The 230,686-nt window shown below is 49.6% G+C and carries 196 protein-coding genes and 6 pseudogenes (2 of these 202 only partly in view); 87 read left to right on the forward strand and 115 right to left on the reverse strand.

The window, feature by feature from the left end:
* The 5 genes from OH773_RS10725 to OH773_RS10745 form a co-directional block, all read right to left on the reverse strand.
* On the reverse strand, positions 1–444 hold the start of the coding sequence (locus tag OH773_RS10725; RefSeq protein ID WP_270145566.1) for a peroxidase family protein. The gene continues 4,923 nt to the left of window position 1, outside the view; only the first 444 of its 5,367 coding nucleotides appear in the window; it begins with the start codon at positions 442–444; the stop codon falls past the left edge of the window.
* Between the two features lie 878 nt (positions 445–1,322).
* Positions 1,323–2,591, reverse strand: a complete 1,269-nt coding sequence (locus tag OH773_RS10730) for an NAD(P)/FAD-dependent oxidoreductase (RefSeq protein ID WP_270145568.1) — start codon at positions 2,589–2,591, stop codon at positions 1,323–1,325.
* A complete protein-coding gene (locus OH773_RS10735) occupies positions 2,588–2,836 on the reverse strand; it encodes a (2Fe-2S)-binding protein (RefSeq protein WP_270145570.1) in 249 nt (82 codons plus the stop codon). The genes OH773_RS10730 and OH773_RS10735 overlap by 4 nt, the downstream gene beginning before the upstream one ends.
* Positions 2,833–3,948, reverse strand: coding sequence for an NAD(P)/FAD-dependent oxidoreductase (locus OH773_RS10740; protein ID WP_270145573.1), 1,116 nt, complete (start codon positions 3,946–3,948; stop codon positions 2,833–2,835). The genes OH773_RS10735 and OH773_RS10740 overlap by 4 nt, the downstream gene beginning before the upstream one ends.
* Entirely contained in the window at positions 3,948–4,898 is a 951-nt protein-coding gene (locus OH773_RS10745) for a 4-hydroxyproline epimerase (RefSeq protein WP_270145575.1), read from the reverse strand. The genes OH773_RS10740 and OH773_RS10745 overlap by 1 nt, the downstream gene beginning before the upstream one ends.
* Before the next feature lie 233 nt (positions 4,899–5,131).
* On the opposite strand from OH773_RS10745, the gene OH773_RS10750 reads away from it, so the two are divergent.
* The 6 genes from OH773_RS10750 (at position 5,132) to OH773_RS10775 (ending at position 12,415) form a co-directional block, all read left to right on the forward strand.
* Positions 5,132–5,977 (forward strand): AraC family transcriptional regulator, encoded by an 846-nt coding sequence (locus tag OH773_RS10750; RefSeq protein WP_270145577.1) that lies wholly within the window; start codon positions 5,132–5,134, stop codon positions 5,975–5,977.
* A gap of 196 nt (positions 5,978–6,173) precedes the next feature.
* A complete protein-coding gene (locus tag OH773_RS10755; protein ID WP_270145579.1) occupies positions 6,174–7,094 on the forward strand; it encodes a dihydrodipicolinate synthase family protein in 921 nt (306 codons plus the stop codon).
* A gap of 59 nt (positions 7,095–7,153) precedes the next feature.
* Positions 7,154–8,770: an aldehyde dehydrogenase (NADP(+)) gene (locus OH773_RS10760; protein ID WP_270145581.1), complete on the forward strand. Its 1,617-nt coding sequence runs from the start codon at positions 7,154–7,156 to the stop codon at positions 8,768–8,770.
* Positions 8,771–8,790: 20 nt separating this feature from the next.
* Entirely contained in the window at positions 8,791–10,356 is a 1,566-nt protein-coding gene (locus OH773_RS10765; protein WP_270145583.1) for an APC family permease, read from the forward strand.
* The gene (locus OH773_RS10770; RefSeq protein WP_270145585.1) at positions 10,356–11,390 is read left to right on the forward strand and encodes an Ldh family oxidoreductase; all 1,035 of its coding nucleotides are present in this window, start codon (positions 10,356–10,358) and stop codon (positions 11,388–11,390) included. Before OH773_RS10765 ends, OH773_RS10770 begins: the two co-directional genes overlap by 1 nt.
* A gap of 131 nt (positions 11,391–11,521) precedes the next feature.
* A complete protein-coding gene (locus OH773_RS10775; RefSeq protein WP_270145587.1) occupies positions 11,522–12,415 on the forward strand; it encodes a LysR family transcriptional regulator in 894 nt (297 codons plus the stop codon).
* Between the two features lie 34 nt (positions 12,416–12,449).
* Here OH773_RS10775 and OH773_RS10780 read toward each other — a convergent pair whose 3' ends face one another.
* Together OH773_RS10780 and OH773_RS10785 are read right to left on the reverse strand one after the other, a co-directional pair.
* Positions 12,450–13,439 (reverse strand): aldo/keto reductase, encoded by a 990-nt coding sequence (locus OH773_RS10780; RefSeq protein ID WP_270145589.1) that lies wholly within the window; start codon positions 13,437–13,439, stop codon positions 12,450–12,452.
* Between the two features lie 26 nt (positions 13,440–13,465).
* Positions 13,466–14,317, reverse strand: a complete 852-nt coding sequence (locus tag OH773_RS10785) for an aldo/keto reductase (protein WP_270145591.1) — start codon at positions 14,315–14,317, stop codon at positions 13,466–13,468.
* Positions 14,318–14,562: 245 nt separating this feature from the next.
* On the opposite strand from OH773_RS10785, the gene OH773_RS10790 reads away from it, so the two are divergent.
* Positions 14,563–14,928 (forward strand): hypothetical protein, encoded by a 366-nt coding sequence (locus OH773_RS10790; protein WP_270145593.1) that lies wholly within the window; start codon positions 14,563–14,565, stop codon positions 14,926–14,928.
* Positions 14,929–15,019: 91 nt separating this feature from the next.
* Entirely contained in the window at positions 15,020–15,820 is an 801-nt protein-coding gene (locus tag OH773_RS10795; RefSeq protein WP_270145595.1) for a MipA/OmpV family protein, read from the forward strand.
* Positions 15,821–15,988: 168 nt separating this feature from the next.
* Here OH773_RS10795 and OH773_RS10800 read toward each other — a convergent pair whose 3' ends face one another.
* Positions 15,989–16,162 carry a hypothetical protein gene (locus OH773_RS10800; protein ID WP_270145596.1) on the reverse strand — a complete coding sequence of 58 codons (174 nt, stop codon included), beginning with the start codon at positions 16,160–16,162 and terminating at the stop codon, positions 15,989–15,991.
* 260 nt (positions 16,163–16,422) lie between these two features.
* Here OH773_RS10800 and OH773_RS10805 point away from each other — a divergent pair, with 260 nt between their 5' ends.
* A complete protein-coding gene (locus OH773_RS10805) occupies positions 16,423–17,115 on the forward strand; it encodes an outer membrane protein (RefSeq protein WP_270145597.1) in 693 nt (230 codons plus the stop codon).
* Positions 17,116–17,280: 165 nt separating this feature from the next.
* On the opposite strand, the gene OH773_RS10810 is transcribed toward OH773_RS10805, so the two are convergent.
* Positions 17,281–17,607, reverse strand: a complete 327-nt coding sequence (locus OH773_RS10810; protein ID WP_270145807.1) for an EthD family reductase — start codon at positions 17,605–17,607, stop codon at positions 17,281–17,283.
* 221 nt (positions 17,608–17,828) lie between these two features.
* Between OH773_RS10810 and OH773_RS10815 the strand changes: the two genes are divergently transcribed.
* From OH773_RS10815 to OH773_RS10825, 3 genes are all read left to right on the forward strand, one after another.
* Positions 17,829–18,740 carry a LysR substrate-binding domain-containing protein gene (locus OH773_RS10815; RefSeq protein ID WP_270145598.1) on the forward strand — a complete coding sequence of 304 codons (912 nt, stop codon included), beginning with the start codon at positions 17,829–17,831 and terminating at the stop codon, positions 18,738–18,740.
* Positions 18,741–19,065: 325 nt separating this feature from the next.
* Positions 19,066–21,267: an autotransporter family protein gene (locus OH773_RS10820; protein WP_270145599.1), complete on the forward strand. Its 2,202-nt coding sequence runs from the start codon at positions 19,066–19,068 to the stop codon at positions 21,265–21,267.
* Positions 21,268–21,665: 398 nt separating this feature from the next.
* Positions 21,666–23,222, forward strand: a complete 1,557-nt coding sequence (locus tag OH773_RS10825; protein WP_270145601.1) for a phosphoethanolamine transferase — start codon at positions 21,666–21,668, stop codon at positions 23,220–23,222.
* A gap of 124 nt (positions 23,223–23,346) precedes the next feature.
* Here OH773_RS10825 and OH773_RS10830 read toward each other — a convergent pair whose 3' ends face one another.
* The 3 genes and pseudogenes from OH773_RS10830 to OH773_RS10835 all read right to left on the reverse strand — a co-directional run bounded on the left by OH773_RS10830 (position 23,347) and on the right by OH773_RS10835 (position 28,999).
* Entirely contained in the window at positions 23,347–27,606 is a 4,260-nt protein-coding gene (locus OH773_RS10830; protein WP_270145603.1) for an autotransporter outer membrane beta-barrel domain-containing protein, read from the reverse strand.
* Between the two features lie 21 nt (positions 27,607–27,627).
* A pseudogene (locus OH773_RS22435) lies at positions 27,628–27,708 on the reverse strand (ESPR domain-containing protein); the annotation flags it as partial.
* Positions 27,709–28,114: 406 nt separating this feature from the next.
* Complete coding sequence (locus OH773_RS10835; protein WP_270145605.1) at positions 28,115–28,999, reverse strand: LysR substrate-binding domain-containing protein; 885 nt, start codon at positions 28,997–28,999, stop codon at positions 28,115–28,117.
* Positions 29,000–29,107: 108 nt separating this feature from the next.
* Here OH773_RS10835 and OH773_RS10840 point away from each other — a divergent pair, with 108 nt between their 5' ends.
* Complete coding sequence (locus OH773_RS10840) at positions 29,108–29,689, forward strand: nuclear transport factor 2 family protein (protein WP_270145607.1); 582 nt, start codon at positions 29,108–29,110, stop codon at positions 29,687–29,689.
* A 240-nt stretch (positions 29,690–29,929) separates the two neighbouring features.
* On the forward strand, positions 29,930–31,552 hold the full coding sequence (locus OH773_RS10845; RefSeq protein WP_270145609.1) for an ABC-F family ATP-binding cassette domain-containing protein: 1,623 nt from the start codon (positions 29,930–29,932) through the stop codon (positions 31,550–31,552).
* 6 nt (positions 31,553–31,558) lie between these two features.
* On the opposite strand, the gene OH773_RS10850 is transcribed toward OH773_RS10845, so the two are convergent.
* The 4 genes from OH773_RS10850 to OH773_RS10865 all read right to left on the reverse strand — a co-directional run bounded on the left by OH773_RS10850 (position 31,559) and on the right by OH773_RS10865 (position 34,364).
* A complete protein-coding gene (locus OH773_RS10850; RefSeq protein ID WP_221200547.1) occupies positions 31,559–31,723 on the reverse strand; it encodes a YnfU family zinc-binding protein in 165 nt (54 codons plus the stop codon).
* Positions 31,724–31,857: 134 nt separating this feature from the next.
* Positions 31,858–32,913: a methyl-accepting chemotaxis protein gene (locus OH773_RS10855; protein WP_442865682.1), complete on the reverse strand. Its 1,056-nt coding sequence runs from the start codon at positions 32,911–32,913 to the stop codon at positions 31,858–31,860.
* Positions 32,914–33,226: 313 nt separating this feature from the next.
* A complete protein-coding gene (locus OH773_RS10860) occupies positions 33,227–33,817 on the reverse strand; it encodes a YSC84-related protein (RefSeq protein WP_270145613.1) in 591 nt (196 codons plus the stop codon).
* A gap of 277 nt (positions 33,818–34,094) precedes the next feature.
* Positions 34,095–34,364, reverse strand: a complete 270-nt coding sequence (locus OH773_RS10865; RefSeq protein WP_183269225.1) for a hypothetical protein — start codon at positions 34,362–34,364, stop codon at positions 34,095–34,097.
* A gap of 362 nt (positions 34,365–34,726) precedes the next feature.
* On the opposite strand from OH773_RS10865, the gene OH773_RS10870 reads away from it, so the two are divergent.
* From OH773_RS10870 to OH773_RS10885, 4 genes are all read left to right on the forward strand, one after another.
* A complete protein-coding gene (locus OH773_RS10870; RefSeq protein ID WP_270145616.1) occupies positions 34,727–35,914 on the forward strand; it encodes a TCR/Tet family MFS transporter in 1,188 nt (395 codons plus the stop codon).
* Positions 35,915–35,981: 67 nt separating this feature from the next.
* On the forward strand, positions 35,982–36,779 hold the full coding sequence (locus OH773_RS10875) for an ABC transporter ATP-binding protein (protein WP_270145618.1): 798 nt from the start codon (positions 35,982–35,984) through the stop codon (positions 36,777–36,779).
* Positions 36,780–36,950: 171 nt separating this feature from the next.
* Complete coding sequence (locus tag OH773_RS10880; RefSeq protein ID WP_270145620.1) at positions 36,951–37,913, forward strand: ABC transporter substrate-binding protein; 963 nt, start codon at positions 36,951–36,953, stop codon at positions 37,911–37,913.
* A complete protein-coding gene (locus OH773_RS10885; RefSeq protein ID WP_270145622.1) occupies positions 37,910–38,914 on the forward strand; it encodes a FecCD family ABC transporter permease in 1,005 nt (334 codons plus the stop codon). Before OH773_RS10880 ends, OH773_RS10885 begins: the two co-directional genes overlap by 4 nt.
* A 3-nt stretch (positions 38,915–38,917) precedes the next feature.
* Here OH773_RS10885 and OH773_RS10890 read toward each other — a convergent pair whose 3' ends face one another.
* Positions 38,918–39,427, reverse strand: coding sequence for an RrF2 family transcriptional regulator (locus OH773_RS10890; RefSeq protein ID WP_183269220.1), 510 nt, complete (start codon positions 39,425–39,427; stop codon positions 38,918–38,920).
* A gap of 226 nt (positions 39,428–39,653) precedes the next feature.
* On the opposite strand from OH773_RS10890, the gene OH773_RS10895 reads away from it, so the two are divergent.
* Positions 39,654–40,853 carry an NAD(P)/FAD-dependent oxidoreductase gene (locus OH773_RS10895; protein ID WP_270145625.1) on the forward strand — a complete coding sequence of 400 codons (1,200 nt, stop codon included), beginning with the start codon at positions 39,654–39,656 and terminating at the stop codon, positions 40,851–40,853.
* Positions 40,854–40,929: 76 nt separating this feature from the next.
* Here OH773_RS10895 and OH773_RS10900 read toward each other — a convergent pair whose 3' ends face one another.
* Entirely contained in the window at positions 40,930–41,217 is a 288-nt protein-coding gene (locus OH773_RS10900) for a VF530 family protein (RefSeq protein WP_270145627.1), read from the reverse strand.
* Positions 41,218–41,330: 113 nt separating this feature from the next.
* Between OH773_RS10900 and dsbG the strand changes: the two genes are divergently transcribed.
* Positions 41,331–42,095, forward strand: a complete 765-nt coding sequence (dsbG, locus tag OH773_RS10905) for a thiol:disulfide interchange protein DsbG (RefSeq protein WP_270145629.1) — start codon at positions 41,331–41,333, stop codon at positions 42,093–42,095.
* Between the two features lie 83 nt (positions 42,096–42,178).
* On the opposite strand, the gene OH773_RS10910 is transcribed toward dsbG, so the two are convergent.
* From OH773_RS10910 to OH773_RS10925, 4 genes are all read right to left on the reverse strand, one after another.
* Positions 42,179–43,630, reverse strand: coding sequence for a tagaturonate reductase (locus OH773_RS10910; RefSeq protein ID WP_270145632.1), 1,452 nt, complete (start codon positions 43,628–43,630; stop codon positions 42,179–42,181).
* Positions 43,631–43,776: 146 nt separating this feature from the next.
* The gene (locus tag OH773_RS10915) at positions 43,777–45,204 is read right to left on the reverse strand and encodes a sensor domain-containing diguanylate cyclase (RefSeq protein WP_270145634.1); all 1,428 of its coding nucleotides are present in this window, start codon (positions 45,202–45,204) and stop codon (positions 43,777–43,779) included.
* Between the two features lie 148 nt (positions 45,205–45,352).
* Positions 45,353–46,279, reverse strand: a complete 927-nt coding sequence (glsB, locus tag OH773_RS10920; protein ID WP_270145637.1) for a glutaminase B — start codon at positions 46,277–46,279, stop codon at positions 45,353–45,355.
* Positions 46,280–46,353: 74 nt separating this feature from the next.
* Complete coding sequence (locus tag OH773_RS10925) at positions 46,354–47,151, reverse strand: PhzF family phenazine biosynthesis protein (RefSeq protein ID WP_270145639.1); 798 nt, start codon at positions 47,149–47,151, stop codon at positions 46,354–46,356.
* A 165-nt stretch (positions 47,152–47,316) separates the two neighbouring features.
* Here OH773_RS10925 and OH773_RS10930 point away from each other — a divergent pair, with 165 nt between their 5' ends.
* Positions 47,317–48,513 (forward strand): sugar transporter, encoded by a 1,197-nt coding sequence (locus OH773_RS10930; protein ID WP_270145641.1) that lies wholly within the window; start codon positions 47,317–47,319, stop codon positions 48,511–48,513.
* Between the two features lie 61 nt (positions 48,514–48,574).
* Here the strand turns inward: OH773_RS10930 and OH773_RS10935 are convergent, their stop codons facing one another.
* Entirely contained in the window at positions 48,575–49,246 is a 672-nt protein-coding gene (locus OH773_RS10935; RefSeq protein ID WP_270138535.1) for a MarC family NAAT transporter, read from the reverse strand.
* 198 nt (positions 49,247–49,444) lie between these two features.
* Between OH773_RS10935 and marR the strand changes: the two genes are divergently transcribed.
* The 3 genes from marR to marB are packed head-to-tail and all read left to right on the forward strand — an operon-like array spanning position 49,445 to position 50,536.
* The gene (gene marR, locus OH773_RS10940) at positions 49,445–49,885 is read left to right on the forward strand and encodes a multiple antibiotic resistance transcriptional regulator MarR (RefSeq protein ID WP_183269197.1); all 441 of its coding nucleotides are present in this window, start codon (positions 49,445–49,447) and stop codon (positions 49,883–49,885) included.
* A 14-nt stretch (positions 49,886–49,899) separates the two neighbouring features.
* A complete protein-coding gene (marA, locus tag OH773_RS10945; protein ID WP_183269196.1) occupies positions 49,900–50,274 on the forward strand; it encodes an MDR efflux pump AcrAB transcriptional activator MarA in 375 nt (124 codons plus the stop codon).
* 52 nt (positions 50,275–50,326) lie between these two features.
* Positions 50,327–50,536 carry a multiple antibiotic resistance regulatory protein MarB gene (gene marB, locus OH773_RS10950; RefSeq protein WP_270138539.1) on the forward strand — a complete coding sequence of 70 codons (210 nt, stop codon included), beginning with the start codon at positions 50,327–50,329 and terminating at the stop codon, positions 50,534–50,536.
* A gap of 42 nt (positions 50,537–50,578) precedes the next feature.
* Here marB and eamA read toward each other — a convergent pair whose 3' ends face one another.
* The gene (gene eamA, locus OH773_RS10955) at positions 50,579–51,472 is read right to left on the reverse strand and encodes an O-acetylserine/cysteine exporter (protein WP_270138542.1); all 894 of its coding nucleotides are present in this window, start codon (positions 51,470–51,472) and stop codon (positions 50,579–50,581) included.
* A gap of 189 nt (positions 51,473–51,661) precedes the next feature.
* Here eamA and ydeE point away from each other — a divergent pair, with 189 nt between their 5' ends.
* Positions 51,662–52,864, forward strand: a complete 1,203-nt coding sequence (gene ydeE / locus OH773_RS10960; RefSeq protein WP_270138544.1) for an efflux MFS transporter YdeE — start codon at positions 51,662–51,664, stop codon at positions 52,862–52,864.
* Positions 52,865–52,909: 45 nt separating this feature from the next.
* Here ydeE and OH773_RS22375 read toward each other — a convergent pair whose 3' ends face one another.
* From OH773_RS22375 to OH773_RS11020, 11 genes are all read right to left on the reverse strand, one after another.
* Positions 52,910–54,088: a GNAT family N-acetyltransferase gene (locus tag OH773_RS22375; protein WP_333482162.1), complete on the reverse strand. Its 1,179-nt coding sequence runs from the start codon at positions 54,086–54,088 to the stop codon at positions 52,910–52,912.
* A 151-nt stretch (positions 54,089–54,239) separates the two neighbouring features.
* A complete protein-coding gene (locus OH773_RS10975) occupies positions 54,240–55,010 on the reverse strand; it encodes a hypothetical protein (RefSeq protein ID WP_270138547.1) in 771 nt (256 codons plus the stop codon).
* Positions 54,991–55,827, reverse strand: coding sequence for a hypothetical protein (locus OH773_RS10980; RefSeq protein ID WP_270138549.1), 837 nt, complete (start codon positions 55,825–55,827; stop codon positions 54,991–54,993). The genes OH773_RS10975 and OH773_RS10980 overlap by 20 nt, the downstream gene beginning before the upstream one ends.
* Positions 55,828–55,908: 81 nt before the next feature.
* Complete coding sequence (urtE, locus tag OH773_RS10985) at positions 55,909–56,607, reverse strand: urea ABC transporter ATP-binding subunit UrtE (protein ID WP_270138551.1); 699 nt, start codon at positions 56,605–56,607, stop codon at positions 55,909–55,911.
* Positions 56,608–56,716: 109 nt separating this feature from the next.
* Positions 56,717–57,514: an urea ABC transporter ATP-binding protein UrtD gene (urtD, locus tag OH773_RS10990; protein WP_270138553.1), complete on the reverse strand. Its 798-nt coding sequence runs from the start codon at positions 57,512–57,514 to the stop codon at positions 56,717–56,719.
* Positions 57,514–58,587, reverse strand: coding sequence for an urea ABC transporter permease subunit UrtC (gene urtC, locus OH773_RS10995; RefSeq protein ID WP_270138555.1), 1,074 nt, complete (start codon positions 58,585–58,587; stop codon positions 57,514–57,516). The genes urtD and urtC overlap by 1 nt, the downstream gene beginning before the upstream one ends.
* The gene (gene urtB, locus OH773_RS11000) at positions 58,587–60,152 is read right to left on the reverse strand and encodes an urea ABC transporter permease subunit UrtB (protein WP_270138557.1); all 1,566 of its coding nucleotides are present in this window, start codon (positions 60,150–60,152) and stop codon (positions 58,587–58,589) included. The genes urtC and urtB overlap by 1 nt, the downstream gene beginning before the upstream one ends.
* A 108-nt stretch (positions 60,153–60,260) precedes the next feature.
* Complete coding sequence (urtA, locus tag OH773_RS11005; RefSeq protein WP_270138559.1) at positions 60,261–61,532, reverse strand: urea ABC transporter substrate-binding protein; 1,272 nt, start codon at positions 61,530–61,532, stop codon at positions 60,261–60,263.
* Between the two features lie 96 nt (positions 61,533–61,628).
* Positions 61,629–65,249, reverse strand: a complete 3,621-nt coding sequence (gene uca / locus OH773_RS11010; protein WP_270138561.1) for an urea carboxylase — start codon at positions 65,247–65,249, stop codon at positions 61,629–61,631.
* A gap of 9 nt (positions 65,250–65,258) precedes the next feature.
* A complete protein-coding gene (gene atzF / locus OH773_RS11015) occupies positions 65,259–67,055 on the reverse strand; it encodes an allophanate hydrolase (protein ID WP_270138563.1) in 1,797 nt (598 codons plus the stop codon).
* Between the two features lie 355 nt (positions 67,056–67,410).
* Entirely contained in the window at positions 67,411–67,953 is a 543-nt protein-coding gene (locus tag OH773_RS11020) for a thioredoxin fold domain-containing protein (protein WP_270138565.1), read from the reverse strand.
* Positions 67,954–68,482: 529 nt separating this feature from the next.
* Between OH773_RS11020 and OH773_RS11025 the strand changes: the two genes are divergently transcribed.
* Together OH773_RS11025 and OH773_RS11030 are read left to right on the forward strand one after the other, a co-directional pair.
* On the forward strand, positions 68,483–69,400 hold the full coding sequence (locus OH773_RS11025) for a M14 family metallopeptidase (RefSeq protein ID WP_270138567.1): 918 nt from the start codon (positions 68,483–68,485) through the stop codon (positions 69,398–69,400).
* Positions 69,401–69,670: 270 nt separating this feature from the next.
* Positions 69,671–70,462: an MBL fold metallo-hydrolase gene (locus tag OH773_RS11030; RefSeq protein WP_270138569.1), complete on the forward strand. Its 792-nt coding sequence runs from the start codon at positions 69,671–69,673 to the stop codon at positions 70,460–70,462.
* A gap of 169 nt (positions 70,463–70,631) precedes the next feature.
* Here OH773_RS11030 and OH773_RS11035 read toward each other — a convergent pair whose 3' ends face one another.
* Both OH773_RS11035 and OH773_RS11045 read right to left on the reverse strand, forming a co-directional pair.
* Positions 70,632–70,901, reverse strand: coding sequence for a hypothetical protein (locus tag OH773_RS11035; protein WP_270138571.1), 270 nt, complete (start codon positions 70,899–70,901; stop codon positions 70,632–70,634).
* 375 nt (positions 70,902–71,276) lie between these two features.
* A complete protein-coding gene (locus OH773_RS11045; RefSeq protein ID WP_270138573.1) occupies positions 71,277–72,065 on the reverse strand; it encodes a phosphotransferase family protein in 789 nt (262 codons plus the stop codon).
* 167 nt (positions 72,066–72,232) lie between these two features.
* Between OH773_RS11045 and OH773_RS11050 the strand changes: the two genes are divergently transcribed.
* The gene (locus OH773_RS11050) at positions 72,233–72,931 is read left to right on the forward strand and encodes an RluA family pseudouridine synthase (protein ID WP_270138575.1); all 699 of its coding nucleotides are present in this window, start codon (positions 72,233–72,235) and stop codon (positions 72,929–72,931) included.
* Positions 72,932–72,979: 48 nt separating this feature from the next.
* Here OH773_RS11050 and OH773_RS11055 read toward each other — a convergent pair whose 3' ends face one another.
* The 3 genes from OH773_RS11055 to OH773_RS11065 all read right to left on the reverse strand — a co-directional run bounded on the left by OH773_RS11055 (position 72,980) and on the right by OH773_RS11065 (position 75,698).
* Positions 72,980–73,213, reverse strand: a complete 234-nt coding sequence (locus tag OH773_RS11055) for a DUF2526 family protein (RefSeq protein ID WP_270138577.1) — start codon at positions 73,211–73,213, stop codon at positions 72,980–72,982.
* Between the two features lie 51 nt (positions 73,214–73,264).
* Entirely contained in the window at positions 73,265–74,029 is a 765-nt protein-coding gene (locus OH773_RS11060) for an alpha/beta fold hydrolase (protein ID WP_270138579.1), read from the reverse strand.
* A 67-nt stretch (positions 74,030–74,096) separates the two neighbouring features.
* Positions 74,097–75,698, reverse strand: a complete 1,602-nt coding sequence (locus OH773_RS11065) for an ABC transporter substrate-binding protein (protein WP_270138581.1) — start codon at positions 75,696–75,698, stop codon at positions 74,097–74,099.
* A 346-nt stretch (positions 75,699–76,044) separates the two neighbouring features.
* Between OH773_RS11065 and OH773_RS11070 the strand changes: the two genes are divergently transcribed.
* Genes OH773_RS11070 through OH773_RS11080 form a run of 3 tightly spaced genes read left to right on the forward strand, consistent with a single transcriptional unit; the run spans position 76,045 to position 82,478 of the window.
* On the forward strand, positions 76,045–77,370 hold the full coding sequence (locus tag OH773_RS11070; RefSeq protein ID WP_270138583.1) for an SrfA family protein: 1,326 nt from the start codon (positions 76,045–76,047) through the stop codon (positions 77,368–77,370).
* Positions 77,371–77,373: 3 nt separating this feature from the next.
* Complete coding sequence (locus OH773_RS11075; protein ID WP_270138585.1) at positions 77,374–80,346, forward strand: virulence factor SrfB; 2,973 nt, start codon at positions 77,374–77,376, stop codon at positions 80,344–80,346.
* A complete protein-coding gene (locus OH773_RS11080; protein ID WP_270138587.1) occupies positions 80,343–82,478 on the forward strand; it encodes a virulence factor SrfC family protein in 2,136 nt (711 codons plus the stop codon). Before OH773_RS11075 ends, OH773_RS11080 begins: the two co-directional genes overlap by 4 nt.
* 53 nt (positions 82,479–82,531) lie before the next feature.
* On the opposite strand, the gene OH773_RS11085 is transcribed toward OH773_RS11080, so the two are convergent.
* The 6 genes and pseudogenes from OH773_RS11085 to OH773_RS11110 form a co-directional block, all read right to left on the reverse strand.
* Positions 82,532–82,816 (reverse strand): putative quinol monooxygenase, encoded by a 285-nt coding sequence (locus tag OH773_RS11085; protein ID WP_270138590.1) that lies wholly within the window; start codon positions 82,814–82,816, stop codon positions 82,532–82,534.
* A 304-nt stretch (positions 82,817–83,120) separates the two neighbouring features.
* The gene (locus tag OH773_RS11090) at positions 83,121–83,312 is read right to left on the reverse strand and encodes a hypothetical protein (RefSeq protein WP_270138592.1); all 192 of its coding nucleotides are present in this window, start codon (positions 83,310–83,312) and stop codon (positions 83,121–83,123) included.
* Positions 83,313–83,393: 81 nt separating this feature from the next.
* Complete coding sequence (locus tag OH773_RS11095) at positions 83,394–83,819, reverse strand: hypothetical protein (RefSeq protein ID WP_270138594.1); 426 nt, start codon at positions 83,817–83,819, stop codon at positions 83,394–83,396.
* A gap of 378 nt (positions 83,820–84,197) precedes the next feature.
* Entirely contained in the window at positions 84,198–84,479 is a 282-nt protein-coding gene (locus OH773_RS11100; protein ID WP_270138596.1) for a hypothetical protein, read from the reverse strand.
* 35 nt (positions 84,480–84,514) lie between these two features.
* Positions 84,515–84,883: a hypothetical protein gene (locus OH773_RS11105; RefSeq protein WP_270138598.1), complete on the reverse strand. Its 369-nt coding sequence runs from the start codon at positions 84,881–84,883 to the stop codon at positions 84,515–84,517.
* Positions 84,883–87,050 (reverse strand): annotated as a pseudogene (locus OH773_RS11110) (M23 family peptidase). Before OH773_RS11110 ends, OH773_RS11105 begins: the two are co-directional and overlap by 1 nt.
* Positions 87,051–87,588: 538 nt before the next feature.
* Between OH773_RS11110 and OH773_RS11115 the strand changes: the two are divergent.
* Complete coding sequence (locus OH773_RS11115) at positions 87,589–89,055, forward strand: aldehyde dehydrogenase (RefSeq protein ID WP_270138600.1); 1,467 nt, start codon at positions 87,589–87,591, stop codon at positions 89,053–89,055.
* An 83-nt stretch (positions 89,056–89,138) separates the two neighbouring features.
* On the opposite strand, the gene OH773_RS11120 is transcribed toward OH773_RS11115, so the two are convergent.
* Entirely contained in the window at positions 89,139–89,801 is a 663-nt protein-coding gene (locus OH773_RS11120; RefSeq protein ID WP_270138602.1) for a DUF1120 domain-containing protein, read from the reverse strand.
* A gap of 281 nt (positions 89,802–90,082) precedes the next feature.
* Between OH773_RS11120 and OH773_RS11125 the strand changes: the two genes are divergently transcribed.
* The 6 genes from OH773_RS11125 (at position 90,083) to OH773_RS11150 (ending at position 97,646) form a co-directional block, all read left to right on the forward strand.
* Complete coding sequence (locus OH773_RS11125) at positions 90,083–90,781, forward strand: fimbria/pilus chaperone family protein (RefSeq protein WP_270138604.1); 699 nt, start codon at positions 90,083–90,085, stop codon at positions 90,779–90,781.
* A gap of 30 nt (positions 90,782–90,811) precedes the next feature.
* A complete protein-coding gene (locus OH773_RS11130; RefSeq protein ID WP_270138606.1) occupies positions 90,812–93,244 on the forward strand; it encodes a fimbrial biogenesis usher protein in 2,433 nt (810 codons plus the stop codon).
* Positions 93,241–93,795, forward strand: a complete 555-nt coding sequence (locus OH773_RS11135) for a hypothetical protein (RefSeq protein WP_270138608.1) — start codon at positions 93,241–93,243, stop codon at positions 93,793–93,795. Before OH773_RS11130 ends, OH773_RS11135 begins: the two co-directional genes overlap by 4 nt.
* A gap of 107 nt (positions 93,796–93,902) precedes the next feature.
* Positions 93,903–94,502, forward strand: coding sequence for a helix-turn-helix domain-containing protein (locus OH773_RS11140; protein ID WP_270138610.1), 600 nt, complete (start codon positions 93,903–93,905; stop codon positions 94,500–94,502).
* A 326-nt stretch (positions 94,503–94,828) separates the two neighbouring features.
* Positions 94,829–95,509, forward strand: a complete 681-nt coding sequence (locus tag OH773_RS11145) for a DUF1120 domain-containing protein (RefSeq protein ID WP_270138612.1) — start codon at positions 94,829–94,831, stop codon at positions 95,507–95,509.
* Between the two features lie 391 nt (positions 95,510–95,900).
* On the forward strand, positions 95,901–97,646 hold the full coding sequence (locus tag OH773_RS11150) for an ABC-F family ATP-binding cassette domain-containing protein (RefSeq protein WP_270138614.1): 1,746 nt from the start codon (positions 95,901–95,903) through the stop codon (positions 97,644–97,646).
* Between the two features lie 24 nt (positions 97,647–97,670).
* Here the strand turns inward: OH773_RS11150 and OH773_RS11155 are convergent, their stop codons facing one another.
* Positions 97,671–99,362: a methyl-accepting chemotaxis protein gene (locus OH773_RS11155; RefSeq protein WP_270138616.1), complete on the reverse strand. Its 1,692-nt coding sequence runs from the start codon at positions 99,360–99,362 to the stop codon at positions 97,671–97,673.
* Between the two features lie 222 nt (positions 99,363–99,584).
* Here OH773_RS11155 and OH773_RS11160 point away from each other — a divergent pair, with 222 nt between their 5' ends.
* The 3 genes from OH773_RS11160 (at position 99,585) to OH773_RS11170 (ending at position 104,888) form a co-directional block, all read left to right on the forward strand.
* Complete coding sequence (locus tag OH773_RS11160; RefSeq protein ID WP_270138618.1) at positions 99,585–101,882, forward strand: FdhF/YdeP family oxidoreductase; 2,298 nt, start codon at positions 99,585–99,587, stop codon at positions 101,880–101,882.
* A 56-nt stretch (positions 101,883–101,938) separates the two neighbouring features.
* Positions 101,939–102,205, forward strand: coding sequence for a hypothetical protein (locus tag OH773_RS11165; protein ID WP_183271463.1), 267 nt, complete (start codon positions 101,939–101,941; stop codon positions 102,203–102,205).
* A 292-nt stretch (positions 102,206–102,497) separates the two neighbouring features.
* Complete coding sequence (locus OH773_RS11170; RefSeq protein ID WP_270138621.1) at positions 102,498–104,888, forward strand: glucose/quinate/shikimate family membrane-bound PQQ-dependent dehydrogenase; 2,391 nt, start codon at positions 102,498–102,500, stop codon at positions 104,886–104,888.
* A 52-nt stretch (positions 104,889–104,940) separates the two neighbouring features.
* Here OH773_RS11170 and OH773_RS11175 read toward each other — a convergent pair whose 3' ends face one another.
* Positions 104,941–106,542 (reverse strand): ABC transporter substrate-binding protein, encoded by a 1,602-nt coding sequence (locus tag OH773_RS11175; RefSeq protein ID WP_270138623.1) that lies wholly within the window; start codon positions 106,540–106,542, stop codon positions 104,941–104,943.
* Between the two features lie 250 nt (positions 106,543–106,792).
* Here OH773_RS11175 and pepT point away from each other — a divergent pair, with 250 nt between their 5' ends.
* Positions 106,793–108,022, forward strand: a complete 1,230-nt coding sequence (gene pepT / locus OH773_RS11180; RefSeq protein WP_270138625.1) for a peptidase T — start codon at positions 106,793–106,795, stop codon at positions 108,020–108,022.
* A gap of 95 nt (positions 108,023–108,117) precedes the next feature.
* Complete coding sequence (locus OH773_RS11185; protein ID WP_270138627.1) at positions 108,118–108,777, forward strand: O-methyltransferase; 660 nt, start codon at positions 108,118–108,120, stop codon at positions 108,775–108,777.
* 68 nt (positions 108,778–108,845) lie between these two features.
* Here the strand turns inward: OH773_RS11185 and OH773_RS11190 are convergent, their stop codons facing one another.
* Complete coding sequence (locus OH773_RS11190) at positions 108,846–112,169, reverse strand: autotransporter outer membrane beta-barrel domain-containing protein (protein ID WP_270138629.1); 3,324 nt, start codon at positions 112,167–112,169, stop codon at positions 108,846–108,848.
* Positions 112,170–112,690: 521 nt separating this feature from the next.
* Positions 112,691–113,455, reverse strand: a complete 765-nt coding sequence (locus OH773_RS11195; RefSeq protein ID WP_270138631.1) for an SDR family oxidoreductase — start codon at positions 113,453–113,455, stop codon at positions 112,691–112,693.
* Positions 113,456–113,813: 358 nt separating this feature from the next.
* Between OH773_RS11195 and OH773_RS11200 the strand changes: the two genes are divergently transcribed.
* Complete coding sequence (locus OH773_RS11200) at positions 113,814–114,518, forward strand: oligogalacturonate-specific porin KdgM family protein (RefSeq protein ID WP_270138633.1); 705 nt, start codon at positions 113,814–113,816, stop codon at positions 114,516–114,518.
* A 54-nt stretch (positions 114,519–114,572) separates the two neighbouring features.
* Here OH773_RS11200 and hrpA read toward each other — a convergent pair whose 3' ends face one another.
* Positions 114,573–118,472, reverse strand: a complete 3,900-nt coding sequence (gene hrpA, locus OH773_RS11205) for an ATP-dependent RNA helicase HrpA (protein WP_270138635.1) — start codon at positions 118,470–118,472, stop codon at positions 114,573–114,575.
* A 206-nt stretch (positions 118,473–118,678) separates the two neighbouring features.
* Between hrpA and azoR the strand changes: the two genes are divergently transcribed.
* Together azoR and OH773_RS11215 are read left to right on the forward strand one after the other, a co-directional pair.
* Positions 118,679–119,284 (forward strand): FMN-dependent NADH-azoreductase, encoded by a 606-nt coding sequence (azoR, locus tag OH773_RS11210; protein ID WP_183271472.1) that lies wholly within the window; start codon positions 118,679–118,681, stop codon positions 119,282–119,284.
* Between the two features lie 122 nt (positions 119,285–119,406).
* Positions 119,407–119,607, forward strand: coding sequence for a GntR family transcriptional regulator (locus OH773_RS11215; RefSeq protein WP_270138638.1), 201 nt, complete (start codon positions 119,407–119,409; stop codon positions 119,605–119,607).
* Between the two features lie 482 nt (positions 119,608–120,089).
* On the opposite strand, the gene OH773_RS11220 is transcribed toward OH773_RS11215, so the two are convergent.
* From OH773_RS11220 to OH773_RS11245, 6 genes are all read right to left on the reverse strand, one after another.
* Entirely contained in the window at positions 120,090–121,562 is a 1,473-nt protein-coding gene (locus tag OH773_RS11220) for a pyridoxal phosphate-dependent decarboxylase family protein (protein WP_270138640.1), read from the reverse strand.
* An 18-nt stretch (positions 121,563–121,580) separates the two neighbouring features.
* Positions 121,581–122,966 carry a diaminobutyrate--2-oxoglutarate transaminase gene (locus tag OH773_RS11225; protein WP_270138642.1) on the reverse strand — a complete coding sequence of 462 codons (1,386 nt, stop codon included), beginning with the start codon at positions 122,964–122,966 and terminating at the stop codon, positions 121,581–121,583.
* A gap of 565 nt (positions 122,967–123,531) precedes the next feature.
* The gene (locus OH773_RS11230) at positions 123,532–123,837 is read right to left on the reverse strand and encodes a hypothetical protein (RefSeq protein ID WP_270138644.1); all 306 of its coding nucleotides are present in this window, start codon (positions 123,835–123,837) and stop codon (positions 123,532–123,534) included.
* An 87-nt stretch (positions 123,838–123,924) separates the two neighbouring features.
* Positions 123,925–124,248 carry a YdbL family protein gene (locus OH773_RS11235; RefSeq protein ID WP_270138646.1) on the reverse strand — a complete coding sequence of 108 codons (324 nt, stop codon included), beginning with the start codon at positions 124,246–124,248 and terminating at the stop codon, positions 123,925–123,927.
* A gap of 5 nt (positions 124,249–124,253) precedes the next feature.
* Positions 124,254–124,454 carry a YnbE family lipoprotein gene (locus OH773_RS11240; protein ID WP_270138648.1) on the reverse strand — a complete coding sequence of 67 codons (201 nt, stop codon included), beginning with the start codon at positions 124,452–124,454 and terminating at the stop codon, positions 124,254–124,256.
* Positions 124,451–127,093 carry a YdbH family protein gene (locus OH773_RS11245; protein ID WP_270138650.1) on the reverse strand — a complete coding sequence of 881 codons (2,643 nt, stop codon included), beginning with the start codon at positions 127,091–127,093 and terminating at the stop codon, positions 124,451–124,453. Before OH773_RS11245 ends, OH773_RS11240 begins: the two co-directional genes overlap by 4 nt.
* 222 nt (positions 127,094–127,315) lie before the next feature.
* Here OH773_RS11245 and OH773_RS11250 point away from each other — a divergent pair, with 222 nt between their 5' ends.
* Positions 127,316–128,305, forward strand: a complete 990-nt coding sequence (locus tag OH773_RS11250; protein ID WP_270138652.1) for a 2-hydroxyacid dehydrogenase — start codon at positions 127,316–127,318, stop codon at positions 128,303–128,305.
* 356 nt (positions 128,306–128,661) lie between these two features.
* Entirely contained in the window at positions 128,662–129,087 is a 426-nt protein-coding gene (gene hslJ / locus OH773_RS11255; RefSeq protein ID WP_270138654.1) for a heat shock protein HslJ, read from the forward strand.
* A 5-nt stretch (positions 129,088–129,092) separates the two neighbouring features.
* Here hslJ and OH773_RS11260 read toward each other — a convergent pair whose 3' ends face one another.
* On the reverse strand, positions 129,093–129,359 hold the full coding sequence (locus OH773_RS11260) for a putative hemolysin (protein ID WP_183271483.1): 267 nt from the start codon (positions 129,357–129,359) through the stop codon (positions 129,093–129,095).
* Positions 129,360–129,649: 290 nt separating this feature from the next.
* Here OH773_RS11260 and nifJ point away from each other — a divergent pair, with 290 nt between their 5' ends.
* On the forward strand, positions 129,650–133,180 hold the full coding sequence (gene nifJ / locus OH773_RS11265; RefSeq protein WP_270138656.1) for a pyruvate:ferredoxin (flavodoxin) oxidoreductase: 3,531 nt from the start codon (positions 129,650–129,652) through the stop codon (positions 133,178–133,180).
* A 51-nt stretch (positions 133,181–133,231) separates the two neighbouring features.
* Here the strand turns inward: nifJ and yncE are convergent, their stop codons facing one another.
* The 12 genes from yncE to OH773_RS11325 all read right to left on the reverse strand — a co-directional run bounded on the left by yncE (position 133,232) and on the right by OH773_RS11325 (position 148,169).
* Positions 133,232–134,293: a 7-bladed beta-propeller protein YncE gene (gene yncE / locus OH773_RS11270; RefSeq protein ID WP_270138658.1), complete on the reverse strand. Its 1,062-nt coding sequence runs from the start codon at positions 134,291–134,293 to the stop codon at positions 133,232–133,234.
* Between the two features lie 153 nt (positions 134,294–134,446).
* A complete protein-coding gene (locus OH773_RS11275; protein WP_270138660.1) occupies positions 134,447–135,247 on the reverse strand; it encodes a YdcF family protein in 801 nt (266 codons plus the stop codon).
* Positions 135,248–135,326: 79 nt separating this feature from the next.
* Complete coding sequence (locus OH773_RS11280) at positions 135,327–136,976, reverse strand: alpha-glucosidase (RefSeq protein ID WP_270138662.1); 1,650 nt, start codon at positions 136,974–136,976, stop codon at positions 135,327–135,329.
* Between the two features lie 3 nt (positions 136,977–136,979).
* A complete protein-coding gene (locus OH773_RS11285; RefSeq protein ID WP_270138666.1) occupies positions 136,980–138,620 on the reverse strand; it encodes a glycoside hydrolase family 13 protein in 1,641 nt (546 codons plus the stop codon).
* A 625-nt stretch (positions 138,621–139,245) separates the two neighbouring features.
* Entirely contained in the window at positions 139,246–140,340 is a 1,095-nt protein-coding gene (locus OH773_RS11290; protein WP_270138668.1) for an ABC transporter ATP-binding protein, read from the reverse strand.
* A 2-nt stretch (positions 140,341–140,342) separates the two neighbouring features.
* The gene (locus OH773_RS11295) at positions 140,343–141,188 is read right to left on the reverse strand and encodes a carbohydrate ABC transporter permease (RefSeq protein ID WP_270145814.1); all 846 of its coding nucleotides are present in this window, start codon (positions 141,186–141,188) and stop codon (positions 140,343–140,345) included.
* Positions 141,188–142,105 (reverse strand): carbohydrate ABC transporter permease, encoded by a 918-nt coding sequence (locus tag OH773_RS11300; RefSeq protein WP_270138670.1) that lies wholly within the window; start codon positions 142,103–142,105, stop codon positions 141,188–141,190. The genes OH773_RS11295 and OH773_RS11300 overlap by 1 nt, the downstream gene beginning before the upstream one ends.
* Positions 142,106–143,371, reverse strand: coding sequence for an ABC transporter substrate-binding protein (locus OH773_RS11305; protein ID WP_183271493.1), 1,266 nt, complete (start codon positions 143,369–143,371; stop codon positions 142,106–142,108).
* Between the two features lie 296 nt (positions 143,372–143,667).
* Positions 143,668–144,783 (reverse strand): Gfo/Idh/MocA family protein, encoded by a 1,116-nt coding sequence (locus tag OH773_RS11310; RefSeq protein WP_270138673.1) that lies wholly within the window; start codon positions 144,781–144,783, stop codon positions 143,668–143,670.
* Between the two features lie 2 nt (positions 144,784–144,785).
* A complete protein-coding gene (locus tag OH773_RS11315) occupies positions 144,786–145,844 on the reverse strand; it encodes a sugar phosphate isomerase/epimerase family protein (protein ID WP_270138675.1) in 1,059 nt (352 codons plus the stop codon).
* Positions 145,844–146,932 carry a Gfo/Idh/MocA family protein gene (locus tag OH773_RS11320; RefSeq protein WP_270138677.1) on the reverse strand — a complete coding sequence of 363 codons (1,089 nt, stop codon included), beginning with the start codon at positions 146,930–146,932 and terminating at the stop codon, positions 145,844–145,846. Before OH773_RS11320 ends, OH773_RS11315 begins: the two co-directional genes overlap by 1 nt.
* Complete coding sequence (locus OH773_RS11325) at positions 146,922–148,169, reverse strand: MFS transporter (RefSeq protein WP_270138679.1); 1,248 nt, start codon at positions 148,167–148,169, stop codon at positions 146,922–146,924. The genes OH773_RS11320 and OH773_RS11325 overlap by 11 nt, the downstream gene beginning before the upstream one ends.
* A gap of 306 nt (positions 148,170–148,475) precedes the next feature.
* On the opposite strand from OH773_RS11325, the gene OH773_RS11330 reads away from it, so the two are divergent.
* Entirely contained in the window at positions 148,476–149,447 is a 972-nt protein-coding gene (locus tag OH773_RS11330; protein ID WP_270138681.1) for a LacI family DNA-binding transcriptional regulator, read from the forward strand.
* Positions 149,448–149,485: 38 nt separating this feature from the next.
* Here the strand turns inward: OH773_RS11330 and OH773_RS11335 are convergent, their stop codons facing one another.
* Positions 149,486–149,911 carry an ester cyclase gene (locus tag OH773_RS11335; protein WP_270138683.1) on the reverse strand — a complete coding sequence of 142 codons (426 nt, stop codon included), beginning with the start codon at positions 149,909–149,911 and terminating at the stop codon, positions 149,486–149,488.
* A gap of 102 nt (positions 149,912–150,013) precedes the next feature.
* On the opposite strand from OH773_RS11335, the gene OH773_RS11340 reads away from it, so the two are divergent.
* Together OH773_RS11340 and OH773_RS11345 are read left to right on the forward strand one after the other, a co-directional pair.
* Positions 150,014–150,949: a LysR family transcriptional regulator gene (locus tag OH773_RS11340; RefSeq protein ID WP_270138686.1), complete on the forward strand. Its 936-nt coding sequence runs from the start codon at positions 150,014–150,016 to the stop codon at positions 150,947–150,949.
* A gap of 100 nt (positions 150,950–151,049) precedes the next feature.
* On the forward strand, positions 151,050–152,003 hold the full coding sequence (locus tag OH773_RS11345) for a hypothetical protein (RefSeq protein ID WP_270138688.1): 954 nt from the start codon (positions 151,050–151,052) through the stop codon (positions 152,001–152,003).
* Positions 152,004–152,051: 48 nt separating this feature from the next.
* Here OH773_RS11345 and OH773_RS11350 read toward each other — a convergent pair whose 3' ends face one another.
* From OH773_RS11350 to OH773_RS11405, 12 genes are all read right to left on the reverse strand, one after another.
* On the reverse strand, positions 152,052–152,210 hold the full coding sequence (locus OH773_RS11350) for a hypothetical protein (RefSeq protein ID WP_270146036.1): 159 nt from the start codon (positions 152,208–152,210) through the stop codon (positions 152,052–152,054).
* 39 nt (positions 152,211–152,249) lie between these two features.
* Complete coding sequence (locus tag OH773_RS11355; RefSeq protein ID WP_270138690.1) at positions 152,250–152,927, reverse strand: NADPH-dependent F420 reductase; 678 nt, start codon at positions 152,925–152,927, stop codon at positions 152,250–152,252.
* Positions 152,928–152,947: 20 nt separating this feature from the next.
* A complete protein-coding gene (locus tag OH773_RS11360) occupies positions 152,948–153,613 on the reverse strand; it encodes a 4'-phosphopantetheinyl transferase family protein (protein WP_270138692.1) in 666 nt (221 codons plus the stop codon).
* Between the two features lie 86 nt (positions 153,614–153,699).
* The gene (locus tag OH773_RS11365) at positions 153,700–154,011 is read right to left on the reverse strand and encodes a hypothetical protein (protein WP_270138694.1); all 312 of its coding nucleotides are present in this window, start codon (positions 154,009–154,011) and stop codon (positions 153,700–153,702) included.
* 55 nt (positions 154,012–154,066) lie between these two features.
* Entirely contained in the window at positions 154,067–154,843 is a 777-nt protein-coding gene (locus tag OH773_RS11370; RefSeq protein ID WP_270138696.1) for an SDR family NAD(P)-dependent oxidoreductase, read from the reverse strand.
* A gap of 8 nt (positions 154,844–154,851) precedes the next feature.
* Complete coding sequence (locus tag OH773_RS11375; RefSeq protein ID WP_270138699.1) at positions 154,852–155,622, reverse strand: SDR family NAD(P)-dependent oxidoreductase; 771 nt, start codon at positions 155,620–155,622, stop codon at positions 154,852–154,854.
* A gap of 2 nt (positions 155,623–155,624) precedes the next feature.
* Complete coding sequence (locus OH773_RS11380; RefSeq protein ID WP_270138701.1) at positions 155,625–156,752, reverse strand: oxidoreductase; 1,128 nt, start codon at positions 156,750–156,752, stop codon at positions 155,625–155,627.
* A 4-nt stretch (positions 156,753–156,756) separates the two neighbouring features.
* Positions 156,757–157,842 carry an AfsA-related hotdog domain-containing protein gene (locus tag OH773_RS11385; protein WP_270138703.1) on the reverse strand — a complete coding sequence of 362 codons (1,086 nt, stop codon included), beginning with the start codon at positions 157,840–157,842 and terminating at the stop codon, positions 156,757–156,759.
* Positions 157,843–157,853: 11 nt separating this feature from the next.
* Positions 157,854–159,695 carry an asparagine synthase (glutamine-hydrolyzing) gene (gene asnB, locus OH773_RS11390; RefSeq protein WP_270138705.1) on the reverse strand — a complete coding sequence of 614 codons (1,842 nt, stop codon included), beginning with the start codon at positions 159,693–159,695 and terminating at the stop codon, positions 157,854–157,856.
* Between the two features lie 31 nt (positions 159,696–159,726).
* Entirely contained in the window at positions 159,727–160,749 is a 1,023-nt protein-coding gene (locus tag OH773_RS11395; RefSeq protein WP_270138708.1) for a 3-oxoacyl-ACP synthase III family protein, read from the reverse strand.
* 14 nt (positions 160,750–160,763) lie between these two features.
* On the reverse strand, positions 160,764–160,991 hold the full coding sequence (locus OH773_RS11400; protein WP_270138710.1) for a hypothetical protein: 228 nt from the start codon (positions 160,989–160,991) through the stop codon (positions 160,764–160,766).
* A gap of 120 nt (positions 160,992–161,111) precedes the next feature.
* Entirely contained in the window at positions 161,112–162,617 is a 1,506-nt protein-coding gene (locus OH773_RS11405; RefSeq protein ID WP_270138712.1) for an MFS transporter, read from the reverse strand.
* 176 nt (positions 162,618–162,793) lie between these two features.
* Here OH773_RS11405 and OH773_RS11410 point away from each other — a divergent pair, with 176 nt between their 5' ends.
* A complete protein-coding gene (locus OH773_RS11410; RefSeq protein WP_270138714.1) occupies positions 162,794–163,687 on the forward strand; it encodes a LysR family transcriptional regulator in 894 nt (297 codons plus the stop codon).
* Positions 163,688–163,836: 149 nt separating this feature from the next.
* Here OH773_RS11410 and OH773_RS11415 read toward each other — a convergent pair.
* A pseudogene (locus OH773_RS11415) lies at positions 163,837–163,989 on the reverse strand (IS91 family transposase); the annotation flags it as partial.
* Here OH773_RS11415 and OH773_RS11420 point away from each other — a divergent pair.
* Positions 163,976–164,697: pseudogene (locus OH773_RS11420) on the forward strand (DUF4942 domain-containing protein). The pseudogenes OH773_RS11415 and OH773_RS11420 overlap by 14 nt on opposite strands.
* 120 nt (positions 164,698–164,817) lie before the next feature.
* Here OH773_RS11420 and OH773_RS11425 read toward each other — a convergent pair.
* Positions 164,818–165,660, reverse strand: a pseudogene (locus OH773_RS11425) (esterase-like activity of phytase family protein); the annotation flags it as partial.
* 185 nt (positions 165,661–165,845) lie between these two features.
* Here OH773_RS11425 and OH773_RS11430 point away from each other — a divergent pair.
* Entirely contained in the window at positions 165,846–167,384 is a 1,539-nt protein-coding gene (locus OH773_RS11430) for a methyl-accepting chemotaxis protein (RefSeq protein WP_270138716.1), read from the forward strand.
* Between the two features lie 56 nt (positions 167,385–167,440).
* On the opposite strand, the gene OH773_RS11435 is transcribed toward OH773_RS11430, so the two are convergent.
* A complete protein-coding gene (locus tag OH773_RS11435; RefSeq protein WP_270138718.1) occupies positions 167,441–168,553 on the reverse strand; it encodes a cobalamin-independent methionine synthase II family protein in 1,113 nt (370 codons plus the stop codon).
* A gap of 241 nt (positions 168,554–168,794) precedes the next feature.
* Between OH773_RS11435 and OH773_RS11440 the strand changes: the two genes are divergently transcribed.
* Positions 168,795–169,712, forward strand: a complete 918-nt coding sequence (locus OH773_RS11440) for a bestrophin family protein (RefSeq protein WP_270138720.1) — start codon at positions 168,795–168,797, stop codon at positions 169,710–169,712.
* Positions 169,713–169,856: 144 nt separating this feature from the next.
* Here OH773_RS11440 and OH773_RS11445 read toward each other — a convergent pair whose 3' ends face one another.
* Positions 169,857–170,360: a DUF1993 domain-containing protein gene (locus OH773_RS11445; protein ID WP_270138722.1), complete on the reverse strand. Its 504-nt coding sequence runs from the start codon at positions 170,358–170,360 to the stop codon at positions 169,857–169,859.
* A gap of 78 nt (positions 170,361–170,438) precedes the next feature.
* On the reverse strand, positions 170,439–170,828 hold the full coding sequence (locus tag OH773_RS11450) for a rhodanese-like domain-containing protein (RefSeq protein ID WP_270138724.1): 390 nt from the start codon (positions 170,826–170,828) through the stop codon (positions 170,439–170,441).
* A 176-nt stretch (positions 170,829–171,004) separates the two neighbouring features.
* On the opposite strand from OH773_RS11450, the gene OH773_RS11455 reads away from it, so the two are divergent.
* Positions 171,005–171,355, forward strand: a complete 351-nt coding sequence (locus OH773_RS11455) for an RcnB family protein (protein ID WP_183271509.1) — start codon at positions 171,005–171,007, stop codon at positions 171,353–171,355.
* A gap of 71 nt (positions 171,356–171,426) precedes the next feature.
* Here the strand turns inward: OH773_RS11455 and OH773_RS11460 are convergent, their stop codons facing one another.
* Together OH773_RS11460 and OH773_RS11465 are read right to left on the reverse strand one after the other, a co-directional pair.
* Positions 171,427–171,720, reverse strand: a complete 294-nt coding sequence (locus tag OH773_RS11460) for a hypothetical protein (RefSeq protein ID WP_270138726.1) — start codon at positions 171,718–171,720, stop codon at positions 171,427–171,429.
* Positions 171,721–172,025: 305 nt separating this feature from the next.
* Positions 172,026–172,319 (reverse strand): hypothetical protein, encoded by a 294-nt coding sequence (locus tag OH773_RS11465; protein ID WP_270138728.1) that lies wholly within the window; start codon positions 172,317–172,319, stop codon positions 172,026–172,028.
* Positions 172,320–172,457: 138 nt separating this feature from the next.
* Between OH773_RS11465 and OH773_RS11470 the strand changes: the two genes are divergently transcribed.
* Positions 172,458–172,868, forward strand: coding sequence for a GFA family protein (locus OH773_RS11470; RefSeq protein ID WP_270138730.1), 411 nt, complete (start codon positions 172,458–172,460; stop codon positions 172,866–172,868).
* Between the two features lie 37 nt (positions 172,869–172,905).
* Here OH773_RS11470 and OH773_RS11475 read toward each other — a convergent pair whose 3' ends face one another.
* Entirely contained in the window at positions 172,906–173,928 is a 1,023-nt protein-coding gene (locus tag OH773_RS11475) for a DUF2157 domain-containing protein (protein ID WP_270138732.1), read from the reverse strand.
* Positions 173,929–174,029: 101 nt separating this feature from the next.
* Here OH773_RS11475 and tam point away from each other — a divergent pair, with 101 nt between their 5' ends.
* On the forward strand, positions 174,030–174,791 hold the full coding sequence (gene tam / locus OH773_RS11480; RefSeq protein ID WP_270138735.1) for a trans-aconitate 2-methyltransferase: 762 nt from the start codon (positions 174,030–174,032) through the stop codon (positions 174,789–174,791).
* A gap of 46 nt (positions 174,792–174,837) precedes the next feature.
* On the opposite strand, the gene OH773_RS11485 is transcribed toward tam, so the two are convergent.
* Positions 174,838–175,278, reverse strand: a complete 441-nt coding sequence (locus OH773_RS11485) for a multidrug/biocide efflux PACE transporter (protein WP_270138737.1) — start codon at positions 175,276–175,278, stop codon at positions 174,838–174,840.
* Positions 175,279–175,387: 109 nt separating this feature from the next.
* Between OH773_RS11485 and OH773_RS11490 the strand changes: the two genes are divergently transcribed.
* The gene (locus OH773_RS11490) at positions 175,388–176,254 is read left to right on the forward strand and encodes a LysR family transcriptional regulator (protein WP_270145817.1); all 867 of its coding nucleotides are present in this window, start codon (positions 175,388–175,390) and stop codon (positions 176,252–176,254) included.
* A 5-nt stretch (positions 176,255–176,259) separates the two neighbouring features.
* Here OH773_RS11490 and OH773_RS11495 read toward each other — a convergent pair whose 3' ends face one another.
* The gene (locus OH773_RS11495; protein WP_183271516.1) at positions 176,260–178,224 is read right to left on the reverse strand and encodes a peptidase U32 family protein; all 1,965 of its coding nucleotides are present in this window, start codon (positions 178,222–178,224) and stop codon (positions 176,260–176,262) included.
* 540 nt (positions 178,225–178,764) lie between these two features.
* On the opposite strand from OH773_RS11495, the gene OH773_RS11500 reads away from it, so the two are divergent.
* The 3 genes from OH773_RS11500 (at position 178,765) to OH773_RS11510 (ending at position 182,532) form a co-directional block, all read left to right on the forward strand.
* A complete protein-coding gene (locus OH773_RS11500; RefSeq protein ID WP_270138740.1) occupies positions 178,765–178,986 on the forward strand; it encodes a hypothetical protein in 222 nt (73 codons plus the stop codon).
* Between the two features lie 230 nt (positions 178,987–179,216).
* Positions 179,217–181,154, forward strand: coding sequence for a putative bifunctional diguanylate cyclase/phosphodiesterase (locus OH773_RS11505; RefSeq protein WP_270138742.1), 1,938 nt, complete (start codon positions 179,217–179,219; stop codon positions 181,152–181,154).
* 211 nt (positions 181,155–181,365) lie between these two features.
* The gene (locus tag OH773_RS11510; protein ID WP_270138744.1) at positions 181,366–182,532 is read left to right on the forward strand and encodes a benzoate/H(+) symporter BenE family transporter; all 1,167 of its coding nucleotides are present in this window, start codon (positions 181,366–181,368) and stop codon (positions 182,530–182,532) included.
* Here OH773_RS11510 and OH773_RS11515 read toward each other — a convergent pair.
* Entirely contained in the window at positions 182,512–183,384 is an 873-nt protein-coding gene (locus tag OH773_RS11515; RefSeq protein WP_270138746.1) for an AraC family transcriptional regulator, read from the reverse strand. The two genes, OH773_RS11510 and OH773_RS11515, sit on opposite strands and share 21 nt — an antisense overlap.
* Positions 183,385–183,571: 187 nt before the next feature.
* Here OH773_RS11515 and OH773_RS11520 point away from each other — a divergent pair, with 187 nt between their 5' ends.
* Positions 183,572–184,477, forward strand: coding sequence for a DMT family transporter (locus tag OH773_RS11520; protein WP_270138748.1), 906 nt, complete (start codon positions 183,572–183,574; stop codon positions 184,475–184,477).
* Between the two features lie 47 nt (positions 184,478–184,524).
* Here the strand turns inward: OH773_RS11520 and OH773_RS11525 are convergent, their stop codons facing one another.
* Positions 184,525–185,193 carry a DUF3313 domain-containing protein gene (locus tag OH773_RS11525; RefSeq protein ID WP_270138750.1) on the reverse strand — a complete coding sequence of 223 codons (669 nt, stop codon included), beginning with the start codon at positions 185,191–185,193 and terminating at the stop codon, positions 184,525–184,527.
* A 194-nt stretch (positions 185,194–185,387) separates the two neighbouring features.
* On the opposite strand from OH773_RS11525, the gene OH773_RS11530 reads away from it, so the two are divergent.
* Entirely contained in the window at positions 185,388–185,780 is a 393-nt protein-coding gene (locus OH773_RS11530; RefSeq protein WP_270138752.1) for a VOC family protein, read from the forward strand.
* Here the strand turns inward: OH773_RS11530 and tehB are convergent.
* Positions 185,777–186,364 (reverse strand): tellurite resistance methyltransferase TehB, encoded by a 588-nt coding sequence (gene tehB, locus OH773_RS11535; RefSeq protein ID WP_442865608.1) that lies wholly within the window; start codon positions 186,362–186,364, stop codon positions 185,777–185,779. The two genes, OH773_RS11530 and tehB, sit on opposite strands and share 4 nt — an antisense overlap.
* A 1-nt stretch (position 186,365) precedes the next feature.
* The gene (gene tehA / locus OH773_RS11540; RefSeq protein WP_270138754.1) at positions 186,366–187,355 is read right to left on the reverse strand and encodes a dicarboxylate transporter/tellurite-resistance protein TehA; all 990 of its coding nucleotides are present in this window, start codon (positions 187,353–187,355) and stop codon (positions 186,366–186,368) included.
* A 120-nt stretch (positions 187,356–187,475) separates the two neighbouring features.
* Between tehA and ydcK the strand changes: the two genes are divergently transcribed.
* Positions 187,476–188,405: a YdcK family protein gene (gene ydcK, locus OH773_RS11545; protein WP_270138756.1), complete on the forward strand. Its 930-nt coding sequence runs from the start codon at positions 187,476–187,478 to the stop codon at positions 188,403–188,405.
* A 23-nt stretch (positions 188,406–188,428) separates the two neighbouring features.
* Here ydcK and rimL read toward each other — a convergent pair whose 3' ends face one another.
* Positions 188,429–188,941, reverse strand: coding sequence for a 50S ribosomal protein L7/L12-serine acetyltransferase (gene rimL, locus OH773_RS11550; protein WP_270145823.1), 513 nt, complete (start codon positions 188,939–188,941; stop codon positions 188,429–188,431).
* Between the two features lie 233 nt (positions 188,942–189,174).
* On the opposite strand from rimL, the gene hpxO reads away from it, so the two are divergent.
* The 3 genes from hpxO to OH773_RS11565 all read left to right on the forward strand — a co-directional run bounded on the left by hpxO (position 189,175) and on the right by OH773_RS11565 (position 191,082).
* Complete coding sequence (hpxO, locus tag OH773_RS11555) at positions 189,175–190,332, forward strand: FAD-dependent urate hydroxylase HpxO (protein ID WP_270138759.1); 1,158 nt, start codon at positions 189,175–189,177, stop codon at positions 190,330–190,332.
* A 115-nt stretch (positions 190,333–190,447) separates the two neighbouring features.
* A complete protein-coding gene (locus OH773_RS11560; protein ID WP_270138761.1) occupies positions 190,448–190,723 on the forward strand; it encodes a type II toxin-antitoxin system HicA family toxin in 276 nt (91 codons plus the stop codon).
* Positions 190,720–191,082, forward strand: coding sequence for a type II toxin-antitoxin system HicB family antitoxin (locus tag OH773_RS11565; RefSeq protein ID WP_442865609.1), 363 nt, complete (start codon positions 190,720–190,722; stop codon positions 191,080–191,082). Before OH773_RS11560 ends, OH773_RS11565 begins: the two co-directional genes overlap by 4 nt.
* 36 nt (positions 191,083–191,118) lie before the next feature.
* Here the strand turns inward: OH773_RS11565 and OH773_RS11570 are convergent, their stop codons facing one another.
* The 3 genes from OH773_RS11570 to OH773_RS11580 form a co-directional block, all read right to left on the reverse strand.
* A complete protein-coding gene (locus OH773_RS11570; protein ID WP_270138763.1) occupies positions 191,119–192,774 on the reverse strand; it encodes a glucan biosynthesis protein D in 1,656 nt (551 codons plus the stop codon).
* 255 nt (positions 192,775–193,029) lie between these two features.
* On the reverse strand, positions 193,030–193,806 hold the full coding sequence (locus OH773_RS11575; protein ID WP_270138765.1) for an ABC transporter substrate-binding protein: 777 nt from the start codon (positions 193,804–193,806) through the stop codon (positions 193,030–193,032).
* Positions 193,807–193,818: 12 nt separating this feature from the next.
* Complete coding sequence (locus OH773_RS11580; RefSeq protein ID WP_270138767.1) at positions 193,819–194,988, reverse strand: pyridoxal phosphate-dependent aminotransferase; 1,170 nt, start codon at positions 194,986–194,988, stop codon at positions 193,819–193,821.
* 122 nt (positions 194,989–195,110) lie between these two features.
* On the opposite strand from OH773_RS11580, the gene OH773_RS11585 reads away from it, so the two are divergent.
* The 8 genes from OH773_RS11585 to OH773_RS11620 all read left to right on the forward strand — a co-directional run bounded on the left by OH773_RS11585 (position 195,111) and on the right by OH773_RS11620 (position 205,528).
* On the forward strand, positions 195,111–195,971 hold the full coding sequence (locus OH773_RS11585; RefSeq protein WP_270138769.1) for a LysR substrate-binding domain-containing protein: 861 nt from the start codon (positions 195,111–195,113) through the stop codon (positions 195,969–195,971).
* Positions 195,972–196,490: 519 nt separating this feature from the next.
* Positions 196,491–197,120, forward strand: a complete 630-nt coding sequence (locus tag OH773_RS11590; RefSeq protein WP_270138771.1) for a response regulator transcription factor — start codon at positions 196,491–196,493, stop codon at positions 197,118–197,120.
* Positions 197,121–198,662 carry an MASE1 domain-containing sensor histidine kinase gene (locus OH773_RS11595; RefSeq protein WP_270138773.1) on the forward strand — a complete coding sequence of 514 codons (1,542 nt, stop codon included), beginning with the start codon at positions 197,121–197,123 and terminating at the stop codon, positions 198,660–198,662. It begins immediately after the preceding gene.
* Between the two features lie 90 nt (positions 198,663–198,752).
* Positions 198,753–200,093 (forward strand): MFS transporter family glucose-6-phosphate receptor UhpC, encoded by a 1,341-nt coding sequence (gene uhpC, locus OH773_RS11600; protein ID WP_270138776.1) that lies wholly within the window; start codon positions 198,753–198,755, stop codon positions 200,091–200,093.
* A gap of 9 nt (positions 200,094–200,102) precedes the next feature.
* Positions 200,103–201,134, forward strand: a complete 1,032-nt coding sequence (locus OH773_RS11605) for an ABC transporter substrate-binding protein (RefSeq protein ID WP_270138778.1) — start codon at positions 200,103–200,105, stop codon at positions 201,132–201,134.
* Positions 201,135–201,198: 64 nt separating this feature from the next.
* On the forward strand, positions 201,199–203,277 hold the full coding sequence (locus tag OH773_RS11610; RefSeq protein ID WP_270138780.1) for an ABC transporter permease: 2,079 nt from the start codon (positions 201,199–201,201) through the stop codon (positions 203,275–203,277).
* A gap of 14 nt (positions 203,278–203,291) precedes the next feature.
* Positions 203,292–204,341 (forward strand): ferric ABC transporter ATP-binding protein, encoded by a 1,050-nt coding sequence (gene fbpC, locus OH773_RS11615; protein ID WP_270138782.1) that lies wholly within the window; start codon positions 203,292–203,294, stop codon positions 204,339–204,341.
* 299 nt (positions 204,342–204,640) lie between these two features.
* Entirely contained in the window at positions 204,641–205,528 is an 888-nt protein-coding gene (locus OH773_RS11620; RefSeq protein WP_270138784.1) for a helix-turn-helix domain-containing protein, read from the forward strand.
* A 104-nt stretch (positions 205,529–205,632) separates the two neighbouring features.
* On the opposite strand, the gene OH773_RS11625 is transcribed toward OH773_RS11620, so the two are convergent.
* Genes OH773_RS11625 through OH773_RS11645 form a run of 5 tightly spaced genes read right to left on the reverse strand, consistent with a single transcriptional unit; the run spans position 205,633 to position 210,727 of the window.
* Complete coding sequence (locus OH773_RS11625; RefSeq protein ID WP_270138786.1) at positions 205,633–205,959, reverse strand: hypothetical protein; 327 nt, start codon at positions 205,957–205,959, stop codon at positions 205,633–205,635.
* Positions 205,960–205,976: 17 nt separating this feature from the next.
* Positions 205,977–206,924 (reverse strand): fimbrial protein, encoded by a 948-nt coding sequence (locus OH773_RS11630; RefSeq protein ID WP_270138788.1) that lies wholly within the window; start codon positions 206,922–206,924, stop codon positions 205,977–205,979.
* Positions 206,915–209,389: a fimbria/pilus outer membrane usher protein gene (locus OH773_RS11635; protein WP_333482164.1), complete on the reverse strand. Its 2,475-nt coding sequence runs from the start codon at positions 209,387–209,389 to the stop codon at positions 206,915–206,917. Before OH773_RS11635 ends, OH773_RS11630 begins: the two co-directional genes overlap by 10 nt.
* Before the next feature lie 6 nt (positions 209,390–209,395).
* A complete protein-coding gene (locus tag OH773_RS11640; RefSeq protein ID WP_270138793.1) occupies positions 209,396–210,103 on the reverse strand; it encodes a fimbrial biogenesis chaperone in 708 nt (235 codons plus the stop codon).
* A 54-nt stretch (positions 210,104–210,157) separates the two neighbouring features.
* On the reverse strand, positions 210,158–210,727 hold the full coding sequence (locus OH773_RS11645) for a fimbrial protein (RefSeq protein ID WP_270138795.1): 570 nt from the start codon (positions 210,725–210,727) through the stop codon (positions 210,158–210,160).
* 367 nt (positions 210,728–211,094) lie between these two features.
* Between OH773_RS11645 and OH773_RS11650 the strand changes: the two genes are divergently transcribed.
* Positions 211,095–211,739: a LuxR C-terminal-related transcriptional regulator gene (locus tag OH773_RS11650; RefSeq protein ID WP_270138797.1), complete on the forward strand. Its 645-nt coding sequence runs from the start codon at positions 211,095–211,097 to the stop codon at positions 211,737–211,739.
* A 108-nt stretch (positions 211,740–211,847) separates the two neighbouring features.
* On the opposite strand, the gene hglS is transcribed toward OH773_RS11650, so the two are convergent.
* A complete protein-coding gene (hglS, locus tag OH773_RS11655; protein ID WP_270138799.1) occupies positions 211,848–213,191 on the reverse strand; it encodes a 2-oxoadipate dioxygenase/decarboxylase HglS in 1,344 nt (447 codons plus the stop codon).
* A 243-nt stretch (positions 213,192–213,434) separates the two neighbouring features.
* Between hglS and pcaH the strand changes: the two genes are divergently transcribed.
* From pcaH to pcaQ, 3 genes are all read left to right on the forward strand, one after another.
* The gene (pcaH, locus tag OH773_RS11660; protein WP_270138801.1) at positions 213,435–214,172 is read left to right on the forward strand and encodes a protocatechuate 3,4-dioxygenase subunit beta; all 738 of its coding nucleotides are present in this window, start codon (positions 213,435–213,437) and stop codon (positions 214,170–214,172) included.
* Positions 214,172–214,792, forward strand: a complete 621-nt coding sequence (pcaG, locus tag OH773_RS11665) for a protocatechuate 3,4-dioxygenase subunit alpha (RefSeq protein ID WP_270138803.1) — start codon at positions 214,172–214,174, stop codon at positions 214,790–214,792. The genes pcaH and pcaG overlap by 1 nt, the downstream gene beginning before the upstream one ends.
* Positions 214,793–214,999: 207 nt before the next feature.
* Entirely contained in the window at positions 215,000–215,923 is a 924-nt protein-coding gene (gene pcaQ / locus OH773_RS11670) for a pca operon transcription factor PcaQ (protein WP_270138805.1), read from the forward strand.
* 45 nt (positions 215,924–215,968) lie between these two features.
* Here pcaQ and tssF read toward each other — a convergent pair whose 3' ends face one another.
* Positions 215,969–217,801 carry a type VI secretion system baseplate subunit TssF gene (gene tssF / locus OH773_RS11675; protein WP_270138807.1) on the reverse strand — a complete coding sequence of 611 codons (1,833 nt, stop codon included), beginning with the start codon at positions 217,799–217,801 and terminating at the stop codon, positions 215,969–215,971.
* 571 nt (positions 217,802–218,372) lie between these two features.
* Here tssF and tssI point away from each other — a divergent pair.
* The 6 genes and pseudogenes from tssI (at position 218,373) to OH773_RS11710 (ending at position 226,021) form a co-directional block, all read left to right on the forward strand.
* Positions 218,373–220,331 carry a type VI secretion system tip protein TssI/VgrG gene (gene tssI / locus OH773_RS11680; protein ID WP_270138809.1) on the forward strand — a complete coding sequence of 653 codons (1,959 nt, stop codon included), beginning with the start codon at positions 218,373–218,375 and terminating at the stop codon, positions 220,329–220,331.
* Positions 220,331–221,137: a DUF4123 domain-containing protein gene (locus OH773_RS11685; RefSeq protein ID WP_270138811.1), complete on the forward strand. Its 807-nt coding sequence runs from the start codon at positions 220,331–220,333 to the stop codon at positions 221,135–221,137. The genes tssI and OH773_RS11685 overlap by 1 nt, the downstream gene beginning before the upstream one ends.
* Position 221,138: 1 nt before the next feature.
* Positions 221,139–222,761 (forward strand): hypothetical protein, encoded by a 1,623-nt coding sequence (locus tag OH773_RS11690; protein ID WP_270138814.1) that lies wholly within the window; start codon positions 221,139–221,141, stop codon positions 222,759–222,761.
* Between the two features lie 64 nt (positions 222,762–222,825).
* A pseudogene (locus OH773_RS11700) lies at positions 222,826–223,787 on the forward strand (hypothetical protein).
* 160 nt (positions 223,788–223,947) lie between these two features.
* The gene (locus OH773_RS11705; RefSeq protein ID WP_270138820.1) at positions 223,948–224,898 is read left to right on the forward strand and encodes a hypothetical protein; all 951 of its coding nucleotides are present in this window, start codon (positions 223,948–223,950) and stop codon (positions 224,896–224,898) included.
* A 160-nt stretch (positions 224,899–225,058) separates the two neighbouring features.
* On the forward strand, positions 225,059–226,021 hold the full coding sequence (locus OH773_RS11710; RefSeq protein ID WP_270145827.1) for a hypothetical protein: 963 nt from the start codon (positions 225,059–225,061) through the stop codon (positions 226,019–226,021).
* Between the two features lie 123 nt (positions 226,022–226,144).
* Here the strand turns inward: OH773_RS11710 and pcaC are convergent, their stop codons facing one another.
* The 6 genes in view from pcaC to OH773_RS11740 are tightly spaced (at most 11 nt apart) and all read right to left on the reverse strand, a layout consistent with a single transcriptional unit that may run on beyond the window.
* Positions 226,145–226,528 (reverse strand): 4-carboxymuconolactone decarboxylase, encoded by a 384-nt coding sequence (gene pcaC, locus OH773_RS11715; protein ID WP_270138822.1) that lies wholly within the window; start codon positions 226,526–226,528, stop codon positions 226,145–226,147.
* Between the two features lies 1 nt (position 226,529).
* Positions 226,530–227,288, reverse strand: a complete 759-nt coding sequence (gene pcaD / locus OH773_RS11720) for a 3-oxoadipate enol-lactonase (RefSeq protein WP_270138824.1) — start codon at positions 227,286–227,288, stop codon at positions 226,530–226,532.
* Positions 227,285–228,640, reverse strand: a complete 1,356-nt coding sequence (locus tag OH773_RS11725; protein WP_270138826.1) for a 3-carboxy-cis,cis-muconate cycloisomerase — start codon at positions 228,638–228,640, stop codon at positions 227,285–227,287. Before OH773_RS11725 ends, pcaD begins: the two co-directional genes overlap by 4 nt.
* Before the next feature lie 9 nt (positions 228,641–228,649).
* Positions 228,650–229,852 (reverse strand): 3-oxoadipyl-CoA thiolase, encoded by a 1,203-nt coding sequence (gene pcaF, locus OH773_RS11730; RefSeq protein WP_270138828.1) that lies wholly within the window; start codon positions 229,850–229,852, stop codon positions 228,650–228,652.
* A 9-nt stretch (positions 229,853–229,861) separates the two neighbouring features.
* Complete coding sequence (locus OH773_RS11735; protein WP_270138830.1) at positions 229,862–230,518, reverse strand: 3-oxoacid CoA-transferase subunit B; 657 nt, start codon at positions 230,516–230,518, stop codon at positions 229,862–229,864.
* Positions 230,519–230,529: 11 nt separating this feature from the next.
* On the reverse strand, positions 230,530–230,686 hold the 3' portion of the coding sequence (locus OH773_RS11740) for a 3-oxoacid CoA-transferase subunit A (RefSeq protein ID WP_270138832.1). Its footprint extends 527 nt past the window's final position; the window shows 157 of its 684 coding nt (coding positions 528–684); its start codon lies beyond the right edge, outside the window; its stop codon occupies positions 230,530–230,532.

Here is a 230,686-nt window from a genome sequence, read left to right on the forward strand (position 1 = left end):
GTTAGGAATGGACAAACTGCCATTTGCCGATGTTGTTCCTCCTCCGGGCGCGTCAGCCAGGCCTTCATGGGCTTCCACGGCAGCGGGGTTTTTGTTCGTCTGGTCTGAAATTAAGTTACTGATAATACGCGGGTCTGCATCTTCGACCATTCCCCCAATTTGGGTGTAACTGGTCATGTTATCCGCATCTTGCAAGTTTAATGCGGTGAGTCTTGGCATGGTCTGGTCGGCAGAACCATATAACTCCTGGCCGGGAAGGAGGTTATTCCACGAACCATCTACCGTACGTAAACCATAGGGCAATAACGGACTTGAAACGGCATCACGCAGGGCTTCGCCGTTGATACTGCCATCTGCGTTGGTTGCTCCTTCGGATATTTTGATCTGCTTAAGGATAAATGCAAGGTCGTGGAGCGTGACCGTAAAGTCATATTGTGAGGCCATAAATAATTACCCCTATTTAACTCTCAAGATCTATCTTCACTCTTTTCTGCCGCTTTGATAAAAAGGGCAGGAGAATGAACCGTTTTCTAAGAACAGGTTTTTCAATTGCTGTTGTGTGTCTAAAGTCCTTATTATTTAAATTAAATTATCGCCGTCCTGTGTTGAGTAATTCTCCATGAATATTAATTAGCAGGTTAAGTTATTTATCGTATTTGCCGTTAGAGTTACGCATGTGCACGCGGCCTCCACATTTTTAAAATGCGGATGCATTCGAGGCAAATAAGTTTTAGAAAGTGACGTTAACAATCTGGATGGTTTATTGAGGTTTTCTTCTCACATTACATTTTTGTTATGATCATAACTATGGTTTCTCCTGGTATTACTTCTCTCATACTTTTTTATTAAAATGTAAAAATGAACATATTTTGTCATATGTGTTTCACCGATCAGAGCATTTTGACTATTAGAACCTTCAATATTAAGCAGTTAAAGTATTAATATACACCCGCTTCGCGGCAAGTGATTCCATAGCCATCCAATTGATAAATAATGTTTTTTATTTGCGTGGCAAGAGGTATTGGAAGGGCGTTTATCATAAAAGTTACAAATAAGAAAAAGTCTCATTATCAATGGCCAGCGAGGCGGCTTTTCATTTCTTTACATTCGGATTTGACATAAAGACTGTTTTTATTGCGGGGTATCTTTAAATACTGATGAGGAAATAACTATTAAAGGTTATTCATCGTATTATGGAAATAGAGAGTTTTTATTGTTTCACTCATGCCCCTGATGGGGCATTTCGCGGTATACCATTTGTACACATGAATAATCGATTCAGTCAGGGATTTCTTTGGGATAATTGAAGCTTATATACTCAATTAATTTAAATCCTCTTGCGGGCGGGGTGTTAGTTCGGCCAACGTTTCAAGCCTCACCGGAGTCAACGGCACTCTTGGTTGCGGCAGGGGCCAGTCAAGCAGATAGCGCGCGGCGGTGGCACAAATTTTCCCCTGACAAGCCCCCATCCCACAGCGGCTATTCAGTTTAGCGGCGGTCCAACCCGTTTGGCGACTTATCTGTCCCAGCGTCACATCCTCACAGCGGCACAAAAAGGTGTCGGCGGCTCCCAGACTTTTCAACTTAGGGTTAAGTACAAACGTTTGGCTAACCGTAGCGGCAAAACGCTGCCATTTACTGCGTTTTTCCAGCAATGCCCGAGCGGAAGCGATATTACCGCTGGCGGCATATCCGGCAATTGCACCTTCCGCCAAAGCCAGTTCACTGCCACCCACACCCGTACATTCACCCGCCGCGTACAGATTGGTAATACTGGTTTGTTGCATATCATCGACGGCAATGGCCGCATTTTCTATTCGGCAACCCATTAACATGGCTAACTCAATATTTGCCACCAACCCGAATCCACAGGCTAATCGAGTGCAGGCTATTGTTCGAACCTTTCCACCCTGTTGGACACGGACAGCCGTGAGCCGCTGCTGGCCTTGCGCTTCCAGTACATAACTATTGGCTCGATAATGTCTGTTCATCAGACGTAATGATTGCCGCACTTTTTCGGGCCAATGCCAGAGTCCACTGGCAAAACGGGCCAGGTTTGTGACAGAAGCCTGCTCGGCCAATAAAATGACTTCACCACCTGCCTGAGTGACGCTATCGGCAACCGCCAGTAATAACGGACCACTGCCTGCAATGACAACTCGCTCACCTTGAAGCGATAAGCCATTTTTGATTTGCGCTTGCAAGCCTCCGGCCCCCGTCACGCCGGGCAGCGTCCAGCCAGGGAAGGGCAGTAACAGTTCGCGCGCGCCGCAGCATAAGATTAAACGTTGATAGTCGATAGTCCCGCAACCTCTGTCATTCTCGTACAGGAGCTGCTGTGGCCCGCTTTGTGCCACAATTTTTGTGCCACTGAGCAAGGTGACGTTATCCAACGCCGTAATAGCTTGTCGATAAAACTGCGCGAGCGTGGGTAATACGGCCGCTGGCCCATCACGCCAGATTTGTCCGCCAGGACGAGGATTGTCATCCAGCATCACTATGTGTTTCTGGGTTTCGCTTGCGGCCAACGCGGCGGCCATCCCGGCTGGGCCTGCACCGATAATCAATACTTCGCAGCGCACGTTATTCATTTATTCCCACTCCTTTCGATTTTCATCCCGCCCTGGCATAAGGTTTGGCAAGCCAGCCGTTGTATGCCATCGATGATGACCCGACATTCCTGACACACGCCCATGCCACAAAAAGCCGCTCGCGGTTGCTGGCTGACGGACATCCGGCAATAATCCTGTCCGCTTGAGCTGATGGCTGCGGCTACGGTGATACCTTCCTGTACCTGATAGGGAAGCCCGGCGATGGTTAAGGAGATCAATTTCATAAGAGGGACTCTTCTGTGGCGAACATACGCGCAGCGAGATAAGGGGTGTCATCGATAGCTGTGCGCTGTTGTTGAATTTGTGCCACGATAAGTGCTGCACTTCCCAACGCCGTGGTGACGCCCAATCCTTCATGCCCGAGTGCCAACCAAAGCCAGGGGTAAGCAGGATGGGGACCGAGCAAGGGTAGCCCATCGGCTGATGCGGCCCGAAATCCCGCCCAGCAGCGGATGATGCTCATTTTTGCGAGCCCAGGCAGGAAATCGGTGGCGCGTTTGAGCATGGTGGCAAGCAATGGCATGTCAATGGCCGGGTCGAGCGTGTCAAACTGGCGTGAGGAGCCGATCAGCAATTGCCCGGTCGGACGAGCCTGAACGTTAAAGGCCACCGAGGTGCCATTTGCGGCATGCGCGCTGGCTCCGTAACCCAACTCCACCAATTGGTGCTTCACCGTATGCGGGTAGCGATCGGTGATGGCCAGTTGGCCTTTTTTCGCTCTGAGTAGCGGAGTTGGCAAGAGTTTATCGGCTTGTAATCCACAGGCGAGCGTGATCACCGGCGCGCTAAGTCGCTGTCCGCTGGCTAAAACCACAGCCTGCTGTTCTAACGCGACCACTTCACCATAGACCCGCTGTACGGCTTCACCCGCGTCTTCAATTAACCAGCGAGCGGCATTCGGGGCATAAATAATACCGTCACCCGGTACGTGCAAACCGCCCGCTAATCCACCACGCAGCATGGGTTCAAGCTGTGCAACCTGTTGTGAACTCAGAATTTCACTGTTCACACCGAATGCCGCCATCCGTTGCTTTTTAACTTCCGCAATGGCCATTTCTTCCGGCTTTTCCGCGATCCACAGCGTGCCGCAGCCTTGCCAGGCACAGTTGTCGGGCATACGATCTACCACGCCGAGCCACAAATTCAGGGAGTAGGTGCTCAGCGCCAATTCTGCGGGATTGTCATCCATACAAACCAGATGACCCATACCCGCTGCGGTGGCGCCAGGGCGTTGGTCGTCAACGAGTAACACCCTTAACCCTTGCTGTGCTAACTGCCAGGCGCAGGCAGCACCGATAATACCCGCGCCAATGACAATCGCATCGGCGGTAGCCATTAACGGATCCCCCATGCAAAAGCATCACGCTCATCCAGCAAAAGTTGGCTATCAGCGCAGACAAAAGCCTGGCCGCGAATAAAAGGTGTCACGCGGTTACCCGTATTGGGCTGGTAATATCCGCTGAATTCACTGCCGATCACACTGGCCTGTCGCCATACTTCACCAGGCTGTAATTTACCGTCAGCGGCAAGGCACGCGAGTTTGGCGCTGGTTCCGGTGCCACATGGCGAGCGGTCGTAAGCTTTACCTGGGCACAAGACGAAATTGCGACTGTCAGCTTGTTCATCGGCACAGAAGAGCTCGATATGATCGATGATCCCGCCGTCTTCACCGTAGATCCCCGCGTTTTCTAACGCCTGTCGTACCGCCCAACTAAAGGCGGTAAGGGCTTCCAGATTGTTTGTGTTAATAGCCAGATGATGGTCGCTGATGAGAAAGAACCAGTTTCCTCCCCATGCAATATCGCCGGTTACTACGCCATAGCCATCGACCTGAACAGCGACCTGCTGACGGTAGCGCCAGGCGGGGACATTTTCGATAGTGACGCTGCCATCGTCATGCAGCGTGGCGCTTACCGTGCCGACCGGGGTTTCAATTTGGTGTACGCCAACACTGATGTGACCCAGGTACGCCAGAGAAGTGATTAACCCAATGGTGCCGTGGCCGCACATACCCAGATAACCCGAGTTATTGAAAAAGATCACCCCGGCTGCGGCCTCGGGTGAGCAAGGTTTGCAGAGCAAAGCCCCGACTAAAACATCGTTGCCACGGGGTTCCAGAATGATGGCGCTGCGCCAGTCATCATACTGTTGGGCGAAGAGCGCTTTACGCTCAGCCATGCTGCCGTTACCCAGGTCCGGGAAACCATCGATAATCAGCCGGGTAGGTTCACCGCCGGTGTGGGAATCGATCGCGCGTAATGCGATGAAGGGGGATGCAGGTGTCATCGGAGTCTCTCAATGGTTAATTAAATGTTACCAATGACGGTAGACTGACCGAAAACGCGCTATCACGGCTTGACCTGTTTCGGCAAAGGAAATGCCGAAATTAGCACAATGCAAAAATTTGCGGCAATCCGCATATTCAATACAACGCGCTTGATAAGTTAACAAAAAGTTAATATTGATCCAATTGAGTTAAAAACAACCCACTCTGGCCATTCGCGGGAAAAGGTATTTCTATGCGATTAACCCAAAGCTTTAATGCTCCTACGCTGACTTCCTGCATCGCTGAGCAGGAAGCGGAAGAGTCCTTTGCTGTCGATCAACTCAAACTGCTCTGTGATGGCCTGGCGCAACAGCGCCCCAGTTCGTTACGGAGTATGTTGAATTCACTGGCATTGATTGCACCGCTACTTAACGCCATTCCCAATGTGGTGTTCTTTATCAAAGACCGGCAGGCGCGCTATCTGCTGGCGAATCTCACATTAGCCAAACGTTGTGGTTTTAAAACGGTGACGCCGCTGTTAGGTAAAACCTCGGCAGACGTGTTCCCGACGCAGTTGGGTTCAGGCTACACCGAGCAAGATCTTCGGGTGTTACAGCAGGGAGTGCAGATTCAGGATCAGCTTGAAATGCACCTTTATAGCGGCCGCGAAACGGGCTGGTGTCTGACGCAAAAGCTGGCGCTGTATGACCGGCAGGGCAAGATTATCGGTATGGCCGGGATCTCACATGACCTGCAGGAAGCGAAAGCGAACCATCCTGCTTATCAACGGTTGGCAGCGTTGGATATTTATATCCGTCAGCATTACGACAGGCCGATTGCGATGGACGAATTACGCACGCTGACCGGGCTTTCCGTTGCGCAAATTGAGCGCTACTGCAAACGTATCTTCCACCTGACACCGCGTCAGATGATCCACAAAGTTCGCCTTGAGAAGGCCACTGAACTGCTGGCAAGTGACTTGCCTATTACCGATATCGCCATACAGTGTGGCTATACAGACCACAGCGCTTTCAGCCGCCAGTTTAAAGCCATGACCGGCGCTACCCCTCGCGATTTTCGTGCCACGTTAGTTCCCTAATCACTTGAAGTTATTAGTTTTATGATGCGGCTGCGTCAGAGGTTTTGCTGCGCGCCGCCCTCTATCATTATGCCAATTTCGTCCTCGCATTCGGTGAAAACCGTCAAGCCGCTACTGAGAATACAGGTCAATCTGTTATCGAAAATTCACCAAATGTTAACCATCAATTAACAATTCGAATAACAGGAAAAAAACGATGAGCCATAAAGCGATTAACTGGAGTGGTGTGTTCCCTGCGGTCAGTACTCAGTTCCGCAACGATTTTTCTCTGGACCTGGATGCGACCCATGCGGTGATTAAAAACCTGGTCAAAGACGGAGTCTCTGGCCTGGTGGTATGTGGCACGGTAGGTGAGAACACCTCAATGACCACGCAGGAAAAACTGGCGGTGATCGAAGTGGCGAAAGACGCCGCGCAAGGCAAAGTGCCTGTGATCGCAGGGATTGCCGAATTTACTACCGCCTTTGCGCAGAACATGGCGCGTGAAGCGGAAAAAGCCGGTGTTGATGGCGTGATGGTGATGCCCGCTCTGGTTTATTCTTCGAAACCGCATGAAACGGCAGCGCATTTCCGCAGCGTGGCCAGTGCCACCGATTTGCCTATCATGGTCTATAACAACCCGCCTATTTATAAAAATGATGTGACGCCAGACATCCTGACCTCGCTGGTCGATTGTGACAACATCGTCTGTTTCAAAGACTCTTCTGGCGATACCCGTCGCTTTATCGATTTACGCAATGCGGTTGGCGATCGCTTCGTGCTGTTCGCAGGCCTGGACGATGTGGTCCTGGAGAGCCTCGCGGTGGGTGCAGAAGGGTGGATCTCGGGCATGTCCAATGCTTTCCCACGCGAAGGGGAAACCTTGTTCCGCCTGGCGAAGCAAAAACGTTTTGAAGAAGCGCTGGCTCTGTACAGCTGGTTTATGCCGTTGCTGCATCTGGATGCGCGCCCGGATCTGGTGCAGTGCATCAAGCTGTGTGAAGAGCGTGTTGGCCGTGGCAGTGCGGTGACCCGTCCGCCACGTTTGGCATTGCAGGGTGAAACGCTGAAAGAAGTGACGGCGATCATCGATACCGCCCTGGCAAACCGTCCGACTCTGCCAGACGTTGGCCTCTAATCAACCCTAACGGCCCGGGATTTTACCGGGCTTTATCGGCAATCGAACAGGGGAAACCAATGTCGACACACAGCACTTACGCCCTGAGTGGCAAACAGTTTATCGGCGGGCAGAGGATGGCTAGCGGCGACGCCGAACTCATCAGCCTACGGGCCGATAATCAACAGCCAACGGGTTATTGTTTCTATCAGGCAAGCCTTGCAGAAGTTGACGCTGCCGCACTGGCGGCGGCCAGTGCCTTCAACGTCTATTCGCAAACCAGTGCCGAGCAGCGTGCAGATTTTCTAGCCGCAATCGCTGATGAACTGGATGCGTTAGGGGACGATTTTTTTGCTTTTGCTTCACAAGAGACCGCACTGCCTCTCCCACGTCTGACCGGTGAGCGTGGAAGAACAAGCGGGCAGATGCGTTTATTCGCCGAACTATTACGTAGCGGCCGGGTGCATGGAGCAAAGATTGATAGCGCATTACCCGATCGTACGCCGCTGCCAAGACCTGATTTACGGCAGTATCGCACTGCTATCGGCCCTGTTGCGGTGTTTGGTGCAAGTAACTTTCCGCTGGCGTTCTCCACCGCCGGTGGGGATACCGCTGCCGCGTTAGCCGCGGGTTGTCCAGTAGTGTTTAAGGCTCATAGCGGCCATATGATCGCTGCAGAGCTGACCGCGCTGGCCATTGAGCGTGCCGTGCAAAAACAGCAGATGCCTGCGGGTGTCTTCAATATGGTATTCGGCGGCAGCATCGGTGCCGACCTGGTGCGTCATCCGGCTATTCAGGCGGTGGGATTTACCGGTTCATTGCAAGGGGGCCGGGCATTATTTGATATCGCTATGCAACGCCCACAACCGATCCCCGTGTTTGCCGAAATGTCGAGCATCAACCCGGTGGTGGTAATGCCGCAGGCGCTGGCTCAGCGTGGCGAAAAAATTGCCCAGGAATTGGTTTCTTCTTTCACACTCGGCTGCGGCCAGTTCTGCACCAAGCCGGGTCTCATTATCGGTAAGCGTAGCGCGGCCTTCACCCAGTTGATCGCCGATTTGCAAAAGCGTGTTAATGCCAGCCCGCCACAGACCATGCTGAATGCCGGAACAAGGGATCATTACCTCAGCGGCTTGCAAGCATGGGATCAACATCCACAGCTGCATCATCTGGCCGGAAGCCGGGCAGAGCACGCACACCTGGCGGTCGCCCAGCTCTATCAGGCCGATTGCCAATTATTGCTCAATGCCGATCCCCTTTTGCAGCAAGAAGTCTTTGGCCCGGTGGCGATTGTCGTGGAAGTCGCAGACCAGCAGCAGTTGCTTGCTGCGTTGGAAAACTTGCAAGGGCAGTTGACCGCCACGCTGTTAGCCGATGAGGAAGACCTTGGCGAAGCGAGTGCATTGGCGCAGTTACTTACCCGTAAAGCGGGGCGAGTGCTGTTTAACGGCTACCCAACAGGTGTGGAAGTTTGCGAAGCGATGGTTCACGGCGGGCCTTATCCGGCAACCAGTGATTCGCGTGGTACTTCGGTCGGAACCCTGGCCATCGAGCGGTTTTTGCGTCCCGTCTGCCTGCAAAACTACCCAGCCGCACTGTTACCTCCAGCACTGCAGGACAGCAACCCGCTGAACCTGCTGCGCTTAGTTAACGGTGAATACACTCGCGCAGCCCTGCATTCGCCTGCCACTCATTAAAAAACTGGAAAGCTAAACATATGACAACACAGGGCAAATTTAAAAAGCAGCTGACACTTACCGATTTGACGTTTATCGGCCTTGGCGCAATTTTTGGTTCCGGATGGTTATTCGCCGCAAGCCATGTGGCGTCTATCGCGGGGCCTGCCGGGATCTATTCGTGGTTGATCGGCGGGGTCGCGGTGCTGTTGCTCGGCATAGTTTATTGCGAACTGGGAGCCGCACTTCCTCGCGCCGGGGGCATCATTCGTTATCCGGTGTTTTCCCACGGGGAATTGATGGGATACCTGTTGGGGTTTATCACACTGATTGCGTTTTCCAGCCTGATCTCGATAGAAATCGTGGCTGCACGGCAATATGCAGCGGCCTGGTTCCCGGTACTCAGTAAGCCGGGCTCCGGTGATCCCACCTTAATTGGTTGGGTGGTGCAATTTATTTTGCTGTGTGTTTTCTTTGCGCTGAATTACTACAGTGTGAAAACCTTCGCTAAATCCAATAACCTGATCAGTATTCTGAAGTTCATCGTTCCTGTTCTGGTTATCGTGGTGCTGTTCACGTTCTTCAAACCTGAAAACTTGCACAGCCAGGGATTTGCTCCCTTTGGTTCAGCCGGAGTGGAAGCGGCTATTTCTGCCGGTGGGATTATCTTCGCCTATCTGGGGTTAACGCCGATTATTTCGGTCGCCAGCGAAGTACAAAACCCGCAGCGCACCATTCCGATAGCCCTGATTTTGTCAGTGGTGCTTTCCACCATTATCTATGTGTTACTGCAACTGGCGTTCCTCGGTAGTATTCCTTCCGAATTGCTGAGCGGTGGCTGGCAGAATATCAGCCAACACTTTTCGCTGCCGTACCGTGATATTGCCGTAACGCTGGGGATGGGATGGTTGGCCTTCCTGGTGGTGAGCGATGCCATTATTTCGCCAAGCGGTACGGGCAATATCTATATGAATGCCACACCGCGCGTAGTGTACGGATGGGCGCGGGCAGGGACGTTCTTCAAAATTTTCACCCGTGTCGATGGCGAGTCGGGCATTCCGCGTCCGGCGCTGTGGTTAACATTCGGACTTTCTATCTTCTGGACATTGCCGTTCCCGTCCTGGGAAAAACTGATTGGGGTAGTCTCTGCCGCGCTGGTTCTGAGCTACGCCATTGCGCCGGTGACCGCCGCAGGATTGCGCCGCAACGCACCGGATATGCCGCGTCCGTTCTTTGTCAGGGGTTTTTGTGTATTAGGGCCGGTGTCATTCATCATCTCGGCATTGATCGTTTACTGGTCTGGTTGGAACACCGTCTCATGGTTGCTTGGCCTGCAAATTGTGATGTTCTTTGTCTATATCCTGTTTAAAAACAAAGTGCCGACTCATACTATCAGCCTGAAGCAGCAAGTCTGGTCGTCACTGTGGCTGATTGCTTTCTACGCATTGATCATCGTGGCTTCGTATTTGGGCAGCTTTGGTGGAATCAATGCGATTGGTCACCCGTGGGATACCCTGTTGGTGGCTGGCATCGCGCTGCTGATTTATTACTGGGGAGCTTACACCTGTTTGCCTAAGGCCAATTTTGTCGGGGATGAGGAAGAGTGATGTTAAAGGAAGAAATGGTTGTGAAAAACACCGTCAATCTTACGCTGCAAGAAGCTTATCAACTGGCGTATCAAGCCTTGTATCGTAATGGTTTCAGCGCCAGACAAGCCGATGCGGTGGCAAAAAATGTCACCGCCGGGCAACGCGATGGCTGCCATTCTCATGGTTTATATCGTGTATTGGGTTGCGTTCGTTCGCTGCAAGCTGGCAAAGTCGCCGCTGATGCTGAATCGACGATGACGGACACCGCTCCCGCAGTTTTACGAGTCGATGCTCATGGCGCGTTCTCATTGTTGGCTTATCAAGCGGCGCTGCCTGAATTTGTCGCCAAAGTTCGTCATTGTGGTATTGCCGCGCTGGCTATCAATCATTGCGTTCACTATTCCGCACTGTGGGCGGATATCGAACCGCTTACCGAAGAGGGGCTGGTCGCGCTGGCCTGTACACCAAGTCATGCCTGGGTCACACCCGCAGGCGGGAACCAACCCTTATTTGGCACCAATCCAATAGCGTTTGGATGGCCGCGTCAGGGGCAACCTCCGTTTGTGTTTGATATGGCGACCAGTGCAGCCGCGCGGGGTGAGATTGAATTGCATCGCCGCGCGAATAAGCCGCTGCCAGAAGGTTGGGGGATCGATAGCCATGGAAATCCGTCTACCGATGCCGCAAGCGTACTGCAAGGAGCGATGTTGACGTTTGGTGGACATAAAGGATCGGCGCTGGCAGCGATGGTGGAACTGATCGCCGGGCCATTGATTGGAGATATGACCAGCAAAGAATCGTTGGCATACGACCAACAGACAGGTTCTTCGCCTTATGGCGGAGAGCTGATTATTGCGATGGACCCTGAGCGTTTTCTGGGCGCGGATAAAGAGGAGTATTTAGCCAAAGCGGAAGTGCTATTCAATGATATGGCCTCGCAAGGAGCGCGCATCCCTGGTGAACGCCGCTTTAAGGCACGCCTGCACAGTGAGCAGTTTGGTGTGGAATTACCCCTGGCGTTATATGAAGAGATCGTGGCGTTGGGTCAGTAACACGGTAAAATCACGCACTGATAATCGTGATGCTACGTGATGATGGTCTGCCAAATGCTCAGAATTCACGTAGCGCACGCATCCTTCATGAGTTCTCTTTGAGGGAGAATGCTTCAATAAGGAAATAGCTAATGCTCAAAGAAAACTTCAATGAACTACAAATTTTTCTTGTAGTTGCACGAGAGCGTAGTTTTACCAAAGCAGCCGGTAAGCTTGGTGTTTCGCAATCAGCACTTAGCCATGCAATTAAGGCACTCGAAGAACGCTTAAACCTCCGTCTTTTGACCCGCACAACCCGAAGCGTTGCGCCAACGGAAGCTGGCGAAAGAATTATTGCCTGTCTCGAGCCTCGAATTGCCGATCTTGAGCAGGAACTGGAGTCGCTTGTTCAACTGAATGGGACAACTTCAGGCAATATACGTTTATCTGCAGGGGAACATGCCGCGCGTAGTCTGGTGTGGCCGAAGCTAAAACCTTTCCTCAGGGAATACCCGGAAATCAATGTCGAACTGGTGGTTGATAATGGTTTTGTCGATATTGTCGAAGGGCGTTTCGATGCCGGGATTCGCCTTGGTGAAAGTGTTGATAAGGACATGATCGCCGTGAGGATCGGCCCAGATATGCGGATGGCCGTGGTCGGTTCACCCGCCTATTTCTCCGCTAACCCAGTTCCTGAAACACCGCACGAGTTACAAAATCATCGGTGCATCAACATGCGCTTACCAACTGCCGGTGGTCTGTATCATTGGGAATTCGAGAGGGAAGGGAAGCCATTGCGTGTCAAAGTTGAGGGGCAACTGACGTTAAATCTCCTGGAGCAAAGGATAGATGCTGTTTTATCCGGGTTTGGCATTGCCTGCGTACCTGAAGATAGAGTTCAGGATTATGTAGAATCTGGAGAGCTTACTCAGGTTCTGCAAGACTGGTGTCCGTCTTTCCCCGGATACTACCTTTACTACCCCAGCCGCAAACAGCATCCGCCTGCTTTTGCGTTGATGATAGATGCCTTGCGGTACTCGGAATAACTGGCCTGCTTTGAACTGCAGACCAGTTTGAGTCTTAACGGCCTACACGAGCCTGATGCTCCTTTGAGTAACGGTCGCCAACGATTTTTACCGTATCAAGCGCCTGCGTGATCTTACGTAAATCATCCTGAGAAAGAATGATTTCAGTCGCTCCCAAATTTTCTTCCAGCCGGTGCAGTTTGGTGGTGCCAGGGATGGGAGTAATCCACGGTTTTTGTGCCAGCAACCATGCCAGTGCAATTTGTGCAGATGTCACCGCTTTTTCGGCTGCCAGTTCAGCCAGCAATACGATCAGTTTTTCATTGGCTTCAATCGCTTGTGCGGCAAAACGCGGCACTTTACTGCGGAAATCATCCTCACCAAACGTGGTTCCCGCCTTGATCGATCCCGTCAGGAAGCCTTTACCCAAGGGGCTGAATGGGACAAAACCAATGCCCAGTTCTTCGAGTAGCGGCAGGATCTCCTGTTCAGGTTCGCGCCACCACATTGAGTATTCGCTTTGTAGAGCAGTCACTGGTTGTACGGCATGCGCACGACGAATGGTCTGCGCACCCGCTTCGGAAAGACCAAAATGTTTGACCTTACCTTCTGCAATCAAATCTTTAACCGTCCCAGCCACATCCTCAATAGGGACGTCAGGGTCAACGCGGTGCTGATAGAGCAGGTCAATAACGTCAGTTTTGAGACGACGTAACGATCCCTCTACGGCTTCACGAATGTGCTCCGGCCGGCTGTTTAAAATTTGCTGTTTGTTGTCATCACCGAAGGTAAAACCAAATTTGGTGGCAATGACCACGCGATCGCGAAACGGTTTTAAGGCTTCGCCGACAACTTCTTCATTAACATACGGGCCATACACTTCGGCAGTGTCGAAGAAAGTGACGCCACGTTCAACCGCTGCACGAATGAGTTCGACAGCCTGACGGGTATCTGTCGCAGGACCGTAGCCGTGACTGAGTCCCATACAACCGAGTCCAAGAGCCGACACTTCAAGTCCGGACTTACCCAGATAACGTTTTTGCATTTAATAAGGTCCTCTTTAGTCGTGATTTAAACGTCGAGTTTACGGCCAGTCAGCCATTCAACCATCGCTGGGTCACGATGGGAGAAGAAGGCGCTGGTTGCAGTATCAAGGGCGGTAATTCGCAGCATATCTTCAGTACTGAGTTCAAAATCAAGGATGTTGATATTCTCAGCCATTCGCTCTTTGCGAACTGATTTTGCCAGCGAAACGATGCCGCGCTGAAAGATCCACCGCAGGACAACCTGACCCACACTTTTACCGTATTTATCACCCATCGCCGTTAATACGGGGTGCTGGAACAGACCATTTTTACCTTCAGCAAAAGGTGCCCAGGCTTCAGGCTGAATGCCACGGCTTTGCATCCACGGAACGGCGTGCAGCTGCTGGTTGAAGGGGTTTACTTCAATCTGGTTTACAGCTGGGACGACATTGTTGAAAGCGATAAGATCGGCCAGTCGGTCAGGGTGGAAGTTGCTTACGCCAATGGCGCGGATTTTTCCTGCGTGCTGAAGCTCTTCCATTGCACGCCAGGCACCATGGACATCGCCATACGGCTGGTGAATCAGATACAGGTCAATATAGTCCAGTTGAAGTCGGTTCAGGGAACGTTCGAACTGCGCTTTAGCGCCGTCGTAATTTGTATCCTGCAGCCACAATTTAGTCGTTACAAAGAGTTCGTTACGTGAGATGCCGCTGCGTTTGATTGCGTTCCCGACCTGAGTTTCATTCTGGTAGGACGCAGCGGTATCAATCAGGCGATAACCCGTATTGATAGCATCGATAACAGCTTTCTCGCATTCGGCAGCATCCGTCATCTGAAATACACCAAAACCCAGCAGGGGCATTTCAATACCGTTGTTCAATTTTACTGTTTGCATGGCGTTGTCCTTCAACTATTGTTCAGGAGAAGCATAATGCAAAGTGATTTATTCGATTAGATAGGGTAATCCGCTAGGGCTTATTAGGAATATTCATCAATTACAATTATCCGGATAGCCACTGATGCTAGATCAATGAGTGACTTGCAATGGCTTATGCAAAAGGGACTTCGATCTCTTTATTGTGTTTATAAGGTAGAATCATCAAATTGAGAATTTGTGGGCTACGTTTTAGAGGCAACCTGATGGAAGAGTACATAGCAGAATATTTCGCCCCTCAAATAGCACGAACAGAAGGTTTGAAACAGAGATGTTTAATTTATCGGGTGGTATTGGTCGCGTTTGCATCTGACGACAGCGATGATGAGGAAACGAAGTATTCGATTGATATCGTTCGCACATTTGACCGTGATTTCGATTATGGGGGAGGGAAGTCGTGTACGCCAGTTGTGTACTTTGAACATGACGGCGTGCCACTTTCCTGTTCTTTTACTCAAGATTTTTCCGCCGCAATGACAGTGTTTAATCAGTTAGTTCAGGTTATCAAAGCCAACGAGGATTTGGTCGCTCGTATTGAGGCCGACCGCAAATCTGAACAGGAAGAAGAATAAAAAACGAAAACATTTTTGTTTTATCACTGTCACAAACTACATTTGTCGGTCGATAAAATCACACACTAACCGATTGTATTTAGAGAAAATAATGACAGTAAACCGCAATGCTGTGGCTGCGATGATCGCATTTTTGTTGTTCAGTACCTCTGTCTGCGCCGACATGGATCTCGGCTCTTTGGATATTCTGGCGAGAGATAACCCGCAAAGCCCGGTGCCAAAAGGTTTTGTCGTCGGTGCTGCGGGGCTGGGCGGGCAGGCTCGCTATCAGGGGCAGGATAACAGTACTTACCTGATTCCTGGCGGCCTCTATTTTGGCGACCAACTGATGTATCTGGGCGACCGCGCTCGCTACTATTTCCATATGGACGATAACGTGGCGCTGTATGGTTATGGTCGCTATCGATTCGGAAATCTTGACCCGGATGACGCAGATTCGCTGCATGGGATGCATAAGCGGAAAGGGGAACTGGAAGCTGGGGTCGGTGGCACAATCATTACACCTTATGCATTGTTGAGTGCCCGTTTTGCCACGGATATCACCGGGCGCAGCAACGGGCAAGAGTTACTGTTGTGGGCTGATTTTCCGATTATCAAAGGCAATCTGCTAGTGATGCCGGGCATGGGGATGATGATCCGCAGCGATAAAATGGCTAATTACTATTTCGGTGGCGTCTCGTCGGCGGAAGAGACTCCACAGCGTCAGGCATGGGACACCGGGACCACGTTTTCACCGATGGCGGCGGTGGTCACCAGTTACCGTTTCAGTCCACACTGGATGGGGCTGTTGGCCGCCAACTATGAACTGTACGACAAAAGTATTGCTGACAGTCCGATCGTTCAGCATAACGGCGAGTTATATGTCATTGCCGGGGTCGGCTATACCTGGTAGCAAACGAGCTGCGGGAGGAATGCTTCCGTATGGCGCAGTTATCGTTGTTCAGCAAAACAGAAGGAGAGCCAAATGGCTTTGAGTGACCATAGAGGATGGTTACCAATTCCGTAATTTAACATAATATACATTATGCGCACCAAGGTAAGCTAAGACAGAATCCAGTGATTAATCAGCGTCATTGCCCTGGTTGCTGATAGCCTCTGAAAGATCTTTCTCCAGTGCTGATACCATCACACTGGCCATCTCATAATTCGACTTGCCACCACGACTGGTTTTCCTGGCATCACGCGCCCGGCGAACACGTTCCAGATCATACTCAATTTTTCCGACTGTACGCATCGTTCTTCTTTCCTCAATAATCACCGACCGTTCTGCCAGAAAGTTTGATTTGCGCATGCGCAAAATGACATGAATTTAATTGGCATATAGCTTCATATTTACAACTGCAGTGTTCTGCTAAAAATCAGCAACAAAATTCACTAATCTCTTCCATGGGAAGATTTTACTTTACTAAAAATAAACAAATAGCGCCTTGGATGGAAAAATATGCAGCACTTATAATGACCATCGTTAACTGTTAATTTAAATGGATGTTAAAAATGAACAAGTCAATTTTATCTGCCGCTGCATTGTTATTCCTATCTGGTAATTCCCTTGCAGCCACAGAAAATTGGGAAGGATTTTACACAGGTGCCAACATTGGGTACGGATGGGGGCAAAATCAGGATGTCGGGAATTCCGATGCTTTCAAGCAAAATATTGATGGCATGACGGGTGGCATTCAGGCAGGTCACAACTGGCAGCTTGATAATAATATTGTACTGGGTGTTGAGCTTGGTTTGTCTGCAAATGGCCTCACCGGCGACTGGAAAGACAGGGATAACAATCAGTACAGCCCGTACTACGGAGAAGATAAAATCAATCAATCCGGTTCACTTAATTTCAAAGTTGGCTATGCGATTGATAAATTCTTACCATACGTTACAGCGGGAGTAACCGTTGCTAACACTGAGCACTCGCTCGGATGCAATAAGTCACTGGTAAGCGAGACCACTGGCTGCAAAACCGCAGAATTTAACACGAGCACTTCCGATATCAGAGCTGGCGCTAATGTTGGTGTGGGTGTTATGTACAAATTCAATGAAAACCTGTCTGGTGGCATCGAATATATGTACACTAATTTAGGATCTAGTTCAGTTGCCCTGAGCGATCCTAATTACCCAGAAGCAACTGAACGTAATATGAAAACTGATTACAGCACAGTAACGGCAAGATTAAATTACCACTTCTAATCCGCTAAAATGCTCATCAGAAAATGGCACGATAAGGGTATTTACCTTTATCGTGTTTTTTTTCGTTAATATTCTCTCATGCCCTTTCAAGCCAGCTTAATCTCTTTGGCCTGCCACTTCCCTACTCCACCTATAATGGATTCTCATAAACCCGAGAAGGAAAAATTACAGCTTTCTAATTTCAGCAATATAAGTAATAGCTGCGTGCTCTACGAAATTGGGTACGTCTTCGTATGCTTCCTTACCGACAGGTGAATCAAAAGCCGTCATCGCATCTTCTATCGAATCAAACCACAGTTCAGAGAACCCATCGACCGGTGAATCAGGGTATTTTTCACGGTCAATTGGATTGAGCACATAACCTCTCAACCCGGGGAGTTTGAGCGTGATCGCCGTGTGAACTTCCTCCCAGTGTTTAACGAAATCTTCAAAGCTTTGGCCTTTTTTACGGGTAAGAAATCCCACGTGTTTGAAACCTTTAACTGAGGCCATCATGTTCTCCGTTGAGTTAAGTCAGATGTACAAAAAATAATGAAAATGGTGAAACTGTTAATGAGGAAATAACTATGATTGTTTTTTTATCCACGATAAACCGGGTTTAGTTCGCTACAATGCGGACATAGATTCAACAATAAGGGTGCTGATTTGGGTTATCTTATGGCTATCTGACCATTCGGCATGCCACGCGGGACTGAGGCGTCTGACGGAAAATTATGAGAAGAACAGATCATCTTGGCGGTATCACCGCTTTTGTTACGACAGCTCAACAGGGAAGTTTCACTGCTGCTGCCGAAAAACTTGGACTGACTAAATCCGCAGTCGGGAAAAGTGTTGGGCGTCTTGAGGAGCGTCTCGGGCTGAAACTTTTTCAGCGTTCGACACGACGGCTCAGCCTGACGCCGGATGGCGAGAGATTTCTCGCCAGTTGCCAGAGTGCGATAGACATCCTGGAAAAGGCGGAAGCGGAACTGACGTCTCATATCTATCAGCCTTCCGGGAGACTCAGGGTTGACTTACCTGCGGCCTTCGGACGACAGCGCATCTTGCCCATCCTTCTCGATATTACCCAACGCTACCCAGAGCTGGCACTGACAGTCACATTCAGTGAACGTCTTGTTGATCTTATCGAAGAAGGAATTGACCTTGTCATCCGCATTGGGGAACTGGCAGACAGCAGCGGTCTGGTCGCCAGAAGACTGACGACGCAAAAACTGGTTATCTGTGCTTCACCCAATTATCTGATTTCTCATGGAGAACCCGTCAGTCAGAATGAGTTGAGCCAGCATCAGTGTGTTGTCGGATTTCGCCGCAATCAGCCTATTTCCTGGTTGCTGAAGGAGAGTAATGGCCAAATCAGCCGCTTTACCCCACCTCCAACACATGAATTTGGTGATGGTGACGCTATGCTTGCTGCTACGCTGGCGGGGTGCGGGTTGACGCAATTACCCGTGTGGTTGGTCGGTAAATACCTTGAGAGTGGTGAGTTGAAGGAGGTTCTTCCTGGGCATTCCGGAGGTGAAATGCCAATCAGTGCGCTGTGGCCGAAAAGCCGTCAATTGCTGCCTAAAATACGCTATGTTGTGGATACGCTAGTTAAGGCTGCAGAAGACGGCTTGCTCGATTAATTACGCCGGGTTTTGATGGATAAATGCCCGCGCCAGGAACAAGCGCTATCCTCCCCTCCCGATATCGCCCCAAAACCAAAACCACCTTATTTCATCAGTTGAGCGAAAACAAATCTCACAATCATAAACCCCGTGAATATAACAAGAATAAAAATACAAATATATTATATATTGATTTTTATTCTATCCAAGAATGGACTACAAATAAAAAACAGGGTGCTATTCTGTCGCCGTCAATAAAAAATTGACACAAAAAAAACACGGATTGTAGTTTTTGGTTTTAATGGGTATGAATTCAAAAAGAAATAAAGGAAGGAAGATAAGAATGAAAATAGTAACGCCCTATTTATGGCACACACAAAAACTAGCTCTTGCATCATTAATATCTGTCGCGGTTGGGAATTATGCACACGCTGAAGATCTTGATTACAGCAATTATTATCCCTCTGCGGTAGGTGTTAATGTATCGGATGAAGTTTTAAACATCACAGCAGATAACGCTTGGTTTGAGAAAGGTCTAAATGTAACTAATAATGCTGGTGATATAAATGTAGAAATGACAAATTCAGCTGTCAGTGATAAATCTGGACTTAATAATGCCAAGGTGATTTTAGTTTCATATACAGGAAACATAACGGCGGTATTTAATAATATAGAAGCATCTGCATCAAACATAGAAAATAATGTAGATAGCGCAATATATGTAAACGCCCTTATAAAAAATGCTGATACAACGATAAATAACAGCCCGAATCTTAATCGTCCTGTGACTGTATTTGGTGGTAATCTTATTTTAAAAGTGAATAATAGTTCACTAGGGATGGGTCAAAAAGACTTACCATCCGATATTCCTATAATAGCTGCAGGCGCTGCGGTTGTCGGAGGAATTTCCGAAGTAGATATCTCCAATACTGAGTTATTAGGTAATGTCGTATCTTTGGGGTATATGGGCAAAGGAATTAACATTATCACCCTGAATAATGGCACTTTTTTAACGGGAAATATAACAGAACAAGGCATAAATAATACTTTAAATCTTGACAACGCAACGGTAACGGGTGCTGTTACAATGGGGGCGTATACAAATGCTGATACCGTAACCAGTTCAACAATAAACCTGTCAAACGGGACTTACAGAAATAATATTACTTCTGCCGTGGTCAACGGGGTTAATACTGATGATTCTTTGACGGTGAATGTTAATAACGGCGCTATGATTGGCGGTGAAACTGCCGAGACATCCCAGAAAATCACCGGTTTTGATCATGTAGACTTTAATATTAATTATGTTGATCCGTCACTGGTTAACACCGGTAAAGCCTCTTATTTCTTCTTTAATGAGGGCGAACAAGTCGCAATCGCTAATAGCATTAATGGCCGTTATATTGCGGACACGGTGCGCACCGGTTCCTACGTACTTGATCGCATCGGCTATACCGTTACGACAGATCCAGCAAAAACAGGCTATTACAGCATTGTTTTTGATGCTAATGAAATGCCACCGACGCCACTTAAACCACCTTCACCGCCGGAGCCACCAGCACCACCGGAACCAACACCACCGGCACCGGCACCAAAAACGCCAGCAATTGCCGCTGATTTGCAGGCTGCGCAGGCGGGTTTGTTAGCCTCTGATGAAATGATTCACCACATCGCCAACAGCATCACGCAGCATTTAGACGCCCGTCATATGGCCGAAAACGGCGCACAGACCAGCGCCAGCAATGTATGGTTAGACGGTATCTATTCAGGCGGGGATCGCACTGCTGGCGCTACGGAATATAGCAATGATATTTCCGGCTTCCAGTTGGGCGCGGATACTGCTTTCTTACTCTCCAACGGTGATACGCTGGCGATAGGTGCGGGTCTGGGTTATCTCCATAATGATCTGGATGTAACCAGCAGCGACAGTAGCAACGACATTAAAGGCAATTATTACAGCCTCTATGCGGGCTGGACGCAGAATCAACCAGAGGGTAAAAACTGGCACCTGTTTGCAGACACTACCGCAACCTATGGCGATATGAGCTATTCAGCCAGCGGCAAAGATGGCAAGTTGAGCGCGGGCAGTGATTATGATGGTCAGTCATGGTTATGGCAGGCTCGGCTCGGCGCACAGGTGAATCTTACTAACGACTGGTGGATCCAGCCTTATAGCGTATTGGGTTACAGCCAGACTAAAACCGATGGATACAGCGACGGTTACAGCCACGTTGCGGACGGTAAATACAAAGCAGGCTTTGCAGGTGGCGGCGCGAAAGCGGGTAAAACGTTCACCCTGAAAGGCGGCCAGACACTGCGCCCTTATGTTGAGGCTTCTTACGTGGGGCGCTTCTCTGAGGATACGCAATTCAAGACAAGCGATTACAGCTTTGACGGCCAAAACCTGAACGGCGGCAACATCGGCACCGGCCTGAATGTTAGCTTTACCAAGAATTTAAGCGCCACCGCGAAAGTGAATACCCTGATTGCAAGCGATGTGAAAAACGAAGTCAGCGGTTATTTAGGCGTAGCATATGAGTTCTAATTAACGCCGCATTCTGTAGCCCGGACGTAATCGTGAGCGATGTCCTTGATCTCTGCGACTGACAATGATTGCTGTGATGCCGTAAGGGAACATCTGTATATTCCGAACAGATGTTCCATAAATTCTACTTTAACGTACAGAATCCACCGAATTGCACAACCAGGTTGTGTGTCATTATGCGAAGAAACATGGCCACTAATAAAGTGGCCCCCTCCCCTGAATTTACATGATTTATATTGACATGGATCATAAAACAGAAAAATAGCCGCCGCAGCACATCCAATTGACACTAACATTTGAATCAATAAACAGCACATCCGCACCAACAGGCAGCTATCTCTGCATGTTGTTGATGGTGGTCACCAACAACGATGCATCTTAGAATAAGTTGATGATAAATGTATAAACCGTCATGGCTATATAAATATAACAAACGAGAAATGTTTACTATATTAAAGGATAACTTAGGATGGGTTATCCCGGCATTGATTTTATCAATACTCATACCGCTAAATACCGGGTACGAAAAACCCTTAAATATGGCGCTGACATTTATATCATTATGCATTGCAAGAAAAAATAAAATCGCATTCTACCTTACAATAATTTCATTTTTCATTATTTGCTTGTACATTCCTATAGGACATGATTTTGGGCAGATAAGCTTTGGTTATATTGCTTCCGCGTATCAAACCAATAAAGGTGAAATGACTGAATTTATCAAAGGCGTCAGCTCGACTGCTTTGCTGATGTTTTCTATCACTGTCTTTTTTTTGATTTTATATGTGATTAAAGGGAAAGGTTTTAGTAAAAAATCAAGTGTTATTTACCTTATATTGTTTTGCATTATTAATATCAAATCAATTCCAGCCAGAATGTTAGTATCTACTATTGGCTATAGCAACCAGTACACGGCAGAATTAAAGTCCCTTGAATCGCAAAAGAATATCCCTGATGATTTTACGACTTCTGCCAGTAGTAAAAAATATAAAAATATCGTTGTTGTTGTAGGTGAAAGTGCTGGTCGAGATTATATGTCATTATATGGCTATCAACATGATACTACTCCATGGCTAAAAAATGCACCTGGCTATTTCTTCGCGAATTATATTTCTGCGGCACCTGACACCTATCTTTCCCTGCCAAGAACAATGGCCATGAGCAATGGTGAAGATACTGACATTAAAAACAATGTCGTCGCTTTAGCGAATAAAGCTGATTTCAATACTTTTTGGATTTCCAATCAGGGGTATATTGGTGAGTATGATACGCTATCGACCGTTATTGCAGAGTATGCGCAACATAAAACTTTCTTAAAAAAAGGAGATTATGATTCTAACAATGCCGATGATATGCAGCTGTTGAATAGCCTGGAACAAATTGTAGACAATGAAAGCGGTCAAAAAGTGATATTTATTCACATGATAGGCTCCCATCCTGATCCGTGTGAAAGATTGAATGGTTACCCGGTCAACTTCAACGTTAAAAACAACAATGAAATAAACTGTTATCTGGCAAGTATTCAAAAACTAGATAGCTTTATCGAACGTGCAGTGTCAATCCTGAAGAATAAAGGAGAGAGTTACTCTCTGGTGTATTTCTCGGATCATGGTTTGACGGTCAGACAGAAATCACGTCATTTAATCTTTGGCCAGGACGTACAGTACATTCTGTTTGGTACGGATACCCGTTCTGTTCTGCATGGCAGAGAATTCAAACAAAATTACAACGCCCCATTCTTTATCATTGCCAGCGACATACTTACGCACAACACATATTATAATTACCTGAGCGCAAATAACTTTATGGCGATTTTTGAATGGCTGGCCGGATTTAGCTCAAATAAAATAAAGCCCTTATCACCCATAGAACATTCAGATGAGAATGTGTCCATTTATGATGGCGAGTCAATTATTCCTTATAACAGCCTGGCAGATATTGAAATCCTAAAGTAAGTGGATTAACGGGCCAATATAGAGTTGACCCTGACTTTTAACTAAAAGGGGTACATGTTTAACATGTACCCCTTTGTTCATGGTCAGTGAGTCTATCAGCGACGAGTCACATAACTGGGATCAGTTAGAAACTATACTTCGCACCAATCATGGCTGATGTATCACTGTATCCTTTATCGCCGATCTGCACGCCAACATTTCCCCATACGTTCAGATGAGTATTCAATTGACCTTCAACACCGGTTTTCAATTCACCAACATTACGTGCGCCCGCCTGGGAAATATTTATACCATCCATACGCGTTCCGAAATCATGAGTGTTGTGGATCCAGTTCGCTTCCACAAAGGGTTGGAAGCTGCGATTTTTGCCAGCATCCATTTTGTTGTGTCCTTTGAGGTAAGTGCGAACGCCCAGACGCGTCTGGATATTATCCTCTCCCAAAGCGCTCACCTTCGTCCCGTTACTTTCCTGATGGTCATCTGCGGTCACCCCCATCCAGATTGCCTGGGCCTGCGGTTGAATAAACCATTCATTCACAGAACCCTGGCTACCGCTATATTCACCCAGTTTGTGCGTATATCCCAGTTCGAGTGACGCGTTGATGCCGCTTGATTCATACGATTCGCCCTGAATATCCTGGCCTTTGACATCATTATTAAACCAGCCATATTGCGCCCAGCTATCCAGGTAAGCGCCCTGTTTCGTTTCGTCATTTTCATGCCAGGTCACGTACAACCCGGTGCTGTAGCCGCTTACCGATCCCTCAGAATGGTAGCCGGTGGCACTTGAGCGAGAATTGCTGTCATTACTGCCGTAACCTGCCATCACGCCAAGGTGCCAGCGCTGCAAACCATCAGGACTCCACTGCGCCACATCTCCGCCGAGTTGCGTGACATAGCGGTTACTCTGCGTATCAAGCTGACCGGTGCTGTCCTTCCAGCGATTGTGCCCACCTACCTGTCTCAGCCACATGCTGGTGACGTTCTGTTCACCTGTTAGCGCATCGATATACTGTGTTTCGCCCTGACGATCGTGCAGACGGGTGATAAACATCGTATTAGCGGCCGCCAGGTTGGAGGTATAGCTCGCAGATTCCGGACGTAATAAGTAATGGCTGGCCAAAGACCAGTCAGCCCCTGTTTTCACGATGTCGTAGTCATACACGCCTGCGACAATACGGCCTGATTTCGTGAATGTCCCCTCCGAGAGCCCTTTAACTTCGACCAGACGAACGCCTTCAACAGTCTGCGCGCCTTTACCGCCCAAGTTATTCACTTTGATAAACGTGTTGCCGCTGGTATTGCCATTAACCACAATCTTATCGGAGAGGGTCGTATCATCATTCAACACGGTATTCATTATCACCGTGCCATTTTGCCCTCTCCAGTTTGTTGCCGTCAGCGTTTTCCCTGCGACCATCGGTGACGAAGACGGGGCAACAAAATTGAGCGTACCGGCGAGGTTGACGTCATCAACCTGCGAATCGGCGGTCATATTCCAGCGACTGGCTTTATCAATGTTAACGTCAGTAGGATCGATCGAACCGGTCAGGCTGGCACCGTTACGCAACGAGAGCGTGGTATTGTCTTTTGCGACGATGTTGCTGACCAGATGAGCGCCACCTTTAGTGCCGTCCAATACCAGTTCACCGCCATCAAGATGCGTGTCACCTGTCCATCCGGTGTTACCCGTCAGAGTCAGTGAGCCATCGCCACTCTTGGTAAAATGACCTTTACCGGAGCCATCGACAATATCACCGGCAAACGTTGAGTTATCTGCAATAGTGGCATTGTTCGCTGTCATCGTGGCACCATTCAGACGGACTTCCCCTCCTGTGCCCGTCAGCTTATTGAGCTTTTGGTCATGACCATTCAGGTCGAGCACGCCACCATTAATGGTCACGGCACTGCTGCTGGCAATGCTGTCCGCCACGTCAGTACGCAATGTGCCGCCATTGATGGTGCTCTTGCCGGTATAGGTATTCACAGCCGACAAAACCAATAATCCGTTACCAGCCTTGGTCAGACTCTTACCGTCCCAACCGCTGTCAAAAGAGCCGTTTTGGTCAGCAAGCACGGTATCAACATTAAATCCGGTTCCCTGTGCGACAGTAAAGGACCCCGTCCCCTTGGTCTGAAGACCGTCAGTCCACGCCATGCGGAAGCCAAGGTTATAATCCTTGCCATCCGTTGAGACATGCCCGTCATGCAACAAATACTCTATTCCGGTCGATGACAGTGGGTTATTCGCGAAATCACCTGTAATACCCTTCGCTGTATGGAGCACGGTATAGGTATTTTTTGTCACGTCGCTGGCCTTGACCGGTGCCGGGCCATCGACGAAACCATTGATGACAAGCTGCCCGCCAAGGCTTGCTGTATCTGCCTGAATTTCAGGTGATGTGCCGAGGGTGATATTCAGGTTCGAACCCGCAGCCTGGGTGAATGCGCTTCCAACGACCAATGTTGAATTCGCCTGCCCAACGCTGGTCGTGGCTCCCGCCTGAGTCGTGTAGTTCCCCGATGTGGTAAACGCGCCTGCCTGTTCGAACTTCAGTGTGCCGCCAGTAACATTAACACTGCCGACCGCATTGTTAGTGCCGCTCAGAATTTGCGTCAGAGTTCCTGCTTTCGTGAGCTGGCCGATATTGTTCAATGCGCCTGCGAAACGGGCTTCATCAACAAGACTGCCGTTACCCGTCTGATTATTACTGCCCAGGGTGAGCTGACCGCCTGCGCTGCTGGAATTGACCGCGCTGGAAGTATCGCCCTCAAGTGATCCAAGAATCACTCCTGCCGCGTCCGTCTTCAGAACAGCGCCAGTATCGAGAAGAATGCGCGAACCGGCTGCATTAGCACCCGTCAAAACAATGCTGCTGCCCGCGCCCGTTGCCCATAATCCGGTGCCTCCGGTGCTGCCGCCATTGACGGTGACCAGACCACCAGCTTCAGACTTGATGCCCCAGGTATTCGCAGAAGCTGCGCCACGGATATCAAGCGTCTGGTTGTTCAGCGTAATTTGGCTACCCGCTCCATTCGCATCGAGCATGGCCGACCCTGCGCCTGTGACGGTGATGGTCGGCAGAATATTGCCCGCTGATCCATCAAAGGTCCTGGTCGCACCGCCCGTTGCGGTGAAGCCATGGGAACCCGCCCCCGAGGTCGTAATGCTGCCGCCGTTGCTGTTTATGCGGGCTGTTCCGTCCTGTCGCATGCCATGTGCGCCATCGCCCGTAGTCGTTACTGTCGTCGCAGCCGTCAGATCGATGACAGACCCTGCACCACTTGCGTAAACACCAGTGGCGCCAGCGCCTGCAGTGTTCACCGTGGTGCTGGTTCCTGCGTGGAGAGTGCCGCCGTTAGTTGCCTGCAGACCATAGGCATTATTACCTGTCGTGTGAACCGCCGTCGTTCCGGTGCTGGTAATCTTACTTCCGCTGCCAGTAGCAAGCAGGCCTGCGGAATTATCGCCAGCCATCGTCACATCCGTATTGACCAGGTTGATAACACCACCGTTCTCTGCCCATACACCGATACTGTTATTGCCGGTTAGATTCGCCCTGATAAGGCCGCTGCTGGAAATGGACGAGCTGGAGCCATCGGCATCCAGTCCGTGAGAATCATCGCCAGCGATGTCAATATCGGCGTCAGCAAGATGCACAGCGCCACCAAGAAGTGCCAGAACACCCGTGTTATCTCCGGAAGGAGCAATTTGGATAACTGTCTTACCGGTAATATTAATGGTGCCGGGGAATGCGGCAATACCCCGCATAAAACCGCCAGTGCCCGTTATGTTGACGTCGTTCAGATTGACAGACGCGGTGTCTCTTTGCGTAGCAACACCCGTGGCAGCGCTGGCATCAACAAGATGAATTGTTGTGGTTCCGCTAACGGAAATCACACTGTCGCCGCTATAGGCATTTAGCGCGGTATAGTTAATTCCCGTATTGGTGATATCAACATCAGTGAAATGAAAGTTCCCTTCATTATCAGCCCTGATGCCTCCGCCCCCATTCGTCGTGTTAATAGTGACCAGACCTGTGCTGGTGAGGTTTCCGGAACTTTTGATCCCGTAAGAGTTCCTACCGGTGGTCGTAATATTGACGTTTTTAAGGTGAGTATTCGTATCATAAAAGCCTGCGATGCCATTACTGCCAGACCCTGAGGTATTCACCACAATGTCATCATTAGACGTGATCGTTTCACCATAATCCGCATAGATACCAGGAGTGCTATCAGTAGTCGTTTTGACTGTACTGGTTTCGCCAGCCGGGAAGGTAAAATCGCCAGTGATAGTTGAGGTATAGTTAGCCGCATAGCCGGCACTACCAAATAACATCGCAAAAACACCTACGGATAACGATCCGAGTTTCGTATTATTCACACTGCTTTTTTGTTTTTTTTGCGATGTCGCCAGTTCTGAAACAACCATCCAACATTGATTTGCAATACTCCATATAACCCTAAAGACTTTATTCATTTCCATAAACTCGCGAATTTATAATTAGACGCGATTTATAACCGGAAATATATCGTTACACAACGTACGAATAAGAATGTTCCTATGTACATAATTGCACAAAGCTTGCAGCCATCTATAGTATTATATAATAACATCATTTATTATTGTTATTACAATTATGCAAGGCAATGAATGTGTAGCGAAGCGACAAATCACGAGGTTTAAATAAAAACACAATAAAAACAATCATTTAAATAATGTATTTTATTGGCATCAAATAACTTCAGTACACTACCCTTTGATTATTTACAGATATTATGTGTAAAACGAAATAATTCAATATATTGAGATAAGCAAATGAAATAGAGCGCCTGCAACTAAGGACATCACGAGCACGGTATCATTCTGGAAATACCATTATTTATATATTTCACATTTTATATTTACGAGCCTGCCCAAGATAAGCCAGTACCGCACCACTGCTCTCATTTATACGGCTGACCATCATTAAATTCGCTGACAACTCTGGCGCGTCTAAAACCCGATAGACAACCCCAGGGATTGCCACCTGAACTAACGGCGCGGGAACCAGTGCTATTCCCAGCCCTGCACCCGCCATTGCGAGAACACTCAGCGTGCTGGAAATTCGATAAGCAATATGTAATTTATCACCCAGCAAGTTATGCAGTCCGGCAACTAAGTGCGACTCGGCATCATCGACTGAGTAGAGAATCAGTGGTTCATGCGCCAGCATATCAATTGTTAGCTTACTTTCAGCCACTAGCGGATGATCGCTACACATCACCACGACTCTTTCCCATTCACCCACTGATTCATAGACAAGCGCAGAATTATGCTCTGGCGGATAATCAGGCATGTAACCCACATCCAGCGTTCCGCTCAGGATAGCCTCACTTTGCAGATGCGGAGCCATTTCCTGACAGAGCAATTCAGCATCGGGATAGGCATGATGAAATGAGCGCATATCTTTCATCAATATTCCGCTGAACACCGCATTTCCTGCAAACCCTACCCGCACCCGTCCGGTTTCTCCACGCATTGAACGCTCTACAACCAGACGCGCGTGCTCAACGTTATCCAGCGTACGTTTTGCCTCAACCTGCAAAAGTAATCCAGCCTCAGTCAGTTCGACACGGCGACTGGTGCGGATAAACAAAGGGCCGCCAAGATCCGCTTCCAGCGCTTTTATCTGCATACTCAATGCGGGTTGAACAATATTCAGCCGTTCGGCAGCCCGACCAAAGTGCCCTTCTTCAGCGACCGCTAAGAAGTATCGCAGGTGGCGTAATTCCATTAAGCGCTCCATTCATCATTAAAAATGATTAATCAGTCAATTCAATATATTTGAGTTTAACGTCTTTCGCGACCAGACTGAATCCAGTCAACTAACAGGAGTCAGAACATGCAAAACCAACTTCAGGATCGCCAGGCACTTAACGACCTTATCAATGGCTGGATGCACCGCGATCTCGGCGAGTGGGAACAACTACGCGAGTTATTCCATCCCGATGGCACAATTGAAATCACCTGGTTTGAAGGGCTGGGCAGTGATTTCGTTGAGGGTTCAATGCGTATGGGGGAATCAGATGTACGAACCAAACACCTTATTGCGACGCCGACCATCACATTTAATGCCACCGGTACTAAAGCGATTCTCGAAACCAATGCGATGATCATTGCTGAAAATGTAAAACTGAATCTGGGTTGTGAATGCCATAACCGGTTTTACGATAGGGTAGAAAAACGCGATGGCGTCTGGAAGCTGTCTCACCGCCAAAGTATTTACGATATGGGGACATTTACCTTCCCGATGGGCCTGGTAGAAATTGATAAGAGCGTCGTGGCGAAGTATCCACGCGAATACGCAACGCTTGCCTACATACTGGAAAAGAGCGGATTCCCTGTGCAACGTGTGTTTGCCACACGAGGCAGTGTGCTGGAACAAGACATGAAACGTGATGCTAAAACATGGTTATCCCGTTAACTCACTGTTCCTGATGGTATACGTAGCACGCCATCCACCAGCTTGATTGCCAGGAATACGGAGCACTGGCGCAATGTTGCCGTTAACCGCTTTACTTTGTGCTCCTCTAATTTAAAATGACTCACTTCATTTCTTCTCTATAGGTATTCCGCCAATGCGCCATTGATGCTGCCGTCTGTCTGACGGCCAATTTATTGCCCCGTTTGTTCGGGTCAGTTTCTGGCATCTCTGGAGTACACAATGACGAATACTTATATCGCGCTTGAATGCGTTGATTTCACATTACCTGACGGCACACCGCTGTTCTCGCAGCTCAATGAAACTTTTGACACCCGTCGTACTGGCCTCGTTGGGCGAAACGGCGTAGGCAAGAGCGTTCTCTCGCAGATTTTGGCCGGGCAAATTCAGCCTTCGTCCGGGCGCTGTACCCGTTCGGGCTCCACATGGTATCTGGCGCAGCAGATTGACTATCCGGCACAGGCCACTGTTGCACATCTTGCCGGTGTACAGCCCACGATTGACGCGCTCGATCGCATCGAAATGGGAAGCGTGTCTGAGAACGATTTTGATATCGTTGGCCATCACTGGGATATCCGCCAGCAACTACAGCTTGAGCTGGAAAAATCCGGGCTTGGGCATCTTGACGCATCGACCCCGGTTAGCCAGTTAAGCGGTGGCGAAGCGATGCGTGTCTCATTGGTCGGTGCCTGGTTATCTGAAGCCGATTTTTTAATTCTTGATGAGCCAAGCAATCATATCGACAGCACATGGCGGCAGACGCTGATTCACCAGTTACAACGCTGGTCCGGCGGATTGTTGGTGGTAAGCCATGATCGGGAGTTGCTGGAATCCATGCAGAGAATTGTTGAACTGTCATCATTAGGCTTGAGTCATTATGGCGGTAATTATTCGTTTTACGCGCAGCAAAAGGCGCAAGAAACGCAAAATGCCCTGCAACTACTTGAGCAACGCAAACGCGATCGCCTGCGCGAACAAAAAGCCCTGCGCGAGCAGAAGGAACGCCTTGAGAAGCGGCAATCACGGGGGAATAGGCAAGGACGCGAGGCCAATCAAGCCAACATTTTACTGGGTGGACAAAAGCAACGCAGTGAAACGTCCGCGGGGAAACTGAATCAGCAACATCTTGCCGCACAGGCGTTACTCGATAAACGGGTGCAGGAAGCGGCGAATCAAGTGGACGAAAATGCCACTATCGTGGTGCACGCTTTGGCGGTGAATTCGCCTTCAAAGCGCCGGGTGGCCGAGCTCCAGGATGTACAACTGCCCTTTGTAGCCAACTTCCCTTCCCCTTTGAATCTGACGATCACCGCTCAGCAACGTATCGGTGTTGTCGGGAATAATGGGTGTGGTAAGTCAACATTAGTCAAAGTGCTGGCAGGCCAGATTCAGCCGTTGTCCGGGGAGTCACGTGTCTTACACGGTTACGCCTGGCTTGATCAACATCTCACCAACCTCGATCCTAAGCGTACCGTTCTGGAACAGATGCTGGAGGCCAACCGCTCGGCGGGTGAAGCTGATTTACGCATGCGGCTGGCACAACTGGGCCTTGATGCTGAAAAAATCCAGACAGCCTGTGGGTTGCTAAGCGGGGGCGAACGCCTGAAAGCCGCGTTGGCCTATGTGCTGTATGCCGATTCTATCCCACAACTCTTGTTGCTGGATGAACCCAGTAACCACCTGGATTTACATTCCATTCAGGCGCTGGAAGCCATGCTTTGTCGTTACCAGGGCGCGCTAGTGGTCGTTTCGCATGATGCGGTATTTCTGCAGAACCTGAATTTAACCGATCGGTTAACCCTAACTGAAAGTGGTTGGCAACTTCAGTCTTGGCACAACTCATAAAGAGGATTAGCGCGGTATAACGAATAGCGATTTACATTTTGGGCAGAGCAGCGTTTGCCCCAGTCGGACTTTGTTCGCGGGATGTGAGGATTTGCTTCCGCAGATAGGACATGTCACCGAGCTATTTGCCGCATTACCGAAGCGCTTCATTGCGTAATCTAAGAGGGACATGATGATTAGCCATTTCAATGAATGAGGTTCATCGTATCACGCCCTGAACAAATAGCGCACAAGTTATCCTGTGCCAACTGTCTTCGGGCGGATATGGCTACAACAACGGCAAATGGGCATTCAAAAACGCTGAATTAAAACGTTTGCCATTGCCCTTCTACTGCCTGTTTTGATGGCTTAGCGCGAACGGGCCGTGAGATGACAGAAGTGGCCCCACGTTCTTCATCGCCCAAGCGTAAATTGCTGGTTCTGGTCTGCAACTCAACCACCTGGTCTTTAAGCACATCAGAAGAATGAGCCAGTTCGACAACCACTGCTGCGTTGCTGTGGGTAACTTTTTCCAGCTCTGACAGCGCGATGGTAATTTGCTGGATCCCTTTCTCCTGTTCATTCGTTGACAAGAAAATATGTTCCATCAACAGATTAAGATCGTCTGAACCCGAAACAATATCGTGCATATTTTTTTCTGCTTCAGAAACCAACTTCGCGCCTTGCATCACATTAATATTCGTTTGTTCAATTAAAGACTTAATATTCTTTGCGGACTCTGAGCTTTTTTTCGCTAACACTCTGACCTCACCTGCAACCACGGCAAACCCTTTACCGTGTTCGCCCGCTCTGGCCGCTTCGACTGCGGCATTTAAAGCCAGGATATTTGTCTGGAAGGCGATCCCGTCGATTATGCTAATAATCTCGGTCATCTTTTTAGAACAGTCAGTTATCGACACCATATTCTCGGTGAGTTTTTGCATTACATCACTGCCATGCCCTGCTGACTTATGCGCTTCACTGGTGATGGTGTTTAGCTGACGGGTGTTTTCTGCGTTGCTCTTCGTTCCTGCGGCGATCTCTTCCATGCTCGCTGCAGTTTGCATCAACATGGCTGATTGTTGTTCTGTTTTTACCGAGAGATCCGCGCTCTGATTAGCCAGTGTGCCAGACAGCTCGCTGGCTGAATTTGAAGACTTTCTGATATCTATCACCAAACTGGATATTTCTTTCGCCAGGCTGTTTATGCCAGGAATTAACTTTCCTGCGCAGTTATTCCCGAACTCAGCTATCGATATGGACAAATTTCCGGTGTTTATTTCATCGATATTTCTTTTAACTTCATTAATCGGTTTGACGAGATAGCGAGTCATGTAAGTCCACAGGATGAGAAGCAAAGCCACTCCAACCGCATTCAGCATAAGTAAAACGTTAGTATTTGCTAATAACAAGAAAGCCATTAAATTCATTAACGCAATTGATATTGCTGTAAAAATAATAATCACGGTTCTTACGCTGTAATCTTTAAACATGCTTCAACCTATAACATATTTCACGGGTACCTATATTTATCGGTGATATTGATGAGAAATCCAGTGAGCAAATAAAATCGAAGCTAAATACTGACATAAGCAAATGCTAAAGTCGTTTACGCTTGCTTTCATCATCAGGTGGGGCGTGGAGGGAAAAGACAAAGCAAAAAAAAACGGTGCACCAGGCACCGTTTAAAATGGGTTATTTCCCGTTTAGCGTATCATCTGGCCAGTATTTATAGCCATTAATCATAGCCTGCGCAGCAAGGCCTTTTTCGGTAAGTTCGTAGGAATAAAACGGCTTAGGCAGCTCCACTGAGCTAGGCGCCACAGCACCGGCCGAAGCATTGACTGCTGGCAAACCTTGATTGTCATATTTAGCTGCGGCATTCGCATCCGCGCCGACAATATAGCCATTCTTGATAAAATCGTTCAGCGCTTTACTGTCATTGAATATCAGAATTGTGCGCAGTTGCTTAACGCCCAGACCAACACCGGCTCCAGCCTGAGCCATTTTCATATAGGTGTCTTTGCCTGTTTTGTGATTCTTCACAACGCCGTAACCACTGCCAAATCCAAAGGTCAGGATTTTGCTGCTGTTAGCGGAGAATACCGCGTAGCCTTTAGATTTCAGGATTTGTTTACGCGCTTCAGGATGAGCTTTATACAACTTTGATAACGTATCAATACGCATCTGTTGGATAGAGTTACGTTGCTGACTCGCGGTATCGCCTTTAGCGCTACAACCGGCAATTGCCAGAATGGCAATAAGAAGTATTTTTTTAAACTGCATGTGCATCCTAACCCATGTTAACAATCGGTGATTAAACAAACAAAATTGATTAAATTCCGAATTAAGGGGGCGGATGTTATGACACAGCAGAGGTTCTTGTTAATTTTTTTGTGCTATGAGTCACTTTTTTTGTTTAATTTTAAATTAATAAAATGTTGATTAATTTTGTTTAAGTCTAAGCGTAATGAACAGAAGTCGTGGGTATTATTTGAGCAAATATCATTAGCCATTCTTATTGTTTAACTTTTATCCCTATACAATCTCTACCGTCCGGGCATTAATTAAAAAGATAAATCAGCGCAAACACGATAAATGCGAAGATTGAAATAAAAACGACAGAGGCGGAAAAACCCCCTAAGGCATCCATGTTGTCGCGGGTGTTCTCGTTGAGTTTGTCGATGGCTTCCTGCTTACTCTCAGCTTCAAACTCGAGCGGATATTTTTTGAAGCCGTCCTGCTTTAGCTTTTTGATCTCCTCTTTCGACAGCATGCTGCGGGCAAAGATTTTAGTGGCTTCATCTTTAACATAAAAAACATACTTTTCCATGCGTCTACTCCTCTGTGCGAAGCCACCACAGATTCTGTGGAAGACTTAGTTTATCAATATGAATCAATTGACTATCACCATAAACCCGCAGCTATTTAAAAAGGTTTAACCCGGTCAAAAAGTGGCGAGAACCCACATGATTAATTGTCATTGAGGACCTTTAATTTGTCGACGTGTGTGATATAAAGACGACCTCGCGAAAAAGCGGCCACGATTTGACTACACTCTCGATGGTCGCCACACACGTCTACGATGCGCTCCGCGCCATTCTCGACCAGCGTCCTTAAATGCCTGAACACTTTTCAGGTTTGTCACAGGTTTTGCGTCTCAGTGCACAACCTGAATACCGACGGGAACGCTTTATGAATAAACCACTTATCGTTATTTTCACGACTATTGCCCTTGATGCGGTTGGCATTGGGCTAATCTTTCCGATTCTTCCTTCGCTGCTAAAAGAGATTACGCACAGCGGGAACGTCGCTATTTATATCGGCACGCTGACTGCATTGTATGCCGTGATGCAGTTCGTGTTTGCACCTGTGCTCGGCACACTCAGCGACCGTATTGGTCGCAGGCCCGTCATGCTGCTATCCCTCGGCGGTGCGGCAGTCAATTACGTGTTTCTCGCCTTCTCACCCAATCTGTCATTACTGTTTGTGGGGCGTGCCATTGCAGGAATGACGAGCGCTAATATCTCCGTCGCTACCGCTTATCTCACCGATATCTCTGCACCAGACAAGCGAGCCCGGCATTTCGGTCTACTCAACGCGATGTTTGGTATCGGTTTTATCGTCGGCCCGGTTCTGGGAGGCATGCTTGGCGATTATTGGGTTCGTCTGCCCTTTATCGCAGCAGCAGTACTTAACGGGGCTAATTTCCTGCTTGCGCTGTGGGTTTTGCCGGAGTCCCATCAGCCTGAACGCAAAAAACTGAATCTTTCAGCACTTAACCCTCTGCTCCCGTTTCGCTGGGTGTGCTCCATGAAAGGGTTGGTGCCGGTGGTGCTGACGTTCTTTATTCTCAGTGCCACCGGTGAGGCGTACGGGATTTGCTGGGCGTTGTGGGGTTTTGATGCTTTTGGCTGGAATGGTTTTTGGATAGGTTTATCGCTTGGGGCATTTGGTTTGTGCCAGGCACTGGTTCAGGTGTTTCTGCCCGGCCCTGCGGCAAGGTTATTTGGTGAACGAGGTGCAGTATTCGTTGGGATCAGCTGTGCCTGCATTGCACTGGTTAGCATCGCCTTTGCACGTGAAAGCTGGATGGTGTTCGCAATTATGCCGCTATTTGCATTAGGTGGCATCGGAACACCAGCGCTTCAGGCTCTGGCAACCCGGCAGGTGGACTCGCAAAGTCAGGGGCAATTCCAGGGCGTTCTGGCCTCTGCCGTGAGTCTCGCGTCTATCATCGCCCCGCTGTTCTTCTCTGCATTCTATTTTGCAGTACAGAAACAGTGGCCCGGCGCAATCTGGCTTTCCGTCGTTGCCGTTTATTTGATAGCCATTCCTCTGGTGATGTTGGGCACACGCAGACCCACAGAGGCGACCGCCTGAACGCATGAGAAAATTCACTTAAATTTTGATATCCTGGGAACCATTGATTCTGTAAATGATTTGTCTAATGAATGCGTCAACGCCTGAAAACGTGCTATCAGTTCGCGATCTCACACTCTTTTTTAGCGGTAAAACGCCGCAGGTCGATGCCGTCTCTTTCGAGGTTTACGCCGGGGAATTTGTCTCGATTATCGGTCCAAATGGCAGTGGGAAATCGACACTCCTGCGACTCATCATCAATGAGTTGCAGCCTGCCTGCGGTGAGATAGTATTTCAGGGCAAAACGCTGCGCGCCATGACGCCCATGGAACGTGCGCGTCGCGTTGCTCTGCTAACCCAACATGACAATGCTGATTTACGGCTGACGGTAAATGAGTATGTGGCGTTGGGGCGCATTCCGTGGCAAGCCGAACTCCCGAAAACGGAACATGACCATATTATTGCCGATGCCATTCATGATGTCGGTATCGCTCACCTGAAACAGGTGGCGCTGGGGAAATTATCCGGCGGCGAACGACAACGCGCGGGTTTTGCCCGTGTGCTGGCGCAACAACCGACGTTACTCTTACTCGATGAGCCGACAAATCATCTCGACCCGCTCGCCCGCCATCAGTTACTGAGCCTCATTAAGCGCAAAAACATCACCACCGTGGCGATATTGCACGATCTCGAATTGATTCAACCGTTTTGCGACCAGGTGATCATGATGAATGCAGGCCGCCTGGTTTGCCGTGGTACCCCCGCTGAGGTGTTGGATTCTCCCTGGCTTGAGACAGTTTTCGGTATGCAAAGCTTGCACGTTATTCACCCCAAAAGCGGCAAAACAGTGCGCATCTTTGAAGCACTGCCCTCTGAAATTGATTGATTTACAAATAATTAACCATTAATTGATCTGATCGGATCTATTCACACTATCAATTCCTGTAAGGTGCGGCGGTCTCAAGGGGACGGATTTCCCCGCCACCGGATGATACCGTTCTGGCGAAAGTCGCTAACCGGTAAGTGAGGAGCCATACCTCGCGAATCAGGAGTTTGTATGAAAACATTAATGCTTGTTGCGGCACTCTTAGCCGCGATGACCTTCCGTGCCGGTGCCTCCGGTTTTCCGGTCACGGTCGATAACTGCGGAAAACCGCTGACCTTTACCGCCGCCCCAAAACGCATGGTCGTTCATGACATCAATATGTCTGAGATGGCGTTTGAGCTACATCTGCAACCTGAAATTGTCGGCATTACGGGCATTTCCGGTTGGTACAAAAATATCCCGGACTTTACCCGTTTGCAGGGCAACATCCCTGAACTCGCGCCCAAATATCCCTCCATGGAAACACTGCTGGCCGCCAGGCCTGATCTGGTTTTTTCCGGCTGGAACTACGGTTTACGCGGCGATGTAACGCCGCAAGCGTTGGCAAAATTCGGTATCAAAACGCTTATTCTGACCGAAAGCTGCAATCACGTTAATAACCATCGCGCACGCGCCAACATGGATTTGCTGTACGGCGATATGGAACGTCTGGGCAAAGTCTTTGGCAAAGAAGAAGAGGCGCTCAAACGGGTGGATAGCTGGAAAAAACAGGTTGCCGATATCAATAAGAAAACCGCAGAACGCAAACCGTTGCGGGTTTTTCTTTACGACTCAGGCGAAGATAAACCCTATACCAGCGGCGCTTACGCCATGCCAACCGCGATTATCGAAGCGGCAGGGGGTAAAAATGTGATGGATACCCTGGATAAAAGCTGGACCACCACCAACTGGGAAAGTGTCGCGGCAACTCAGCCGGAATTTATCATCCTGATGGATTATCAGTCTGACTTTAACGGCGGCGCGGACGGTCTACAGCGGTTCCTCGAGCAGCATCCATTAATGAAAAATACCCCTGCGGTGCTTCATCACCGTTACCTGAGACTTAAATATCAGGAGATGACGCCCGGCCCTGCCAATATCACAGCCATCACTAAGCTTGCCCATGCGCTATATCCGGATGCGTTCAACGGATGATCGCCGATAAACGTTTTTTACTGGTGTGGCTTGTGGCCCCGTTTTTACTGGCGGGGCTGACTCTGGCAAGCGTTGCGAAAGGCAGTGTACCGCTCTCTTTTTCCGACGTGCTGACCGCGCTGAACGTCGTACCAGGAGACGTTTCGCCGATGATAAAAAGCATCGTGCTGGAGCTGCGTTTGCCGCGCACGCTACTCGGAATGATGGCGGGAGCGGGCCTTGCGCTAGTCGGTTCGTTGCTACAAACCACCACGCGGAACGATCTGGCTGACCCTTTTCTGTTTGGCTTATCTTCAGGGGCTTCTGCCGGTGTGGTGCTGGTGATCACGCGCCTGGGTGACAGCCTTGGGTCCTGGACGCTGCCTGTCGCCGCCTTTGTCGGCGGGATGCTCTCTGCGGCAGCCGTGATGATAATCTTTATGTCTCAGTCACATAAAGGAACGGAAAAGCTGATTATCTGCGGCCTGGCCGTGTCATTTTTGTTTGGCGCGCTGACCAACTACCTGATTTTTTCTGGCGACCAACGCGCGGCCAGTAATGCGCTGTTTTGGGCGCTGGGCGGATTGGGATTAGCCCGTTGGGATAACCTGGGATTTGCCGCCATCGCACTGCTGATGCTGGCAACCTTGATTTCGTTACGCTGGCGTGCGTTGGATGGATTGCTGGCGGGTGAACAGACGGCAGGATCGTTAGGCATTAACGTTCTGCGTCTACGAACCGAAGTCTTTCTTTGTTGCTCAATCGCCACTGCAATCCTGGTTTCACTGACCGGTGTTATCGGTTTTGTCGGATTGATGGTGCCCCATCTGGCGCGGCCATTTTCTGGCGTGCGGCATCGCAGATTGTTACCCCTGGTTGGTGTCCTGGGGGCAATTCTGCTCTCTGCCGGGGATATCCTTAGCCGAACGCTCACCGCCCCTCAGGAGTTGCCGATTGGGATCATCACCGCAGGGGTTGGCGGGATGTTCGTACTGTTTATTCTGCTGCGACGGGCGAACTAGTTTTCATGCATCATTTCGACGACGGCCAATCCACTCTTCAATCTGTATAGGCAATGCTTCCGGTGCTTTTCTGAACATACGCCGCGCCAAATCCAGCACGGTATGCTGCGCAAGCGCCTCTTCCATGCGTTGTTGAGCCACCAGCATAACTTGCCTCACGCCGCATATCCCTTCGCAAGCCCAGGCGGGGGCGGGTTCATCGAATATCGCCATGCGTTGGCGGATTTCCTTGCAGTCAAAAATCGATTTTTCGCCATCAATGGCGGCGACGATATCCAGCACGGTTATCTGGTCGGCGGGTTTTGCCAGGCGAAATCCCCCGCCTTTTCCTTCGGTGCTTTCCACAAGGCTTGCTTTAGACAGTTTGGTAAAAATCTTGGCCAGATAGTCATACGGCACGTTTTGCAGTTCTGCTATTTCACGCACACTCATCTCGCGGCCATCGCCTTTGCTATCCACCAAACACATTAAGCTATGGATGCCGTACTCCACGCCTGAACTGTAAAATGCCATAACTTCTCCGCCCAGTTAAATCTTAGTTAGATGATAAATCCTTCCCCATCCCGAAGCAATTCTTGCAGATAACCATTCTCACTGATGTTTTAAATATAAATAAAATTCAATGTGTTAATTGTTTTTTATTTATCAGTCGTCGTAAATGTATTGATCTTGATAACTACGACCAATATGATCGCAGTTAATAAATCGAGTCACTTCCAAAACATCGGGGCAATAAAACATGAAGCAGCAAGTACTTATCTTAGGCGCAGGGTTTGCAGGAATGTGGGCGGCATTGAGCGCGGCACGTTTAACGGATCTTCACGATCGTGGTGATATTGAAATTACCGTCCTGGCTCCACAGCCTGAATTGCGCATTCGCCCGCGTTTTTATGAAGCCGGAGTGGAGAGCTTTGCCGCCCCGCTGCTGCCGTTGTTTGCTGCCACTGGGGTGAAATTTATTGCCGGTTCCGCGCGTGAAATTGATGTCGCCAGCAAACAGGTTTGGTACCACACCACACAAGATCAACTGGCCGTCATTAATTACGACAAGCTGGTATTAGCGACCGGCAGCCATATCAACCCCATTTTCCCTGGCGCTAAAGAACATGCATTCGATGTTGACCAACTGGAAAGCGCCGCTCGCCTGGAAAAACACCTCAACCAGCTAGCACAACAACCTGCCAGCGAAGCGCGTAATACCGTGGTGGTTTGCGGCGGCGGGTTCACCGGCATTGAATTAGCAACCGAATTACCCGCACGCTTACGCGCAATTTTGGGGGATGCCGCGCCAGTACGTGTGGTTATCGCTGATCGCAGCCCGGTCGTCGGTGGGCGTTACAGCGAAGAATTATGCGATGTCATCAAACAGGCCAGCGACGAACTGGGGGTGGAATGGATGCTCAATGCCGAAATTGAAGCTATTGACGAACGCGGCGTTACATTTAAAAACGGCGACTTTATTGCTTCAAACACCGTGGTTATGACCATGGGCGTGCAGGCCAGCCCGCTTACCGCGCAAATTCCAGCCTCGCGCGATGCACAGGGTCGTTTGCATGTTGATCAGAACTTAAAAGTTGTTGGCCAGCCGGACATTTACGCAACCGGAGATGTGGCTTATGCCCGCACCGATGAAAAAGGCAATACGGCTTTAATGACCTGCCAGCATGCGATTATGCTGGGACGCTTTGTCGGTAACAACGTCGCCGCAGATATGTTGGGCGTGGCTCCGCATCCCTACAGCCAAGTGAATTATGTGACTTGTCTGGATTTGGGTGGCTGGGGCGCGGTTTATACCGAAGGTTGGGACCAGGTGGTTAAATCGACGCGAGAAGAGGCAAAGAAAATCAAAATCGCTATCACCAGCGAATTGATCTATCCGCCTAAAGCCGAGAAAGAAGCGGCATTTGCTGCGGCCGATCCGTTAGCGCCGTTTGTATAACAGTGACACTGTCACGTAAATAATAACACGATACCCAGGGTGGATTAGCCTCGCTTATCCACCCTGGCTGTCTCTGCTACTCTTTTTTACCCTGCCAGTTTGCCCACGGGCTATCAGCAGGCACATCGTTGTTCGACGCCTCGTTTGCTGTCTCTACCATATCGATATACAGATCTTCGACTTCTTTACGTGCCCACGGGGTGCGGCGCAGAAACTTGAGGCTGGATTTAACGCTTGGGTCACTTTTAAAACAATTGATATTGATCCGTTTCGCCAGTTCCTCCCATCCAAAACGTGCAACTAAAGCATTCACAATGGCTTCAAGTGTCATGCCATGCAGAGGGTCTTTTGATGAGTGGGTCATATTGCGTCCAATGAATCTGAATAATTGCGCATACGATAGCAAATCGGGTGTGCGACATGTAGCCTACCCAGGCATACATTCATCAAAAGAATGATAATGATAAGGATAAGATAATGAAACATGCAGTATGGACTCTGTCGCTTGCACTGCTTACCAGTACTTCGCTACTGGCAGCAGACGCAAAAATCCCTGCACCGATTAGCGCCCTGGAGCAGCAAGGTTTTGAACTGAAAGGTGAATTTAAAGGGCCAGGCGATTTACCGGGTTACGTGATGCAATTTCAGGGACAAGGCACAACCGTGTTCCTGACGCCGGATAAACAACACGCGATCATGGGTAATCTGGTTGATGCCGCAGGCAAAAATCTCAGTGACGCTCAGGTTGAAAAGTTTGTTTATGCGCCGATGGCCAAAGAGATGTGGCAAAAACTCGAGAAGAATAAATGGATTGCAGCAGGCAAAGCTGATGCCCCGCAAATTGTTTATGCTTTTGCCGATCCTTACTGCCCGTATTGCACCCAGTTTTGGCAAAACGCTCAGCCGTGGCTGAACTCCGGTAAAGTACAATTACGCGTGTTGATGGTCGGGATGCTTCGCCCTGACAGCGGTCAGAAAGCTGCTGCGATAATGATGTCTGAAAATCCGGCTAAAACGCTGGCCGAGTATGAGAACAGCAAGGGCAAAATGACGTTAGCCATTCCTGCGACCATCAAGCCAGACATCACCAAAGCGCTGGAATCCAATCTGGCGTTGATGGATGAACTGGGTGGCAGTGCGACCCCATCTATTTATTACCTGAATAAAGATGGCCGCCTGCAACAACATCAGGGTCTGCCCGACGAAGCAACCATGAAAGTCATTATGGGTGACGATAAATAGCTAATCACTTGTGACGTTGTCACTTTTTAAAAGCTAAAAAAGTGCCTGTGTACAACAACCACAGGCACTCTGTTACGTATCGCTTAGCAGTATCGAGCAACCGCCGCGCGCATACCCTGGTTCAAAATGGTCTTAAGATCTTCGCTCACTTTAGCCACCAGACCCGCAACCTGAGTCAAATCCTGGCCCCAGTGATCGCTGTCACTCAATACGGTTTCAACTAACTGTTGTTCGGTGATTTGCTTATCGCCAAGTTGCGTCCACAGCTGCTGATAACGCACTAACCAATGCTCATCATCCTGTAAAGGATAGCTTTCGTTGTTACGCTCGCCTTTATAGAACGCAATCAGCGCTGCCAGGGCGAAAGTCAGACGCGGAGGCAACACCCCATTCACCTGCTGGCCCGCCAACAGTTGCGGCAGAATACGGGTGCGGAATTTGGTCATGCCATTGAGCGCGATAGACAGCAACTGGTGCTGAATATACGGGTTCTGGAAACGGCTGGTGACGGCCTGGGCGAATGACTGCAATTCATCACGCGGCAAATCCAGTACCGGAATGATCTCTTCAGCAATGGTTTTTTCAACAAAAGCGCAAACTTCAGCGTCGTTCATCGATTCGCCAACGGTGTTTAAACCAGCCAGATACGCAACCGGAACCAGAGCGGTATGAGCACCGTTCAGAATCGCAACTTTGCGCTCTTTATACGGTTTGATGTCGTCAACGATCAGCACGTTCAGCGGGAATTTATCCAGACGCAACTCTTGCGCAAGCGATGCCGGCCCCTGAATAACGAACAGGTAGAAGTGTTCCGCTGCCGCCAGGAAGCTATCTTTGTAACCCAAAGATTTTTCGATATCGGCGGCTTCATCACGCGGATAACCCGTAACAATACGGTCTACCAGCGTTGAACAAAATGTGTTGGCGTCGTTCAGCCATTGAGTGAAGGCGGTTGGCAGTTCCCATTCTTGCGCGTAACGCAGAACAAGTTCTTGTAGCGCATCACCGTTATAGTCGATGAGTTCGCAAGGAATGATCACCCAACCTTTGTCAGCAGCACCGTTGAAGTGGCTGAAACGTTCGAACAGTAAACGGGTCAATTTTGCCGGATAGCTTACCGCTGGCGCATCTTCAAATTTATCGCCCGCGTGGTAGCTGATACCCGCTTCGGTGGTATTGGAGAAGACAAAACGCATCTCTGGGTTATGCGCCAGTTTCAGGAAGGTTTCGTACTCTTGGTAGACGTTGATCTCTCTGTTCACTGAACGAATCAGACGCGCGTCGCTTACCGCTTCGCCCTGCTCGTTCAGGCCACGGATAATCGTGGTGTAAAGCCCATCCTGAGTGGATAACGACGGCGGGAATGCGCTGTCTATCGGGCGAACGATAACCACGCCCGCATTTAAGTCCGTATGTTCATTGAGTAAATCGACTTGCCAGTCGATGAAAGCACGCAGGAAGTTGCCTTCACCAAACTGGATAATACGTTCTGGATATTGAGCGCCAGGGAAATCATGACGATTAAGTGTTTTCACTATGTTGTTCCTTGGTGTGTACAGGATGAACGACCACAAATATCCTGACCAAACTATCAGAACTCAAAGAAGTGAAACCCCGTTTTGATCAAACAAGAGTTGTTATACCAATTCTTTTTGGTACAACAACTATCGTCTCATTCTGGCTAATTATTGATGACGCACTCGGTTAGCGACGCCATGCTGGTCTGATTGCGCCCATTACGCTTAGACAAATACAGATACTTATCGGCTTGTACGAGTTGCGAGTTAAACGTATCCAGCAGCGTCTGGTTTTCCGTCGAGGTTGCCGCAAGACCAATACTAACAGTGATAAACAGAGTTTGTTGCTGGTAACGAAACGCCGTAAGCTCAATATCCTTACGAATTTGCTCGGCGAATGCATAACCTTCTTCTTCGGAGCGGGTGCTACACGCCACCACAAACTCTTCGCCGCCAAGACGGGCCACCAGCCCTTCGTTGCCCACCGTTTGCGATAAGCGCCTGGCAAACGCGGCCAACACAATGTCACCACATTCGTGACCATAGTTATCATTTATACGTTTGAAGTAATCAATATCCAGCAACATGACGCAGAGTTTTTGATTGGGTTGATGCATCAGTGGCGCTTTGTTTTTCAGCGCTTCATAAAGACCTGAACGGGAGTAAATCCCCGTGAGATAGTCATAATCGGCTCGCAGCGAAGTCTGTTTAATAAGCCGATTAATCGCATCTACGCTGACGGAAACAATCAGCGGGCAAATCGCCATGGTGGCAATCCCCAGACGTGCGGAGAACATCTCGTTCACCACCAACGGCATATTCGGGTTAATAGCGATGATGGAGTTGGCCAGTAAAATTATCTCCACTCCACCGGTTAACAATGTTACCAACGCGGTGACGGGCAAGGGATAACGAATCGCACACCAGATAAGGGCGGGCAACGGAAACGCCAGGCTACCCGCGCCGCCGATGACCACAGACGCGATAACCGAAACAATAACACCCAGCAGAGGATAAATTTTAGACAGATGGAAGTCGGGCAATGCCTTCCACTGCGGCCATGTTGCCATCAGCAAGAACGGCATCATCAAAACGCCTGTCGAGAATTGCTCGCCAAACCAGTCAGTAAATAACGAAAGGAATTGACGGTAATCTGACGATGGCCCAGTGGAACCTATCGAACCTAATAAAGAACTGAGAATTGATCCAATCAAACAGGTATAAAAAAGATTAAACGCATTGAGCGCCCAATTGCTTTCATCTTGTGTCCTGGAATAGCGCAGTAATAATCGCGCAACGACAATAATAAATACCATATTCGATAAGTTTATTATCGCCGATTGCCATCCCCAATGTGTGGTAAAAGCGTCGTAAACCACCATGGCGCTATAGCAGACAAAATAATACACGGGCCGGTTGCGCACAAACAACGCCGCCAGCACCGCGTTGAGCGGCCAGAACAGCGACAGCTCGTCAATCAGACGAAGCGACGCGCCAAAAAAATAGAACAAAGTGGTAATGACAAAAATAATAACGGCGTTAAACAAATATTTATCTGGCGAAAATAACTTAACGTAATTTTGATTGGACATGCTGTTTTGACTCATGATTATGCATGTACTGCGTAAAGAATTTACACATATGGATTCAGGAGAAGCGCAAAAAATAAAACCAAGTCTAGCATATTAAATCAGGGACAACCTGCCGTCGACCGGGTCAATGCGCCACTTCCGTAATGATTTAAAAAATAGAACGGCCAATCCGTTGGGCCAGAATTTCAAGGGCGGCAGTTCCGGCTAATGAGTTACCCGAGGTATCCAATTCCGGGCACCAAACCGCGATCGACATCTCCTGCGGAACGATGGCGATAATACCTCCCCCAACCCCTGATTTACCCGGCATACCGACCCGATACGCAAACTCACCGGCACCATCGTACATCCCGCTGGTGACCATCAGCGCATTGATTTGTCGGGCCTGTTGAGCCGTGATAATTGGCGCATCAAGGTGCAACGCGCGCCCCTGATTGGCCAGAAACAGGAAAGTCTTCGCCAGTTCATTGCAACTCATTTTCAGTGCGCAATAGTGGAAATAATTCTGCAGGACGGTAATGACGTCGTTATCAAAATTACCGAATGATTTCATCAGCCAGGCGATGGCCGCATTACGCGCCGAATGTTCAAACTCTGATTTCGCCACGCGAGAGTCGTAGGCCAGATCGGGCTGTTCCGCGATGGCCCGCACCACTTCCAGCATTCGCTGTTTCGGCGCACTCAGACGGCTTTGCAACATGTCACACACCACCAACGCCCCGGCGTTAATAAACGGGTTACGAGGTTTGCCTTGCTCAAGTTCCAGCTGGAGTAATGAATTGAAGGGTTGCCCTGAAGGCTCTTTACCCACGCGCGCCCAGATTTCGTGCTCATCATAACGCGCCATGGCAAGCGTCAGGCTCAGCACTTTTGAAATGGATTGAATGGAGAACCGCTCTGCCGCATCCCCGGCGCTGAACACTTCGCCGCCGACCGTACAAACTGAAATTCCCAGTTTATTGCCAGGAACTTCAGCCAGTGCCGGAATGTAATCAGCGACTTTACCTTGACCAATGAGTGGCCGAACCTGCGCCAGAATATCTTCGAGCAATTGATTATCTAACAGTCCTGGCACTGCAAACTCCTGAATGGTGGGTATTTTACGCCCGCCAGTATATCAGACGCAGCTCGCGGCGGCACTGTTAGCCATCAACCGCGCAGCAACACTTTCCCTACCAGATAGGTGACAGCTTTTCCGCCAATAAGCACTCTGTCGCCCACGAGCTGGCAGCGCAAATCGCCGCCGCGTTGGGAAACCTGGCGAGCGAGCAGCTGCGTTTTCCCCAGTTTTTTCGCCCAATAAGGAATAAGCATGGTATGCGTGGAGCCCGTGACGGGATCTTCCGTTATCGACGACGCGGGTGAGAAGAAACGGCTGACGAAGTCATAGCCCTCCTCATCTGCCGGTGCCGTGATGCAGACTTTCTGATTCAGTTGGAGCATCAGCGAGATATCAGGTTTTATCGCTTCAACCTGTTGTTGAGTCTCAAGCACGACGGTATATGTGCGCCCCAGCCGCACTTCCTGATAATCACTGATACCCAGGGAATCGAGCAACACTTGTGGCGGCGATACCGGTTCACTGCTTGTGGCAGGAAAATCAAGCGTTAGCCAGTCACCATTGCGTGTGACAGTCAGTGCGCCCACAAAACGCGTAGCGAAATGAATCGTGGTTTCCGGGTAATTCAGATACTCAAAGATCACGTGCGCGGTGGCAAGTGTTGCATGGCCGCACAAGTTAACTTCCCCTTGCGTCGTAAACCAACGCAGCTCGAAACCGTCATCCGTGGTGATAAAAAAAGCCGTTTCCGACTGATTATGCTGTCGCGTCATCGCCAGCAAAGTTTCATCAGGTAACCATTCTGTCAGCGGGCAAACCGCCGCTGCATTGCCACCAAACGTGGTATCCGTAAAAGCATCGACCATATAAAAATCAATTTGCTGCATCGCATCTTCCCTCAGTCATACCTATGGCCTCTACCATGCCACGAGATCGCAGGCTGTCAGGAGAATTAAATGAGACATAAATCACAATACCGGTTGTACACCCGGATCGATGGTTTTATGATCGCCACCTCTCCACACTTTTACTGACCAGCGCGAACCCCATTTATGACCATAAGCAACGTCTCACGCAAAACGGCGTGGTTACGCGTCTTTACGCTCGCAGTCGCGGCCTTTATTTTTAACACCACGGAATTTGTCCCAGTCGGTTTACTGTCAGACATCGCTGACAGTTTCGGCATGCAAACCGCGCAAGTCGGGATCATGCTGACTATCTACGCCTGGGTCGTGGCGCTGATGTCCCTGCCCTTTATGCTCTTGACCAGCCAGGTCGAACGAAAGCGGCTACTAATCAGCATTTTTATCTTGTTTATCGCAAGCCACGTGCTCTCTTTTGTGGCCTGGAGTTTTACCGTGTTGGTGATTAGCCGCATCGGTATCGCCTTTGCCCACGCGATTTTCTGGTCGATTACCGCGTCCCTGGCGATTCGTATGGCACCCGCAGGCAAAAAAGCGCAGGCGCTGAGTTTGATTGCCACCGGCACAGCACTTGCGATGGTGCTGGGTTTGCCGCTGGGTCGCGTTGTCGGTCAATATTTCGGCTGGCGCACCACCTTCTTCGCCATTGGCGTTATCGCGGCTATCACGCTGTTCTGCGTGATGAAACTGCTGCCTAAACTGCCGAGCGAACATTCGGGTTCGCTAAAAAGTTTACCGCTGCTTTTCAAGCGCCCCGCGTTAGTCAGCTTATACGTATTAGTTGCGGTGGTCGTTACCGCGCATTACACCGCTTACAGCTACATTGAGCCGTTTGTGCAAACCGTCGCGGGGTTAAGCGCCACGATGGCCACCTTCCTGCTGTTGGTGTTGGGCTGTGCGGGGATTATTGGCAGCGTGATGTTTGGTAAATTGGGAAATCGGCACTCATCCACGCTCGTCAGTGGCTCAATCGGTTTATTAGTGCTATGTCTGGCGTTACTGCTTCCTGCTGCGCAAAGTACCACTTATCTCACGTTGTTATGCCTGTTCTGGGGAATTGCGATCATGGTTATCACCCTTGGTATGCAGGTAAAAGTCCTGGCGCTGGCACCAGACGCAACCGATGTATCAATGGCGTTATTCTCGGGGATTTTTAATATCGGGATTGGCGCGGGGGCATTGGTGGGTAATCAGGTGAGTTTGCATTTTGATATGTCCAGTATCGGTCTGGTCGGTGCGGTTCCTGCCCTGGTTGCGCTTATCGGCTCAGTGTTAATCTTCCGCCGCTGGCCGGTGTCGTTAGAAGAAAAACCGCAGCACAGTTAATGTAGCGATGTCGGGTGGCGCAACGCTCACCCGACATCCCTTTCCTTACATAGACGACTGATTAACTGGCTGGGAAATGAGTAATAATTTCCAAAATGCCGTTAATAATAAACTGCACGCCCATACAAACCAGTAAGAACCCCATCAGGCGGGAAATGGCTTCAATGCCGCTTTTCCCCACCATACGCATAATCGCGCCTGAACTGCGTAAACTCCCCCACAAGATTATCCCCACCAGAGCAAAAATTAATGGTGGGGCCACCAGCACAACCCAATTGGCAAAATCGACACCGTGTTCAATGGTCGACGATGAACTGATGATCATTGCGATGGTACCAGGCCCCGCAGTGCTAGGCATGGCGAGAGGTACAAAGGCAATGTTGGTATCCGGTTCTTCTTCCATTTCCTGAGCTTTGGTGTTTGCTTCCAATGATTCATGTGCTTTTTGTTGCGGGAACAACATGCGAAAACCAATGAAGGCAACAATCAGCCCACCCGCAATACGCAAACCAGGGATGGAAATACCGAAGGTATTCATTACAACCTGCCCTGCGTAATACGCGACCATCATGATAATGAATACGTTGACTGACGCCATTAACGCAGTTTTATCACGGGCCTTTTTGTTCATATCTCCGGCGAGACCAAGGAACAATGCTACCGTAGTCAATGGGTTAGCCAGTGGTAATAACACCACCAGCCCCAACCCTACGGCCTTAAATAACTCCACCATCTTTAGTCCTTAACGTCGGTTGCTTATGCGTTGCTGAGTATAGCAGTCAACCCTGGCGACTTTCGTTAAAGGATGCGTCTTAATGTTAAAACTGAACCGTTTTAGCAATTTGTGGCATCACCGATTCATCACGTTGACTTATGCTTGCCTGAGCAATAATATCCACCGTGATTAAATATACTTGCCTGGGCAATCATAGTGAAAAATACAAACGATCTGTTTAACGAAGTTATTCCCCTCGGAAGACTGATCCACATGGTTAACCAGCATAAAGACCGCCTGCTCAACGAGCATCTCTCCCCACTGGATATTACCGCTACGCAATTTAAGGTGTTGTGCACCATTTATTGCGAAGCCTGCGTACAACCAGTGGAACTGAAAAAAGCGTTGTCAGTCGACCTCGGTGCGCTAACGCGCATGTTAGACCGCCTGTTGTGCAAAGGATGGGTCGAACGCTTACCGAATCCCAATGATAAACGTGGCGTACTGATACGGCTGACTCCCGAAGGGAAAACGTTGTGTGAGAAATGCCACCAGCTGGTGGGACAAAACCTGCATCAAGAACTGACTAAAAACCTAAAGGCAGACGAAGTGGATATGCTTTATCAACTCCTGACAAAAGTCTTGCCGCAAACCTGATAAGTGGTGAAACCATGTCCAGACGGAACAATGATTCAGTAACAATTCAAAGTATTTTGGACTGGATAGAAGAGAACCTGGAAAACCCTCTTTCGCTTGAGAAGGTTTCGCAGCGTTCAGGCTACTCAAAGTGGCACCTGCAAAGGATGTTTAAAAAAGAAACCGGCCATTCATTAGGCCAATACATCCGCAATCGCAAATTGACCGAGATCGCTCTCAAACTGAAACAAAGTGACGAGCCGATTCTCTATTTAGCAGAACAATACGGGTTTGAGTCACAACAGACACTCACCCGCACGTTTAAGAATTATTTTTCTGTACCACCTCACCGATTCCGCGTTGCGTGTTCAGGTGGTGAAGGAAAATATATTCATCCGCTAAATCATTAATATGATTAACAAATGCTATGCAACCGTCTGTTGATTCAGACACCGAGGATTTATGAAACGTTTTATCTCGACCGCGAGCCTGATTTTACTTCTGGCCTCCGCTAATGCTCTGGCAGAGCAATCGAGCCAATTCAGTGCCACACAAGCGAATCAGGGCAACATGATTATCCCTGCCGCTGAAAACGCTGGCGACAACAGCAACATGATGGGTGAAAAGTCAGAATGGCTGGGCACACCCTACTATCAAGTTAGCAGTAACTGATTGTCGCGACATGGCGGGATCTTCTTAGGGACCCCGCCAGTATCAACTCACTACCGTCCTGCGTACCCGCAAACCAAAGACGTTAATATACAAGCCGCCCATAATCAGCAACGCCCCCGCTAACTGTGTCAGAGAAAGCGTTTCGTCCAAAAGCCATGCGGCACTCGCCATCCCAACCACCGGCACCAGTAACGAAAGTGGCGCAACACGCCAGGTTTCGTATCGTCCCAGTAAACTTCCCCAAATCCCATAGCCCACAATCGTTGCCACAAACGCCAGGTAGACCAACGACAACATGGTCGTCATATCAATGGCAACCAGGCTTTGCCACATCAAAGATGGGCCATCGAATAAGAGACTGGCGGCAAAGAATGGCAGCACAGGAATTAACGCACTCCACACCACCAAAGACATAATCGGTGGGCGCGCATCAAGCTGCATAATTTTCTTATTGAAGATATTACCGCATGCCCAACTGAGCGCCGCAGCCAGCGTCAGCATAAAGCCGAGCAACACCACATGTTGCCCCCCCAGACTGCCCTCAATCAGTACCAGCACGCCTATAACGGCAAGGGTAATTCCCGCTAATTGCTTTCCTTGCAGACGTTCTTTAAAGACACACGCCCCCAGGATAATAGTGAAGAATGCCTGCGCCTGAAGCACCAGCGAAGCAAGGCCGGCAGGCATGCCAAACTTAATGGCGCTAAACAAAAACGCAAACTGCCCAAAGCTTATCGTCAGCCCGTATGCGGCCAGTAAGCGAAAGGGAATTTTCGGACGGGCGACAAACAGTAACGCGGGGAACGCAACCAGCAGGAAACGCAAGCCAGCCAACAACAACGGCGGCATATTATGCAGCCCCATTTTAATCACGACAAAATTCAGCCCCCACACCACGACGACGAGCATCGCCAGCAGTCCATCTTTACGCGTCATTTTGCTTCCCCGTAGTTATTGCATTTTTGTTAAAACTTAAAGCTAAATCAGCAGCGTGAATAGATACAGATGACACATTTAAGCTTCAGTACAGAAAGCAACACCTGAAAAACTGCATCTATACTTTGCCAAATCTTCATGATAAATCTGAGTTCCCCCGATTAATCATTAATAAAAACAAACGATAAAATGGTTTCTTTAATATCGCGCTTTTCTGGCAAGCAACTCTCTATCAGCGTATTACTGATTTCCTCCCTGCTGCTTACGGTGGGTCGTGGTCTGACGCTACCTTTCATGACCATTTACCTTTCCCGCAACTACAACATGCCACTCACCGAAATTGGTATGGCGTTAACCCTTGCGCTCACCACTGGGGTCGTCTTCAGTCTGTGGTTTGGTATCCTGGCGGACAGGTTCGATAAGAAGAAATACATGCTGCTGGCGATCGTTATTTTCCTCGGTGGATTTGTGGCGATCCCTCTGGTCAGTAATGCCATTTTGGTGGTGGTGTTTTACTCGCTCATTAACTGCGCCTATTCGGTCTTTGCGACAGTGCTAAAGGGCTATTTCTCCGGCACGCTGGAAATTCATCAGAAACCCAAAATCTTCTCTCTCAACTACACCTTCGCCAATATCGGTTGGACGGTTGGCCCGCCGATTGGCACGCTGGCCGTGCTCTACAGCACGAACCTGCCATTCTGGTTATCCGGCCTGACGGCGATCATTCCGTTTATCGTCATTAGCCGTTATGTACACAGCGTGCCGGTGAGTGAAATACAGCAAAGCAGCAGCACCAGGCTTTCTCCAAGCCTGATGCTCAAAGATAAGGCGCTGATGTATTTCACCTTATCGGCATTTCTTGGCTCATTAGTTTTTGGCTCTTTTGCCGCCTGTTTATCGCAATATGCCATTGCTATCTCAGATTCAGATTTGGCGCAAAAAGTGGTCGGCGTAGTCCTTCCGGTCAACGCGTTTGTGGTGGTGGTTTTCCAGTATATGGTTGGCAAACGCATTCGCCCGGACAACATCCAAAAGCTGATGTTTTACGGCACGCTATTTTTTATGGCAGGACTGGCAGGCTTTATGATTTCGGGCGACAACCTGCTTTTATGGGGGGTATCGGCCGCGGTGTTTACCATTGGCGAGCTTATCTTCGCACCGGGTGAATATATGCTGGTCGATAACATCGCACCGCCAGGACTGAAAGCGAGCTACTTCTCCGCGCAGCAACTGGGGTGGTTAGGCGGCGCATGTAACCCGCTTTTCACGGGGTTAATGTTGACCTGGATGCCTCCATTTATGCTTTTTGTGGTGCTGATGGTGGCGATTTTGCTGGCGTATCTCATGGTTGTGAAAGGAATTGCCGTAAAACCGCAACGGGTTATGGCCTAGCAGGATATCGTGGTGGATGTCGCGACGCGAATCCACCCGACAATACTATTTCACGGCTTTCTGATACTGAATAAACCCAGACTTATCCGCTAACTTGTCATATAACGCCTGACCCGCCGCATTAGTTTCATGAGTATGCCAGTACACCCGTTGAGAACCTCTCGCTTGAGCATGCTGATACACCGCTTCAATCAGCGCGCGTCCAACACCTTTGCCGCGTGATTCTGGGGCGGTAAACAGATCCTCAAGATAGCAATGATCGTCCGCCGACCAGGTCCCACGGTGGTAAACCATATGGGTAAATCCGAGCATTTTACCCTGCTCGTCAAACGCCCCCAATGCAAACATCGGCTCAGCAGGATCACACATGCGTTGCCAGGTGAGCAGGCTTTGCGCATCGCTGAGCTGAGTATTATAGAACGATAAATACCCTTGCCATAAAACACCCCACGCCGCGTCATCGCTCATATCCAGTGCTCTCACCTGCACTTTTTGTCGGGCTGCAGGTGCCTGCACAGACACGAGGCTCTCACGAATCTGAGACAATCCGTGTTTCTGCACGCCATCAGGCATATTCTCAACCGATAGCCAGCGTTCGAATGCCTGCTCTGTCGTCGGCCATTCGCTATCAAGAATCGAAAACCACGCGGTATCGCGGCTTCGTTGTTTATACACCACCGCCTGACGGAACAATCCCTCATAACGGAACCCAAGACGAATGGCCGCGTGGCGCGATGGCGCATTCAGACTGTCGCATTTCCACTCGTAACGACGATATCCCAACCCAAAAGCATATTTCATCAAGAGGTAATGAGCTTCCGTCGCCTGAACGGTTCGTTGCAACCGCGGGGAGTACATCGCGAAACCGACTTCAACCACGCCATTTGCTGGGTCGATGCGCATTAATGCCAATGTGCCGACCGCCTTACCCGTTAACTCGTCGATGACCGCATAGTGCAGCGGGTCTTTGCTCTGTGCGATGGTGTGAATGAAATCGGCAAATTGCTGCTGTTCACCAAATGGCCCAACGCCCAAATACGTCCACCCGCGAGAGTCTTCCGCAGTGCTCCATGCAGCCCATAAGGAATCGGTATGGTCGTTGGTGAGCGGTTCAAGACGGCAGTATTTACCTTGCAAGACGATGCGTTCAGGGCGAGGACAAGGCTGCCAGTTCGGTAGTGCATTGCCGATAGGTTGCTGAAATTCATTAGTTATGCCAGTCAATTCAGGCCTCCATGGGCGCAATAGCAATAAGTTACCTGAATATAACTAACTCATGGCATAACAAAAAGGACCATAAAACATCTGATTTTATGGTCCATAAGATGAAAATCATGTGTCAAACGATGACAAACTGAGCGATCTTTTAACAACTCTAAAGTTTGTTGAATTTATGTTGATATAGGGTTTTGATTATTTGCATGTTAATAAAATAAAACAATCCCAAACCTACAGTAAGAAGAGCTTTTAAAGGATAACAATCATACATGGAGTAATATATGCACATAAGAATCAACGGCGCTATAAAAAAAGTAACTTTCCAATTGCATATACTGCAAACAATTAATGCAATACTGATATACAAACTTGAAAAATGTACCGTCAACCCGGTAAATAGATCCCATTTTTTAACCGAAAAATAATCGACATACATCCAATACATAATTTTAAATGAAAAATAATTTAATACTGCAAAAATAAAACCCCAGGTTAACCTCAATACAAAGAGGATTATCTTATAGTCATCCTGATGAATGCTAAAATACTCACTTAAATATTTCAAAATAAAGTTATCACATCGTTTTTCGGCAAGAGTATTATATTCAAAAAAAAGAGTAACAGCTAAAGGTATAATTGCTCGAAAAAAAACATCACCACCAACAAGGAAAATGAATGCAGGTGTAGCCAGACTCGGCAGAATCAAGCATTTCAAATCTCGAGTCAAAATAATAGTTACGATAAATAACAAGGAAAAACACAGCGAGGATAAAAAATAAAATGAAAAATGCCTGGATAAATCATCTGTAACCAAAGGGAAAGCATAGAAAGAAAATAACAACTGAACTAAAAACATCATTCCAAAAAAGCCAAGAAGTGACAATGATCTCAATATAATTTTGACCATCTTATTTAACCCATTTACCATATAAATCCAATTCCTGCTGAGTTATTGCATTACTCAGACATTCGGCGTCAATCTCGTGCATTATCTCGGTAGTATCTTGAAGAATTATCTGCCTTCCATTTTCCATATTGACCGAAGACGTATAGTTCGTACGCTGATAACTGAATCGCTTACTTGCATAGATGGCACCGCGAAGTACAAAAAAATTATCATACGAACTGGTCATATCTCTTTTCCCTGCTAGAAGATCAGCTGGTTTTGTTGTAGCAAAAGTCATTCCTGTCTCAACCACATCACTAACATTATGGAGACTTCTAAATGTATCAACAGCGTAGGGGATTTGCCCAACAGCATCAGTCCAGTAAGGGTATCCATTTACGGTCACCATTAAGTAACCATCCCCCCCTGACGAATTATGCTTCCAATCGCCTTCCTGCTCCTTATAGAATTGATATGAAGGTCTATCCACCTCAGAAAAATCCACTATATCCTGCCAGCTAAAATGCTTATAGGCAGTATGTGTTTCTGGCCCTTCATTCAAATAGATAAGCTCATGGTAATTATCCGCCAATGGTTCAAACCACTGCCAGGCATAGTGGTCATAAAGCTGTTGTGCGGTAAGAATCTCGAACTGGTCTCCAGCCTCTCTATTTATCTTCAGTGCAAAAAGAATCTCGCCCGTACTTCTCGTGATGATTTTACAGTTCGGGAAAGTACAGACTTCAACATGGTTTTCTGATGCTGGGCGCATCTTTGATTTAAATATCAGATGGGTTTTATTAGCGATTGTTGTAAAAGTATAGCTCTTACCATTTATTACATGAATAGATTCCTTCAAAACTGCTCTCCCTGTAAATATAACTGATATAAAATACCGGAACGATATTACGCCAGAGAGAACATAAAGCAATTTATTAAACTAAATCGCCACCAACCCCCTAACCCCATCGGTTTCCATATTCGCCCCAACCCCGCGCTGGATAATAACTCCCCGAGACATCACTAAATAGTTGTCGGCAAGATCAGCGGCAAAATCATAAAACTGTTCAACCAACAAAATTGCCATATCCCCCTTTGCGGCTAATTGACCAATAACCTGACCGATCTCCTTAATCACCGAGGGTTGAATTCCTTCGGTTGGCTCATCCAGAATCAATAATTGCGGCTTACAGGCCAGCGCCCGGCCTATTGCCAGTTGCTGTTGCTGCCCACCGGAGAGGTCGCCACCGCGTCGTTGTTTCATCTCTTTTAGCACCGGGAAAAGTTGATAGACCTCCTCTGGCACCGACTTAGCATCCCGCCCGGCAAACCGTGAAAGCCCCATCAACAAGTTTTCTTCCACCGTCAGACGCGGGAAGATCTCTCGCCCTTGCGGAACATACGCAATCCCCGCCTGTACACGCTGGTGCGGTTTGCGGTTGGTGATGTTGTTTTGCTGCCAGTTAACACTGCCTGATTTTGCAGGGATCAGCCCCATCAGGGATTTCAGTAAGGTGCTTTTGCCAACCCCGTTGCGCCCCAGCAGGCAAGTGACTTCGCCGATTTTGGCGTCAAAGGAGACACCGCGCAGAATATGGCTGCCGCCGTAGTATTGATTTAGATCGTTGACTGTAAGCATACATTACCCTCACCCCGGCCCTCTCCCTGAGGGAGAGGGGGAAATAGATCGATTCCCTCTCCTGTGGGAGAGGGTTAGGGTGAGGGCATCAACGCCCTCACCGATAAAATTAACGCCCCAGATAAACCTCAATCACCTGCTCATTGGCCTGCACTTCACGCAGCGATCCTTGAGCCAGCACCTGCCCCTGATGCAGCACCGTCACGTGGTCGGCAATGGTTTCCACAAAACCCATATCGTGTTCCACCACCATCAACGAATGCTTGCCTGCCAGACCGCGAAACAGCTCGGCGGTATACTCCGTTTCCGCATCCGTCATCCCTGCCGCCGGTTCATCCAGCAACAGTAAATGCGGCTCCTGGACCAGCAACATACCGATTTCCAGAAACTGTTTTTGCCCGTGAGAAAGCAAACCGGCTTTGCGATGACGTTCAGCGCCGAGGCGCAAAGTGGTGAGCATTTCATCAATACGGTCGCGCTGTTCAGAATTGAGTTTTGCCCGCAGGCTCGCCCACACGGATTTATCAGCTTTCTGCGCAATTTCCAGATTCTCGAACACCGTCAGTGCCTCAAAAACTGTGGGTTTTTGGAATTTTCGCCCAATGCCGCGTTTGGCGATCTCAGCAGGTTCCAGACGCATAAGGTCGGTCGATTGATCATAAAACGCCCTGCCACTTTGTGGCCTGGTTTTGCCGGTAATCACATCCATCAGCGTGGTTTTCCCGGCACCATTCGGGCCAATCACGCAGCGCAGCTCACCGACGCCGATATTGAGCGACAAATCCGTTAGCGCCTTGAAGCCATCAAAACTGACATTAATGTTTTCCAGCATCAGTACCGGATCGGTTTGGTCACGATAACGGTCTGCTTCATGTTGCCGGGTAAAAAGCGGTTCGCCGGGTTGCATTATTTTTCTCCCTTACGCAGCAGACCAATCACGCCACGCGGCAAAAACAGCGTAACGACGATAAATATCAGCCCCAGAAAAAGCTGCCAGTACTCCGGCACCGCCATGGTGAAGTAGCTTTTCGCGCCGTTAACTAAACCCGCGCCGAGGATCGGGCCGATCAACGTACCGCGCCCGCCCAGTGCCACCCAGATTGCCGCTTCGATGGAGTTGGTCGGTGACATTTCGCCAGGGTTGATAATGCCCACCTGCGGCACATACAACGCACCCGCCAGGCCGCATAGCACGGCGGACAACGTCCACACCAGCAGTTTGAAACCACGCGGGTCGTACCCACAAAACACCAGGCGGTTTTCAGCATCGCGCACGGCGGTGAGCACGCGGCCAAACTTGCTGCGCGCCAGAGCAAACCCAACCCCCAGGCTTGCGATCAGCAATAAAACCGTGGCGATAAACAAACCAATACGCGTGCTCGTCGCCGTAATGGGCATGCCCAGCATCGTGGTAAATCCGGTAAACCCGTTATTGCCGCCAAAGCCCGTTTCGTTACGAAAGAACAGCAACATTCCGGCGTAGGTCAACGCCTGGGTCATAATCGAGAAGTAAACCCCTTTGATTTTTGAGCGAAACGCGAAGAAGCCGAACACCAAAGCCAGCAAACCCGGCACCAGCACAATCAACGCCAGCGCCCAGGCAAAATGTTGTGTTCCCCACCAGAACCACGGCAGTTGATCCCAGGAAAGAAACGACATAAACGCGGGAAGCCCGTCACCTGCGGCCTGGCGCATCAGGTACATGCCCATCGCATAACCGCCGAGGGCGAAGAAAATACCGTGGCCAAGAGAAAGCAAACCGGCATATCCCCACACTAAATCCAGCGCAATGGCGACCACCGCGTAGCATAAGATTTTGCCGATCAGCGTCAACGTGTAAGTCGAAAGGCTCAGCTGATGGCTGGCGGGCAGTAGCGTCAGAAAGGGCAATGTCAGCATCAACACCACAATTAGCGACCCCAGCACGGCAGATATTCGCGGCGCTTTGCGGGTCAGGGTTAACGTCAGCGGTTGGCTCATCAGTCGATAACCCTCCCTTTCAGCGCGAACAGGCCTTGAGGTCGCTTCTGGATAAACAGAATGATCAGCACAAGGATGAGGATTTTGCCCAGCACCGCACCAATTTGCGGTTCCAGTATCTTGTTAAAGATACCCAATCCGAAGGCTGCGGCGACCGTGCCCGCCAGTTGCCCAACACCGCCCAGCACCACCACCAGGAAGGAATCAATGATGTAACCTTGCCCAAGTTCCGGCCCGACGTTGCCGAGTTGGGAAAGCGCCACACCGCCAAGCCCGGCAATCCCGGAACCAAGGCCAAACGCCAGCATATCCACGCGTCCGGTTGGCACACCGCAACAGGCGGCCATCGCGCGGTTTTGCGTGACAGCTCGCACATTCATTCCCAGACGGGTTTTATTCAGTAGCAACCAGGTAAACAGCAACACCAGCATCACGAAGCCAATCACCACCAGGCGGTTCCACGGCAAAATCAGGTTTGGCAATACCTGCACGCCACCAGAAAGCCACGCGGGATTCGCCACTTCCATGTTTTGCGCACCAAAGATCATGCGAACTATCTGGATAAGCATCAGGCTAATTCCCCAGGTTGCCAGCAGCGTTTCCAGCGGGCGACCATAAAGATGGCGAATCACGGTGCGTTCAAGCGCCATGCCAATCCCCGCTGTAATCGTAAATGCGACGGGCAGCGCCACAATCGGGTATATCGTTAGCCACGCCGGGGCGTACTGCTGGAATGCGGTTTGCACCAGCCATGCGGAATACGCTCCCAACATCAACATTTCGCCATGCGCCATATTGATAACGCCGAGCAAACCGTAGGTGATCGCAAGGCCCAGTGCGGCTAGCAGCAAAATTGACCCTAGCGAAAGCCCCATAAATGCCTGCCCAAGGATCTCGCCAAGCATTAAACGATGCTGGATTTTTTGCAGCCCTTCGGTGGCGGCTTTGCGAACCTGCACATCGGGTTCGGATTGCGCGTCGGTCAGCGGTTTTAACAGCGCCTGGGTATCGGGATCCGTTGAATGACTCAGTAATTCCACCGCATTCAGGCGCACGTTGGCATCAAGGCTTGCGAGCTGGAGGCGGGCAATCGCACCTTCTAAAGCCGTGCGCACATCGTCGTTTCTTTCGACATTAATCCTTTGTTCTAAAAGCGGCAGGAGATCGGGTTGTGCATCGCGCTGTAACGCCTGCGCTGCTTGCAAACGCTGAGTGACGTTGTCACTTATCAATTGATGACTGGCAAGTGCGCTGCCTGCCAGAATGCGCAGACGGTTAGTCAGACGGACCTTTTTCACCTCACCCATTGGCGTCTTGACTTCACCCAACGGCGTCAGCGTCATGCCATTTTGCAAAAAAGCATGATGCTGTGGGTCAATCACCAGGCTTTCTTGCGCAAGCGAGCTAAGCAGTGGGAGGCGCTTTGCATCCGGTGCTTTCGCCCAGCTTTGCAGTAGTTTGGCCTGCTGCGTGCGGTTTGCCGCCGCAAAATCTTCAGCCTCTCCGGCGCGGGCGAAAAACGGCAGCAGCCAGGCGATGAAAAACAGCCAGCGTGCAAGTTTCATGGGCGTCTCCTTTGGTTTCCCCTCACCCCAACCCTCTCCCAAAGGAGAGGGGAAACCAGAATTCTCCTTCTCCCTCAGGGAGAAGGCTGGGATGAGGATGGTTCAGACTTAATTACTCGCCATTTTCACCGGTTCGTCAGACTTATTGTCGTTGCCTGTGATGAACGGGCTCCATGGCTGCGCGCGGACCGGTGCATCGGTCTGCCACACCACATTGAACTGACCGTTACCTTCGATTTCGCCAATCATCACCGGTTTATGCAGATGGTGGTTGGTGGCATCCATGGTTAACGTAAAGCCAGACGGAGCTTTGAAGGTTTGCCCTGCCATCGCCGCACGGACTTTGTCGACATCCGTGGTTCCTGCTTTTTCCACCGCTTGCGCCCACATATGAATCCCGACATAAGTCGCTTCCATCGGGTCATTAGTGACCACCGTGTCAGCGTTCGGCAGCTTGTGCGCTTTGGCATACGCCTTCCACTCGGCGACAAACGCTTTGTTGGTTGGGTTTTCGACCGACTCGAAGTAGTTCCACGCAGCCAGGTTGCCGACTAACGGTTTGGTGTCGATGCCACGTAGCTCTTCTTCACCCACTGAGAACGCCACCACGGGCACATCAGTCGCTTTCAGGCCTTGGTTTGCCAGCTCCTTGTAGAAAGGCACGTTGGAATCGCCATTGATAGTTGAGATCACCGCTGTTTTACCGCCTGCGGAGAACTTCTTGATATTGGCAACGATGGTCTGGTAATCGCTGTAACCAAACGGGGTATAAACTTCTTCGATATCTTTATCCTGCACCCCTTTGGAATGCAGGAACGCTCGCAGGATTTTGTTGGTGGTGCGCGGATAAACGTAATCCGTGCCCAACAGGAAGTAGCGTTTCGCCGCCCCGCCGTCTTCGCTCATCAGGTATTCCACCGCCGGGATTGCCTGCTGATTAGGAGCCGCACCGGTATAGAACACGTTTGGCGACATCTCTTCGCCTTCGTATTGCACCGGATAGAACAGCAGTCCGTTCAGCTCTTCAAAGACCGGCAACACCGATTTGCGCGATACCGAAGTCCAACAGCCGAACACCACCGCCGCTTTATCCTGGCTTAATAACTGGCGTGCTTTTTCAGCAAACAGCGGCCAGTTAGAGGCTGGGTCAACCACCACCGGTTCAAGCTGTTTCCCCAATACACCGCCTTTGGCGTTAATGTCAGCGATGGTCATCAACGCTACATCTTTGAGCGGCGTTTCCGAGATAGCCATGGTGCCGGACAGCGAGTGCATGATGCCCACTTTAATCGTGTCGGCAGCCTGCGCATTGAAAGCCAAACCCATGCTGATTACAGACGCGGACAGCGCAAAAACTTTAATGAAAGTACGACGTTGCATAAGCCTGACTCCTGATAATGGTTTGTTTTCATAGAATTAAGGTTTTCTCCTTCTCCTGGGGGAGAAGGCTGGGATGAGGGCGTCCAATGTTCGGCCTCACACCGCGTCCAACCACAACAACGCATCACCTGGCCCAACCGGACGACCCTGTTGGCAACTGATGCGGATAACGGTGCCGTCGCAGGGTGCCGCGACCATCAGCTCCATCTTCATGGCTTCAACCACAATCAGCGGCTCGCCCTGCTTCACGACTTGTCCTGGTTCAACAAGAATCTTCCAGATATTGCCGTTCAGATCGGCACTCACCAGATGGCCTTCCTGATCTTCAATCACCTCTTGTCCCGCAAGCATCGCGCTCTCAACAGCAGCACTTTCCTGCTCTTTCCAGAGCGCCACTTCGCTGTCAAACGCCCGTTTCTGACGGACGCGGAAATCCGCGATGTCATCGGCGTTATCGTCAAGGAATTGCTGGTATTCGACGAAATCGAACTCCACTTCTTCAACGCGCACTTGTGCGCGTCCTTCGCGGAAGGCGCTGCGGAACTCGGTTAGCTCCATTTCTGTCACCGGATAGAAACGCACCTGGTCGAAGAACTTCAGCAGCCAGGGTTCATCACCAAACTGATCGTTCTTGAGGAAAGTGTTCCAGATCGGCAACGTGCGCCCGACTAACTGGTATCCGCCGGGTGAATCCATGCCGTAGATGCACATGTACATACCGCCAATGCCGACGGTGCCTTCGGCAGTCCAGGTACGGGCCGGGTTGTATTTAGAGCTGAGTAGACGGTGGCGTGGGTCAAGAGGCACAGCGCATGGCGCGCCGAGATAGACGTCCCCCAACCCGAGAATCAAATAGCTGGCGTCGAAGATGATCCGTTTTACTTCGTCGCGGTTGGCTAACCCATTGGTACGTTGAATGAAATCGACGTTATTCGGCAACCACGGCGCATCGGCGCGTACCGTTTCTTTGTAACGCTCAACGGCGGCAAGCGTAGCGCTGTCTTCAAAAGCCATAGGCAAATGGACAATACGCGATGGAATTTTGAGTTGGGTGACATCCCCCAACTGCTTTTCCAGGCTCAGCAGTAACGTCAGCAGTTGCGCCTGCGAAATATGCTGGCTGTCATAACGCACCTGAAGCGATCTAACTCCAGGGGAAAGCTCTTCAATGCCCGACACCGCGCTCTTTTGAATCGCTTTCATCAGCAGATAAATCCGCAGGCGCAGGGCCAAATCCAGCACATTGTCGCCGTACTCAATCAACACGTAGTTATCACCCGCCTGGCGATAAACCACGGCGGGCAAACCGCCAGCCGCGGCTAATTCTGCGAGGATTGCCGCACTTGAAGTGGTCCCTGGCGTAATTGACGGATGCAAATCCGGCAACGTCAGAACGTGCAGCAAATTAGTGACCGCCACGTCCTGGGCGATTTCCAGCGACTGAGCGTGTTCAAACGTAATCGCATGGAAACGGATGCGGTCGCCAGGCTTCACCTGCCCGACTTTCCAAAGCTCCGCTTTGGCGATCGTCACCGGGCAAACGAACCCGCCCAGGCTTGGGCCATCGCGCGTCAGGATCACAGGAAAATCGCCGGTAAAATTCACCGCGCCAATCGCGTATTCACAGTCGTGAACGTTCGAAGGATGCAGCCCAGCTTCGCCGCCGTCAGCACGTGTCCACGCAGGTTTCGGGCCAACCAGACGCACGCCAAGGCGGTTTGAGTTGTAGTGAACCTGCCACTCGGCATCAAAAAAAGTCTGCATGGATTCTGGGGTAAAGAAGTCCGGCGCGCCGTGCGGCCCGTACAACACGCCAATTTCCCAGACATCGCTGTATTGCGGGATAACCGCAGGCTCTGGCGTTTGCGGCAACGAAATCGGTGCCGGTGTGGTGCAGGCTGGTAAACAAGGTTGGGAAATCGCCAGAACATCCGCCACGCGTAACGTTCGCCCCGCATGACCACCAAACTGTCCAAGGGCAAACGTCGAACGGCTGCCGAGATAAACTGGCACATCCAGCCCGTTACGCACCGCCAGATAGGTACGACAACCGGAAGTCGCGCGCCCCAGCGTCAGTGTCTGCTCCGCTTTAACGATAATCGGCTGCCAGTACGCAACCACCTCATCATCAAGTGTTGCCGGGCAATCAGCCCCGGTTAAAGCGATAATCGCGTCACTGTGGAAACGAAGTGTCGGCCCTTGCAGAGTAAATTCAAGCCCGGCGGCTGACGGATGGTTGCCGACAATGCGGTTTGCCAGGCGGAAGGCAAAGTCGTCCATTGGGCCGGAGGGTGGCACGCCAATGTCCCAATAACCCAGACGACCAGGGCTATCCTGCACGCTACTCCAGGTTCCGGGGTCCAGCACCTCAATGGCATGCGCCTGATAGACAACGCTGTCCAGTAAACGTGTCCACATGACTCCGGCTTTAAATTCCGCCAGCTGTACGATTTGACGCAGGTAATCCAGATTGGTGGCGATACCATGCAAACGCGTGGCCGCCAGTGCCGTGTTCAGTTTACTTAACGCCTGCTGGCGGTCTTCGCCATAAACGATCACTTTGGCGATCAACGGATCGTAGAATGCGCTGACTTCGCTGCCGGTCGTCACCCAACCATCGACGCGAACATCGTCCGGGAAGCACACATCCGTCAACACGCCGGGACTCGGCTGGAAGTTTTTCAGCGCATCTTCAGCATAAATGCGCACTTCAATGGACGCGCCTTTCGGCGGCTGCACCATGCGCTGCCAGTCAGGAGTCACGCCCGAGGCAACATTCACCATGCACTCGATAAGATCCAGCCCGGTGACAATTTCAGTCACCGGATGCTCCACCTGCAACCGGGTATTCACTTCGAGGAAATAGAAAGCGTCACGCGCGGCATCGTAAATAAACTCAACCGTTCCCGCGCTGCGATAATTCACCGATTCGCCGAGCGCAACCGCAGCGGCATGAATCGCTTCGCGAGTGGCCTGCGGCAAGTTGGGGGCCGGAGTTTCTTCAACGACTTTTTGGTTGCGGCGTTGCAGGGAACAATCGCGTTCCCCTAACGCCACCACTTTGCCTTTACCGTCGCCAAAAATTTGGACTTCGAGATGACGGGCACGATCGACAAAACGCTCGATAAACACGCCATCATCGCTGAAAAACTGCTGCCCCATACGTTTTACGCTCGACCAGGCGTCAATCAAGCTTGCTTCATCTTCACAGCGCGTTAGCCCAATTCCCCCGCCGCCCGCGGTGGTTTTCAGCATCACTGGATAACCGATTTCCGCCGCCGCGAGCTGCGCCTCTTTGAGTGTCTGCAACAGGCCCGTGCCCGGCGTCATCGGCACGTTGGCTTTAAACGCCAGTTCGCGTGCGCGATGTTTCAGGCCAAAATCACGGATTTGCTCGGCGGTCGGGCCGATGAAAACCAGGCCATTGTCCTCACAGGCTTGCGCAAACTCGGCGCGTTCAGATAAAAACCCGTAGCCTGGAAATATCGCCTGTGCGCCGCTGGCTTTTGCTGCTGCAATAATCTTTTCGATGTCGAGATAGCTTTCCGCCGCCCTTTCGCCACCCAGCGCGATGGCGATGTCGGCATCCACCACATGCTGAGCGTTGGCGTCCGGTTCGGAATAAACCGCTACGCTGGCGATGCCCATTTTCTTCAACGTTTTAATGGCGCGAACGGCGATTTCACCGCGGTTTGCTATCAATACCGAGCTCAACATAATTCCTCCTCAGGCGCTGTGGTGACGGGCAAGCCAGGCTTTCCAGCCGCCCCACGCGGTGATATCCGTGGCATCCAGTAGTGCTTCTGGTTCGCAAATAAACCCTTTCACGCTCTCACCGTTTTCAAGCACCAACGTGCCGATCCCAAGCGGTGCGGGGATTTCCGCAACAAACTCACCAAACCGCGCCAGGGGGATATCCCACAGTTCAACCGCAATCGGCAGCCCTTCGGCGTGACGCACAAGGCCCGGTTTTGGTGGTTGGGTGTTGGCTAATGCATAAAGGCGGTAATGCGCAGCGGTGCGGGTTTCTTCGATAAACACCGCATTTCGCGAGGTGAGCTGGTGGTTAAGCGGCATTTCGCGCAGGTGCGCGCCTACGACCGCAACGCGAACGTGATTTGTTGAAGCTTTTGCGGTGTTGCTCGCAGAAAGGGTTTTGCCGGTCGCACCCAACTGTATGTTCAGCGCCTGTTGCCAGCTTTTGCCGAAGTGACTCAGCGCCTGGTCGTGCCATGCAGGGGCGATAAGCGTGATACCCGCAGGCAAACCGTCATTACGGAAATCACCCGGTAACGCAAGTGCGCAGAGATCGGCCAGATTAGTGAAGTTGGTGTAAGTGCCAAATTGCGAGTTATATCGCACGGGGTGCTGGGCCATCTCAGCCAGGGTATGAATCGTTGGTGAAGTCGGCACCAGTAGCGCATCGAACTCACGCAACTGGTCATTAATTTTTTGTGCCAGTTCAGCGCGAGTATATTCCGCCTGCCAGGCGTCACACGCCGTGTAGTTCAGGCCGTTTGCCACAATGCCGCGCACGGTCGGGTCCATGGCTTCCGGCTGGTTTTTAAAAATATCCCCTATCGCCACGGTGCGCTCAGCCACCCACGCGCCGTTATACAACTGCTCAGCGAGCTGGTTGAAGGCACTAAAATCAATCGATACCAGTTCCACACCTTGCTGTTGTATACGCCCCAGCGTTTTGACGAATGCCATCTGACTTTGTCTATCACCAAAAAACTCAAGCGTATCGGGAACGGCAAATCGCGGTTTTTCGCGAAAACGCGCCGGAGCCGTCTGCGGGTTAGTGCGTGAATAGGGATCTTGTGGATCGTAACCTCCCGCTACGGCCACAACGGTTTCCGCGTCCTCAACGGTTAATGCGAATACCGATACGCAGTCATTCAGGCGGCAAGCGGGAACCACTCCCATGGTAGAAACCCAGCCTTTGGTCGGTTTCAGGCCAACAATATTGTTAAAACCCGCCGGTACTCGCCCGGAACCTGCGGTATCCGTTCCCAGAGAGAAACAAACCAGCCCACGAGCCACCACCGAGGCAGAACCCGAGCTTGAGCCACCGCTCACATACTCAGGATTGAAGGTGTTTTCGACTGCACCAAAGGGTGAACGCGTGCCGACAAGCCCGGTGGCAAATTGATCGAGGTTCGTTTTACCCACGACAATCGCACCTGCGGCTTTCAGACGGGCAATGACGGTTGCGTCTTTGCCCGGTTGATATGTAAAAGCAGGACACCCCGCGCTGGTTGGCATTCCGGCAACATCAATATTGTCTTTCGCCGCAAAGGGAACACCTAATAAAGCAAAGTCGCTCGCTTGTTTTTCGCCTGAATTAATCGCCTGAAAAATTGTGGTTAATTGCGCATAGATTTCGTCATGCGATGCGATATAAATCCAGGCGTTATCGTCACGGGATAAATCTGCATCTAATTGCTGATATGCCGCCACAAGTTGTTGTGGTTGCTGGCGGTAATGGGTGACCCATTCAGACAAAGTTGATACTGGCATAAACTCGCATCCCATCTGGTATACATGATGAGAGGGATAAAGCATTTACCATGCCAGTTATTTAATTCATTGTTATTCCAAAAGATAAAAGTAGATATAATATTTTCTTATCTTATTTCGCACTGTTTAAGCGCGTAACCCCACTTTGTTTAATTATTATGGTGCAAGGGGTAATTCCTGAAGAATTACCCCTCTCTGAAACAGATTTATTTCCCCAAGCCGTTATTTAATCCGCTTCCCTACTTCATCAATAACGTTTTCACCGTCTTCCTTCACAAAGCTCTCTTTTTATAGTTGTGTCACGACGACGGGGGGATCAATCAGAATGGGGTGAGCAATGCCAAATTCTGGCACTTTAATGCCCTGACAATGTTTTCAGAATATCCTCCGGTTTTACGTTACCCAGAAAGACCACTGGTGGGGTCTTGAGAACCAGCATTGCAGGTGTAGCCTGTACACCAAGACGATCTGAAAGTGCCGATTGTTCCTCAATCAAATGCACACATTCCGGTGTGCTGTCATTTTCTGGCAAAAATCCTTTCATTGCGTTTTGCAGACTTTTTTTCGGATCTGAAGCGCACCATACCCGGGACATATCTTCAATGACACTATCGCGGATACTTTGGGGAGCGGCCGTCAGAAATGACATTGTCAGTCCTGCATCAGTATAGGATTTCACATTTTTAAGCACATCAGAGCAGTACCCACACTGGTTTTCGATAAACACCACAATATGATATTTCTCAGTCGCAGCCTGATACGTTATGGGTTTGAGCGCCGGGAGATGTTGTATGACATTCTGGACATCTTCTTCAGGCGTTGAGGCGAACACCGCAACGGGTAAAGCCAGCGCTGCTGCCAGAAAAAATGCTGTCGTCTTCACATATCGTTGAATCATAATTTATCCCTAAATATTAATTATTTAACAGCTGTTCATGCCTGCGAGGAGGAGAAGGAATACATCACCGTATCTGCTTCACGCACGGGAAGGGATCCACTGAAAGAGAGCCATTTATATGGGAAAGCGGCAAACTCTCAACATAAGATCCCTCTTTTATGTTTTTGCAAAAAGTGCTGTTTTACTATTACACGAACGATATCCACAGGAAAGATAAGCTTTTGTCTACATTTACACTTCTCGTTGTATTACAAGAAGATTTGAGGGTGACCTTTGCTCGCCATTTTGGTTTCGTGTGAACGAAATCAGGGCGTCGATGAATACAGTTATTGACGACCCACAATCAGTCATCTGTGGCAAAATCTAAAGCAAGAGTTCATTTAACGCTGGGCTGGATGATAAACCGCAGGAAACGAGGACAACATCCAGAGAAGGTAATGCTGGCAATTTTTCTTAGTTTAAGATTGTCTATCTGCGCACCAGGGCGCTTACGCCCCTGAAATTAATTCTTTATTCCTTTGAGTGAAATATGACAACGAACCCGTTTTATCCAATAGGTACACCAGGGCAACCCTGGAGCGAACTTGAAAAGCAACAGTGGCGACAGAGTCAGACACGTTACAGATTCTATAAGAACGATGTCTTAGACGTACTCGACCATCTGAAACACCGTTATGAGATCGTTCAATATGGCGAATTGCATTACGGCGATGATATTTACCCGTTGAAGGCAGTTAAATCACAAGACTGGGACGATAATCTGCCTGTCGCACTCATTACCGGTGGTGTTCACGGTTACGAAACCAGCGGTGTTATGGGAGCGCTGGGCTTTTTATCAGAATGTCAGAATGAGTATGCGGGTAAAGTCAATCTGCTGGTTGCCCCTTGTGTCAGCCCTTGGGCATATGAGCGTATTGCACGGTGGAACTACAATGCTGTTGACCCTAACAGGCAATTTTACCCTGAAGGGAAAGCGGAAGAATCCCTGGCATTGATGGCGTTCATCTCTTCGCTGAAAGCTCGGTTTATCGTACACGTCGATTTACATGAAACGACGGATTCGGACGAAAATGAGTTCCGCCCTGCTCTGGCCGCCAGAGACGGGATTGAGTTTGTACCAGGGACTATCCCTGATGGCTTTTATCTGGTCAGTGACGAACAAAATTCAAGACTGGACTTCCAGCGTGCAATCATTTCCGCTGTCGAAGAAGTGACACATATTGCCCCTTCAGATGATGATGGTTCTATGTTTGGGTACCCGGTGGCGAGCCACGGTATTGTTGAATATGACAATAACGCCTACCATTTATGCGCGACGATGACTGACGCACCCTTTACGACGACAACAGAAGTTTATCCCGACAGCGCTGCAACCTCTCCTGAGGAATGTATCCGGGCGCAAATTGTTACTGTCCGCCGGGCGATTGAATTCGCTTTATCAAACTGATTCATTAGACCGGGTGTCTATCGCCCGGTCTGTTCTTATCGCGCCACTGCAATTATTCGCGAGAATAAGAATTAAAAAAATACATTAAACTTCCAGAACCATAGAGGGCTATAAACTCATCCCTCTTCGCCTATTTTGACAATCCTCGCTAAGCCGCAGCACTAACGGGCACATCCTTGTGTATCTGTGTGCCAGGCTGACTGTGTTTTTTTATCAAGCAAGTAGCCTTAGCAAGCCCGTTGGCTTAAGCGGAAGAATGAGGAGAACTTAATGATCACTTTATGCAAAACCTGCGGTACATCCTATGAGATAACCGATACCCATCCAGAGCATTGCAATATCTGCGAAGATGAACGCCAGTACATCCCCATTACTGGGCAGGAATGGGTCGATTTCTCCGCTCATTGTGCTTCGCACACAAACAAGTGGAAATATCATGACAGCTCTCTCCTCAGCATCCGCACCGTTCCTGATTTTGCGATTGATCAGCGGGCATTTATTCTGCGTACCCCGGAGGGCAATATTCTGTGGGACTGTATTGCGACGCTTGACGAGGCTACGAAAATGCTAATAACTTCCCTGGGTGGGCTTAAGGCCATCGCGATATCGCATCCTCATTACTACACCGCCATGCAAGATTGGGCTGAAGAGTTCAACGCCCCGATTTACCTTCATGCCAGTGACAGTCAGTGGGTAATGCGCAACAGCCCCTGGATCACTTTTTGGGAAGGCGACACCCTTGAGCTGACCCGTGACGTTAGTGTGATACGTCTTGGTGGGCACTTTGCTGGCGGCTGTGTTCTGCACTGGGCGCGAGATGAAGGTGTGGTGCTTTCAGGCGACATCGTTCAGGTTACCCCTGGTGCGCATGCCGTCTCCTTTATGTGGAGCTACCCCAATTTGCTGCCATTGCCAGCCACAACGGTCAGTGACATTACCCGGCGCTTGAGTACGGTGAAATTTAAGAAACTCTACGGCGCGTTTGAAGGAAAAGATATTACTGAAAATGCCGATGATATCGTGCGTCGTTCAGGCGAAAAATATATTTCCTGCCTCAGATAAACGGGCAGGAAATAATCCCTGGCGTATGGCTGTGCCTGAAAAATACCTACTTAAAGAATCATCCTTATTTCTGGTTAGCAGTCAATAATGTCCACTTCTGGCATTGTGCTAATGGTAGCGAGGAGCGAAACCGGTTCCGCTGCCATCCGAAACGGCATTTATGTCCAGGCTATTTTTTTCGAAATAGAAAATTAGCGGCTGCCGTCAGAACTCCGATCAAAGGCATGGATCCTGCACCGGCAAGGAAGTTATGGTGATCTATGCGTTTTTCCCTGCGGATATCAGCAAAACGGGTAAGCGCGTGTTTTTCATCATTGGCCCTGACCTCTTCAAATTGTTTTTCATAACCCTGAGCCGTGAGTTGCGAGGCTTCGTCCACGTCCGAGCTTTCAAGTACAACGATTTGCTTACCTTTTTTATAAAAACAGTAATCTGGCATTTGGTGCTCCATATGGAGGAGGACATGATTAGGTAATATATCCGGCCTGATTTAATTCTTGTACACATCTGCATGTGTATTTTAGTTAATCGGCGTTCACAAATTATTGGCTCGTTTCCAGTAAACGCCTGAAATAGTCTTAAGTTAAGTTCAAAGCGAAAATCTGACATTCTAACACCATAAAAATGGTCGATTGTACAAAGCCAGCGACCATTCTTTTCCTTTCGAAATACATAGGTTGCGCGACGTGTTGTTTCAGTATTTCCACGAAGGCCCTCGGAAAGTTAAGGACTGTGTAGCTACTAAGTTTTATGACTGTTTGCTTTTGCGCTCACCTGTCTCCCGAACACCCCATGCAACTTTGAATGAGTCAATTCAAAGTATTTTTACGGTGTTATCTAACCAGTCAGGAAGATTTTCCCTGTACCAGTTGAGATAAATTGGAAAGGCAGCTTTTTGTCGCTCATCAAGCAGCGTAATCACCTCAGTAACAATCCATGCTTTGGTAATGGCAATTTCTCTCGCTAAATCATTGAGTTTGTAATGAGAAGAAATACGACAATAGCGTTCTGCAAGATCGATAAATGTTTCCTTACTTCCCATTCCCTTTGTGAGTGGGGCCAGGTCTATAGCTGGGCTCCCTGTTCCGAACCTTTCCCAATCGAAAAGCACTAAATCGCCGTTATCTCTTTTTCCCCAGTTGCCAGCATTGCTATCGCCAGAAACCAGACATTGGTTATAAAACAGGACATGACTACAGCATTGAAAGCGTCTTAACAGTTGCGCTGTTTTGTTCGGTAATGCCAAAAGAATGAGCGATTTTTCAAGCGCTGACTCTGCCCATGAATGATGGTGGTAACGCCATTCAAAATTTGCAGGATAACGATGTAAACGCCCCAGTATCGCCAATACGTCATCTCCAGCCACAGCACTCTGATCAACCGGATTGGGGATATATTCCAGTCTTAACTTGCGCAAGTTTGGATCGGCAAATATCAGCTGAGGGGTGGCGATCCCTTCCTGATTAAGCTCATCAGCAGTGTGTTGATAAAAAGCGAACTCAACGTCGCCGACAGGAAATTTGTCGATAACCCGATGACCCTCGTAATCAATATTAAGCGCCACTGTGGCTATGCCCATTTTGGATAATTCCCGAGTAGACATACAATATCCCTTTAGAATTAGCGTGTTGGTTTTTACTTCAACCTTAGAGTGTAGCGCGGATTGGAAGCCATGCTGACGACTCTGCGCCCCACCAGACCAATAGCCCGATTCGTCAGCCAGCCTAAAATTCGTTATCATCCGCTCCCATTCTGAATCCGGGTTGCCTGATGTCTTCGATTATCGATACCTTTATCGCTCCACCGTGCCAAGAGCTCATCGAGATTCTTTATCAGGACGATCACCTGGTGCTTATTAATAAACCCGCCGGGTTGCTCAGCCTCTCGGGGAAAAACCCGCAAAACCTTGACTCAGTGCATCATCGGCTGGTGCAGATATTCCCCGGCTGCACTCTGGTCCACCGGCTTGATTTCGGTACTTCCGGGCTGATGGTGATTGCCCGCAATAAAGCGATCAATGCAGCCCTTTGCCAACAGTTCAGCCAGCGCGCAGTGACCAAAGTGTACAGCGCACTGCTCTGCGGGCATCTTGACGAAAACGAAGGGGTGATAGATGCCGCAATTGCCAAAGATCCTGCGCTGTTTCCACTGATGTCAATTTGCGCAATCAACGGCAAGCCCGCTCGCTCCGGCTATCAGGTCGTTGAGCGCTTTTATCATGAGTTAGAAGACGGGACGTTACTGCCATTGACGCGGGTACAGCTCACCCCGGAAACCGGACGCACTCATCAACTCCGCATCCACTGTCAGCAGTTGGGCCACCCTATTTTGGGCTGCGATCTGTATGGCGGTCGCTTGTTGCCAGGAACCGAACAAACTCAACGGCTGATGCTACACGCCAGCGAGCTGCACTTTGTGCATCCTGTTAGCGAAGAATGGGTCAAGGCGCGTAATACCAGCCCGTTTTGACTTAAAAATATTATTACGGTGCCGGGCGGAGTCGCCCGGCATTATTGCTTAAATGATCGTGCCGCCTTTGGTTAAATCATCACGGCGTTGCTCGGCTTCCGCTTTGTGATGATGACCTTTTTGCGCGATAGCAATGCGCAAACGTTGCTGCTGGGTGAAACGATCTTCGCGACTCAATTCGGCATCGTCGCTCAAAACAATCAGCAACTGATTCATATGCTCAATGACATTTTCGGCAATCGCCGCGTCTACGCGAGCGGTAACGTCTTCAAGATGTGTCATAATTTCCTCCTTACTTTTCGTATCGCTACCCTATCGTTTTCAGGCCAGGAATCAAACTTTCTGTCCATGCTTTTTACAAAACGATTCTAAAGCATGGGCCAATGCTGAAGGATTTTCCCATGACATAGAATGTCCACAGTTTGGTAATACCATGGTTTGGATGCCCAGGTTCTGCACTTGCGTGAAATCTGTATCGGGTAATGATTGTTCACCAAATAAAAGCGCTGTCGGTTGTTTCAGTCGGGAAAATATATCTAGCCAATGATTCCCTTTAATCAGGCTTGCTGCACCGCGCCATACCGCCCAGGGAGCGGCGATGGCCAAACTCCCCGCCCATGGCCCGCTTTCTTCGTTAACCATAGCGTGGTGAGTTGTTGAGATGTAATCCGCTTCCGTGACACTGCAAATCTGTTTACTGAAAAATCCGCCCCCAGGATGGAAATTCGGCTCCGAGACCATCAAACCACATAAACCCTCACCCAGATATTGTGAAGCCTCAATGCAAATACTGCCGCCCATGCTGTGGCCATAAAGGAAATATTTTTCCAGATTCAGATGAGCGATTAACTCTGCAACCACTTGCGCCTGTTCTTTAATCGAATAGCCATAATCCATTGGTTTTTCACTGTATCCGAAACCCGGCAGATCAATCAGAATCGCCCTTCTCCCCGCAAAATGTTTATCGGTAACGACTCGTGGATACTCATAGGACGAGGCACATCCGAGTCCATGGACAAATACTAAGGGCGTTCCGGTTCCTGGTAGATCCAGCCAACGGACATGGCAGTGAGCCTTTGCAGAGAAAAAAGTTTCCATTTATCACTCCTTCGATACCAGACAAAAAAAACTGGCCGAAGCCAGCTTTGACGAACAGGGTAAATGATTAATTCAATTTCGCTTTCGAGAAATCGCTACCGTTGGTAGTTACCGTGTAACCCGTCACATTGCTGCGGGTCGCGTAGAAGGTTTTACCGTTTGCCAGTGGGATCCACGGCGCTTGCTCATAAAACACCTCTTGCGCCTGCTCGTAAAGTTTGGCGCGAACCGCTGGATCGCTGGTTAATTTCGCTTTCTGCGTCAGCGCATCGTACTGTTTGTCGCACCAACGCGCGGCGTTTGAACCACTCTCGATACTGCCGCAACCGAGCAGTGTATCCGCGAAGTTATCCGGATCACCGTTATCGCTCATCCAGCCAAACAGTGCGGAGGAGTGTTCGCCTTTGCGCATGCCGGACAGATATTCGCCCCACTCGAAGGTGACGATTTTCGCGTTCACACCGACTTTCGCCCAGTCATTCTGAATCATCTCAGCGATGCGGCGTGAGTTCGGGTTATAAGGACGTTGCACCGGCATCGACCACAAATCGGTTTCGAATCCTTTCTCAAATCCGGCTTGTTTCAACAACGCTTTGGCTTTTTCTGGATCGTAACTTCGATCGCTAAGATCTTTATTAAAACCTAGCATTGCTGGCGGAATAGGTGATTTTGCTACGGTGCCGGAGCCCATAAACACCGCATTAATAATCGCCTGTTTATCAACGGCATAATTCAGCGCCTGGCGCACCAGCACGTTATCAAACGGTTTTTTCGTGGTGTTAAACGCCAGGTAACCGACGTTCAGGCCGTCGACGGTATGCAACTGGAGGTCTTTGTTGGCTTTGATAGCTTCAAACTGGACCGGTGCTGGAGCCGGGATGATCTGGCATTCGTTCTTCTGCAGTTTCGCCATACGGGTCTGCACATTTGGCGTGATGGAGAAGATCAGGTGTTTGGTTGGCACCTCGCCATTCCAGTAATTCGGGTTCGCCACGTAACGAATCAACGAATCGACTTTGTATTCCTGCAACGCATACGGGCCGGTGCCAATAGGTGCGGTATCCACCTTTTCAGGCGTCCCCGCTTTTAGCATTGCGTCGGCATATTCCGCCGACAGAATCGAGGCGAAATCCATTCCCCAGTCGGCAAGGAATGCCGCATTAGGTTCGCTCAGAGTGAACTGGACGTGATTGTCATCGATTTTCTTCACCTCAGTGATGAGCTTATCGAACCCCACATCATTGAAGTATTCGTAATTGGCTTTCGAGACATTGTGATATGGATTTTTAGGGTCTTTCTGACGCATCACCGAGAAAACGACGTCGTCTGCGTTAAAATCGCGCGTCGGTTTAAATTCTTTATTACTGTTGAATTTCACACCTTTACGCAGAGTAAACGTATAGGTTTTGCCATCCTTACTGATGTCCCAGGACGTTGCCAACGACGGCACCGGCACGTTATCGCTCGGGCGGAATTCTACCAGGCGGTTGTACAGCGTTTGCGAGCTGGCAACAAACGTGGGGCCGGAGCTGGCGATTTGCGGATTGAAGGATTCAGGAGAGGCTTCTGAACAGTAAACTAACGTGTTATTCGCGGCAGCGAAGGCGGTTGTTGCGGGTAATAAAAAACTACTGAGCAACAGCGCGAGAAGTGTTTTCCCTGTCGACATATTTTTGCCTTTTGATGGATTTTTTCACAGGCCGACTGCGAACAGCGCCAGTCGACAAAACCTTTTTAGTGCAATCATCACAACATAGCCCATCGGAGCTGACAAATAACAAACCGCTATCATGTTATTCAAATTTGGCCGAATTTGCTCATTTCGGCAGCAAGTGCGCCACAAACCGCTGCAAAGTGAGTCGCACAAAACCTGATCCCCCCCAATGACTTAAGTGCAATCCGTCGATAATTAGAAAAAATACCCGTCTCTTCCACCGTTTACTTGCAGAAAGTTTACGTAAAGTGGCAAGCGTGAAGATGGCTCAAGTTGAGCTGAAAACAGCAGGATTGATGACGTGGCAAAAACATTATTGCGCAGCGGATGCCTTGATGACTTCCTTTCGCTTGGCGAAAACGGGCAGACGGTGTTCGACTCAGCACTACAAATTCGCGAAACGTTACGCTTACGCAAACAGCAGGCTGTGGTCGACAGTCTGGCGATACCTCAGCCAAATGATGAGGGTGACAGAGTCGACTGGTATGCGCCTTTTGAAGGCAACGTCGTTAGTTGGGCGGCTGCAAGCGACGAACAACGTAAAAAAGCTCTGCGCTATCTTGATAACGCCCAGGCCAACGTCGCGTCGTTAATTCAGCGCTGCCAGCAGGCTGAAAAAACCGCTATCCAACTGTTTGGTTCATTACTCGCCAATGCGTTGCAGTTCCCTGGCAGCCAGCATGTGTATCTTGTTGACGGCAAACCGGTGCTCACGTTTTGGGGCTTTGTGAACCTCAACAGTGGTGCCCGAACTGATGCGCTGGATTGTTTGCGCATCAATGAAGAACACGAACCGGTTATCGAGTTCCTGGCAGAACCACCACCCGCCGCACCACCGGTCATCATACTTAGCGAACCAGATGAGCCGCTCTATAGCGTTGCACCACCGGTTGTTGCAGCACCGGCTAATGAACCACCGCAGGTGCAAGACCCTGCTCCTGAAATCGTGCCTCACGTGCTGCCAGTGAAAAAATCCAGGCGTTGGTTGCTGCCCGTCGCAGCCATGATTGTTGCCTGCATCGCCGCCCCACTCACTTATTACCAGGTATCGGCATCGCACGCAGAACCTTTAGCTCAGGTTGCAGCCGAAGTTAAACCACAGCCAATCGCCCCTGCTGTGATCCAGGCGGAACCCGTAAGCCAGGCTTCGACCCTGCCCGTCAGCCAGGCAGCGGTAGTAGAAACACCTGTAGCGCAGCCAGAACCCGTCGCGGTTGTCACCACGCCGCCTGCCGACATCCCTAAAGGCGCGATGATTTTACCTGCTGATGCATTGAAACTCGGCTCCACCAAATTCCTTAACGGCACCTGGCGTGTGGTCATCAACGTTAAAGACTCCATCACCGGCAAGCCGCCAACGCTGCGTTATCAAATTGCCAATAACAAAGGCACTGTGCGTCTGGTGCATGGCGACAGCATTGTGTGCAAAGCGGAGGTGTTTTCGGGATTGATGCAGTCCGGCACGCTGATGATCAAAACCCGTGGCAATGCGCGCTGTAGCGATGGTTCGCGTTACCCGTTACCTGAAATTTCCTGCAATGCGGGTGTCAGCGATGTGGCGGAATGCACCGGGCGCTACGAGGGCGACACCGTGGTTCCTGTGACGTTTAAAAAAGTGAGTGATTAATCCATGTTTGCCACCCTGTATCCCTATAAGCCGAGCGTGACGCTCATAAAAGACAGCGGCATTCAGTTTCTGGATTTCGGCCTTGCCCCACAACCAAACGCGCCGCACACCGGTCGCTTTGTGCGTAAAACGGCGAATGGCCCGCTGCTTCGTCTTGATTACGACGTGGTGCCTGGCAAATTTACCCTGCCTGGCAGCCAGGGTGCGGCTCCCGAAGTCGTCAAACCTGAAAGCACCATTACGCTCGGCCATTCGCTGAAACTGCTGGATAAAACCTGGCTTCCGTTGCCTTTCCTGCGCTTTAACCCACCGCGTACTTTTGTGGGCGGCCCGGATAACTGGGCGCGAGTACACATTCGGTGTCTTGGAACGCCCGATCCCGCAGGCAACACCGTGCGCATTACTCTGGCGCTGGATACCAAAATTCTTGCCGACGATAACCCTGCCGCACATCTGGCGCCGACGCAAAGCGATGTGCGTAACGGCGCTCGCTTTGCGCTGGCCTGGCAAAACGAAGAAATTAACGACTTTATCGACCAGACCTGGGTTGATGGCTGGCTGCGCGAAGTGTTCACGCAGTTCGCTTCACGCCATGAATCACGCAGCGAGCGCGAGATCAGTAACGCACTGAAAACCTTTGAGTATCAGGCGCACTATCTCAATATCATCGAGATGCTCGGCGCACAGCTTGCGGTGCCTGAGGTCAAAATAGTCACGGCGACATTGCAATCCCCGGCCATTCCCGTTGATTTAGTTTTGGACGTGGGCAACACACACACCTGCGGCGTATTAATCGAAGATCACGGTGAAGCGAATGACGGCCTGCGCCAAACCGCCGAGTTGCAAATTCGCTCGCTGAGCGAACCGCAAACCATTAATGAAGCGATGTTCACCAGCCGCCTCGAGTTCTCCGAAGCTAAATTCGGCAAGCAGCACTTCTCGGTCGAAAGTGGCCGCGACGACGCGTTTGTCTGGCCGTCGATTGCGCGTGTCGGTGATGAAGCCCGTAGCATGGCTTCTGCCCGTTTAGGCACTGAAGGAGCCAGCGGTATTTCCAGCCCTCGCCGATACTTGTGGGATGAAACCCCTGCCAACCAGGACTGGCGCTTTAGCCAGATGGGGGTGAAAACACAACGCGAACCGCTGGCAACCGCGTATCCATTGATGAATCTGATGAATGATGACGGACAGCCGCTTTATTCGCTACCGTTAGAAGAAAGGCTGCCGGTTTTTTCGCCGCAATACAGTCGCAGTTCGTTGATGACCTTGATGCTGTGCGAGCTACTGGCGCAGGCACTGATGCAAATCAACAGCGTTGGCTCACGCCAAAGCATGGGCCATATCAATGCTCCACGTCAGTTGCGCACTCTTATCCTCACACTGCCTTCGGCGATGCCAAAACAAGAGCGTGAAATCTTCCGCCAGCGTATGCAGGAAGCAGTTGGTCTGGTGTGGAAAGCAATGGAATGGCACCCGACAGACGACGGTTTTAGCAACGATCGAGATTTCCAGAAAAGCGTGGTTCCGGTACCCGATGTGCAGATGGAATGGGACGAAGCGACTTGTGGGCAACTGGTGTGGCTGTATAACGAAGCGTTGGTTAACTATGCCGGACAGAGCGGTAACTTCTTCAAAAGCCTTGCCCGTCCTGACCGCAAATTAGCCGCCGATGAGCCCCCAGGGAAAACCTTGCGTGTCGCCTCGATTGATATTGGCGGGGGCACGACGGATATGGCCATCACGCAATATCATCTGGATGACGGCGTCGGCAGCAATGTGAAAATCACCCCGCGTTTGCTGTTCCGCGAAGGCTTTAAAGTCGCGGGTGACGACATTCTGCTGGATGTTATCCAGCGTTGCGTGCTCCCCGCGCTACAGGCGCAAATCCATCAGGCGGGTGTTGCGGACAGCACAGGATTAATGACCACGCTGTTTGGTGAGTCCGGGCGCATGGACACCCGCGGCACACTGCGTCAGCAAACCGCGCTGCAACTGTTTATCCCGCTGGGCCATGCGGTGTTGTCGTGTTGGGAAAACAGCGATCCTGATGACCGCCACGCCATGCTGGAAGCGACCTTTGGCGAGCTGTTAACCCAGCGCCCAACGGATAACGTGATTAACTATGTGCAACAGGCCGTACAGCATGCGCTGCCTGCCGACGCGCCCGCGTTTGATTTATTCAGCGTACCGCTACATGTTGAATTAGCTGATTTGCAAGACGCGCTGCTCGCCGGACATTTTACGCTCACCGCACCGCTGCAAGCGCTGTGTGAAGTGATCACCCACTACTGTTGCGATGTGTTATTGGTCACCGGGCGACCAGGCTGTTTGCCCGGCGTTCAGGCGCTATTACGCTACCAACAACCGGTGCCGGTAAACCGCATTGTCTGGCTGGATAACTATCAGACTCATGAATGGTATCCGTTTAGCCAACAAGGCCGCATCGGCAACCCAAAATCGACGGCGGCCGTGGGGGCGATGCTGTGCAGCCTGGCGATGGATTTACGCCTGCCTGGCTTTAACTTTAAAGCGTCTGATATTCAGGCTTACTCTACGGTGCGCTATCTGGGGATGCTGGATGGCAACAATACGCTGGTTGAGAAAAACATTTGGTATCGCGATATCGATCTCGACGACCCTAAATCTACGCTGGATACGCGCCTGCATTTCCCTCTGCGCGGCAATGCCTGTCTGGGATTCCGCCAGCTTGATGATGCGCGCTGGCCCGCCACGCCGTTGTACACCCTCGCGATAAACTCGCCGCAGTTGGCAAAAGCCATTGCCGGCGAAGGCGTGCTGAATGTGCGTTTACAGCAGACCCGTGAAGCTGATGCCTTTGTGCTGGCCGAAGCGTGGTTGCAGGATGGCAGCAAAGTGCCGCTCAACCAATTAAGTTTTAAATTGAATACGCTGGCTGGAAGCTATAGCGGTGCCAGCCATTACTGGATTGACAGCGGGAGCGTGTATCAAAAATGAATTCAACAACCTCAACGCTGCAACAGTTAGAAGATTGGGTACAGCAGACTCGTCTGTCGGTTCCGTTAGTGGATAACGAAGCCGACGGGCTATTGCAAAAATTGGCCGCCATTCAACAACGCCAGCATCAGATTGACCTACAGGCGGAGCAACCACTAACAATTGGGTTGTATGGCCACTCGGTGGCGGGTAAACATCACCTGCTCACCACACTGCTGGGCGATAACCACGAACGCATTGAGATTTTGCTCGGCGGGAAAGTGCTGGATTACCTGACACACATCAACCCCGGCCATGCGCCTGACGTTGCGGTGCGTTTTACCTGTCGCGAATTACCGGTCGCAGAACACTATCCCTTGCTGTTGACGCTGTATAACGCCTGCGAACTTGCCCAGCGCATGATTCGTCAGTATCACGCCGCGTCATCTGCTCGTTTTGCGCAACCGGAAGTTATCGCCGCAAAACTTAAAGAGTTACAGGTCAAACGGCTGGCACAACCGACACCAGGGATAACGCAACATCAGCTTTCTGACATTGCCCAGACTTATCATGAAGTCGTGCGCCGTCAGTACCATCTGGATAATGCGCTGTGGCAGCAAATGGCGGAACTGCTGCCATGGTTGAGCAGTGCTGACCAGGCTTCGTTGCTGGCACCGCTTTGGGGCGACAACGCGACACAAACCGCGCGCTGGCAGCAGCTTGTCGACATGCTCAATCACCTGGGCTGCACTCGTAAGATTTTGGCCCCGGCTAATTTGCTGGTCGATACCTTCTTGCTGCCGGTTGAAGGGTTCTTGTTCCCGACAACGCCGGACATGCAGGAAATCAGTGCCGACGTACTGGTGTGCCCGCTATTCAATCACGAAATCGGTACCCAGGTGAGCCTTGCACAGCATGATTTGCAGCAACTCTGCGCGGAAATCACCCTGACGCTTAACCATCCGCCGAAGCTTGCGCAGGTCGAGGTGGTGGATATTCCTCTCGAGCAACTCGACCATTACGGCAACGCTCTCCAGCCCGATAAACTCGTGGTGTGTAATGCCGCCTCCGTTCGACGAGAAGTGAACGCTGCCGGTAAAATGCTGGCACGTTGGGTGGATAAAACCCAGCCCAGCAACGCCACAACTCCGGGCTTAATTTGGGCGATTACACCGCGTGATGCTCGTTTTAGCGGAGCTAATCTGGATGAAGGTGTGCAACGTGTTATTGGCCTGCCGGGGAAACGTTGGGGCACGCTGCAAGCGCTGGACAGCCGCAATATGCACCGTTTGCTGGAGTGGCTTACGGACGCGCTGATTCCCGCGCAACGTACCCGTCGCATTGAGATGTTACACGCCGCGCTTAACACGCAAATCAACGATCTGTTCGCTCATCTTATCGAATGCGAAAACCTGACGCCGGAGCTCGCTCGTTCGCAGGCAGAAGATCTGGTGCGTACTCTGCAATCCCGCGCCGCCATTCATGGCGAACTGATCGCCAGCCTGTTGCCTGAGCGCCAGGTACTACAACAATGCTGGTTGAACCATCAGCAATTACGCAAACAACAACCCGCCGAGTTTAGCCTCGACATCGACCTGTTCGCGGACGAAGAGAGCCATACTGCACAAATCAGCGATGTCAGTAACTTCGCCAATACGGTGCATGTGTTGTGGGTTAATCATTTACGCCAGTTGGCAACACGCCGGGAAATTGCCCATCTTTCAGGCATCGACAATACTCAACTCCAGGCGCTGTGCCAGTTGCTGATTGTCGCCAGTTATCGACTGAAATTATCTCAGCAGCTCGACACGGTATTGCGTCAGGGAGATGGCAGCATGGCGCAGGAAATTACCTGCGTCTGCGCGGTGCTGGGTGATTTTGTCAGTTGGTTAGGATACGCACATATCGAACCCACGTTACGTCCCGCAAGCCGCGTCAATAAAGGCTCACCGGTATTTACTCAGCAAGCCCAGGCCAGCGCCAACACGCGGCTGGTTCGTTTAGGCGACCAACCTGCTCGCGGCAATACGCTGTATGTCTACGACTGGCTGGTTGCGCTGTATACCCGAGCGCTTGAGAACATCGGTTATCGTCACCCGCAGGATGTCAGTGCTGCCCAGAAATCGCAGTTAGTTGAGCTACTTGGGGAATAACCAGGCAGATGAGATTCTGGGTGAGTGCGTTATTCTCACCCAGATGACGGAGTTCAAAAAGCGGTCATCAGTATGTACGTTGCTTCCTTTCTCGTGTGTTGATCAATCAACGGGACCAACCTTCTGAAATGCTCACTTGCACAATGCGCATCCAGCGCCGCACGGTCAAACCATTCCTCTATAAAAATGAAATGGCCAGGGTCCTTCTCATCAATATACAAATCATAGGTAATACAAAGAGGCTCTTGCTTAGTGGCTTCAACTAGCTCCCGGTACAAAGGGATAACTATTTCAATGTCCTCGGGCTTTATAAAATCTTCGGCGATGACTTTTAACATTCTGTCCTCGAATCTATTAGCTGACGTATCACTATATGGGTGTCGGTGCAGTCTATCGTAATGAAATGGCATCACCAATGATGATGCATCGTATTGTGTCTAATGGTACACCGGCAAGATGAAGCCCCCATGCCAGGACTGACCTGCATTCATGGGGGAATTTCGCTGTGGGTCAACAGGCTTCATCCTGTTGACCCAGACAGCATCTGCTTCAGCATGCTCATGTAAATAAGAAGGGCAGATTTTCGAGTCGGGTATCATCAGCTTCACTCCTGTTGCAGGCTTTCAAGGGACAGCAATCGATTTATTTTTCATTATTAACCTCGGGTGCTTTTATTCCTATTTCCATGCTTTCCAGTGATTTCAATACATAAGGTGTAAAATCAATTTCATTACCATTGATATTTCTTACCAGACTTCCTGATCCGCACAGCGCCGATATATCATGAATCATGCAAAAATAAATTATTTTCTTCACTTTTTCATCACCATCCATATAACTATCATTATCACTGGGAATGATATTTTCACTTATAACAGCAAAACCCTTGGCGTTAACTGATGTGATATTATACAGCTAAATAGGTTTATATGGAATATTTTGATATACGGATGAAATATCTGATATGTTGGTCTTCCCTATGATCCATAGTGATTTATCCCTAGAGAAAATGGCCCTCTCCCTCAGGCCAGACCCAAATCCTTCTGCATAAATATCAACACTATATAAGCATAACCATTCGTTAATAGGTTTTTTTTCGGGTTCATTTCTGGGAGTTCCATCTATATCTGATTTTAGCTTCATAAAGAAAAAGTCTTTATAATGAATATTATTGCAATCACTGAGCTGCTTTATATAATGAATCCTGGATGTTTCTTCAATTATTCTTACTGAGTATTTTGATTCATCAAACTCAGCAGGTATTTTCACCGCTGGCATAATGTCAGCGTGAGTATAGGTGCACCACAACAACCCTGTTAACACCACTATATTTTTTTTCATTATCCGCGCCTCAAAAAAATAACTTTCTAAAATTTACAATGTTATCGCGACAAATTAATCTGGAAACTTCATTTCTGTTAACACCGCGAGTGCATTGCTGTAAGTACAGCACCGTTCAGTAAAACCGTTTAACCCTGAATAGATTGTTTAGGTAGTTAAGGCATGGTGTCTGATAGTGAATAACCACCATGGCATGACTGGCCTGCATTCATGGGAAAATTTCGCTGTGAGTCAACAGTCTTCATCCTGTGACCCACACAGTATCTGCTTCAGATCCGATTGTTCATGTTAAAATAGAAAGCTGATGATCATTATCCTATCGAGGCAGGTATCATCAGCTTCACTCCTGTTGCAGGCTTTCAGGAGACTGCCATCGATTTATTTTTCATTATTCACCTTGGGCACTTTTATTCCTATTTCCATGCTTTCCAGTGATTTCAGAGCGTAAGGCGTGAGATCCACTTCTTTTCCATCTTTAATTGTAGTCAGACTTCCAGTTCCACATAATGCAAATCCATCTTTATGGATCATGCAAAAATAGATTTTCATTTTTAAATTTTCATCATTAAAACGATTTCTGTCATCATTACTGATGTTTTTATCAATAACTGCAAAGCCTCTAGCATTTAATGAGTTAATGTTATAAACCTTTAGTGGCATATAAGGATTTTCTGTTGTTGACCTAACCCCTGTATTTACCACCATCCACGATTTTGTTTTTTATTAAATGATACTTTTTCAGGATACACTCCCGTGTCATATCCAAATTTATAGACATCAACGGAAAACAAACAAAACCATTCACTGAAGGGGACTTTTTCTGGTTCATGCCTGGGAGTTCTATCAATATCTAATTTAAGTGTCACGAAGAAAAAATCTTTGTAATGAGTGTCATTGCAATCACTGATTTGCTTTATATAATGAATCCTGGATGTTTCTTCAATTATTCTTAATGAATATTTTGATTTATCAAACTCTGCAGGTATTTCCACGACTGGCGTAATCTCAGCGCGGGCAACAATGCACCACAACAATGCTGTTAATACCACTATGTTTTTTTTCATTATCCGCGCCTCAAAAAATCACTTTCTGGAATTTCCAATGTTATCGCGCCAAATTCATCCGGGAACTTCATTTCGGTTAACACCGCTAGAGCATTGCTGTAAGCGCAGCACCGTTCGGTAAACCCGTTCAATCCTGAAAAATCTGTCCTGTCCACAGCCGCAGGCAGATTAACCGCCGCACTAGCCTGCCAGAAGGAAAAGCTACGGTAGTAAATTTTAGTACCGCTGTTGGTTACTACCTCCTGCCGTTCTGGTGCATGCGGCTTATCCGCATATTTCGCCATATCTGTTGCAACCCAATAAAATCCGGCACTATCGGCTGGCTCACAAATGCCAATTTCCACCGCATTACGCCAGCCAATGACTTCGGTAGTTAAATGGGGATTGCTGGCATCACTCAGATGATTATCCGTATACCTGATGGCACTGTTTCCGTATAAACGTTTATATTCAGCCTTCAGCGTTTGTCTTACCGCGTCATCAAAACGGTAACCGCGAAACGTAAAATATTTATAATAATTATCCGGGCTAGTTAACTGTAAAAAACCTCGACCATACCAGGGGTGATACCAGATATTATGGTGGCCGGTGACGGCATGGGTGTGCGGATCTCTGTCTGTATAGACATAGCTTTCATGGGTGGTGGTAAGCCACGCAGTTTCTTGTATGGCATTACCAAAGAAGCAGACCATGCGTAAGGGTGTGTTGATGCAATATTTACGCAGGGTTTTATTTATCTGCTCATAATGATTCGCCAACACGGAATTTTCACCATAATTCCCGTTCAGTCTGTCCCAGCGGGTGCCCGAGATAATATGTAGCGGAATGAGCTGCTTCATCTCAGCTTTACTCAACCACCCACACTTCCTGAAATGTGCAATAAACTGCCGTGGGTCAAAATGCCATACCCGTCCGGAAGGTAATGGGTTCTCGGTCAGGCAAAGCGCTTTCCCGTGATCGGTAAGTAGCCCCAGGTCACACTCCGTCATGGGTTTATTCAGCACGTCATTGGGCGACTTCAGCCACTCAAAGCGCGTGTCCACCGTGCCCGTATCCCATTCCAGCGGGAAATGACAAACCATCTGGCTTAAATCCGTGCGAGTTGAATTGAGGATAGTCGGTGAATTGCACTGGCTGTTGGTATCCGTATCATCATCCACCAGTGTCCATCCCATCCAGTGCGGAAAATCTCCGTCACTGTAAACGCGGATATCAGGGGCCGCCAGATTCACAAAGCCGTTACCTTCGGGCGTGCTTACTGTCCGCCACAGCGGCGCATCCGCAGGGGATAATGTTTCGTATTCTGTATTGATCACCCGCCCGAATCGTAGCATTTCGTATCCGGCACTCGGGCTGTCCGAGTAAAGTTTCAGCGCAGTGGAATAGAGGTTTATTCATAATCCTCACCATCGGCGTTATTCAGGAATTCTCCCACGACAGAATACTGCCCCGTCTGTCCGAGATTTTGCTGGCGCGTCACCATCGTACAACTGCCTTTGCTGAAGCTCATGGTCACATACAGCGGTACGCTGGTTGTCACTTGTGTACCGCTTACTGTTGGCGAATTCCCATCCGGTGCACTGGCATACACCGATGTCCCTGCTGGCAGGCAGAAATGCATATCACCATAAACGGCGTCGATGCGGCCATCTTTCGTCAGATCCAGTTCCGGAGCCGTTCTGCCAGTGATTTTCCGGATATTTTCATCATCACAGAAAATCTGAAAATGCAGCCCGTTCTGGCCATCCACCACGCCAGCCGTGCCGATGGACTCTTTACGGTAAAGTTTTTTCCCTGCAGAGATGTCACTGCTGATGCTCTTCAGGTGCATATACAGTGAGTAATAAACAATTTTGCCATCATCACCGCTGCCGATTTCCGTTTCGTGTTTCAGCAGAACATAACCGTAGTCTGTCGTCCCGTTATAATTTAATGGCGGCACAAGACTTTTAGCCGGATCGGGCTGGCGCAGTGAAATGACTTCACCATCGGCAATACACCGCAGGATGTCGGATGGAGAACCGACGAGATGAATGCCACCATGCCATGACTGGCCTGCATTCATGGGGAAAGTTCGCTGTGAGTCAACAGGCATCATTCTGTTGACCCAGTCGGAATCTGCTTCCGTGTCCGAATGTTCATGTAATAACGGAGGGCTGATGATCATTTTAAATTCCTTTTTTAAAAGCGAAGCTAAGGTAATAACGGCGAGTTATCTGTCTGAATAATCACTCTGTTACGAAAACATGAATTTCACGGTTGGGTCATCGCTCCCCTCACCGTGATCGCCATGGCTATACGAGAAGAGTGAAACGTAACCCAAGCAAAGGAAGGCCGACATACCTCTCGTTAAACGACGACAATGAATAATCCGTTTCTGTAGCAAGTATTTTGATGTCGGTTGCTTTTTTTAGATTAATCCCTAAAAAAACATTAAATATCAAACTGATAATTTGTTTCGTGAATAAGTAACCTGGATAGATTTAACGGATGGATGAGACTCAGGCGACATTCGGACACAAACGCTTTTGACATAAGTATGGTGTGGCATGAACGCAGCCATGCGCACGCGGGCATCGTTGGGTGCGAGAGTTGATTACTGAATGAATGTCGCCGGGTAAAAACGGGTAAACCTCTGGGAAAACAATCTGATTCTGACTACACTGGATGGCACCTTAACATTTCAATAACAAAAAAGGTGTCACATGCCGAACACATCCCCTGTCTCTATTTCTATGCTCATCAATGGATTACCTGTTGGGGCACAGAATCAGTCCACATTTGAACGCCGCAACCCCCTCGATGAACAGGTCGCCACTATTGCCCCCGCCGCGACGGTCAACGATGCACGCGCTGCGGTGGAAGCCGCAAATCAGGCCTTCGCTAGTTGGTCGCAAACCGGGCCGAATCAACGCCGCGCTTTGCTTCTGAAAGCGGCAGATGCACTGGAAGCAAAACAAGCCGCGTTTATCGCCGCAATGGCCTCAGAAACCGGTGCCACGGCGCAATGGGCGGAATTTAACGTGCATCTGGGTGCCGGACTGCTGCGTGAAGCCGCAGCACTCACCACGCAAATCAACGGTGATGTGATTCCATCCGATGTGCCTGGTAATCTGGCCATGGCCGTGCGCCAACCTGCAGGTGTGGTACTGGGAATGGCACCGTGGAATGCGCCCGTTATTCTCGGCGTGCGGGCGATTGCTACACCACTCGCTTGCGGTAACTGCGTAGTTCTCAAAGGCTCAGAAATTTCGCCTGCCACTCACGGTTTAATTATCGATGCACTCAATGAAGCCGGATTCCCCGCGGGGGTGGTCAACTTTGTGACAAATGCGCCAGAAGATGCCGCCAGTGTTGTCGAAGCGATGATTGCCCATCCTGCGGTGCGGCGTGTGAATTTCACCGGTTCAACGCACGTCGGGCGGATCATCGCCCAAACGTGTGCACGCTACCTGAAACCGGTAGTGTTGGAATTGGGTGGCAAAGCTCCGTTGCTGGTGCTGCACGACGCTGATATTGATCTGGCAGTGAATTGCGCAGCCTTCGGCGCTTTCGCCAACTCAGGGCAAATCTGTATGTCGACGGAACGTATTATTGTCGATGAGCGGATCGCCGATGATTTTGTCGCGAAGTTTGCGGCTAAAGCCGCAAGTTTGCCGTGTGGCGACCCGCGTCACGGCCCGACCGTTTTGGGCTCGGTAGTGGATGTGCAGACGGTTTCACGTTGCAATGATTTGATCGATGACGCACTGGAAAAAGGGGCAAAACTGGTTGCGGGTGGCAAAGCGGATTCAACATTAATGCCCGCCACGGTTCTGGATTTTGTCACCTCAGACATGCGCATTTACCACGAAGAATCCTTTGGCCCGGTTAAAGGGATTATCCGCGCAAAAAACGACGAGGAAGCGCTGGCTATCGCCAATGATAACGACCTCGGGCTTTCAGCCGCCATATTCAGCCGCGACACCGCACGGGCATGGAATATCGCCAGCCGTATTCAAAGTGGCATTTGCCACATCAATAGCCCAACCGTACACGATGAAGCACAAATGCCGTTTGGCGGCGTTAAAGATTCAGGTTATGGCCGTTTTGGCGGGCTTGCGGGCGTCAACGAATTTACTGAGTTGCGCTGGATAACCCTGCAAATGCAGCCGCGTCCGCTGCCGTTCTGACGAGATGAAAACGGTGGATATGCTCACGTGTATCCACCCGACAAACCAGAGAGTATTTATGGACAGGAGCGGTAATGCTTTCTTCAGAGATAGATAAGACTGATAGTTGCCATTCCCTCGTAAGGTTGATCATCGGTGAGTGCCAGGGTCTTTCTGCTCTGTACAATCGGGTGAATAGCCAATTCTGTCACAGCAGTCTCGATGGTCAAAGGATGGGTGAAATCTTTGGTATCTGAAAACGAGACGAGATTGCTACCGCTATTGCTGGCCCGGGTTGAACTTGAGGCAACATCCCATTGCGCTCCATTATCGTCAGAATAAATAGTTTGGGCTGGTGCCCCATTGACAATCGGCGCATCGGAGCCTGCAAGATACAGATAAAAGTGACCAATATTAATACCGGTTGCAGTTTTCCCTATGCCGAAACCATAAGACGCAATTTCCGAGCTGCCGCCATCCAGCGTATCACTTCGGTCATCCTGAAAGGTGTAAGCCAGTGCGACTGGTTCAGTACACGTAATGTGTAGGTTGATAGTGCGAGAATCCAGTCCGCTCGGGGTGTCTTCGTAGAGATGATCAACGGGAAAACTACCAAAATCCAACAGACCACCGTTATCCAGCGAAGGGGTACAAGAACCCATCATAAGAATGGCCTGAACCTTGATCATTGCCGTACTGGAGGCCATTGCGCCAGATGAAAGCAATAGAGCAAACAAAGTAAAAGAAGGTATTAATAATTTAATCATTGCCCATTTCCTTATTTATAACGGATAAATATCGCCGTATGCATTTTTGAACTTCCTCTGCTCACCAGTGCAGAACTCCATGATATAAGGCAATTTCCCCTTCTTGCAAATCAATTTATCGCAAAATCGGACTCAAAATTGAATATGTTTTTGATTTATTTTTGTGGTGATTTTAACAATCCATCTATTTAAAATGCACGACATCGAATAACGATATTCGTAATCACTATCCGTCCTTTAATAAAATTGCTTATATAATTTCATTATCTTCTGGAGATAATATGTTACACCTGAAAAAATCAGCCCGCATCGTGACACTTTTACTTATTGTTAAATCAGCCGCAGCCCTGGCAACGGGAATGGTTCCTGAATCATCACTGCTTATTATTGAAGAGCAAGATAAAGGCGGAAGCATTAATGTTAAAAATACCGACCCACACCCTTCTCTGCTTTATACCAATATTGTCGATATTCCTGATGACAACGGTGTTCATTTGAGCGTCACGCAACCGGTGACCCGTGTCGAGGCTGGTCAGACGCAGCAACTGCGTTTTATTCTTGCCACAGATGCACCGCTGAAAACAGAGCATTTAAAACGCCTTACTTTTGAAGGTATTCCACCTAAAGACAAAGGTAACCATAATCGGATTGCAATTAATATCCGTCAGGACATTCCGGTGCTTATTCATCCGGCAAACCTCCCGGTAGTTAAAGATGCGTGGACGCTGCTGAAATGGTCGACTGCTGGTAATACTGTTACCGTTAAAAACGATTCCCCTTATGTTATTCGTTTAGCTGAAAACCTGGTATCACAGCCTTCCGGAACACAAATGAAAATAAAGCAGACTTATATTCTTCCGGGTCAGACACTGAATGCACAGGCAAATAAGTCTCTGGCTGGCGATAGTCAATTAAAGTTTTTCCCAGCCAGTCGCTACGGAATTGATGTTGCAAGCTACACCGCCAATCTGAATAAATAACTTTTACCTGAGTATTCTCTGATGGTATCGATGCCGTTTCGTTTTTTGTCGTTAGCCGTACTTTGTTGCCTTTACCCTGTCATGTCCTCTGCGGCTGAAACTCCGCTGGAATTTGACAGCAGCATATTAAAAAACCGCGGGCTTGATCCGTCACTGAGCCAGTATTTCGCGTCTTCACCCAAATTTACGCCTGGCGTGAAAATGGTCAATGTCGTGGTAAATGGCGATAACAAAGGAAAGGTATCCGCAACATTTGGCCAGGATGGCCAACTGTGTGCAAATGTCCATTTCCTTCAAGGAGCCTCGCTGGTGGTTCCAAAAGAAGTTGCAACGCTCAGTGATGATGACAAAACGAACACGTGTTTCGACTATACAAAAGCTTTTCCGGGCACGGTGATTACCCCCGTCCCCGCTAAGGAAGAACTGGATCTGGTCGTTCCGCAGGAAGCCATTGATACCACGAGTGAAGGTGACCAGGCAAAAAATTACAGCACCGGTGGAACCGCAGGGATACTCAATTACAGCGCGTTCGCAACCCAGAATAGCTCTGAAGGGATTAACACCGATAACAAACAACTGTCGCTGGAAGAAGGTCTGAACATCCATGACTGGTTGTTTCGCAGCAGGCAGACAGTGACAGAAAATGACGGCGAGCGCACCAGCGATAACCTTTATGCCTATGCGCAACACACAATTGTAGATAGTAAAAAAATCTTCCAGGTCGGGCAGATTAACACCGGCGGTAGCGTATTCGCAGGCACTTCCATTTCAGGTGTACAAATTATGCCGGAAGAAGCGCTGACTCCTGAAGGCACAAGCGGCGTTACCGTGTCCGGTATCGCTCACTCAGCCCAGGCCCGCGTCGAGATCCGCCAGGCAGGCCGAATGGTGTACTCAACGCTTGTTCCTCTCGGCCCTTTCACCCTGAACGATGTCCCGGTTATCAGGAATAATGCCGAGCTGGACGTAACAGTCGTCGAAACCGACGGCAGCAAAAACCATTTCGTTATTCCGGCCGATGCAGTGAATAGTCATCAGTTGCGCAGCCCTTCTGGCCTGTCTGCAGCGGTGGGCCGCTATCGCAGCAATGGAGACGGTGAGAATGAACCCATGCTGGCGACACTTTCCGATGGCTGGCGCGTCAAACCCTGGCTGAATGTCGGTGCCGGTGTAATGACTGCACAGGGCTATGATTCAGCGGCATTAGTACTGGATGCATTGCCATTCAACAATATGCTGCTGTCGGCAACATTTAAAACATCAATGGATCATGAACACGACATGAAGGGCCGCAGCACCACGCTGTCAGCCAGCTATGCCATGTCCGGTCAACTCAGTACCGACGTCAGCATGACGAGATATAGCTCAGGTTATCGCGAGTTGGAAGACTCCCTTGACGATGATTTTGAACAGTACGCGGGGCAGTACTCCGCAGGGCTGCATTTATCTTTGGCAAACTACGGCTCTCTTAGCCTGCGTTACTCAAAAAATCAGGCCACAGACGGCAATGAAGGCAGCCAGTATGTCAATGCGGCATGGGGAAATACCTTTGGTGACGTCAATCTGAACGTCAGTTGGCAGCGTTCCGTTAACCAGAATAATGATAACCATGACAGTGAACACAAGTATGAAGACGACGGGGATACGCTGTTTGTAAATCTCAGCATGCCACTTGGCGGCCACCGCGTCAGCGCGTATTCCCACACCATGCATCATGCAACGAGTGCGGGAGTGCAAACCAGCGGCAATATCAGCCAGGATACCAGCTACTCACTGTCTGCCGAGCGCGATATGGACGACCGGGAAAATAGCTTTAGCGGTTCGATTAATAGCAATCTGCATTATACCCGACTGGGTTTAAGTGCGGGGACCGATGGACCGAACGGGCGCAATTACGGCGTGGCGGTTTCCGGTGGCGTGGTTGCACATCAGCACGGAGTGACGTTCTCGCCGTGGTCGGTTAAAGACACCTTCGCCATTATTGATGCAGGTAAAGATCTGGCCGGAACAAGAATCAACACTCCATCTGGTGACGTCTGGGCTGACCATTGGGGACAGGCCGTCGTGCCCTCCGTTAATCCTTATCACAAATTGCGTGTGGAACTGGATGCGAAAAGTCTCCCGGAAAATGTAGATGTTGAGAATGGCTTCAGCGAACTGGCAACAGGGCGCGGTGCCGTCGGGCACGTGCAGTTCAATAGTCTTCATGTGCACAGAGCCATGCTCAACGTACAAATGGCTGACCACAGCGTGTTGAAAAAAGGCAGTACTGTTGTTGACGGAGCAGGCAATTACGCCGCAACGGTAGTAGACAACGGATTGTTATTTATGGAAGACATTTCCGCTAAACCTGAGCTTTTCCTGGTAAACGAAAACAATGTACATGTTTGCCAAATCAGCTACACGGTTTCGCCTGAGGCGGAAAAACAGACCTATGAAAAAATTAACGGGGTATGTAAATGAAAAACCTATCAATCGCAGTATTAGCCCTGCTGGCGGGGTTAATCTGCTCAGGTGTGGCCCGTGCAGAGTGCAACGTCGCAGTTTCTGATAATAACGTGGATTACGGCAAGCTCAGCGACAATGAGATAAGCAGCCATCGCGGTGGTGTCTATACACTCGACGAGCGTGACGTCAGAGTCAATGCTATTTGCAGTGAACCACAGTCTATGGCGCTCTTTATTAGTGATGATTCCGGCCTGAAACGTTTTCGATTCGGTGACTCAGGGGATCTATTGGTTTCCGCCCAACAGGGTTTGTTGGACGGCAGACCCGTGGATCTGGGTAAAACACTGACACACGGTTCATTTGTGCCAACGCTTGATAGAAGCAAGAATAAAGTGCTGGTTTTGAATAACGACGGCTTGCTCCCTGTACGCAACGGTGAAGCTGCTGTCGGCCAGCAATTCTCTTTTGTTTTGCATATCCGACCCGCGCTAAAACCTGGCCTGCAATCAGCACATGATGAAGAGGATTTACTGTCAAATCTGATGATTCAACTTGAGAGCCAGTAAATAACCCAGCAATCTGGTACCGGTCTCACGCATGTGGCTGTAAATACACACTGCTCTTTGAATTTATACTACCATTAACTGTAATAGTGACGAGTGGATGATATTCTATGTTAAATCCAAAGGAACAAATTCAGCTTTTAGTTGACAACTTATCCTCGAATAAAAATATCTTTACTAAACGAAAAAATCAGATTGTCACGATGGATGGTTTCACCGAAAGAAATGTTCTCATTTTTCATCAGGGAATTATTTCGGGATGCAGACCCAGTGACGACCGTCTCTTAGTCAATTTTACCGCCCCCAGAATTTTCGGCCTAAATTCGTATATTGACACGGCGTTAATGTACTTTCGGGCGTGCACCGATATTAGCTATGAATTTGTGCTGTTAGCGGAAGCAGAAAAAATCATCAAAGAGAAAAATCTTTGGCAACAGGTTTCTACCCACCATATGCTGACCATTGCTAATATGTTGAAGTATATTAACAATATGGCAGGAGTATCCAGCTATGCACTGGTGATTCACTGCCTTTATCAGCTACAGGCAGAACCAGAAATCGTTCGTTTACGTCGCACTGCGGCAGATTATATTGTGGATAAAAGCGGACTGTCCCGCAGCACTGTGATGAAAATGTTGGCTGAGCTCAAGGCTGAAGGGAAAGTGATGCTCAGCAAGGGTCTGCTGATGGACCTAAAAGATCTCGAATAATCTCCCTTATCGTACCCTCAAAAATAGCGGAATGCCTGAACCGATTCATCAGGCAATCCCTATCCCCCATCGAATTTCAGTGCTCATCGTATCCATTTTTACGCTCACGCTAATAAAACCATATATTAATAATCCATAACTTTTCCTCACAGATTACAAACTCAGCCTCATGTATTAATTAATGGATTATTGAGTCCACTTTTACACTCAACATTGAATATTTAATTGCGATCTTATTGAATTGAACCATTCTAAAAATCAGGGATAATACATTCACCAAGACAATGGTGTCTTATTTTAATATCATCCGACAAAGAGTTATTTCCATGAAAAATATTTTTAAATTATGTGCTGCTGCTGTGCTTGTTATTTCTACTGCCAACGCAGCATTTGCAGCTGATACCGCTGAACTGAAAGTACAGGGTACTTTGATTATGGGTTCATGCACCCCTTCTCTGCCCGCTGACGGCGTGGTGGATTTCGGTTCATTGCCAGTGAACTCATTGAGTAGCACCGCAATTAACCAATTGGGCCAGAAAGATATTACGCTGACCCTGAGCTGCAGTAGTCCAACTAAAGTGGCCTGGTCAGTGGTCGACGATCGTGCGGACACCGTTGTCGATACACAACCAGAAGTTGATACTCACCCAGCAATCCCTTCTGGTGAATTTGGTCTGGGTAAAACGGCTGACAACGTCAAATTAGGTTCATACACCATTATGGCAAGGGACAATGGTGATGTTTTGATTGACGGCGTAGCAGGGAAAATATCATTTTCTGAAGATGACGGTGCAAACTGGTCACTGATTAACAACGGTGGTGCAAGCTTCCACTCTGATGGCCTCCGAATTTTCACCTTCAGCGATGCACAAGGTACTCCGGTTGCTTTTACAACAGCTTCTGACAAGCTGACTGTGGGTGCATCAGTCCAGGATACCACCACTTTGGCTATTTCTGATGATACTGCGCTGGACGGTCAGACAACTATCTCCGTGAAGTATCTGTAATACGCTCTCTGAGAATTACTCATCACGGATGAGAGAAAAATCAGACATATAAAAACCGGGAATTCCCGGTTTTTTTTCACCTACAGATTTCCCCTTTATCTTCCTGTCCGAACACAACAATAGCGGCTTGTCAGGACTTCTTTTATCTGCCAGGATTTCACCACCTATCAACTCACTGAATATATAAGGAGGATCCCATGCTGTTTTGTGAAATGTTGTTTATTTCGCAGACTTTTGGCGATCGCCATAGCTCAAGCGTTATCGATATCGCACTGCGATAATCCGGCTTGAGCGAAGCTAACGACTGCACCAACTAAATCTTCCCTCGGGCTTACCGGGTTATCGTCGAATTTGACGAGGCGTTCTATCGCCTAACTCTTGAGTAAGCACAATGAGCACATTATTAACCGCACAATCTCTTAGCCTTGATACCGCTTTTGGCCCACTGCTGGCAGACATTACCTTTACGCTGAAAAAAGGCGATCGCCTGGGTTTAATCGGCCACAACGGCTGCGGTAAAAGTACCCTTCTGAAACTGCTCGATGGCACTATTTCTGCAAATAGTGGCAGCGTGACACGTGCGCATCACTGCCTTTTGGCACGTGTCGAACAACATCTCCCTGAAGAATTGCATGCACTGACGCTACTCGATGCCGTGATGGCGCGACTAAGCGAGGCGCAACAGCATACCGATGGCTGGCGGGCGCAGGCTCTTCTGGCCAGTATGGGGTTTGATGAAGCCGCGTGGCAACTTACCGCTGGGACATTAAGCGGCGGGCAACATACGCGTTTATTGCTGGCGCGTGCGTTGATTACCGAGCCGGATCTTCTGCTGCTTGACGAACCCAGCAACCACCTCGATTTACCCACTTTGCTGTGGCTTGAGCAGTTCTTACAAAACTGGAATGGCAGCTTTGTGTTGGTTTCTCACGATCAACATCTGTTGGACAGCGTGACCAACGGTACGTGGATCTTGCGCGATCGCACACTCAGTTTCTTCCAGTTACCCTGCTCTGCTGCACGCGCGGCCTTGGTTGAACGTGACCGTACCGACGCGCACCGTCATCAGGCGGAGCAAAAGGAAATCGACCGTATCGCTGCCAGTGCGAAGCGTCTCGCAATTTGGGGCCGGGTTTACGATAACGAAGACCTGGCGCGCAAAGCCAAACAAATGGAAAAGCGCGTCGACAAATTAAAAAACAGCCAAACGGAACTGAGTGAGGCAAATCTGTGGCAACTGATTTTAAAAGGTGCGGCGTTACCGGCGGATCGTTTGTTGGAAATGCAAAGCCTGGCCGTCAGCCCTGCGCCCGATAGCTCACCGCTGTTTACCCTGGCAATGCAGCGCCTGAAAAGTGGTGATCGGGTGGCAATAATTGGCCGCAACGGATGTGGTAAATCGTCGCTGTTGCGCATGCTGTGGCAGCACTATTTACAGTCACAAAATCAGCCGCCGCAGGATGAATCCGAGATCCGTCTGCATCCTCGCGTCGAGATGGGCTATTACGACCAAACGTTGCACCAGTTAAAAGATGACGACACGTTGCTTCAAGCGCTCGAACCTTTTGCCCTATTAACCGAGCGCGATCGCAAAATGGCGTTAATCAGCGCGGGTTTTGCCTGGTTGCGGCACGGGCAAACGGTCAGCACATTAAGCGGTGGCGAGCGTTCCAGGCTGTTATTTGTTGGCCTGACGTTGGCGCGTTATTCGTTGCTTCTACTTGATGAGCCGACTAACCACCTGGATATGGAAGGCAAAGAGGCGTTGGCCGAAACGCTGCAAAGCTACGAAGGTGGCGTGTTGTTGGTGACGCACGACCGGACGTTAATCGCCAAAAGCTGTAATCGCTTCTGGTTGATTGATGATGGCGAACTGAGCGAGTGGCACTCACTCGATGGATTATACGCGCAACTGGCGAGTGAAAATGCTGGCGTGACGTTGTCACCATCGAATCACGTTTTGACTAGCATGGCGGAAACCCCTTCTGAAACAGAAGGCTGGCTGGAACGTTTAGTTGAACTGGAGGAGAAGCTGGCTCAGGATTTAGCGCGCAAACCCGGCCATCAAAAACCGGCGTTACAGCAGCAGTGGAGAACGGAGATAGCCGCACTGAACATGCGGCTGGAACTGGAGTAAGCGGCATCCTTCAATGAATCGCCGTTAAAATGTCGCCCAGTTATCGTCATCGTCCACCACCGTGCGCGGTATGGACGATGACGGTTTCGGCTTTTCCTTCTTAGCCGCCATTTTGTGATGCTGGCTGTCTAAACGGAAAATCCCCACCGCCGCGGTTAAACGTGCAGCCTGCTCCTCAAGGGAGGTCGCAGCAGCAGACGCTTCTTCAACCAGGGAGGCGTTCTGTTGCGTCACGTTATCCATCTCGTGAATGGCAATACCCACTTGCTCAATGCCACGACTTTGCTCATCTGATGCGGCGGCAATTTCCTGCATGATATCAGTGACGCGGCGCACGGCACCCACGATACCCGTCATGGTTTCTCCGGCATGAGCCACCTCTTTTGAACCATTATCAATGAGTGAAACCGATTCACTGATCAGCCCCTCAATTTCTTTGGCCGCCTGGGCACTGCGTTGTGCCAGAGTGCGCACTTCGCTTGCGACCACCGCAAAACCGCGCCCTTGTTCACCAGCACGTGCCGCTTCTACTGCCGCATTAAGCGCGAGAATATTGGTCTGGAATGCGATGCTATTGATAACTGCCGTGATCTCGGAAATTTTCTTCGAACTGGACGAGATATTATTCATGGTGCTAACGACACCCGAAACAATACGCCCGCCATCACTGGCTTTGTGCGACGCTTCTTCCGCCAATTTGGTAGCGTGATGGGCGTTATCCGCGTTCTGTTTTACGGTCGCGGTTAGCTGTTCCATGCTGGCGGCCGTTTCTTCCAGCGCTGCCACTTGCTGCTCGGTGCGTGCAGATAAATCTGTGTTACCGGCAGAAATCTCGCTGGTGCCTTGATAAATCGCTTCGGCACCTGAACGCACCTCACCGACGGTGTTCACCAGTGAAGCCTGCATTTCCTGTAGGTTCTGATTGAGCTTGCCAATTTCGCTGCGTCCATGAGCGGTCAACGCCTGAGTTAAATCCCCCTTAGCGATATGTTCGATGCGCGTAGCCGCCTGTTGCAGCGGTTGAATCACCACCCGACGCAGTACCACAAAGGTGAAAACGGTCATGAATATAGCCAGTGCGAATGCGCCAGCAATCAGCATCACACTCAGGTGCGAGCGGGCCTGGGCCTGTTCTTTAAGAGCAATTGCACGCTCGGTACGGATCTGCGCCGCTTGCACTAAGAGCTTGTTATAGTCGGCATCAAGCTTGCGCGCTTGTTCGTTTTCATGGTTGATGATGGCTTCAAACATGCCGTTTTTGGCATATTTCATCATCGGTGCCATGCCTTTCGTCAGATACTCGTTGAAGCGTTCGCGTAATTGGTTCTCCAGCGCTTCGCCTTCTTCAACTTTGTTCGCTCGCGCCATATAGATGTCGAAACCGGCTTGCGCTTGCTTTATCAGCCTGTCGGCTTCGGCGATATTTGACTTCATATCCTCCATATCCGCCACGCGCCCGGCCGCACCCGCATGAATGATGTTTAAACGTGCACTACGCAGATCGGTTGAACTGTCTGAAAGACCGATGCGTACCTGAATTTCATTAGTGACGTCTTGCAGCGCTTTTTCACTTTGCACCAAATAGTAACTCGCCAGGCCAACGCATAACGCGAACAGCACCAGAATCCCCACCAGGATGGATGTAAACAACGGCACCAACCGGATGTGATGCCAGAAACGAACATTCCCCTGCGGGGCGATTTTTGTCTTTGCCATGTCCTTGGTTTCTCTTATGTAAGATGTTGAGCTGTAGGAAAGTCATCGGTCTTGAGAAACCAAAGGTTGAATACAAAGTTGCCGTTTTGTGGTGGGGTTAACACATTAGTGTCTGACAAGTAGCTGGGCTTACAGACTGGTTAAAGAGGAGTAAACTATTTGTAATGATGAATGGCGTCACCGCGTGCGGTCGCCGTCGCCCAAAGGATAGATACCGGTAATATGAAATTTAAATCAGCTATTAAACCCTATCACGCTGCAGCCGGTGGCTGGGGCTCACTTGAAGCCACGACTCGCTTTGTTATCGACAGCAAACACGCCTTAAAAAACCTGCGCAACCTGATGCGGATGAATAAAGCCAAAGGGTTTGACTGCCCAGGATGCGCGTGGGGCGATGACAATAAAAGTACTTTTAGCTTCTGCGAGAACGGCGCGAAGGCCGTCACATGGGAAGCGACTCGCCGATTCATCGACCATGTATTTTTTGCGCAGCACAGCGTCAGTAAACTGTACCAACAAAGCGATTATTTCCTTGAGTATCAAGGGCGTTTAACCGAACCGCTCAGTTACAATCCACAAACCGACCATTACGAAGCGATAAGCTGGGATGATGCCTTTAAGTTGATCGCTCAACATATCCATGCGCTGGATAATCCCGACCAGATGGAGCTGTATACCTCGGGGCGCGCCAGCAACGAAGCCTCTTATCTGTATCAACTTTTTGGCCGTATGGTCGGGACGAACAACTTCCCTGATTGCTCGAATATGTGTCACGAAGCCAGCGGCAGCGGCCTGAAGCGCAGCATCGGCGTGGGTAAAGGCACGATTCATCTCAACGATTTTGATAAAGCCAATGCCATTTTCGTGTTTGGCCAAAACCCGGGGACCAATCACCCACGCATGTTGCACAGCTTGCGTCATGCCGCAGAAAACGGTGCGCAAATAGTCACTTTTAATACCCTTCGCGAACGTGGCCTTGAGCGCTTTGCCGATCCGCAAAAGCCGTTAGAAGTGGTCACGCCGCTGGCGGGCAACATCAGCACTTATTATTACCAGCCCAATTTGGGTGGCGATATGGCGGCCATTCGCGGCATGGCGAAAGCGTTGCTGGAAACTCACCGTCAGCAACTGGCGCAAGGTCATGCAGGTATTTTTGACGCGCAATTTATCGCTGAACACACGCAAGGCGTGGAGGCCTGGTTTGCCGAAATCGACAACACCAGTTGGGAGCACATCACCCAACAATCAGGATTAACCGAGCAGCAATTACGCGATGCTGCCGCTGTCTGGCAACAGGCCGAGCGCGTAATTTGTACCTGGGCGATGGGGATAACGCAGCATAAACATTCGCTCAACACGGTGCGTGAAATCGTTAACCTGCAATTGTTGGGCGGCCATTTGGGCAAAGAAGGTGCCGGACTTTGCCCGGTACGCGGCCACAGTAATGTGCAGGGTAATCGCACGATGGGGATTGATGAAAAACCCTCTGCGGCGTTGCTCGATAGCCTGGCGGCGCATTTTGATTTTGAGCCTCCACGCGCGCGGGGTCATAACACCGTGGAAGCGCTTGCCGCCATGCTGCGTGATGAAGTTAAAGTGTTGATTGCACTTGGCGGGAATCTTGCGGCGGCAGCACCAGACAGCCCGCGCACCGAAGAAGCCTTGCAGCGCTGCGGCCTGACGGTGCATATCAGTACCAAACTCAACCGCAGCCATTTGGTGCCAGGTAAAGCGGCACTGATTTTGCCCACCCTTGGCCGTACCGAAGAAGACATGCAGTCCAGCGGGCGGCAGTTCATCACCGTCGAAGATTCGTTCAGCATGGTGCACGCTTCCGAAGGGATTGGGAAACCGATTGCTGACACTCAACGCTCAGAAACAGCGATTGTCACCGGCATTGCTGCGGCCGTTCTGGGGTGCGAGAAAGTAGACTGGCGAGCGTTGGCAGATAACTACGATTTAATCCGCGATCACATTGCCGCCACCCTGCCCGGTTTTAAAGACTTCAACCAGCAATGCGAAAAACCAGGTGGATTTTATCTTGGTAATGCCGCCGCGCAGTTGCGCTTTAATACGCCATCGGGCAAAGCCGAGTTCAGCGCCGCTCCGCTGCCAGAGTCTTTGTTCGGTGAGTTAGCGGCACCGTTTATGCTCCAGACGCTGCGCTCCCATGACCAGTACAACACCACCATTTATGGGCTGGACGATCGTTACCGTGGCGTTTACGGACAACGCGAAGTGCTATTCATCAATCCGGAAGATCTTGCCACACTGAAGCTTCAAGACGGCGAGTTGGTGGATATTGAAACCGTCTGGAATGATGGCATTACCCGTAAAGTCAGCGGATTTAAAATCGTGTCGTACAATATTCCACGTGGCAATCTGGCCGCGTATTACCCGGAAACGAACCCATTGGTTCCACTGACCAGCGTCGGTGACGGCACGGGTACGCCAACCTCAAAATCTGTACCGGTAAAAATCAGCCGTACAGCTTCTGTGGCAGATAAACGTATCGCTTAAAAAGCAAAAACCTTTTGTTGTCTATACTTAGAAAAATGGACAACAAGAGGTGACTTATGCTTTGGCTCGAGCAAGGACTCTACGTAAAAATAGTGGAAATGGATAATGGGCCACGTCCGTTGCCTCTTCAAAGCGGGTTCAACTCCGAAACCTGCTATCGGGCGTTAGGGTGCTTTAATCCTTCTGAATCCTCTGACGCCTGGTACATTCTTTCTAACGACCGCGATGAAATCTGGTTTATCAGTAACCGACATTTACGCACCGTTTTCCTGAAACCCGAATTGCGTGAGTTTCGTCTCCCGCTGTCGACAACCCATCATTAAGCCCTTGCCGGGTAATCTTTCGATTACCCGACTCTCTCCCTCTTCTTACTCACCTATTCGCAATAAATGCGAAATCTCTCATTAACAACTTTGCAATACCATAACGGGAGATTATGATACCCAGACATTAACCATTTGGTTCATTATTGCGTATCACACCCTTTTAACTTTCGTTAAAAGCGAACGATCACACCAATTATTACACCAGACGGTACAAATCAAACGATCTCCTGCGACAAGGAGACGTTGTTGCACATGAAGTGTGCGGAACACACTTCGACAGGAGAACGTTATGGAAAGTTACACTCCCCCACGCGGCCTGGCATTAGGATTGCTGTGGGTTCTTGGCGGGCTGATGGGTTTGATCGGCCTCGCGATTGGTATTGGCGGCGCTTATCTCGTGGCACTTGGCGGGAGCTTTTATTTCCTACTGATGGGCATCGTCATGCTCATCTCCGCCGTTTTGATTTTGAGAAAGAAAACGGCGGGCCTGGTACTGTATGGTCTGGCATTCATTTGCTCGATATTTTGGGCTATTAGCGATGCAGGGCTGGATTTTTGGCCGTTATTTTCTCGCCTGTTTACCTTTGCCGTGCTGGCATTCCTGTCCGCTATTAGCTGGCCGATTTTACGAGCTGCGCACAGTAAGGCTTCGGTAAAAAAAGCGCCTGCTTATGGCATCGCCGGTCTGCTCGCTGTTTGTATGCTGGTGAGTGCAGGTTGGATGTTCGTACCACAGGTACAAGTTGCCGCCAATGAAGACGTGCCGGTAAAACCGGTTGATCCGAGTGATGTGCAAAAAGACTGGAAACACTGGGGTAATACCCCCCACGGTGACCGTTTTGCCGCGCTCGATCAAATCAACAAAGGCAACGTCAGCAATTTGAAAGTCGCCTGGATTGCCCATACGGGAGATATCCCGCAAAGCAACGGTTCAGGCGCTGAAGATCAAAACACCCCATTACAAGTGGGCAATACGCTGTTTGTCTGCACGCCATACAGCAAAGTGCTGGCGCTGGATGTGGATTCCGGCAAAGAAAAATGGCGTTTTGACAGCAAAGCGACCGCGCCAAACTGGCAGCGTTGCCGTGGTTTAGGTTATTACGAAGAAACCACGCAACACGCCGCAGCTCCTGTAGAAAATACTGCGCAACCTGCGGCCTGCCCTCGCCGCCTGTTCCTGCCGACCACCGATGCACGCCTGCTGGCGATTAACGCCGATAACGGCAAATTGTGTGAAGACTTTGGTGACCACGGTACCGTGGATTTGAAAGTCGGTATGGGCGAAGTTAAACCGGGTTATTACCAGCAAACCTCCACGCCATTGGTGGCGGGGAATGTCGTGGTTGTGGGCGGACGCGTGGCGGATAACTTCTCCACGGGCGAACCTCCTGGTGTAGTGCGCGCCTATGATGTTCACACCGGCAAACTGGCATGGGCGTGGGACCCGGGCAACCCGGCGATTACCGGCGTTCCACCGGAAGGCCAGACCTATACACGTGGCACGCCTAACGTCTGGTCTGCCATGTCGTACGACGAAAAACTCGGTTTGATTTACCTGCCGACCGGTAACGCAACACCTGATTTCTTCGGCGGTACGCGTACTGCACAAGATGACAAATACAGCTCCTCTATTGTTGCGGTCGATGCGTCAACAGGCCAGGTACGCTGGCATTATCAAACCACCCATCACGATCTGTGGGACTTCGACCTGCCATCACAGCCGCTGCTGTATGACTTGCCAGACGGCAAAGGCGCTACCACGCCCGTGATTGTCCAGACCTCCAAACAGGGCATGATTTTCATGCTTAACCGCGAAACCGGCGAACCGGTGGCGAAAGTGGAAGAGCGTCCCGTTCCGCAGGGCAATATTGAAGGCGAAAGGTATTCGAAAACCCAGCCGTACTCCGTCGGAATGCCAATGATTGGCAATGAAACCCTGACAGAATCGGACATGTGGGGCGCTACCCCTATCGACTTGTTGATTTGTCGCATCGAATTTAAAGGGATGCGTCACGAAGGTGTATACACACCGCCGGGTCTGGATCGTTCCCTGCAATTCCCTGGGTCGCTTGGGGGAATGAACTGGGGCAGTGTTTCCGTTGACCCAAACAACAGCCTGATGTTTGTTAACGATATGCGTCTGGGGCTGGCAAATTACATGGTGCCGCGTGCAAACGTGGCGAAAAATGCCAGCGGCATCGAGATGGGTATTGTTCCAATGGACGGCACACCATTTGGCGCGATGCGCGAACGTTTCCTCTCGCCACTGGGTATCCCGTGCCAAAAACCGCCGTTCGGTACCATGTCAGCCGTTGACCTGAAGTCAGGCAAAGTCGTCTGGCAGGTGCCGGTGGGAACGGTGCAGGACACCGGGCCGCTTGGCATCCGCATGCACTTACCTATTCCCATCGGTATGCCAACGCTCGGTGCGTCACTGTCCACACAGTCCGGCCTGCTGTTCTTCGCGGGTACTCAGGATTTCTATCTGCGCGCGTTTGATACCGCAAACGGTAAGGAAATCTGGAAATCACGTCTACCGGTGGGCAGCCAGTCCGGCCCGATGACCTATGTGTCACCGAAAACCGGTAAGCAATATATTGTGATTAACGCCGGTGGGGCTCGCCAGTCTCCAGACCGAGGGGATTACATCATTGCTTATGCGTTACCGGACGAAAATTAAGTAAAAAAAAAGCGGGTGCAAAATGCACCCGCTTCTTATGACTTCCTGCAAGTTACTTCACATCCACCTGATAAAAAATATGCTTACCAAACGGATCGACTTCGTATCCGGTGACTTCTTTGCGAACCGGCTCGAAAATCGTCGAGTGCGCAATCATCACCGCAGGCATTTGATCATGCATCATCTGCTGCGCTTCTTTGTATAACGCCACGCGTTTTTCATGATCGCTCGACGTCCTCGCCTCCAGAATCAACTTATCAAACGGCTGATAACACCATTTCGCTGAGTTGGAGCCACCTTCTGCGGAGCGGCAGGTAAACAGCGGGCCAAAGAAGTTATCCGGGTCGCCCGTGGCTGTCGTCCAGCCCATCAACGCAGCCTGATGCTCACCACTTTTCACCCGTTTTAAATATTCGCCCCACTCGTAGGTCACCACTTTTGCCGTGACGCCAATTTTTGCCCAATCAGCCTGAATCATCTCAGCCATACGTTTGGCATTCGGGTTATACGGACGTTGCACGGGCATCGCCCAAAGATCGATAGTCATGCCGTCGGCGAAACCGGCTTCTTTCAGCAACGCTTTGGCTTTCTCCGGGTCATATTCGTAATCTTTAATCGAGTCGTCAGCGCTCCAGATACCCGGCGGTAGCAAATTTTTAGCCGCCGTTCCGGTACCACGGAATACCGCTTCAATAATGGCGGGTTTATTAATCGCCATCGCCAAAGCCTGGCGTACTTTTACGTTATCCAGCGGGGCTTTCTGGGTGTTAAAGGCCAGGAAACCGGTGTTCAACCCTGCTTTCTGCATGAGGTTAATATCGGCATTTTCCTTCAGGCGCGGCAGATCTGCCGGATTCGGGAATGGCATGACCTGGCATTCGTTCTTCTCAAGTTTTGCCACGCGAACTGAGGCATCCGGCGTTATTGAAAACACCAGTTTGTCGATTTTAGCTTTGCCCTGCCAGTATTCCGGGAATGCGGTAAACAGAATGCGCGAATCTTTTTGATATTGCGCCAGACGGTATGGCCCCGTGCCGACAGGATCCATATCCACACGTTCTGGCGTGCCGGCCTTTAACATCGCATCGGCGTATTCAGCAGAAAGTATGGAGGCGAAATACCAGCCCAAATCGGCAATAAATGGCGCTTCGGCATGAGCTAATGTGAAGCGAACGGTATTATCGTCGACTTTATCAATCGCCGTTATTAATTTGCCAAATTCAAGACTTTCGAAATTAGAATAGTTTCCGTTGGAAACATTATGGTATGGGTGTTTCGGATCTTTCTGCCGCATAAATGAGAAGATGACATCATCTGCGGTAAAATCGCGGGTCGGTTTGAAGTATTTATTGCTCTGGAACTTCACCCCTTTACGCAGATGGAAGGTATAAACCTTACCATCGTCGCTTATGTCCCAGCTTTCCGCGAGGCTTGGCTGCAACTCAGTGGTACCCGTTTTAAAATCAACCAGACGGTTATATACCGGTACCGCACTGGCATCCACGCTGGTTCCCGATGTATATAACTGCGGGTTAAAGTTTTCCGGCGAACCCTCAGAACAATAGACTAAAGTCTTCGCTGCGACAGTGGAACTGACTGTCAGCGCCGCGATTATCAATGCGAGTTTTGTGGTTGTTGTATTGATGGTTTTCATGCCTGCCCTTTTATTTATAATTTTTACCCAGAATAACGCTTGAACAAAGCAGCTTAATAAATAACATTAAAAGTCGTATGCAAACAAATGAATCTATTCGTATATACCCTTTAGCATTTGAGTTGCAGGTAGGCGGCAAGGGAGCAAATCCCCAGGAGCTTACTAAAGTAAGTGACTGGGGTTTGAGAGTGTAGCCAACACCCCTGCAACTTGAAGGATGAGGGGTATATAACAAAAGAAAGGAATAACGATGCCCACGCAACTAACTGACCAATTAACCCAACGCTTCTTCCGCTATCTGGCGATTACCAGCCAAAGCAAGGCGGGTACTGCCACGCTGCCAAGCACGTCGGGTCAACATGAAATGGCGCAATTACTGGCACGCGAGCTGCGAGAACTGGGTCTGGATAATGTGGTCATCGACGAACATGCCACGGTGACAGCCGTCAAAAAAGGCACTGTTTCCGGTGCTCCACGCGTAGGGTTTATCACGCATATTGATACGGTTGACGTGGGGTTATCACCCGATATTTATCCGCAAGTGTTACGTTTTAACGGCAATGATTTATGCCTTAATCAAGAAAAAGACATTTGGCTTCGTACCGCTGAGCACCCGGAAATCCTCGCTTATCCAGGCGAAGATATCATTTTTAGCGATGGCACCAGTGTGCTTGGGGCAGACAATAAATCCGCTGTCACGGTGGTAATGACGCTACTTGAAAATCTGACACCAGACATGCAGCACGGCGATATTGTCGTCGCCTTTGTACCCGATGAAGAAATTGGTTTATGTGGCGCAAAAGCATTGGATCTTGCCCGCTTTGATGTTGATTTTGCCTGGACTATCGATTGTTGTGAATTAGGCGAAGTGGTTTATGAAAACTTTAATGCCGCACATGCCGAAATTCGTTTTACCGGTGTGACCGCACACCCTATGTCCGCAAAAGGCGTATTAGTGAACCCGCTGTTAATGGCTTATGATTTCATCAGTCATTTTGACCGAAACCAAACGCCTGAAAATACCGAAGGGCGCGAAGGCTATATTTGGTTTAACGGAATGAATGCGGCGCAAAATGAAGCGGTATTAAAGGCAAATATCCGCGATTTTGATAGCCACTCGTTTGAATCACGTAAACAACAGATCCGTGATGTCGCCGCTAAAATTGCCGCCCAACACCCGACGGCTAAAGTCGACGTCGAGATAAGCGACACTTACAGCAATATCAGTAATGCGATTAAAGAAGACCGTCGTGCGATTGATCTGATTTTTGATGCCATGAAAGAGCTGAATATTGAGCCTAAGATCATTCCAATGCGTGGTGGTACCGACGGCGCTGCACTTTCGGCAAAAGGGTTATTAACACCGAACTTCTTCACCGGTGCGCATAACTTTCATTCCAAATTTGAATTCTTACCCCTGCGAGCCTTTGAGGCCTCATATAACGTCGCGTTAAAGCTCTGCCTGTTAGCGGCCAAATAAAAAATCGATTGCTCTGAACAGTTGTTTTAATAAACCAGGCAAATTCAGCAGACCGTTGTTAGTATTATGTTACAAACACGTCATGAGGTGATGTAATGCAACAACAATGGTCTGCTGTAGATGAATATCTCGTGAATTCCCTGATCCCAGACGATCCCATTTTTACAAAAATCCTTGCCAACAATAGTGCCGCCGGGCTTCCCGCTATTGATGTCGCCCCCAACCAGGGCCAATTTCTCCAGCTTCTGGTACAGATAACCCAGGCCACGCGCATCCTTGAAATTGGCACGCTCGGGGCTTACAGCTCAGTATGGATGGCACGTGCGTTACCCGCTGATGGCAAGTTAGTGACGCTTGAGGCCAGCCCGCACCATGCTGAGATTGCAAAGAAGAATATTCAGCTTGCGGGCCTTGAAACGGTGATCGAATTACACCTTGGTCCAGCGGTGGAAACCTTACCGAAACTGGCTGGCAGCGCTCCTTTCGATCTGATTTTTATTGATGCCGACAAACCGTCAAACCCCATTTATCTGGAGTGGGCATTGAAGTATTCCCGTCCTGGCACACTGATTATTGGTGATAACGTGGTGAGAAATGGCGGCGTGACTAACCCTGAGAGCAACGATCCTGGCATAAAAGGGACACGCACATTTATCGAGTTGATGGGCAATAATCCCCGCCTGACTGCCACTGCGTTACAGACAGTCGGTAGCAAAGGCTGGGATGGTTTTTCAATTGCGCGCGTGAAAGAGTGACATTCAGAAAACTGACATATATATAAGAGGTCAGTACTTTCCAGTATTGACCTCCCTGTTCATTTCACTCAGAAGCTGTACTTCACGCCGACCATCGCCGCGGTATCGCTGTAGCCTTTATCCCCCACCTGTACTGCGACATTCCCCCACAGATTCAGGTTTGGATTAAGTTGCCCTTCGACACCGGTTTTGATCTCCCCGACATCCTGTGCTCCCGCCTGGTTGAAGCTCACCGCGTCCATCCGGGTGCCGTATTTCTCGGTGTTGTGGATCCAGTTCACTTCCACAAACGGCTGGAAGGTCCGGTTTTTGCTGTCATCAATTTTGTTGTGCCCTTTCAGGAAGGTCCGCACGCCCAGACGCGTCTGCACATTATTATCCCCTTCGCCGCTGACGTGGGTCCCGTTACTCTCACGATGGTCGTCTGCAGTGACACCCATCCAGATAACCTGCGCCTGCGGCTGAATAAACCATTCATTCAGTGAGCCATGGCTGCCAGTATATTCGCCCAGTTTATGGGTATAACCCGCTTCCAGTGAGGCCGTCATGCCGCTGGATTTGTAGGATTCGCTCTGAATATCCTGCCCTTTCACGTCATTATCAAACCAGCTGTACTGTGCCCAGCTGTCCAGATACATGCCCTGTTTTGTCTCGTCGTTCTGATACCAGGTCGCGTAAGCCCCGGCGCTGTAACCACTGACGGTGCCATCTGAATGGTAGCCGGTGACATGTGAACGGCTGTTGCTGCTGTTGTGGCCATACCCGCCCATCACGCCAAGATGCCAGCGCTGCAGCTCATCCGAACTCCACTGCGCGATATCCCCGCCCATCTGGATCACGTAACGGTTACTCTGGGTATTGATTTGCCCGCTGGTATCTTTCCAGCGGTTATGCCCGCCGACCTGACGCAGCCACAGACTGGTGACCTTTTTCTCACCGGTCAGCGCATCGGTATACTGCGGCTCACCCAGACGGTCATGCAGTCGGGTGTTGAACATCGTATTGGCCGCCACCAGGTTAGCCGTATAGCTGGCCGTTTCCGGACGAATAACCGGCGTACCCGGAACATCCGGTGTTTTTGGGGTAGCCGGATTGGTCGGCGTTTCCGGTGTGCCTGGTGCTACCGGCTGTCCTGGCGTCACTGGTGTTTCTGGCGGTGCGACATACAGATTGGTCAGGAACCAGTCTGCGCCTTTTTTCTCCAGACTGTAGTCGTAAACGCCGCCCACAATACGCCCGGATTTGGTGAAGGTCCCGTCAGACAGCCCCTTCACTTCCACCACCCGGATGCCGTTCAGGGTGTAAGCCCCATTTCCGCCAGCGTTATTCACCTTCAGGAAGGTGTTGCCGCTGGTATTGCCGTTGACAACAATCTTATCCGTCACGGAGGCATCATTGCCCAGCACGGTATTGAGCACCACGGTACCGCCCTGGCCGTTCCAGTTGCTGGCCGTCAGGGTGCGTCCGGCCGTCATCGGCAGCGTGGACGGTGCGACAACGTTGATAGTCCCGGCAAGACTGACGTCATCCACCAGTGAATCGGCCGTCATATTCCAGGTACTGGCGATGTCGATGGAAACGTCAGTCGGGTCAATCCAGCCGGTCAGGGTTGCGCCGTTACGCAGGGACAACGCGGTGTTGTCCTGGCCGATAATATTGCTGACCAGTTGCGCCCCGCCGTTGCTGCCGTCCAGAACCAATTCGCCGCCGTCAATACGGGTGTCGCCCGTCCAGCCGGTTTTACCCGACAGCGTCAATGAGCCGTCACCGGATTTGGTCAGACTGCCCGGTCCAGAGACAGTGCCTGCAAGTGCCAGCGCGGTAGAAGATGCGACATCAATATTTCCGCCGCCTTGCCCCAACACGAGATCGCGCGCCGTCGAAATGCTGGCTGTTGTGGCAAGCGTGGCATTATTCAGAAGCGTCAGAACACCACTCACATCCCCCAGTGCCTCATCCGCACTAATGGATAGCGTGCCTTGGCTCACTTTCCACGGCGTCACTTGTGTTGTGGTGCCCGTTAATTGCCATGTACTGGCACCGGTTTTCTGGAAAGCGCTAAATCCCTGAAACTGGCCATTACCACCCGTGGGGGCCAGTTGGGTAACGTCAAAAACCGTTGCCCCTGTCCCCTGAGGCTGTGTCGTATCACCGCCCAGAACCAGAGTGTTCGTTGATCCGGTCATACCGACCACATTACCTGCAAACGACCATCCGGCTTGCAATTCCAGTTGGTTCACACCACCGGTAAATTCAACGGCGTTCGCTCGCCGTTGTGTTCCGCCACCAAACAACGGGTTGCCGCTCATACCACCGTTGATGGCTCCAGCATTAATAATAGATAAATAGGCCCCTTTTATGCCCGCGCCACCATTACCAAGCCAGCCATTTGCCGCGTTCCCGCCTTCAGCGCCACCTTCACCGGCACCACCGGGCCCAGAATTACCAAACGCAAAACTAGGCCCACCGTTTCCGCCAGAAATAACCCCTTTGTTCACTACCGATACCGTATTCTGACCGTTACCCGACGCCAGAATTCCCGCGCCACCGCCGCCGCTCGCGGAGATGCTGGCAGACGGAAGAAGCCCGCCATCGCCTCCGGTGATGACGCCTCCAGTAAGGTTAGTGACATTGCTGTTAGTGACCACCGCAGCTCCGCCGCCACCGCCCGCTTTACCCCGGCCACCGACTCCTCCGGCGATCGTGTTACCTTCGTTAGTCAGAGTTTTCGTCGAACCACCGGTCATCACAACGCCGGTACCGCCACCGCCTCCCGCACTTCCCCCTGTACCACCGGCGCCCCCACTGATAGTTGCCCCGCTACCAGTGAGAAGAAGATTGCCACCAGTCACCACGCCAGCGCCACCGCCACCGCTACCGACATCGAAGGTATCAGGGCCACCAACTCCGCCAGCACCGCCAGTAACCTTTGCCCCCTGGAGTGTGAGTGACGTGTTGCCGGATACCATAATCCCGCTTCCGCCACCTCCGCCGCCTCCGCCTTGTCCAGACCGACCGCCATTCGTGCCATTAACACCTGCGACATCTGCGCTTAACGTCTGAGATGTCGTCAACCGCATGCCAGGGTCACCCCCTAATCCAGCAGCTGTTCCCCCTAGCCCATTAGACCCTTTGCCATCGGTCACACTTCCGTCGCCACCGCTTGAGGCACCGCCGCCTCCACCGCCGCCTCCGGTGACTTGGCTTCCCACACCGCCAGGCGTCGCAGACGGCGCACCATCGCCTCCGGCGAAAGCGTCAGTTATCGTTAAGGAGGTGACGACAAGAAAGGTAAATACGCTCCCCAGCCAGGTAAATTTTTTGGCTCGAATGATATTGCTATGCTGTGTGCAGGGTCTGTCTGTAGAAGTTTTACGTACGATATTTGGCATTCTTTTCTCGTGATGTAGTTCAATTTTTTAATAGCAGACGCACATACCCACTGAGCGCGTAAATATACGCACCCGTTAATGGCGTTCTTATTTTTACAGGAATTGAATGGCTCATAATATATACAAGGCCATTTCGCGGTAATTTATACGCACGCCACTTAAATGTAAAAATGATTTTTATGCATGTTGTTTTTGTCAAATCAAAAACAATCCATAACAAATTGAAATTACACGATATTAATAATCAAGAAGTAATAATGTTGAAATCAATGTGTAATATTGAACATTTTAAAAACGACCAAAGCCCTGCGATCTGTTTAATCAGCAAGAAACATTTTAAATTAAAAAGTTTTTTTAATTCAGTGGATGGGTGGGAATAATCTGAGGGTAGTGATATCTGTTGAAACAATAAATAGCTGGCTGAAGGGAGGTACCACCCCCGGCAGCCAGTTTATATCAGTCAGTACAAAAAAACTCTTAACGTACAATATTGTCCGTTTCTCCAACGGAACCCTAAAAGACTAAGCCCCGTTAATGGACACTCCGCCATCCACCAGTGAGGCGGTGCCCGTCACAAACGATGCTTCATCTGACGCAAGCCACAGTACCGCTCGGGCGATTTCTTCCGGTTTCGCAACGCGTTTAAGAGCATGGAGACCGGCCATATAAACTTGAGCTTCTTCGCTGGCATTTTTGTCGCGATACATATCGGTATCTACCGCTCCGGGTAACACAGAATTGACGCGGATATTCTGTGGGCCAAATTCGGATGCCAGCGCCTGAGTTAAACCAATTAGCCCGGCTTTACTGGCGGCATAAGAGGCCACCTGCGGGAAAGCAAATGTGTAGCCGACAAAGGTTGAGGTGAAAATGACCGATCCGCCTCCATGTTTGAGCATTTCAGCAATTTGATGTTTCGCCCCCAGAAATGCGCCGGTCAGATTAATGGCCAGCGCATCGGCAAAACCTTCAGCAGAGACTTCTGTGCTTGGGCCGTTTTCACCCAACGTCCCCGCGTTGTTAAAGGCAATATCCAGCCTCCCCCACGTTTCCACCGCTTTTGCCACCAGCGCTTTGGCGTAGGCTTCTTCGCGCACATCACCTGACAGCGCAACAGCTTCACCACCCGCGGCTTTGATTTCTTCCACCAGTTTATCCAGTTCGGCTTCACGTCTGGCACCCACCACTACTTTCGCCCCTTCGGCAGCGAACAGTTTTGCAGTGACATAACCGATACCAGAGCTGGCTCCGGTAACAATGGCAACTTTATCGACTAAACGTTTCATGGAGGGACTCCGTTTTAGGTGGTCATAATTTGACCGCAAAAGCAGTATGGTATGGAATGATGGATAATGCACAATAGCGCCCTGGGGATTTGGATCATTACGTCGCGAACCTTCTCTGATCAAACTAATTGTAACTAAATGTAATATTTAAAATATTAAGAAAAAATATAAATACAGTCATAACAAGGCCTGGCGATAATTATTTAATGCTCCTTGTTAGAGGTGCTCGTAATATAAATTACGTATAATAAAACAATGTTTCATTATACCGGATCGCAATCACATATCTTTATCCCCACCCTCCTTTATCATGCCCTGCAGTTCCAGTTGTCATAATTAAAAACATGGAGTGTTACGCATGAAAGCAGTATTAAAAATGAGTGCCGCAGCGTTAGTATTGACCTCGTTATCAAGTTCCGCTGTCAGTATTGATTACCGACATGAATACAAGGCGGACAGTAAAACGAATGCAGACCGTCTGAAAATAAGTCACACAACACCCTCTGGATATTTTGCCAGCGTAGAAGGAAAGCTTGCGGAGAGTACAAAAAAAACCTCTGACGGTTTTAATGAAGGGAACGGGAGGTACAGCGGAAGCGGCAGTGAATGGGAACTTGGCAAAAACTTCAATATTGCCGATAACTTCGTTCTTGCCCCGGCACTGAATCTGGATAATGGTGATACGGCGGTAGGCTACCGCGCACAAATTAAAGCTATCTATAAGTTTCTGCCTGAATGGGTAACCACGTTGCGTTGGCGTCCAGGAATGCAGGTTGATCAAAACTCTGATGTCTCGAACAAATATTACAACCAATTCAACTGGGAATTTGGTTATAACAGCAAGCTATTTTCTGTTATCGGTGATTTTGAATATCGCTTCACCAATTATGAAGATTACAACGGCAACCATAACTACTGGCTCTATAATGTTGTTGCAAGTTATTCCGTTGATAAGAATTGGGTGCCCTATACCGAACTGGGGTATGTACCACGATATAATTCAGACCATGATAAGGATGATCATGAAATGCGTTACCGTTTAGGGATTAAATATATTTTCTAGATAAAGATATTCCCAGGTCGGGTATCGCTTACGCTACCCGACCTGGGAAATCCATTACCCTGTGATAGCTTCCATCGCCTGCAATATACGCTTATCAGAAATCGGGTACGGCGTACCTAATTGCTGTGCAAAAAAGCTGACGCGCAACTCTTCAATCATCCAGCGGATTTCCAGCACATCGTCGTCCACACGGCGGGCGGGCGGCAGTTTATTCAGCCACTGCTGCCAGGTTTGCTGGACATGTTCCACTTTCAGCATTTGCACACGATCGCGATGCGGATCGACCGCCATTTTTTCGAGGCGCTTTTCGATGGCGTTCAGATAACGCAGCGTATCGCCAAGACGTTTGTAGCCATTCCCGGTGACAAAACCGCGATACACCAGCCCGCTCATCTGCGCTTTCACATCCGTCAGACCCAACGCCATGGTCATATCCACGCGCCCTTTAAGGCGTTTGTTGATATTGAAAACCGCCGTTAGGATTTGTTCGACCTGCTTCGCAATTTCCACCACCGTGTCGTTGAGCTCGGCACGCACTTTCTCATGCAAGGCCGCAAATCCCTCTTCACTCCACACAGGCCCTCCTGCCTGCGCAATCAGCTTATCGACGCCGCAAGAAATACAGTCGTCGATGAGATCCAGCACTTTGCCGTACGGGTTAAAGTACAGTCCCAGTTTGGCTTTGTTCGGCAGTTTTTCATGTAGATATTTAATCGGTGATGGAATATTTAACAGCAGCAAACGACGCAAACCGCGCCACATCGCCTGTTGCTGTTCGAGCGGATTATCAAACAGCTTGATTGCCACGCTCTCTTTTTCATCCACCAGCGCCGGGAACGCCTTCATGCGGTAGTTGCCACGTTTTTGCTCGTAGCTTTCCGGCAAGGAACCGAAGCTCCAGATATGCAAACCACTTTGTTCGATGCCGTCGTCGGCCACCGCCGAGAGTGTTTGCTGGACTTTATCTTTCAGGCCACCTTTCAACTCAGTGAGGTCTTTACCCTCTTTGAGTTTTTTGTTGTGCTCATCAACCACGCGGAAGGTCATTTTCAGATGATCGGGCACCTGATCCCAATGCCAGTCTTCGCGGTCAATAGTGATGCCAGACATGCGACGGAATTCACGCTCTAAGCTTTCCAGCAGCGGCAATTCCAGCGGCGTGGCGCGGCCTAAAAAGGCTTCGGCATAGTTTGGCGCAGGAACAAAGTTGCGGCGTACCGGTTTCGGTAGCGATTTAATCAGCGCAATCACCAGTTCACGACGCACGCCAGGGATTTGCCACTCGAAACCGGCCTCTTCAACCTGGTTTAACAACGGCAGCGGAATATGTACCGTCACGCCATCGGCGTCAGCGCCCGGTTCAAACTGATATGTCAGGCGCAGCTTGAGATTCCCCTGATGCCAGAAGTTCGGGTAGTCGAGTTTACTGACTTTTTCCGCGCCCTCTTTTATCAACATGCTCTTTTCGAAATTGAGCAGGTCCGGCGTCTCTTTACTGGCTTTCTTCCACCAGTTGTCAAAATGGCGGGCAGAAATGACGTCGTGCGCGATACGCTGGTCGTAAAACTCAAACAGCGTGTCATCGTCCACCAGAATGTCGCGGCGACGGGACTTATGCTCAAGTTCTTCAATTTCGTTGCGCAGTTTGAGGTTATCGCGGAAGAACGCGTGGCGTGTCTGCCAGTCACCTTCAACTAAAGCATGGCGAATAAACAGCTCACGGCACAGCGCCGGGTCAATCTGGCTGTAGTTCACACTGCGGGCTGCAACAATCGGCAAACCGTAAAGCGTGACTTTTTCCGTCGCCATCACCGCGCCCTGCGATTTCTCCCAGTGCGGTTCGCTGTAAGAGCGTTTTAGCAGATGCTGCGCCAGCGGCTCTACCCACTCCGGGTCGATACGCGCGGCAATACGCCCCCACAGGCGGCTGGTTTCCACCAGTTCGGCAACCATCGTCCATTTTGGCGGTTTCTTGAATAAACCGGAGCCAGGAAAGATGGAGAAGCGCGCGTTACGTGCGCCGGTGTATTCCTGTTTATCAGCATCTTTCTGTCCGATGTGCGAAAGCAATCCGGTCAGTAATGCACAGTGAACGGAGCGGAAATCAGACGGTTCGCTATTAATCGGTAAACCTAACTCTTTCACCACCTGACGCAACTGCGTGTAGATATCCTGCCATTCGCGAACACGCAGGTAGTTCAGGTAATCAAGTTTGCACTGGCGGCGGAACTGGTTAGACGACAGCTCTTTTTGCTGCTCACCGAGGTAGTTCCACAAATTCACATACGCCAGGAAGTCAGATTCTTTATCGTGGAAGCGGCGATGTTTTTCATCCGACGCCTGCTGTTTATCCATCGGACGCTCGCGCGGATCCTGAATCGACAGACCTGCGGTGATAATCATCACTTCACGCACACAACCAAATTTCTGCGCTTCCAGCACCATACGAGCCAGACGCGGGTCGACTGGCAACTGTGAAAGCTGACGGCCAAGCGGCGTGAGTTTATACACGCTGAGGTCGGCGTCGCTGGTGATCGCACCCAGCTCTTCGAGCAGACGCACACCGTCCTGGATGTTGCGTTTATCGGGCGCTTCAACGAACGGGAATGCAGCGATATCGCCCAGACCGAGCGCAGTCATTTGCAGAATGACGGACGCCAGGTTGGTACGCAAAATTTCCGGATCGGTAAACTCCGGGCGCGACAGGAAATCGTCTTCGGAATAAAGACGAATACAGATCCCGTCAGAGACGCGTCCACAGCGGCCTTTACGCTGGTTTGCCGAGGCCTGAGAAACCGGCTCAATCGGCAAACGCTGCACTTTGGTGCGATAGCTATAACGGCTGATACGCGCGGTGCCGGGGTCGATAACGTATTTAATGCCCGGCACGGTCAACGAGGTTTCGGCCACGTTGGTTGCCAGCACAATGCGCCGCCCAACGTGCGACTGGAAGACGCGGTTTTGCTCGCTATTGGATAGACGCGCATACAGCGGCAGCACTTCGGTGTGCGGCAAATTCAGCTTATTTAAGGCATCAGCGGTGTCGCGAATTTCGCGCTCACCGCTCATGAAAATCAGAATGTCTCCGGCGCTTTCGTGGCCAAGCTCATCAACGGCATCAAAAATCGCCTGCAACTGGTCGCGATCGGTATCGTCGGCATCTTCAACCATCGGGCGGTAACGCACTTCTACCGGGAAGGTACGGCCTGACACTTCGATAATCGGCGCATTATTGAAATGGCGTGAGAAGCGTTCCGGGTCAATGGTCGCAGACGTGATAATAATTTTCAGATCCGGGCGACGCGGCAACAGTTCCCGTAAATAGCCCAGCAGGAAATCAATGTTCAGGCTGCGTTCATGCGCTTCATCGATGATGATGGTGTCGTACTGCATCAACAGGCGGTCTTGTTGAATTTCCGCCAGCAGGATGCCGTCGGTCATCAGCTTGACCATGGTGTTTTCACTGACGTGGTCAGTAAAACGCACCTTATAGCCCACACATCCGCCCGGTTCGGTTTGCAGCTCTTCCGCAATACGGTTCGCAACGGTTCGCGCCGCTAAGCGACGAGGCTGGGTGTGGCCAATCAAACCTTTCACGCCACGTCCCAGCTCCATGCAGATTTTCGGCAACTGCGTGGTTTTACCCGAACCGGTTTCCCCTGCCACGATAACCACCTGGTGGTCACGAACGGCTTCGAGAATGTCCTGTTTTTTCTGACTGACAGGCAGGTTTTCTGGATAAGAAATCGTTGGCCGCGATGCTTCGCGTAGCAGAACCTTACCCGCAGCCGCTTCGATTTCCACCGCCAGTGAATCCAACACGGCTTGTTGCGATTCAGGATTTTTCACCTTCTTCGCGCCATGCAAACGGCGAGAGAAGCGTTGTCTGTCGCGTAGCATTAGCCCGTCAAGGCGTGAGAATAATGAGGAGAGTGAGGGTTTTATGTTTTCCATTGCGTAATCATCACGGCAGCGCACTGCCTGGTAAGTCTGTTTTATCAATTGGCGCTAGATTAGCACATTGCACCTTTCGACGCCTTGTTCAATAAAATCGAACATAGAGTTCGATATATTGCGCTATCACTGCAATCTGATTGTGAATAAAGTACTTCTCAGCGAACGGGCAATCTGTCCGAATGAACACAACAAAGGAATCACCCATGAGCAAAGTCTTAGTCCTGAAGTCCAGCATCCTGGCAGGTTACTCTCAGTCAAATCAGCTGTCTGACTATTTTGTTGAACAATGGCGTGAACAGCATAGCGCAGATGAGATCACCGTGCGTGATCTGGCTGCCAACCCAATCCCTGTGCTGGATGGTGAGCTGGTTGGCGCGCTGCGTCCAAGCGATGCCCCACTGTCTCCACGTCAGCAAGAAGCCCTGGCACTGTCTGACGAATTGATTGCTGAGCTGAAAGCACACGACGTGATTGTTATCACCGCACCGATGTACAACTTCAACATTCCAACACAGTTGAAGAACTATTTCGACCTGGTTGCGCGTGCGGGTGTGACTTTCCGTTACACCGAGAAAGGTCCAGAAGGCCTGATTACCGGTAAACGTGCTGTGATCCTGACCAGCCGTGGCGGCATCCATAAAGATACCCCAACCGACCTGCTGGTTCCGTATCTGAATATCTTCCTTGGCTTTATTGGTATTACCGATGTGAACTATGTGTTTGCTGAAGGTATTGCCTACGGCCCGGAAGTGGCAAGCAAAGCACAAAGCGATGCTAAAGCGGCCATTGATAGCATCGTAACCGCATAATTCCTCGTCATCATTGACCGGGTAATACGATTCAAAAAACGGCAAATATCATATTTGCCGTTTTTTTATTACTTCAGGCCAGAAAACTGAGCCCTCCGGCATCCTGGTTTATTTGGCTACCGTTGGCTGAAGAAGTTCGAGCTGAAAGTGTCGTTCGTCGCTTATTAGATATGAATATTTCAGTCTCTACCGCTGAGCCCTTCAGCACGTCTCAATACGTGCCGCACGCCATTCGTATTGCGTTGGGTTCAGTCAGTGAAGAAAACCTTTACCAGGCTCTTATTACGGTTCGCGAGACAATTGAATATGAACAATATCGTTAAAGGCTTTTAGAGAAGAATAAATATTAATAAAAAAGAAGAAGCTAAAAAGGTTAATCCAAACCACTCGGTATAAAGCAACGCAAAAGCAAATAAACTGTTCATTGCCCACCACAGGAAGACCCGCTTGCGCAGCCCATTCCAGTCATATTGTGGATAGCAAAATCTTAAAATAATAAAAGTTATCGTCGTCAGAATAATCATAACGTTTTCATCCGTGAAACGCGGGCAGGAGTTAAGCATAAGTGTGATTTTCACCCATTTTGCCTAACAGGAATTTAAAGCAATATTAACTGTGTGGAAATTGTTTTGCAATTAGTGTTATTTAATAAAAATAAGCACAATACATCAATAAGTTACAGAGAGGATAATCAAAGGGAATAATACTGATGAATATAATTTGAATTCAATATTCATAAAACAAATTATATTAAGAGGAAATGAATGAGTAGATGAGCGGTATTAACCGCCCATCTACTTTTAACTTACTTTGCCAGCAATGGCTGTGCGGTCGTCTCAACCAAATCAAGCAGGACTTTAATATCATCCAGCGTCACGATTGGGTTCAGCAACGTCATTTTCAGGCAGGTCACGCCGTTATGTTCAGTCACACCGACGTTTGCGCGGCCAGAATCCAGCAATGCATCACCAATCTTCTGGTTCAGCAGCGCGATAACCGCATCACTGCTTTGCGCTAATTGTTCAGGACGGAAACGGAACAACACGCTCGCCAGTTGTGGCTTCATCACCAGTTCCAGAGACGGCTGTTCAGTAATGTACTGCGCAACAAGCTGTGCAAGCGTCACACCGCTATCGATGATCGCCGCATATTGCTTCTGACCCAATGCCTCCAGGCCCATCCACAATTTCAGCGCGTCGAAACGGCGGGTGGTCTGCAAAGATTTGGACACCAGATTTGGCACGCCCGCTTCTTCATCGAACTCAGAGTTCAGATAAGCTGCCTGATAGCGCATCAATTCATAGTGACGGGCTTCTTTGAGCAAGAACGCGCCGCAGCTGATGGTCTGGAAGAATTGTTTATGGAAGTCCAGAGTGATGGAATCCACTAATTCAATGCCGTCCAGATAGTCACGATACTTCTCGGACATCAGCAATGCCCCGCCCCACGCTGCATCAACGTGCACCCAAATCTGGTGCTGCGCGGCAAAGGTCGCAATCTCACGCAATGGGTCGATTGCACCCGCATCGGTGGTACCGGCAGTGGCGACAATCGCCAGAATTTGCTCGCCGTTGGCTTGCGCCTGCGCCACTTTCTCACGCAGATCGTTGAAATCCATGCGTGCAAATTCGTCGGTCTTCACCAGCGTCACAGACTGGTATCCGAGGCCCATCAAAGCCATGTTCTTCTGCACTGAGAAGTGCGCATTTTCAGAACACAGAACTTTAATTTTGCGCAGATCGCCAATCAGACCGTCCTGCTGGATGGAATGACCCTGGCGAGCAAAGAACGCGTCACGCGCCAGCATCAGGCCCATCAGGTTACTTTGAGTGCCGCCACTGGTGAACACGCCTGCGTCACCTGCCTGATAACCCACTTGAGCACGCAGCCATTCAATCAGCTTCATCTCGATGATGGTCGCTGAAGGGCTTTGATCCCAGGAATCCATGCTCTGGTTGGTGGCGTTGATCAGCACTTCAGCCGCCTGGCTGATGACCAGACTTGGGCAGTGCAAATGCGCGACACACTGCGGGTGGTGCACCGACAGGCTGTCTTTCAGGAAGAACTCAATGGCACGTTCAATAGCAGCCTGGTTGCCCAGACCCTGCGGATTAAAATCCAGTTGAATGCGCTCACGCAGCTCAGCCACGCTTTTACCCTGATACATTTCAGGTTGCTGTAGCCACTGCACAACAGCCGCGCTGGCCTGTGCAATCGCCTGCTGGTAGGCTTCAGTGCTTTGCGCTGAACCTGCCAGAATCGGGTTTAAATCAGACATCGTGGTCATTCGCTCCACTCAGACAGGTTTGATGCCGGACGCCAGCAGCGCCTGCTCAAATTTGTCGAGGAAAATAGCCAGCTCATCGTTGGTGATCAGCAGGGATGGCAGCAGACGCAGTACGCAACCGTTACGGCCGCCGCGCTCCAGAATCAGGCCAGCTTTGAAGCAGTTTTTCTGCAGCAATGCGGACAACTCTGCGTCAGCCGGGTAGCAACCCATATGATCTTTCGCTTCGTTTGGTTTAACGATTTCGATACCGATCATCAAGCCCAGACCGCGAACCTGGCCAATCACCGGGTAGCGTTTCTGCATGTCAGCCAGTTTGCTTTTCAGCCACTCGCCTTGTGCTGCCACTTTGTCAGCAATCTTGTTTTCTGTCAGATGCTTAAGCGTGGTCAAACCGGTAGCCATCGCCAGTTGGTTACCACGGAAAGTCCCGGTGTGATGGCCTGGTGACCATGCATCGAACTCTTTCTTAATACCCAGCACGGCCAGTGGCAAGCCGCCGCCGACTGCTTTAGACATCACGATGATATCTGGCTCAATGCCAGCGTGTTCATAGGCAAACAGTTTGCCGGTACGGCAGAAACCAGCCTGAACTTCATCGATGATCAGCAGAATGCCGTGTTCCTGAGTGACTTTGCGAATGCGCTGTAACCACTCTTTTGGAGCCGGGTTAACGCCGCCTTCACCCTGAACCGCTTCCAGAATGACCGCCGCAGGTTTGCGCACGCCACTCTCAACGTCGTTGATCAGGTTTTCGAAGTAATAGGTTAATGCTTTAACGCCAGCTTCGCCGCCAATACCCAGCGGGCAGCGGTACTGATGCGGGTAAGGCATAAATTGAACTTCAGGCATCATGCCATCAACCGCTTCTTTCGGAGACAAATTGCCTGTCACAGAAAGTGCGCCGTGAGTCATGCCGTGATAGCCGCCGGAGAAGCTGATAATGCCTGCACGGCCGGTCACTTTCTTAGCCAGTTTCAGCGCTGCTTCAACGGCATCTGCACCAGATGGGCCGGTGAATTGCAGGCAATACTCTTTACCCTGTCCTGGCAATAAAGAGAGAAGATATTCGGAGAACTGGTCTTTCAACGGCGTGGTCAGATCCAGTGTATGTAACGGCAAGCCGCTAGTAATGACATTTTGGATGCTTTGCAGCACGTCAGGGTGGTTATGTCCAAGAGCAAGTGTACCTGCCCCCGCAAGGCAATCAAGATATTGATTATTCTCAACATCAGTGATCCAAACACCATTGGCCTTCGCAATTGCAAAAGGCAATTTACGTGGATAACTCCTAACATTCGATTCAAATTCAGCTTGTCTTGCTAAATAGGTTTCATTATTTCCGTTTAATGAATTCGCACCTAAACTGTCAATACGGACTTTATCCGTCATCATATCTCTCCTACAACTGCTAACTCGTTAATTTCGCAGCTGATTAAATGAATTAGAAAAACTAAGCACCTGTAAAAATCGCGGCCAATATAGGTTCTTTTTGCTCTCTGCTCAATAATTTATTTGTTCGATTTCTTAATGTTTCTGATTTGTAATACTTACGAAAAACAGTGTAAAGATCGTCAACTAACCGCTCATGCTGCAAATACAATGTTACACAGAGATTAAAGTGGTTAAAAAACAAATTATCAGCATTATGTATAGATTTCCACACGGTTGATGAGGGTCGTTACGGGAAAGTTTTAGGTGATAAAACAGGCAAAATTACACATTTCAGGGACAAGACCTTTCTAAAGAGGATTCAATCTATAAAGAAGATATGAGGAAAGGTTAAATAGAATAAAAATGAAGCACATCAATGATATTTAATCGGTTCTTAACATATTTATATTTAAACACTTACACCAATACAATTTAATAACACCCCAGCGTGAGAGCCACACTGGGTGTGCAAGGGGTCTTTTCTAAAGTTAAGTTCTTCCAGTCACCGTTTATTATGCCTTTCGCTTTAGTGACGTATTGAACCTGGCTGTCTGAGGTTGCCCGTGTGCCCAAACGCAGGCATAGGCGAAGAGACTGGGTTGCTGGTTTGTGAGTCGCTCCCACCTAACCCTGCCACGGTATCGCTTGTTCCGATACCGGCGACCGTATCACTCCCGAGCAAATCGATCGTGGTCTGGGCTGTCGTCGATAGCTGCCCGGAGGTCGTGGACGAGCTGTTTGAATTGGAATTGATGCTTGAGGTCGGCGTCAATTGAGCGAACGCTGCCGTGGACATTAAAGATAACGCGACGACCAGAATAATCTTTTTCATCAATGGTTCCCCATCAGATACCGGCTGTACGGAAGAAATTAGTCACTTTTCGTCAATAAACTGTAGTCCAGCACCTGAGGTAACGTGTTACTTTTTCATCCACTGCCCGTTAATACCGCGGACATATTCCCCCGGCTGCGCCCTTTCCACCAGCTTTTGTCCCGCCAGTTCAGCCACCTGATTTGCCGATATGTTGTTGCTATCCGCCAACTTCTGATAATTCTCTGAACGCGCTTCATTTATGCTTTTTACCAACGCCAGCGTCTCTTTGTCTTGTTTGATGGGGGCAATAAAACCACTGAGCGTCTCCCCTACGCGTCCTTGCTGACGGGCTTCAGACAAGGTTAACGCCAAAACCTGGCAGCTCATCATCATGCTCGCCAACACCACGCCTTTAACGATATTTTTCATGACGCTCACTCCGTGCCAAACAAATCGCTGCGCTCTTTAAGCAACGTTTCAACGTCTTTATCCACTTTAATATGAATTTCATGCTCGATTTTAACGTTCATATTAATGGTAATAGGCTCTTTAGGCGCCGCGACTTCGATACGCGGGGTACATCCCGTTAATGTGACAATCCCTGTCGCCAGGAGTGTAGCGATGACGATCTTCATTGTGTTTCCTCACAAGCTTTATCGCGTGTCTGACAACGCACATCCGGTAGTGCGGTATGTTGCTCAAGCCAGGTTTGCAAATTATCCCCAAAACGCAGGCTGCGCCAAAGCGTAAAGAGGTTTTCCTGATGGCTGTAATTCAGCCGCACTTCGCTCTTTTTCCCCTGGACCTGACTGGTGCCGCGCACATTCGCCTGCAGCGTTAATACACCCAGATTATCTAAATTGATATGTGTCCAGGAATGAGAAATTTCCATATATCGCAACCAGTTAACAGCCACCCCTGCGGCAATGTTGTTCTCAACAATGGCATCCGCCATGTCTTTATCCAGTCGTAATGTCAGCGGCCCTGGGTTGGTTAGCCAGCCGTCTTTGATTATCCATTGCGGATGATTAAGCCACAGCGGCAGCGCACCGTTTACACGTCCGGACATCGTGAACTGTTTGGGGTTGACCGCCGTGACCAATTCACTTGATGAGATGTTTTCTAAGCGTAGCAAGGCGGCATCACGTTGTGGCATGCGCAGTTGTTGCACGCGCAATTTCCCACCCAAAATATCGACGTTAACGTTACTGAGTGTCAGTGGCCGTTCGTCACTCCACGGGTACCAACCCTCAAGATCAGCGGTGATGTTGGTCGACGTAACCTGGTTTTTGACTTCCGCAACGCGCAACGTCACCGGCCCGTCCGTCCCTAATTGCCAGGTACTGTGGCTGAAACGGAATGGCAGCACAAAATCGACACCGTTAATTTGGTTATCCGGCATCCAGACACTGCCGCTTTTCACCACACCATGCCCACCGGCTTCAAATCCCTGGCCCGCCGCCGCGGAAAAAGCCACCTGTGAATACAGCGTGCCGTCTTTTAAGGTCATTTCCCAGTCGGCGGGGATCAATGGCTGGAATACCGTCAGTACTTGTTGTGGCCACCAGGCGTTACCGCGCAGACGCTCCCCATCCCAACGGCCATTAACTCGCACCGGCCCAATCTCACCCGCATGCAGATCGCCTTTGTACTGGAATGAGGATGGGTCTGTGCCCGTCACGCTGAAGGTTAATACTGAAGGTGGCAACGTACTACCGCCGCTGAAGGTCGTTTTTCCGGCATTTAACGTGAACGAGCCCTCAAACGAGGGGTCCGATTCATCACGCTGCCAGTGCAGCGGTTTGTCGAGTTTCAGGCGCGGTTCGGTGACGAGCATTGAACCGTATTCAAGTTTGTCAAAGCCGGTCGAGAGCGACGTCAGCTCAATCACACTGTCGCGCCATTCACCATAACCGCGCACATCCCATTTCGCCTGCATCGGTGTGAATTCGCCATTACCCCAGTATTTCCACCGCCACAAACCGGCATCCGGTGAAAAGTTGTCCGCTTTCCCATCCAGGTGAATCACAAAGTTGCCCATCTGATTCTCATGCGCACGCACGATCGCCTGCAATCGCCCATCAACACCTTGTTGGGTCACACTGACCCCCGCAAGCGGCCAGCGAATTTCATCCACATCCAGAGCATCGATGGCGCGCCCACGGGAACGCAGCAACGCGCCAGGCCGGAACAGCAGTTTAGGGGTGGCAATTGCCCCGCTAATTTCGCCCGGCAGCATGGCGTAAAACACCATGCCATCTTGCTTGGCTTCACCGGTTAGCTGCACCGGCAACGCGCTGTCAATTAAACTGAGTTTGCCAGGGCCGATACTGAGCACCGCATTCGCTTTACCTGCGCTGCCCTCGGTGATGACATTCATCCGCCCACTGATTACGGCCTTTTCCAGCCCTTGTTTCCAGTCATCCACCCGTAACGCAATTCCCCCACGCAGTGGAATACCGGCATATGGCCAGAACCACCGCCCACCATTCACTTCAAAAATGGTGTCGCTGACAGTCCAGGGCAGCGACACCAACGGTTCAGCTGCGCCCGGTTTTTCCACCGTTAATGATCCCTCTTCTGCCTGCCAGGCCAGCGCGACATCGACCCGTTCAGGTTCTTGCGGAATGCGTAGTGTGGTCGCGAGATTGCCCTCTTCCGGCAAGCCATTAGTCAGTGGCGGCAGCGTTATCTGACCGGACAGTTCGAGCGGCTCCATCCCCGCTATCGCCTGAATTTTTAACTTTTGTAACGCTAATAACTGGCCGTTCAGTTGCGCATCTACACTTAAAGATGGGCCTGTGTAATGAAGAGTTTGCTGCTGGGGTGAAAGACTCAGGTTTAAGGCACCTGAGAACTGTTGAAACGGGGTAATATTGACCTTATCTATAGTAATAAGGCTTTCAGGTAGCAGTGATTGCCATTCGGCAAGCGTACGCGGTGCCGCCGGACCAGACTGATCGAGCGGCATTTTACTGAGGCAATCGACGTTAAGATTGAGCGTATCAAGATGGATACGCCAGCGCTTCGGATGGCTGAGGGTTGCGTCTTTAATAGCCGCAAGTTCGCAATCCCCGGCCAGATAGCGCAAGTCAGGAATAAGGATCGCGCCGCGTTTAAACCTCGGGCTTGCTTCCATGGCGATGCGTGTCCCTTTCGGCAGCCAGATTCCTGCAAGCGTAGGCAGCCAATTGGCGATAGTCATCGTGAGCGTCAACAACAGCAAGATAACTATCAGCAGCAACGCAATAATGGCTTTATATTTACCCTTCATGGGCGATTAAGATCCTGATTCAGCGACAATTTTGTACCCAGCCACGCGACATATGCAATGATTCTTGCATTATTCAAGCCGAGCGTGAAGATCAAGCCTGATTTAAGCGTAGCTAAGCTTGAGTGAGCAGCAGAATTTCATCCATAAAAATTTTGTTTAAGATTTGTATGATTATTTTAAGCGTGGTAATTTTACAACAATATCATTCTGGAGATAAGTCTCATGAAATTGGCAGTCTATAGCACAAAACAGTACGATAAAAAGTATCTGGAGCAGGTTAACACTGAATACGGCTTTGATCTTGAATTTTATGACTTCTTGTTAACCAAAAAAACAGCCAAAACGGCTCATGGCTGCGAAGGCGTCTGCATCTTCGTGAATGATGACGCGAGTCGTCCGGTGCTGGAAGAACTCAAAAGCCAGGGTGTGAAATTTATCGCGTTGCGTTGCGCCGGGTTCAATAACGTTGATCTCGATGCGGCAAAAGAGCTCGGTTTGCCAGTGGTGCGCGTTCCAGCCTACTCACCAGAAGCCGTGGCTGAACATGCCGTCGGCATGATGATGTGCCTGAACCGCCGTATTCACCGCGCTTATCAACGTACCCGTGATGCCAACTTCTCTCTGGAAGGACTGACCGGTTTCACCATGTTTGGCAAAACTGCCGGTGTGATTGGTACCGGTAAAATTGGCCTTGCGGCACTCAGAATTTTGAAAGGCTTCGGCATGCGCCTGCTGGCGTTTGACCCGTATCCAAGTGCTGCGGCAATCGAGCTTGGCGTGGAATATGTCGATTTGCCTACCCTGTTTGCGCAGTCAGACATTATTTCCCTGCACTGCCCAATGACGCCGGAAAACTACCATTTGCTTGATCGTGCGGCGTTCGATCAGATGAAAGATGGTGTGATGATTATCAACACCAGCCGTGGTGGTTTGATTGACTCTCAGGCCGCAATTGATGCCTTGAAAAATCAAAAAATTGGCGCGTTAGGTATGGACGTCTATGAGAACGAACGCGATCTGTTCTTCGAAGATAAATCTAACGATGTGATCCAGGATGACGTGTTCCGTCGCCTGTCTGCCTGCCACAACGTGCTGTTTACTGGCCACCAGGCATTTTTAACTGCGGAAGCGTTAACCAGTATTTCTGAGACTACGCTGGAAAACCTGCGTCAGTTGGAGAATGGCGAGACGTGTGTGAATCAGGTTAACTAGTTTTAGTCTGGACGCCCTCACCCTAGCCCTCTCCCCCAGGAGAGGGGATATAGGAGCGCTGAATTCTCCCTCTCCTTCAAGGAGAGGATATAGGAGCCCGGTATTCCCCCTCTCCTTCAAGGAGAGGGTCGGGGTGAGGATGGCTTTAGGATTATCCTTAAAGCATCACAAGACGCTTTTTGCCAAAGTGTGTCCAACTCATTGATGAAATGAAAGTATCCTTCATACTTCAAGCTGCATCTTTGTTGGCTTTCCTCGCTCACCCCAGTCACTTACTTTAGTAAGCTCCAGGGGACTCACTGCGTCGCCGCCTCGATACAGCTCGAATTATTTTGGATACAACTTAAGGAAAAGAGATGAAAAAATTAGCTTCTTTAGCACTGGCTGCAATGGTACTGGCCGGTTGTGCACAATCTGGCGATAAATCGACTGTTACGGCACAAGATCTGCAACATCACCGCTATGTTCTGCAAACGGTTGACGGCAAACCACTGACGGGTGTCAAACGTATGCCAGAGCTGAGCTTCGGTGAAAATATGCATATTTCGGGCGCGATGTGTAACCGCTTTATGGGCCAGGCAACGCTTGAAGACAATACGCTGAAATCGAAAGGTCTGGGAATGACCATGATGATGTGTGCTGAGCCACAGTTAAACGAACTTGATCATATGATTAACGACATGCTGACCAACGGCGCAAAAGTCGGTTTGGCTCCGCAACAACTGACGTTGAAAACCAGCCAGCATACTTTAGTTTATAAACTGGCCGATCTGGTCAACTGATTGGGTTAGTACGCCCCACACGTTCCGGCGGCAAGCGCGTTTTCACTACAGCGTTTGCCGTTAGGCATCGCACACATTCCCGTTACCGAACCATCCAGCTGACGAGCGACGCTCAGCGAACCCCCTACCATTGCACAACTTGCCTGCCCCTGGCTGGACATTGCCGCGCGCATACCCGGTGGTACGTGAGCCGCGGTGGCTTGTTGAGGTGGTTCATTACTACATGCCGACAATAAAAGTGCGGCACAACCCGCTAAAAACGCAGCGCGCATTAATTCTCTCCCCCTAAACGTTGCAAAACCTAAGAATCATAAGCGCTGGTACGCCGTTCCGTCGAGGCCATAAAACCATAAAATGTGTGTGATTTTGCAATCAAGATCACTTTACTGCGTAAAACAGAACCAATCCCCCGTTTAAAAATATCAATATAGGCTCAATGCAGGACACAAAAGCGAAAATCACCTTCTGTGGGCTTTGCTAGAATTAAAAGATTATTCTTCGGCTCGGCGCGGTTATGCGGGCCTGTTTATGTTAATTTTTTTGCGCAATGTAAGGGTGTCTTATGATCACTACCGACGGCAATGGTGCGGTCGCATCTGTGGCGTTTCGCGCCAGCGAAGTTATTGCCATCTACCCGATAACACCCAGCTCCACCATGGCAGAACTTGCTGATGCATGGTCAGGAGATGGCAGAAAAAACGTGTGGGGAGACACGCCACGCGTAGTAGAAATGCAGTCCGAAGCAGGGGCAATTGCCGCTGTTCACGGTGCGCTGCAAACGGGTGCCCTTTCCACTTCATTTACATCATCGCAGGGCTTGCTGCTGATGATCCCCACACTCTACAAACTGGCTGGACAACTCACGCCGTTTGTACTGCATGTGGCGGCACGGACGATTGCGACCCACGCACTCTCAATTTTTGGCGATCACTCGGATGTGATGGCGATTCGCCAGACCGGCTGTGCCATGCTTTGCGCCAGCAGCGTTCAGGAAGCCCAAGACTTCGCGCTGATTTCGCACATTGCCACGCTGAAAAGTCGTGTTCCTTTTATTCATTTCTTCGATGGCTTCCGCACGTCCCATGAAATCAATAAAATCGTGCCACTTGCCGACAGCACCCTTCTGGAACTGTTGCCGCAAAAAGAGATTGATGAACACCGCGCCCGCGCCCTGAACCCGGACCATCCGGTTATCCGTGGCACATCGGCGAACCCTGATACTTACTTCCAGTCCCGCGAAGCCAGTAACCTGTGGTACGACGCGGTGTATGAACACGTTGAACAGGCAATGGACAGTTTTGCCGCCGCAACGGGCCGCCAGTATCGTCCATTTGAATACTACGGCCACCCGCAAGCCGAGCGCGTCATTATTCTGATGGGTTCTGCCATCGGCACCTGTGAAGAAGTGGTCGACGAATTACTCACGCGCGGCGAAAAAGTCGGCGTGCTGAAAGTTCGCCTGTTCCGCCCTTTCTCAGCCGAGCATCTGTTAGCCGTCTTGCCAGAATCAGTCCGCCAGATTGCGGTACTCGATCGCACCAAAGAGCCGGGCGCACTGGCGGAACCGCTGTATCTCGACGTCATGACCGCCCTTGCCGAAGCCTTTAACCGCGGCGAGCGTGAAACCCTGCCACGCGTGATTGGTGGGCGTTATGGTCTTTCTTCCAAAGAGTTTGGCCCGGATTGTGTGCTGGCAGTATTTAACGAGTTAAAAGAAGCCAAACCTCGCCCGCGCTTTACGGTAGGGATTTACGACGATGTCACCAATTTGTCGCTTCCGTTGCCTGAAAACACCCTGCCGAACCGCGCCAAACTTGAAGCGCTGTTTTATGGTCTGGGCAGCGATGGCAGCGTCTCGGCAACCAAAAACAACATCAAAATCATCGGTAACTCGACGCCGTTCTTCACCCAGGGTTATTTCGTTTATGACTCGAAGAAAGCAGGCGGTCTGACCGTTTCCCACCTGCGCGTCAGCGAACAGCCGATTAACTCGACCTATCTTATTGACCGGGCTGATTTTGTCGGTTGCCACCAGTTGCAGTTTATCGACAAATACCAGATGGCAGAGCGCCTGAAACCAGGCGGCATTTTCCTACTGAACACGCCGTACAGCGCGGATGAAGTGTGGCATCGCCTGCCGCAAGAAGTTCAGGCGGTGTTAAACCAGAAAAAAGCCCGTTTCTTCGTGGTGAATGCGGCAAAAATTGCCCGTGAATGCCATTTGGGTGCGCGTATCAACACCGTCATGCAGATGGCATTCTTCCATCTCACCCAGATTTTACCGGGCGACAGCGCACTAGCAGAGCTTCAAGGAGCCATTGCCAAGAGCTACAGCAGCAAAGGACAGGAGCTTGTTGAACGTAACTGGCAGGCGCTGGCGTTAGCGCGTGAATCCCTTGCTGAAGTGACCTTGCAAGAGGTGAATGAAAGCAGCCCAATGCGCCCTCCTGTAGTTTCAGATGCAGCACCCGACTTTGTTAAAACCGTCACCGCCGCAATGCTGGCAGGCCTTGGCGATGCACTACCCGTTTCCGCACTCCCTCCTGATGGCACCTGGCCGATGGGCACCACGAAGTGGGAAAAACGCAATATCGCCGAAGAAATTCCTATCTGGAAGCCCGACATTTGCACCCAATGTAACCACTGTGTGGCGGCCTGCCCGCACTCGGCTATTCGCGCCAAAGTCGTGCAGCCAGAAGCGATGGAAAACGCGCCTGCCGGACTGCAATCACTGGATGTGAAATCCCGCGATATGCGTGGGCAGAAATACGTGTTGCAGGTCGCGCCTGAAGATTGCACCGGCTGTAATCTGTGCGTCGAAGTTTGTCCGGCGAAAGACCGTCAGAATCCGGAAATCAAGGCCATCAATATGATGTCGCGCCTTGAGCACGTTGAAGAAGAAAAAGAGAATTACGATTTCTTCCTCCAGATGCCGGAAATGGACCGCACCAGCCTGGAACGTATCGATATTCGTACTTCGCAGCTGCTTCAACCGCTATTTGAATATTCCGGCGCGTGTTCAGGCTGTGGTGAAACACCGTACATCAAACTACTGACCCAACTGTATGGCGACCGCATGCTGATTGCCAACGCGACGGGTTGTTCATCGATTTATGGCGGTAACCTGCCATCGACACCGTACACCACCGATGCCAATGGTCGCGGCCCGGCCTGGGCGAACTCACTGTTTGAAGATAACGCCGAATTTGGTTTAGGTTTCCGTTTAACGGTCGATCAACATCGCGCCCGCGTGATGCGCCTGGTTGATAAGTTTTCCGATAAACTGCCTGCGGAACTCAACGAGCAGCTTCACACCGAAGCAACGCCAGAAGTGCGCCGCGAACAGGTTGTCGCATTGCGTCAGCATCTGGCGAATATCGACGACCCGGACGCCCGCCAGCTCATAACAGATGCCGATGCGATGGTAGAGAAATCTATCTGGTTGATTGGTGGCGATGGTTGGGCGTATGACATCGGCTTTGGCGGTCTTGATCACGTCCTGAGCCTGACCGAAAACGTCAATATTCTGGTACTGGATACCCAGTGTTACTCCAACACCGGCGGCCAGGCGTCGAAAGCAACCCCGCTGGGTGCGGTCACGAAATTTGGTGAACATGGCAAGCGTAAAGCACGTAAAGATCTCGGCGTCAGCATGATGATGTACGGGCATGTTTATGTGGCGCAGATTTCACTTGGGGCGCAGCTCAACCAAACGGTGAAAGCAATTCAGGAAGCCGAAGCGTATCCTGGCCCGTCGCTCATCATCGCCTACAGCCCTTGCGAGGAACACGGTTACGACCTGGCTCTCAGCCATGATCAAATGCGTCAACTCACCGCGACCGGTTTCTGGCCGCTGTATCGCTACGACCCACGTCGTGCCGATGAGGGTAAACTGCCGCTGGCGCTGGATTCGCGTCCACCGTCTGATGCACTGGCTGATACGCTGATGAAAGAGCAGCGATTCCGTCGTCTGAACGCGCAGCAACCTGAAGTCGCAGAACAGCTATGGAAAGACGCCGCCGCAGATTTGCAAAAACGCTATGACTTCCTGGCGCAGATGGCAGGGAAAGCAGAAAAAGCGGATAGCGAGTAGATGAAGTAATTCGGTAATAATATCGGGCACGCATAGCGTGCCCGATTGACTTTATTTAAAGCTGATACGGACCACATCATCCGGGCTGGCCGGCTCTTTTTCGCGGCTACCCTCTTGTTTCACGCTAACAAACAACTGCTGCCCGTCTGGCGAAAGCGCCAGGCTATTTGGCCAGGCTGGCGTGTCGATCGTTTCCAATACTTTGTAGCTTTTCGCGTCAATCACGCTGACTTTACCGGCTTTACGATGAGTAACGTATATTTCGTTGCGCACCGGGTTAAACAGCACATCCAGCCCCAGCGGCACCTCAACTTTATTCAGCACTTTGCTGGTTTTGGTATCAACAACCAACAACTGTGGAGATTTCGAATCACTGATAAACGCGCGGTTGTTTGCACGATCCAACGCAATATTGAGATAGAAATGTTCGCCTTCAGTCTCAAGCTTCGTGCGCGAAATGACCTTGTTGGTTTTGCTATCGATGACGATAAATTCGTTATCAGCATTGGTCATGTAAATGCGTGATGCTTTCTCGTCAATCGCCAGGCCTGTCGCCATTTTGCCGAGATCTTTGATGGTGTCGCGTAACTCAAGCGTGGTGCCGTCAATGACCCATAACACGCTGGACTCACCCAAACCGCCCATATACAGGGTATTGGTGGCTTCGTTAACCACTAACTGGCGCGGCATCAGCGGGCGCACGGTTTCGGTACGTTTGGTTTCGTCTACCACCAGTGTCTTAATCACATCCCCTGTTTTACTGTTGATGGCCGTCACCGCGCTATTGGTGGTGTTGCCAAGGAACAGCGTGCCAGTGGTTTTGTTGAACGCCACACCGAACGGTTTCAGGTTGTTATGAATCGCCTGAGTCACTTCGAGCGTTGCCGGGTCAAGACGATAAACCACCCCACCTTTATCCAGTTTGCGGCTTTGTGACGTAGCAACATACAGAGCAGATTGATCCGCGCTATACGCCATTTCATATGCGCCTTTGCCGACCGGTTTTCGTTCTACGGTAAACGAGGTATCAGCAAATAGTGAACTGGAAAATAGCAGGCTGGAGAGCATTAAAGCAGGCAACGCACGTAGACGGGTTTGTGGTATAGCAGACATAAATATCCTTAATATCCTTATCAATAGCAGGTGAAATTCTTTAGCTAACAAAACGTTAGCTAAAGAAATGAATCTTCGCTATTGATAATAATTATCATTAATGAATGATAAAGTAAATCATTACCATCGAATAATGGATATTTATGAGTGTTGTTACAGGCCGCGTTCGTGCATCAATTGTGCAAGCGCTGCGTCCCTGGCCAGAAATTCCCAGGCGTTTATCACCGCGGCGGGGATATCAACATGGCTAATAAAATCACGCCCTTTTGGCCCGTAACCCTGTGCGTCATCTCTGATACGCGGGATTTCCCCCAGCGCTAGCGAAATGTAACGCTCGACCGGCCATAAGCCCTTTTCATTCAGACTAAAAGTGGTCCCGGTTTCGTGACTGACCAGTACCGGAACAATACCAGGCCAGCTTCGCCAACGAGGTTGATGCGTTTCACCTTGCCAGACGCGTTCAAATGTCGCGAGGGTGCGGCGTTGCATGGTGGGATCCTGAATAATAATCGCGCTCGCTGGAGTGATCTGCAGCGTTTGCATCAGGTCAAACGTAAAGCGAGCGTTCTCGCCACAGTTGCTGGACTTCTCCTCCACCAGCACTTTTTCAGCGGGGACCTTCCAGAACTGAGTGGCGATATCGCTGATAATGGCCGCTTCTGCACGTCCCGTGGTGGGAATGATGTTGTAGCGTGGATGTTTAGCGATAGCACCGTATAAAAAGGTGGTGGAATGCCCGATACCACCGGTAATCAGCAGCGGCAACTCGCTGTTAGCCGCCAACTGGCAGGCCGCATCAATGGTCGGGATCACGGCATTCCCGGCGAGAATAATCAGCTCTCCATCAGACACTGCGGGCGGTGCATCAAACTCATTATGAGAAAGCCACTCGCCCAACGTATTTATGGCATCAAGCGTCGTGGCCTGCAAAGCTGGAAATGTTGTCATCAACATAACCCCTCCTTGTAAAAAACCAGCCCGCATCATACCGCAGGCGGTCTGGTTACTGTATAGGGGAGCTCTGAGTCCTTATTTACACCAGCTGATAAACCCGCGTTTCCCATGGGTGCAGCCGATAGAGCTCATCCACCTTCGGGTAATTTCCCAGCACACATTTTGCCCATTCGAGCGGTAATTCTTCATCCTGCCAACGGGCTGATTTTGACGACATATTGCAAAGCACCACAAACTCTGTGCCATCAAGCTCACGGCGGTAGGCATAAATTTGCGCGTGATCTTTCAGCTCCAGGACATAGCGCCCATAAATCAGCGTGCGCTCTTTTTTGCGCAACTGGATCAGTGCGCGATAGAAATTCAGCACTGAATCCGGGTCTTGCTGTTGGCTGGCGACGTTGATCATCTCAAAGTTGGCATTGACCTTAAACCACGGCGTACCGTCGCTGAAACCGGCGTTTGGCCAGGAATTCCATTGCATCGGCGTGCGCGAGTTATCACGCCCGGTATTGGTCAGAAACGCGATGATTTCGGCTTCATCTTTGCCCTGAGCCGCCATCTCGCGCCAGATATTTTTCGCTGACACATCATCAAAATCGTCCACCCCGTCGAAGCGGGTATTGGTCATGCCGATTTCCTGGCCCTGGTAGATAAACGGCGTGCCCTGCATCAGGAAAAACAGCGCCGCGATGCAGGTGGCGCTTTCTCGCCAGTGGTGTTCGGTGTCGCCCCAGCGTGAAGTAATGCGAGTCAGATCGTGGTTTTCTACATACAACGCATTCCAGCCTTTGCCTTCCAGCGCATCCTGCCAGGCGGTGAAAATTTTCTTCAGCACCGCGGGTTCCGGGCGCAAACCGGCTTCTGGTTCCCATAAACGGACGTGCTCAAACTGGAACACCATATTGAGTCGCCCGCGATGCTCACCCACCCATTCTTCAGCATGCTCGGAATCCAGGCCGTTCACTTCCCCGACCGTCACGATGTCATAATGTTGAAACACCTTCTGGCTCATGTCGTCCACATAGTCCAGCAGCCCGTCATAGTTAAGATGGCTTTTCATCGACGGCGCATAGCGGTGTTTATCCGGATTCGGCACATCGGCAAGCGTGGGTTCTTTTTTCATATGACAGATGGCGTCGATACGGAAACCGTCTATCCCTTTGTCCAGCCACCAGCGCATCATGTCGTACACCGCACGGCGCACATCATGGTTTTCCCAGTTCAGGTCGGGCTGACGGCGGGTAAACAGATGCAAAAAATACTGTTCGGTTTGTGGGTCAAATTCCCAGGTAGATCCTTTAAAGATCCCTTCCCAGTTATTGGGTTCTACGCCATTTTTACCGTCGCGCCAGGTGTACCAGTCGCGTTTCGGGTTATCACGTGATGAACGGGATTCCAGGAACCACGGATGTTCATCGGACGTGTGGTTGACCACCAGGTCGATAATCAGTCGCATTCCGCGTGCGTGAACCTGCTCAAGAAGGCGGTCAAAATCGTCCATGGTGCCAAACTCAGCCATGATCTGCTGATAATCGCTAATGTCATAGCCGTTATCGTCGTTCGGCGATTTATACATCGGGCAGATCCAAATCAGATCGATGCCGAGATCCTTAAGGTAATCGAGTTTTTCGGTGATACCGTTCAGGTCGCCAATTCCATCGCCGTTGCTGTCATTAAAGCTGCGTGGATAGATCTGATACGCAACTGCCTCTTTCCACCAGTTCGCCATCGTTTACCTCCCGATTAATAATGCAAAAGATTCATAAGGTTGCAGTTCAATACTGACCGCCAACTGGTCGCGAGGTGCGTAATTGCTAATCAAGCATTCGCCCTGCCAGCCCTGCATAAATTCCGGTAAATCGAGCGTGAGATGTTCACAGGTGAAGTTGTTTATCACCAGTAAACGCTCGTCGTGCAGCGTACGAAGCCAGGCAAAAACCTGCGGGTGTTCAGGCATAACCGCCTGGAAATCGCCGTAAACCAGCACAGGATAATTTTTGCGCAGCGCGATCAATTTTTGGTAATGCCACAGGATAGAATCCGGCTCTTCAAGCGCTGCCGCGACATTGATTTCACGGTAGTTGGGGTTCACGGCAATCCACGGCGTACCGGTAGTAAAACCGGCGTTCTGGCCGTTGTTCCACTGCATAGGCGTGCGGGCGTTATCGCGCCCGTTGGCATGGATGCCGAGCATCATCTCCTCGTGGCTGACACCTTCCGCCAGCCGCTCTTTATAAAGATTCAGGCTTTCGATATCGCGATAGTCGCTGATGGCTTCGAAACGCACGTTCGTCATGCCGATCTCTTCACCCTGATAGATATACGGCGTGCCTTTCAGACAGTGCAACGCCGTGGCGAGCATTTTAGCGGAGGGCTCGCGAAACTCGCCTTCATCACCAAATTTCGACACCGCGCGGGGTAAATCGTGGTTGCTCCAGAACAACGAATTCCAGCCGTGATGCGCCAGTGCGGTTTGCCACTTTTCGATAACCGCTTTGAAGCTCGCCAGTTCAAACGGCTTACTGCGCCACTTCCCGGCATGTTCATCCCAGAATTGTTTGATGTGATCAAACTGGAAAACCATCGACAGCTCTTCTCGTTCCTCGCCGCTATAAAGCAAGGCGTCTTCCGGTGTCGCACTCCAGGTTTCGCCAACGGTAACGTAGTCGCCGTTGCCAAAGGTGGCGCGGTTCATCTGGCGGATCAGGGCGTGGAGATTTTTGCCATTCGCCATAATCTGCTGATCCACCTCTTTGCCGATAAGGTCGATAACGTCCATGCGGAAGCCACCGATACCTTTCGCCAGCCAGCGATTCATCATGGCGTGGACTTCATCTTGAACACGCGGGTTTTCCCAGTTGAGATCGGGCTGACGGACTGAAAACTGGTGCAAATAATATTCGCCACTGGCTTCGTCAAACGCCCAGCCGCTGCCGCCAAAATAGGAACGGAAATCGTTCGGCGGGCCGCCATCTGCCGCAGGTTTGCGCCAGATATAAAAATCGCGGTACGGGTTGTCTTTGGATTTCAGCGCTTCGATAAACCAGGGATGTTCATCAGAAGTATGATTGACGACTAAATCCATCAGGATATGAATATCGCGTTTTTTCGCCTGTTGGATGAGAAATTCCATCTCTGCCATCGTGCCAAATTCGGCGGCAATGTCTTCGTAGTCGGAGATATCGTAACCGTTGTCGTCCATCGGCGAGCGATAAACAGGCGAGAGCCAAATCAGGTTGATGCCGAGCTGTTGCAGGTAATCGAGTTTGCTGATGATGCCGTTGATATCACCGATACCATCGCCGTTGCTGTCCATAAAACTACGCGGATAGATTTGGTACACCACCGCGTTGTGCCACCATTTTTTTTCCATGGAGATCTCCTTAGGTATTGGCCCTCACCCCAGCCCTCTCCCTCAGGGAGAGGGGGAAAACCAACACTCGATCAGTCCCCTATCCTGGGAGAGAGGGCCGGGATTAGAGCAAAACGACACCACGAGCTATTTGAGTTTAATTTCAAGTCTTTCAGTATGGCGCATCACCCGCGGTTCGCTACCGTAGCCGCTGACAATGTGAGGAGCATCGTTTATTGCAACGTAGTGCAACGGTTTGATTTTCTCTGGAAAGCATCGTGCATTCACACGATTAACCGGTTCGGCTTTTGACCTCAGGTTTTGACGTTGGTTTTTAATCCGGCTTAAATCGCGCCGTTTTTCACCCTTCAGTCGTGGTTGAGCCGCCGGGAGCGGCGAAAGAGAGCGATCGTCTGGAACGAATCGCGAACGACCGCGAATGTTGGGTGAAAAACGGTGTTTACCGCGCAGCGGCGATTTATTTGCCGGGAGTCCGGGTTCTTAGGGTGGCGACGGTGGCCACCCTAAGTCGTTCACCGGTTCGATGGCTGCATTTAACAGAATGCTTTGAGTGAACGGAACCTTCACCGTTTCTGACATAGACAACCCATTCAAACCTCAAAGAGATGACTCAAAGTCATCCCCCCTACACCCGAATAAACGCCCTCCCATCACTATTAAACAAATAACAACTCTCCGGCGGAAGTCGCAGGCCGATGCGTCGGTCAGCCTGAATTTCAAGCCTGGAAGTATGGCGCATCACTAATGGTTCGCTACCGTAGCCGCCGTTAACGTAGAGCAATGTCTCATTGCCCATCTGCTCGACAAACAGCACTTCACCTTCGATATCCGCCTGCGCCAGGTCGGTAATCTGAATATGTTCAGGGCGGATCCCCAGCTGTACTGTTTGCCCCTCCGCAACACCTGCACCGTTTATCGGCAGTGTGACTTCCTGACGATTCTCAAGCCGGACGTCGCTGCGCAATGCGCTGCCGTGCGTTAACACACCAGGGATCAGATTCATTTTGGGCGAACCAATAAACTGTGCGACAAACATATTTGCCGGACGGTCATAGAGCTCAAGCGGCGTGCCCACCTGCTCAATTTGCCCCTGATTTAACACCACAATGCGGTCAGCTAGCGTCATTGCCTCTACCTGATCGTGTGTGACGTACAAAATGGTGGCGTTAATTCTTTTGTGAAGTGCAGCAATTTCCATGCGCATCTGCACTCGCAGTGAAGCGTCAAGATTGGAAAGCGGTTCATCGAATAAAAAGAGCCTTGGTTCGCGCACAATGGCTCGACCAATGGCCACGCGCTGACGCTGGCCGCCAGACAGATCTTTTGGTCGCCGATCGAGCAAAGGCTCGAGCTGCAAAATTCGCGCACTTTCGCGCACTTTTTCGTCGATCTCTTTGACGGGCAGTTTTGCCATCTCCAGCGCAAACGCCATATTCTGGTACACCGTCATATGCGGATACAGCGCGTAAGATTGGAACACCATACCGATGCCGCGCTGTGACGGGGAATCATCGTTCACGCACACGCCGTCGATGCGCATCTCGCCTGCGGTTATCTCCTCAAGACCTGCGACCATCCGCAGCAAGGTGGATTTCCCGCAGCCGGACGGCCCGACCACCACCACAAACTCCCCACTGTTCACTTCCAGGTCGAGAGGTTTAATCACTTCCGACGTGCTGCCGTAGCGTTTTTGAATTTTATCGAGCACGAGTTGCGCCATGGTTATCCCTTAATCGCTCCGCTGGTAAGCCCGCTGACAATGCGTTTCTGGAAAATGAGCACCAGTACAATAATCGGCAGTGTAACCACCACCGACGCCGCCATAATGCTGCCCCACGGCAGCTCAAAAGTGGATGCGCCGCTGAACATACTGATTGCCACGGGTACGGTGCGTTTATCGCCGGAAATAATAAACGTCAGGGCAAACATGAATTCGTTCCACGCACCGATAAATGCCAGCAGCCCGGTGGTGACCAGTGCAGGAGCCAAAATCGGTGCGAAGACGCGGCGAATAATGGTCCAGGTATTTGCCCCATCCACAATCGCCGCCTCCTCAAGTTCCACCGGAATCGACTTCATAAAAGTGGTCAGCACCCAGACGGTGAACGGTAGAGAAAAAGTGGTGTATGAAAGTATCAGTGCGCCGAGCGAGTCATAAAGCCCAAGAAAACGCACCAGCTCAAACATGCCCGTTAGCACCGCCACCTGTGGGAACATCGATACGCACAGAATGGTGAACAGCAGGAATTTGCGCCCACGAAACGGCACGCGCGCTAACGCAAAAGAAGCGGTGATCGCCACCAACAAACAGATACCCACAGTCACCGATGCCACCAGCACCGAATTAAGCAGACTTCGGGCGATGCCATTATCGACCAGCGCCACCACGTAGTTATGCCAGTGATAACCACTGGGCAGATACGACGGTAAAAACAGCTCCTGCCCGGTGCGCAACGACGTCAGAATGGCGTAATAAAATGGGAAGACGCAGAACAGCACAGCGAGCGTTGCGCCTGCATAGATAACCAGATGGTGACCGATTTTTCGCTGCCGACGCGTGGCTTTCATCACCGCTTCTCCTTTTCGTTCAATCGTGAAACGCGGATAAAGCAGGCTGCAATCCCCGCCACCATCATGAACACCAGCACCGAGGCTGCCGAGCCAACGCCCATGTCCTGATAAGAGATGATTTGCTCGCGGGCATAGCCGGAGACAGACATGGTTGCCTCGCTGTTGGAGGTCAGCACGAAAATCAAATCGAAGATGCGCATCGCGTCCATGATGCGGAAGATCAGCGCCACAATCATCGCAGGCATGATGAGCGGTAGCGTGATGCGCTTAAACCGTTGCCAGGCACTGGCACCATCTACGCGCGCGGCTTCGTAGAGATCGGTGGGGATCAGTTGAAGGGCCGCCAGCAACATTAACGCCATAAACGGCGTGGTCTTCCAGACATCGGCAATCACCACCGCCCACATCGACAGCGACGGTTCAGCAATCCACGCCAGATGCGCCTGGTAACCGAATATTTTCGCCAGTAAGTCGTTCACCACGCCGTACTGATCGTGGAACATCCAACCCCACATTTTGGCGCTGACGATAGTTGGAATGGCCCACGGCACCAGAATCGCCGTACGCACCAGCCCCTGGCCGCGAAACTTCTGGTTCATCAAGAGCGCCAGCAGCATGCCAAATAGCAGTTCTAACCCTACGGACACCACGGTAAACCACAATGTATTGCCGACCGCCTGCCACCAAAGTGGATCAACCAGCACGCCGCTGCTGTCACCACCGTTTGCGGCGTAATAGTTTGCCAGCCCCACCATTTGGTACTCGGACGGGTTGTCGAGCATCGCATTGGTGAAACTGAAAAAGAAGGTGCGCACCAGCGGCCAACCCGCCGCCAGTGCAAGGAGTAAGAGTGCGGGCGCCACCAGTATCCATGCGATACGGCGACGCCTGCGTTGGTAACCTGAGTGCGCCAATTAATGCCAGTCCTTACCTTTGACGCGTTCCAGACGTTTTTCCAGATCCGCCACGGCCGTCTTGCCATCACTGCCGCCATTGAGCACCTTAAAGGTCACGTTGAAAATGGCGTTAGAGACACGCGGGTACTGGCTTTTGGTTGCCGTTGCCGGACGCGGAACCGCATTGGCGAAAATCTCTTTAAACAGCGTCAGATGCGGCGCGGTTTCCAGCACCGCTTTGTCCTCATATAAGGCCGAGCGCGTCGGTGCGAAGCCAAGATATTTCAGCTGCATTTTCTGCGAATCGGCGTCGGTGAGGATTTTCAGCAGCGCAATGGCCGCATCTTTGTTTTTGGTGTTCGCATTGATTGACCACTGCCAACCGCCCAACGCGTTGGCCGATTTGCCATCCGGCCCTGCAGGAAGTGGTGCGACGCCCACTTTGCCTTTCAGCGGGCTATCAGCCCCTTGTGAAAGCAAATAGGCGTAAGGCCAGTTGCGCATAAACAGCGCGTCGCCGTTCTGGAACACCGAACGCGATTCTTCTTCTTTGTAGCCTAACGCCCCTTTCGGAGTGATTTTCCCAATCCAGCCCGCAACCATATCCAGCGCGGCGGCGGCCTTCGGATTATTAATGGTCACGTTGCCTTTTTCGTCGATGAACGTGCCACCGCCGTAAGAATCAATCCATTCCAGCGCATTACAGGTCAGCCCCTCATACGACTTACCCTGGAAGATCATGCCCCAGAAGTTTTTATGCCCGGCTTTGCGCTCTTCTTCCTGAATTTTTGTGGCGATACGCGTCAGGTCTTCCCAGGTTTTTGGTGGCTGTTCGTTGTATTTTTCCAACAGATCTTTGCGGTAATAGAGCACGCCCGTATCGAGATAAGCCGGAACCGCTTTGACTTTGCCGTTCACCGTGTCGTTCGCCCACGGGCCTGGGAAGAAATCCCCTTTCATATCGGCAACCGCATCGGTCAAATCGAGCGTTTGCTTATCCAGCAAGCCCACCCAAATGGTATCGGACTGGAACAAATCGACCGCTTTCTCATCTTTGGCCGCAAACAATTGCTGAAGCAAAGCCAGCTTCTCGTCAGATGCCGCAGGAAACTCGATGAACTCCAGCTTGTTGCTGGTCTGCTTTTCAAAACGGTCTTTGACGTAGTTGCAGTATTCCTTACCGCCGGGGGAGATCGGACATTCCATACGCAGAGTATCGGCCAGCGCGGCATTAGAAACGCCCGCCAGCGCTAAGGTAATAAGACTTAACGTCAGCTTTTTCATTGTTTCCTCTTTTGTTCAGACCAAATCGGAGGGAGGTGAAAAAACAGCACACCATTCAAAAGGCTAGTTAATAACCAACTCATGCGGCAACTTAGCACCCTAACCTTTGTACGAATTTGTGCGAATAGTCGACATGGTGCACGTAACGCTATTTTTTATTTCACTTTTACGTGAGACACGCTACGCGGCTATGTTTTGGTGCGGTTTGGGGCAATATCGCTATCGCCCCGTCAATACCGTGAGAAGAGAGAAGTGTGATGCAACGATTGAGGGAAATGACACGCAGCTCGGGAGGCTCACCACTCCAGCCATTCTCCGCCGCGTTGGCTACTTTCGCGAATTGCTTCAATGAATTTCATGCCGGAGATCCCTTGCTCAATACCCGGCAGCAAAGGCGCACTTCCACCACGAATTTTGACGGCGGCTTCGCGGTAGATTTGCGCGAATCCTTCCAGATACCCTTCAGGATGCCCGGCAGGAGTTCGGCACTGGTGGCGCACTGAATCGTGGTTGTTCACCCCGTTACGCGTGACAGTGTAACTATTTCCGTGATGGGGATGGATTTCCAGAATCTCAGGCTGCTGCTGACGGAAGCTGATGCTTGCCCTGCTGCCCACAATCCGCAGGCGCAAATCGTTTTCAAAACCGGGTGCCACCTGGCTTGCCCATAAACGCCCTCTGGCACCATTGGCATAGCGCATTTCAGCATACACTTCATCATCCAGCACCCGTCCGGGGATGCGTATTAACAGCTCGCCTCGCACCACTTCGGGCTCCATACCGCTGACAAACGCCGCCAGTTGCCAGGCATGAGTACCAATATCTCCAATCGCGCCAGCCCCCGCCATCGCAGGATTACCGCGCCAACTGGCCTGTTTGTTGTCAGTCAACTCAAGTCGGTCGTTCAGCCAATCCTGCAAATACTCCACTTCAATGGCGCGAATATCGCCGATTTCGCTGTTGGCAATCCGCGCGCGGGCTTCGCGCACCATCGGCAATGCGCTGTAGTTATGGGTGAGAATAAAGTGGCGGCCCGTGGTTTCGATAACCTGCGCAAGCCCCCTTGCTTCGGCAAGCGTGACGCCGAGGGGTTTATCGCAAATCACGTGAATGCCGTGTTCCAGAAATGCCTTTGCCACCGGAACGTGCAGATGATTAGGCGTCACAATCGAGACAGCTTCGATGCCATCCGGGCGCGCGGACTCGCGCAGCACCATCTCCTGCCAGCTTGTGTAACAGCGGTCACTTTCGACAAACAACCCTTCACCGCTGCGTTTTGCTACTTCAGGTGAAGACGAAAAAGCTCCGGCAACTAACTCAAACTGATCATCAAGCCGTGCGGCAATACGGTGCACACCGCCAATAAACGAGCCTTCACCGCCACCGACCATACCTAAACGGATACGTTTCATGGTTACTCCTCCAGCCCGAGCATACGACGCACCGCAGATGTTTCACTTTTGCTGTTTGCGAAGTCGTCAAAGGCATAGTCGGCCACCGGAATAATATGATCGACGATAAATTTGGCTCCTTCACGCGCGCCCGCATCGCCTGATTTCAGGCAACACTCCCATTCAAGCGTAGCCCATCCGGCATAGTCATATTGAGCAAGTTTGCTGAAGATCCCCTTGAAGTTAATCTGCCCGTCGCCTAACGAGCGGAAACGGCCTGCGCGGTCAATCCACGGCTGATAACCCGCATATACGCCACTTTTTGCAGATGTTTGAAACTCAGCGTCTTTAACGTGGAAGGCTTTGATCCTGGCGTGGTAGTGATCGATAAAACCGAGGTAATCCATGTGTTGCAGCAACATATGGCTCGGGTCGTACAGAATATTGCAACGCGGGTGGTTATCGACCAATGCCAGAAAACGCTCGAAGGTGACGCCATCGTGTAAGTCTTCGCCGGGATGTAATTCAAAACAAACGTCGACACCCGCTTCATCGAAGCTATTTAAAATAGGCAACCAGCGTGCGGCTAATTCACGAAACGCCTCGTCAATCAGCTGTTCGTTACGCGGTGGCCACGGGTAAAAATAGGGCCAGGCCAGCGCCCCAGAAAAGGTGGCATGCGCTTTCAGGCCTAAATTTTGTGACGCGCGCGCGGCCTGTTTCAGGCTATTCACCGCCCACTGCTGACGAGCGCTGGCATCGTGTGCCACTTCCGGCGGTGCAAACCCGGCAAATGCGGCGTCATACGCCGGATGCACTGCAATCAGTTGCCCTTGCAGATGAGTCGAAAGCTCGCTGATTTCCAGTCCACTTTGCGCCAACACAGCGCGAATTTCTGCGCAATATTCCAGGCTTTGTGCGGCTTTGGCGAGATCGAAAATATGCGGTAAGTGCGTGGGGATTTGTACGGCTTTATAACCCAGCCCCGCAGCCCAGACGGCAAGGGAGTCCAGCGAATTAAACGGGGGGTTATCCGTAATAAACTGCGAGAGAAAAATGGATGGCCCTTTCAGGGTTTTCATTACAACATCTCCTTAATCATCACCGTGCGTTGTTCACGAACCGCGCGATCCGCCGCCAGCACCACCGCCAGGCTTTCAATCGCCTGCTGCTGATGCAGCGCCAAATCGCTATCGTCGTATATGGCACGAGCAAAAAACTGTTGTTCGAGTTGGCACAAGGCAAAGTGGTCAGGCTCATTGCTTGCCGTCACCCACTCATCCTTGTGAGCAAAATCACCCTGCGGATTTAATTGGGCGTGATGAATGCGTAACGACTCGGTACGCGTGTGCGCCTCGACATTCGCCGATTGCCCTTCACCCGCGGCTTCCCGCGTCACAATAGACACCGCTCCCTGCGGGCCAATGACATCTTTAATAAAGAAGGCAGTTTGGCTCATCATCGGCCCCCAACCCGCTTCGTACCAGCCGACTGAACCGTCGGTAAAACGCACCTGAAGCTGGCCGTAGTTAAACTGCCCAGGGGGGATGTCGTCACTCAGGCGCGCGCCAACTGCACTCACCGAGAGCGGGCTGGATTGGGTCATCTGGCACATCACATCAAGGTAATGCACGCCGCAATCAACGATGGGCGAAAGCGACTGCATCAACATTTTGTGCGTGTGCCAGGCGCTACCGCTGCTTTGCTGATTAAGGTTCATGCGCATAACCAACGGTTTGCCAAGCCCGTGTGACAGCGTAATAAACTGCTGCCAGACGGGGTGATGACGCAGGATGTAGCCGACCACCAGTTTTTTGTCCGCAAGCTTCGCCGTCGCCACAACGCGTTTTGCCCCGCTCACCGTTGTGGCGAGCGGTTTTTCAAGAAACACATGGCAACCGGCCGCGAGCGCTGTCAATGCCAGCGCTTCATGGCTATCAGGCCAGGTGGCGATGCAGACGGCATCAGCCTGAGTCTCTTTAATTGCCTGCTGCAAATTTTCGAACAGCGGAATATCGGCCCCCAACTGCGCTTTCAGGTGAACTTTCGACTCTCCGCGGGCCACCAGCCCGCAGAGTGTAAACTCGTCCAAATGCTGATACGCAAGGCTGTGGGCGCCCCCCATATTTCCGCAGCCCACGACCAATACGCGCAGCGGCTTATTTGCCATTCTGCTCAGCCTCTTTGTAGTTGAAAGTGAAGAAGAAGATGGCTGCAATCACCACGGCGGCAATCGCTGGCATCCACCAGAACTGCTGCCATTGCAACAAGCCTTCAGCACCTTTCGCTGTCACCGAACGGTTAAACACCGCACCGCTGATTTGCGAACCTATCAGCATCCCCAGGCCGTAGGTGAACAGCACCAACAGACTTTGTGCTTGCCCTTTCACTTTGTTCCCCGCCACTTTATCGGTGTAGATAAAGCCGATCACAAAGAAGAAGTCGTAACAAACCCCGTGCAAAATGATGCCGATGTAGATCATCCAACGGGTTTCTTCAGTGATCCCTAGCGCGAACATCGCATAGCGAAGGAACCACGACAGCATACCGATCAGCAGCATCATCTTGATGCCAAGGCGGCGGAAGAAGAACGGGATCAGCAACATAAACAGCAGTTCAGACATCTGCCCGAGCGCCATGACGCCGCTGACGTTTTCAAAGCCAACCGCCGAAATAAACGGTGCGGCATAAGCGTAATAAGCGGCCAGCGGGATGGAGATCAGCGTGGCGCAGATGATAAACACCATAAAGTGGCGTAGCTTGAGTAGCGCGAACGCATCCGCACACAGCAGGTCACGCATCGACAGCGGTTTGCCGCGATCCGGCGCAGGCGTATTCGGCAGCGTAAAGCTGTAGATCCCCAACACTACGGATGCAACGGCGGCCATCGTGAAGATGCCGGTGCTGTCTGAAAGCCCGCTGGTGCCGACAATCAGGCCCGCCACAATCCAGCCAATGGTGCCGAAGGCACGCACCACCGGGAATCCTTTTTCACTGTTTGCCAGGCTATGGAATGCCACGTTATTACTCAGTGCAATTGTCGGCATGTAGCAAAGCATGTAGGCGAAGACGACCCATAGCAGACCGCTCTGCCCACTTTCGAACATACCCGGCAGCCACCACAGCAACGCCGCGCCGATCAGGTGCAGCACGCCGAGCACTTTCTGCGAGGCGAAGAAGCGGTCAACCAACATACCCAGAACAAACGGCGATAAAATGGACGCAATCGGTCCGGTGGAATACGCATCGCCAATTAACGCGCTCAGACCATATTTACCCATCACCACACCGAGGGTGACGTACCAGGCCCCCCAGACAAAAAATTCGAGAAACATCATTAACGACAGGCGTGGAATCACCCACTTATGGGTGACCACTTGTGCTCCAACAGCCGATTGAGAAGACATAAATCCTCCGGTACAGAGTTCGCATTTGTTATTGTTTTTTAGCCAAAATAATTCGTGGTGCAGGAAGGCGGCAATCGAAGGCATCCCGATGAGCTGACTCAAGTCAGTGATTCGGGTAACTGAGTGCGGCCAACGAACCTGCAACGCGAAGTATGATGGGTAAATTTTGTAATCGATTACATTCGCACTTCATTAAAAATGTAATCGATTTCAGCGGGGTTACCATCATGCTGATGAATTATTTGTTAGTATCTATTCAAATATGGAATGTGGTTCACATTTCAACCGATCGTGCAAAGGATCAACATGTCGATAGATAAAGTGGCGCGTATTGCGGGAGTTTCTACGGCGACGGTTTCTCGCGTGCTGAATGGCAACCCTGCCGTGAAACCGGATACGCGCGATAAAGTGCTGGCGGCGATCAAGGAGTGTGAGTATCAACCTAACCTGCTGGCGCGCCAGCTGCGCACCTCACGCAGCCGTATGCTGTTGGTGCTGGTGTCTAACATCACTAACCCCTTCTGCGCCCGTGTCGTGCGCGGCATTGAAGAAGAAGCGGAAAAGCACGGTTACCACATTCTGCTGTGTAATTCGGAATCACGTCTGACCCGTGAATCGGCCTATTTGCGCCTGTTGAGCGGCAAAGTGGTCGACGGCGTTATCACCATGGATGCCATCAGTTGTTTGCCAGGGCTGACGACGTTAATCGGCGACTCGCCGTGGGTACAATGCGGCGAAGGCGATCCCGGTTATCGCGCCTCGTCGGTCACGATTGATAACTTTAAAGCAGCGTCTGCGGCGGTCGATCATCTGAAAAGCGCAGGTTACAAACGCATCGCTTTGATTAACGGCGATTTGCGTTATCTTTATTCTCAACAGCGGGAAGCGGGTTACCGCGCGGCCTGCGGTAAAAACTGGCAAGCCGTGGTGTATGCCGACGGCCTGGAATATCAGGCGGGTGTGCAGGCGATGGCGGAACTGTTTACCCTGCCCGAACCGCCCGATGCGGCTTTTGCCATTTCCGATGCGCTGGCGGGCGGCGCGCTGCATTTCGCCCACGAACAAGGTTTAAGAGTGCCTGAAGATGTGGCGATAATGGGCTTTGACGGTGTGCCGTTTGGCGCAGTCACCTTCCCTCCGCTCACCACCATCGAACAGCCGATGCATCAACTCGGCGTGCGCAGCGTGCAATTATTACTTGAGCGCATTGATAACCCGGAAGTGGAAACGGTGAATGAGATTCTGGAGTGGAAGTTGGTCAGTCGGGGATCGGTATAATGTGTCGGACAGCGCTAGCGCTTATCCGACATTCAACATTACTTATAGTCAATAATCCCAACCTGCTTCGCCATAAATAATTCGTTTCGTTCAACGATTTCTTCGACCACTTTGCCTTCGGCATTAAAGCGGAAATACGTTAACGCCGTCCATGTGACGTCTTTACCGTGAACATCAAATCCATGCCAGGTATTTGAGCCACGAGCGACATGTTTCAGGTGAACGACCACCACATCTTCAGTCACCACTTCTTTGCTGAAATTAGTGGAAATAGATTCATAGCGATCAATAACATGCTCGGTTAACGCACGTTTAAAGTTTTCAACACCGTGAATAGGCGCATCGCAATCAGGGCGGTGAATAATCACGTCTTTATCAAAATATTCCGTCACGCGCTGTGCATCTTTCCCATCGACGCAATATTTAAAGTATTTTTTTACCGTTTCCAGGTTATTCATCTTCATGTTTTACACTCCGCTTGGATTATTTAAATGGAGTCTAAGTCGGTTTGTGATATGCGTAAATAGCATATATATTGCACGTGGTATTCATAAAACGGATAGCACATGAGACTCGATCGGCTGGAACGCTGGGCGACCGTGCGGCACTTTCGCCTGGCCATCGCCCTGTTTGAATATGGCAGCGTGCTTCACGCTTCACGCGCGTTAAATGTATCCCAACCCACGGCCAGCAAATTGCTGCAAGACCTTGAAGATGCCGTCGGTGCGAAGCTGTTTTTGCGAAACCGCCGAGGAGTGACGCCGACCGAGCTTGGACGCGCTTTTGTTGATCGCAGTAAAATGGTGCTGGCGCAGCTTGACCATGTTTCTCAGGCAATTAACGCCCTCGGCAAGGGGCATGCCGGGAAAGTGGCCATTGGCAGCGTGTTAACCGGCTCGAGCTATATCGTCCCTGCCGCCATTGCGCACCTTAGCGCGACCCGACCCGATATTCGGATAAAAATCGTTGACGGCGTCAGTGGTGAACTCGTCCCGCGCCTGATATCAGGAGAGCTGGATTTTTTAATTGGAAGGCTATCGGATATTAGTTCCAGTGCCGTGGTCGCCCGGGAACCCCTATTTAGTGAAAGCGCCATGATCGTAGCCAGACGCGACCACCCGCTGGAACAAAATCCCCATGCAACATTAGAAGCATTAAAAAAAGAGTCGTGGATTTTACCGCCACCTGAAACCACGTTACGCAAGCAATTCGATAACATTTTTAATCATGAAAATATCGACCCACCCCACGCTTCCATTGAGACCGTGTCATTCTTCAATATATTGTGGCTATTAAAGAAAACTGACTTGTTGGGGATCCTCCCGCAATCTATCGTCACGGATGCGGCCTACCAGAATGATCTTGTTCCGCTTTCGTCATTTCCCCCTCTTGTGCTGGAACAAATTGGAATTTCCCGGCTAATCGGTTCTGAATTGTCCCCCGCCGCCTCGGCGCTGGTGGAATCCATACGCAGCGTAATGGAGATCAACGTTGCAAGATAAACGCGATGAATAAATTAACGCTTCTATAATAAATAGGATTGCGATTACCTTTATCTTATTGAGTATTCAGCATCTTGTTGAATGAGGGTATGAGAAGAACATGACGGTACAGGTTGCGCGCAGTTTTATTTTGTTCGTTGCGTTAATACAGGCCAGTTCGGCGTGTTTCGCCGCGGCCGCCATTAACCCAAAAAAGCACGCCGATTCGGTGCTCGCGCTAATGAGTTACACCGTCTGGCCTGACATCACTGCCAGCGATCTGAATATTGGGAGCGGAGGTGGTGAGAAACAAGCCCTTTCCATTACTCAATTCGGCGGCGGTGCGACCGTAAGCAAAGAAGTCCCGATCTACCTTGAAGGAACGATGGGCTACAGCCGTTATGACCCGCAATTTGTTCTGTCTGACGGTACTGAAACTCGCAAAATACCCACTAAATGGAACAGTCTTACCGCCACCGGGGGGATTGGCTGGGATTTCAGTCTCTATACCGATAAGTGGGGGGGCAATCTGGTATTGCGTCCCATCGCCAATTTTATGCTGGGGACCATGGCCAGTGATTTACGTATTGGTAGCTATGTCTTCAAAAGGCGCACCAACGCAGATTTTGATTTTCTGAATGGCGGACGGCTCAATGCGTATGGGCTAGGCGGTTCGCTGATGCTCGATTATGAATTGTTCTCAAAGCCACAAGACATCGATGTTGAGTTGCGCTATTCCAATATGACCCTGCAAAGTTTCAGTGGCACTTCAGAAGCAGTCCAGGGCGAGGCCAACTCGCAAAATCTGGGGCTATACCTACGCCGCCGGGCGCCTATTTCCGACTGGGAGCTGCTCAATAAACCGCTACGTTATGTGATGGAAGGTGCACATACGGAATATCTGGGAGAACAGCGCGGCCAACTCGGGTTTAACAGCCTGTCGTCCGTTGGGTTAGGGTTAGAACTCGACAGCAGTGATTATGATGTGTTCATCACCCGCACGCGGCTCGTTGCCCGTTATATGTTCGGCAATAACACCAACGGTTACGGCGTAGGCCTGGCAATGAGTTTTTAAGTTCATCAAAGGTGGATGTCGCTTACGCTAATCCACCCTGAACATCCGCTACTTCAACGCTTCCGGCAGTTTAATCACCCACAACTCGTTTTGCGATTCGGGTTTTTCCAGCGGTTTTAAGGCAATTTTAGTCGCGACTTCATTACCGTCACGCGTCAAATGGCCTTTGCCATCATTTGGTGGACACCACTTTGTCGGATGTATCAAATTATGACCAGACGGTACTCGCTGGACGCTTACTAAGAGTTACACACCCCGATTAAATATCCAGTAGCCATCAGCAACCCAGGTATCACGATTAGTGGCAAACAGACGCTCTTTCAACACATCCTGCTTTAGTGCAACGCAATATACAGGCCGGTAACGCTCAAAGCGCCAACTGCCACTTAACTCACCTGCATCCACAATGTCGAAACCGATACTTTCAATGAAATTCGCTACCGTAGACTTCGCTTCGATATTATCACTGGCGATCGGAATAGCCCGGCGATCAACCGCCCCTTTTGGCCGCGCATCACGATGTAAATCCTCAACCGTAATAGAGTTAAAAGCCTTAACAATAATGCCACCTGGTACGCTTTTCGCCAATAGCTCGCTGGTTGTTATCTCACCATTTATTAACGACTGGATAACGCCATCACGATGAGGGAAGTAATTTAGTGGATCAACGACGATTTTATTTATAAGCAATTCTTTTGGTAACGTTGGTATAGCATAAAGGGGAACTGCGGCTATCACTATATCACCAAAATTGATTGCCTGTTCAGGCGTACCCGCCTTGCATCCTAATTTTCTGATTAATAACTCGAGAGATTCAGGACCACGAGTATTACTCACCATAACTTCAAATCCATTATTTACCGCTTGTAACGTAATTGCTTGTGCCATTTCACCTGCACCAATAACCCCCACTTTCAAACTCATAATATCCCTCACCACATCAATTAAATAGCAATAACGCCAATTACATTTGGCAAAAAATCTATCGTAAATAGATGCCAAATTTGAAAAGCATTCACATTCAATAATTTTTTATAAGCCAGAAGATTTTCATCATTCAGTGGAATTTTAATTTCCTTTGCATCACCAGCGAATCCACAACCGATACATTTCAGCACAGCTTCTTTTCTTGTCCATGCGCTTAAAAAACACTCTGACCAATCAGCCTTACTCAGGATTTCTTCAGCTTCTTCATCTGTAAATACATAGTTCGCAAGATGTTGATGTATCGAACGATTTTTTAGCTCAATATCAATACCAAGAGGCTTATTTCTCGAGAACGCGATTGCAATAACATCACCCGTATGGGATACGTTAAAGTGTATCTTTTTATCAAAATCCACTATGTATGGTTTACCATACTCACCTTTTGATACAACCCCTTGAAAGGGATCCGTGTTAAACATAAACCCTAACGCTCTGCGTAAAAAAGCCTTACCTGCAATATATCGATTGCGTGCAGGAACACTCGAAAATGCTCGAGAATTTATTTTCTCGTCTTCAGAAAGGAAGATGACATCATCCTGTGTAAAATCAGAATAATATCCGACAAAAATGGTAATCTCTTCATCATCGTTATCTTTTAAGTAAGCTACTTCGCGCCAAAGCATATGATTATTCAGCCCTGCTTCATACTAATAAATAATATAGAGATTTACCCGTCAGAAAACAGACCCTTCTACAGGGTCTGGCAAAACTAATTATCTATATTTTTTAACGAAAGTTGAATTTTTTCATTAATAAAGTTAAGCATTTTACCAAATGTATTAAAGGGCGAATTTTGAAATGAAAGATCTTGCTCTGTTGCGAGTTTAATTTTATATCCAAACACCTTAAATAACTGTTGTTCTACATCTGAAATGATAGTCAGCAGACTCAATGAATCTAGCTGTCCCGTTGAAGAATACAGTTCCGTATCATCTCCCTCAGAAAAATCAAAAGGTTGGTCCATAAATGGCTCTTGTCGATAAATAGCAGATTTTAAAATATCGTTAAGCTCGATTTCCATAATAACCCCTAAATGTAAACTATAATTATTTCATTGATAAAAAGCATACCGATTTTTATAGGATTTTTCTTAACTCTATAAACTCACCGCTTATAATCCCCTCGCATTCTTGCTCAATGACCCTTTGATAAATTTCTGTTGCACGTTCCTCAGGGCTAACTGCGTATCCTGGCTTATTAAACCTTTCTCTTAATTTTAAATGCTCGGGAAATTCGTATAGTCGATCCTTTGTAATTATCCCTAAAGATAAATCAGTCAGAATATTACACATCCCCAATACAGCAAAAAACACATCTGGGTTTTCTTGAGCATAAACACCACACAATGCATTTAATGCAGCCTTAGATAGACTATATGACAACATACCAGCGCGATATCGTGTACCAGCAATGGAAGCTGATGCAACAACAAGTGCCGGTTTAAAACCTGATAGAAAAAGCGCGTCAAGAATTAACTTATTAGCCAGAACATTAATCATCATGGCCTGTTGTAATTGTGAAAGATCATATTCATCAGTATGCAATGGTGCATTTGAAGAAACACCAGCATTAAGATGTATAACTGACACACCCACTGTAATAACAGGTCTAAATTCTTGTTCAAATAATGCTGCGACCTGCTCAGGATCTTGCAAATCACAGGATTTGAAAATAAACCGATCATGCCCGGCAAGCTGAGTCGGTTTATGTCGTGCTGTACCGTATACTGTCCAACCTTTATCGAGATAAACACATGCCAGTGCCAGACCTAAGCCTCTGCTCACTCCAGTAATGAATACCCTCTTAAAGGCTTCCTGCTGTTTCTGGTTCTCGAGTGAACTCAAAGTACACATGACTTCCCTTAAAATTTACCGGCACTAAATCCACCATCAACGGAAAGCAATGTCCCCGTTACATAGGATGACTGTTCACTTAAAAGCCATAATATGGCGGCAGTGATCTCTTCTGGCTCAGCAAAACGTTTCATTGCGGTTGACTGAATTTTCTCTTCTGTTGATGCAGGGTTAGCACGAAGCCGCTCCTCGGTGTTCATTCCGCCTAACGTCGGGCCTGGGCAAACTGCATTGATCCTCACTACACTCTTCCCTTCAGGTGGATTGGCACTTTCAACTGCAGCAACCTGTGTCAACATATTTAATGCTGCTTTGCTGGTAGAATATGCACTCTGCCGTGGTTGTCCTAGAACTCCGCCACAAGACGATACATTCACAATTGAGCCTTTCTCACCTAGAGCCATCAGGCGAATCTGGTGTGACATCAATAACAATGGTCCAACAAGATTAACCTGTAATACACGGTTCCACTCGTTTAAATCCAGTTCTTGAACTGAGGCTCTTTTAGTGGTTATACCTGCATTATTAACAGCAAGATCTAAACGCCCGTGCTCCTTACGAATTAAATCGAAAAGCTCAATTACGGCACGTTCATTTGTGACATCAAGTTGAACATAACGTGAATTACTACCCAGTTCTTCCTGCGCATTCAATCCGTCTTCTTTATTTCTTCCCGTGATGTAACAAAAAACACCTTTTTCAATCAAGCTTTTACTTACATTAAATCCAATCCCACGGGTTCCGCCAGAAACTAATGCGACTTTTCCAGTATAAGACATTTTTATTTATCCTGATGTTTTAATTGAATATGATTAGGGCGCAAATAGCGCGGATTTACACAACAAAATACCCTCTCTGCTGATGGTTCTTTCTTATCCCACAAGCAATACGAATCCCACCGACAACGGAAAACGCCATCATAATCACCTGTCAGCTCTTTATTAACAAACTGATGATCTGCAACAATTGCTCGTCCAAACCCAATAAAATCGGCGTCTCCACTGTCAAGAATCTCATCGGCCAATTTCAAACTATCAATATTAGCAGCAAAGCCAATAGGTAAAGCGGTTCTTTGTTTAAAGAAACGCCCAGCCGAGCGAGAAATATCAATTGTGAAATTTTTATCGCTCAAGAACTTATTATAAGTCTCAGCAATTCCTGTTGCACCTATGATTGCATCAGCCCCAACTTCTTCAATGGCAATAATGACATCACTTAAAATATCGACATGAATTCCTTCTTTACCCAAACCATCATCGATTTGTAGACGCACAAATATTGCCATGTTATCACCAACAGAAATTTTAATTCTGCGAATGATTTCGATCAAAATTAGCGATCTTCTTAGCGGTGAACCGCCCCACTTATCTTTTCGCCGATTAGTTCTCGGTGAGAGAAAAGAACTCAATAGGTAGCCATTAGCTGCATGTATTTGAATTGCAGGTGCACCTATTCTTAATGCCAGACACGCAGCATTATGAAACTGATTGATATAATCTTCAATGCGCTCTTCATTCAACCATGTCACATCACCGGGAATATCGGATAGATTATAACTTAAAGAATTTTCTTCCGGCTTTACACCATAATGTTGCAATTGAACGCCTAAAATAAATCTTTTATTATTCGCACTTTCAATAACTGGCTTTAAATCATTTGCATGGGCTTCAGAAACAATTTTCATACTGCGATCAGTATATTGTGACAAAGGGTCAACTGATGCATTTCCTAAAAAACCAAAACCACATCCCCCTTCCATGAGAGAATCATAAATTGAAAAAAACTCAGGTAGAGGCCTTCCCATAGAGTCACAAAGATCAAACCCAACAGAGGAAAAATACATCCTGTTTGCTGCTAACTGATTTTTCCCAAAGGATATAGGCTGCGTCAAATTTGAATAATCAGGCATAATTTCACTCACCGATCACGTTAGTTTCAACAGAATTTTCGACGAATCCTCGCTTGATCATCTCTTTAAGACTTTCTAACTCTTCAAAGGAGACTCGCTCAAATAACCAATGGATCTCCCCATTGCTTTCACCAATCCTATAAATAGATGTGCTGAAAGATATTGAATTATCATAAACAAAAGTCACAATCGCCTTTTCTATATCTTTATTCTTTAACCTGCTAGTAACACACCCCTTGCCTGATACACTTTTCAATATCACAATATTCTGACGAAGGTCATGTGACGTAATCAAAACGGTTAGTGGCGAGTGACTTAATGGCTTAAATACATTATCAGTATTCAGCAGCACATTTCTAGCTAGCTTAAATTTACCAATCGAAATCACGGGTGCCACAGTTTTGATTCTTGCAATCAGTTTCGCCTGTTGATAGAACGAAATTGAATACGCAATTTCCTTTGGTGTTGATGATTTTGATAAAGTAAAATCATCAACAACAATTTCCACCGGATACATAAGCTCACAATAAGAGTAAAAATCAGCTTGCATTTTACTTAAACTGACAGTTACCTTCCCTAACTGATGTTGAGAGTAGGTATACAATTGATAATAAATTGCCTGTCTGGCTGCTTCCATAAACATAATGCCGGGAACATGCTCATGCTGCTTTCTGTAGAAAAAATAATGGTCTGCATTATTGACCAACTGGAAACTGGTCGAATAACGCTCAACATGGCATTCATTCAGGAAAGAAGCAACATTCTCGGCATTAATAAAATTATGATCGAGATTGTTTTTTTTACTCAGCGAATCAAGCCTCTGAAATGGAATGCCTTGGGAGATCAATTCAGCATCACCTTCAAATTCCACTTCTGATAATGACTCGTTATGATCATCAATAAAAGTATAATCACCATTTCCATTACGATGATAATATGCATTTAAAATAACACTAACATTCTGAGATATAGGGCCTTTTGGCATAATAATGGCGGGCATGATTTTTCTCGGGCTGCACAGTAATACGTCATCAGAGCTGCCTTTGTGTAATAATTTTGGCGCAATGGTGTTATTTTCCTGAATTGTCATCATATCCCCTGTTATACCGTAACGTTGACTTGGTACTGGTTCATCCAGCGATGCATCCAGAGCACCATTTCAATACTTCCTCGATTGTAAGGTTGGCTTATTTCTGATGACTCTCTTTTTAATAGGCTGATAATTTTTTCACGGTCAATCAGTTCGTAAACCGGTGAGCGGTTATTTTCAATAATCGTACCTAACTCAACTCGAAGTCCATTTTCATATGCACCATCTTGGGTGGCCGGATACGGTGTTTTGATTCGGTTAACAATCCCATCCGGTAGCAGGTGCTGTGTTGCGGCACGCAGTAAACTTTTTTCTCTGCCGTCAAAACTTTTCATTTCCCACGGTGTATTAAATACATATTCGACTAACCGATGGTCGCAGAATGGCACGCGAACCTCCAATCCAACCGCCATACTCATACGGTCATTGCGGTCAAGCAATGTGGGTAAAAATCGAGTAATGGCGAGATAAGACGTTTTCCGCATACGCCAATCTATATCGCTTTCTCCTGGCAAAGCGGGGACTTCGTTCACCGCTTCGCTATAGCGTTCAGCTCGATAATCTTCACGTTCTAATGAAGTAACAAAGTCACGTGATAGCAATTGGAGACCACCAAAATAACGTGACGATCCCGCAGTTAACCAAGGGAATGTATCTGCATCTCTGGCCGCTGGATTCCTAAACCATTGATATACACCGAAAATTTCATCAGCCCCCTCGCCTGAAAGGGCGACGCTAGAGTGGGTTTTTAGCTCGCGAAATAACAGATACAAAGATGGCCACATATCTCCCCAATAAGCAGGTGGCGCATCTACTGCACGTAAGACCTTTTGCCTGACGGATTCATTGAGCATATCTTCACTGCGTAGCAATAACTCAGTGTGTTTGGTGCCCGCGTGCTGGGCAAGCATTCGAGCAAAGGGCGCATCGGCGGCTCCTCTCACCCCATCAGCCTGAAAAGTCTCGATGTTATGACTGAAATCAACAGAGAAGGACGGTAAGTACCCTGAAGGTAAGGATTTAGCCGCCATCGCGGTGACTGCGGATGAATCAAGCCCTCCCGACAGAAGCGAACATACCGGCACATCTGACACAATTTGTCTGTTCACTGTGTCAGTAAGCAACGTTCTGACTGTGTCAATGGTCTTTTCCAGAGAGTCAACATGTTCCCTAGCTTCCAGTGCCCAGTAGGTCTCTTTTTGTAACCCATTTTTATCAAATATCAGCATCGTACCCGGACGCACTTCAAACACGCCATCATATACAGTACATTCAGGTGTTTTTAGCATATCGAGTATTTCACAAAATCCATTTCTGGAAATACTTGGTTGAACGACACCGCTAACAAACAGAGCTTTCGGCTCTGAAGCAAAAATAACACCACTCTCAGTCAATGAATAATAAATAGGCTTTACCCCCATGCGATCGCGAAACATAAAAAGCTGGTTGCGTTGACAATCCCAGATGGCTACCGCGTACATGCCATTAAGATGATGGACAATATTTTCTTGCCAGTGTAAGTAGCCTTTGAGAAGTACCTCCGTGTCACTGGCCGTATCAAAATGGTAACCTAACCCTTGTAAATCTCTTCGCAGTTCCTGAAAGTTAAACACTTGCCCATTAAATGCAATCACCGCATGGTTACCATTATAACCTCTGGCTTCCATTGGTTGAGCACCATGCTCAATATCAATGATCGCTAATCTCTGATGCCCTAAGGATGCATATTTATCATTCCAGACACCTTGACCATCTGGCCCACGATGTGCCAACGATTCCGTCATGGCTTGTACACAATACGTTCTGTCAAAATATCTATTATTAAAATCTACCCAGCCAGTAATACCACACATTTCACACCCCTAATTGTTGAAAGGTTTTAAGTTACCCAGTGTGAGAATTATCTAACACTATTGTGGGTTTAATAATTTTTGTTTTTTCCAGATTTATCAACATTGCATTCCAGGAAAGGCCAACACCAAATCCACAGATGATTATGTTTTTCCGTGAATGACTCCAGTTCTTTCGACTTAACAATAAGGGAATAGAAGTCGAATTAGTATTACCAATACCGTCAACATCTGCAGGCAGTTGTTCATCATTCAGACTCATGATGTCTCTCAGGTACCCAAGAATAAATTCATTTGGTTGATGTAAGGCGTAAAGCGCTATTTCATCTTTATTAACATTCGATTCTGATAACAGCGTATCAATAGCTTCAGGAACACGTTTTAGGGCAAAGCTCATTACAGCTGCGCCATCCATTTTTAAATAGCCAACCGTTCCGGAAGTTTCATCTTCTTTTTGATAATGCATTCCCACACCAAGGGATTTTCTGCCTTGCCCATCAGTGCCATATACAAATGTAAAGGTGTCCTCACCACTGGTGATCAATGATGCCGATGCAGCATCGCCAAACAGCATTCTGGATTGATACTCTTTGTCATCAATGACACGAGAATTAACATCACCAGTACATACCAACACATTTTTACACACACCCGCCTTGACCAATGCAGTAGCCTGAATCAGCCCATTAGCGTAACCAGAACAACCCGAATTAAGATCAAGTAAAAAACAGTTTTCGCTGAGACCTAATACCTGATGAAGAGAAAATGAGGTTCCTGGGCTCCATACATCGGGTGTTTGAGTGATAACGATCAAACCATCAATCTGATTTTTATCAAAATAAATATTGTTTAGTAAATTATTAACTGCGGCAGTCATCAAATCCGTCGTTGATATATACTTAGCAACCCTGATTGATTTTATTCCTGTTCCTCTAATAACACGTGAAACATTTTTCTCTCCATATAAAAGAGTAAAGTCAGATGCTTCCATCACCGTAGACGGTATTGCTGCTGTAATTGCTTTAATATTAATGCCAGAAATTGAATGAGTACGCATTTTATAAAACCTTATTATTCCACCAATAGCAGAACCAGATCATTCACGACTTTAATATTTTTCATATCTTCTACGGTCACCTGCTTCCCTGTTTCTTTAGTGACTAATGCGACGGCCGCGAGAATTGCAAAAGAGTCCCATTTTTCATTCTCATTTAAATTTGTATATGGATAAATATCATGAGGTTCCATATCCAATACTAATGCGAGTTGTGGCCGAATAGTTTCAATATCTTTTTTCATCTTTGTACTCTTGTGTTTTATGAGAACAAGGTGTTACCTGGAACACCCTGTTCCATAATAGTGAAGAATGAAATTTTATTTATTTTTTTCATCTAAAAATGAATTTTAATAAATAGGTTATCAACTCGTTGCGACATGTTTTGATGATTTTTTTTGTGAAATAAGACGTGCCAGTAACCCAAGAATTGCTGGGGCCAATGTGCCGTACAATGTGACCCAGCTGATACCGTTTACAAAGGCATGATGTGCTATGGCAACATTCACGCCATCCAAAAGTTCTGCATTGAAGTTGCCTGCGGCAATCGTATTGGCAACACTTGCCAGTGAATCAACGTTTACGCTATGAACCAGCTCGGCAGAGACGCCAGATAGCAACACAAACCCCATCACGGCGATATTCACTGCGAGTGAAATCATGCGGGCGCTGAATTCCATTCCCGATGCCATGCCTGCACGTTCTGGAGGCAGTGAGCCGGTCGAGGTATTGGTCACTGGTGTATTCGTCAACCCTAGACCTACTCCAGCAATCAGACATCCCGGCAGTAATGTCAACCAGCTAGCATACCCGCTGGAAATGGTTACGTGCAGTACAGCAAAGCCAATCGCGATGGTGAATAATCCAACAGGGATAATAAAACCTGGGCCACGGTTCTGTAACAGGCGCTCAGCATAAGGCGGAACAACAATCGTTGGCAGGGTATATGCCAGCACAATTAGCCCAGCCACTACGCTGCTGTAACCCAACACTGACTGTAAATAGAGCGGGAAATAGATAACGAACGGCCAGAATGAAAAATTCATGCCGCTGGCTCCCAACAATGCAACTGAAAAGTTACGAATGCGGAAAGCCTTAAAATCAAAAATTGGACGTTGGCTCTTCAGCTCAATGATGATGAACAGCAGCAGGCTTGCAATACTGATCGCAATAATTTCCTGGCCCGTACCCGATACCAGACTTATTTCATGCCCCTGTGTAATCAGATAGACAAAACCAAATACGGCTATCGGTAAGGTGATAATGCCACCAAGATCAATTTTAACTACGTGCGGATCACCCGACTCCACCACACCCATCCGGGCAGCAAAAACGGTCACCACGGCAATCACAACATGAATAAGGAACACCCAGTGCCAGCTCAACAGAGCAAGTATAACCCCACCAATGATAGGGCCAAACCCGAGTCCAAGGCCGAACATAATTCCCCACCATCCAAAGGCAACTCCTCGCTCTGGCCCGTCCCTGAACTGATGTGAAAGCACAGCGACCTGACAGGAAAGCATGGCAGCCGCACTGGCACCTTGCAGGAATCTGGCACCAATCAGCACCGATGCACTGCTTGCCATTCCGCAAATGAGAGATGCAATACCAAAAACAGTAATCCCCGCAAGGAAGATACGCTTACGGCCAAATCGGTCTGCCAGAGCGCCCATAGCAACCAGACATGAGCACATTGCCAGGGTGTAAGCATTCATAATCCATTGAAGTTGACGGAACTCTGCTGGCAACATATTTTCGAGCGTTGGTAAAATTGATGGAATACTGGTAATTTCCAGACCCAACATAATAGCGGATAAGCACACAGCACTCAGTGCTATCTTATTTTTTGATGATATGGTCGCGGCCATTTCTTTTTTGCTCCGTAGATCTAATGAGATAACATTTTTCTTATGAAAACACTTATGAAAAATGAAGTTTTCTATTTAGTTAAATGACCTAACACGGCAAGAAAATTATCACTTTTAGAACTCATCAGATATGGTAAAGTTTGGTATATCTGTGACAACAAAATGGAATAGTTGAGATGACCACGCTGGATATTGATGCCGTGCGCGCATTTGTCGTGATTGCAGAATTAAAAAGTTTCACTCGTGCGGCGAGTGAACTGGGCACAACGCAAGGAGCTTTAAGCGTTAAACTGAAGCGACTCGAGGATAAGCTTGGGCAAAAATTGATAGAGCGTACACCTCGTCAGGTGCGTCTATCTGTTTTTGGAGAAAAATTTATCTCATCCGCGCGTGATTTTCTCAGCTCTCATGAACGGGCCATATCCAGCTTAGTAACGACTGATAGCAAATTCAAATTGGGCATTTCATGCTATGTGATGGGACCCGAAGTGCCGGAAATTCTTTCACAAATGAAGTCATTAGCCCCTACGTTATTGATAGAGGTGACTGTTGACAGCTCTCACGTGTTGATGAATTCATTTAACAACGGTCAGTTGGATGCAGTGATTGTGCGTAATAATGATGACCGCCGCGAAGGGCTGGAACTGTGCCAGGAACGGTTTGGCTGGTTTGCTACCGAAAAATATACCTGTATTCCAGATCACCCCGTGCATATCGCCAACCTTTCTCCTGACTGCGGAATACGCGATTTGACTTCTCAACGTTTACGCCAGTCGGGAATTCGTTGGGAAGAAGTGTTCGTCGGGGTGGGTATAACCGCCGTCATCGCTGCACTCAGCGCAGGCATTGCGGTAGGCGTATTGCCTTATCGTATCGCGCCGGTAAACCTGGTCGAAGTGAGCACTAAACTCTCTCTGCCAGCGCTTCCCTCGCTGGCGATCGTGTTACATTCTTCACTGTCAGACCAAAAAACGCGATCCATTATTCGTACTATTCAACGTGTGTACAAAAACCATCACCAGGAAATTGCTGCTCCAGATATTAATACGAATACAAATAACAATACTTAATGGTTACGAAACTGAAAAGTCGCTTTAAAAATTTACTGACCATAAATTTTGTTACCTGGAACGACATGATGGCGCGCAATGGGGTTACTTATGGTAAAAAATGACGATTGTGGTGCGTTTTTAACCCGAAGCATGTTTTTCTGACGCACTTACCCTGAAGAACCTACCTGCCGCCATCGTTTTTTCGCTATGCCACCCAACCTTTCTGACAGCATTTCCGTTGCATGCTGGCCAGCCTGAGCACCTGCAATACGCAGCCGGTCGCCGCACAAAATACATTGATACGGATTGGTGCCCATACCTTCGACCAGTATCGAACGCATTGTCACTGGTCGTAACACTGCACTGGCGCAGATTGAGCAACTAATCCAGCATCTTGATGCTATATCGCGATTAACCGTAGAAGTTGGCGGTGGTACAGCGCAGGACTGGGCGATGAGGTCCTGGCACCGCTATGAGAGCTGTTTGACCGAAAAGGCAGTTGTGACAATGCCGGTTATCACGCGAAATATTGGCCGCTCAATATGACGTGATTTGATGCTGCAGTCCGGTATGTTATCGCTGATGGATGCCAAGGCAAGCGAGCAGTGGCAAACAAACCTGGAGGAAGGCGAACTTCCAGCAATCTGCGAAGCCAATATCCTTAGTGCCTTTGAGCAGCTACACCTGAATAAAATGGACGTCTTTGAGCGCGGGATTATTAATGTCTTCAAAGGTCTGTCATGGAATTACAAAACCAATAGCCCCTGCAGCTTTGTAAGAAAATCATTATCAACAATCTGGTGAAGCATACACGCTGGGGATTTAGTCTGAACTGGGGTTGCCGACGAGATCAACTGGCAGACCTCGAGCGGACGCTCTTTCTGCTTGATCGTAAACCGATACCTGACAACCGTGGCGATATCTCTATTCGTTTTGCATACATCACGTTTAAGCGGAGAGATCTGACAAAAGAGATGAATGATATTGTGACGAAACACTATCCGGGAATGCTTCCTGCGGTTAATTAGTTGAGCTATCCAAAACGAGAGAAACCAAGCCAAAGGTGAATGGCATACTGATAAACAGCACAAAAGAAAAAACCCAAGTCGCATAACGACCTAGGTTTCGTTTTTGGCGGAAGTGTAGACGTAAGCATCGACATCAATCGGGTAGCCATACATCTCAGTTTTACCCGTTTGCGGGTTGAAGCTCACAAGGCGAGTAAACTGCGCACTGTTTTTACTTTTACCGTCGATATCCAGCGTGCTTTGTACCGCCGCAATAATGCGCCCATCCGGCATCCGCGTAATACCTTCAAAACCACGGTTGGCCTGGCGCCATTTGAGAATGTTCGGCAATCCGCCCGCAACACCCTGCTCGCCTTGTTCTGCTTGCGGGCCGTACTTTTTGAGGATTTTCCCGTTGCTGTCGATATTTATGATGAATGGGCCGTATTCATCGCACAGCCAATAACCGCCGTTGCCGTCTGGCGTAATACCTTCAGTGTCCAGCCCGCGTTTGTCGCCTGACAATTGCTGCAAGGTATCGCTCAACGCGATTTCATTCGTCGCGCCAATCACCCCTTCAGGCAGAGGCAAACCGCTGATGGGACCGTTTTCGTCATGTAGCGCGTGGGCTTCGGTGGCCAGTGCTTTGCCATCGGCCACACGCAGGGTCATCATCAATGGGACATACTGAGGATTGGCGAAAATTTTCGACTCTTTTTTGCCTGATTTTGGCGAGTCAGCATTCGGGCCACGATCGGTCACGGTGGCGAAAACCAGCGCTTCCCCTTCTTTACCCACAAACTGTAAGCCTGATCCCACGCCAACCGGTAATCCATCCGGGAAATTCGCGGCATACGCCCCCTGATATTCAACATGGTCACCCTGTGGGAATGTGACAACGTAACGGTCAACGTGTGGCTCCGCTGCCTGACTAGCCAGAGGTAACAAAGCGGTCAGTAATAACGCAAAAGGTTTTAATTTCATGATGTTCGCATCCGTCGTTTCGGTCACCCATTTTGGTCAACAAGGTATAAAGCAGCCATATGACACAATTATGACTATTTTCTGATGTGACTATTTCCGTGACTAAACATCCCGCCCGCCTTGCCGATAACCCTTTTGTACTGGCTGAAACGAGTCAGATCTTTTTTTTAACACAAGGGTATCGTATGTCAGTCAGACGTTTTTCGATTCTGGTTTTCAGCACATTGCTGATTATTTTCCTGGTCAGCACCGCATCAAACATCTGGTCATTAACCCGCAGCAATCAATCTCTGGATAACGTAAACCGTGAGATCAACGTGGTGTTATCGGTCATCGACCCGATTAACCACAGCCGAACCATGCGTGTTCGCGCAGCAGAGGCGTTAGAGGAGCGTGAGCAAGGGTTAAACGAACAAGGACAACAGGCGCTGGACGGTGCGCAGGCTGTGCTGGGTAAGGCCAACGCTGCGTTTCAGGCTTACCTTGACGCACCAAAACAACCGGGCGAACAGGTGCTGACTGATGCTTATCAAAGTGCGTTTGTGAACTATCGTGAACAAGGTTTGCAACCTTTGCTGGATGCCGTCAAATCCAACGATGTCACGCGTGCTCGTACGCTGATGACATCCACCCTGCCACAGTTGGACCGGCAGTTTGAGATAACGCTGGATAAGCTGCTGACGTTTCGTCAGCAACACGCGCAGCAACTGAACCAGGATGCTCAAGACAGCTTCAAACAAAGCCTGATGAGCATCGCGATTTTTGCGCTGATCTTCGCCGTCATTCTTGGCGCCGTTTACTGGCTGCTGAAAAAACGGGTGCTGAACGAGCTGGATAAAGCGAAATCCCATTGCACGGAAATCGCCAACGGCTTGCTGCATACGCCGATTGTCGCCACCGCCAAAGATGAAATTGGCGCGATGATGCGCGAGCTTGAGCAGATGCGTGTTTCTCTGGCAAATATTATCGGCCAGGTGCGCGAGTCGAGCCAGACCGTGGCTTACGCTTCCGAAGAGATCGCCGCCGGGAACACCGATCTTTCCGCGCGTACAGAAGAACAGGCATCATCGTTAGGCGAAACCGCCGCCAGTATGGAACAGCTGACGGTGACGGTGAAACTGACTTCTGACCATTCTCACCAGGCTAATAAACTGGCAAGTGGCATGTTAGTTGCGGCCAATGACGGTAATGAAATTGTCAGTGAAGTTATTGATTCAATGCGTAATATTGAATCGAGCTCCAGCAAGATCGATAACATTATTAGTATCATCGAAGACATCGCTTTCCAGACCAATATTCTGGCGTTGAATGCGGCGGTAGAAGCCGCGCGTGCTGGCGAACAAGGGCGTGGATTTGCCGTCGTCGCAAGCGAGGTACGCAATCTGGCGCAACGTTCGTCGGTGGCCGCGAAAGAGATCAAAGAGTTGATTGAGCTTTCTGGCGAGCAGGTCCACATCGGCAGCAATCTGGTTAACCGCGCGGGTGAAAGCATGCAGCGTATTTCCCATGCGATAAAGCAAGTGACCAGTTTGATGGAAGAGATTGCGGTATCTACCGGTGAGCAGAGCCGTGGCATCGAGCAAATCAACCAGGCCGTGGTGCAAATGGATGTGGTGACACAGCAGAACGCCGCGTTGGTAGAACAAGCCTCCGCGGCGGCCATGTCGCTCAAAGAGCAGTCGCAGGCGCTCAATGAAACCGTGGCGGTGTTTAAGCTCGCGTAAAATCTCACACCAGGGTGGATACCGTTTACGACCATCCACCCTGGTCCGTTTTACTGTTACCAGACTTTCGCCGCAAGCTCCGTCACCAGACGCACTTTGTCCCATTGCTGTTCCGGTGTCAGGCTGTTGCCCTCTTCTGTTGAAGCAAAACCACACTGTGGGCTCAGGCAGATTTGGTTGATGTCGACAAATTTCGCGGCCTCCTGAATGCGCGACTGAATCAACTGCGGATTTTCCAGCTCGCCATTTTTAGTGGTGATGAGGCCTAAAACCACCTGCTGATGGCCCGGACGCACAAAACGCAGGGGGGCAAAATCACCGGAGCGATCGTTGTCATATTCCAGGAAAAAGGCATCGACGTTGACTGTACCAAACAGCACTTCAGCCACCGGCTCATATCCCCCTTCTGAAATCCACGTCGAGCGGAAATTGCCGCGGCAAACATGCAGGCCGATGATTAAATCATCCGGCTTGCCTTCCAGCGCTTTATTCAGCACCTGCGCATAGATTTGTGCGAGTTGGTCCGGGTCATCCCCGCGCTCGCGGATCTCTTTACGCTGGGCGTCCGAACATAAATAGGCCCACACGGTGTCATCAAGTTGCAGATAACGGCAGCCCGCTGCGTAAAACGCCTGAATCGCATCGCGCCAGGTGGTGGCAAGATCGTCAAAATAGGCGTTTAAATCAGGATACACGGTACTGTTGATCGCATTACGGCCACCACGGAAGTGCAACACACTCGGGCTGGGAATCGTCATTTTCGGCACGGCGTTGCCGCTGATGCTTTTCAGGTAGCGGAAATCGTCCAGCATAGGGTGTGCACCAAAACCCAGTTTGCCAACCACTCGTACGCTATGCGCTTTGGTCTGCACACCGTTGAATTGAATACCCTGTTCTGATTCGTAGCGTTCCACACCTTGCAGACCATCAAAAAAGTCAAAATGCCACCAGGCACGGCGGAACTCGCCATCCGTCACGACGTGCAGGCCGCAAGCGCATTGTTGTTCAACCGATGCGCGGATGGCGTCATCTTCCACTTTTCGCAACTGAACGGCGTCTATTTCACCCGTGGCAAATGCCTGGCGGGCATTTTTAATGGTGGCAGGTCGTAAAAAACTACCGACGATGTCGGCACGAAATGGTGCGCGATGGGATAAAGACTGTGGCATGTGATTTCTCCGCTGACCCGGCTAACTGATTTAGCAAGGTGATAATTCATTATTTGAATATATAGCCATCTGGATGGCTATTACATGAAATGGAGAATGGCAGATGCAGAGTATGTGGGCAAACGACGTTCTTTCATGACGATTGAAAATAATTCATGTTGTTAAGGCAATGTGAAGTGTAAGTTGATCTACATCACAGTTTGCCGTTAAATATGCTGTCCTGTTTTTGAGCCTCCCAATTATGATTGTTCGTCCGCAGCAACACTGGTTAATCCGCTTATTTGTCTGGCATGGTTCGGTTCTACAAAAAATCTATTCACGCCTGCTGTTGAATGTCGCGCTCTCGATTAGCGTGATTTTCTTTCTACCGTGGTATGAAACGCTCGGCATAAAACTCACCATCGCGCCCTTCAGTATTCTGGGTGTCGCGATCGCGATATTTTTGGGTTTCAGAAATAGCGTCTGCTACGCCCGTTTTAACGAGGCCCGAACGTTGTGGGGCCAACTAGCGATCACTCAGCGTTCATTATTACGCGAGACAAAAAGCCTGCTGGGTAGTAATGAAAGCCAGATAACGGCGTTTGTGAATTTGCAGATTGCGTTTTGCCATGCGCTACGGCTGACATTACGTAAGCGCCCGGTAGACGAAACGCTGAAGAAATACCTGTCCAGCGATGACTTACAATGGGTGTTACAAAGCCATGGCCCTTGCAATCGCATATTGCTGCTGATGGGTGACTGGTTAGCCGATAAGCGCAAACAAGGCCTGATTTCCGACGTCGTATGGAGCAGCCTGAATCACCATCTTAACGATCTTTCGACGGTTGCCGGAGGCTGTGAGCGCATTGCCGGTACGCCAATACCGTTTGCCTACACGCTGATTTTGCATCGCACTGTTTATCTGTTTTGTATCATGCTGCCGTTTGCGCTGGTGACCGACCTGCACTACATGACGCCGTTCTTGTCGGTGTTTATTTCGTATACCTTTATTTCGCTCGACACACTGGCAGAAGAGCTGGAAGAGCCGTTTGGCACGGAAGACAATGACCTGCCGCTGGATGCCATTTGCAACACCATCGAGCGGGATCTACACGATATGGATGAGAGCGAACAACTACCCGAGAAATTGCGCCCTAACCGCCATTATAAACTCAGTTAACGGGCGCAGTTTCATTGTGCGTGTACCCTAAATAATTCGAGTTGCAGGAAGGCGGCAAGTTTGTGAGTCCCCGGGAGCTTACTAAAGTAAGTGACTGGGGCGAGTAAACGCAGCCAACGCACATGCAGCTTGAAGTATGACGGGTTAGAAGATCGGGCCGACAAAATCACGCTTACCTAACGGCACGCCTGCCTGACGCAGAATGTCGTAAGCCGTGGTGAAGTGGAAATAGAAGTTCGGCGTAGCAAATTTATACACATAGTTGCGGGCGGTGAAACGCAGTTCATGCTCGCGTGCCATCACCACGATTGGGCGCTCGTCGTCGCCATCGAGTTGCGCATCGGTAATACCTTTCATGAACTCAACCGTTGCGGCAATACGTGCCTGAAGCTGCGCGATCGTCGTTTCAGTATCTTCCATTACTGGCGCTTCAATGTCAGCCAGGCGTGCAACGGCACGTTTCGCCATATCCGTGGTGATTTGTACCTGACGCACCAACGGGTACATGTCTGGCGCAAGTGCTGCCTGCAACAGGCTTTCTTCAGATTTGTTGTTCTCTTTCGCCCAAACAGCCGCTTTTTCAAGAATGGCGGACAGGTTGCTCAAACCGAGGATGAACTGCGCATTGGTTTCGCTATAAATCGACATTGTTACTTCCTTTAATCATCACAAAAGTGAAGCCCAGATTACACTCAGTTAGCGTCCTGCGGGTAGCAGATTCACCACTCAGGCAAAGCTAAATCCCTCATCAGCCCAACCCGTCATTCCGCCAATCATTATTTTCACCGGACGCCCCAAACGCGCCAGTTTTAACGCCGCGCGGTCGGCACCGTTGCAATGTGGCCCGGCGCAATACACGACAAATAACGTATCCGCAGGCCATTCACTCATGCGCTCAGCAGAAATATCCCGATGGCGTAAATGCAGCGCCCCGGGAATATGGCGACGGGCAAAAGCCTCGGGTGTTCCCACGACATGCAGCAGGACAAAATCCATGTCTTCTTCTTTCATCGCGCTGTGAACATCATCGCAATCTGTTTCGAGGCACAGACGCTGGAAGAAATGAGCGGCGGCGATTTCAGGACTTGCAGCGGGAAAATCAGTAACGTAACTCATATTGACTCCTCATGATGTTGAACAATCAATATAGGCCGAATCTATCAGCGATATCTATGGTTAACGGGGAGTCATTTACTTCAGGTAACGAAAAAATGATTACCTCACGCTAAACAACGTGATAGAGATAACGGCATTATTTTGAAGTTGAGCAGATGAATTTATCTGGAGTTGAAATGCGTAAATTGAATGTGTTGTTTTTTTCCGCGGCCCTGATGGCCGGTACTTTACCAATGGCGTTCACAGCTAACGCCGAAAATGCGCCAGGCGCATCCCCTGCTGGGCAAACTTCTTCTTTTGAAATCACAGAGTTCCATGCAGATTACAAGCCATTCAAAATTGGCGACATCGTGCCGGATTTGTATCGCACCAAACCTTATCAGATTGATGCCTGGCAAATCAGACACCTGCCAGCGCCAGAGGCCGGGAGCCACTGGACATATATGGGCGGGAACTATGTGTTGATTACTGATGCAGAAGGGAAAATTTTACGCGCCATGAATGGCGATATTTTCTACGGGCACTAATTTTTTAGAAACACTAAAAGAAAAAACCCTGACGCAACGCCAGGGTTTATTTCTCACTCACTCAAGTCACATCAGAACCAGCAGGTCGTGCCGTTATCCGCCTGACTTCCCCCTGTTGAAGCACAAGATGGCAGACGTTTACCGTCATGGGTAATCATTGGCGTTTTGCTCTTATGGGCCACAGTATGTTTTTGATTCTGCGCTTTGGATTTGTTGATATTGCAGCTGCCATCAGCCTCGGAAACTTGCGTACAACCGGAGTGCTCAAGCTTGGCGCGGTAAGACGCAGAAATGGCGAATGCCGGAGAAACCGTTCCTGCGACCAGCGCGGTGCTTAACAGTGCAAGGATAATCTTTTTCATCATTAACTCTCATTTCTAAATTTTATGCGTAAAACACTGCCCTGTTTTACATTGTGTTTGCTGTATCCTTGCAGGCCCTCATCCTCAGAATTCTGTCTTGCACAAGGCAAGTCCATTGGGCAGGCCGCGATTCTGTCTACTTACATTCACAGCGTAAATGATCAAGATGGGAAGTATTGCGTTGAATCAACCCTGATTGAAACATCGTGGTCGCCAGGAGTTGTCTGATTGAATAATGACGGTGGGTTGCAAATACGCAGAAGAGAGGAACGAAAAACCCAGCACCCATGGATGCCGGGCCAGATTTATTACGCGATACGCATCGCTTTAATCTTCGAGTAACCGTACTCGAAAATCATGTCAGTGGTGCACATAAAGACAATCACATCACCCGACCCGCACTCTTCCAGCGTTTCGTTTAATTCCGCATCAAACTCTTTCGACAGTTGCGGCATCAACATCTGCATGTCGCCTGGATAATCTTCATCTTCGTCTGCTGGCATATCTTCAATTTTTGAACCGCGCACCACATAAACCAACACGTTTTTGTCGTTGAATACGATTGGTGCACGCAGATACTTGCCCGTAGGATGCTTAGCCATTTTGTTACCCTTTTGCTTGATGCTGGAAATTTGGCGCTATCCTCGCAAAAGATGATGCGAAAAGACAGCCTCAGTGTGATGACAAGCCGTCGTTACCCACTAAGCTTGTCGGATATCAAAACTGAAACTGAGGTTAGTATGAATCAGAAAATGGCTGCAAAATGTCACTGTGGTGCCGTCGCCTTTACCGTAGAACTCACCGATGGATTTAATACCATTCGTCGCTGTAACTGCTCGTTTTGCCGCATGCGCGGTGCGATCGCCGTCTCAGCTCCGCTTTCTGGTATCGACGTTATCAAAGGCAAAGATAAACTGACTGAATACCGCTTTAACACTGGCGAAGCCGTGCATTTTTTCTGTTCCGTATGCGGGATTTACACCTTCCACCAACGTCGCTCCAACCCCGAACAATATGGCGTTAACGTTGCCTGCATCGAAGGGGTTTCTCCGTTTGATTTCCCTAAGGTCACCGTTATGGAGGGTGCTCATCATCCGAAAGATGGCGGGGGTGGCGTGGCGGGGTATTTGACCTATACAGCAACACCATAAATCGGGTGAGGATACCCATCGGTATCCTCATTAATGACTAACGCCCTTCCCCAATTCGCCAAATTTTCTCCGCGTAGCGACCGACCAGCGCCAGCGAGATGGCAAGCAGCAGGAAGAAAATCACTTTGTTGGTGCTGTCCCAGAACAGTTCGAAATAACGCGTGTAGAGATTAATGCCGAGAAACGTTAATCCGAACCCACGCAGCATGCCATCGTCGGTTTTCAGGCTTATCCAGATGCATGCCCCAGCCGCCAGTGCAAACAGCAAAGACCAGTGCAGTAGTTCAATTTGGCGTACGCTCTGCCAGATATCGACATCGTAATTGCCGAATATCGACAAAATCCAAAGCGCGATAAACAGATACAGCAGCCCCATCGCTTTGCTGACGTTAAATAAATTGCGCTGCTGTAATGGCGTTTTAAGTAAGTAACAGGCCGCCAGCAGCACTGCTCCGAATAACACAAACCGAATTGGGTAATTCATGCCGAGCCAATATGCCCCCCATCCGGAAGCATAGCCCGTTGAGGTGCCGAAGAAGCTGCCTAATGCCAGCAGACAAAAAAGCCAGATAAGCCCCGAACGCGCCAGGTAGCCCATCACGCCATAAATCGCACAGCCAAGTAAAAATAGCGGAGCGACATTCCCGCTGCCGTTTTCCAGCGCCATGCCGACCTGCGATAAACTGAGCGCGGTGAATAACACGCCGAGGAACACAATCGCTTCATTGCTGTAGCGTTTTCCTGGCGTACGTTTTTGGCGATGAAAACCCCACACGTAAAAAGCCATGGAGATTATCGCCAGAATAATGGCGCGGGTGACGTAGCCAAAATCAAACAGTAACGCTAATAGATACTCATCGGCGACCAGACTTCCGATGGCGATAATCACGCAAGCCAGCGCAATCCAGAAGGCGTAGCGGCTCATCCGTTGCCAGTCAAAAAGTTGCACCGAGAGATGTTGTTGCAGCCGCTGTTGTTCAGCCGCGTCGATGACCCCTTCTTGACGCCATCCTTCCAGGGTGCGCTGGACGATCTTTTCCTGTTTGCGTGTTACTTTCATAAGGTTTTCCTGACCTGAATCCTGGCGTCACGTTACAACATTTTGTCGTAACCTAAGACAGGACACATTCTGATTAGTGAATTTTAGCCGAGGATAAACCGATGCAGGACTGGAACCCCGCACTCTATTTGCAGTTTGAAGCTGAACGCACCCGCCCGGCCGCTGAATTAGCCGCACGTATCCAGCACCCTGGAGCGCAACATGTTTCTGATTTGGGTTGTGGCCCCGGTAACAGCACCGCACTGTTGCGCAAAGCGTTCCCGCAAGCGACGGTCACGGGCGTTGATAACTCCCCGGCGATGCTGAAAAAAGCGCGAACCGCTTTGCCTGATTGCCAGTTTGAGAACGCGGATGTGGCGCTATGGCAGCCTGAGGTGAAGCAAGATGTCATTTATGCTAATGCGTCTTTGCAATGGCTGGGCGACCATGCAACGCTGTTTCCACATCTTGCCGCACAACTAGCCGACAATGGCGTTTTAGCGGTACAAATGCCGGATAACTGGCAAGAGCCGACACACACTCTGATGCGCCAGGTGGCAGCTGAGTTGGGGCACCCGGATTCAGGGCGCGAAGCATTACTGAACGCACAAGAGTATTACGATGCGCTGGCACAATCAGGCTGCACGGTGGATATCTGGCGTACCACCTACTTCCACGTGATGCCGTCTGCGCGAGCGATTATTGACTGGCTCAGTTCTACCGGTTTGCGCCCGTATCTCGCAAACCTTGATAACATTCAACAGCAGGCGTTTCTTGAGCGCTATCACGCACTTTTACAGAAAGCCTATCCGCAACAATCCGATGGCAATGTGCTGATGTTGTTCCCACGCCTGTTTATGGTGGCGCGGAAAACATCAGCCTGAAGCCTGTTAACGCAGCGTTTCGGCTTCATGCCAAAACGCTGCACTGTTATTTTGTGGAAACGGCCTGCCCCTGGTACCAGCGGCCACGCAATGTGTCGAAGGCCCAGTTGTAAATCACGCTATACGGCAGGAAGAACAGGAAGAAACCAATCTCGACCATAAACGCCTGAAGCAGCGTAATGTCGAGCATCCAGGCGGCTATCGGCAAGCCAATCAGGATAAACCCCCCTTCAAAGCCCACGGCGTGTGCCACACGCAGCGGCATTCGGCGCTTTTGGCCGACGGGGAAAAACTTATCGAAACCTGCGTTATAAATCATGTTCCATACCATCGCGACAGTCGACAACATAATTGACAGCGCCCCCATCTGGAACAGCGGCTTATCCATAATCCAGGCCGCAATCGGCGCACAAATCGCAATCGCGATAACTTCGAAACCCACCGCATGCACGATGCGCTCGGCAAATGTTCTTTTTTGAGATTGCATAATCCACTCCAGACTAAGTCATAACATTGTGACTAAGGTGCGCATTATCATCGTTATTTATGGTAGAATGAAGTCATTAACCATCGATAAAAGCGATATATAGAGAATGATGAAATACTCTCCTGAATCCCTCGAGGCGTTTCTGCAAGCGGTTGAAACCGGCTCGTTCTCTGCGGCTGCTCGCAAACTTAAAAAAAGCCAGTCAACGGTGAGCAGTGCGATTGCCAATCTGGAAGCCGATCTCGGCTTGACGCTGTTTGACCGCCAGAGCCGACAGCCAATGCTGACCGAGCAGGGTAAGCATATTTTGCCGTACATCCAGTCGATTATGGCGGCAAGCGAGCGGCTCAATGAAGCCTCGGTGCGTCTGGGCTCAGATGTGGAACCGCGCCTGAGTTTTGTGCTGTCTGATGTCTGGCAAACTGCGCATCATGAATCCATTCTCCAGCGTTTTTCACAGCGCTTCCCGGATATCGAATTTGAATGCCTGATTGCCGAAGATGAAGACGTTATCGACCTGATTCAGATTGGCCGGGCGCACGTTGGCGTGTTGCGAGTGCAGCCACGATACCCGGTTGATGTCAGCGTGGCGCGTTTGCAGGTCGGTGCAGAAATGGCCATTTTTATTCATCGACAGCATCCGTTAGCCCAATTGAAAACCGTCGAAATGGACAGTTTGCAGACGGTCCGTCAACTTCGTCTGAGCACATTTACTGATCCAACTCGTAATAAAAGCGGCGGCCCGATGTGGTCTTCACCGTCGTTGTTGATGCTGCTGGAAATGGCGGAACAAGGGTTTGGCTGGGGGATTTTACCGCGTTGGTTGGTTAAGCAGTTTGGACACAATATTTTGCAGGAGCTGCCTGTTGCAGGCTGGCCGCAGCGCATTGAAGTCGATGTTATCTGGTCAAATAAAACGCCCCCAGGACATGCAGGGCGTTGGATGATCGATCAGTTGCGGATGCAGGAAGGCTAAATAGGTTATTTCTTCTGCTTCGGTAAGGTCTTTAACAACTCGTCCGGGCTGATAGATGCCACCACATCGCTGCCCGGCAATGGCATTTTGAGGATGTGGTTCTTCATTTTGCCAATGACGTGCATTTCACACGGCCTGCAGTCAAATTTCAGCGTCAATACTTCATCCTGATGCACCAGTTGCATCGGGGATGCCTTCCAGCTTTTCACTGAACCTTTCGCCTGTTTCGGGCACAAGTTGAAGGCAAAACGCAGACAATGCTTGGTGATCATCACCGGCACATCGCCCTTCTCTTCGTGCGCTTCATATGCTGCGTCAATCAATTTCACGCCGTAACGCTGATAAAACTCACGCGCTTTGTGGTTGTATACGTTCGCCAGAAACGTGAGATGCTCTTCCGGATAGACGGGCGCAGGAACGCTCACCGCTTTACGGCTGCCACGTTGGTACTGCTGCAAACGCGCGTCACTTAGTTCGTCAATCGCTTCGCGGCGTAACTGGTTAAGCTGGCTGTTGGGGATAAACAGTGCTGCGGGTAAATTCAGATCAACTTTGCGCGCCTGGTACATGGTCTGCCCCAGTTTTGCCAGGCTGTCACGCAGGTTGGCATAGGCTTTTTCAGGGTTATTCGCCACGTCAAACTGCCCTTCCAGCGTTTTGCTGACGCTGACGCCCTCTTCACTGGTAATGGTCAGAACCAGCTGTTCTTGCCAGCCGCTAAGCTCCAGATCCACCGCAATTCGGCGCTCGCTGGACGTTTTAGTCAGCGCTTGTTGCCAGTTGTGATCAAGGTTGCGATTCAGCGGATGATTCGGACGCACATTTTTCAGGGTTTCTGGCATCTCATTTGGCCAGACGCGGTACTGATTTTTACCGGTTTTCTCTACCGTATTGGCGCGGAACCCTACAATTTCACGCTTAATCAACACATTCAGACCATCGCCATTGGTCAATGAATCAGTGACATTCACATCGAGGAAATCTTTACCCACTTTCAGCACTTCGCCCACTGGCAGACCGATATATTTAGGCGAATCAAACGCGCCGATATCAATTTTACGCTCGTTAACAAAGTAATCGGTGCTACCGCGATGGAAGGTTTTATCCGGCGATGGGATAAAGAAATGCGACGTCACGCCCGCTGACGCGCGAACTAAATCCGTGCGCTGCTCCATTAATTCATCCAGCAGCTGGCGGTAATACGAGGTGATGTTTTTCACATAGCTCATATCTTTGTAGCGCCCTTCAATCTTGAAGGAACGCACACCCGCATCAACCAGTGCCGCCAGGTTGGCGCTCTGGTCATTATCTTTCATCGACAGCAAGTGTTTTTCATAGGCGACAACGCGGCCCTGATCGTCTTTGAGCGTGTACGGTAAACGGCATGCCTGAGAACAATCACCACGGTTCGCACTACGCCCGGTCTGAGCGTGTGAAATATTGCATTGGCCGGAATACGCCACACACAACGCGCCATGGATAAAGAATTCAATGGTGGCATCGACGTTTTCGTGAATGGCGCGAATTTGGTTGAGGTTCAGTTCGCGAGCCAGCACGATTTGCGAGAAACCGACATCAGAAAGAAACTTCGCTTTTTCTACGCTACGAATGTCGCACTGGGTACTGGCGTGCAATTCAATCGGCGGCAGATCCATTTCCAACACGCCCATGTCCTGCACAATCAGCGCATCAACACCCACCTGATACAGGTCGTGGATCATTCGGCGAGCGGGTTCGAGTTCGTTGTCATGCAAAATGGTGTTGAGCGTAACGAAAATCTTCGCCCCATAACGATGGGCAAACGGCACCAGTTCTGCAAGATCTTGCAGGCTGTTACCGGCATTATGGCGTGCGCCAAAGCCAGGTCCACCGATGTAAACCGCATCCGCACCATGCAAAATAGCTTCGCGGGCGATGGCAGTGTCACGGGCAGGACTGAGTAGTTCGAGATGATTGGCGTGCAGGCGCATAGTGAATTTGTTTTCTGTGTTATGGGCGAAAGGCCGCTATTGTAGTCAGATTGGGCCTGCAATGCGATTCCTTCTTACCTTTCAATAACCCTCGCGTCTTTCTGGAAATGGATAAATCCTAAAAAACGTTATTTTCATTACCTGCGCACTTTCATTCGGATATTTAAATAAACAAAAGTAAAGGAGTTGTAATTAACCCGACGAAAGCACAATGATATTACCCAATGAGTTTATATAAAAAATAACAAATGTAATCTGAAAATGTCATTTCGATATAACAATTCAAAGGCGTTGACTTTTAAGGTATAAATATCAATAAGTTAAAACAGTTAAAAACACCAGATCAGACATCTTCTTTTGGCGTGACAACTCAAATAGGATGCAGCCCATACATCAGGGGATGCATCAGACCCACTATTTCCTGATGCAGAAACTCAGTCATTATTAATAATAAATTATAGGTACACCGTGATGAACTTGATGATAAGCAAAGGCTGTATTGCTGTAATTGTATTGTCTCTCGGCCTGACAGGATGCGGAATGGATAATATGACGCCTACCCAACAAGCGTTGTTGGCAGGTAGCGCCGCGGCGGCCGTTGGTGGCATTGCGTACGGTATTCATAAAAAACATGAAGCGGATAAAGAAAAACACAAACACGACGATAAAAATGATAATGACGATAACTATAACAATTCACACCACGCCCATCGCTATAATAATGACCAATGTTACGACCGCTACGGCGACTGGCGTTGTTAAGAGGCCACACGCCAGATTCTTTTTCTAACCCTATGTAATGTATTTTCATTGCCACATCCAAAGAGATGAGCTCTTGTGTGGCAATGTCGTCATATTTAATAAAGAATAAATGAGAGTATTTTATAACATAAGCTTTTAATTTATAGTTGCATGTAATAATAGTTTCGCTATGTAATGACCATAACGTTATGGTAGTGACACCGTAAAAACATGCAGCTTAGATGAAAGAAATGATAAAAAAAATTGATTACTCAAAGCTTTACCAGTCAGAAGGCACTAAGCTGCTATACAATAATTCGCTCCCTGGCATCCTGATTACTTTTATTGCCGCCACCGTGCTTGCTTTCACTTTTGTCGACAAAAACGATTTTCAGGCAAAACTCACCTGGTGGCTGGTGATGACGTTGATCTTAGCCATACGGACTATTGATACCAGGATGTGGGCAAAAAACCAAGCCGAACGAGACCACAAAAGCTGGTTGCTTCGGTTTTCATGCGGGTGTTTATGCAGCGCAGTGATGTGGAGCGTCTATGCCGTTGTGTTCTACCCGACATTTTCTATTGAAGAATTAAGCACCACCAATGTCATTCTCGCCGCAATGGCCGGCGGTGCCAGCAGCCTGCTTTCTGCAAGTCTGCTGCTCGCGGCGCTATACAACATTATTATCCTGATACCGATGTCAATCTTGCTCATGATGCAGCCTGAACAATATAAATTTAATCTTGGCGGCCTGGGTGTTTGCTTCACGATAATAATGATCATCTCATCTGCACGCTCTGCAAATTATATTAAAGAAGCCATTTTATTGCGTTGCAGAAATAAAAAACTCGTCTCACGCATGGAAGAAACCATTCGTATAAGAACCGAGGAAGTGTATGAGATTTCAAATAAAGACGCGTTAACCGGCCTATACAATCGCACAGCTTTTTTATCCGCCGTCGATCGCGTAGAACAAGACTTTAAGCAACATCATATCGAGGGGTTTTCAATATTCTTTATCGATCTTGATGGCTTTAAAAATATTAATGACACACTCGGCCACAATGCGGGCGACAGCGTGTTGGTGAGTATCAGTGCCCGACTTAAAAGCTGTAACGCTGCTGACACGTTGATGTGCCGCTGGGGAGGCGATGAGTTTATCCTGCTGGTGAAAGAGAGCCGACATCATGCAATCAGGGCTCTTGCGCAGCAAATTACGAGCACCCTTTCGTTGCCCATTGACGTTGGCGACCAAACTATCACTCTGAACGCGACCATTGGTATTGCGATTTGCCCTGAGCACAGCACCTCGATTACGCGTCTTATTCAACTGGCTGATATCGCTATGTATTCGCAAAAAGCCAAATATCCTGAACGCGTTGCTTTTTATAATCTCGATCTGGAACACAATCTGCTGCGTAAAATCATGCTTAACGAGGCGTTAAAAGGAACTCTTGAGCGGCAGGAATTTCGTCTTCTGTATCAGCCAATAGTCAATTCCGCAGGCCAGATTGTCAGCTTTGAAGCCTTAATGCGCTGGCGTTATCAAGGTCAGGAAATCTCGCCGGTTGAATTTATTCCGTTGATGGAAAAAAGCGGCCGCATCGTCGAAGTCGGTATTTGGGTATTGGAAGAAGCCTGTAAGACGTTGGCGAAGATGCGCCAATGCAATGCAGATATTTGCATGTGCGTGAATATTTCACTCATTCAGTTTTATGATAAAGGCTTTGTTAATCACGTTAAGCGGGTTATCGAACAATACGCAATACCAGGACATTTGCTGCATCTGGAAGTAACCGAATCGATATTCCGCTCCGACCAAATGCAGATTAACCAAAAAGTGAGCCAGTTACAGCAGTGCGGCGTGAAGTTATCTATCGATGATTTTGGCACGGGTTATTCGAGCCTTTCCGTTATCCAGAATATGAATATCGATTACATTAAAATCGACCGTTCCTTTATTCAGCATATTGAACAAAAGGGTCTGTCTATTGTGCAGGCCGTGATGAATATGTCCAAAAGCCTCAACTTTATGGTGATTGCTGAAGGCGTGGAAACGTATAAACAGCGCCAGATACTTGAACAATGCGGTATCCCCTATATGCAGGGTTACTATTTTTCCCGTCCGATGGAGCAATCGGAGGCGTGGAATTATCTCACCGCCGAGTTCAGTGAGATCCCATCTTAACTTGCAGATTTTTCAATATAAACTGATCTATTGTTAACGGTTTGTAATGTTATAGTCCGGTGACGCTATACCCAAAATAATTCGAGTTGCTTAAAGGCGGCAAGGGAAAGAGTCCCGATGAGCTTACTCTGGTAAGTGATTCGGGCGATTGAGCACAGCCAACGCATAAGCAGCTCGAAGTATGACGGGTATATAACAAAAAGGGAAAAAAATGCGCACATTATCCATTCCGTTACCCACGGTTTTAACCGGTTTTGTCGCCGTATTAGTCGGTTACGCAAGTTCAGCTGCCATCATCTGGCAGGCCGCTGAAGCCGCGGGTGCCAACCCGATGCAAATCGCGGGGTGGCTTACGATGCTGGGAATTGGCATGGGTATCAGTACCCTGGTGCTGACGATTTGGTATCGCACGCCGATTCTCACCGCCTGGTCGACGCCAGGTGCTGCGTTACTCGCCACCAGCTTACCGGGACATTCGCTGAACGAAGCCGTTGGGGTATTTATCTTCGCTTCGTTTTTAATTCTGCTCTGCGGCGCGACCGGTTTATTTGCCCGCTTAATGCGACTGATCCCTTCGACATTATCGGCCGCTATGCTCGCGGGTATCCTGCTGCGATTTGGCCTTGATGCCTTTACGTCATTGCAGGGTAATTTTTTACTCAGCGCGAGTATGCTGCTTGGCTGGTTGTTGGCAAAAGCCTGGTCACCGCGTTATGCCGTCGTCGTTGCCATGGTTGTCGGCCTGCTGGTGTGCGTGATGAGTGGTAATCTGCAAAACGGCAGCGTGCCCGTTGCGATGGTGATGCCTGAATTTACGGTTCCGCACTTTTCGCTTGGTAGCATGCTCGGTATCGGTATTCCCTTCTTTCTTGTCACGATGGCGTCACAAAATGCGCCCGGTGTGGCGACGCTGAAAGCCTCTGGTTTTGACGTCCCTGTCTCACCGCTGATTGTCGTCACCGCCGCCATTGCCCTGTTACTGGCTCCGTTTGGCGTATTTTCAGTTTGTATTGCTGCGATAACCGCCGCAATTTGCCAGGGAGCGGAAGCTCATCCTGATCCTTCAAAGCGCTGGCTTGCCGCGGCGGCTGCGGGAGTATTTTATTTGCTGGCGGGTATTTTTGGCGGCTCAATAACGACGCTGCTCACCGCACTCCCGGTTGCTTACATCCACACTCTGGCAGGCCTGGCATTACTCAGCACCATTGCCGGAAGTTTGTATCAGGCGTTGAACCATGAACGAGAGCGCGATGCCGCGATAGTGACCTTTTTAGTCACGGCATCCGGGGTCAATTTATTGGGGATCGGTTCTGCTTTTTGGGGGCTAATTGCGGGCGGAATGTGTTACGCGGTGTTCTCACTTTCCCGCCGCGCGTAGCTGCGAAGGCGTCACACCAAACGAGGCCTTAAAGCGATTGCTGAAATGGCTTGCGGAGCTAAACCCGCAAGCCATCGCAATATCGGTAAGCGTTAACGGGCTATTTTTCACCAGGTTTTCGGCACGCAGCATGCGCCGCTGCATCACATATTGATGAGGAGCGAGTTGTGTGGATTGCTTGAACATTCGTGCAAAATGAAACTCGCTCAAACCGGCTTCCAGCGCCAGTTCGGTCAGCGTTAAAGGTTCGCTAAGATGCTGTTCAATGTAGGCCTGGAGATTGCGTAACACTGCAGGTGCCAGCCCTCCACGGACATTCGGCAATCGCCACTGCACATTGCTGTAGGTCTGAATCAAATGCGTCAGTAACAATGTTGACGCCGTGCTGAGCGTTAGATGGTTCGCCCGTTGTTGCCAGTCGCTGCTTAACAGAAAATGGCGATATAACTGCGTGATGCGCGGATCCTCACTGAAAATTTTCTCATCAAGCTGAATAGACGCCGGACTTCGATCCCAAATTTGCTCCGCAATGCTGCGCAAATGCGCATCCGTGCAATACAGATGCACGAACGAAAAATGATTGCGGATATCCCAGGTCGTTTCGATATCTTGTGGCATCAGGCAAAACCGGTCTGGCCCGCCGCCGTTTTTCCAGCCGGATGAGGTTTTATGATAGGTTTCCTGGCCCTCATTCACATACATGCTCAACGTATGGTGATCGCTGCATTGCGTTACACGATCAAGGCTGTTTGACCACGCCGACAATTGGATGCCCGAACCCAGCTGCACGTTATCTTCCAGCACGGCATTGTGCTGGCGAAGATTTTCAAAAGCGTTATACGGCTGGGTCATCGCGAAATACCATCAAAGTTCAGAAGTGCCAGTTTAAGTAGTGCGCAGGTCTGTTACCAGATTTAAAGCATAACAATAGTCTGGCAGGTAAAAAAAACCGCAAGAATATGCAAGCCGCGCAAGCAAATGAAAGCATGCGATTATGCATTCGCCGATACTCTCCCTATCCGTTTGGGGAGACAACAACATGAATGCGTTACTTTATATTTCTGTGGTGGTGATTTGGGGGACGACCTGGCTTGCTATCTATATGCAACAAGGCGTGGTCTCAGTGCCCGTTTCAATTTTCTGGCGTTTTGCCGTGGCGGCGATTGTGATGCTTGTCGTGCTGCGCTCGTTGGGGCGTTTACGTCGAATCAGCTTGCGGGATCACCTCTTTTGTATGTTACAAGGCGGCTGTGTTTTCGGCTTCAACTTCGTCTGTTTTTATCATGCTGCGGCGTACATCAGCTCAGGGCTGGAGTCGGTGATTTTTTCCATGGCGGTACTGTTTAACGCGGTCAATAGCATGATTTTCTTCCGTCAGCGCCCTCATAAAAACTTGCTGCCCGCAGCGGCACTCGGCATTTCTGGGGTCATCGCGCTGTTCTGGCACGATCTGGTCGCCACACAACTGGCGCCCTCACTGCTGTTAGGCATCGGATTAAGTGCGCTCGGCACGTTTGGGTTTTCGCTCGGTAATATGATAAGCGCTCGCCATCAACGGCGCGGCCTGGAAACGCTGTCGACTAATACCTACGCCATGTTTTATGGCACCGTTATTATGGGCGTACTGGCCATCCTGCGTGGCGATTCGTTTATGCCCGAGTTCACACTGCGCTATCTGGGCTCGCTGTTCTATCTGGCCATTTTCGGCTCGGTGATTGCTTTCGGTGCCTATTTCACGCTCGTTGGGCGCATCGGTGCAAGCCAGGCGGCTTACAGTACGTTGCTGTTCCCGCTTGTCGCGCTGAGTCTCTCAACTCTTTATGAAGGTTATGTCTGGCACAGTAACGCCATTATCGGGCTGGTGATGATTCTGCTTGGCAATTTGGTGATGTTTTCAAAACCGGGGATGTTTAACTTCCTGACAGGACGCAAACGAACCGCGTAATAATGAAAAAGGGAGCTCAGCTCCCTTTTTCATTACAGATATCGTCGTTAAATCTTGTTGGTATCGAATACGGTGGCATCGGCTGCCAGGTCATCAATCACCTGCTTGAGGGTGTCAACCGTCATCGTAGCCCCTTCGTTGTTCAAATTTTTACCTTCGCCCTTGCGCACCACACGCATCACCGGTTTATTGGTGGCCGCATCGATCAATTCAGCCTCGTAATAGAGGTTGGTGTTCATGGTACGGTGACCTGTTGCCGCTTGCGTGCCGGCTACAACCAGCGCGATGGGCACAACTTCATAGAATTGCAGACCTTCTTTAGAACAATCCACAGCGGTAATTGCACTGCGGAAAATCAAACTGTGTGGGCCGGGTTTCGCCACTAGTGGCTTACGAGATTCCGCCACGGCTTTAAGTTTGGTGTTGGTATAGTCCAACAATGCCACCAGTGTTTTTTCGCCAATTTGAGTTGACGGTTTTGGCTCTGGATAATAGATGACGGAGTGGTAAACAACACTGTCGTAATGACTTCCTTTAAAGTCAGGATCGACCCAACGCATAATAGTTTTACCCGATCCCGATGTCGTTTCCTGTAGCGCCGAATAATCTTTTAAAAACCCCGAATACTTTTCAGGTGCCGGTACCGAAGAAGCACAACCCACTAATGCGAATATTCCGGCCAGATAAGCCGCTTTAAAATATATTGTTAGCTTCATTAAAATTCCCTTTAAATTACAAGTAAGTACGCGTGTTATAGCAATAAAAAGGAAAATAATGAAAGCTGAAAAATGCTAATTCCTTAAAAATAAACCTTGCTGATTAATATTTATTTATTACCCTTAGGAGAGCAATAATTATTTTACATGCATGATCTGATATATATATTAACTACAAATAATAAGGATTAAACATGACACCTCATCTGCGCATTGCACGACCTGTTACCGACCTTTCTCAAAGTAAAGAGATGTACTGTCAGGGGTTAGGTTTGCAGGATCTCGGGGGCTTTCACGAACACGATGGCTTCAGCGGCATTATGCTGGGGCGCGACGATTTAAGCTGGCATCTGGAATTTACCCTTTGCCACCGTCATCCGGTCGAACCTTCTGCCACCGCGGACGATCTGTTAGTGCTGTATTATCCAGATAACGCACAGTGGCAAAAAACCTGCCAGCAAATGCTGGAGGCAGGTTTTTTAACCATTAATAGTTTCAATCCGTACTGGGATGTCGCCGGAAGAACATTTATTGATAACGACGGTTATCGCGTTGTGCTACAAAACCGCGCGTGGCCACCGGTTTAAATTTTGCGGGCCAGCATAGTGGCAAAACGTAATTTAATGCGATTGCCTTGTTCATCGGTTTTATGCAACTCGCCGACATCTTCGTTGTATTTAATCAATTCCCAACCGGCATAATAATTACGCAGTTCACCTTCGACAAAGGCAAAAGGGAAACCGACGGTACAAGGGAAGTCCTCGGTATCCATTGCGGCGACAATCAGGTTATAGCCCCCTGCTTTGGTGCAACGCTGCATATCAGCAATCAAGCCGGGGATGGTGTTGCGTTCCAAAAACATCATCACCACGGTTGAAAGAATGAAATCGTACTCACCTTCAATCTGTAATGCGTTCAGATCGACCACATCGGTAATGATGTTTTTCAGCCCTTCCGCTTCAATAATCTTATTCAGGTTGTTGATGCTCATCTGGTTTTTATCCCAGGCCGTCACATCAAACCCTTTTTGATTCAGATACAGGCTGTTGCGCCCACTGCCACAGCCGAGATCTAACGTTTTCCCTGGCGGGACAATCGTTACCGCATTCAGTACTTCAGAGTGGGTACGCGTTAAACCATATTTCTCGGTGTAGTAATTTTCAGAAGCCATCTTAATTTGTCCTTTTTGCAGGCCGTTCACTACGCAACAGGAATTTACCCTGATAAAGCAGAACAATCGTGCGCAGTAACAACAGGCCAATAATAAAATTGGTGAAGATAAACAGCGGCAGCGCAATGGCGGTAAAAAGCCCGTCGTTACTGCTGTGGCTCAGATGCAACGCGGTGGTAGCAAGGGCCGAAATACCAAACGAGAAGCTCCAGAACGACGCGTTAAATGGCTGCGACAAATACCAGGGTATCAGGCGCAACATAAACAGCAGTTGCAGCAGTCCATAACCAAACAGCATTTTGGCGAAGAAATCTGGATTCCCACCGTTAACACTCAGGTAAGCATTACACGCCACCAGCGCCGGAGCGAGCTGAATACCTAATGATGAACGCGTGGGAGCGGGCAACTCACCGCCACTTCGCAAACGCTGCAAAATCGCAGGTTCCAGACTCAACCAGGAAAACACCCCCGCCCCGAAGAATAAAATCCCAAGGTCATGATACCCCAACGCTCCACAAGCCATGGCACTGATGAAATTATTTGCGACTGTCGGCAAATAAAGGCCGGGCGTAGTGTCACTCACCGGAAGACGGCCTCGCCACAATCCCGCACTTTGCCAGGCAGCATAAATCAATTGCACCAACGCGCCGAAGGCAAACAACCCCACGGCAAGAGGACGAATATAAGGTTCAACCGCGATCGCAACCAACATCGTGGTTGCAGGGAACAAGCTGACAAAACTCCCCTTTAAACTGTGGTTAGCTTCGTCGAGAACGCTCTGCGGATATTTCACCAGACGCATGATAAAAGCCGCTGCCAATGCCAGCCAGATGGCAATCGCCAAACTCTCTAACGCATCACCAATGACTGGCGATACCGACCAAACTTTAGCGGCATAACGCCACGCGAAACCCATGCCGATAACGCCAAGGACGATACCAAAATACCCTGCCGGGAGATTTAGCATGGTACGAATTGCTGACTTATTCATTAAGTTGAAATCTTAAAATTTATTTTAGATCGTATTTTATGCGAATGCGCGTCAGAACGCCATCTGGGGATTTACCTGCTACGTTTTAAACAGAGTCTGGAAAACACTGAGGCGTATCAGATGAACAAGTATCAGCTAACGGGTGATGCGAGACTACATGATTATCTGATTGATGGAAAAAAGCAGCAGGTCAAACTGTGGCAGGTCATGGCACTTTATGATTTCGGCGATGTTAAAGCCGGGCAACTTGGCGGCTGGATTGAAAACGAAGACAATCTCAGTCAGCACGGCCATTGCTGGATATATGGCAGCGAATGCGTGGTTTATGGCGGCTCGAATGTTGCTGATGATGCGCAAATTCACGGCAGCTCTACCCTATGCCACCAGGCACACGTCAGCGGAAAAAGTTTCGTTGAACAATCACTGATCAGCGGTGAATGCCATATTTTCGATGCTGCTCGCATTCTGAATGGCAGCCAGGTCATTGCCGTTCGTGGGCTGACCGCAGACGAAGACCAGTTACTGAAAATTTATGGTAACGCCACGGTTAACGCTTCCCGCGTGGTTCATCAGGCACAAATTTTTGGCAATGCCATTGTTAACAATGCTTTTATTGAACATCGTGCTGAAGTCTTCGGCCATGCTGTTCTTGAAGGCAACGACGAGAACAATATCTGGATTTGCGACTGTGCTCGTGTTTTTGATAATGCACGGATTATTGCCGGGCGCGGTGACGACCAAATCCCAACCATTCGATACTCCTCGCAAGTTTATGGTAACGCGCTGATTGAAGGTGATTGCGTCTTAAAGCACCAGGTAAATATTTTCGATGACGCCACGCTTATCGGCGGGCCTATTCAGCTCGACAACCAAGTACAAATCTACGGTCAGGCTCGCGTTACCGGCAATGTGCTCATCGAGAACAATGTGCAAATTTACGATAAAGCCGCCGTTGACGGTCTGGGCGGCGAGCTCATTCATATTCGCGGAATTAAAGATATTAACGGCGAACAACGTATTACGCGTTCACCGTTTTATGGGTTGTTTTAAGAAAGGCGCTCGGATGAAACAACTTATTCCACACTGCCCACAATCCGCCCATAAATATTCTGGTCTTGAAACTCGCCGTTTAAAAATTCGGCTTGTTTCAGACAACCTTCAAGGATGAAACCATTGCGTAACGCCACCTGATTACTGGCCAAATTGCTGACGATGCACTTAATCACAAAGCGGCGCACCACACCTTCGCGGGCATATTTTTCCACAATCGCCTGTATCGCGCGGGAAATAATTCCTTGCCCCTGTGCGTTTTTATCCAACCAGTAACCGATGTAAGCCACTTTATTGGTGGGCTCAATCTGGTTAAACGAAATGATCCCAACCATTTTCTGGTGCTGGAAGATCAGGAACATTTTCGCGTAGCCGCGATGATGCAGTATGTAATTGCCCTGCGCCATTTTGCGCGAGTCTTCAACCGACAGCACATATTGCGGCCAGTCCATCGCCGTTTGTAGCCAGGTTTTATTCTTCTGCACCAGCGCAAAAATCTCATCCGCGAAACGTTCGTGAATAGAATGCAGCGTCATGCTGTCGTCAAGGTTAATCAGGTCGTCTTGCCAGTTATCGGAATCCCGCACCCCATCTCTCCTTTTTTCTCTATCAGAGGGAAATCATGGTGCAGAAAAAGCCGTTGCACCACTGCTACTCCCCACAATTGCACAATGAATTTGCGGTACACGGCTTACCGTCGCTGATCTGAACGATTCGCCACGCTGGTATAGATATTGCTTTACATCTTTGTAACCTAAAGGAGACACAGATGAAAGCGATCATAATAGGCGGTGGCATTGGTGGACTTACGGCGGCAATAGCCCTGAAAAGATGTGGCATGACAACGGAAGTCTATGAAGCGGTTAAAGAAATTAAACCCGTCGGTGCGGCGATTTCTATTTGGCCTAATGGCGTGAAATGTTTGAACTGGCTGGGTATGAAAGAACAGCTCCAGCAACTTGGAGGGACCATGGAATTTATGGCCTACAAAGAGTGCGTTCACGGCCAAACTCTGACCCGTTTTAGTCTCGATCCTTTAATCAAAAGTGTGGGTGAACGCCCCTATCCTGTCGCTCGGGCCGAGCTGCAAGAGATGCTGATGGATACCTATGGCCGCGAGGATATACAGTTTGGCAAACGCGTGACTAGAGTTGAAGAGTTTGATGGCGGTGTTCGGGCCTTTTTTGAAGATGGGCATGTAGCCGTTGGCGATGTATTAATTGCCGCTGATGGCACGCATTCTGCGATTCGGCCTTATGTTCTTGGCCATCAGACTGAACGCCGTTATGCCGGCTATGTGAACTGGAACGGCCTTGTAGAAATTGACGAATCTATTGCTCCGGCCAATCAATGGACGACGTTTGTTGGCGAAGGCAAACGCGTCTCTTTAATGCCCGTTGCCGGTCATCGCTTCTATTTCTTCTTTGATGTGCCGTTAGAAAAAGGCTTACCAGAAGATCGCAGCACCATAAAAGCGGATTTAACCCGCTATTTTTCCGGCTGGGCACCCGCTGTTCAACAATTAATTTCCGCTATTAACCCTGACACCACTAACCGAATAGAAATTCATGATATCGAGCCATTTATGCAGCTGGTTCGCGGACGCGTTGCGCTACTTGGCGATTCAGGTCATAGCACCACACCTGATATTGGTCAGGGGGGGTGCGCAGCAATGGAAGACGCGGTGGTGTTGGCGGTCGCATTGCAGACCAATTCATTAGGTATCGAAGATGCGCTACTGCGTTATCAGGAAAAACGCGCTTATCGTGTCAAAGATCTGGTTCTTAAAGCACGAAAACGCTGCGATGTGACTCACGGGAAAGATATGAGTGTCACGCACGGTTGGTACGAAGAGTTGAAAAGTGAAACCGGCGAGCGCGTGCTTTCCGGGATGCGTGAAACCATTCTCGGTGGGCCGCTGGAGTGACGTTGCAGGAAATTTCATCACGATTCTGAAGCCGCTTCCAGAAATGACGTCAGAAATTGACGTCATTTTTTTATATGCTAGTATGACTTCATAAATTGATATCACGGAAGGATTCATGGGATATGACAAGGATTTTCTCAGAAACAAACATCAGGGCACGTTAAAGCAGATTTTTGCCAAACCCACGTCGACCAGCATCAGATGGCAGGATGTTGAAATGTTGATTATTGCACTAAACGGTGAAGTCAGAAGCGGTAAGGGATCGCGGGTGCGCTTCCTGTTAAAAGGCAGTATTGCGCATTTTCACCGCCCCCATCCGTCACCCGAGACTGACAAAGGTGCCATCGTCAATTTGCAAGAATGGTTTGAAAGTATTGGAGTAACACCATGACAACGACACATATGATCCCCAACACCATGGTGATTTGTGGGCAACCCGCATTGATCACCTGGGTTCCAGAAATCGGCTTGTTTCGCGGTAAATTTCTTGGTCTTTCAGGCTACTGTGATTTTGTCGCGGATAGTGCGAAGGGATTGATGGCTGAAGGCGAACTTTCGTTAAAAGAGTATCTGGATGATTGTAAAACCAGCGGCATTGATCCTTATGAGCGGGAAGAAAAAATAAAGACGTTCACCCTGCGTTATCCGGAGTCTTTCGGTGAACGTCTGGCGATTGCCGCTGCTGAACAACGTATGTCAGTTAATAGCTATATCGTTGAAATGCTGAGTAAACAGATGAAATTGAAATAAAAAAGCCCCGTATTTCTACGGGGCCATCTGGCTGACTTATTTCATTATGCGGTCATCAACGTATTTACGCTTATCCGGTGCTGGCGGGAAATAGTGATACAACCAGGTTTCACTAATGGCATCCCCCTGGCAGCGCAGGAACATACGCATATCGACCGGGTCGGTAGAGTCGTCAGTCGGATACCAGTCAAACAGAATGCGGTAGCCGTTGAATGGCTCGACATACAAAATTTCAATCTGTTTGGCTTCGCCATTAGACAAAGTGATAACCGGCTCAATCCCTTTCGGTGCTGCCGCTTTCAAATCACCGCCAATAAAATCAATCGCGAAACGACGTGACCATTTCTCAGGGAAATGCTCGCCTGGCGCCCAACCTTCCGGGAAGCTGCCCATGCCGGTACGCGTCGCGTAAACGCGTGCCAGCGGCGATTGGATCGGCGGCAATCCGCTCCAGTACAAACGGTATTTAAACTCCAGCTCGTCACCGGCTTTCACCGCTTTTTCCGGCTGCCAGAAGCAGACGATGTTATCCAGCGTTTCACCCGTGGTTGGGATTTCCATCAGGCCGATAGTGCCTTTGCCCCACTTGTTAAGCGGCTCAACCCACAAGCTTGGACGTTTGTTATACCACCCCATAATGTCCTGGTAGTTTGCAAACTCATGGTCTAATTGCAGCAAACCAAAGCCTTTCGGGTTGTTGTCGGTGTAGGCGTTGAACTGCAACTTCTGCGGATTATTCAGCGGACGCGTCACCCATTCCCCGTTACCACGCCACATCGCCAGGCGATCGGAGTCGTGAATTTGCGGGTGAATGGTGTCGCACATCCGGCGTTCGTTGGTGCCACAGGCAAACATACTGGTCATCGGTGCGATGCCGAGTTGTTTAATGTCTTCACGCGCATACAGGTGATTATCGACATCCATCACCACGCGTTCAGCTTCACAACGGATGGTAAATTTATAGGCCCCGGTGACGCTCGCGCTATCCAGCAGTGCGTAGACCACAAAGGTGGTGTCGCCCGCTTTCGCCGTTTCAAACCAGAAAGAAGTAAAGTCCGGGAACTCCTCCAACTGATCGGTATAGGTATTGACCGCCAGTCCACGCGCAGACAAGCCATATTGATAGGTGTTATCTACCGCACGGAAATAGCTCGCGCCGAGGAAGGAAACCACGTCGCGTCGCGCCAGTTCAGGTGCTTTAAAGGCTTTAAAACCGGCAAAGCCGAGGTCAATCTGGCCTTCAAGCTGTTTGGTATCTACACCCGCATCGTTGTACTTGAACAACTCTGGGCGGAAGTGAATTTCACGTGCCTGATGCGATGACGGGTCCACCGAGAACATGCGCACACGGCGACGGAACCCCATCCCCACGTGGAAAAACTGCACATCAAGCTGGCGGTTTTCAATGTTATTCCACAGTGAATGGTCCGCATCATATTGAATGGCGTTGTAAGCCTGAGGCGTTAAATTTGCCAGGGTGTCAGGCAATGGGCGTGGCTTTCCGACCCAGGGTTTCTTCGACAGGTCATGGGCCATTGACTGGAGCACCGTGAAATCGAACGAAGTGGTACGACCATCGGCAATTTCAGACTCTGACGCGTAAGCGGCGCGTGAGAAGAGCGTGGCAAGTGAAGTTGTGCCGCTGACTGCGGCGAGAGCCATGGAGGCTTTGATAAAACGTCTGCGGTTCATGCCTGAAAAATAGTCCTTCATTGTCGATGTGTTTCACCCCACCGGCTATACCCGTCATACTTCAAGCCGCAGGTGCGTTGACTGCGATCATGCGCCCCAGTCACATAGTTATCTATGCTCCTGGGGACTTATGCTCTGGCCGCCTTCCTGCGGCTCGAATTATTTTGGGTATAGAAGCTGTTAAGACCGAACACTTTAGACAAAAATCACTGAAAAACCAATCAGAGACACAGACCTTTACGCTTTGTGTGAAGTTTATTTCACACTGACATCAATACCCGGGAAATACTTCTTCGCAAGCGCGGTAATCGTGCCGTCGGTACGCACTTTTTCGATAGCCGCATCCAACTGTTTCTTGGTTTGCTCATCGCCTTTACGCAGGCCATAACCAATCCCGCTGCCCAGAATCGTGTCATCGCTGACCGGTTTGCCGATAAAACCAAAACCTTTGCCCTGCGGCTTACTCAAGAAGCCCGCCTGGCCCGCTGCGGACATCACCAGCGACGCATCGATTCGGCCATTGAGCAAATCACCCCACGCCATATTCTGGTCTTTGTAGGAAACGACCGTCACACCGTGTTTTTCCCAATGTTCCTTCGCATAGGTTTCCTGAATAGAACCTTGCAGAACACCGATGGTTTTGCCTTTCAGCCCTTCGGGTGTAGCCTCCATTCCACTGTCCAGCTTGCCCACGAGTTGAGAAGGAATACGGTAGATTGGCTGGGTAAAATCAATACTTTTACGACGCTGTTCGGTGATGTTCATTGCCGAGTTAATGGCATCGAATTTCTTCGCCACCAGCCCTGGAATTAACGCATCAAAAGAGGTTTCCACCCATGTACATTTCAGGCTCGCGGCTTTACAAATCGCGTTCCCCAGGTCGATATCAAACCCTTCCAACTCGCCTGACGAGTTACGGCTTTCAAAAGGAGGATACTCAGCTTCAACGCCATAGCGCATTTCGCTTGCCGCAAATGTAGAGAATGAAGCACACATCCCAACCAACAAACTTAACGCATAAACTTTTTTCATTATGACCTCGTATCAGCGTGGCTTAACCTGGCAAAGTGCCTGAGCACCCGCACGTAACGTAGCTTCATCTTTAGCAAATGACAAACGAATCAACTTGTTGTCTGTCCCATCGGTATAAAACGCGGAGAGCGGAATGGTCGCCACGCCATATTGAGTAATTAAACGTTTAACCATTTCACTGTCGGATTCATCGCTGAAATGACTGAATTTTGCTAACAGGAAGAACGAACCCGCACTCGGCAGCAGCTCGAATGGCGACTCCGCCAATAATGACTGCATTAAATCGCGTTTACGTTGATAAAACGCCGCCAGCGACAAATAGGTATCCGGGTTTGTCATATATTCAGCAAAGGCATACTGCATTGGCGTGTCAGCGGAGAACATCAGGAACTGATGCACTTTGCAGATTTCCGACATCAGCTCCGCAGGCGCCAGGCAATACCCCACACGCCAGCCTGTCACATGGAAGGTTTTACCAAACGAGGAGACAATCACGCTGCGCTCGGCCAGCGCCGGATGCGTTGCCATACCGTGATGGAGTTCCCCATCAAACACGATGTGTTCATAGACTTCATCGGACAAAATAATGATGTCGGTATTGCGCGTCAGTGCCGCCAGCATTTCCAGATCGTGAGCGCTAAACACTTGTCCGCTTGGGTTGTGCGGCGTGTTAACGATGATCATGCGGGTACGTGGGCTAATGGCGGCACGGACTTCGTCCCAGTTGACGGTGAAATCTGGCAACGCCAGTTTCAGTGCCACAGGTGTCGCCCCCTGCAGGCGCACAATCGGAGCGTAGCTATCAAAAGACGGTTCGAAGTAAATCACTTCATCGCCCGGATGGACTAACCCGCTAATGGCCGAATACAGCCCTTCGCTGGCACTCGCGGTAATCAGGATTTCATCATCAACGTCATAATGTGAGCCGTAAAGCGTCGCCACTTTTTCAGCGATCAGCGTTTTTAACGGCCTGTAACCGGTCATCGATGCATATTGGTTATGATTGTCCTGCATCGCTTTCGTCACGCCGGCGATCAGTTTTGGGTCAGGTGAAAAATTAGGGGCGCCCTGGGAAAGGTTGATGGCGTTATGTTGCGCCGAGAGTTGGCCAATAACGGTAAAAATAGTGGTTCCAACATCCGGTAATTTTGAACGAAGTTGCACCGGGGTTTGCATAGTCATGGCCGCTCCTGTGAATGCTTAATCTGCATAACTATTCAAACTGTAACGGGTTGCTACCACAACCGAATTGTTGTCATAATAGCCATGCGAAAAATTCATAGCTCAATGGAGAGCCATCACAGATGCGGCGTAATTTTCCTCTGAATACGGTTGATGCTTTCCTGGTGACGGCAAAACATTTGAATCTGACGCGCGCCGCCAAAGAGTTGTGTCTGACGCAAGGCGCGGTGAGCCGCAAAATCTCTACCCTCGAAGAGTGGCTGGGTTATTCGTTGTTTGACCGACATGCCCGTGGATTGCATTTAACCCCTCAGGGAAATGCCCTGCTGCCAGAAATGCAGCACGCGTTTGAACATTTGCTGAGTGTCGCCAACAACGCCTGCCTTAAATCCCGTGTGATTCGCCTGAAGGCCCCGACCTGCGCCATGCGCTGGCTGGTGCCTAAGCTTGTGCAACTTGAGAGCGCCGCCCCTGACATTCAGGTGGAGTTAACCACCACGGTTGAACATGGGGTTAATTTCAAAAACGAGTCTTACGATGCTGCAATTATTTTCGGCCAGCCTGATAACGGTGGCACGCTACTGTTTGAGGAATGCCTCACGCCGGTGATAAGCCAGCATTTGCTGCCGGATGAGCCGCTCACTGCCGAAATCCTGAGCCGCTATACCTTTCTGCATCCGACACGCGATCGTACCGATTGGTCACTGTGGCTGGTGCAAAATACAGACATCACGCCTGTTATGCATAAAAATCAACACTTCGACACTATGGATTTAGCCATCAGCGCGGCAATTCAAGGTTTTGGAATTGCGATCGCCGATGTCACGCTGGTGGCGGAAGATTTGCGGCGTGGACGATTGGTGCAGCCGTTCGCAAGCAGTGTAAAAACCGGTGCGTGTTACCGTTTGTCTTTGCGTCCTGGCAACGAGAACGACGCAGGGCTGGAGTCGTTTAAAGCGGGTTTACTGACGTTGAGTCTGTAAGTTACCCGCCTAATATCACTCTTATCAGTCAGAAGAGATCTGCAATTTCACCGTTTTTCCGTTCACCAACACAGCTGGTTATCTCTGTAACCGTTGCTAACGGTGAACGTGCCAGGGGAATTACGGCATTCCCCTGGCTACCCCGCCGCCCGGTTTTAAATTGCCGCTGCGCGGTAAACCCCAGCTTATCCCCAACGTTCAAGGTCGTTCGCGACTCGCTCCCGGCGATCGCTCACTGGCGTGGTTCCCGACCACGCCACCCTGACTTATGGGGAACACTGGGGCAATTTATACCGGGAACAAGGTCAAAAACCGGTTCGGTGACTGCATATAACGAAAGACTTCAAGTGAACGGAACCTTCACCACACTGACATAATCAACCGCCCGTCAAAAATGTAACGACCACTCGGTCGCAGCCCCCCATTTTTGCTACCCCCATAACATATTCCCAACTTAGCCGTTGCACTGAACACATTCATCCGCATGATGTCGCCAGTTCCCTCCTGATGAAGATAACGATGATTTCCGTTGCTTTAGTTGATGACCACGTTGTGGTGCGTTCCGGTTTTGCGCAGTTACTGAGCCTTGAGAGTGATATTGAGATTGTCGGGCAATACAGCACTGCCGCCGAAGCATGGCCCGCGCTGATAAAAAGTCAGCCCGATGTCGCGGTGCTCGACGTCGCCATGCCCGACGAAAACGGTTTGAGTTTGCTTAAACGTCTGCGCCAACAGCGCCCTGGTTTTCGCGCCATCATCCTCAGTATTTATGACACGACCGCATTTGTACAAAGTGCGCTGGATGCGGGTGCTGGCGGGTATCTCACCAAACGTTGTGGCCCTGAAGAACTGGTACAGGCTGTACGCACCGTCGGCATGGGTGGCCATTATTTGTGTGCCGATGCGCTACGTGCCCTGCGCCATGCCGGGCAACCGGCCAAAGTTCTGGAAGTCCTCACCCCGCGCGAACATGAAGTTTTCGACTGGCTGATTAAAGGTGAAAGCGTGAAGCACATTGCTGAGCAACTCAATCTCAGCCACAAAACAGTGCATGTTCATCGCGCCAATATCCTCGGAAAATTGCAATGCGAAAGCACCATCGAACTGGTGCATTTTGCCCTTGAACATCAACTATTAACCGGACACTAAATGTCTCGTTCGTGGCGTCATCTGCTGCTATCGCTGTTTATTGTTTTTGCCTGGGGGTTAACCTGGCTTGCCCTGTGGACGATAAGTTTTTATCTCACCAATAATGGCCAGCAAGCCACATTATTGTTACCGCAAGGTGTCCACCTGGCGTTGCTGATTTTACTGCACCGACGCTACTGGCCTGCCCTGTTTATCCCGGTGCCGGTGATGCTCACCTGGCTTTGGCAACAGCAGTTGATGACCGAACCGGTGATGTTGCTTTCCCCTTTCATCAGTGCCATTCCTGCGTTATTTGTTCAGCATTACTGGCACCGTTTTACGCTCTACTGGCAACGGTTATCGCTACTGATGGCGGCGATCGCCAGCGATGCGTTACTCCATACCTTAGCGTTAACGCCGTTTATCAACAGCTCCGCTTCCCAAACCTTGCTTGATGCGTTTACCGGCGGCGTGGTGCTCACGCCATTTGTCTATTTGATTTATGAATACTTGCGCCAACAGCATCTGGAAAGTCTGCTGGCACAGGAAACACCGAATCCGCCACTGCGCACGTCGTTACTGGTCTGGTGCAGCCTGTTTTTCATCATTGGCGTGGGTGCGCAAATGGTGGTGTCGCCTGAAATCGAACGGCTTTTGCTGATCGTGGTGTTTTTGCCAAACGTGGTGATGGCGTACAAATTTGGCTGGCAAGGCGGTGTGCTGGCGGCGTTGTTGGGCAGCATGATGATTACCATCGCCCGGCAAATTGGCAGCGGATTTAACGGGCTGATGGAGATGGAGCTTTTCCTCTCAACCCAGGCGCTGCTGGGCATTGGGCTGGGGATTGCGATAAGCCGCCAGCAGCATCTGGCGAACAATCTGCACCGCTATCGCCAACGGCTGGAGGTGGAGCTGCAGGCAAGGCGCGAACTGATGGAGCAACTGGTGCACACGGAAGAGGACACCCGCAAGGACCTGGCGCGTGAACTGCACGACGAAATCGGCCAGAATATTACTGCGATTCAAATCCAGTCGATGCTGGTGAAACGCACCGCCAGCGGGGAGTCCACGGTTCTCGCTGCCGAACAAATCAACCAACTCGCCCAGCGCATTCATCACTCAACCCGTCATCTGCTGCGCCAGCTTCGCCCTCCTGTCTTAGACGAAATCTCACTCGATGAAGCGCTCCACCATTTGATACAGGAATTCGCTTTTACCGAACGCGGGATCCGCTGCCGTTTGCATTACGCCCTACCAGGCCAACCCGCAAGCGAACCCGTGGTGTTCACGCTTTATCGCCTGGTGCAGGAATTACTCAATAATATCTGCAAGCATGCTAACGCCAGCCTGATTGAGATCTCACTGACTGAGCAACCCTGCGGCGTGCGCCTTGAAGTCAAAGACGATGGGGTCGGTTTTAGCGGCAACGCCCATTCCGGACAAGGTTTACGCGGAATTGCCGAACGCATCCGCGCATTGGGTGGCGATTTGCAGCTTGAAAGCCAATCCGGCACCCGCGTAATTGTTAACTTGCCCACACTTTTCCAACAAATTCAGGGATAACCAGGAAAAATTCCTGGTTGACTAAAACCTTGTCTCATCCCCTTTTCTTCGCCGTTTTCTATAGTCGTTTCAATCCAGAGGAACCCCAGGATGTCTGAGCAAACTATTGGTCGTGATTATCGCTACTGGCGCCCACGTTTGCTGCTGTCGATGGTCGTGGGATACGCGGCTTTTTACCTGACACGCAAGAGCGTCAGCTTTGTCCTTCCGGCTATGCAGGTCGATTTAGCGTTAAGCAAAAGTGACATCGGCCTGCTGGGCACGCTGTTTTATCTGTCCTACGGCTTGTCGAAATTTGCCGCCGGACTGTGGCATGACCGCCGTGGCGCCCGCTGGTTTATGGGTGCCGGCCTGTTGGCAACGGGCATATTGAATATTTTGTTCGCCTTTGGCAGCAACTTGCCGATGTTGCTGATTATCTGGACGCTGAACGGCTTCTTCCAGGGATGGGGATGGCCGCCATGTGCAAGGTTGCTGACACACTGGTATTCGCGCAATGAGCGGGGGTTCTGGTGGGGCTGCTGGAACACGTCCATCAATCTCGGCGGTGCGGCGGTTCCGCTGATTTCAGCGCTCATGGCGCTGTGGTATGGCTGGCAGGCGTCGTTATTTGTCTCCGGTGGCATCGGTATCCTCACTGGTATTTGGCTGTGCCGCAGCCTTGCCGGTACGCCACAAGAAATGGGATTGCCATCGGTGGGCGTCTGGCGGCATGACCCGCTGGAGATGCGTCAGCAGCAGCTAAGCCCTGCAATGCCGCAGTGGCAGATGTTTCGCACGACGGTGCTGCAAAACCCGATGGTCTGGCTGCTGGGCGCGAGTTATGTGCTGGTGTATCTGATTCGTATTGCGCTGAACGACTGGGGCAACATCTGGCTTTCAGAAAGCCACGGCGTGAATTTACTCAGCGCCAATGCCACGGTGATGCTATTCGAAATGGGCGGATTGCTGGGCGCGTTGTTTGCCGGATGGGGTTCAGACCTGCTGTTTCGCGGACAGCGTGGGCCGATGATTTTGCTGTTTGCCCTCGGGCTTTTTGTTTCGGTCGCCGCCCTGTGGTTATCGCCCGTTCACCACTACGCGCTGCTGGCGGTCTGTTTTTTTGCCATTGGATTTTTTGTCTTCGGCCCGCAGATGCTGATTGGTCTTGCCGCCGTGGAATGCAGCCATAAACAGGCGGCAGGCAGTGTCACTGGATTCTTAGGTTTATTCGCCTATTTGGGCGCAGCACTGGCGGGATGGCCGCTGTCGCAAGTGATTGAGCGTTACGGCTGGTCGGGAATGTTCGCGCTGTTAACCGTCGCCGCTGCGCTGATTGGTTTTTTGCTGATGCCGCTGTTGATGGCGGGTATCAGCGCGCAGGACAGGAGTGTAGGTGCCATGGATCCGGCAGTGACCTTATCTCAGGACCCTTTATTTCAGGACAAATAGGATAATAAGATGAAACTGACCGTGCTCTCTTCTCTGGTTGCTGCTGGTGTTGCGTTGGCTACCCTGTCCGGTGCCGCGCACGCCAAAGGCCGTCTGGTGGTCTATTGCAGCGCCACCAATGAAATGTGTGAAACCGAAACCAAAGCGTTTGGCGAGAAATACGACGTGAAGACTTCGTTTATCCGCAACGGCTCCGGTAGCACACTGGCGAAGGTGGATGCCGAGAAGAAAAACCCGCAGGCCGATGTGTGGTACGGCGGTACGCTGGACCCACAATCTCAGGCCGGTGAAATGGACCTGCTGGAACCGTACAAATCGGCAAACCTCGAGCAGATAATGCCGAAGTTCCAGGATCCTGCGAAACGCAAAGGCAACTACTCCTCCGCGGTCTATATCGGTATTCTTGGTTTTGGTGTGAATACTCAGCGCTTGAAAGAGAAAAACCTGCCAGTGCCGAAGTGCTGGAAAGATCTGACGAACCCAATCTATAAGGGTGAAATTCAGATTGCTGACCCACAAAGCTCCGGCACTGCATATACCGCTCTGGCTACCTTCGCGCAGTTGTGGGGTGAGGATCAGGCGTTTGATTACCTGAAAAAACTCAACGGCAATATTTCCCAGTACACCAAATCAGGAATTGCCCCGGCACGTAACGCTGCGCGTGGCGAAACGGCCATAGGCATCGGCTTCCTGCACGATTACTCGCTGGAAAAAGAGAATGGCGCACCGCTGGAGCTGATTTCTCCGTGCGAAGGCACGGGGTATGAAATTGGTGGCGTCAGCATCCTGAAAGGGGCACGCAATATGGACAACGCCAAACTGTTTGTTGATTGGGTGTTGTCGAAAGAAGCGCAGGAACTCTCCTGGAAAAAAGGCAAGTCTTATCAAATCCTCACCAACACCACCGCCGAAAGCTCCCCGCTTTCCCTCAAGCTTGATGACCTGAAGCTCATCAACTACGACATGGACAAATACGGCGCGACCGACATGCGTAAAGCGCTCATCAGTAAATGGGTTACCGACGTGAAGATGGGTAATTAACCCACCAGCAGGTGACGGCGTCACGTCACCTGCTCCATTTTTTCTTTCGCCCGATGAGGCACTTATGTCTGAAACTTTACTTTTGCGTCCTGCGCGAAAACGGGACGCTATTCTCTGGTGGGTGGGTTTGTGCTGGCTGGCTTTTGCTCTGCTGCCAAGCTGGAGCCTGGATTACGGCCTGTTCGAATCGACTCGCGAAGAGCTTTTTGATGCTTACAGCTGGTCGGGGCTGAATATCAGCCTGCTGTGGTACGTTTTGCCTTCTCTGTTACTATTGCGCCCGTTCAATGAACTGGGGCCAGAAAAACGTCAGCGTCACTATTTTGATGCGGGTTGGGCATTGTTCTGCATGGCCTTTATTGTGGTTAGCGCCACCGTGACAGAACGCGGAATGGGCTATGCCACTATTGTGTTGTTTATCGCCCTGGGCATGGTTATCACTCTCGCGCTGACACGCCTGGAATGGCTGGGCGGCGACAGTTTTGTGATTGGTTCACTGGTCGCGATTATCGCGCTGATTGGTGTGTTCATCGTCTGGCCAAGCATCGCGATTTTTATTCCGATGTTTACCACCGATACCGGTGAATTTGCCCCGCTGGCGTTTATGGCGGTGCTGAGCCAGGCACATATTATTCAGGTCATCATCAACTCCATCGCGCTGTCGATTGCGGTGGGGATTGGCTGTACGTTCTTCGGTCTGGTTCTGGCGATTTACACCACGCGCATTGCCAAACGCAGCGCGATTATTGGCCGTATTTTCTCCATTTTACCTATCGTCACCCCACCATTCGTCGTCGGCCTTGGCGTCACGCTGATGATGGGCCGTTCAGGTTATGTGACCGAGTTGATGGTTGACTGGTTTGGGCTAACCAATACCAACTGGTTGTACGGGTTTACCGGTATCTGGCTGGCGCAGGTTCTGGCCTTTACGCCCATGGCGTTTATGATCCTCGATGGTGCGATTAAAACCATTCATCCCTCTCTTGAAGAAGCGTCCTATACCCTGCGAGCCACACGCTGGAAAACCTTCAAAGGGGTATTTTTGCCGCTGCTGAAACCGGCACTGGCAAACGCCTTCTTGATTGTGATTGTGCAATCACTGGCTGACTTCAGTAACCCGCTGGTATTGGGCGGCAACTTCGACGTGCTCGCCACGCAAATCTATTTCTACATCACCGGTTCGCAGCTTGATTACCAGGCCGCCAGTACGCTCGGCGCATTCCTGCTGGTGTTCTCGTTGATGGTGTTCTGCATTCAGTACATGTGGATTGGTAAACGCTCGTATGTCACGGTTTCCGGTAAATCCAACCGTGGCGACGTGCAGCCGTTGCCGGTCACGCTGGTGTGGGCAGTGGTCGCGTTACTCACGGTGTGGATTGCGTTTAACGCCCTGCTCTACGGCAGCATTTTCTACGGCAGTTTCACCGTCAACTGGGGCGTGGATTACACCCTGACGTTCGATAACTTCATCAAACTGTTTGGCCAGGGGATGAGCGACGGCGCGTGGCCTTCTCTGCTCGACACCTTGTTATATGCCGGTATTGCCGCACCGATTACCGCATTCTTCGGCTTGTTAATTGCGTGGATTGTGGTGCGCCAGCAGTTCCGTGGCAAAAAGACTATCGAGTTCACCACCATGTTGTGCTTTGCCGTGCCGGGTACCGTGGCGGGCGTTTCCTACATCCTCGCCTTTAACAGTGCACCGGTTTACCTCACGGGCACCGCAGCCATTGTGATTATGTCGATGGTGATGCGTAACGTGCCAGTCGGCATTCGCGCTGGCATTGCCGGGCTTGGGCAAATCGACAAATCGCTGGATGAAGCGTCGCTGAGTCTGCGTGCTGGTTCGATGCGCACCATCATCAACATTCTGCTGCCGCTGTTACGGCCGGCGATTTTGTCCGCGCTGATTTACAGTTTTGTGCGGGCGATTACTACCGTCAGCGCCATCGTGTTCCTCGTAACGCCGGATACGCGAGTCGCCACCGCTTACATTCTTAACCGCGTGGAAGATGGCGAATATGGCGTGGCCATTGCTTACGGCTCGATTCTTATCGTCGTGATGCTGAGCATTATTTTCATTTTTGACTGGCTGATTGGTGAAGCGCGTATCTCGCGTTCTAAAGCCAAAACCAACGCGTGATGATGGAGTAAAACATGACACAACCTCATTTTGTAGAACTGCGCAATGTCACGAAACGGTTTGGCAATAACACCGTCATTGCAGGCATTAATCTGGCGATCCCTAAAGGGGAAATGGTGACGCTCCTCGGGCCATCTGGCTGCGGGAAAACCACCGTGCTACGCCTGGTGGCAGGGCTTGAAAAACCGACCGAAGGGCAAATTCTTATTGATGGCGAAGATGTGACGCACCGTTCCATTCAACAGCGCGACATCTGTATGGTGTTCCAGTCGTATGCCCTATTCCCGCATATGTCGCTGGGCGATAACGTCGGTTACGGGCTGAAGATGCTTGGCACGCCGCGTGCAGAAATTAAAATCCGCGTCAAAGAAGCGCTGGCAATGGTGGATTTAGACGGTTTCGAAGACCGTTTTGTGGACCAGATCTCCGGTGGACAACAACAGCGTGTAGCGCTGGCTCGCGCCCTGATCCTGAAGCCAAAAGTGCTGCTGTTTGATGAGCCGCTCAGTAACCTTGATGCCAACCTGCGCCGCAGCATGCGTGACAAAATCCGCGAACTGCAAAAGCAGTTCAACATTACGTCGCTGTACGTCACCCACGACCAGAGCGAAGCCTTTGCGGTTTCCGATACGGTATTGGTGATGAACAAAGGCGAAATCATGCAGATTGGCAGCCCACAAACGCTTTACCGCCAGCCTGCTTCCCGCTTTATGGCGAGCTTTATGGGAGATGCAAACGTGTTCCCGGCACGTTTTGGCAGTGATTTTGTCGAGATCCACGGCTACCGTTTACCCCGCCCGCCACAGTTAACAGCAGCACAGGCAATAGGCACTGTTGGCGTACGCCCGGAGGCGATTACGCTCAGCGAGCACGGTGAAGAGAGCCAGCGTTGCGTGGTGCGCCATGTGGCGTATATGGGGCCGCAATACGAAGTAACCGTAGAATGGCACGGCCAGGCGTTGTTGCTACAGGTGAACGCCACCCGTTTGCAGCCGGACGTGGGAGATAATTACTACCTGGAGATCCACCCGTACGGCATGTTTATTTTGGCAGATGCGGCGTAGCATTGACGTGATTACCACTGCGGCGGGTGACGTTTACGTTTACCCGCCTCTTCAATAGTCACCCGAGTGAATAATTTCTCCGCAGTAATATTTATTGTTTCTTGAGCAAACTCCACACTAAATCACATCAAATTTAAATATTTATCTTATCGTGCAATTTCATTAAATAATTCATGCGCTTCCCTTTTCCAATCCTGACATTGTCATGTCAGCGTATATTACAGTAAAGACCGTTGACTTGTTAATTAAGCAGAAACGTATAATAAGGAAAATATACGAATGCCAGGAGTGTGGATGAGATGTATAAAAGTATGACTGTTCGTGATGTACTAAGCTACGTTGATGATAATTTTGACAAAGGCATTGACATTAATGACATTACTAAACGTTCTGGCTATAGCCGGAGACATATTCAAGTATTGTTAAAGCAGTATATCGGCATCCCTATTGGTTTATATATCCGCCAACGACGTATTGCCAAAGCCTCTTTTTTGCTTAGACTGACTCATACACACCTTATTGATATATCACTAAAATTAGGGTTCGACTCACAACAGTCTTTTTCCCGTGAATTCAAAAAGGCGACAGGCTTAACGCCTATGCAATACCGAAAAAATTCGACATGGGATTTATCTTCTTTATACGGCGGCTTACCTTTAAATGAGATAATGATAAATTCAGTGCAATTCATTACATTGCCTGAAGGTTATATCTCAGGATTTCATCATAATCATGCGGTGTCTATCCCACCTGAGCGCCACTCACATATTAATCGTTTAAAAACGATACTTGATAAACTCGTTAAGGAAAAACAAGACATTATAACATTAACCGAGTTTATGCCTCACGAGGACTCAATAACGAGCCTTAAAGTAAAAACGGTTATCGGTATGATAAATGATATTGCGGGTTCAAGTTATAATCAATGTCACTATTCTGCGGGTACTTACGTCTGCTTTTCATTCAAATTCACTCCTGATGATTACGCTTCATATACCAGACACATCTACCTGACACTTTTACCCAAGTATAAATTAACCCGCAGATCAAGCCCTGACATTGAGATCTTTCATTACAATGCCGAAAGCGAATCTTCAAACTTCATAGAATGCACCTACTACATTCCTGTTGAACCTCCATTAGGTGAAGAAGTTTTACTCCGCTCATCCATAATGCCGCTGAATTAAAGTATAGGTAGTCATTAATCTGCCAGCACTGGATGAGTTAAATGAAAGTATGGTTCTTCATTCAATTAACTCATCATAAATTACGTGCCCCTTTTGATGAGTGCTCAGGCTATCTGTAAGCCTGGTGACCAGTGATGTTCAACTAACCTGCCAACGTTGTCTTCAACTGAGATATGCAATTGAGCGCATTCCCCTGGCGCTAAATTGAACAATAATTGTGTCAGCGAATGCCGGGAACCTGCACGATATAAAACAGGTGTTTTATGGAAGGTTCTGTAGATTCCGTTATTTGTTTTGCTGAGCAATTCTATTGTCATCAATCCCGAAATATCCTTTTCAAACTCAGCAAAAACAGTGGCATGATGAAGCTCATACTCTTTGTAATGAGAGACCCATATTTTATTTTCAGCTGAACGATGAACTGAATGCATAATAAACCCCGTCAAATTCATTGGTAATTGATGTTAAAATAAACGAAGGTGTTGATTTTTCCTGGCCTAACATTATTCCCAAATTGATAGTACTGTGCAGAAAAGGGAATTGAGTATTTCCCCTCGCCATGATTAATCGGAACGAATTTTGTTTGCTGATTAAAATTTATCGGTCGTTGTTTATCATCCAATATCTGGACCCCGATATTTCTCGCCCCGTCGTGAGCCAAATTTAGCAAAACACCCTTACTACTATGACTGCTCGCAACCGGAGCAGCCCAGTTTAGGGAAAAAGTGGGGGTTGAAGGCATATCTCCCTGACATACCAGGTTTATATCAAATGGTTTTCTTCCTGCCACGCTACCCTGCTTTGTAAACTTATTCAGTGCCACATCAGGCAGGATGACCTTACTCCAATGCTTATTAGTCACATCGCAAGAACTTCGTAGAATATTCACATAGGAGGCAGGTAATATAATATCAATAACAGGCACCGACTGCGTTCCACTTGTGATTTGCAAACTTATATTGCCTGTGGAAATGCTTGTGTTGATATTGTCCCCTGTCTTTATTAACTCAATACTGATTTTGCTGCCTTTTAACTCATCCGCCGTGGCACTGAATTCAGAAGGCCATGGAATGATTCGTCCTGTTGACAGCTCCAGCGTGACTTTAGCCCCAATTCCTTTTACGTTTGTTTGCAATACCCCAGGTAAGACCAATGCCGATTTATCACCTGTTATTTTTGCGGAAAACAACATACTCTGGCTACAGTTTTGGGATTGAATGCTCTGCACGGAATACGTCCGTGAATGTAACACTGCACCTGGCTGGGCTGTTCGCTTCATCATTATCGTTTCAGGTGAGGCAATAATTCTTTGGCTGCTCAAATTACAGTTTGCACTCACACTGGAGCACACCGAAAACAATCCTAAAAAGAGCCACTTCAAACGGTTTATCGACATATCGCCTCCTGCGTTTTAAGCACAACAGTGCATTTATCCTGTCCTGTGGAAATATAAACTTCAGGAGAGTGTGTCTCATCGATATATAACATTCCACCCTGCCCAACATAACCAACATGGTTGTTTTTGTTGTCACGGATAGTCGCACCAAAGGGTAATATTTGTTGGCCCTGTAGCCGTGGGCGAATAATTTGTTGTCGATTCATTTTTGTTTCGAAAACCACGGAGACGACATTTCCCTGGTAAGGAGCGACCTTACTTTGCGTTTTCGCAAAGGAGATCCCCTCCTCAGCACCTTTGGGATCAATGATGATTTCATTCACGCGCCACGGGCGTAACCACGGCATGATGGCATAACCGTTACTGTCAAATCGGGTTCCCGGAACACCATCAAGATGAGCGCCTTTAGCATCTGGCGCGTAGACCAGCGCGAGGGTGTCTGAGCGCTCCGGCGAAAAGGTCACACCTCCAGCATGACCCACCACCAGGCCACTGATACCGGTACTTGCCTGATGCCACGAACTCCCCTGGCTCCAGGTTCCATTTATCATGGTGTACGGTGAGCGCCAGGTTCCATTTGCTCCCCAGTCCATTTCGCCACCACGGGCATAACTGGTATTCGCTCCCCAGACGAGATTATTCTCATAGTCTGAAGTGGTGGTGAACCCTAAACGGGTATTGTGAGCTTTTCCATTATTGCTGTACGTCTCAGAAGAAATATGTGTATAGCCAGAATTAGACCTGGGCAGATAATAACTAAAGATAAGCGATACCTGATCGTCTTTTGAGACAGAGCCGAAATCATCCTCATTCCAGAAGCGTTGCGCTGAAATGTTCCATGTCAGATTACCCCAACTATTGGTATATCCCATTGCGTACTGCCGATAGCTATTTTTCTGATCCCAATATTTCTTGATAGACCCTGATAAATAAATCGAACCCCATTGTTCAATTAATGGTTGATTCACACTTACGCTATAGGACTGTTTTTCTCGTAATACCTGATATTCGTTATTTGAATCCAACTCATCAAGCGCATCACGCTGGCCATAATAATGTTGAGAGTTCATTTTCCCCTCAAACCACAGCGAGGTCTGCGACCAGGGGATCGTTCGATTATAGCTAATACGATACTGCTGCCCCTGGTTTTCGCGCTCATCGTCATTAAAACGAGAGTGCGTTATATCCAGGGCTATCGCCCCCCATGAGGTATTGAGACCACTGCCAAGCAACGCGGATTGATAACGCTCAAATCCAGACGCCCCAGTGTAAAATGTCAGAGTGTTATTCACTCCATATTGCCAGGACACCTGCGCGGCAAGAGGATCTTGTTCATTATCGCTCTCATCAACCGCCCCTATGGACAGGTTATAGCGTGAGACGCCAGGCTTGAGCAGTTGCGGCACCGTAGAATATGGGACTGAAAAACGACGAATACGCCCGTCAGATTCCTGCACGGTAACCAGTAATTCCCCTCCGGTATTGGCAGGCAATATCGAATCTATCGCGAACGGCCCTGCCGGTACTGAAGTCTGGTGAATGGTTCGCCCATCCTGCGTCACGGTGATACGTGCGTTTGTTTCTGCAACGCCACGAATAACCGGAGCCCAGTTAAGTGTATTATCCGGCCGCATCTGGTCTTCAGTTTCAAGCGCAATCCCGAGCAGGCTTATTCCATCAAACATCTGACTATCAGTATAAAACTGGCCCGCGCTGAGCATGGATTGCCAGCCAACGATGGGACGCTTTAACGTCGTGCGATGACTTGAATAATGCGTACCGCTACGATTGTCCCAGTCGAGACCCCCTAAATGCTCCAGTAGCCATCCGCCGGCGCTGCCACGAACATCCATTCCCAGCCACGCGCTATCGGAGGAGTTGTGGTTGTCACCACGTTGCTTCGCGCTGTAATAGTCCGCGCTGTAACCCAGGCTAATGGCGGGGATCCCCTGCTGCCATAATTCAGGTTGAATATAATTGCTGTCACTTTCAGACAAATAAGCCTGAGGGATCTCAAGGTGTAAATCGAGTTGAGCACTATCAAGTCTCTCACGGGCACTACCACTGGTGTCCCATTCCGCGATGTTTCCACAAAACGATTCACGCTCCGCCAACTGTTTGTTCATCTTCTGGGAGTTGATACCGATATTATTTAAGAGTTGCCCGGAATAACAACTCACCAAAGAGTTTCCAGAATTTTTTGTAAATATGAGCTCCTGACGGCCACGCCATATATTATTAACATAAATATTAACAATATAACTTCCGGGTGCTAACTCTGTCGTGTTAAATGAACTCAGGTCATTATTTTTGGCATTCCCCATTAAGATGGCATTATCGAATTCGAAGCGAGCATTATTTTCAGCGTGAGTTTCCATAGAAAATAATGAACCCTGTAAAATCAACAGCGAAGTTATGGTGAGCTTTCTCTGAAATAAATCCCTTTTGCACAAAACCATAATCATTCCTTTTTATTTGTTAGCCACAACCTTTGTTTCTACAACTCCGCCGTAATCATTCACCGCCTGAACCAGAAGGGATTCTCCTTCTTTGACGTTATGCTTTATCAATACCTCCTTGCGGCTTTTAGGATCTATCATTAGGCCCTCTGCCAACAGGCTAGTGCCTGACAGGGTGCGAACATCTGAAACCGTAAGAAAGAAAGGCGTCGGGTTAATCAGCGTGATGTCGTTATGATTGAGTTGGAGTTTTAATTTCTGCTCCGCGCCCTCTCTATCTCCCAACCCCTCAGGGCGCCAGAAAAATTTAAACCGCGAGCGAATAACCAGATTTAATATCGCAGCATTATCAACGATTTTGGTTTTATCGACCGAAGGCACATCCAGTATATTCAGCCACCAAAGCGACTCTCTATCAGTAACAGGAATAACCTCGCTGGTGATTTTCTTAATTCTTATGGATTGACCATTGTCTGCATCAACCCTGACAATCGGCGGTGAAATAACAAATGGCGTAGTGATGGTTTCAGGTAATGCATCTGCGTCGCCCTCGTCCAGCCAAACTTGCGCTAATGACGGTGAACTCCCCGTATTTGTCATTTGCACTGTAATTTCACTGGCATACTCGGGATAGACAAATCGCGTACCATTAACGATAATATTATTGGCGTACGCACTCCATGATGAGAGTAGAACCAATAATGAAAATAAAATCTTCATTCAGACCTCGACCATAATTAATGCCATAGTGAAAAGCACTATGGCATTGTGAGATTATATATACTTAATGGTATAACTTAATTGAGTCTGAATTTTACCCGGAGTGACATAGTTTTCACCAAGCTCACTTGGCTTAATATAACCCACCTTAAATGAGTAGGTGAATTCATTATCATCATCGTCTTTACTTCGGTCTCCCCTGTCCGGCTTAATCTGCAGAAGAGGGCCGTTGAGATCTATTTTGCTGCCTTCAGCATTCATTAGCATCAGGGCTGCATTGCTCGCCCCTCCTTTGAGATTATTTAGCATATAACCGTCAGTGCTTATCCTTCCCATTTTCGCCAACTGAAGCACAGGCCTGACACCATGACTAATATAACAATCATCAATTTTAATGTTGAAACGTTGTATGTTTACAGCAGCGTCTTTTTTAACATTATTATTTACAACCGATTCTAAAGTTACTTTTTTATTTTCATCGCCGCTCTCTATTCTGCATGAATTCGCAGAAACTGTTCCATTAAAAAATATTTTGCCACTACCGACATTATCGAAATGGCTAGCCATAACAGAAGGCGCAGCTAACGCACAAGCAATTAAAGAAACAATGGATACCTTATTCATAATACTTTCCTCATTTAAAGAGTTATTCTCTACGAGATCAGTAAATTTGATTCATCATACTCTTTTCGTGTATTGAATCAGGCTTTCGCCTATACGCTATTATGAATAAGCTAATGTCTCTGTACATAATATATTAAACGTATTCATTAAAAATAAGACATATCGATTAGCTATTTACTATAAGAAGAGAAGGCCAGCGAATGAACAAGAAGCCTGTTTAACAATTCGGAAAAAACGATCATTCACTCTGCACAATAAGCCAAATAAAGTCTGTGCTATAAAAATATATTCCACCTCAAATCAGGACTCATCACTCATTTTATGGCGTTTGATGACATGGCATTAATTATTCAAAAGGAAGTGACCTGTGAGCGAAATTGACAAAAAAATATTTCTAATAACTAACCGATCGTTACAAAACCATTTACTGCTTAATTTTCTGGCACAAAAAAGCGATGTCCCTGTTGTTTTCCTTGATGTTAATCACCCGCACATTCCCGAAGCAAGTGAAGATTCAATCATCTTGTATGACGTCCAGGCATCCAGCCGCCGGGCAAGCAAGCGCTGGTCTGAATTATTAAATCGCAGTAAGGATAATTTTCGTGGCCATCTTATCAACTGTCCAAAATCTCTTTCGGTTTATGAAAAAATGGCCTGGCCCTTCTTTGAGTCAATGATTTTCTGTGATTGCTCAACGGAGGTACTATTAGACTTGATCAGTAGTACAGAATCGACGCCGATTAAGATGAGAGGAAGATATTTATCAAAAAGCTCGCTAACTTCCTCCACCACACATGAACGCATTAATAATTTAACAGAGAGGGAATGCGAAATACTCAATGAGATATGTAAGGGGGAGTCAAATTTTAGAATTGCCAACAATTTTTTTATTAGTGAACACACCGTCAGAACCCATATTTATAATATCTTTAAAAAAATATCAGTCTCTAACCGTATCCAGGCTGCAAATTGGGCAAACGACAGATTGAATAAGTCCGACAGCAATTTATAAGCACGCGCATTTAACTGAAAAGTTTGAAAAACAGCGGTATGGATTGAGGTGAAGGGCATGACCAATAATGCCCCCACCTCTATCCTTTCTGTCACGTAAATCTGCGATTTACAACAATCCGCAACGCCTTTTACTACGGTCGGACGCCTGCTGATACAGTTCAAATTCATCGGCAACCGGTGCGCCCAGAGCCTCTTCAAAGGCGGCTCGACTCGAATGACCGTGGCTGCGTTGACCGCCTTCACTGCCTAAATTCGACTGGAAAATCCCTGCCGCACTGACGGGCAGGAAATCTTCATAAATAATCGGCTGCGCCACTAACCAGCCACGCTCAATTAATGGCTGAGGATCGTCACCTGCTTTAATCGACTGGCGGTGAGTTTCACCAACGGGGGTTAAACGATAACGGAAATAGGCTAAGTCCTGGCAACGCATCAGCGTATCGCTATCTGGCAGACGGGCGAAAATTTCTTGTAAATGCCGCTGATGGCTAAAGTTATCTTGCCCGCTCCCCGCCTCATTGAGCAGTTCATCGTACAACGCGCGCCCTTTCGGGGTTAATGCCACCCCGCGCTGCTCAATTTCCCCGAAGCGTGCGGTATGCGTACCGTGATGAACACCGGCAAAAATTATCGGTTCTTCGAGCGCTTTAAAACTGGTTTGGCGCAGCAATATCGGGAACATTCGGCGTGGCGGGCCTTCAATAATCGCTTTCGGCGCGATGCCATATTCCGGCATCAATGCTTGGACCCGGTCGATATCCAGGGTGCGCGGCGTCAGGTGGTTTATATGGCACCCCCGGAAGCAGACCACATCGGCAATCAGGCGGTGTTGCTGATGGAATGCCTGATATGTCTGCGCGTCTACCGTGGCATGGCTGTGCCAGCGGAAGGTTTCCAGCGCCTGCTCCACAAATTCATTGGCCTGTGCTTCGCTAAAAGCCCCCTGCTGGTCGTAGATATCGAGTAACGCCAGGCAACGCGGTGTGAAAATATTACGTTCTGCAAGAATCGCCGCCGCGGTGTTTCGCAACGCCGGGTCGTCAATTAATTCAAGACGTAATAATGAGGTGAAAATGCGAAACGGGTTGCGCGCCAACGCCGCATCGTCTATTGGGCGAAACGCCGTGGAATGCACCGGAACGCCCGCCTGCGAGAGGTCGTAATAGCCAACCGGATACATGCCCATCACCGCAAATACGCGGCGTAAGGTCGCCAGTTCTTCTGCTTTACCTACGCGAATCGCGCCGTGGCGCTCCACATTCAGCCGCGCCAGTTCATCGGCATTTTCCAACTGCTGTTGCAAATCGGGACTATTTTCCAGTACCGCCAGATTCACATCGGCGACTAACTCTAACAAGGTTCCATACTGCGGCACCTCTTGCTGGTACATCGCCGACATAGCTTGCGAAAATTTTTCTCGAATATCATCAGCCGTGATGTTGTTCGCCATGATGTCGTATCTCCAGTGAATATTGCTGAAAGCGTAGAATGTTGTGCGGAGGTATAGGGCGAAGAATTTTCGTTTTGTGATCAACGATACAACCCAGCATCAGAAGTAATGCTAACCGCTTATTGCATAACTAAAAGCTATGTAACACCACGCTTAAATTCACTTTAATTTAACAAATTATTAACTGAGACTGTGTGAGGAGATATTCAAAAACATAAAACATCCTTCTTGCCGGAGTACCTTATGTCACAAATCTGGAAACCTTCTGAGCTTGTCCATCGCGACTACGATTCCCACCCACCGGCCTACGCACCCGGGTATAAAACCAGTGTGTTGCGTTCACCGCGAAATGCGCTGATCTCGTTACAAAACTCCCTGTCTGAAATCACTGGCCCGATATTTGGCGCGAAAGATTTAGACCCTCTGGATAACGATTTGATCATGAATTACGCCAAAGACGGTTTGCCGATTGGTGAGCGGATTATTGTGCATGGCTATGTGCGCGACGGTTTTGGCCGCCCGATGAAAAACACGCTGGTGGAGGTATGGCAGGCCAACGCAGGCGGGCGTTATCGTCACAAGAAGGATAAATATCTTGCGCCCATCGATCCTAACTTTGGTGGCTGTGGCCGCGTGCTGACCGACGAAAATGGCTACTATTTTTTCCGTACCATCAAGCCAGGCCCTTATCCATGGCGTAACCAGGCCAGCGACTGGCGTCCTTCTCATATTCACTTTTCGCTGTCCGGTGAATCTTTCGCACAGCGTTTGATTACGCAAATGTATTTTGAAGGCGACCCGCTGATCAAACAGTGCCCGATTGTGAAAACGATCAATAACGACGATGCCATCCGCACGCTGATCGCCGAACTGGATACCCATGCAGCGGTGCCGCTCGATTGCCTCGCTTATCGCTTTGATTTGGTGTTACGCGGTCATCGCGCCACATTGTTTGAAAACCGCACCCAGGGAGCCGTGTGATGAAAGATTATTTAGCGGAAACCGCCTCGCAAACCGCAGGCCCGTACGTGCACATTGGCCTGGCTCCACAAGCGGCTGGTTTCAATATTTTCGAGAAAAACTTTAGCCATGTGTTGACCAACTCCCACACCCAGGGCGAGCGGATTATCGTCGAAGGTCGAGTGTTTGACGGCTCTGGTACGCCAGTGCGTGATGTGTTGCTGGAAGTGTGGCAAGCCAATGCCGCCGGGCGTTATAACCATCCAGCAGATCAACAATCCCATAAAGAGCTGGATGAGGATTTCCGTGGCTGGGGGCGTAGCTGTTCTGATTTCGACAGCGGCGTCTGGCGTTTTGACACCATCAAACCTGGCGCAGTAACTGGCCGCGATGGGCGCACGATGGCGCCACATTTGAACCTGTGGATTGTGGCGCGCGGGATTAATATCGGCCTGAATACGCGGATGTATTTTTCGGACGAGCAAACCGCGAATGAGAGCGATCCGGTGCTGAATTTGATTGAGTGGGAAGTGCGACGTAATACGCTGATTGGCAAGCGTTCGATGCGTGGCGACGAGGTGGTGTATACGTTTGATGTGTATCTTCAGGGAGAGAGGGAGACGGTGTTTTTTGACGTATAAGCGAGTTCAGGTTCGTGAGTTGATGTGATGTCAGAGGTTTTCCGTTCATCTTTCGCTGTGATTACAGGGAAAGATGAACGGAACAATCTCGACCCCTCACCATTTGTTATCAAATAAACCTAAATGTTAATTATTTTTTGCTAGCAAGTTATCAAAATCAAACAACTTACCTTGTCAGCGCAGCGGGTCTGTTTTTAACATCAGGTTATGGAAAAAAACGGTTTGTTCAGTCAGCGCATTCGATTGCGCCATCTTCATACTTTCGTAGCTGTCGCTCAACAGGGAACACTGGGGCGTGCGGCTGAAACACTCAATCTTAGCCAACCTGCACTGTCGAAGACGCTTAATGAGCTTGAGCAGTTAACTGGCACGCGTTTATTTGAGCGTGGGCGGCTTGGTGCGCAAATGACGTTGATGGGCGAGCAGTTCCTTACCCACGCCGTTAAAGTGCTGGACGCGTTGAATCACGCCGGGCAGTCGCTCAATCAGAAGGATGGCCAAAGCACTGCGGTTATTCGCGTGGGTGCGCTGCCCACCGCTGCACTGGGCATCTTGCCAAAAGTTATCGGCCAGTTTCATAAGCAACAAATCGACGTGACGGTGCAAGTGGCCACCATGAACAACACCATGCTGCTATCAGGATTAAAATCGGGCGAGCTGGATTTAGGTATTGGCAGAATGTCCGACCCGGAATTGATGACCGGGCTGAATTATGAGCTGCTATTCCTCGAGTCACTAAAACTGGTGGTGCGTCCCGGTCACCCTCTCCTGCAAGAAAACATCACGCTGAGTAAAGTGATGGAATGGCCGGTGGTGGTTTCACCGAAAGGAACAATCCCGCGTCAAAACGCTGAAACGCTGCTCTCCAGCCAGGGCTGTAAAATGTCTGCGACCTGTGTGGAAACGCTTTCTGCCTCGCTTTCACGCCAACTTACCGTGGATTATAACTACGTGTGGTTTGTGCCATCGGGCGCGGTGAAGGAGGATTTACGTCAGGGCATTTTGACGTCGCTGCCGGTCGCGACGCAGGGTGTCGGTGAACCGATTGGGATATTAACCCGAGTGGATACGCCGTTATCTCCCGCCGCACAAATCTTGCTGGCCTCAATACGTAAATCAATTCCAGGGTGAAATAAATATCTTCCGGTATAGCCGGAGGATATTTATTTATGTTCACTACATCAGGGCATGCTGGCCATTATGCTGCCATTCCCAGCACTCCTGACTTTCCGTGTTAATAATGTTGAGGCAGTGAAATGAATGGAGGCTGGCGTACAGAGCGAAGAAGTGTGACAGCACGCTTCCCAGCATATAAATCTCACCTTCACAGACAAAAGGCGCTGGATTTACCCACAGTGTGGTGGACAACCCCCGAACTGGCACGCCTTTAAACAGGCGGTCAACCGGGCAGGATTCTATTTTTTCGATGGCGTCTAATTTTTGAGAGGAAAGCCGGGCCTGCTGTGGGTGATGAATTCCGGGTATATCAAACGTGCGCAGTATCTGGATCAGCGCCTCTCTGTCGAGCAACGACAGGTAATTCAGATTCATGCAGGAAATAAGCGACCAGTGCATATCGTCATCGGTCACCGGATGCAACGGGCGTGTTGGGCGGGTGACATTGCGAAAAGATGCCACTGCCGGATTTTTGTTAACCGCGACACAGATATCACCGATATTCAGCGAAACGGGCTGCATTCTGTTAGTGCATATCAGCGATGCGGTGAAAACCTCCCCTTCCACCAGAGAACTCTCCGGCAGCTTGCCATCGGCGTGGACAAAGGCAATGGCATGCTCCAGGCCGCTGTGAAACAGAGACGTTTTGGTGCGGTGATGCCAGTAAATCACTTCACGCTGGCGACTGTATTCTATCTGATGCTGAAAGCCTTCGAATTCGGGCCAGTCACGCAATCTGTCATCCGCGTCAGTCATGCTGTCCGAACCAGAGTTCTTACTGGAAACCGATTTCACCTGAAAAATATCGTAATGCGCCGGGTTTTGCTGGCCGGCCCGTAACGGATATTGGGGCGTGCGGCCATCGGGGCTGACAGGTTCCGCCTCGTGGGCAAACAGGTTTACTGCGGGTGTGCAGTGCAGGCGCAGTGAACGCTTATTCAGTTTGATACCCACAGGCAACGGTATGTTAAAATGAAGGCGTAGCGTGAAGGCTTTTGTGGGGAAATCGTCCGGTAAACGCGCCGCATCCCGCAGATGAAAGAAGAAGAAACTTTCCGGGTAGCAAAAATACTCCTGAAGAACCCGATAACCATTATGGATATTTTTCGGCCACGGTAGCAGCGCGTCTTCACGTTCAAAACCTGCGGCATCCAGCCAGAGATCCGGAAGCGCCAGACGATTTTCCCCGGCGACCAGTTCCGCATCCATTAAATGTTCGCTGAACCACAGGTAGAGCTGCTGGCGGCTGTAATCATCTTCATTCCCCAGCCAGAAAGTCAGTTTATTCAGGTCAATCGAACCGGGAGTAATGTTGCCCTCCGTCGAAAAATCAATCTCGATCATACCCTTTTTCAGGCTGCTGCTGTTTTGTACATCCCGAACAGACAGGGGTTGTAGCCAGGCATCTCGCGCCAGAGTGAAATAGCAAGCAGGCGTCGCAGTAGCGTTATCCTCCCCCAGCGTATTACGCCCGGCGGAGGTTGTACGCACGGCACCAGAACAAATGAGCTCATCACGGCGAACCTGAACAGGTGCTGAAAGCCGTGTCATTACCGGTTGGTACTCAATGACAGCCATTGAGGGCACAGGGCGCAGATAATTGGCCCACAGCATATTAATCAGGCCATGCGTGAACTCAGGGAATTGATCCTCCAGTTTTTCCCGCAAACCACTGGAGAGAAAGGCGAAAGCCTCCATCAAGCGCTCAACGTCCGGGTCGCCCCCCTTCCCAGCCAAAAACTGGGCCAGGTGAGGTTTCTCTTTTGCCAGAAGATTCCCAAGTTGACGCAGGTAATCCAGTTCTTCCCGGTAATAACGTTCTTCGAAAGCCATCGGATTTATTCCTCTTTCCAGTAATGGTAATTATCCTGTTAAATAAAGCGTCGCTTTACTTCCTTTCCGTTATTATGAATTCCACCTTCTGCTCTGGCGCTCAGGAAATCGCATGTTACGCGCCATAAATAATATTAAAAGCGCTTTTTTCACATCTAAAAGAGAGATATCCTCAATCGCTTTCACGATAACAGCCAATAACAAAAAATCCGTTAACCTGATGACAAGATTGAAATAATACATTAATTCAATAAATATTATTTATTCATCAATTAAATAAATTAAAAGAACCAACATATATTCATTAAATTTATGACTAACGGCGTAAACATTCATTCATGACGGTTATTTTAGATGCACGGGTATTATCCATAATTATTCCATTTCATTTTTTGAATACGGACTGAATAACGCAGTAAAAAACAAGTTGTCAGTAAGGAGTTACGTTTTTACGGGAGATGGCGGTCGCCGGAAACTTCGGCGGTAGCGTGCCTGAAAGCGAGCGTAACACTGTACTGCCACAACCGCTGGGTAGTGACAGTTTTTTATGTGGATACACCAGGGAGGTTATATGTCCTTAAAAGGGTTACGTTTTACACTGGAAGTGGATGGGCTGGCAGAAACGGACACCGCGGTCCTCCGTTTCCATCTCGCCCAGCATTACTCACAGCCCTTCCAGCTTAATGTGGATATCGCCAGTACTCTTTCTGACCTGACGGCGACCGATTTTCTCGAAAAAAATGCCACGCTGACGGTCTGGCAGGGAACGCAGACACAGCGCACCGTCAGCGGCATTGTCACCGCCGTAACGGTGGGTGAAAACAATCGCTGGCAGACGGGCTATCACCTGATGATTTCCCCGCCACTCTGGCGCGGTGGTTTGCGCCAGAACTTCCGCATCTTCCAGCAGCAGGATATCAAAAGCATTACCTCCACCCTGCTCAGTGAAAATGGCATCACGGAGTGGACGCCGGTGTTCTATGAGCCGCATCCGGCAAGGGAATTCTGCGTCCAGTACGGTGAAAACGACCTCGCTTTCCTTTCACGTCTGTGGGCCGAAGAAGGCATTTTCTTCTTTGACTGGCACGCGCCCGAAGGCGCAGAGCAAAAACTGGTGCTGACTGATGATGTGGCCGGCATTTCCGGCCAGGCCACGCTGCCGTTCAATCCCAATATCACCACCGGTGTCACCACCGAATGCATCAGCCAGTTTCGCTATCACGCGCAAATCCGCCCCTCTTCCGTCGAAACTCAGGACTACACCTTTAAAACACCGGCCTGGGCTGCGTATTACAACCGCGCGGGCGAAAACCTGAACGGCCAGCTGACGCAGTATGAAATTTTCGATTATCCGGGGCGATTCAAGGACGAACAGCACGGGCGGAATTTTGCCCGCTATCAGATTGACGGATGGCGCAATGATGCAGAAATGGCGGCGGGTTGCAGCAACTCACCAACACTGTGGCCGGGAAAACGCTTCACGCTGACCGGGCATCCGTCTGAGGCGTCAAACCGGAAATGGCAGGTGGTGCAAAGCACCCTGAGCGGCGAGCAGCCGCAGGCACTGCATGGCAGCCAGGGCCGCGGAACGACCCTGAACAATCACTTTAACGTGATACCGGCAGACAGAACATGGCGGCCAAGCCCGCAGACAAAACCCAGAGTGGACGGCCCACAGAGTGCGCTGGTCACCGGTCCCGCGGGGGAAGAAATCTTTTGTGATGAGCATGGACGGGTGCGGGTGCGCTTCCACTGGGACCGCTACTGCCCGGGGAACGAAGACAGCTCGTGCTGGGTACGTGTCTCGCAGGCCTGGGCCGGAGCCGGATTTGGCAACCTCGCCATCCCGCGCGTTGGCCATGAAGTGATAGTCGACTTCCTCAACGGTGACCCGGATCAGCCAATCATCATGGGGCGAACGTATCACCAGGACAATCGCTCACCAGGTGCCCTGCCCGGCACTAAAACCCAGATGACGATACGGTCGAAAACCTATAAAGGCGACGGCTACAACCAGCTAATGTTCGATGATGCGACCGGCAATGAACTGTTGTCGATGCATGCCCAGAAGGACATGCAGGTTAAGGTGCTCAACAGCAAGGATGAACGGGTGAACTATGACCGGACTGTCAGCATCGGGCATGACGAATCACTGGTGGTGGCGAATGACCGAAAAGTCACCGTTGACGGAAAACAGGATCATAAAACCACCAAAGATCACGTCAGTCTGGTGGAAGGCAACCATGGGCTGGAAGTCAAAGGCGACCTGGCACAGAAGATAGCCGGCACGTTGGGCGTCAACGCGGAAGGTGACATCGTCTTCCAGAGCAAAAGCAAAATCAGCTTCCGTGTGGGTGGCTCGTTTGTGGTGATCCATGCCGGTGGCGTGGACATAAAAGGCCCAATAATTAACCTGAACGGCAGTGGCAGTCCTGGCGATGTGATATTGCCAATGCGCCCAATTATCCTCAAATCAGCCGCGGGTAAAGGCACCATGTTTGTCTCCCATTGCCCACAGGAGGATCAGTGATGGCGGATACAAAGCGTTATGCGGTTATTGACGGGGCGATTGAAGAAGGCGTGATGGATTTTCTGGCTCAGGCGGATGTGCCGTACTGTTGCCTGTATGCGGAACCCATTCAGCCAGAACTGGTGAAGCTTGCGCCTTACCTGGTGGAAGTGGCGCCGGAAGTGGAAGCATGGCTGGAACTGAAAGAGACGCCGTGGGGGCTATTTTTAATCTCCGAAATGTCCCTGCAAAAATTGCAACAGCATCTTCGGCACTTTTTGTGGGTCACTATTCCTGAACAGGAAAAACCCGTCCTGTTTCGTTTTTATGACCCACGAAACATAGGGACCATGATCGAAGTGATGACCCCGCGACAACTCAGTGTTTTTACATGCCAGTTGTCAAAAATTGAGACAGGGAATAAGGGGGAATGTCGTGAGTTCGATTTCAGCACCACCGGTATTCCTTCTCCTGCTGGCCTCAACATTTTTGAAGTTACGCCTCTAAAACTTACCCGTAGGCAGTATGAGAAGCTTAATATGCAGTCGCAGGAAAATTATATTAATGAGCTTGTAGACTTTATTAGCCAGCTACCAGTAAGTATATCAGCAGTCTCAGTCAATCACCTTGCAGAGGAGTACCTTTTATTCTGCCACTCATACGATATTACTGATGACCACTCTATTCGCCAGATGGTGAAACTATTAATAGAAAGCAACATCCATAACACGCAGGATATTACTGATCGCTGGCTGGATGTTCTGGATGATAATTCAAAGCCGGGTTACAACCGGGTACAAGAATTGATGACAAATAAAGGAATATGATATGACGTCACCATCAACCACAGCAGGTAAAGCCTGTGCGGAGTGCGGCATCCCCGACCCCTGTATATTAGATGTAATCTCGGAATTTCCTGATAATAAGGAAAAGCATAGCTGGTCTAAAGAAGGAGGCGTTAAATTTGATTTACTGGATGAAGGCGAAGGCTGTAAGGGCACGATAACCATCACAAGCGAGTGCGATCACAGTAATAATCATAGAGCATTCCTTGAGGAGAGTGCGAGTCACTCTTCTAAACCTCTGAAAGCTGATGGCAGCCCTAATAATGAGACGCTGTATTATAAGGGGGAGAACGGGAGTCTGAATATTACAGATATTTTTCGGACTCCCTGGAGCTATTTAAGCTCAATAACTTTACCAACAGATATATTTGATGAGCCCGCACATTACCGTGTCATTGTAAATAATTGCCATGAATGTAGCCAGTATGTGGCGATCGATGTTTATCCAACAGTAGAGATCCGTTTCACCACCGGATTGAGTTATGAAATAGCACCTAATCGAAGAAAACGAACGATTAAAGAGCGCCGCGATGAACAGATAAAATCCAGATTAGCAATGGAAAATGTCAAACCCAAAAACAATAATCAACTTCGTTCCGGATGGCAGGAGCAAACCGCAGAGTTTGAATTCATCAATAATACGATGGTGAACATTAAGTTTGGCGTTAAGGTTTGTAATACTGATTTTAGCCATGAATATAAAGAGGAGATCGACAAACTACGCCGGGTTAATACTCTGGAACATCTGAATCGTGTTGATCGCATGGTGGATAGAATCAAATCTTACTTTGCACCTGACCCAGAAAATGAAAACAGCACACGAGAGTATTCTGTTTTCAGCTCTGAAATAAAGCCTGTTCAATTAGGTTTATCCTGTGCATATCAACACATCGATATAAAAAAAGGCCCATGTCATTACTTTGGTCTCTATGGCGACCCTTTCCTCGAGGCAACATTCAAGTTTGATATTATCCAGTTTATTTGCGCGTACTGTAAAATAGATTCACTGGTAGCGAAATGCCGCAGCTATTTAGAAAAGCACAAAGTAAGCCTGGATTGCTATATCGAAATATCAACTGGAGTCAGCGTGGATCTTGGTGCCGCCTACAATAAACATCAGGATGAATGGACGTTTGGTGTACTGGATAAGAATAAACTCTATCTAGGTATAAAAGGTGTGGTGAGTGTGGCATTTGAAGCTGAAGTTTTTGTTGTTCAACTAACAGCAAAGGCAGAAGGAACTCTCGGGGGAGAAGCGGGATTTGCACTTGATCCTCATGATAATGGACTGGATCTGGTTTTATATCATGATGGTATTAAGGGCACGTTTGAATTTATTGCGGACGTGCGTTATAGCCTTGACGATGGTGATGATAAAAGGAGCATTCCAAAAACAGAAAATAAAGTAAAAAAAGAATGGCAACTCTGTGATCCGCTAAAGGCATCTGACTCATCACTGCGTGTTAATTTATATGGAAAAGAACGTCCTGTAAATAAACCCGCAGTAACACCTCCTGATCCAATAAATTTATCGACAATGGAGATTGAATCGGACCCGGATAACGGTGATTGGAATAACACAGGATACGATGATAACTCTTATTAATTAAGTGGTGGCATTCATGAAAATAAAATATTTAATATCAGTTATTTTACTGTCAGGAGGCATAATGGGCACGGTACTTTATTCAGATAATAATACACAAACAATCCGCAGCCGCTTTAATATCCAGGACGCATACTGCGCCATCAAAACCAATGGCGTCACTGGGTTTAGCAACCAAAGATCGGCATGGATCGAAAATGGTGGTTCTACAGGAGCCATATCCAGTACCAACGCCATGATGTTAATGGAGAATGGTGAAAATGAAATCAGCTTGAAATCGGCGCATTAGGATGGTTTTCTGATAAAAATATTAGTGCCGCAGAGCGGGCTCGATTTTCGCCACAGGCGAAGTGCAGTCTGGATTTGGTTCGTAAGGTGAAGGAAGATGAAACCAGGCTGTCGTCAATAAACGTGACAATTAATACCCAAGGAGTCCCTGAAGCAAAATCAGATAACCTGCATCCCATCCTGCGTACGGAGATTCTGGCCGAACAGGCAGTGCCCGGTTTTATTGACCCGGATTATTTTGACGAAACCTATTTCCCGAATGGCATGAAACTGTACCAGTTTACGCAAAAAATCACGGTGACAGGGCTCCCTGAATGGGCATGGACCCGGGCAACTCCGTTTACCGGCAGCAATGAACAGCTACAGCAGTTAAAAGCCGCCTATAGCGAAATGGCTGAAATCATTAGCGCCGGAGATCGGGCACGGCTGAAAGTGTTTGACAGCGAAGCGCTAAAAGCCTGGTCAGCCACCACCCACGACAGCGAGGATGAAATTTTGCTTTCACTGTATTCAAAAGAAAATCTGGAAGGGAAAAAAATCAAAATGCTCCCCATCCAATGGGAGGGTTATGCCGTTCGGGTTATGAACAACGGGCGAATGGTGCAGTTATATAATAAATCAAAACCTCTTTACTCACCATTAACGTATACTTATATACGTGCAGATGGACATACATTGATGAATACTTATGCCCCTGTCTTCTCATTGATTAATGGTAAATTCATTCCCGTCATTTAAATCGATAGCATCCCCGTTATATTTCAAATTGTAGTATGACGGGGATACATCAATGGGGATGGAGCGGAATGCAATCACCTTATTCACCATTATTTATTAAGTGATGATAATAATGAAAATAAAACATCTAATACTAATTATTTTACTGTCAGGAGGAATTATGGGCACGGTACTTTATTCGAATAATGATACACTGACAATCCGCAGCCGCTTTAATATCCAGGACGCATACTGCGCCATCAAAACCAATGGTGTAACTGGGTTTAACAACCGAAGTGCAGCATGGAGTGAAAATGGTGATCCTACAGGTGCCATTTCCAGTACAAATGCCATGATGCTGATGGAGAACGGTGAAAATGAGATCAGCCTTGAAATCGGGGCGCTAGGGTGGTTTTCCAATAAACCAGTCAGCACCGAAGAGAGGGGGAAATTTTCTCCACATGCGAGATGCAGTCTGGATTTGGTTCGTAAGGTGAAGGAAAACGAAACCACTCTGTCGTCAATAAAAGTGACAATTAATGCTCAGGGAATACCTGAAGCACAACCCGACAATATACATCCTGTCTTCCGCAATGAAATTGAAGCAGAACAGGCGGAACCTGGATTTATTAACCCAAATTATTTTGACGAAACTTATTTCCCGAAGGGAATGAAACTGTACCAGTTTACACAAAAAGTCACGGTTTCAGGGCTTCCTGAATGGTCATGGACCCGGGCCACCCCGTTTACCGGTAGTAATGAACAGCTACAGAAGCTAAAAACAGCCTATAGCGAAATGGCTGAAATCATTAGCGCAGGTGATCGGTCTCGATTGAAAGATTTTGACAGCGAAGCGCTGAAAGCCTGGTCCGCCACCACCCACGACAGTGAAGATGAGATATTGCTTTCACTGTATACTGAAGAAGAACTGGAAGGAAAAAGAATAAAAATGCTCCCTATCAAATGGGAGAGTTATGCCGTTCGGGTTATGAATAACGGACGAATGGTGCAGCTATATAATAAATCCACCCCAGCTTACTCACCGTTAACTTACACTTATGGGAATAAACAGATGAGCAGCTATGTTCCAGTATTTTCATTAATTAACGGTAAATTCATTCCCGTCATTTAAATCGATAGCATCCCCGTTATATTTCAAATTGTAGTATGACGGGGATACATCAATGGGGATGAACCGGAATGTAATCACCTTATTCACCATTATTTATTAAGTGATAGTAATTATGAAAATAAAATATTTAATACTAATTATTTTGCTGTCAGTAGGCATTATGGGCACTACACTTTATTCAAATGATAATACACAAACAATCCACAGCCGGTTTAATATCCAGGACGCATACTGCGCCATCAAAACCAATGGTGTCACCGGGTTCAGTAACCGAAGATCTGCATGGATCAAAAATGGTGATCCTACAGGTGCCATATCCAGTACCAATGCCATGATGTTAATGGAGAATGGTGAAAATGAAATCAGCCTGGAAATTGGGGCATTAGGATGGTTTTCCGATAAACATATTAGTGCCGAAGAGCGGGCAAGGTTTTCTCCCGAGGCGGAATGCAGCCTGGATTTGGTTCGTACCGTGAAGGAAAACGGAACCACACTGTCGTCAATAAATGTGACAATTAATGCCCAGGGAATACCTGAAGCCAAAGCAGACAACCTGCATCCCATCGTCCGTAAAGAGATTCTGGCCGAGCAGGCAGTACCTGGTTTTATTGACCCGAAATTTTTTGACGAAACCTATTTCCCGAATGGCATGAAACTGTACCAGTTTACGCAAAAAGTCACGGTGTCCGGGCTTCCCGAATGGGCATGGACCCGGGCCACTCCGTTTACCGGCAGGGATGAACAGCTACAGCAGTTAAAAGCCGCCTATAGCGAAATGGCCGAAATCATTAGTGCAGGGGATCGGGCAAGGCTGAAAATGTTTGACAGCGAAGCACTGAAAGCCTGGTCCGCCTCCACCCACGACAGCGAAGATGAGATATTGCTTTCACTATATACAAAAGAAAATCTGGAAGGCAAAAAAATTAAAATGCTCCCCATCAGATGGGATGGCTATGCAATTCGGGTAATGAACAACGGACGCATGGTGCAATTATATAATAAATCAAAGCCGCTTTATTCACCGTTAACCTTCACTTTTATAAATAAAGATGGAAAGAAAAGGATAAGCAGCTATGCCCCGATATTTTCACTGATTAACGGTAAATTCATCCCCGTAATCTAATCCGATACCTACCCCGATATACTTCAATTCTTGTATGTCGGGGATATATCGAAGGCGATGAGCCGGGGAATAGTCGACTTAATCCCCTTACAGATAAGCATCAGCGTCATCCGACCCTTTCTTCTATTTCGCATCCAACTCATCAAACACCTGCTGGGCCAGATGCATGGTTGCGTTGGCGGCTGGCAAGCCGCAATACAGCGCCGAGTGCATAATCAACTCTTTAATTTCATCCCGCGTCACGCCGTTATTAAACGCGGCTCGCAGGTGCATTTTCAGCTCAGCTTCGCGGTTTAACGCAATCAACATGGCGATGGTTATCATGCTGCGGGTATGGCGCTCAAGGCCCGGGCGAGTCCAGATATCACCCCAGGCGTAGCGCGTAATGAAGTTCTGGAACTCTTCGTTAAGCGGCGTGAGTTGCGACAATGTGCGGTCAACATGCTTGTCGCCCAGCACCGCACGGCGCACGTCCATCCCTTGCTGATAATGTTCTTCATCCTTCATTTCAGTTGTCCTGTTGAATAAAGTTAAGCAGTGCGGTGTTAAAACCGTGCGCATCTTCAATGTTGGAAAGGTGCGAAGCGTTGAGCGTCACCAGATGTGCCCCACTCACCTGCTGCTGCATAAATTCGCTGTCTGCCACGGTAGTGACCGGATCGTGAACGCCTGCAATAAACAACGTCGGCAGGGAAATCGCGTCAATTTCGCCACGGAGATCGGCTGCGGCTAAGGCTTCGCAACAAGAGGCATACCCTTCCGCGTCACTTGCCGCAAGGCCTGAACATAAGGCCTCGATTTGCGTGCGGTGATGTCTGGCAAAATCTTCAGTGAACCAGCGCGAGGGGGCACTTTTCGCAATCGCCGACATTCCTTCGAGGCGAACATTACGCGCACGCTCCAGCCAGCCGTTTTGCTCGCCGATTTTTGCCGCGCTATTGGCGACCGTAATAGAAAGAAAACGCTCCGATGCAAAACGTGCCAGCCACAATCCAGTGAGCCCACCCATGGAAATCCCACAGAAATGCGCCTGCTGTACGCCAGCATCGTCCATCACGCTGATAACGTCTTCGGCCAGTTGCGGTAAGGTGGTTTTGTCGTGTTTAGCGGTGCGTCCGTGACCATGCGTGTCATAACGCAGCACGCGGAAATTCGCCAGCAGTGCCGCCATTTGCGGCTGCCACATCTCAAATGTGGTGCCCAGTGAGTTGGATAACACCACGACGGGTGCGCCGCTCGGTCCTTCCAGTTGATAGTAGTGGCTCATTTTAACTCCCTGTTTTGTTGTGCTGCCCGCACCAGAACCTGGTTGATAAACGTGTCGTTGCAACCTAGTGCATTTTGCGGGTCAAGCAGAGAAGTGATCTGTGTTGAAGACAGATGTGATGTGACCTGTGGATGTTGTGCGAGCATTGCCGCAAGCGGCTGGTTTTCATCCAGCGCACGGTGGCATAGCTGTTCTACCATATGATGCGCCGCCTGCTTGCCGATGGATTTTGCCAGTGCCAGCGTGACTGACTCCGCCATTATCAGGCCGTGGGTGACATCCAGATTGGCGCGCATTTTCGCTGTATTAACCTGCATTCCACTCACCAGTTCGCAGGTGGTGTGCATCACGCCCCCGGCTAATGTGATGAGCTGCGGCAAAGTTTCCCACTCTGCTTGCCAACCGCCGAGCGCCCTTTCGTGCTGCTGATTTTGGCTGGCATACAGTGTCGCCATCAGGCCAGGAATTCGGGTGGTAGCGGTCAGGATCGCCGCACAGCTCACCGGATTGCGTTTGTGCGGCATGGTAGATGAACCGCCGCGACCAGGGGCAACCGGTTCACCCACTTCTGCCACTTCGGTCTGTATCAATAATGAAAAATCGTTGGCGAATTTCCCAAGCGTTGCGCTGACGCCCGCAAACCAGCTGGCGACTTCGAGTAACCTGTCGCGCTGGCTGTGCCATGGCGTGTCGGCCTGATTCAGCGCCAGCGCACTTGCCAGCGCCTGCGTAACGGCGATGCCCTGCTCATTGAGCGAGGCCAGCGTGCCCGCAGCGCCGCCAAATTGCAGCACTAACACGCGGGGTTTCATTTCATGCAAACGCTGTTGCCAACGCAGAAGCGCATCGAGCGTTCCGGAAAGCTTCAGGCCAAAAGTGATGGGCAGTGCATGCTGCATCCAGGTTCGTCCTGGCATCACGCTGTGTTGATGAAGCTGGATTTGTTCGATTAATGCAGAAATTAACTGCCCGAGAAGTGCTTCACTGGCCGAAAGCGCATCACGCAACTGCAACATCAGGCCGGTGTCAATGACGTCCTGGCTCGTCGCCCCCCAGTGAACATAGCGCGCAGCCTGTTCATCCTGGTGTTTGACGTTGGCTGTAAGCTGTTTCACCAGCGGGATAGCGAGGTTTCCGGCTCCGGCCGCCGCCTGAGCTAAAGCCGGTATATCGAGTTTATTGGCCTGACACTGTGCGGAAATAATCGTGACAGCCGACTCAGGCGTCACGCCACAACGTGCTGTCGCCCGTGCCAGCGCCGCCTCAAAATCTAGCATCCTCTGTAAGGTGTTTTCATCGCTGAATATTTCGCTCAACGGTGAATCACGTAACATCGGGGTAAACAGTGTCATTCCTGCTCCTTAAACGCGTTCAATAATCAGTGCAATCCCCTGACCGACACCAATACACATGGTACAAAGCGCGTAACGTCCACCGCTACGTTTGAGCTGATACGCGGCGGTCATCGCCAGACGTCCACCTGATGCACCCAGTGGATGGCCCAGCGCAATCGCGCCACCGTTCGGATTCACATGCTCTGCGTCATCCGGCAGGCCAAGGTCGCGCATTACAGCCAGTGCCTGCGCGGCAAAGGCTTCATTTAATTCGATAACATCCATTTGTGCGAGGGTTAACCCGGTTTGTGCCAGCACTTTACGTACCGCTGGTGCCGGGCCAAAGCCCATAATCCGAGGTGCGACGCCTGCGGTTGCCACACCTACAACGCGCGCCAACGGCTGCAAACCGTGGGTGTTGAGCGCCTGTTCACTGGCGAGCAACAACGCGCACGCCCCGTCATTCACACCTGAAGCATTTCCGGCGGTGACGGTGCCGTCAGCACGAACCACACCTTTTAGTTTCGCCAGCGTTTCAAGCGAGGTGGAGCGCGGATGCTCGTCACGATTAAATAGCAACGCCTCACCTTTGCGTTGCGCGATGGAAACGGGGATCAGCTCGTCGTCAAAAAGTCCCATTTCCTGAGCACGCGCGGTGCGAAGCTGGCTGCGTAAGGCGAAAGCATCCTGATCGTCACGGTTAATATTGAAGTCCGTCGCGACGTTTTCTGCCGTTTCCGGCATTGCATCCACACCGTATTGTGCCTTCATCAGCGGATTGATAAAGCGCCATCCGATGGTGGTGTCTTCCATTTTCATGCTGCGACTAAATGCACTTTCCGCTTTACCCATGACAAACGGCGCACGTGACATGCTTTCCACGCCACCGGCTATCATCAGATGGGTTTCACCGCTTTTGATCGCTCTTGCCGCCACGCCTAATGCATCAAGGCTTGAGCCACATAACCGGTTGATGGTCGTGCCAGGTACGGTTTCAGGCATTCCCGCCAGTAACAACGCCATACGCGCAACGTTGCGGTTATCTTCACCGGCCTGGTTCGCACAACCATAAATCACATCGTCGATGGCCGACCAGTCCAGATTGGGGTGGCGTTCGATTAACGCTTTTAGCGGTAACGCGGCTAAATCATCGCTGCGAACCGACGACAACGTACCACCAAAACGACCAAACGGAGTACGCACTCCATCACAGATAAATGCTTGATTCATCATAGTTCCTTACGCGCTTTCTGCCAGTTGTTCGAAGCCAAGTGTGACCGGAGTAATACGTTGTAATTCTTCAAATGAGAGGCCGTTAAAGATTTCGCGCACCACTGGGCCTTTGTCCGTGATATCAATCACCGCAAGGTCGGTGTAGATGCGGCTCACACAGCCAATTCCGGTGAGCGGATAAGAGCAGCTCTCTACCAGTTTGCATTCGCCGTCACGGGTCAGGTGATCCATCATCACAAACACCTGGCGTGCGCCGATGGCTAAGTCCATCGCCCCGCCGACCGCCGGTATGGAGTCCGGCGCACCAGTGCTCCAGTTGGCCAAATCGCCGCTGGCCGATACCTGATAAGCACCCAGCACGCAGATATCGAGATGGCCGCCGCGCATCATGGCAAAGGAGTCGCCATGGTGGAAAAAACAGCCGCCCGTCAGCAGCGTGACGTACTCTTTCCCGGCGTTGATCAATTCGGGATCTTCTTCGCCTTCAGCCGGTTTTGGCCCCATACCAAGCAAACCGTTTTCGCTGTGCAAGAAGATCTCTTTGTCTGCCGGAAGGTAGTTGGCAATGCGTGTCGGTAAGCCAATACCGAGGTTAACGTAAGCGCCTTCGGGGATATCACGAGCGACACGTTTTGCCATTTCATCACGGGTTAATTTTTTCACGTCTTTTCTCCTTAAGCGCTTTGTGCCAGTGCGTTTTCAACCGCCACCAGGCGCTGAACGAAAATGCCCGGCGTGATGATATGTTCCGGGTCGAGCTCACCCAACGGCACCACTCGGCTAACTTCAGCAATCGTGACAGAAGCCGCGGTCGCCATAATGGGGCCAAAA

The organism is Buttiauxella sp. WJP83 (assembly GCF_027594725.1).
Taxonomy (GTDB): domain Bacteria; phylum Pseudomonadota; class Gammaproteobacteria; order Enterobacterales; family Enterobacteriaceae; genus Buttiauxella; species Buttiauxella selenatireducens.

Bases quoted from the DNA above. Each gene is read 5' to 3' on its own strand.
- urtD (WP_270138553.1), bottom strand. From the start codon at position 57,514: ATGCAACCCGGCGAACCGCTTTTTACCCGGCAACATGAAGCAGACCGT.
- OH773_RS10805 (WP_270145597.1), top strand. From the start codon at position 16,423: ATGAACAAGTCAATTTTATCTGCCGCTGCATTGTTATTCCTATCTGGT.
- OH773_RS11230 (WP_270138644.1), bottom strand. From the start codon at position 123,837: ATGAAAAAGATTATTCTGGTCGTCGCGTTATCTTTAATGTCCACGGCA.
- OH773_RS11705 (WP_270138820.1), top strand. From the start codon at position 223,948: ATGGGCACGGTACTTTATTCGAATAATGATACACTGACAATCCGCAGC.
- OH773_RS11130 (WP_270138606.1), top strand. From the start codon at position 90,812: ATGCCGTTTCGTTTTTTGTCGTTAGCCGTACTTTGTTGCCTTTACCCT.
- OH773_RS11375 (WP_270138699.1), bottom strand. From the start codon at position 155,622: ATGTCTTATACTGGAAAAGTCGCATTAGTTTCTGGCGGAACCCGTGGG.
- OH773_RS11585 (WP_270138769.1), top strand. From the start codon at position 195,111: ATGCGGCGTAATTTTCCTCTGAATACGGTTGATGCTTTCCTGGTGACG.
- OH773_RS10890 (WP_183269220.1), bottom strand. From the start codon at position 39,427: ATGGCATTTTACAGTTCAGGCGTGGAGTACGGCATCCATAGCTTAATG.
- OH773_RS11175 (WP_270138623.1), bottom strand. From the start codon at position 106,542: ATGAAAACCATCAATACAACAACCACAAAACTCGCATTGATAATCGCG.
- OH773_RS10765 (WP_270145583.1), top strand. From the start codon at position 8,791: ATGACAACACAGGGCAAATTTAAAAAGCAGCTGACACTTACCGATTTG.
- OH773_RS11295 (WP_270145814.1), bottom strand. From the start codon at position 141,188: ATGAAAGCCACGCGTCGGCAGCGAAAAATCGGTCACCATCTGGTTATC.
- OH773_RS11500 (WP_270138740.1), top strand. From the start codon at position 178,765: ATGGATAATATGACGCCTACCCAACAAGCGTTGTTGGCAGGTAGCGCC.
- OH773_RS11435 (WP_270138718.1), bottom strand. From the start codon at position 168,553: ATGCCACAGTCTTTATCCCATCGCGCACCATTTCGTGCCGACATCGTC.
- tehA (WP_270138754.1), bottom strand. From the start codon at position 187,355: ATGAATAAGTCAGCAATTCGTACCATGCTAAATCTCCCGGCAGGGTAT.
- OH773_RS11115 (WP_270138600.1), top strand. From the start codon at position 87,589: ATGCCGAACACATCCCCTGTCTCTATTTCTATGCTCATCAATGGATTA.
- OH773_RS11620 (WP_270138784.1), top strand. From the start codon at position 204,641: ATGTATAAAAGTATGACTGTTCGTGATGTACTAAGCTACGTTGATGAT.
- OH773_RS11345 (WP_270138688.1), top strand. From the start codon at position 151,050: ATGACGGTACAGGTTGCGCGCAGTTTTATTTTGTTCGTTGCGTTAATA.
- OH773_RS11250 (WP_270138652.1), top strand. From the start codon at position 127,316: ATGAAATTGGCAGTCTATAGCACAAAACAGTACGATAAAAAGTATCTG.
- OH773_RS11305 (WP_183271493.1), bottom strand. From the start codon at position 143,371: ATGAAAAAGCTGACGTTAAGTCTTATTACCTTAGCGCTGGCGGGCGTT.
- OH773_RS11465 (WP_270138728.1), bottom strand. From the start codon at position 172,319: ATGGCTAAGCATCCTACGGGCAAGTATCTGCGTGCACCAATCGTATTC.
- OH773_RS11625 (WP_270138786.1), bottom strand. From the start codon at position 205,959: ATGCATTCAGTTCATCGTTCAGCTGAAAATAAAATATGGGTCTCTCAT.
- OH773_RS11050 (WP_270138575.1), top strand. From the start codon at position 72,233: ATGTCTTCGATTATCGATACCTTTATCGCTCCACCGTGCCAAGAGCTC.
- OH773_RS10820 (WP_270145599.1), top strand. From the start codon at position 19,066: ATGAAAATAGTAACGCCCTATTTATGGCACACACAAAAACTAGCTCTT.
- OH773_RS10785 (WP_270145591.1), bottom strand. From the start codon at position 14,317: ATGCAAACAGTAAAATTGAACAACGGTATTGAAATGCCCCTGCTGGGT.
- fbpC (WP_270138782.1), top strand. From the start codon at position 203,292: ATGACACAACCTCATTTTGTAGAACTGCGCAATGTCACGAAACGGTTT.
- OH773_RS11520 (WP_270138748.1), top strand. From the start codon at position 183,572: ATGAATGCGTTACTTTATATTTCTGTGGTGGTGATTTGGGGGACGACC.
- OH773_RS11095 (WP_270138594.1), bottom strand. From the start codon at position 83,819: ATGAAAAAAAATATAGTGGTGTTAACAGGGTTGTTGTGGTGCACCTAT.
- OH773_RS11310 (WP_270138673.1), bottom strand. From the start codon at position 144,783: ATGAAACGTATCCGTTTAGGTATGGTCGGTGGCGGTGAAGGCTCGTTT.
- hslJ (WP_270138654.1), top strand. From the start codon at position 128,662: ATGAAAAAATTAGCTTCTTTAGCACTGGCTGCAATGGTACTGGCCGGT.
- OH773_RS10745 (WP_270145575.1), bottom strand. From the start codon at position 4,898: ATGACACCTGCATCCCCCTTCATCGCATTACGCGCGATCGATTCCCAC.
- OH773_RS11505 (WP_270138742.1), top strand. From the start codon at position 179,217: ATGATAAAAAAAATTGATTACTCAAAGCTTTACCAGTCAGAAGGCACT.
- OH773_RS11515 (WP_270138746.1), bottom strand. From the start codon at position 183,384: ATGACCCAGCCGTATAACGCTTTTGAAAATCTTCGCCAGCACAATGCC.
- OH773_RS11150 (WP_270138614.1), top strand. From the start codon at position 95,901: ATGAGCACATTATTAACCGCACAATCTCTTAGCCTTGATACCGCTTTT.
- OH773_RS11035 (WP_270138571.1), bottom strand. From the start codon at position 70,901: ATGCCAGATTACTGTTTTTATAAAAAAGGTAAGCAAATCGTTGTACTT.
- OH773_RS10845 (WP_270145609.1), top strand. From the start codon at position 29,930: ATGACGAATACTTATATCGCGCTTGAATGCGTTGATTTCACATTACCT.
- OH773_RS11330 (WP_270138681.1), top strand. From the start codon at position 148,476: ATGTCGATAGATAAAGTGGCGCGTATTGCGGGAGTTTCTACGGCGACG.
- OH773_RS11135 (WP_270138608.1), top strand. From the start codon at position 93,241: ATGAAAAACCTATCAATCGCAGTATTAGCCCTGCTGGCGGGGTTAATC.
- tehB (WP_442865608.1), bottom strand. From the start codon at position 186,364: ATGGCTTCTGAAAATTACTACACCGAGAAATATGGTTTAACGCGTACC.
- OH773_RS11260 (WP_183271483.1), bottom strand. From the start codon at position 129,359: ATGCGCGCTGCGTTTTTAGCGGGTTGTGCCGCACTTTTATTGTCGGCA.
- OH773_RS10900 (WP_270145627.1), bottom strand. From the start codon at position 41,217: ATGACCCACTCATCAAAAGACCCTCTGCATGGCATGACACTTGAAGCC.
- OH773_RS11160 (WP_270138618.1), top strand. From the start codon at position 99,585: ATGAAATTTAAATCAGCTATTAAACCCTATCACGCTGCAGCCGGTGGC.
- pepT (WP_270138625.1), top strand. From the start codon at position 106,793: ATGCCCACGCAACTAACTGACCAATTAACCCAACGCTTCTTCCGCTAT.
- OH773_RS11020 (WP_270138565.1), bottom strand. From the start codon at position 67,953: ATGATTCAACGATATGTGAAGACGACAGCATTTTTTCTGGCAGCAGCG.
- OH773_RS11055 (WP_270138577.1), bottom strand. From the start codon at position 73,213: ATGACACATCTTGAAGACGTTACCGCTCGCGTAGACGCGGCGATTGCC.
- OH773_RS11220 (WP_270138640.1), bottom strand. From the start codon at position 121,562: ATGTCTGATTTAAACCCGATTCTGGCAGGTTCAGCGCAAAGCACTGAA.
- pcaH (WP_270138801.1), top strand. From the start codon at position 213,435: ATGTCACAAATCTGGAAACCTTCTGAGCTTGTCCATCGCGACTACGAT.
- OH773_RS10760 (WP_270145581.1), top strand. From the start codon at position 7,154: ATGTCGACACACAGCACTTACGCCCTGAGTGGCAAACAGTTTATCGGC.
- OH773_RS11320 (WP_270138677.1), bottom strand. From the start codon at position 146,932: ATGGCAAATAAGCCGCTGCGCGTATTGGTCGTGGGCTGCGGAAATATG.
- atzF (WP_270138563.1), bottom strand. From the start codon at position 67,055: ATGCCAGTATCAACTTTGTCTGAATGGGTCACCCATTACCGCCAGCAA.
- OH773_RS11170 (WP_270138621.1), top strand. From the start codon at position 102,498: ATGGAAAGTTACACTCCCCCACGCGGCCTGGCATTAGGATTGCTGTGG.
- pcaQ (WP_270138805.1), top strand. From the start codon at position 215,000: ATGGAAAAAAACGGTTTGTTCAGTCAGCGCATTCGATTGCGCCATCTT.
- tssF (WP_270138807.1), bottom strand. From the start codon at position 217,801: ATGGCTTTCGAAGAACGTTATTACCGGGAAGAACTGGATTACCTGCGT.
- OH773_RS10735 (WP_270145570.1), bottom strand. From the start codon at position 2,836: ATGAAATTGATCTCCTTAACCATCGCCGGGCTTCCCTATCAGGTACAG.
- OH773_RS11245 (WP_270138650.1), bottom strand. From the start codon at position 127,093: ATGAAGGGTAAATATAAAGCCATTATTGCGTTGCTGCTGATAGTTATC.
- OH773_RS11045 (WP_270138573.1), bottom strand. From the start codon at position 72,065: ATGTCTACTCGGGAATTATCCAAAATGGGCATAGCCACAGTGGCGCTT.
- OH773_RS11340 (WP_270138686.1), top strand. From the start codon at position 150,014: ATGAGACTCGATCGGCTGGAACGCTGGGCGACCGTGCGGCACTTTCGC.
- OH773_RS11560 (WP_270138761.1), top strand. From the start codon at position 190,448: ATGGGATATGACAAGGATTTTCTCAGAAACAAACATCAGGGCACGTTA.
- OH773_RS11100 (WP_270138596.1), bottom strand. From the start codon at position 84,479: ATGCCACTAAAGGTTTATAACATTAACTCATTAAATGCTAGAGGCTTT.
- OH773_RS11570 (WP_270138763.1), bottom strand. From the start codon at position 192,774: ATGAACCGCAGACGTTTTATCAAAGCCTCCATGGCTCTCGCCGCAGTC.
- urtE (WP_270138551.1), bottom strand. From the start codon at position 56,607: ATGCTTACAGTCAACGATCTAAATCAATACTACGGCGGCAGCCATATT.
- urtA (WP_270138559.1), bottom strand. From the start codon at position 61,532: ATGCAACGTCGTACTTTCATTAAAGTTTTTGCGCTGTCCGCGTCTGTA.
- OH773_RS11530 (WP_270138752.1), top strand. From the start codon at position 185,388: ATGACACCTCATCTGCGCATTGCACGACCTGTTACCGACCTTTCTCAA.
- OH773_RS10815 (WP_270145598.1), top strand. From the start codon at position 17,829: ATGAGAAGAACAGATCATCTTGGCGGTATCACCGCTTTTGTTACGACA.
- OH773_RS11385 (WP_270138703.1), bottom strand. From the start codon at position 157,842: ATGACAATTCAGGAAAATAACACCATTGCGCCAAAATTATTACACAAA.
- OH773_RS11275 (WP_270138660.1), bottom strand. From the start codon at position 135,247: ATGTTGATGACAACATTTCCAGCTTTGCAGGCCACGACGCTTGATGCC.
- OH773_RS11510 (WP_270138744.1), top strand. From the start codon at position 181,366: ATGCGCACATTATCCATTCCGTTACCCACGGTTTTAACCGGTTTTGTC.
- hpxO (WP_270138759.1), top strand. From the start codon at position 189,175: ATGAAAGCGATCATAATAGGCGGTGGCATTGGTGGACTTACGGCGGCA.
- pcaF (WP_270138828.1), bottom strand. From the start codon at position 229,852: ATGAATCAAGCATTTATCTGTGATGGAGTGCGTACTCCGTTTGGTCGT.
- OH773_RS11640 (WP_270138793.1), bottom strand. From the start codon at position 210,103: ATGAAGATTTTATTTTCATTATTGGTTCTACTCTCATCATGGAGTGCG.
- OH773_RS11450 (WP_270138724.1), bottom strand. From the start codon at position 170,828: ATGAGTTACGTTACTGATTTTCCCGCTGCAAGTCCTGAAATCGCCGCC.
- OH773_RS10930 (WP_270145641.1), top strand. From the start codon at position 47,317: ATGACCATAAGCAACGTCTCACGCAAAACGGCGTGGTTACGCGTCTTT.
- OH773_RS11405 (WP_270138712.1), bottom strand. From the start codon at position 162,617: ATGGCCGCGACCATATCATCAAAAAATAAGATAGCACTGAGTGCTGTG.
- OH773_RS10925 (WP_270145639.1), bottom strand. From the start codon at position 47,151: ATGCAGCAAATTGATTTTTATATGGTCGATGCTTTTACGGATACCACG.
- OH773_RS11105 (WP_270138598.1), bottom strand. From the start codon at position 84,883: ATGAAAAAAAACATAGTGGTATTAACAGCATTGTTGTGGTGCATTGTT.
- ydeE (WP_270138544.1), top strand. From the start codon at position 51,662: ATGGTTTCTTTAATATCGCGCTTTTCTGGCAAGCAACTCTCTATCAGC.
- OH773_RS11610 (WP_270138780.1), top strand. From the start codon at position 201,199: ATGTCTGAAACTTTACTTTTGCGTCCTGCGCGAAAACGGGACGCTATT.
- OH773_RS11315 (WP_270138675.1), bottom strand. From the start codon at position 145,844: ATGAAAACCCTGAAAGGGCCATCCATTTTTCTCTCGCAGTTTATTACG.
- OH773_RS11140 (WP_270138610.1), top strand. From the start codon at position 93,903: ATGTTAAATCCAAAGGAACAAATTCAGCTTTTAGTTGACAACTTATCC.
- OH773_RS10865 (WP_183269225.1), bottom strand. From the start codon at position 34,364: ATGGAAAAGTATGTTTTTTATGTTAAAGATGAAGCCACTAAAATCTTT.
- OH773_RS11335 (WP_270138683.1), bottom strand. From the start codon at position 149,911: ATGAAGATGAATAACCTGGAAACGGTAAAAAAATACTTTAAATATTGC.
- OH773_RS11290 (WP_270138668.1), bottom strand. From the start codon at position 140,340: ATGGCGCAACTCGTGCTCGATAAAATTCAAAAACGCTACGGCAGCACG.
- OH773_RS11285 (WP_270138666.1), bottom strand. From the start codon at position 138,620: ATGGAAAAAAAATGGTGGCACAACGCGGTGGTGTACCAAATCTATCCG.
- OH773_RS10780 (WP_270145589.1), bottom strand. From the start codon at position 13,439: ATGCAAAAACGTTATCTGGGTAAGTCCGGACTTGAAGTGTCGGCTCTT.
- OH773_RS10975 (WP_270138547.1), bottom strand. From the start codon at position 55,010: ATGGTAAATGGGTTAAATAAGATGGTCAAAATTATATTGAGATCATTG.
- OH773_RS10740 (WP_270145573.1), bottom strand. From the start codon at position 3,948: ATGGCTACCGCCGATGCGATTGTCATTGGCGCGGGTATTATCGGTGCT.
- OH773_RS10810 (WP_270145807.1), bottom strand. From the start codon at position 17,607: ATGGCCTCAGTTAAAGGTTTCAAACACGTGGGATTTCTTACCCGTAAA.
- OH773_RS11595 (WP_270138773.1), top strand. From the start codon at position 197,121: ATGTCTCGTTCGTGGCGTCATCTGCTGCTATCGCTGTTTATTGTTTTT.
- OH773_RS11635 (WP_333482164.1), bottom strand. From the start codon at position 209,389: ATGATTATGGTTTTGTGCAAAAGGGATTTATTTCAGAGAAAGCTCACC.
- OH773_RS10935 (WP_270138535.1), bottom strand. From the start codon at position 49,246: ATGGTGGAGTTATTTAAGGCCGTAGGGTTGGGGCTGGTGGTGTTATTA.
- OH773_RS11075 (WP_270138585.1), top strand. From the start codon at position 77,374: ATGTTTGCCACCCTGTATCCCTATAAGCCGAGCGTGACGCTCATAAAA.
- OH773_RS10855 (WP_442865682.1), bottom strand. From the start codon at position 32,913: ATGCTGAATGCGGTTGGAGTGGCTTTGCTTCTCATCCTGTGGACTTAC.
- OH773_RS11725 (WP_270138826.1), bottom strand. From the start codon at position 228,640: ATGACACTGTTTACCCCGATGTTACGTGATTCACCGTTGAGCGAAATA.
- OH773_RS10880 (WP_270145620.1), top strand. From the start codon at position 36,951: ATGAAAACATTAATGCTTGTTGCGGCACTCTTAGCCGCGATGACCTTC.
- pcaC (WP_270138822.1), bottom strand. From the start codon at position 226,528: ATGAAGGATGAAGAACATTATCAGCAAGGGATGGACGTGCGCCGTGCG.
- OH773_RS11030 (WP_270138569.1), top strand. From the start codon at position 69,671: ATGATCACTTTATGCAAAACCTGCGGTACATCCTATGAGATAACCGAT.
- OH773_RS11360 (WP_270138692.1), bottom strand. From the start codon at position 153,613: ATGCTTTGGCGCGAAGTAGCTTACTTAAAAGATAACGATGATGAAGAG.
- yncE (WP_270138658.1), bottom strand. From the start codon at position 134,293: ATGTCTGCTATACCACAAACCCGTCTACGTGCGTTGCCTGCTTTAATG.
- OH773_RS10860 (WP_270145613.1), bottom strand. From the start codon at position 33,817: ATGCAGTTTAAAAAAATACTTCTTATTGCCATTCTGGCAATTGCCGGT.
- OH773_RS11165 (WP_183271463.1), top strand. From the start codon at position 101,939: ATGCTTTGGCTCGAGCAAGGACTCTACGTAAAAATAGTGGAAATGGAT.
- asnB (WP_270138705.1), bottom strand. From the start codon at position 159,695: ATGTGTGGTATTACTGGCTGGGTAGATTTTAATAATAGATATTTTGAC.
- OH773_RS10825 (WP_270145601.1), top strand. From the start codon at position 21,666: ATGTATAAACCGTCATGGCTATATAAATATAACAAACGAGAAATGTTT.
- OH773_RS11490 (WP_270145817.1), top strand. From the start codon at position 175,388: ATGAAATACTCTCCTGAATCCCTCGAGGCGTTTCTGCAAGCGGTTGAA.
- dsbG (WP_270145629.1), top strand. From the start codon at position 41,331: ATGAAACATGCAGTATGGACTCTGTCGCTTGCACTGCTTACCAGTACT.
- OH773_RS11445 (WP_270138722.1), bottom strand. From the start codon at position 170,360: ATGTCGATTTATAGCGAAACCAATGCGCAGTTCATCCTCGGTTTGAGC.
- OH773_RS11690 (WP_270138814.1), top strand. From the start codon at position 221,139: ATGACGTCACCATCAACCACAGCAGGTAAAGCCTGTGCGGAGTGCGGC.
- OH773_RS11580 (WP_270138767.1), bottom strand. From the start codon at position 194,988: ATGACTATGCAAACCCCGGTGCAACTTCGTTCAAAATTACCGGATGTT.
- OH773_RS11495 (WP_183271516.1), bottom strand. From the start codon at position 178,224: ATGCGCCTGCACGCCAATCATCTCGAACTACTCAGTCCTGCCCGTGAC.
- uhpC (WP_270138776.1), top strand. From the start codon at position 198,753: ATGTCTGAGCAAACTATTGGTCGTGATTATCGCTACTGGCGCCCACGT.
- eamA (WP_270138542.1), bottom strand. From the start codon at position 51,472: ATGACGCGTAAAGATGGACTGCTGGCGATGCTCGTCGTCGTGGTGTGG.
- OH773_RS11575 (WP_270138765.1), bottom strand. From the start codon at position 193,806: ATGAAAAAAGTTTATGCGTTAAGTTTGTTGGTTGGGATGTGTGCTTCA.
- OH773_RS11355 (WP_270138690.1), bottom strand. From the start codon at position 152,927: ATGAGTTTGAAAGTGGGGGTTATTGGTGCAGGTGAAATGGCACAAGCA.
- OH773_RS10915 (WP_270145634.1), bottom strand. From the start codon at position 45,204: ATGTCCAATCAAAATTACGTTAAGTTATTTTCGCCAGATAAATATTTG.
- OH773_RS11605 (WP_270138778.1), top strand. From the start codon at position 200,103: ATGAAACTGACCGTGCTCTCTTCTCTGGTTGCTGCTGGTGTTGCGTTG.
- OH773_RS11565 (WP_442865609.1), top strand. From the start codon at position 190,720: ATGACAACGACACATATGATCCCCAACACCATGGTGATTTGTGGGCAA.
- OH773_RS11120 (WP_270138602.1), bottom strand. From the start codon at position 89,801: ATGATTAAATTATTAATACCTTCTTTTACTTTGTTTGCTCTATTGCTT.
- OH773_RS10775 (WP_270145587.1), top strand. From the start codon at position 11,522: ATGCTCAAAGAAAACTTCAATGAACTACAAATTTTTCTTGTAGTTGCA.
- OH773_RS11125 (WP_270138604.1), top strand. From the start codon at position 90,083: ATGTTACACCTGAAAAAATCAGCCCGCATCGTGACACTTTTACTTATT.
- urtC (WP_270138555.1), bottom strand. From the start codon at position 58,587: ATGAGCCAACCGCTGACGTTAACCCTGACCCGCAAAGCGCCGCGAATA.
- OH773_RS11365 (WP_270138694.1), bottom strand. From the start codon at position 154,011: ATGGAAATCGAGCTTAACGATATTTTAAAATCTGCTATTTATCGACAA.
- marA (WP_183269196.1), top strand. From the start codon at position 49,900: ATGTCCAGACGGAACAATGATTCAGTAACAATTCAAAGTATTTTGGAC.
- azoR (WP_183271472.1), top strand. From the start codon at position 118,679: ATGAGCAAAGTCTTAGTCCTGAAGTCCAGCATCCTGGCAGGTTACTCT.
- hrpA (WP_270138635.1), bottom strand. From the start codon at position 118,472: ATGGAAAACATAAAACCCTCACTCTCCTCATTATTCTCACGCCTTGAC.
- OH773_RS11080 (WP_270138587.1), top strand. From the start codon at position 80,343: ATGAATTCAACAACCTCAACGCTGCAACAGTTAGAAGATTGGGTACAG.
- OH773_RS10835 (WP_270145605.1), bottom strand. From the start codon at position 28,999: ATGGAATTACGCCACCTGCGATACTTCTTAGCGGTCGCTGAAGAAGGG.
- OH773_RS11145 (WP_270138612.1), top strand. From the start codon at position 94,829: ATGAAAAATATTTTTAAATTATGTGCTGCTGCTGTGCTTGTTATTTCT.
- OH773_RS10850 (WP_221200547.1), bottom strand. From the start codon at position 31,723: ATGTCCCTCTTAGATTACGCAATGAAGCGCTTCGGTAATGCGGCAAAT.
- OH773_RS10885 (WP_270145622.1), top strand. From the start codon at position 37,910: ATGATCGCCGATAAACGTTTTTTACTGGTGTGGCTTGTGGCCCCGTTT.
- OH773_RS11190 (WP_270138629.1), bottom strand. From the start codon at position 112,169: ATGCCAAATATCGTACGTAAAACTTCTACAGACAGACCCTGCACACAG.
- OH773_RS11395 (WP_270138708.1), bottom strand. From the start codon at position 160,749: ATGCGTACTCATTCAATTTCTGGCATTAATATTAAAGCAATTACAGCA.
- OH773_RS10870 (WP_270145616.1), top strand. From the start codon at position 34,727: ATGAATAAACCACTTATCGTTATTTTCACGACTATTGCCCTTGATGCG.
- OH773_RS10750 (WP_270145577.1), top strand. From the start codon at position 5,132: ATGCGATTAACCCAAAGCTTTAATGCTCCTACGCTGACTTCCTGCATC.
- hglS (WP_270138799.1), bottom strand. From the start codon at position 213,191: ATGGCGAACAACATCACGGCTGATGATATTCGAGAAAAATTTTCGCAA.
- OH773_RS11370 (WP_270138696.1), bottom strand. From the start codon at position 154,843: ATGTGTACTTTGAGTTCACTCGAGAACCAGAAACAGCAGGAAGCCTTT.
- urtB (WP_270138557.1), bottom strand. From the start codon at position 60,152: ATGAAACTTGCACGCTGGCTGTTTTTCATCGCCTGGCTGCTGCCGTTT.
- tam (WP_270138735.1), top strand. From the start codon at position 174,030: ATGCAGGACTGGAACCCCGCACTCTATTTGCAGTTTGAAGCTGAACGC.
- OH773_RS11025 (WP_270138567.1), top strand. From the start codon at position 68,483: ATGACAACGAACCCGTTTTATCCAATAGGTACACCAGGGCAACCCTGG.
- OH773_RS11455 (WP_183271509.1), top strand. From the start codon at position 171,005: ATGCGTAAATTGAATGTGTTGTTTTTTTCCGCGGCCCTGATGGCCGGT.
- OH773_RS10800 (WP_270145596.1), bottom strand. From the start codon at position 16,162: ATGCGTACAGTCGGAAAAATTGAGTATGATCTGGAACGTGTTCGCCGG.
- OH773_RS10840 (WP_270145607.1), top strand. From the start codon at position 29,108: ATGCAAAACCAACTTCAGGATCGCCAGGCACTTAACGACCTTATCAAT.
- pcaG (WP_270138803.1), top strand. From the start codon at position 214,172: ATGAAAGATTATTTAGCGGAAACCGCCTCGCAAACCGCAGGCCCGTAC.
- uca (WP_270138561.1), bottom strand. From the start codon at position 65,249: ATGTTGAGCTCGGTATTGATAGCAAACCGCGGTGAAATCGCCGTTCGC.
- nifJ (WP_270138656.1), top strand. From the start codon at position 129,650: ATGATCACTACCGACGGCAATGGTGCGGTCGCATCTGTGGCGTTTCGC.
- OH773_RS11590 (WP_270138771.1), top strand. From the start codon at position 196,491: ATGATTTCCGTTGCTTTAGTTGATGACCACGTTGTGGTGCGTTCCGGT.
- OH773_RS11200 (WP_270138633.1), top strand. From the start codon at position 113,814: ATGAAAGCAGTATTAAAAATGAGTGCCGCAGCGTTAGTATTGACCTCG.
- OH773_RS10770 (WP_270145585.1), top strand. From the start codon at position 10,356: ATGTTAAAGGAAGAAATGGTTGTGAAAAACACCGTCAATCTTACGCTG.
- OH773_RS11185 (WP_270138627.1), top strand. From the start codon at position 108,118: ATGCAACAACAATGGTCTGCTGTAGATGAATATCTCGTGAATTCCCTG.
- OH773_RS11470 (WP_270138730.1), top strand. From the start codon at position 172,458: ATGAATCAGAAAATGGCTGCAAAATGTCACTGTGGTGCCGTCGCCTTT.
- rimL (WP_270145823.1), bottom strand. From the start codon at position 188,941: ATGACGCTGCATTCTATTCACGAACGTTTCGCGGATGAGATTTTTGCG.
- OH773_RS11440 (WP_270138720.1), top strand. From the start codon at position 168,795: ATGATTGTTCGTCCGCAGCAACACTGGTTAATCCGCTTATTTGTCTGG.
- OH773_RS11280 (WP_270138662.1), bottom strand. From the start codon at position 136,976: ATGGCGAACTGGTGGAAAGAGGCAGTTGCGTATCAGATCTATCCACGC.
- OH773_RS11060 (WP_270138579.1), bottom strand. From the start codon at position 74,029: ATGGAAACTTTTTTCTCTGCAAAGGCTCACTGCCATGTCCGTTGGCTG.
- OH773_RS10895 (WP_270145625.1), top strand. From the start codon at position 39,654: ATGAAGCAGCAAGTACTTATCTTAGGCGCAGGGTTTGCAGGAATGTGG.
- OH773_RS11065 (WP_270138581.1), bottom strand. From the start codon at position 75,698: ATGTCGACAGGGAAAACACTTCTCGCGCTGTTGCTCAGTAGTTTTTTA.
- OH773_RS11485 (WP_270138737.1), bottom strand. From the start codon at position 175,278: ATGCAATCTCAAAAAAGAACATTTGCCGAGCGCATCGTGCATGCGGTG.
- OH773_RS11240 (WP_270138648.1), bottom strand. From the start codon at position 124,454: ATGAAGATCGTCATCGCTACACTCCTGGCGACAGGGATTGTCACATTA.
- OH773_RS11085 (WP_270138590.1), bottom strand. From the start codon at position 82,816: ATGTTAAAAGTCATCGCCGAAGATTTTATAAAGCCCGAGGACATTGAA.
- OH773_RS11380 (WP_270138701.1), bottom strand. From the start codon at position 156,752: ATGCCTGATTATTCAAATTTGACGCAGCCTATATCCTTTGGGAAAAAT.
- OH773_RS11410 (WP_270138714.1), top strand. From the start codon at position 162,794: ATGACCACGCTGGATATTGATGCCGTGCGCGCATTTGTCGTGATTGCA.
- OH773_RS10875 (WP_270145618.1), top strand. From the start codon at position 35,982: ATGAATGCGTCAACGCCTGAAAACGTGCTATCAGTTCGCGATCTCACA.
- OH773_RS10795 (WP_270145595.1), top strand. From the start codon at position 15,020: ATGACAGTAAACCGCAATGCTGTGGCTGCGATGATCGCATTTTTGTTG.
- marB (WP_270138539.1), top strand. From the start codon at position 50,327: ATGAAACGTTTTATCTCGACCGCGAGCCTGATTTTACTTCTGGCCTCC.
- OH773_RS10755 (WP_270145579.1), top strand. From the start codon at position 6,174: ATGAGCCATAAAGCGATTAACTGGAGTGGTGTGTTCCCTGCGGTCAGT.
- OH773_RS11225 (WP_270138642.1), bottom strand. From the start codon at position 122,966: ATGATGACGGATAAAGTCCGTATTGACAGTTTAGGTGCGAATTCATTA.
- OH773_RS11645 (WP_270138795.1), bottom strand. From the start codon at position 210,727: ATGAATAAGGTATCCATTGTTTCTTTAATTGCTTGTGCGTTAGCTGCG.
- tssI (WP_270138809.1), top strand. From the start codon at position 218,373: ATGTCCTTAAAAGGGTTACGTTTTACACTGGAAGTGGATGGGCTGGCA.
- OH773_RS11630 (WP_270138788.1), bottom strand. From the start codon at position 206,924: ATGTCGATAAACCGTTTGAAGTGGCTCTTTTTAGGATTGTTTTCGGTG.
- OH773_RS11400 (WP_270138710.1), bottom strand. From the start codon at position 160,991: ATGAAAAAAGATATTGAAACTATTCGGCCACAACTCGCATTAGTATTG.
- OH773_RS11710 (WP_270145827.1), top strand. From the start codon at position 225,059: ATGGGCACTACACTTTATTCAAATGATAATACACAAACAATCCACAGC.
- OH773_RS10730 (WP_270145568.1), bottom strand. From the start codon at position 2,591: ATGAATAACGTGCGCTGCGAAGTATTGATTATCGGTGCAGGCCCAGCC.
- OH773_RS11685 (WP_270138811.1), top strand. From the start codon at position 220,331: ATGGCGGATACAAAGCGTTATGCGGTTATTGACGGGGCGATTGAAGAA.
- OH773_RS11430 (WP_270138716.1), top strand. From the start codon at position 165,846: ATGTCAGTCAGACGTTTTTCGATTCTGGTTTTCAGCACATTGCTGATT.
- ydcK (WP_270138756.1), top strand. From the start codon at position 187,476: ATGAACAAGTATCAGCTAACGGGTGATGCGAGACTACATGATTATCTG.
- OH773_RS11195 (WP_270138631.1), bottom strand. From the start codon at position 113,455: ATGAAACGTTTAGTCGATAAAGTTGCCATTGTTACCGGAGCCAGCTCT.
- OH773_RS11325 (WP_270138679.1), bottom strand. From the start codon at position 148,169: ATGTCTTCTCAATCGGCTGTTGGAGCACAAGTGGTCACCCATAAGTGG.
- OH773_RS11525 (WP_270138750.1), bottom strand. From the start codon at position 185,193: ATGAAGCTAACAATATATTTTAAAGCGGCTTATCTGGCCGGAATATTC.
- OH773_RS11090 (WP_270138592.1), bottom strand. From the start codon at position 83,312: ATGGATGGTGATGAAAAAGTGAAGAAAATAATTTATTTTTGCATGATT.
- OH773_RS11155 (WP_270138616.1), bottom strand. From the start codon at position 99,362: ATGGCAAAGACAAAAATCGCCCCGCAGGGGAATGTTCGTTTCTGGCAT.
- pcaD (WP_270138824.1), bottom strand. From the start codon at position 227,288: ATGAGCCACTACTATCAACTGGAAGGACCGAGCGGCGCACCCGTCGTG.
- OH773_RS10790 (WP_270145593.1), top strand. From the start codon at position 14,563: ATGGAAGAGTACATAGCAGAATATTTCGCCCCTCAAATAGCACGAACA.
- OH773_RS11475 (WP_270138732.1), bottom strand. From the start codon at position 173,928: ATGAAAGTAACACGCAAACAGGAAAAGATCGTCCAGCGCACCCTGGAA.
- OH773_RS11235 (WP_270138646.1), bottom strand. From the start codon at position 124,248: ATGAAAAATATCGTTAAAGGCGTGGTGTTGGCGAGCATGATGATGAGC.
- OH773_RS11460 (WP_270138726.1), bottom strand. From the start codon at position 171,720: ATGATGAAAAAGATTATCCTTGCACTGTTAAGCACCGCGCTGGTCGCA.